212 protein-coding genes and 4 tRNA genes (1 of these 216 only partly in view) are annotated in these 228,209 nt (G+C 71.9%); 89 read left to right on the top strand and 127 right to left on the bottom strand.

Annotated features, from left to right (window positions below; all coding sequences use genetic code 11):
* Positions 1-169: 169 nt before the first annotated feature.
* On the bottom strand, positions 170-1,645 hold the full coding sequence (locus GIS00_RS20600) for an aldehyde dehydrogenase family protein (RefSeq protein WP_154770572.1): 1,476 nt from the start codon (positions 1,643-1,645) through the stop codon (positions 170-172).
* Positions 1,646-1,712: 67 nt separating this feature from the next.
* Complete coding sequence (gene mmsB, locus GIS00_RS20605) at positions 1,713-2,681, bottom strand: 3-hydroxyisobutyrate dehydrogenase (RefSeq protein ID WP_322098213.1); 969 nt, start codon at positions 2,679-2,681, stop codon at positions 1,713-1,715.
* Between the two features lie 107 nt (positions 2,682-2,788).
* Here mmsB and GIS00_RS20610 point away from each other — a divergent pair, with 107 nt between their 5' ends.
* The 3 genes from GIS00_RS20610 (at position 2,789) to GIS00_RS20620 (ending at position 6,425) form a co-directional block, all read left to right on the top strand.
* Positions 2,789-3,703, top strand: coding sequence for a LysR family transcriptional regulator (locus GIS00_RS20610; RefSeq protein ID WP_154770355.1), 915 nt, complete (start codon positions 2,789-2,791; stop codon positions 3,701-3,703).
* A gap of 64 nt (positions 3,704-3,767) precedes the next feature.
* Positions 3,768-4,871, top strand: a complete 1,104-nt coding sequence (locus GIS00_RS20615; RefSeq protein WP_154770356.1) for an MBL fold metallo-hydrolase — start codon at positions 3,768-3,770, stop codon at positions 4,869-4,871.
* Positions 4,872-4,904: 33 nt separating this feature from the next.
* Positions 4,905-6,425 (top strand): carboxyl transferase domain-containing protein, encoded by a 1,521-nt coding sequence (locus GIS00_RS20620; protein WP_154770357.1) that lies wholly within the window; start codon positions 4,905-4,907, stop codon positions 6,423-6,425.
* Between the two features lie 15 nt (positions 6,426-6,440).
* Here GIS00_RS20620 and GIS00_RS20625 read toward each other — a convergent pair whose 3' ends face one another.
* Positions 6,441-7,883, bottom strand: coding sequence for an amidohydrolase family protein (locus GIS00_RS20625; protein ID WP_154770358.1), 1,443 nt, complete (start codon positions 7,881-7,883; stop codon positions 6,441-6,443).
* Positions 7,884-8,082: 199 nt separating this feature from the next.
* Between GIS00_RS20625 and GIS00_RS20630 the strand changes: the two genes are divergently transcribed.
* Complete coding sequence (locus GIS00_RS20630) at positions 8,083-8,568, top strand: group II truncated hemoglobin (protein ID WP_154770359.1); 486 nt, start codon at positions 8,083-8,085, stop codon at positions 8,566-8,568.
* A 172-nt stretch (positions 8,569-8,740) separates the two neighbouring features.
* Complete coding sequence (locus GIS00_RS20635) at positions 8,741-9,106, top strand: DUF1304 domain-containing protein (RefSeq protein WP_322098215.1); 366 nt, start codon at positions 8,741-8,743, stop codon at positions 9,104-9,106.
* Between the two features lie 70 nt (positions 9,107-9,176).
* On the opposite strand, the gene hisS is transcribed toward GIS00_RS20635, so the two are convergent.
* Both hisS and GIS00_RS20645 read right to left on the bottom strand, forming a co-directional pair.
* Positions 9,177-10,436 (bottom strand): histidine--tRNA ligase, encoded by a 1,260-nt coding sequence (gene hisS, locus GIS00_RS20640; RefSeq protein WP_154770361.1) that lies wholly within the window; start codon positions 10,434-10,436, stop codon positions 9,177-9,179.
* A gap of 65 nt (positions 10,437-10,501) precedes the next feature.
* Entirely contained in the window at positions 10,502-11,164 is a 663-nt protein-coding gene (locus GIS00_RS20645; protein ID WP_322098216.1) for an MBL fold metallo-hydrolase, read from the bottom strand.
* Between the two features lie 152 nt (positions 11,165-11,316).
* Between GIS00_RS20645 and GIS00_RS20650 the strand changes: the two genes are divergently transcribed.
* The 4 genes from GIS00_RS20650 (at position 11,317) to GIS00_RS20665 (ending at position 15,290) form a co-directional block, all read left to right on the top strand.
* Positions 11,317-12,372, top strand: coding sequence for a peptidylprolyl isomerase (locus GIS00_RS20650; protein WP_154770363.1), 1,056 nt, complete (start codon positions 11,317-11,319; stop codon positions 12,370-12,372).
* 72 nt (positions 12,373-12,444) lie between these two features.
* Positions 12,445-13,581, top strand: a complete 1,137-nt coding sequence (locus GIS00_RS20655; RefSeq protein WP_154770364.1) for a DNA glycosylase AlkZ-like family protein — start codon at positions 12,445-12,447, stop codon at positions 13,579-13,581.
* Positions 13,574-14,317 carry a lipoate--protein ligase family protein gene (locus GIS00_RS20660; RefSeq protein WP_154770365.1) on the top strand — a complete coding sequence of 248 codons (744 nt, stop codon included), beginning with the start codon at positions 13,574-13,576 and terminating at the stop codon, positions 14,315-14,317. The genes GIS00_RS20655 and GIS00_RS20660 overlap by 8 nt, the downstream gene beginning before the upstream one ends.
* Positions 14,318-14,402: 85 nt before the next feature.
* A complete protein-coding gene (locus tag GIS00_RS20665) occupies positions 14,403-15,290 on the top strand; it encodes an extracellular catalytic domain type 1 short-chain-length polyhydroxyalkanoate depolymerase (RefSeq protein ID WP_154770366.1) in 888 nt (295 codons plus the stop codon).
* Positions 15,291-15,323: 33 nt separating this feature from the next.
* Here GIS00_RS20665 and GIS00_RS20670 read toward each other — a convergent pair whose 3' ends face one another.
* From GIS00_RS20670 to GIS00_RS28510, 13 genes are all read right to left on the bottom strand, one after another.
* On the bottom strand, positions 15,324-17,708 hold the full coding sequence (locus tag GIS00_RS20670; RefSeq protein WP_322098217.1) for a RelA/SpoT family protein: 2,385 nt from the start codon (positions 17,706-17,708) through the stop codon (positions 15,324-15,326).
* Positions 17,709-17,894: 186 nt separating this feature from the next.
* Positions 17,895-18,455 (bottom strand): adenine phosphoribosyltransferase, encoded by a 561-nt coding sequence (locus GIS00_RS20675; protein ID WP_322098218.1) that lies wholly within the window; start codon positions 18,453-18,455, stop codon positions 17,895-17,897.
* The gene (secF, locus tag GIS00_RS20680; RefSeq protein ID WP_154770367.1) at positions 18,445-19,722 is read right to left on the bottom strand and encodes a protein translocase subunit SecF; all 1,278 of its coding nucleotides are present in this window, start codon (positions 19,720-19,722) and stop codon (positions 18,445-18,447) included. The genes GIS00_RS20675 and secF overlap by 11 nt, the downstream gene beginning before the upstream one ends.
* Positions 19,722-21,749, bottom strand: a complete 2,028-nt coding sequence (secD, locus tag GIS00_RS20685; protein WP_322098219.1) for a protein translocase subunit SecD — start codon at positions 21,747-21,749, stop codon at positions 19,722-19,724. Before secD ends, secF begins: the two co-directional genes overlap by 1 nt.
* Before the next feature lie 135 nt (positions 21,750-21,884).
* Complete coding sequence (gene yajC, locus GIS00_RS20690) at positions 21,885-22,256, bottom strand: preprotein translocase subunit YajC (protein ID WP_230313915.1); 372 nt, start codon at positions 22,254-22,256, stop codon at positions 21,885-21,887.
* Between the two features lie 290 nt (positions 22,257-22,546).
* A complete protein-coding gene (ruvB, locus tag GIS00_RS20695) occupies positions 22,547-23,623 on the bottom strand; it encodes a Holliday junction branch migration DNA helicase RuvB (protein WP_407666900.1) in 1,077 nt (358 codons plus the stop codon).
* A gap of 2 nt (positions 23,624-23,625) precedes the next feature.
* Complete coding sequence (gene ruvA / locus GIS00_RS20700; RefSeq protein ID WP_154770368.1) at positions 23,626-24,255, bottom strand: Holliday junction branch migration protein RuvA; 630 nt, start codon at positions 24,253-24,255, stop codon at positions 23,626-23,628.
* A complete protein-coding gene (ruvC, locus tag GIS00_RS20705; RefSeq protein WP_322098221.1) occupies positions 24,252-24,809 on the bottom strand; it encodes a crossover junction endodeoxyribonuclease RuvC in 558 nt (185 codons plus the stop codon). The genes ruvA and ruvC overlap by 4 nt, the downstream gene beginning before the upstream one ends.
* A 246-nt stretch (positions 24,810-25,055) precedes the next feature.
* Positions 25,056-25,814 carry a YebC/PmpR family DNA-binding transcriptional regulator gene (locus GIS00_RS20710; protein ID WP_154770369.1) on the bottom strand — a complete coding sequence of 253 codons (759 nt, stop codon included), beginning with the start codon at positions 25,812-25,814 and terminating at the stop codon, positions 25,056-25,058.
* 138 nt (positions 25,815-25,952) lie between these two features.
* Positions 25,953-26,543, bottom strand: a complete 591-nt coding sequence (gene pdxT, locus GIS00_RS20715) for a pyridoxal 5'-phosphate synthase glutaminase subunit PdxT (RefSeq protein ID WP_322098222.1) — start codon at positions 26,541-26,543, stop codon at positions 25,953-25,955.
* Positions 26,540-26,992: a DUF2269 family protein gene (locus GIS00_RS20720; RefSeq protein ID WP_154770370.1), complete on the bottom strand. Its 453-nt coding sequence runs from the start codon at positions 26,990-26,992 to the stop codon at positions 26,540-26,542. The genes pdxT and GIS00_RS20720 overlap by 4 nt, the downstream gene beginning before the upstream one ends.
* Before the next feature lie 10 nt (positions 26,993-27,002).
* A complete protein-coding gene (yczE, locus tag GIS00_RS20725; RefSeq protein WP_154770371.1) occupies positions 27,003-27,659 on the bottom strand; it encodes a membrane protein YczE in 657 nt (218 codons plus the stop codon).
* 133 nt (positions 27,660-27,792) lie between these two features.
* The gene (locus tag GIS00_RS28510; protein WP_255455155.1) at positions 27,793-27,927 is read right to left on the bottom strand and encodes a hypothetical protein; all 135 of its coding nucleotides are present in this window, start codon (positions 27,925-27,927) and stop codon (positions 27,793-27,795) included.
* A 60-nt stretch (positions 27,928-27,987) separates the two neighbouring features.
* On the opposite strand from GIS00_RS28510, the gene yczR reads away from it, so the two are divergent.
* Positions 27,988-29,511 carry a MocR-like transcription factor YczR gene (gene yczR, locus GIS00_RS20730; protein WP_196073390.1) on the top strand — a complete coding sequence of 508 codons (1,524 nt, stop codon included), beginning with the start codon at positions 27,988-27,990 and terminating at the stop codon, positions 29,509-29,511.
* Between the two features lie 12 nt (positions 29,512-29,523).
* Here yczR and GIS00_RS20735 read toward each other — a convergent pair whose 3' ends face one another.
* Positions 29,524-29,877, bottom strand: coding sequence for an ArsR/SmtB family transcription factor (locus tag GIS00_RS20735; RefSeq protein WP_154770373.1), 354 nt, complete (start codon positions 29,875-29,877; stop codon positions 29,524-29,526).
* A 90-nt stretch (positions 29,878-29,967) separates the two neighbouring features.
* On the opposite strand from GIS00_RS20735, the gene arsM reads away from it, so the two are divergent.
* Together arsM and GIS00_RS20745 are read left to right on the top strand one after the other, a co-directional pair.
* Positions 29,968-30,762, top strand: coding sequence for an arsenite methyltransferase (gene arsM / locus GIS00_RS20740; protein ID WP_154770374.1), 795 nt, complete (start codon positions 29,968-29,970; stop codon positions 30,760-30,762).
* Positions 30,759-31,247: an arsenate reductase ArsC gene (locus tag GIS00_RS20745; RefSeq protein ID WP_322098224.1), complete on the top strand. Its 489-nt coding sequence runs from the start codon at positions 30,759-30,761 to the stop codon at positions 31,245-31,247. The genes arsM and GIS00_RS20745 overlap by 4 nt, the downstream gene beginning before the upstream one ends.
* Here GIS00_RS20745 and pdxS read toward each other — a convergent pair.
* Positions 31,195-32,109 (bottom strand): pyridoxal 5'-phosphate synthase lyase subunit PdxS, encoded by a 915-nt coding sequence (gene pdxS / locus GIS00_RS20750; RefSeq protein WP_154770375.1) that lies wholly within the window; start codon positions 32,107-32,109, stop codon positions 31,195-31,197. The genes GIS00_RS20745 and pdxS overlap by 53 nt on opposite strands.
* A 163-nt stretch (positions 32,110-32,272) precedes the next feature.
* Positions 32,273-33,145 (bottom strand): DUF3048 domain-containing protein, encoded by an 873-nt coding sequence (locus GIS00_RS20755; RefSeq protein ID WP_154770376.1) that lies wholly within the window; start codon positions 33,143-33,145, stop codon positions 32,273-32,275.
* On the opposite strand from GIS00_RS20755, the gene GIS00_RS20760 reads away from it, so the two are divergent.
* Positions 33,123-33,470 carry a hypothetical protein gene (locus GIS00_RS20760; RefSeq protein WP_154770377.1) on the top strand — a complete coding sequence of 116 codons (348 nt, stop codon included), beginning with the start codon at positions 33,123-33,125 and terminating at the stop codon, positions 33,468-33,470. The two genes, GIS00_RS20755 and GIS00_RS20760, sit on opposite strands and share 23 nt — an antisense overlap.
* Positions 33,471-33,552: 82 nt before the next feature.
* Here GIS00_RS20760 and GIS00_RS20765 read toward each other — a convergent pair whose 3' ends face one another.
* The 11 genes from GIS00_RS20765 to GIS00_RS20820 form a co-directional block, all read right to left on the bottom strand.
* Positions 33,553-34,536: an NUDIX hydrolase gene (locus tag GIS00_RS20765; protein WP_154770378.1), complete on the bottom strand. Its 984-nt coding sequence runs from the start codon at positions 34,534-34,536 to the stop codon at positions 33,553-33,555.
* Between the two features lie 73 nt (positions 34,537-34,609).
* Positions 34,610-35,740, bottom strand: a complete 1,131-nt coding sequence (locus GIS00_RS20770; RefSeq protein ID WP_322098225.1) for a glycosyltransferase family 4 protein — start codon at positions 35,738-35,740, stop codon at positions 34,610-34,612.
* Complete coding sequence (locus tag GIS00_RS20775) at positions 35,737-36,720, bottom strand: phosphatidylinositol mannoside acyltransferase (RefSeq protein ID WP_322098226.1); 984 nt, start codon at positions 36,718-36,720, stop codon at positions 35,737-35,739. Before GIS00_RS20775 ends, GIS00_RS20770 begins: the two co-directional genes overlap by 4 nt.
* On the bottom strand, positions 36,717-37,367 hold the full coding sequence (pgsA, locus tag GIS00_RS20780; RefSeq protein ID WP_154770379.1) for a phosphatidylinositol phosphate synthase: 651 nt from the start codon (positions 37,365-37,367) through the stop codon (positions 36,717-36,719). Before pgsA ends, GIS00_RS20775 begins: the two co-directional genes overlap by 4 nt.
* A gap of 105 nt (positions 37,368-37,472) precedes the next feature.
* Positions 37,473-38,681 carry a cysteine desulfurase-like protein gene (locus GIS00_RS20785; protein WP_154770380.1) on the bottom strand — a complete coding sequence of 403 codons (1,209 nt, stop codon included), beginning with the start codon at positions 38,679-38,681 and terminating at the stop codon, positions 37,473-37,475.
* Positions 38,682-38,752: 71 nt separating this feature from the next.
* On the bottom strand, positions 38,753-40,216 hold the full coding sequence (locus GIS00_RS20790) for a circularly permuted type 2 ATP-grasp protein (RefSeq protein ID WP_154770381.1): 1,464 nt from the start codon (positions 40,214-40,216) through the stop codon (positions 38,753-38,755).
* Positions 40,209-42,107: a S9 family peptidase gene (locus tag GIS00_RS29110; RefSeq protein ID WP_196073391.1), complete on the bottom strand. Its 1,899-nt coding sequence runs from the start codon at positions 42,105-42,107 to the stop codon at positions 40,209-40,211. Before GIS00_RS29110 ends, GIS00_RS20790 begins: the two co-directional genes overlap by 8 nt.
* On the bottom strand, positions 42,104-43,897 hold the full coding sequence (locus GIS00_RS20805) for an N-acetylglutaminylglutamine amidotransferase (protein ID WP_154770382.1): 1,794 nt from the start codon (positions 43,895-43,897) through the stop codon (positions 42,104-42,106). The genes GIS00_RS29110 and GIS00_RS20805 overlap by 4 nt, the downstream gene beginning before the upstream one ends.
* A 103-nt stretch (positions 43,898-44,000) precedes the next feature.
* Positions 44,001-44,588, bottom strand: a complete 588-nt coding sequence (locus GIS00_RS20810; RefSeq protein WP_322098227.1) for an HIT family protein — start codon at positions 44,586-44,588, stop codon at positions 44,001-44,003.
* The gene (gene thrS, locus GIS00_RS20815) at positions 44,585-46,660 is read right to left on the bottom strand and encodes a threonine--tRNA ligase (RefSeq protein ID WP_322098228.1); all 2,076 of its coding nucleotides are present in this window, start codon (positions 46,658-46,660) and stop codon (positions 44,585-44,587) included. The genes GIS00_RS20810 and thrS overlap by 4 nt, the downstream gene beginning before the upstream one ends.
* A gap of 138 nt (positions 46,661-46,798) precedes the next feature.
* Positions 46,799-47,014: a hypothetical protein gene (locus tag GIS00_RS20820; protein WP_154770383.1), complete on the bottom strand. Its 216-nt coding sequence runs from the start codon at positions 47,012-47,014 to the stop codon at positions 46,799-46,801.
* 78 nt (positions 47,015-47,092) lie between these two features.
* On the opposite strand from GIS00_RS20820, the gene GIS00_RS29115 reads away from it, so the two are divergent.
* The 5 genes from GIS00_RS29115 to GIS00_RS20845 all read left to right on the top strand — a co-directional run bounded on the left by GIS00_RS29115 (position 47,093) and on the right by GIS00_RS20845 (position 51,861).
* Positions 47,093-48,298 (top strand): cytochrome P450, encoded by a 1,206-nt coding sequence (locus GIS00_RS29115; RefSeq protein ID WP_322098229.1) that lies wholly within the window; start codon positions 47,093-47,095, stop codon positions 48,296-48,298.
* A gap of 57 nt (positions 48,299-48,355) precedes the next feature.
* On the top strand, positions 48,356-48,808 hold the full coding sequence (locus GIS00_RS20830) for a hypothetical protein (RefSeq protein WP_154770384.1): 453 nt from the start codon (positions 48,356-48,358) through the stop codon (positions 48,806-48,808).
* Positions 48,809-48,920: 112 nt separating this feature from the next.
* Positions 48,921-49,481 carry a MarR family winged helix-turn-helix transcriptional regulator gene (locus GIS00_RS20835; RefSeq protein WP_154770385.1) on the top strand — a complete coding sequence of 187 codons (561 nt, stop codon included), beginning with the start codon at positions 48,921-48,923 and terminating at the stop codon, positions 49,479-49,481.
* The gene (locus tag GIS00_RS20840) at positions 49,478-51,076 is read left to right on the top strand and encodes a DHA2 family efflux MFS transporter permease subunit (RefSeq protein WP_154770386.1); all 1,599 of its coding nucleotides are present in this window, start codon (positions 49,478-49,480) and stop codon (positions 51,074-51,076) included. The genes GIS00_RS20835 and GIS00_RS20840 overlap by 4 nt, the downstream gene beginning before the upstream one ends.
* Before the next feature lie 218 nt (positions 51,077-51,294).
* Positions 51,295-51,861, top strand: coding sequence for a COG4315 family predicted lipoprotein (locus GIS00_RS20845; protein WP_322098230.1), 567 nt, complete (start codon positions 51,295-51,297; stop codon positions 51,859-51,861).
* Between the two features lie 47 nt (positions 51,862-51,908).
* Here GIS00_RS20845 and GIS00_RS20850 read toward each other — a convergent pair whose 3' ends face one another.
* Positions 51,909-53,678 (bottom strand): CocE/NonD family hydrolase, encoded by a 1,770-nt coding sequence (locus tag GIS00_RS20850; RefSeq protein WP_154770387.1) that lies wholly within the window; start codon positions 53,676-53,678, stop codon positions 51,909-51,911.
* A 141-nt stretch (positions 53,679-53,819) separates the two neighbouring features.
* Here GIS00_RS20850 and GIS00_RS20855 point away from each other — a divergent pair, with 141 nt between their 5' ends.
* Complete coding sequence (locus GIS00_RS20855) at positions 53,820-56,564, top strand: LuxR C-terminal-related transcriptional regulator (RefSeq protein WP_196073392.1); 2,745 nt, start codon at positions 53,820-53,822, stop codon at positions 56,562-56,564.
* 1,038 nt (positions 56,565-57,602) lie between these two features.
* On the opposite strand, the gene GIS00_RS20860 is transcribed toward GIS00_RS20855, so the two are convergent.
* Positions 57,603-57,674: transfer RNA gene (locus GIS00_RS20860), tRNA-Val, on the bottom strand.
* Positions 57,675-57,942: 268 nt separating this feature from the next.
* On the opposite strand from GIS00_RS20860, the gene GIS00_RS20865 reads away from it, so the two are divergent.
* From GIS00_RS20865 to GIS00_RS20885, 5 genes are all read left to right on the top strand, one after another.
* Entirely contained in the window at positions 57,943-58,386 is a 444-nt protein-coding gene (locus GIS00_RS20865) for an SsgA family sporulation/cell division regulator (protein WP_154770389.1), read from the top strand.
* Positions 58,387-58,584: 198 nt separating this feature from the next.
* A tRNA-Gly gene (locus GIS00_RS20870) sits at positions 58,585-58,656 on the top strand.
* A 40-nt stretch (positions 58,657-58,696) separates the two neighbouring features.
* Positions 58,697-58,770 (top strand) — tRNA-Cys (locus GIS00_RS20875).
* Positions 58,771-58,789: 19 nt separating this feature from the next.
* Positions 58,790-58,864, top strand: a tRNA-Val gene (locus GIS00_RS20880).
* A gap of 83 nt (positions 58,865-58,947) precedes the next feature.
* Complete coding sequence (locus tag GIS00_RS20885; protein ID WP_154770390.1) at positions 58,948-59,310, top strand: DUF2568 domain-containing protein; 363 nt, start codon at positions 58,948-58,950, stop codon at positions 59,308-59,310.
* A 22-nt stretch (positions 59,311-59,332) separates the two neighbouring features.
* Here the strand turns inward: GIS00_RS20885 and GIS00_RS20890 are convergent, their stop codons facing one another.
* Positions 59,333-59,704: a hypothetical protein gene (locus tag GIS00_RS20890; protein WP_154770391.1), complete on the bottom strand. Its 372-nt coding sequence runs from the start codon at positions 59,702-59,704 to the stop codon at positions 59,333-59,335.
* Entirely contained in the window at positions 59,701-60,084 is a 384-nt protein-coding gene (locus GIS00_RS20895) for a hypothetical protein (protein WP_154770392.1), read from the bottom strand. The genes GIS00_RS20890 and GIS00_RS20895 overlap by 4 nt, the downstream gene beginning before the upstream one ends.
* A 165-nt stretch (positions 60,085-60,249) precedes the next feature.
* Here GIS00_RS20895 and GIS00_RS27965 point away from each other — a divergent pair, with 165 nt between their 5' ends.
* From GIS00_RS27965 to GIS00_RS20915, 4 genes are all read left to right on the top strand, one after another.
* Positions 60,250-60,432 carry a hypothetical protein gene (locus GIS00_RS27965; protein ID WP_230313917.1) on the top strand — a complete coding sequence of 61 codons (183 nt, stop codon included), beginning with the start codon at positions 60,250-60,252 and terminating at the stop codon, positions 60,430-60,432.
* A 104-nt stretch (positions 60,433-60,536) separates the two neighbouring features.
* Positions 60,537-61,667: a zinc-binding dehydrogenase gene (locus GIS00_RS20905; RefSeq protein ID WP_154770393.1), complete on the top strand. Its 1,131-nt coding sequence runs from the start codon at positions 60,537-60,539 to the stop codon at positions 61,665-61,667.
* A gap of 17 nt (positions 61,668-61,684) precedes the next feature.
* Complete coding sequence (locus GIS00_RS20910) at positions 61,685-62,110, top strand: acyl-CoA thioesterase (RefSeq protein WP_322098231.1); 426 nt, start codon at positions 61,685-61,687, stop codon at positions 62,108-62,110.
* Complete coding sequence (locus GIS00_RS20915; protein WP_154770394.1) at positions 62,107-62,670, top strand: AAA family ATPase; 564 nt, start codon at positions 62,107-62,109, stop codon at positions 62,668-62,670. Before GIS00_RS20910 ends, GIS00_RS20915 begins: the two co-directional genes overlap by 4 nt.
* Here the strand turns inward: GIS00_RS20915 and GIS00_RS20920 are convergent.
* On the bottom strand, positions 62,583-63,452 hold the full coding sequence (locus GIS00_RS20920) for a helix-turn-helix transcriptional regulator (protein ID WP_154770395.1): 870 nt from the start codon (positions 63,450-63,452) through the stop codon (positions 62,583-62,585). The genes GIS00_RS20915 and GIS00_RS20920 overlap by 88 nt on opposite strands.
* 49 nt (positions 63,453-63,501) lie before the next feature.
* Positions 63,502-63,969, bottom strand: coding sequence for a VOC family protein (locus GIS00_RS20925; protein WP_322098232.1), 468 nt, complete (start codon positions 63,967-63,969; stop codon positions 63,502-63,504).
* Between the two features lie 205 nt (positions 63,970-64,174).
* Between GIS00_RS20925 and GIS00_RS20930 the strand changes: the two genes are divergently transcribed.
* Positions 64,175-64,765: a hypothetical protein gene (locus GIS00_RS20930; protein ID WP_154770396.1), complete on the top strand. Its 591-nt coding sequence runs from the start codon at positions 64,175-64,177 to the stop codon at positions 64,763-64,765.
* Here the strand turns inward: GIS00_RS20930 and GIS00_RS20935 are convergent.
* The 6 genes from GIS00_RS20935 to GIS00_RS20960 form a co-directional block, all read right to left on the bottom strand.
* Complete coding sequence (locus GIS00_RS20935; protein WP_154770397.1) at positions 64,751-65,569, bottom strand: hypothetical protein; 819 nt, start codon at positions 65,567-65,569, stop codon at positions 64,751-64,753. The two genes, GIS00_RS20930 and GIS00_RS20935, sit on opposite strands and share 15 nt — an antisense overlap.
* Positions 65,570-65,781: 212 nt before the next feature.
* On the bottom strand, positions 65,782-66,183 hold the full coding sequence (locus GIS00_RS20940; RefSeq protein ID WP_322098233.1) for a DUF3817 domain-containing protein: 402 nt from the start codon (positions 66,181-66,183) through the stop codon (positions 65,782-65,784).
* Positions 66,173-66,658, bottom strand: a complete 486-nt coding sequence (locus GIS00_RS20945; protein ID WP_154770398.1) for a hypothetical protein — start codon at positions 66,656-66,658, stop codon at positions 66,173-66,175. Before GIS00_RS20945 ends, GIS00_RS20940 begins: the two co-directional genes overlap by 11 nt.
* A gap of 76 nt (positions 66,659-66,734) precedes the next feature.
* Positions 66,735-67,361 carry a 2-phospho-L-lactate guanylyltransferase gene (gene cofC, locus GIS00_RS20950; RefSeq protein ID WP_322098234.1) on the bottom strand — a complete coding sequence of 209 codons (627 nt, stop codon included), beginning with the start codon at positions 67,359-67,361 and terminating at the stop codon, positions 66,735-66,737.
* Positions 67,362-67,385: 24 nt separating this feature from the next.
* The gene (locus GIS00_RS20955) at positions 67,386-68,453 is read right to left on the bottom strand and encodes a polyphosphate kinase 2 family protein (RefSeq protein WP_154770400.1); all 1,068 of its coding nucleotides are present in this window, start codon (positions 68,451-68,453) and stop codon (positions 67,386-67,388) included.
* A 48-nt stretch (positions 68,454-68,501) separates the two neighbouring features.
* On the bottom strand, positions 68,502-68,693 hold the full coding sequence (locus GIS00_RS20960; RefSeq protein WP_154770401.1) for a hypothetical protein: 192 nt from the start codon (positions 68,691-68,693) through the stop codon (positions 68,502-68,504).
* A 562-nt stretch (positions 68,694-69,255) separates the two neighbouring features.
* Between GIS00_RS20960 and rocD the strand changes: the two genes are divergently transcribed.
* On the top strand, positions 69,256-70,500 hold the full coding sequence (gene rocD / locus GIS00_RS20965; RefSeq protein WP_322098235.1) for an ornithine--oxo-acid transaminase: 1,245 nt from the start codon (positions 69,256-69,258) through the stop codon (positions 70,498-70,500).
* On the opposite strand, the gene zapE is transcribed toward rocD, so the two are convergent.
* Complete coding sequence (zapE, locus tag GIS00_RS20970; RefSeq protein WP_322098236.1) at positions 70,501-71,508, bottom strand: cell division protein ZapE; 1,008 nt, start codon at positions 71,506-71,508, stop codon at positions 70,501-70,503.
* 93 nt (positions 71,509-71,601) lie between these two features.
* Between zapE and GIS00_RS20975 the strand changes: the two genes are divergently transcribed.
* The 7 genes from GIS00_RS20975 (at position 71,602) to GIS00_RS21005 (ending at position 80,033) form a co-directional block, all read left to right on the top strand.
* Positions 71,602-73,227, top strand: a complete 1,626-nt coding sequence (locus GIS00_RS20975; RefSeq protein ID WP_154770402.1) for an alpha/beta hydrolase — start codon at positions 71,602-71,604, stop codon at positions 73,225-73,227.
* A 77-nt stretch (positions 73,228-73,304) separates the two neighbouring features.
* Positions 73,305-73,718, top strand: a complete 414-nt coding sequence (msrB, locus tag GIS00_RS20980) for a peptide-methionine (R)-S-oxide reductase MsrB (protein ID WP_154770403.1) — start codon at positions 73,305-73,307, stop codon at positions 73,716-73,718.
* A 103-nt stretch (positions 73,719-73,821) separates the two neighbouring features.
* A complete protein-coding gene (locus GIS00_RS20985; protein WP_154770404.1) occupies positions 73,822-74,406 on the top strand; it encodes a DUF3000 domain-containing protein in 585 nt (194 codons plus the stop codon).
* A 209-nt stretch (positions 74,407-74,615) separates the two neighbouring features.
* The gene (locus tag GIS00_RS20990; protein WP_322098237.1) at positions 74,616-75,296 is read left to right on the top strand and encodes a helix-turn-helix transcriptional regulator; all 681 of its coding nucleotides are present in this window, start codon (positions 74,616-74,618) and stop codon (positions 75,294-75,296) included.
* A 122-nt stretch (positions 75,297-75,418) separates the two neighbouring features.
* Positions 75,419-76,573 carry an HRDC domain-containing protein gene (locus GIS00_RS20995; protein WP_322098238.1) on the top strand — a complete coding sequence of 385 codons (1,155 nt, stop codon included), beginning with the start codon at positions 75,419-75,421 and terminating at the stop codon, positions 76,571-76,573.
* 94 nt (positions 76,574-76,667) lie between these two features.
* Entirely contained in the window at positions 76,668-77,909 is a 1,242-nt protein-coding gene (locus GIS00_RS21000; protein WP_322098239.1) for a thiolase family protein, read from the top strand.
* A gap of 3 nt (positions 77,910-77,912) precedes the next feature.
* Positions 77,913-80,033 (top strand): 3-hydroxyacyl-CoA dehydrogenase NAD-binding domain-containing protein, encoded by a 2,121-nt coding sequence (locus GIS00_RS21005; RefSeq protein ID WP_154770405.1) that lies wholly within the window; start codon positions 77,913-77,915, stop codon positions 80,031-80,033.
* Between the two features lie 11 nt (positions 80,034-80,044).
* Here GIS00_RS21005 and GIS00_RS21010 read toward each other — a convergent pair whose 3' ends face one another.
* The gene (locus tag GIS00_RS21010; RefSeq protein WP_154770406.1) at positions 80,045-80,227 is read right to left on the bottom strand and encodes a hypothetical protein; all 183 of its coding nucleotides are present in this window, start codon (positions 80,225-80,227) and stop codon (positions 80,045-80,047) included.
* Positions 80,228-80,360: 133 nt separating this feature from the next.
* Positions 80,361-81,572, bottom strand: coding sequence for a hypothetical protein (locus GIS00_RS21015; RefSeq protein ID WP_154770407.1), 1,212 nt, complete (start codon positions 81,570-81,572; stop codon positions 80,361-80,363).
* 143 nt (positions 81,573-81,715) lie between these two features.
* On the opposite strand from GIS00_RS21015, the gene GIS00_RS21020 reads away from it, so the two are divergent.
* Complete coding sequence (locus GIS00_RS21020; RefSeq protein WP_154770408.1) at positions 81,716-82,306, top strand: TetR/AcrR family transcriptional regulator; 591 nt, start codon at positions 81,716-81,718, stop codon at positions 82,304-82,306.
* On the opposite strand, the gene GIS00_RS21025 is transcribed toward GIS00_RS21020, so the two are convergent.
* The 4 genes from GIS00_RS21025 to GIS00_RS21040 all read right to left on the bottom strand — a co-directional run bounded on the left by GIS00_RS21025 (position 82,261) and on the right by GIS00_RS21040 (position 86,709).
* Positions 82,261-83,451 (bottom strand): sensor histidine kinase, encoded by a 1,191-nt coding sequence (locus tag GIS00_RS21025; protein ID WP_154770409.1) that lies wholly within the window; start codon positions 83,449-83,451, stop codon positions 82,261-82,263. The genes GIS00_RS21020 and GIS00_RS21025 overlap by 46 nt on opposite strands.
* Positions 83,438-84,109 (bottom strand): response regulator transcription factor, encoded by a 672-nt coding sequence (locus GIS00_RS21030; RefSeq protein WP_154770410.1) that lies wholly within the window; start codon positions 84,107-84,109, stop codon positions 83,438-83,440. Before GIS00_RS21030 ends, GIS00_RS21025 begins: the two co-directional genes overlap by 14 nt.
* Before the next feature lie 2 nt (positions 84,110-84,111).
* Positions 84,112-86,061 (bottom strand): 1-deoxy-D-xylulose-5-phosphate synthase, encoded by a 1,950-nt coding sequence (gene dxs / locus GIS00_RS21035; RefSeq protein WP_407666901.1) that lies wholly within the window; start codon positions 86,059-86,061, stop codon positions 84,112-84,114.
* Positions 86,062-86,283: 222 nt separating this feature from the next.
* A complete protein-coding gene (locus tag GIS00_RS21040) occupies positions 86,284-86,709 on the bottom strand; it encodes a VOC family protein (protein WP_230313918.1) in 426 nt (141 codons plus the stop codon).
* Positions 86,710-86,749: 40 nt separating this feature from the next.
* On the opposite strand from GIS00_RS21040, the gene GIS00_RS21045 reads away from it, so the two are divergent.
* The 4 genes from GIS00_RS21045 to GIS00_RS21060 all read left to right on the top strand — a co-directional run bounded on the left by GIS00_RS21045 (position 86,750) and on the right by GIS00_RS21060 (position 89,053).
* The gene (locus GIS00_RS21045) at positions 86,750-87,526 is read left to right on the top strand and encodes a glycerophosphodiester phosphodiesterase (protein WP_255455156.1); all 777 of its coding nucleotides are present in this window, start codon (positions 86,750-86,752) and stop codon (positions 87,524-87,526) included.
* Between the two features lie 64 nt (positions 87,527-87,590).
* Positions 87,591-88,052 carry an SRPBCC domain-containing protein gene (locus tag GIS00_RS21050; RefSeq protein ID WP_154770412.1) on the top strand — a complete coding sequence of 154 codons (462 nt, stop codon included), beginning with the start codon at positions 87,591-87,593 and terminating at the stop codon, positions 88,050-88,052.
* A 14-nt stretch (positions 88,053-88,066) separates the two neighbouring features.
* Positions 88,067-88,471 (top strand): ArsR/SmtB family transcription factor, encoded by a 405-nt coding sequence (locus tag GIS00_RS21055; protein WP_154770597.1) that lies wholly within the window; start codon positions 88,067-88,069, stop codon positions 88,469-88,471.
* A 138-nt stretch (positions 88,472-88,609) separates the two neighbouring features.
* Positions 88,610-89,053: an SRPBCC family protein gene (locus GIS00_RS21060; RefSeq protein WP_154770413.1), complete on the top strand. Its 444-nt coding sequence runs from the start codon at positions 88,610-88,612 to the stop codon at positions 89,051-89,053.
* A 1-nt stretch (position 89,054) separates the two neighbouring features.
* Here the strand turns inward: GIS00_RS21060 and GIS00_RS21065 are convergent, their stop codons facing one another.
* Positions 89,055-89,870: a phytanoyl-CoA dioxygenase family protein gene (locus GIS00_RS21065; RefSeq protein WP_154770414.1), complete on the bottom strand. Its 816-nt coding sequence runs from the start codon at positions 89,868-89,870 to the stop codon at positions 89,055-89,057.
* A 271-nt stretch (positions 89,871-90,141) separates the two neighbouring features.
* Positions 90,142-92,829, bottom strand: coding sequence for a DUF222 domain-containing protein (locus tag GIS00_RS21070; RefSeq protein WP_196073393.1), 2,688 nt, complete (start codon positions 92,827-92,829; stop codon positions 90,142-90,144).
* A 453-nt stretch (positions 92,830-93,282) separates the two neighbouring features.
* Between GIS00_RS21070 and GIS00_RS21075 the strand changes: the two genes are divergently transcribed.
* On the top strand, positions 93,283-93,684 hold the full coding sequence (locus GIS00_RS21075; protein WP_154770416.1) for a PPOX class F420-dependent oxidoreductase: 402 nt from the start codon (positions 93,283-93,285) through the stop codon (positions 93,682-93,684).
* On the opposite strand, the gene GIS00_RS21080 is transcribed toward GIS00_RS21075, so the two are convergent.
* Positions 93,653-94,318: a TetR/AcrR family transcriptional regulator gene (locus GIS00_RS21080; protein ID WP_154770417.1), complete on the bottom strand. Its 666-nt coding sequence runs from the start codon at positions 94,316-94,318 to the stop codon at positions 93,653-93,655. The two genes, GIS00_RS21075 and GIS00_RS21080, sit on opposite strands and share 32 nt — an antisense overlap.
* Positions 94,319-94,422: 104 nt before the next feature.
* On the opposite strand from GIS00_RS21080, the gene GIS00_RS21085 reads away from it, so the two are divergent.
* Entirely contained in the window at positions 94,423-95,463 is a 1,041-nt protein-coding gene (locus GIS00_RS21085) for an NAD(P)-dependent alcohol dehydrogenase (protein ID WP_154770418.1), read from the top strand.
* A gap of 24 nt (positions 95,464-95,487) precedes the next feature.
* Here the strand turns inward: GIS00_RS21085 and GIS00_RS21090 are convergent, their stop codons facing one another.
* Genes GIS00_RS21090 through GIS00_RS21110 form a run of 5 tightly spaced genes read right to left on the bottom strand, consistent with a single transcriptional unit; the run spans position 95,488 to position 102,969 of the window.
* Positions 95,488-96,741, bottom strand: a complete 1,254-nt coding sequence (locus tag GIS00_RS21090; protein WP_322098241.1) for an MFS transporter — start codon at positions 96,739-96,741, stop codon at positions 95,488-95,490.
* The gene (amaB, locus tag GIS00_RS21095; RefSeq protein WP_154770420.1) at positions 96,738-98,282 is read right to left on the bottom strand and encodes an L-piperidine-6-carboxylate dehydrogenase; all 1,545 of its coding nucleotides are present in this window, start codon (positions 98,280-98,282) and stop codon (positions 96,738-96,740) included. The genes GIS00_RS21090 and amaB overlap by 4 nt, the downstream gene beginning before the upstream one ends.
* A gap of 51 nt (positions 98,283-98,333) precedes the next feature.
* Positions 98,334-99,512, bottom strand: coding sequence for an NAD(P)/FAD-dependent oxidoreductase (locus GIS00_RS21100; RefSeq protein WP_322098242.1), 1,179 nt, complete (start codon positions 99,510-99,512; stop codon positions 98,334-98,336).
* On the bottom strand, positions 99,509-100,792 hold the full coding sequence (locus GIS00_RS21105) for a class I SAM-dependent RNA methyltransferase (protein ID WP_154770421.1): 1,284 nt from the start codon (positions 100,790-100,792) through the stop codon (positions 99,509-99,511). Before GIS00_RS21105 ends, GIS00_RS21100 begins: the two co-directional genes overlap by 4 nt.
* Positions 100,792-102,969, bottom strand: coding sequence for an APC family permease (locus GIS00_RS21110; RefSeq protein WP_322098243.1), 2,178 nt, complete (start codon positions 102,967-102,969; stop codon positions 100,792-100,794). Before GIS00_RS21110 ends, GIS00_RS21105 begins: the two co-directional genes overlap by 1 nt.
* Before the next feature lie 122 nt (positions 102,970-103,091).
* On the opposite strand from GIS00_RS21110, the gene GIS00_RS21115 reads away from it, so the two are divergent.
* Positions 103,092-103,760, top strand: coding sequence for a potassium channel family protein (locus tag GIS00_RS21115; protein ID WP_322098244.1), 669 nt, complete (start codon positions 103,092-103,094; stop codon positions 103,758-103,760).
* Positions 103,760-104,413, top strand: a complete 654-nt coding sequence (locus GIS00_RS21120) for a potassium channel family protein (RefSeq protein WP_154770422.1) — start codon at positions 103,760-103,762, stop codon at positions 104,411-104,413. The genes GIS00_RS21115 and GIS00_RS21120 overlap by 1 nt, the downstream gene beginning before the upstream one ends.
* Before the next feature lie 21 nt (positions 104,414-104,434).
* On the opposite strand, the gene GIS00_RS21125 is transcribed toward GIS00_RS21120, so the two are convergent.
* The 4 genes from GIS00_RS21125 to GIS00_RS21140 all read right to left on the bottom strand — a co-directional run bounded on the left by GIS00_RS21125 (position 104,435) and on the right by GIS00_RS21140 (position 106,355).
* Complete coding sequence (locus GIS00_RS21125; protein WP_322098245.1) at positions 104,435-105,118, bottom strand: DUF3159 domain-containing protein; 684 nt, start codon at positions 105,116-105,118, stop codon at positions 104,435-104,437.
* A complete protein-coding gene (locus tag GIS00_RS21130) occupies positions 105,115-105,483 on the bottom strand; it encodes an OB-fold nucleic acid binding domain-containing protein (protein WP_154770423.1) in 369 nt (122 codons plus the stop codon). Before GIS00_RS21130 ends, GIS00_RS21125 begins: the two co-directional genes overlap by 4 nt.
* A 126-nt stretch (positions 105,484-105,609) precedes the next feature.
* Positions 105,610-106,020: a pyrophosphohydrolase domain-containing protein gene (locus GIS00_RS21135; protein ID WP_154770424.1), complete on the bottom strand. Its 411-nt coding sequence runs from the start codon at positions 106,018-106,020 to the stop codon at positions 105,610-105,612.
* 35 nt (positions 106,021-106,055) lie between these two features.
* Positions 106,056-106,355 (bottom strand): DUF4193 domain-containing protein, encoded by a 300-nt coding sequence (locus tag GIS00_RS21140; RefSeq protein WP_154770425.1) that lies wholly within the window; start codon positions 106,353-106,355, stop codon positions 106,056-106,058.
* Positions 106,356-106,806: 451 nt separating this feature from the next.
* On the opposite strand from GIS00_RS21140, the gene GIS00_RS29120 reads away from it, so the two are divergent.
* The 3 genes from GIS00_RS29120 to GIS00_RS21155 all read left to right on the top strand — a co-directional run bounded on the left by GIS00_RS29120 (position 106,807) and on the right by GIS00_RS21155 (position 110,262).
* Positions 106,807-107,787 carry a LytR C-terminal domain-containing protein gene (locus GIS00_RS29120; protein ID WP_154770426.1) on the top strand — a complete coding sequence of 327 codons (981 nt, stop codon included), beginning with the start codon at positions 106,807-106,809 and terminating at the stop codon, positions 107,785-107,787.
* A gap of 113 nt (positions 107,788-107,900) precedes the next feature.
* A complete protein-coding gene (gene ppgK / locus GIS00_RS21150; RefSeq protein WP_407666902.1) occupies positions 107,901-108,665 on the top strand; it encodes a polyphosphate--glucose phosphotransferase in 765 nt (254 codons plus the stop codon).
* A 214-nt stretch (positions 108,666-108,879) separates the two neighbouring features.
* Positions 108,880-110,262, top strand: coding sequence for an RNA polymerase sigma factor (locus GIS00_RS21155; RefSeq protein ID WP_322098247.1), 1,383 nt, complete (start codon positions 108,880-108,882; stop codon positions 110,260-110,262).
* A 69-nt stretch (positions 110,263-110,331) separates the two neighbouring features.
* On the opposite strand, the gene GIS00_RS21160 is transcribed toward GIS00_RS21155, so the two are convergent.
* Positions 110,332-110,598, bottom strand: coding sequence for a hypothetical protein (locus GIS00_RS21160; protein ID WP_154770428.1), 267 nt, complete (start codon positions 110,596-110,598; stop codon positions 110,332-110,334).
* Positions 110,599-111,035: 437 nt separating this feature from the next.
* Between GIS00_RS21160 and GIS00_RS21165 the strand changes: the two genes are divergently transcribed.
* Positions 111,036-111,215, top strand: coding sequence for a DUF1059 domain-containing protein (locus GIS00_RS21165; protein ID WP_154770429.1), 180 nt, complete (start codon positions 111,036-111,038; stop codon positions 111,213-111,215).
* A gap of 1 nt (position 111,216) precedes the next feature.
* Positions 111,217-112,380 carry an EAL domain-containing protein gene (locus GIS00_RS21170; protein WP_154770430.1) on the top strand — a complete coding sequence of 388 codons (1,164 nt, stop codon included), beginning with the start codon at positions 111,217-111,219 and terminating at the stop codon, positions 112,378-112,380.
* Between the two features lie 15 nt (positions 112,381-112,395).
* Here the strand turns inward: GIS00_RS21170 and GIS00_RS29125 are convergent, their stop codons facing one another.
* Complete coding sequence (locus tag GIS00_RS29125) at positions 112,396-114,441, bottom strand: S9 family peptidase (RefSeq protein WP_154770602.1); 2,046 nt, start codon at positions 114,439-114,441, stop codon at positions 112,396-112,398.
* A gap of 141 nt (positions 114,442-114,582) precedes the next feature.
* Between GIS00_RS29125 and GIS00_RS21180 the strand changes: the two genes are divergently transcribed.
* On the top strand, positions 114,583-115,803 hold the full coding sequence (locus tag GIS00_RS21180) for a TerD family protein (RefSeq protein WP_154770431.1): 1,221 nt from the start codon (positions 114,583-114,585) through the stop codon (positions 115,801-115,803).
* A gap of 13 nt (positions 115,804-115,816) precedes the next feature.
* Here GIS00_RS21180 and GIS00_RS29130 read toward each other — a convergent pair whose 3' ends face one another.
* Together GIS00_RS29130 and GIS00_RS21190 are read right to left on the bottom strand one after the other, a co-directional pair.
* Complete coding sequence (locus GIS00_RS29130; protein ID WP_154770432.1) at positions 115,817-116,788, bottom strand: M56 family metallopeptidase; 972 nt, start codon at positions 116,786-116,788, stop codon at positions 115,817-115,819.
* A gap of 12 nt (positions 116,789-116,800) precedes the next feature.
* Positions 116,801-117,148, bottom strand: a complete 348-nt coding sequence (locus GIS00_RS21190) for a BlaI/MecI/CopY family transcriptional regulator (protein ID WP_322098249.1) — start codon at positions 117,146-117,148, stop codon at positions 116,801-116,803.
* 75 nt (positions 117,149-117,223) lie between these two features.
* On the opposite strand from GIS00_RS21190, the gene GIS00_RS21195 reads away from it, so the two are divergent.
* Entirely contained in the window at positions 117,224-117,466 is a 243-nt protein-coding gene (locus GIS00_RS21195) for a LuxR C-terminal-related transcriptional regulator (RefSeq protein WP_154770433.1), read from the top strand.
* 74 nt (positions 117,467-117,540) lie between these two features.
* Here GIS00_RS21195 and cydC read toward each other — a convergent pair whose 3' ends face one another.
* From cydC to GIS00_RS21215, 4 genes are read right to left on the bottom strand one after another with little or no spacing between them, the layout of a single operon-like run.
* Positions 117,541-119,208 (bottom strand): thiol reductant ABC exporter subunit CydC, encoded by a 1,668-nt coding sequence (cydC, locus tag GIS00_RS21200; RefSeq protein WP_154770434.1) that lies wholly within the window; start codon positions 119,206-119,208, stop codon positions 117,541-117,543.
* Positions 119,205-120,902 (bottom strand): thiol reductant ABC exporter subunit CydD, encoded by a 1,698-nt coding sequence (gene cydD, locus GIS00_RS21205; RefSeq protein ID WP_154770435.1) that lies wholly within the window; start codon positions 120,900-120,902, stop codon positions 119,205-119,207. Before cydD ends, cydC begins: the two co-directional genes overlap by 4 nt.
* On the bottom strand, positions 120,902-121,939 hold the full coding sequence (cydB, locus tag GIS00_RS21210; RefSeq protein WP_154770436.1) for a cytochrome d ubiquinol oxidase subunit II: 1,038 nt from the start codon (positions 121,937-121,939) through the stop codon (positions 120,902-120,904). The genes cydD and cydB overlap by 1 nt, the downstream gene beginning before the upstream one ends.
* Before the next feature lie 16 nt (positions 121,940-121,955).
* Entirely contained in the window at positions 121,956-123,452 is a 1,497-nt protein-coding gene (locus GIS00_RS21215) for a cytochrome ubiquinol oxidase subunit I (protein ID WP_154770437.1), read from the bottom strand.
* A gap of 415 nt (positions 123,453-123,867) precedes the next feature.
* Between GIS00_RS21215 and GIS00_RS29415 the strand changes: the two genes are divergently transcribed.
* The 3 genes from GIS00_RS29415 to GIS00_RS21230 all read left to right on the top strand — a co-directional run bounded on the left by GIS00_RS29415 (position 123,868) and on the right by GIS00_RS21230 (position 125,944).
* A complete protein-coding gene (locus GIS00_RS29415; protein ID WP_407666896.1) occupies positions 123,868-124,062 on the top strand; it encodes a DUF7455 domain-containing protein in 195 nt (64 codons plus the stop codon).
* Positions 124,063-124,303: 241 nt separating this feature from the next.
* On the top strand, positions 124,304-124,822 hold the full coding sequence (locus GIS00_RS21225; protein WP_154770439.1) for a hypothetical protein: 519 nt from the start codon (positions 124,304-124,306) through the stop codon (positions 124,820-124,822).
* 21 nt (positions 124,823-124,843) lie between these two features.
* Positions 124,844-125,944, top strand: coding sequence for a M48 family metallopeptidase (locus GIS00_RS21230; protein WP_154770440.1), 1,101 nt, complete (start codon positions 124,844-124,846; stop codon positions 125,942-125,944).
* Positions 125,945-125,959: 15 nt separating this feature from the next.
* Here the strand turns inward: GIS00_RS21230 and GIS00_RS21235 are convergent, their stop codons facing one another.
* The 4 genes from GIS00_RS21235 to GIS00_RS21250 form a co-directional block, all read right to left on the bottom strand.
* Complete coding sequence (locus GIS00_RS21235; protein ID WP_322098250.1) at positions 125,960-126,718, bottom strand: FAD-binding oxidoreductase; 759 nt, start codon at positions 126,716-126,718, stop codon at positions 125,960-125,962.
* Complete coding sequence (locus GIS00_RS21240) at positions 126,711-127,313, bottom strand: sulfite oxidase-like oxidoreductase (RefSeq protein ID WP_154770441.1); 603 nt, start codon at positions 127,311-127,313, stop codon at positions 126,711-126,713. Before GIS00_RS21240 ends, GIS00_RS21235 begins: the two co-directional genes overlap by 8 nt.
* Positions 127,314-127,424: 111 nt before the next feature.
* Positions 127,425-128,252: an SDR family NAD(P)-dependent oxidoreductase gene (locus GIS00_RS21245; RefSeq protein WP_154770442.1), complete on the bottom strand. Its 828-nt coding sequence runs from the start codon at positions 128,250-128,252 to the stop codon at positions 127,425-127,427.
* A gap of 57 nt (positions 128,253-128,309) precedes the next feature.
* Entirely contained in the window at positions 128,310-130,073 is a 1,764-nt protein-coding gene (locus GIS00_RS21250) for a DEAD/DEAH box helicase (protein WP_407666903.1), read from the bottom strand.
* Positions 130,074-130,292: 219 nt separating this feature from the next.
* Between GIS00_RS21250 and GIS00_RS21255 the strand changes: the two genes are divergently transcribed.
* Positions 130,293-131,498 carry a YihY/virulence factor BrkB family protein gene (locus GIS00_RS21255; protein WP_322098252.1) on the top strand — a complete coding sequence of 402 codons (1,206 nt, stop codon included), beginning with the start codon at positions 130,293-130,295 and terminating at the stop codon, positions 131,496-131,498.
* Between the two features lie 39 nt (positions 131,499-131,537).
* Here GIS00_RS21255 and GIS00_RS21260 read toward each other — a convergent pair whose 3' ends face one another.
* Positions 131,538-131,774: a DUF3039 domain-containing protein gene (locus GIS00_RS21260; protein ID WP_154770443.1), complete on the bottom strand. Its 237-nt coding sequence runs from the start codon at positions 131,772-131,774 to the stop codon at positions 131,538-131,540.
* 101 nt (positions 131,775-131,875) lie between these two features.
* Between GIS00_RS21260 and GIS00_RS21265 the strand changes: the two genes are divergently transcribed.
* On the top strand, positions 131,876-132,781 hold the full coding sequence (locus GIS00_RS21265; RefSeq protein ID WP_322098253.1) for a carbohydrate kinase family protein: 906 nt from the start codon (positions 131,876-131,878) through the stop codon (positions 132,779-132,781).
* Here the strand turns inward: GIS00_RS21265 and GIS00_RS21270 are convergent.
* Genes GIS00_RS21270 through GIS00_RS21285 form a run of 4 tightly spaced genes read right to left on the bottom strand, consistent with a single transcriptional unit; the run spans position 132,769 to position 136,687 of the window.
* On the bottom strand, positions 132,769-133,479 hold the full coding sequence (locus tag GIS00_RS21270) for a class III extradiol ring-cleavage dioxygenase family protein (RefSeq protein ID WP_154770444.1): 711 nt from the start codon (positions 133,477-133,479) through the stop codon (positions 132,769-132,771). The two genes, GIS00_RS21265 and GIS00_RS21270, sit on opposite strands and share 13 nt — an antisense overlap.
* Positions 133,476-134,363: a dihydropteroate synthase gene (folP, locus tag GIS00_RS21275; RefSeq protein ID WP_230313920.1), complete on the bottom strand. Its 888-nt coding sequence runs from the start codon at positions 134,361-134,363 to the stop codon at positions 133,476-133,478. The genes GIS00_RS21270 and folP overlap by 4 nt, the downstream gene beginning before the upstream one ends.
* 33 nt (positions 134,364-134,396) lie before the next feature.
* Positions 134,397-135,920: a glycerol kinase GlpK gene (gene glpK, locus GIS00_RS21280; protein WP_322098254.1), complete on the bottom strand. Its 1,524-nt coding sequence runs from the start codon at positions 135,918-135,920 to the stop codon at positions 134,397-134,399.
* A complete protein-coding gene (locus tag GIS00_RS21285; protein ID WP_322098255.1) occupies positions 135,917-136,687 on the bottom strand; it encodes an IclR family transcriptional regulator in 771 nt (256 codons plus the stop codon). Before GIS00_RS21285 ends, glpK (GIS00_RS21280) begins: the two co-directional genes overlap by 4 nt.
* Before the next feature lie 384 nt (positions 136,688-137,071).
* Here GIS00_RS21285 and GIS00_RS21290 point away from each other — a divergent pair, with 384 nt between their 5' ends.
* A complete protein-coding gene (locus tag GIS00_RS21290; protein WP_154770610.1) occupies positions 137,072-137,761 on the top strand; it encodes an MIP/aquaporin family protein in 690 nt (229 codons plus the stop codon).
* A gap of 66 nt (positions 137,762-137,827) precedes the next feature.
* Positions 137,828-139,345: a glycerol kinase GlpK gene (glpK, locus tag GIS00_RS21295; RefSeq protein ID WP_154770445.1), complete on the top strand. Its 1,518-nt coding sequence runs from the start codon at positions 137,828-137,830 to the stop codon at positions 139,343-139,345.
* A gap of 71 nt (positions 139,346-139,416) precedes the next feature.
* Here the strand turns inward: glpK (GIS00_RS21295) and GIS00_RS21300 are convergent, their stop codons facing one another.
* Positions 139,417-140,544 (bottom strand): Ig-like domain-containing protein, encoded by a 1,128-nt coding sequence (locus GIS00_RS21300; RefSeq protein WP_196073395.1) that lies wholly within the window; start codon positions 140,542-140,544, stop codon positions 139,417-139,419.
* Positions 140,545-140,754: 210 nt separating this feature from the next.
* Between GIS00_RS21300 and GIS00_RS21305 the strand changes: the two genes are divergently transcribed.
* Positions 140,755-142,107 (top strand): DUF222 domain-containing protein, encoded by a 1,353-nt coding sequence (locus tag GIS00_RS21305; protein ID WP_154770447.1) that lies wholly within the window; start codon positions 140,755-140,757, stop codon positions 142,105-142,107.
* Here GIS00_RS21305 and GIS00_RS21310 read toward each other — a convergent pair.
* The 3 genes from GIS00_RS21310 to GIS00_RS21320 all read right to left on the bottom strand — a co-directional run bounded on the left by GIS00_RS21310 (position 142,094) and on the right by GIS00_RS21320 (position 144,331).
* The gene (locus GIS00_RS21310) at positions 142,094-143,194 is read right to left on the bottom strand and encodes an Ig-like domain-containing protein (RefSeq protein ID WP_154770448.1); all 1,101 of its coding nucleotides are present in this window, start codon (positions 143,192-143,194) and stop codon (positions 142,094-142,096) included. The two genes, GIS00_RS21305 and GIS00_RS21310, sit on opposite strands and share 14 nt — an antisense overlap.
* Positions 143,195-143,303: 109 nt before the next feature.
* Positions 143,304-143,639: a DUF3099 domain-containing protein gene (locus GIS00_RS21315; RefSeq protein WP_322098256.1), complete on the bottom strand. Its 336-nt coding sequence runs from the start codon at positions 143,637-143,639 to the stop codon at positions 143,304-143,306.
* 110 nt (positions 143,640-143,749) lie between these two features.
* Positions 143,750-144,331, bottom strand: a complete 582-nt coding sequence (locus GIS00_RS21320) for an HhH-GPD-type base excision DNA repair protein (protein WP_154770449.1) — start codon at positions 144,329-144,331, stop codon at positions 143,750-143,752.
* A gap of 59 nt (positions 144,332-144,390) precedes the next feature.
* Here GIS00_RS21320 and GIS00_RS21325 point away from each other — a divergent pair, with 59 nt between their 5' ends.
* Positions 144,391-145,887 (top strand): class I SAM-dependent methyltransferase, encoded by a 1,497-nt coding sequence (locus GIS00_RS21325; RefSeq protein ID WP_322098257.1) that lies wholly within the window; start codon positions 144,391-144,393, stop codon positions 145,885-145,887.
* A gap of 3 nt (positions 145,888-145,890) precedes the next feature.
* On the opposite strand, the gene GIS00_RS21330 is transcribed toward GIS00_RS21325, so the two are convergent.
* The gene (locus GIS00_RS21330; protein ID WP_196073396.1) at positions 145,891-146,184 is read right to left on the bottom strand and encodes a hypothetical protein; all 294 of its coding nucleotides are present in this window, start codon (positions 146,182-146,184) and stop codon (positions 145,891-145,893) included.
* Between the two features lie 36 nt (positions 146,185-146,220).
* Between GIS00_RS21330 and dtd the strand changes: the two genes are divergently transcribed.
* Positions 146,221-146,646, top strand: coding sequence for a D-aminoacyl-tRNA deacylase (dtd, locus tag GIS00_RS21335; RefSeq protein WP_407666904.1), 426 nt, complete (start codon positions 146,221-146,223; stop codon positions 146,644-146,646).
* Positions 146,647-147,078: 432 nt separating this feature from the next.
* Positions 147,079-148,104: a sigma-70 family RNA polymerase sigma factor gene (locus tag GIS00_RS21340; RefSeq protein WP_154770451.1), complete on the top strand. Its 1,026-nt coding sequence runs from the start codon at positions 147,079-147,081 to the stop codon at positions 148,102-148,104.
* Between the two features lie 72 nt (positions 148,105-148,176).
* On the opposite strand, the gene GIS00_RS21345 is transcribed toward GIS00_RS21340, so the two are convergent.
* The 5 genes from GIS00_RS21345 to GIS00_RS21365 form a co-directional block, all read right to left on the bottom strand.
* Positions 148,177-150,864 carry a GNAT family N-acetyltransferase gene (locus tag GIS00_RS21345; protein ID WP_322098258.1) on the bottom strand — a complete coding sequence of 896 codons (2,688 nt, stop codon included), beginning with the start codon at positions 150,862-150,864 and terminating at the stop codon, positions 148,177-148,179.
* Positions 150,857-152,041, bottom strand: a complete 1,185-nt coding sequence (locus tag GIS00_RS21350) for an acetoin utilization protein AcuC (RefSeq protein WP_154770452.1) — start codon at positions 152,039-152,041, stop codon at positions 150,857-150,859. Before GIS00_RS21350 ends, GIS00_RS21345 begins: the two co-directional genes overlap by 8 nt.
* A gap of 105 nt (positions 152,042-152,146) precedes the next feature.
* Positions 152,147-152,854 (bottom strand): CE1759 family FMN reductase, encoded by a 708-nt coding sequence (locus tag GIS00_RS21355; protein WP_154770453.1) that lies wholly within the window; start codon positions 152,852-152,854, stop codon positions 152,147-152,149.
* Positions 152,851-153,969 carry an LLM class flavin-dependent oxidoreductase gene (locus GIS00_RS21360; protein ID WP_154770454.1) on the bottom strand — a complete coding sequence of 373 codons (1,119 nt, stop codon included), beginning with the start codon at positions 153,967-153,969 and terminating at the stop codon, positions 152,851-152,853. Before GIS00_RS21360 ends, GIS00_RS21355 begins: the two co-directional genes overlap by 4 nt.
* 154 nt (positions 153,970-154,123) lie before the next feature.
* Complete coding sequence (locus GIS00_RS21365) at positions 154,124-154,945, bottom strand: sulfurtransferase (protein ID WP_154770455.1); 822 nt, start codon at positions 154,943-154,945, stop codon at positions 154,124-154,126.
* 116 nt (positions 154,946-155,061) lie between these two features.
* Between GIS00_RS21365 and GIS00_RS21370 the strand changes: the two genes are divergently transcribed.
* Positions 155,062-155,748, top strand: coding sequence for a metal-dependent transcriptional regulator (locus tag GIS00_RS21370; RefSeq protein ID WP_322098259.1), 687 nt, complete (start codon positions 155,062-155,064; stop codon positions 155,746-155,748).
* A 57-nt stretch (positions 155,749-155,805) separates the two neighbouring features.
* Here GIS00_RS21370 and GIS00_RS21375 read toward each other — a convergent pair whose 3' ends face one another.
* Together GIS00_RS21375 and GIS00_RS21380 are read right to left on the bottom strand one after the other, a co-directional pair.
* The gene (locus GIS00_RS21375; RefSeq protein ID WP_154770456.1) at positions 155,806-156,333 is read right to left on the bottom strand and encodes a gluconokinase; all 528 of its coding nucleotides are present in this window, start codon (positions 156,331-156,333) and stop codon (positions 155,806-155,808) included.
* On the bottom strand, positions 156,330-157,769 hold the full coding sequence (locus tag GIS00_RS21380; protein ID WP_322098260.1) for a GntP family permease: 1,440 nt from the start codon (positions 157,767-157,769) through the stop codon (positions 156,330-156,332). The genes GIS00_RS21375 and GIS00_RS21380 overlap by 4 nt, the downstream gene beginning before the upstream one ends.
* Before the next feature lie 213 nt (positions 157,770-157,982).
* Here GIS00_RS21380 and GIS00_RS21385 point away from each other — a divergent pair, with 213 nt between their 5' ends.
* From GIS00_RS21385 to GIS00_RS21420, 8 genes are all read left to right on the top strand, one after another.
* Positions 157,983-158,714 carry a FadR/GntR family transcriptional regulator gene (locus GIS00_RS21385; RefSeq protein WP_322098261.1) on the top strand — a complete coding sequence of 244 codons (732 nt, stop codon included), beginning with the start codon at positions 157,983-157,985 and terminating at the stop codon, positions 158,712-158,714.
* 80 nt (positions 158,715-158,794) lie between these two features.
* Entirely contained in the window at positions 158,795-159,373 is a 579-nt protein-coding gene (locus tag GIS00_RS21390; protein ID WP_154770458.1) for a GNAT family N-acetyltransferase, read from the top strand.
* A gap of 26 nt (positions 159,374-159,399) precedes the next feature.
* Complete coding sequence (locus GIS00_RS21395) at positions 159,400-160,287, top strand: NAD-dependent protein deacetylase (RefSeq protein ID WP_322098262.1); 888 nt, start codon at positions 159,400-159,402, stop codon at positions 160,285-160,287.
* 64 nt (positions 160,288-160,351) lie between these two features.
* Positions 160,352-161,311 carry an isopenicillin N synthase family dioxygenase gene (locus GIS00_RS21400; RefSeq protein ID WP_154770460.1) on the top strand — a complete coding sequence of 320 codons (960 nt, stop codon included), beginning with the start codon at positions 160,352-160,354 and terminating at the stop codon, positions 161,309-161,311.
* Positions 161,312-161,540: 229 nt separating this feature from the next.
* Entirely contained in the window at positions 161,541-162,506 is a 966-nt protein-coding gene (locus GIS00_RS21405; RefSeq protein WP_154770461.1) for an ABC transporter ATP-binding protein, read from the top strand.
* A complete protein-coding gene (locus GIS00_RS21410; protein WP_154770462.1) occupies positions 162,503-163,336 on the top strand; it encodes an ABC transporter permease in 834 nt (277 codons plus the stop codon). Before GIS00_RS21405 ends, GIS00_RS21410 begins: the two co-directional genes overlap by 4 nt.
* Positions 163,333-164,472 (top strand): sensor histidine kinase, encoded by a 1,140-nt coding sequence (locus tag GIS00_RS21415; RefSeq protein WP_154770463.1) that lies wholly within the window; start codon positions 163,333-163,335, stop codon positions 164,470-164,472. The genes GIS00_RS21410 and GIS00_RS21415 overlap by 4 nt, the downstream gene beginning before the upstream one ends.
* Positions 164,469-165,113 carry a response regulator transcription factor gene (locus tag GIS00_RS21420; RefSeq protein ID WP_154770464.1) on the top strand — a complete coding sequence of 215 codons (645 nt, stop codon included), beginning with the start codon at positions 164,469-164,471 and terminating at the stop codon, positions 165,111-165,113. The genes GIS00_RS21415 and GIS00_RS21420 overlap by 4 nt, the downstream gene beginning before the upstream one ends.
* On the opposite strand, the gene ileS is transcribed toward GIS00_RS21420, so the two are convergent.
* The 5 genes from ileS to ftsZ all read right to left on the bottom strand — a co-directional run bounded on the left by ileS (position 165,110) and on the right by ftsZ (position 172,241).
* Positions 165,110-168,292, bottom strand: a complete 3,183-nt coding sequence (gene ileS / locus GIS00_RS21425) for an isoleucine--tRNA ligase (RefSeq protein WP_322098264.1) — start codon at positions 168,290-168,292, stop codon at positions 165,110-165,112. The genes GIS00_RS21420 and ileS overlap by 4 nt on opposite strands.
* Positions 168,293-168,644: 352 nt before the next feature.
* Positions 168,645-169,550 carry a DivIVA domain-containing protein gene (locus tag GIS00_RS21430; RefSeq protein ID WP_154770465.1) on the bottom strand — a complete coding sequence of 302 codons (906 nt, stop codon included), beginning with the start codon at positions 169,548-169,550 and terminating at the stop codon, positions 168,645-168,647.
* A gap of 143 nt (positions 169,551-169,693) precedes the next feature.
* Positions 169,694-169,996 (bottom strand): YggT family protein, encoded by a 303-nt coding sequence (locus GIS00_RS21435; protein ID WP_322098265.1) that lies wholly within the window; start codon positions 169,994-169,996, stop codon positions 169,694-169,696.
* 37 nt (positions 169,997-170,033) lie between these two features.
* The gene (locus tag GIS00_RS21440; protein WP_154770466.1) at positions 170,034-170,678 is read right to left on the bottom strand and encodes a cell division protein SepF; all 645 of its coding nucleotides are present in this window, start codon (positions 170,676-170,678) and stop codon (positions 170,034-170,036) included.
* A 348-nt stretch (positions 170,679-171,026) separates the two neighbouring features.
* Positions 171,027-172,241 carry a cell division protein FtsZ gene (ftsZ, locus tag GIS00_RS21445; RefSeq protein ID WP_154770467.1) on the bottom strand — a complete coding sequence of 405 codons (1,215 nt, stop codon included), beginning with the start codon at positions 172,239-172,241 and terminating at the stop codon, positions 171,027-171,029.
* Positions 172,242-172,678: 437 nt separating this feature from the next.
* On the opposite strand from ftsZ, the gene GIS00_RS21450 reads away from it, so the two are divergent.
* A complete protein-coding gene (locus GIS00_RS21450) occupies positions 172,679-173,455 on the top strand; it encodes a sulfite exporter TauE/SafE family protein (RefSeq protein ID WP_322098266.1) in 777 nt (258 codons plus the stop codon).
* Between the two features lie 42 nt (positions 173,456-173,497).
* Here the strand turns inward: GIS00_RS21450 and GIS00_RS21455 are convergent, their stop codons facing one another.
* From GIS00_RS21455 to GIS00_RS21505, 11 genes are all read right to left on the bottom strand, one after another.
* Positions 173,498-174,253, bottom strand: coding sequence for a cell division protein FtsQ/DivIB (locus GIS00_RS21455; RefSeq protein ID WP_154770468.1), 756 nt, complete (start codon positions 174,251-174,253; stop codon positions 173,498-173,500).
* Entirely contained in the window at positions 174,250-175,869 is a 1,620-nt protein-coding gene (locus GIS00_RS21460; protein ID WP_154770469.1) for a UDP-N-acetylmuramate--L-alanine ligase, read from the bottom strand. Before GIS00_RS21460 ends, GIS00_RS21455 begins: the two co-directional genes overlap by 4 nt.
* A complete protein-coding gene (murG, locus tag GIS00_RS21465; protein ID WP_154770470.1) occupies positions 175,866-176,996 on the bottom strand; it encodes an undecaprenyldiphospho-muramoylpentapeptide beta-N-acetylglucosaminyltransferase in 1,131 nt (376 codons plus the stop codon). Before murG ends, GIS00_RS21460 begins: the two co-directional genes overlap by 4 nt.
* Positions 176,993-178,870: a putative lipid II flippase FtsW gene (gene ftsW / locus GIS00_RS21470; RefSeq protein ID WP_322098267.1), complete on the bottom strand. Its 1,878-nt coding sequence runs from the start codon at positions 178,868-178,870 to the stop codon at positions 176,993-176,995. The genes murG and ftsW overlap by 4 nt, the downstream gene beginning before the upstream one ends.
* A gap of 736 nt (positions 178,871-179,606) precedes the next feature.
* Positions 179,607-180,731 carry a phospho-N-acetylmuramoyl-pentapeptide-transferase gene (gene mraY, locus GIS00_RS21475; RefSeq protein WP_322098268.1) on the bottom strand — a complete coding sequence of 375 codons (1,125 nt, stop codon included), beginning with the start codon at positions 180,729-180,731 and terminating at the stop codon, positions 179,607-179,609.
* Complete coding sequence (locus tag GIS00_RS21480) at positions 180,728-182,290, bottom strand: UDP-N-acetylmuramoyl-tripeptide--D-alanyl-D-alanine ligase (RefSeq protein ID WP_407666897.1); 1,563 nt, start codon at positions 182,288-182,290, stop codon at positions 180,728-180,730. Before GIS00_RS21480 ends, mraY begins: the two co-directional genes overlap by 4 nt.
* Positions 182,287-183,942, bottom strand: a complete 1,656-nt coding sequence (locus GIS00_RS21485; RefSeq protein ID WP_154770473.1) for a UDP-N-acetylmuramoyl-L-alanyl-D-glutamate--2,6-diaminopimelate ligase — start codon at positions 183,940-183,942, stop codon at positions 182,287-182,289. Before GIS00_RS21485 ends, GIS00_RS21480 begins: the two co-directional genes overlap by 4 nt.
* The gene (locus GIS00_RS21490) at positions 183,920-186,277 is read right to left on the bottom strand and encodes a peptidoglycan D,D-transpeptidase FtsI family protein (protein WP_154770474.1); all 2,358 of its coding nucleotides are present in this window, start codon (positions 186,275-186,277) and stop codon (positions 183,920-183,922) included. Before GIS00_RS21490 ends, GIS00_RS21485 begins: the two co-directional genes overlap by 23 nt.
* Complete coding sequence (locus GIS00_RS21495; protein ID WP_154770475.1) at positions 186,274-186,888, bottom strand: hypothetical protein; 615 nt, start codon at positions 186,886-186,888, stop codon at positions 186,274-186,276. Before GIS00_RS21495 ends, GIS00_RS21490 begins: the two co-directional genes overlap by 4 nt.
* Positions 186,885-188,000, bottom strand: coding sequence for a 16S rRNA (cytosine(1402)-N(4))-methyltransferase RsmH (gene rsmH, locus GIS00_RS21500; protein WP_154770476.1), 1,116 nt, complete (start codon positions 187,998-188,000; stop codon positions 186,885-186,887). Before rsmH ends, GIS00_RS21495 begins: the two co-directional genes overlap by 4 nt.
* 345 nt (positions 188,001-188,345) lie before the next feature.
* Positions 188,346-188,780 carry a division/cell wall cluster transcriptional repressor MraZ gene (locus GIS00_RS21505; RefSeq protein ID WP_154770477.1) on the bottom strand — a complete coding sequence of 145 codons (435 nt, stop codon included), beginning with the start codon at positions 188,778-188,780 and terminating at the stop codon, positions 188,346-188,348.
* A gap of 830 nt (positions 188,781-189,610) precedes the next feature.
* On the opposite strand from GIS00_RS21505, the gene GIS00_RS21510 reads away from it, so the two are divergent.
* The 3 genes from GIS00_RS21510 to GIS00_RS21520 are packed head-to-tail and all read left to right on the top strand — an operon-like array spanning position 189,611 to position 194,362.
* Positions 189,611-190,594: an AAA family ATPase gene (locus tag GIS00_RS21510; RefSeq protein ID WP_407666905.1), complete on the top strand. Its 984-nt coding sequence runs from the start codon at positions 189,611-189,613 to the stop codon at positions 190,592-190,594.
* Positions 190,578-191,876: a DUF58 domain-containing protein gene (locus tag GIS00_RS29135; RefSeq protein WP_154770479.1), complete on the top strand. Its 1,299-nt coding sequence runs from the start codon at positions 190,578-190,580 to the stop codon at positions 191,874-191,876. Before GIS00_RS21510 ends, GIS00_RS29135 begins: the two co-directional genes overlap by 17 nt.
* Entirely contained in the window at positions 191,873-194,362 is a 2,490-nt protein-coding gene (locus GIS00_RS21520) for a transglutaminase family protein (RefSeq protein ID WP_154770480.1), read from the top strand. Before GIS00_RS29135 ends, GIS00_RS21520 begins: the two co-directional genes overlap by 4 nt.
* 685 nt (positions 194,363-195,047) lie before the next feature.
* Here the strand turns inward: GIS00_RS21520 and GIS00_RS21525 are convergent.
* The 3 genes from GIS00_RS21525 to GIS00_RS21535 form a co-directional block, all read right to left on the bottom strand.
* Complete coding sequence (locus tag GIS00_RS21525) at positions 195,048-195,431, bottom strand: DUF3040 domain-containing protein (protein ID WP_154770481.1); 384 nt, start codon at positions 195,429-195,431, stop codon at positions 195,048-195,050.
* Between the two features lie 352 nt (positions 195,432-195,783).
* Positions 195,784-197,022, bottom strand: a complete 1,239-nt coding sequence (gene dinB, locus GIS00_RS21530) for a DNA polymerase IV (RefSeq protein WP_154770482.1) — start codon at positions 197,020-197,022, stop codon at positions 195,784-195,786.
* A gap of 8 nt (positions 197,023-197,030) precedes the next feature.
* Positions 197,031-197,768 (bottom strand): class I SAM-dependent methyltransferase, encoded by a 738-nt coding sequence (locus GIS00_RS21535; protein WP_154770483.1) that lies wholly within the window; start codon positions 197,766-197,768, stop codon positions 197,031-197,033.
* Positions 197,769-197,940: 172 nt separating this feature from the next.
* On the opposite strand from GIS00_RS21535, the gene GIS00_RS21540 reads away from it, so the two are divergent.
* Positions 197,941-198,789 carry a ParA family protein gene (locus GIS00_RS21540; protein WP_322098271.1) on the top strand — a complete coding sequence of 283 codons (849 nt, stop codon included), beginning with the start codon at positions 197,941-197,943 and terminating at the stop codon, positions 198,787-198,789.
* Here GIS00_RS21540 and GIS00_RS27990 read toward each other — a convergent pair.
* Positions 198,781-199,572 (bottom strand): SAV_6107 family HEPN domain-containing protein, encoded by a 792-nt coding sequence (locus GIS00_RS27990; RefSeq protein WP_230313922.1) that lies wholly within the window; start codon positions 199,570-199,572, stop codon positions 198,781-198,783. The two genes, GIS00_RS21540 and GIS00_RS27990, sit on opposite strands and share 9 nt — an antisense overlap.
* Positions 199,573-199,895: 323 nt before the next feature.
* On the opposite strand from GIS00_RS27990, the gene GIS00_RS21550 reads away from it, so the two are divergent.
* Positions 199,896-200,453 carry a GNAT family N-acetyltransferase gene (locus GIS00_RS21550; protein ID WP_322098272.1) on the top strand — a complete coding sequence of 186 codons (558 nt, stop codon included), beginning with the start codon at positions 199,896-199,898 and terminating at the stop codon, positions 200,451-200,453.
* Between the two features lie 79 nt (positions 200,454-200,532).
* Here GIS00_RS21550 and GIS00_RS21555 read toward each other — a convergent pair whose 3' ends face one another.
* From GIS00_RS21555 to GIS00_RS21590, 8 genes are all read right to left on the bottom strand, one after another.
* Positions 200,533-202,230 carry a DUF885 domain-containing protein gene (locus GIS00_RS21555; RefSeq protein ID WP_154770485.1) on the bottom strand — a complete coding sequence of 566 codons (1,698 nt, stop codon included), beginning with the start codon at positions 202,228-202,230 and terminating at the stop codon, positions 200,533-200,535.
* Positions 202,231-202,357: 127 nt separating this feature from the next.
* Positions 202,358-202,582, bottom strand: coding sequence for a hypothetical protein (locus GIS00_RS21560; protein ID WP_154770486.1), 225 nt, complete (start codon positions 202,580-202,582; stop codon positions 202,358-202,360).
* A 30-nt stretch (positions 202,583-202,612) separates the two neighbouring features.
* Positions 202,613-203,329 (bottom strand): hypothetical protein, encoded by a 717-nt coding sequence (locus tag GIS00_RS21565; RefSeq protein WP_154770487.1) that lies wholly within the window; start codon positions 203,327-203,329, stop codon positions 202,613-202,615.
* A gap of 65 nt (positions 203,330-203,394) precedes the next feature.
* Positions 203,395-205,221, bottom strand: a complete 1,827-nt coding sequence (locus GIS00_RS21570) for a substrate-binding and vWA domain-containing protein (protein WP_322098273.1) — start codon at positions 205,219-205,221, stop codon at positions 203,395-203,397.
* A gap of 133 nt (positions 205,222-205,354) precedes the next feature.
* Positions 205,355-206,311 (bottom strand): hypothetical protein, encoded by a 957-nt coding sequence (locus GIS00_RS21575; RefSeq protein ID WP_154770489.1) that lies wholly within the window; start codon positions 206,309-206,311, stop codon positions 205,355-205,357.
* 91 nt (positions 206,312-206,402) lie between these two features.
* Positions 206,403-209,288: a vitamin B12-dependent ribonucleotide reductase gene (locus GIS00_RS21580; RefSeq protein WP_154770490.1), complete on the bottom strand. Its 2,886-nt coding sequence runs from the start codon at positions 209,286-209,288 to the stop codon at positions 206,403-206,405.
* 350 nt (positions 209,289-209,638) lie between these two features.
* The gene (nrdR, locus tag GIS00_RS21585; protein WP_154770491.1) at positions 209,639-210,121 is read right to left on the bottom strand and encodes a transcriptional regulator NrdR; all 483 of its coding nucleotides are present in this window, start codon (positions 210,119-210,121) and stop codon (positions 209,639-209,641) included.
* A 461-nt stretch (positions 210,122-210,582) separates the two neighbouring features.
* Positions 210,583-211,128, bottom strand: coding sequence for a LysM peptidoglycan-binding domain-containing protein (locus GIS00_RS21590; protein WP_196073397.1), 546 nt, complete (start codon positions 211,126-211,128; stop codon positions 210,583-210,585).
* 505 nt (positions 211,129-211,633) lie between these two features.
* Here GIS00_RS21590 and lexA point away from each other — a divergent pair.
* Positions 211,634-212,380, top strand: coding sequence for a transcriptional repressor LexA (gene lexA / locus GIS00_RS21595; RefSeq protein WP_154770622.1), 747 nt, complete (start codon positions 211,634-211,636; stop codon positions 212,378-212,380).
* 116 nt (positions 212,381-212,496) lie between these two features.
* Here the strand turns inward: lexA and tatA are convergent, their stop codons facing one another.
* From tatA to GIS00_RS21610, 3 genes are all read right to left on the bottom strand, one after another.
* Entirely contained in the window at positions 212,497-212,799 is a 303-nt protein-coding gene (gene tatA, locus GIS00_RS21600; protein ID WP_154770493.1) for a Sec-independent protein translocase subunit TatA, read from the bottom strand.
* A gap of 190 nt (positions 212,800-212,989) precedes the next feature.
* A complete protein-coding gene (gene hflX / locus GIS00_RS21605) occupies positions 212,990-214,492 on the bottom strand; it encodes a GTPase HflX (protein ID WP_154770494.1) in 1,503 nt (500 codons plus the stop codon).
* Between the two features lie 294 nt (positions 214,493-214,786).
* On the bottom strand, positions 214,787-215,356 hold the full coding sequence (locus GIS00_RS21610) for an ArsR/SmtB family transcription factor (RefSeq protein WP_154770495.1): 570 nt from the start codon (positions 215,354-215,356) through the stop codon (positions 214,787-214,789).
* Positions 215,357-215,426: 70 nt separating this feature from the next.
* Here GIS00_RS21610 and GIS00_RS21615 point away from each other — a divergent pair, with 70 nt between their 5' ends.
* Positions 215,427-216,380: an MFS transporter gene (locus tag GIS00_RS21615; RefSeq protein WP_196073398.1), complete on the top strand. Its 954-nt coding sequence runs from the start codon at positions 215,427-215,429 to the stop codon at positions 216,378-216,380.
* Between the two features lie 33 nt (positions 216,381-216,413).
* Positions 216,414-216,932: an MFS transporter gene (locus GIS00_RS21620; RefSeq protein ID WP_154770497.1), complete on the top strand. Its 519-nt coding sequence runs from the start codon at positions 216,414-216,416 to the stop codon at positions 216,930-216,932.
* A gap of 132 nt (positions 216,933-217,064) precedes the next feature.
* Here GIS00_RS21620 and dapF read toward each other — a convergent pair whose 3' ends face one another.
* Together dapF and miaA are read right to left on the bottom strand one after the other, a co-directional pair.
* Positions 217,065-217,976 carry a diaminopimelate epimerase gene (dapF, locus tag GIS00_RS21625; protein ID WP_322098275.1) on the bottom strand — a complete coding sequence of 304 codons (912 nt, stop codon included), beginning with the start codon at positions 217,974-217,976 and terminating at the stop codon, positions 217,065-217,067.
* A 31-nt stretch (positions 217,977-218,007) separates the two neighbouring features.
* Positions 218,008-218,949, bottom strand: a complete 942-nt coding sequence (gene miaA, locus GIS00_RS21630) for a tRNA (adenosine(37)-N6)-dimethylallyltransferase MiaA (RefSeq protein ID WP_322098276.1) — start codon at positions 218,947-218,949, stop codon at positions 218,008-218,010.
* Between the two features lie 508 nt (positions 218,950-219,457).
* Here miaA and GIS00_RS21635 point away from each other — a divergent pair.
* Both GIS00_RS21635 and GIS00_RS21640 read left to right on the top strand, forming a co-directional pair.
* Positions 219,458-220,972 (top strand): DUF349 domain-containing protein, encoded by a 1,515-nt coding sequence (locus GIS00_RS21635; RefSeq protein WP_407666906.1) that lies wholly within the window; start codon positions 219,458-219,460, stop codon positions 220,970-220,972.
* A 34-nt stretch (positions 220,973-221,006) separates the two neighbouring features.
* Positions 221,007-221,444 carry a VOC family protein gene (locus GIS00_RS21640; protein ID WP_154770499.1) on the top strand — a complete coding sequence of 146 codons (438 nt, stop codon included), beginning with the start codon at positions 221,007-221,009 and terminating at the stop codon, positions 221,442-221,444.
* A gap of 51 nt (positions 221,445-221,495) precedes the next feature.
* Here GIS00_RS21640 and miaB read toward each other — a convergent pair whose 3' ends face one another.
* Positions 221,496-223,019, bottom strand: coding sequence for a tRNA (N6-isopentenyl adenosine(37)-C2)-methylthiotransferase MiaB (gene miaB, locus GIS00_RS21645; RefSeq protein WP_322098278.1), 1,524 nt, complete (start codon positions 223,017-223,019; stop codon positions 221,496-221,498).
* 346 nt (positions 223,020-223,365) lie between these two features.
* Between miaB and GIS00_RS21650 the strand changes: the two genes are divergently transcribed.
* The 4 genes from GIS00_RS21650 (at position 223,366) to GIS00_RS21665 (ending at position 227,007) form a co-directional block, all read left to right on the top strand.
* Positions 223,366-224,094 carry an amino acid ABC transporter ATP-binding protein gene (locus GIS00_RS21650; protein WP_154770625.1) on the top strand — a complete coding sequence of 243 codons (729 nt, stop codon included), beginning with the start codon at positions 223,366-223,368 and terminating at the stop codon, positions 224,092-224,094.
* Between the two features lie 208 nt (positions 224,095-224,302).
* On the top strand, positions 224,303-225,262 hold the full coding sequence (locus GIS00_RS21655) for a glutamate ABC transporter substrate-binding protein (protein WP_230313923.1): 960 nt from the start codon (positions 224,303-224,305) through the stop codon (positions 225,260-225,262).
* Positions 225,263-225,424: 162 nt separating this feature from the next.
* Positions 225,425-226,126: an amino acid ABC transporter permease gene (locus GIS00_RS21660; protein WP_154770502.1), complete on the top strand. Its 702-nt coding sequence runs from the start codon at positions 225,425-225,427 to the stop codon at positions 226,124-226,126.
* Entirely contained in the window at positions 226,123-227,007 is an 885-nt protein-coding gene (locus GIS00_RS21665; RefSeq protein WP_154770503.1) for an amino acid ABC transporter permease, read from the top strand. The genes GIS00_RS21660 and GIS00_RS21665 overlap by 4 nt, the downstream gene beginning before the upstream one ends.
* A gap of 54 nt (positions 227,008-227,061) precedes the next feature.
* Here GIS00_RS21665 and GIS00_RS21670 read toward each other — a convergent pair whose 3' ends face one another.
* Positions 227,062-227,985, bottom strand: coding sequence for a LysR family transcriptional regulator (locus GIS00_RS21670; RefSeq protein WP_154770504.1), 924 nt, complete (start codon positions 227,983-227,985; stop codon positions 227,062-227,064).
* A gap of 100 nt (positions 227,986-228,085) precedes the next feature.
* Between GIS00_RS21670 and GIS00_RS21675 the strand changes: the two genes are divergently transcribed.
* Positions 228,086-228,209, top strand: the 5' portion of a protein-coding gene (locus tag GIS00_RS21675; protein WP_154770505.1) for an EamA family transporter. It continues 800 nt past the right edge of the window; only the first 124 of its 924 coding nucleotides appear in the window; the start codon lies at positions 228,086-228,088; its stop codon lies beyond the right edge, outside the window.

The raw sequence follows: 228,209 nt of genomic DNA on the forward strand, positions 1-228,209 counted from the left end.
CGTACGCGCAGGCGAAGTTGATCATCGCGACAGGCGGGGCGGGCGGGCGGCAGGGGGCGGGGGCGGGAAGAGCAACAGGCACGCGGGCCGGGTGGCCCGCGTGCCTGTTGCGATCATGGTCCCGCGCGACCGGGTCAGGGTCGGCGGGAAAGGGGTTCAGCCCAGTGGGTCAGCCCAGCTTGACGTTGATCTGCTTGGTCTGGGTGAAGCCCTCGATGGCGCCCTCGATGGAGAACTCGCGGCCGATGCCGCTCTCCTTGTAGCCGCCGTAGGCCTGGCCGATGACCTGGCCGCCGCCCTGGTTGACCTGCACCCAGCCGGACTCGATGCGCTGCGCGGTATCGAGCGCGGCGGTCAGGTTCTGCGACCAGACATAGGCGGCGAGACCGTAGTGCGAGTCGTTGGCCATCGCGATGACCTCCTCGCGATCGCTCCACGGGATGGCGACGAGCACCGGCCCGAAGATCTCCTCGCGGGCGATCCGCCAGTCGTTCTCGACCCCGGCGAAGATGGTCGGGCCCTGGTAAAAGCCGTCGAGGCCGGCCGGGATGTCGGCGGACTTGTCCAGCGCCAGCTTCACGCCGGCCTGGCTGCGGCCGTCGTTGATGTACTCCATCACCGAGTTGTACTGCTTCTCGTTGATGATGGCACCCATGTCGGAGGCCTCGTCCAGCGGATCGCCGACGACCAGCTGGTCGACGCGGCGGGACACCTTCTCGATCACCTCGTCGTAGACGTCGCGGTGCAGGAACAGCCGGGAGCCGGCGGTGCAGGACTGGCCCTGGCGGGTGAACCGCATGCCGAGCAGGATGCCCTCGACGGTGGCGTCGATCCGGTCCGGGGTGACGGCGTCCGGGAACACGATCGTCGGGGACTTGCCGCCCAGCTCCAGCGACATGTGCGCCAGCCGGGACCCGGTGGACTCGGCGACGTGCCGGCCGACCGAGGTCGAGCCGGTGAAGGAGACCTTGTCCACGTCCGGGTGCTGGATCAGTGCCTCGCCGACCACGGATCCCTTGCCCGTCACCACGTTCAGCACGCCGGCCGGTAGGAACTGGTTGGCGATCTCGACCATGCGCAGGATGGTCAGCGGCGCGTCCTCGGCCGGCTTGAGCACGACGGTGTTGCCGGCGGCGAGCGCCGCGGGCACCTTCATGCCGGCGATCATCAGCGGCGAGTTCCACGGCAGGATGCCGGCCACCACACCCAGCGGCTCGCGCCGGGTGTACTGCAGCTGGTCGTTGCCGGCGGGCAGCACGACACCCTTGAACTCACCGGCCACGCCACCGAAGTAGCGGAACAGGTTGACCAGGGTCTGCGACTCCGGGCGGGCCTGGGTGCGCAGCGCGTTGCCGGTGTCCATGGCGGTGAGCTGGGCCAGCTCCTCCGCGGCGTCGGCGAGCGCGTCGGCGATCTTCAGCAGCGCCACCTGGCGGTCCTTGAAGTGCAGGTCGCGCCAGCCCGGGAAGGCCTTGCGGGCCGAGGCGACGGCGCGGTCCACGTCCTCCTTGGTGCCCGAGGGCACCCGGCCGAGCGGCTTGCTGCGGCGGCCCGGGTTCTGCACCTCGGTCCAGGCACCGCCCAGGGCGGCCACCGGTTCGCCGTCGATCACCATCGGGTGGTCGGCGGTCAGTGCATCGAGCATCGCGGTCATGCTGTCCTCCAAGGTCTTTCGGTGTCTCAGGTGTTCGGGAGTCAGGCGTTCGAGCGCGTCAGGCCTCGGGGCGGGTGATCGTCCCGTCCACCAGTCTGACGAGCGAGGCGGTGTCCTTCCCGCCCCAGCCCAGTTCGATCATCTGGTCGAGGAAGGTACTCACCATCGTCGCGACCGGGAGATCGGTGTCGGTGGACTCGCCGGCCTCCAGCGCCAGGCCGAGGTCCTTGCGCATCAGGTTGACGGCGAAGCCACCCTCGAAATCCCGGTTCACGGCGGCGGTCTCGACCACGCCGGCGACCGGGTACCAGGTGCGCAGGGCCCAGCTCTCGCCGGAGGAGACCGAGGCGAGGTCGTAGAAGACCTTCGGGTCCAGACCGAGCCGCTCGGCCAGCACCGCACCCTCGGCGAGCCCGGCCATGTTGACCGCCAGCATCATGTTGTTCGCGCACTTGGCGGCCTGGCCGCTGCCCGGGCCACCGGTGTGGAAGATGCGGCCGGCCATCGCCTCGATGAGCGGGCGGACCTTCTCCAGGTTCTCCTCCGGGCCGCCGACCATGAAGGTCAGGGTGCCGGCCTGTGCGCCGGAGACACCGCCGGAGACCGGGGCGTCCAGGAACGGGAAGCCGCGGCCGGTGACGATCTCGTGCAGCTCGCGGGCGGTGGTGATGTCGATGGTGGAGCTGTCCACGACCAGCGCTCCCGCAGGCAGGTGGTCGAGGATGCCACCGGCGTCGGCCAGCGCCGACTTCACGTGCTTGCCCGCGGGCAGCATGGTGAAGACGACGTCGACGTCCTTCACGGCTTCCGCGGCGGAGGTCGCCACGCCGACGTTCTGCTCGGCCGCGTGGTCACGGGCCGCCTCGCTGAGGTCGAAGCCGGTCACCTGGTGTCCCGCCGCGACCAGGTTCGCCGCCATCGGGGTGCCCATGTTGCCCAGGCCGATCCAGGCCACCTTCATCTGGAACTCCTTCGTTCGCGTGTGGTGTCGTCGTGCGTCACCGGACATGGTCCGGGAGATGTCCATCCTTCTCCCCCAGCCTGCCACCCGGAAGCCGCAGACGCGCACCCAGGCTGTGCGAGAATGCACAGCCTGGGTGGCGGTCCGCCGCCGGGGCACGGAAGGCGGTCCGGATGGCGGCCAGACCCGACGACCTGCTGCTGCTGCTCGAGGTCGCCCGGTTCGGTTCCTTCGCCGCGGCGGGTGCTGCACTGGCCATGGACCACAGCACCATCTCCCGCCGGATCACCTCGCTGGAAAGGGATCTCGGCGGTCCGGTGGTGATCCGGGCGGCCGGCGGGGCCACGCTGACCGAGCTCGGGCGGAACCTGTTGGACAGCGCGGAACGCATCGAGCGCACGATGGCGGCGGTGTCCGAACTGGCCCGGGCGCCCGGTTTCGAGCCCACCGCACTGACCGGCATGGTGCGCATCGCCGCGCCGGACGCCTTCGGCGCCTGTTTCGTCGCGCCGGTGATCGCCCGGCTGCACCGGGCCCATCCCGCGGTCCGGCTCGAGCTGGTGACGGCGACCCGGCCGTTGGTGCAGGGCATCGGTTCGGACATCGAGATCGGCGTCGGGCAGCCGACCTCGCCGCGGCTGGAGACGCTGCTGCTGACCCGCTACTCGCTCGGCCTCTGGGCCGCGCCGGAGTACCTGGCCGCGAAAGGGACCCCGGAATCCGTGGCCGGGCTGGCCGACCACTCGCTCGTCTACTACGTCGACTCCCTGCTCCGGGTCGACGATCTCGCGCTGCTGCGCGAGCTGTTCCCGGCCGGCAGCGCCGAGGTCGGCTCGACCAACGTGCACGCACAGGTGCAGGCCGCCCTGGCCGGGGGCGGGATCGGGCTGCTGCCGAACTTCCTGGCCGGCCGGGAGGCCGGGCTGCGGCGGGTGCTGGCCGGCCAGGTGGACATCGTGCTGCAGTTCCGCGTGGCGCTGGCGCCGCGGGTGCTCCGCCGGCCGGCGTCCACCGCGGTGCTGCGGGCCCTGCAGGCGGAGGTGGCGGCACGCCAGGCGGAGCTGCTGCCCGGCCACCGGCCGGACTGAACCGCCGGCAGCGGGAAGGACAGGGCGGTGCGGGCGAGTTCCGGGGCGGTGCGACGATGGCCGGATGGCCGATGGGACGTCCACCGGCGGGAGGGTGGGTGCCGGAGTGTGCGGGATCGAGATCATCGGGGTCGACCAGCGGGATGCCTGGAAGGCCGGTGAGGTCCCCGGGGTGACGCAGGTGCGGCCGGGGATCTTCTCGCTGCCGGTGGTGTTCCCGGACAACCCGCTGCGCTACACGCTCTGCTACCTGTTCATGGACGCCGGCGGCCCGGTGCTGGTGGATCCAGGGTTCCACTCGCCGATCAGTCGCGCCTCGCTGGACGCGGTGCTGGCCCAGGTCGGCCTGCGCGCCGAGCAGGTCGCCGGGGTGGTCGTCACCCACGTCCACCCGGACCACCACGGGCTCTCGGCCGAGGTGACCGCGGTGTCGGGGTGCTGGGTGGGGATGCACCGGGACGAGGCCGCCTCGCTGGCCACCCTCGACGTCCCCGAGGAGGAGCGGCAGCGGCTGGACCGGACCTGGCTGGACCGGCTGGGCGTGCCGCCGGAGATCCGGCCGGAGATCGCCACCCGGATGGGCGAGGTCGCGGACCAACTGGCCCGGCCGACCGTGCTCTTCGACGACGGCGACCTGCTGCCGCTCACCGACCACCGGGTCCGCTGCGTGCACACCCCCGGGCACACGCCAGGCCACCTGTGCCTGTCGGTGGAGATGCCCGACGGCGGGAGGCTGTTCCTGTCCGGCGACCACGTGCTCCCCCGGATCAGCCCGCACATCGGCATGCAGCCGATCTCGGCCCCGCCGCCGCTGGTCCGGTACCTGGCATCGCTGCGCAAGGTGGCCGCGTTCGACGACGCCGAGGTGCTGCCCGGCCACGAGTGGCGGTTCCGCGGGCTGGCCCGCCGGGTCGACGAGCTGCTGGAGCACCACGAGCGGCGCTGCGCCGAGATCCTGGACACACTGGACCCGGATCCGGGCACCACCGCATGGGACCTGACGACCCGGCTGACCTGGTCACGAGGGTGGCCTGCGGTGCAGGGATACATGCGCCGGTCGGCATTGGCGGAGACGCTCGCGCACCTGCAACATCTGCAGGGGACGGGTCAGGTCCTGGAGCTGACCCCGGCCGGGACCGGCGCGAGCCGGTTCGTCCGGGCCGGCTGACGACACCGCACCACACGCGCGAGGAGCGACCAGATGAGCGTCCCCACCGTCCCCCCGGCTGCGGCCCGCAGGAACCGCCCGGGTGCCCGGGACCTGCTCGACATCGTGCTGGACGCCGATTCCTTCACCTCCTGGGACCAGCCGGTCGTCCGCCCGCCGGACCTGGACCCGGCCTACGTGGCCGACCTGGCCGCGGCCGCGCAGAAGTCCGGGGCCGACGAGGCGGTGCTGACCGGCGCCGGCAGCATCCGCGGCCGGCGGGTCGCCGTACTGGTCAGCGAGTTCCGCTTCCTGGCCGGATCCATCGGCATCGCCGCCGCGGACCGGATCGTCTCGGCGATCCGCCGGGCCACCGCCGAGGGCCTGCCGCTGCTCGCCGCGCCCGCCTCCGGCGGCACCCGGATGCAGGAGGGGACACCGGCTTTCGTGCAGATGGTGCGGATCACCGAGGCCATCGGCGCGCACCGGTCGGCCGGGTTGCCGTACCTGGTCTACCTGCGGCACCCGACGACCGGCGGGGTGTTCGCGTCCTGGGGCTCCCTCGGGCACGTGACGGTCGGCGAGCCGGGCGCGCTGGTCGGGTTCCTCGGGCCGAAGGTCTACGAGGCGCTCTACTCGGAACCCTTCCCCACCGGCGTGCAGACCTCGGAGAACCTGGCCGAGCACGGGCTCATCGACGCGGTGCTGCCGCCGGAACGGTTGCCGGACATCGCCTCCCGCGCGTTGAACGTGCTGGGTGGGCGGCGCCGCGGCTTCCCGCACGTGGACGCCCCGGGCGAGGAGCAGCAACCGGAGACCGACGCCTGGACCTCGATCGAGTACACCCGGCTGCCGCAGCGGCCCGGTGTCCGGGAGCTGCTGCGCTTCGCCGCCACCGACGTGGTCCCGCTCACCGGCACCGGGCAGGGCGAGTCGGACGCCGGGCTGCAGCTGGTGCTGGCCCGCTTCTCCGGAGTGCCCTGCGTGCTGCTCGGACAGGACCGGGCAACCCAGATCGGCAGCACCCCATTGGGTCCCGCGGCGCTGCGGGTGGCCCGGCGCGGCATGAAGCTCGCCGCCGAGCTGGAGCTGCCCCTGGTGTCGGTCATCGACACCCCGGGGGCCGCCCTGTCCAAGGATGCCGAGGAGGGCGGCCTGGCCGGCGAGATCGCCCGCTGCCTGGCCGATCTCGTCGCTCTGCAGGCACCGGCGGTGTGTGTGCTGCTCGGCCAGGGCTCGGGTGGCGGGGCGATGGCCCTGCTGCCGGCGGACCGGGTGATCGCCGCCCGGCACGCCTGGCTCTCCCCGCTGCCACCGGAGGGCGCATCGGCGATCGTCCATGCCGGTGACGTCTCGCACGCCGCGGAGATGGCTGCGGCACAAGGGGTCCGGGCGATCGACCTGCGCCGCCGCGGCATCGTCGACCGTATCGTGCCGGAGTACGAGCACGCCGCCCAGGAGTCGGCGGCCTTCAGCCGGCGGATGGGTGCGGTGCTGGCCCAGGAGATGAGCGTACTGATCTCCCGGCCGGCCGGGGAACGAATGGCCCGGCGCGGCAGCCGGTACGCCTTCTGACAGCCGGCCGGGGTCTCAGATCCCGGCCTGCGCCCGCAGCTCGGCGAGCGCCTGTGCGGACTCGTCCAGCAGCGCCGGCACGTCGATGCCGACCAGTCGGCCGTCCCGCTTGTGGATCACCCCGTCGACCATGACCAGGTCGACGTCGGCCGGGTGCGCGGCGCGGACCAGCAGCGTGGTGGCGTCCTTCACCGGTGCGGTGCCGATCCGGTCGGTCCGGACCAGGACGACATCCGCCGGGCGGCCGACCGCCAAGGTCCCGGCGACGTCGCCCAGACCGAGAGTGGCGGCTCCCCCGGCGGTGGCCCACTCCAGCACCGTCGCGTCGGTGACGACCGACTGGGTCCGCCGTGATCCGGCGGCCAGGTCGGCGGTCAGCTTCATCACCGAGAACATGTCGATCGAGCCGGCCAGCACGACGTTGTCCACCGACAGGCCCAGCGCCACACCCGCGTCCTGCAGCTCGGCGACCGGCGGGATGCCGTACCCCACTTCGAGTTCCGTCCACGGGCTGATCGACACCGGCGATCCGGACCGGGCGGCGAGGTCCATCTGCGCGGTGGTCGCCCCGGTGAGATGCACCAGCTGCACGTCCGCCCCGAGCCCGTCCGCCGCGGCCAGCGCGGCGATGCCGCCGAGGGCCGCCGCATCGGGATCCGAGGCCGCATGGGTGGTGATCGGCAGGCCGAGCTCGCGGGCCGCGGCCCACTCCGCCTGCCAGGTCGCGGTGTCCGACCGGTCCGGGCCACGGGCGCAGATCCCCAGTGACACCAGGCCTTCCGGCATCCGTCCGGCCAGCTGCGCCAAGTGGTCCAGGTCCATGGTCCGGTCGGCCGCGATGTCCTGCGGGTAGCCGTAGGCGAGGCGTCCGCGGATGCCGGAGGCGGTCATCGCCGACAGTTCCGCCTCGGCATGCTCGGCGCTGCGGGTGTTGTGCGCCCAGTTGTGCACCGTGGTGATGCCGGCCGCCAGCCCTTCGGCGATCGCCAGCCGGACGCCGAGCGCGTGGTGCTCCGGGGTGAACAGCGGGGACAGCGCGGCCATGCTCGGCGCGAATCCACCCTTGGCGGTGGCTGCCATCCCGCGGGCCACCGAGTTCCACATGTGCCAGTGCGTGTCGACCAATCCGGGCAGCGCGACACAGTCTGCTGCATCGATGATCTCGGTGCCCTCCGGCACATCGGGCACGCTCCCGATCGCAGTGATCGTGCCGTCCTCGACCAGGATGTCCGCGCCGGACAGCTCGCCCTGCGCCGTCATGGTGAGGACGGAGGACGCGCCGCGGATCAACACCCGGGCCGGCGTCGACGGTCCGGCGGTCGTCGCCGAGGTCGTCGCCGAGGTCATGGCGGGGGTTGTCGCTGCGGCATCCGGTTCGCCGGTGCAGGCACCGAGCAGCGGTGCCAACGGCGCGGCGGCGGCCAGCCGGAACAGGTCTCGTCGGGTCGGTCGGGCCATGGGAATTCCCCTCGGTCGTGTCGGACACCCGGGCCGCACGCAGGGCGGCACCGGCGATCACTGCCGAAGTACCCGCAGTTTGTCAGGACAAAGTGTGCGGGTGTTCACAGCCCGGGCCGCCGACCCGGACCGTCAGCTGTCGGCGAAACCTCTACATCCATGGCCCTGACCTGCACGGATGCGTCTACGATGATCGCCCATGGGGACGCTCTACGAGCATGCGGGCCGGGAACCGGGGCTGCACCGTCTGGAGGCACACTTCTACGCGAGCGTGCTCGCGGACCCGTTGCTGCAGCCGTTGTTCGGGGACGGCAAGCCGGAGCACGTCGATCACCTGACGGCGTTCACCGCGGAATCGTTCGGTGGACCCGACCGGTTCAGCCGGGAACTGGGCTTCCGGCACCTGATCGAGGTGCACCGCGGCCTGAACATCACCGAGGAGCAGCGGCGCCGGTTCGTCGAGCTCTACCTGCAGGCGCTGGACGCCACCGAGATGCCCGAGGACGAGGAGTTCCGGACGGCGGTCCGTGAGCACGTCGAGTTCGGCACCCAGGTGGCGATGCAGAACTCGCACGCCCACGACGAGTCCGAGCTGCATCCCCTCCGCGAGGTGCCGCGCTGGACCTGGGCGGGCGACGATCCCGGTTCCGCTCCCGGTTCGGCGGAGGACCGGACCGGGACCTAGGGCATATCTCCCGACCCTGGATCGTCGCGAGCGCCGTCCTGGTGGGCCGTCGGCAAGGCGGTCGAGGAGCTGGGAATCCTGTTGGCTTTCCGACGAGACCAACGATGCCGACGGTCTGACAGGGCGGTGCGCAGCAGATTCGGGGTCGGGAGACATGCCCTACGCTTTCCCGGTGCTCGTTCTCGGACAGATCCTGGTCGGCCTGGTCGCGCTGATCCACGTCTACATCGTGGTGCTGGAGATGTTCCTCTGGCAGGCCCCGCGCACCCGCGCCACCTTCGGCACCACCGCGGAGTTCGCGAAGGCGTCGGCCGCGCTGGCGGCGAACCAGGGCCTGTACAACGGATTCCTGGTCGCGGGACTGGTCTGGGGCCTGCTCGCCCGGGACCCGCTGCGCTGGCAGGTGGAGATCTTCTTCCTGGCCTGCGTCGCGATCGCCGGCATCTACGGCGCAGCCTCCGTCAGCCGCCGGATCCTGTTCGTGCAGACCGTTCCCGCGGTGCTCGCCGGGCTCTTCGTGCTGCTCGGCCGGAGCTGACCCCTCGCGGATTCTGAACATCCGGTGGCCCTGTGGGGCATCGGATGTTCAGAATCCGCGAGGGGTGCCTTCAGGCCAGGAGCTCCCGCACCGCGTCCACCGATTCCGCGAGCGGCACCGACCGCTGCTCGCCGGAGACGAGATCCCGCACCACCACGGCACCCTCGGCCAGATCGCGATCACCGAGGATCAGCGCCACCCGGGCGCCGGAGCTGTCCGCGGACTTCATCGCGGCCTTCAGACCCCGCCCGCCGTAGGACCTGTCGACCCGGACACCGGCCGCGCGCAGCTTCCCGGCGAGCACCGCCAGCTCCAGCGAGGCGGCCTCCCCCATCGGCACCCCGTAGACCTCGCAGCGCGCCGTGGTGCCGACCTCGAGACCCTCGGCGTCGGCAGCCAGCAGCGCCCGGTCCACCCCGAGCCCGTACCCGATGCCGGACAGCGCCTGCCCGCCGAGCTCGGCCATCAGACCGTCGTAGCGGCCGCCGCCGCCCATCCCGGACTGCGCCCCCAGGCCCGGGTGCACGTACTCGAAGGTGGTGCGGGTGTAGTAGTCCAGCCCGCGCACCATCCGCGGGTTCAGCACGTACGGCACGCCCAGCGCGTCCAGCACCGTGCGCACCTGCGCGAAGTGGGCGGCGCAGTCGGCACAGAGATGGTCGATCATCAGCGGTGCATCGGTCAGCAGTTCCTGCACCTGCGGCCGCTTGTCGTCCAGCACCCGCAACGGGTTGAGCCGCGCGCGTTCCCTGGTCGGCTCGTCCAGCGGCAGCCCGTCCAGGAAGGACTGCAGCAGTTCCCGGTAGGCCGGCCGGCAGGCCGCGTCACCCAGCGAGGTCAGCTCGATCCGGTAGCCGGTCAGCCCGATGGCGGAGAACCCCTCGTGGCCGACGGCGATCACCTCGGCGTCCAGCGCCGGGTCGTCGCTGCCGATGGCCTCGATGCCGACCTGGTGGAACTGCCGGTACCGGCCGGCCTGCGGCCGCTCTGCCCGGAAGAACTCGCCCGAGTAGACGAGCTTCACCGGCAGCGCGCCACGGTCCATGCCGTGCTCGATGACCGCTCGCATCACCCCGGCGGTGCCCTCCGGCCGCAGCGTGATCGACCGATCGCCCCGGTCGGTGAAGGTGTACATCTCCTTCGACACCACGTCCGTCGACTCACCGACGCCCCGGGTGAACAGCTCCGTCGACTCGAACATCGGCAGCTCGATCAGCCCGTAGCCGGCCCGGTCCGCCGCGCCCACCAGATGCCCGCGGACGGCGTCGAACCGCCGGGACACCGGCGGGTAGTAGTCGGGAACGCCCTTGGGTCCTTCGATGTGCGCCATGTCGTCTTTCCGTGCAGGTGCTGTGTGCTGTGAGTCGGGTGTTGCTCTGTGTCGGTGTGGCCGGGTCAGGCCAGGAAGGGGTTGCCGCGGCGCTCGGCGCCGATGGTGCTGGTCGGTCCGTGGCCGGGCAGCACGAGGGCGTCGTCCGGGCGGACCAGCAGATGCTGCGCGATCGACTCCAGCAGTTGCGCACCGTCGCCGCCGGGCAGGTCGCTGCGGCCGATCGACCCGGCGAACAGCGTGTCGCCGGTCAGCAGCAGCTCCGGACGCTCGCCCTCGGCGGCGATCCGGTAGACCACCGAGCCCTGCGTGTGGCCCGGGGTGTGGTCAATCTCCAAACGCAGGCCGGCCAGTTCGATCCCGTCCACGCCGTCGATCCCGGACACCTCCGGCGGCCGCAGACCGGTCAGCGGCATGTCGGCCAGCGCGGACTGCAGCATCGGGCTCAGCCCGGCCAGCGGGTCGTCCAACAGGTGCTCGTCGGCGTCGTGCAGGTACGCGGTGACCCCCGCCGCGCGGCAGACGGCGGCCGCGTCGGCGACGTGGTCCAGGTGTCCGTGGGTGAGGAGCACGGCGGCGAGGGTGAGCCGGTGCTCGTCCAGCGTCGCCTGCAGACGTGCGGCGGCGTCCTGCCCGGGATCGACGACCAGGCAGGGACCGCCCGGCGCAGCGGCGAGCACGTAGCAGTTGGCCTGGAAGGATCCGGCCGGGAATCCGGCGATGAGCACGAGGGCCACCTTAGTCGGCGGTCCCGGGCGTCCCGCCGGAGAGGATGCACAGGCCGTTCTCATGCCAACTCACCGAGGGCTCCGCGCCGGTCACCTAGACTCACCGGCCGGGGATCGGTACGGATACCCCGGGTCAGCGCAGGAGGAACAGGGTGCCCAGCAACCAGCAGCGTCGCGAGGCCGCGAAGCGCAAGCTCGAGCGGCAGCTCGTCCGGCGCGCGGAGCGGGCCCGCAAGCAGCGGCAGCGGCTCGCGGTGGTCGGAGTGGTGGCGGCGATCCTGATCGCCGGTGGTGTGGTCTGGCTGGTCACCCGCCCGGCGTCCAGCACCGCCTCCGAGGCCGGCAGCTCGACCGGCACCGACGAGACCACCTCGACCGGCCCCACCACCCCGTGCAGCTACCCCACCGAGGGTCAGATGGCGGCGGTGAAGGAGGCGTCGGCACCGACGAACCTCTACCCCGCCAACACCGGCACCATCGACGCGGTGATGACGCTCAACGGCACCCCGGTGACCATCACCCTGGACCGGGAGACGGCCCCGTGCGCGGTCAACTCCTTCGTCTCGCTGGCGTCCCAGGGCTTCTACAACGACACCGCGTGCTGGCGGCTGACCGCCAGCCCGGCGCTGAACATCCTGCAGTGCGGTGACCCGAGCGGACTGGGCAACGGCGGGCCGGGCTACTCCTACGCCACCGAGGCCACCGCGACCGACCCGACCGCGTCGGGTGCCTACGAGTACAAGCGCGGCACCGTTGCCGTGGCCAACTCCTCCAGCGCCTACTCGACCGGCGACACCAACGGCTCGCAGTTCTTCATCGCCTACAAGGACTCCACGCTGCCGACGCAGTACACCGTGCTCGGCACCATCTCCGAGGACGGCATGGCGGCCATCGACGCCGTCGCCGACCAGGGCGTGACCGACGACGCGCAGACCGGCAAGCCGGTGGGCGCCGCGGACATCAGCACCATCACGGTGCCGGAGGACGCGGTCCAGCAGAGCGGCGTCTACACCACGCCGTCCTCGGCCACCGAGTCGGTGCCGACCGACGTCCCCACCGACACCGTGCCGACCGATTCCGTGGATCCCTCTGCCTCGGAGTCCTCTGAGTCCTCTGAGTCCTCTGAGTCCACCGGGTCCACCGGGTCGACCGACACCACCGAGTCGGGGGCGGCGACCACGAGCGAGACCGAGGCGCCCACCTCCTGACCGGTGCCTCCCGCTGACGAAGGCGGGCCGCTGTCGTGCCACGGGGGTAGAACTGGTCCGGGGTGATGCTGGATGGGCGCGAAGGCGCAGCAGGTGACGGCCGCGCAGGTCCGGGCGTACCGGATCCTGGCCTCCGGGTTGGACCGCAGCGCCGCGTCCGTCGCCGGCCTCGGCGTGCTGGACCTGGGTGTGCAGGACACCGGCGGCTGGTCGGTGCTGGCCCTGGGCAACCGGTTGCCGGCCGACCACGGGCCGGTGGACGTCGGCACCCCCGGGTCGTCCTCGGACCTGGCGCTGGCCTGGTCGCTGCGCGGGACTCCGCACGTACACCGGCGGTCGGATCTGCCGGTGATGGCGGCCGCCATCTGGCCGCGGAACAGCGACGACGCGAAGGCCCGGCTGATGGGCCGCGGCGACGCCCTGGTGGGTGCCGGGATCGATCCGTTGCAGGCGCTGGCCGATGCGGCCGGTGCCTTCCGCTCGGCGGTGACCACGACGATGACCAAGGGCGAGGCCAGCACCGCCGTCCGTGAGGCCGGGCCGCCGGAGATCTCCGCGTTCTGCCGCGCCTGCGAGGTCGTGCACCCGATGGAGCAGCTGTTCCGGCTCGCGGCGCTGCCCGGCGGGGTCGGTGCGGTACCGGACACCCGGCCGATCGAGCTGGCCCGGTTGCGGCCGGCGGTGCGGTTGCCGAAGCAGCACGACGGCAGTGACGGACTGGTCGATCGGTACCTGGACCGGTACGGCTGCGGCAGCGCCGCGGAGATCGGCGCGTTCCTCGGCACCTCGGCCGCGGCGATCGCACCCGATCTGCCGGACACGGTGCGGGTCACCGTCGACGGGCACCCGGGACTCAGCACCGACGATCACCTGTCGCGGATCCAGGAGGTGGACGTCGACGCCGCTCGGGCCGTGGTCCGGCTGCTGCCGCCGGGCGACCCGCTGCTCTCGGCCCGCGACCGGTCGGTGCTCACCGACGACACCGAACAGCGCAAGGCGCTCTGGCCGCACATCGGCACCCCCGGCGCGGTGCTGGCGGGCGGTCGCATCGTCGGTGCATGGCGGCCGAAGCGGTCCGGGAAGAAGCTGACCGTCACCGTCGCACTGTGGGGCAGGCTGACGAAGGTGCAGCGGGCGGAGCTTGCGGACGAGGCGGTGCTCGCCGCGTCGCTGCGTGGGGCCGTGACGGGAGAACTGGCCGGTGCCTGACCGTCTCGTCGTGCTGGACCACCCGCAGGTGCTCGACCCGATGATCGACATCGCCGTCGGCCCGGCCATGCTGGCCGCCGCACGCTCGAGCGGGACTGCGCTGCTGCGGATCTCGCGGCCCGCGCCGACCGTGGCCCTGTCCGGGCGCGACTGCAACTCCCCCGGCAAGGACCTCGCGGTCGCCGCTGCCCTCGCGCACGGGTTCACCCCGGTCCGGCGTGGTCCCGGCGGACGCGCGGTCGCCTACCACACCGGTTGCCTGTGCCTGGATCTCGTCGAGCCGGCGCCCGAGTTCGGTGGTATCGCCGAACGTTTCGACCGGCTGACCGGGGTGTTGCTCGCCGCACTCACCGCCGTCGGGGTGGACGGCGGGATCGGCGAAACCCCGGGCGAGTACTGCGCCGGCGACCACAGCATCCACGACGGAATGGGGCACAAGCTGGCCGGCACCGCCCAGCGCCTGGTGCCCGGCGCGGCCCTGTTCAGTGCGGTGATCGTGGTCGACGACCCGCTGCCGGTGCGGGACGTACTGGTCGACGTCTACGCGGCGCTGGGACTGGACTGGGATCCGGCGACCGTCGGTGCGGCCCGGTCGGTCTCGGCAGCCGCCGATCCCGACGGGCTGACCCGCGCCCTGGTGCACGCTTTCGCGGGCGGTGCATCGATCGAGGTGCGGGAGCTCCCGGAGTCCGTGCTCGCCGATGCCGCCGCCCGCCGCGACCGCCACCGGGTGTAACCCCAAACGGCTGCGACATCCGGTCACATCGGAACCGCATGGTCCGTGCACAGTTCCTGGACATCCGGCGCCCAGGGTCGCTGACATGGGCCGGATCCCGCACCGACTTGCTGTCGCCGCGACGCTCGCCGTGGTGCTGACGGCCGCGGGATGCACCCGGGACCCCACCGCCGGACCCGCGACCCCGACGGCCGGCACCACGTCGGCACCCACCGGGGCGCAGGACCGGACGGTCGCGCTGACCGTCGACGGCGTCGAGCGGGAGTACCTGCTGCACGTGCCGCCGGGGACGACCGGACCGATCCCGCTGGTGGTGATGCTGCACGGCGGGGGTGGCAGTGCCCGGCAGGCCCGGAACGCCTACGGCTGGGACGATGTCGCCGACCGGGAGGGCTTCGCCGTCGCCTATCCGGACGGACTGCACCGGGCCTGGAACGTCGGCGGCGGGTGTTGCGGGCAACCCGGGACGAGCGGATCCGACGACGTCGGATTCGTCGGCGCGGTGGTGCAGGACGCCGCCGGCCGGCTGCCCGTCGATCCGGCGCGGGTGTACGCCACCGGGATGTCCAACGGCGCGATGATGACGCACCGGCTGGCCTGCGACACCGATCTGTTCGCCGCGGTCGCCCCGGTGGCCGGCACCCGGCTCGGCGACTGCGCCGACCCGGCCCCGATCTCGCTGCTGGAGATCCACGGCACCGCCGACGACCGGGTGCTCTACGACGGATCGCCGTCGGTGGTCGGTCCGGCACACATCGACGGACCGCCCGTGGTCGACCTGGTCGCCGACTGGCGGGCGATCGACGACTGCCCGGCGCCCCAGCAGAGCACGACCGGCAACCAGGAGATCAGCACCGCGGAGTGCCCGGGCGGGCGCACCGTCGAACTGGTGACCATCGACGGCGGTGGGCACGAGTGGCCGGAGGACGCCACGGAGGAGATCTGGGCGTTCTTCGCCGCCCACCCCGGCTGACCGGCCGCCACCCCGGCTGACCGGGCGCTCACATCAGGCGCTGGTCACCCGGTACACGTCGTAGACGCCCTCGACCCCGCGGATGGCGCGGAGCAGGTGACCCAGGTGGGCCGGATCGGCCATCTCGAAGGAGAAGCGCGAGATCGCCATCCGGTCCTTGGACATCGACAGGTTCGCCGACAGGATGTTGACCTTCTCGTCGGCCAGCGTCTTGGTGATGTCGGACAGCAGGCGGTGCCGGTCCAGCGCCTCGACCTGGACGGTGACCAGGAAAATGGACGCCGAGTTCGGGTCCCAGCTGACCGGGACCAGCCGCTCGGACTCCTCGCGGAGCGCGGCGGCGTTGGTGCAGTCGGTCCGGTGCACCGACACCGCGCCACCCTTGGTGATGAACCCGAGGATCTCGTCGCCGGGCACCGGGGTGCAGCAGCGGGCCAGCTTGACCTGGATGTCACCGACGCCGGTGACCAGCACGCCGACATCCTTGATGGTGCGCGGACGCCGGGTGATCGCGGACGAGGTGCGCTCGGCGACCTCCTCGCCGGCCTCCTCCTCGCCGCCGAGGTACGAGACGACCTTCGCCACCACGGTTTTCGCGGAGACGTGGTTCTCGCCGACAGCGGCGTACAGGGCCGCGATGTCGCGGTAGGCCAGGTCGTGCGCGGCCGCGGCCAGCGCCTCGTGGGAGATCAGCCGCTGCACCGGTAGCCCCTCGCGGCGGGCCGCCTTGGTGATCGCCTCCTTGCCGAGGTCGACCGCCTCCTCGCGGCGTTCCTTGGCGAAGTGCTGCCGGATCTTGGTCTTCGCCCGGGACGACCGGACGAAGCCCAGCCAGTCCCGGCTGGGGCCGGCGGTCGGCGCCTTGGAGGTGAAGATCTCGACGATCTGACCGTTGGTCAGCTCCTTCTCCAGCGCCACCAGCCGGCCGTCGACCTTGGCGCCGATGCACCGGTTGCCGACCTCGGTGTGCACCGAGTACGCGAAGTCCACCGGCGTGGAACCGGCTGGCAGCTGGTGGATGTCGCCCTTCGGCGTGAAGACGAAGATCTCGCTGGACGCCATCTCGAAGCGCAGGTTGTCCAGGAACTCACCGGCGTCGCCGGCCTCCCGCTGCCAGTCGAGCAGCTGGCGCATCCACGCCATCTCCTCGACGGCCGTGGCGGCGCCGCTGTGCGTGCCGCGGGTCTCCTTGTACCGCCAGTGCGCGGCGATGCCGTACTCGGCGGTGTGGTGCATCTCGTAGGTGCGGATCTGCACCTCCAGCGGCTTGCCCTGCGGGCCGATCACGGTGGTGTGCAGCGACTGGTAGACGCCGTACCGGGGCTGCGCGATGTAGTCCTTGAACCGGCCCGGCATGGGCGCCCAGAGCGCATGCACCACGCCCATCACGGCGTAGCACTCGCGCACGCTGCCGACCAGGATGCGGACCGCGACGAGGTCGTGGATCTCGTCGAATTCGCGTCCGCGGACCTGCATCTTCTGGTAGATCGAGTAGTAGTGCTTGCCACGGCCGATGACCTCGGCCGGGATCTTGGCCCCGCTCAGTTCGGTGTTCAGCCGGGCGGTGACATCGGCGAGGTAGGTGTCACGCGACGGCGCGCGGTCGGCGACCAGCCGGACGATCTCGTCGTAGCGCTTGGAGTGCAGGATCGCGAAGGCCAGATCCTCCAGCTCCCACTTGATGGTCGCCATGCCGAGCCGGTGGGCCAGCGGCGCCAGCACCTCGAGGGTCTCCCGCGCCTTGCGGGCCTGCTTCTCCGGCGGCAGGAACCGCATGGTGCGCATGTTGTGCAGCCGGTCGGACAGCTTGATGACCAGCACTCGCGGGTCCTGGGCCATCGCGATGATCATCTTGCGAATGGTCTCGGCCTCGGTGGCGTCGCCGAACTTGACCTTGTCCAGCTTGGTGACGCCGTCGACCAGGTGCGCGACCTCGTCGCCGAAGTCCCGGCGGACGTCGTCCTTGGTGTACGGGGTGTCCTCGACGGTGTCGTGCAGCAGCCCAGCGACCAGCGTGGTGGTGTCCATGCCGAGGTCCGCGAGGATGGTCGCGACCGCCAGCGGGTGCGTGATGTAGGGATCGCCGGACTTGCGGAACTGCCCGCGGTGCGCCGCCTCGGCCACCTCGTAGGCCTTTTGCAGGACCTTCAGGTCGGCCTTCGGGTGCAGCGCACGGTGCGCGGCGAAGAGCGGCTCCAGCACCACGTTCCGGGTGGGCGGCGGGGCGGAGGTCCGCTGGCCGCTCATCCGGCGGGTCAGCCGGGCACGCACCCGGCGGGTGGCCGACAGCGGGGCGGTGGTGGGCTCCGCGGCAACTTCCCCGGCAACTGCCGCCGCAGCTTTGTCGTCGGTGGCGGGCGCGCCGGAGGTCTCGGTCACCGCGGCGTTGCCGCCACGGCCCGTCGTGTCCGCTGCCACGCCGACCTCCTGTTCACCGGTTGTCCGGAACTCCCACCCACCAGCATGCAACACCGGCCGCCGGCCGGGCGTTCCCGGGCCGCCACCTGCGGGTCACCGGGCGTCCGGCCGAACGATACCCGCGCGAACGGGACGTTCCCGGTGATCGGTGATCATGGTCGGCCCGTCCGGGCGGGACGGGAGTGCTCAGTACTGCCGGACGGTGCTGAACGGCCTGCCCTCCAGGGCCTGCCGCCCGTCCAGGTCGACCAGCTCGATCACGACGGCGACGCCGGCGACGACCGCGCCGGCCCGTTCCAGCAACCGGCAGGCGGCCGCGGCGGTACCGCCGGTGGCGAGCAGGTCGTCGACCACCAACACCCGGCTGCCGGTCGGCACGTCGGCCGGGTGCAGCTCCAGCCGGGCGGTGCCGTACTCGAGGGTGTAGTCCTCGGCGAGGATGTCGCCGGGGAGCTTGCCGGGCTTGCGGATCGCCAGCACGCCGGTGCCGGCCAGCACCGCAGCAGCGGCGCCGAGCAGGAACCCGCGCGACTCCAGGCCGGCGATCAGGTCGATCGGTCCGTGCTGGGCGATCAGCGCCGAGGCGACCGTGCGCAGCGCGAGCGGATCGGCCAGCACCGGGGTGAGGTCGCGGAACAGGATCCCCGGGATCGGGAAGTCCTGCTGGACCCGGGTGAGGCGGTCGACCAGCTCCGCGGCGGTCGGTGCCGGACCGTCCGGTCCGGCACCGGTGGCGTCAGCGGCCACGCTTGCCGGTGGGGCGGGCGCCCTTGCCGGTCGGCCGCTTCGGGGCGGACGCCGCCGGGCGGGCCGGTGCGGTCCCGGACTCCGTGGTGGCGGCCGGCTTGCGGGCGGCGGGGCGGGTCGGCTTGACCCCGGGTTTGGGCGGGGTGATCACCCGGGGCGCCGCGGTGCCGGACGGTGCGACGGCCACCGGCGCGCCGCGGCGGGCGATCGGGTCGCCGTCGGCGTCCACGGTCAGCCCCTCCTGCTTGCGCTTGGCGAGCACGCGGGCGGTGTGCTGCTTGATCTGCGGGTCGCGGTTCTTCAGGTCCACGGCCAGCGGCACGGCGACGAACACCGAGGAGTACGCGCCGACCAGCATGCCGACCAGCAGCACCAGCGCGAGGTCCTTCAGGGTGCCGGAGCCGAGGATCGCCACGCCCGCGACGAGCAGGCCCGCCACCGGCAGCAGCGCGATCAGCGAGGTGTTGATCGACCGCATCAGGGTCTGGTTGACAGCGAGGTTCGCCGCCTCCTGGTAGGTGCGACGGGTCAGCGAGAGCAGGCCCTTCGAGTTCTCCTGCACCTTGTCGTAGACCACGACGGTGTCGTACAGCGAGAAGCCGAGGATGGTGAGCAGGCCGATGACCGTCGCCGGGGTCACCTCGAAGCCGACCGCGGCGTAGATGCCGGCGGTGACCACCAGGTCGTGCACGGTGGAGATGACGGCGCCGACCGCGACGCGGCGCTCGTACCGGATCCAGATGAAGATCGCGACGAGCACCAGGAAGACGACCACCGCGAGGATGGCCCGTTCGGAGATCTCCGAGCCCCAGGTGTTGGACACCGCGGAGTCGGAGACGCCGCCGACCGGCGAGAACGCCGATTCCAGTGCGGTCTTCACCGCGGCGACCTGCTGGGCGTCCAGCGACACCGAGGAGATCTGCACCTGGTTGGTGCCGATCTGCTGGATGGCCTCGCTCGGCACCCCGGCGGCGCCGGCGAAGACGTCGACGGTGCGCTCCTGCACCTGCGAGTAGGACTGGCCGTCCGGGATCTGGAAGGTGAACCGGGTGCCGCCGGCGAAGTCGATGCCGAAGTTGAACCCGCGGATCACGATGAACAGGACCGACAGCACGACCAGCACCAGCGAGGCGATGTAGTACCAGCGGCGCGGCCCGAGGATGTCGAACGCGCCGGTGCCGGTGGACAGCCGGCCGAGGAAGGTGCCGGACCGCTTCGGCGCCGGGACGGCCGCCTCGTCGCTGGTGAGTTCGTCGACGGTGGTCATCAGGCCTCCTTGGTGGCCAGGCGGGCCGCGCTGGCCCGCTGCTGTGCGCCGGCCTTGGCGACCGCGCCCAGCCCGGAGTACCGCGTGGACTGGAAGACCTTCGAGCCGGAGGCCCAGGCCACCAGCGGGTGGGTCACCAGGAACACCACGACGAGGTCGAGGACGGTCGACAGGCCGAGGGTGAAGGCGAAGCCCTTCACGTCACCGACCGCGACCACGTACAGCACCAGGGCGGACAGGAAGCTGACCGCGTCGGCGGACAGGATGGTGCGCTTGGCCCGCTCCCAGCCGCGCGGCACCGCCGAGCGGAACGACCGGCCCTCGCGGACCTCGTCCTTGAGTCGTTCGAAGTAGATGACGAACGAGTCGGCCGTGATGCCGATGGCGACGATCAGACCGGCGACGCCGGCCATGTCCAGACTCAGCCCGATCCATCTGCCGAGCAGCACCATGATCACGTAGACCAGGCCGAACGACAGGACCAGCGAGAGGATCGTGATCAGGCCGAGCAATCGGTAGTAGACGAGGCAGTAGATGATCACCAGCAGCAGGCCGATGCCACCGGCGATCAGGCCGGCGTTCAGGTACTCCAGGCCGAGCTGCGCGGAGACGCTCTGCGACTCGCCCTGCACGAAGTTCAGCGGCAGCGCACCGAACTTCAGCGCGTTGGCCAGGCCGGTCGCGGTCTGCTGCGTGTAGGTGCCGGAGACCCGGGTGACGGTCGTGGTGATCGCGCTCTGGATCTGCGGCGAGGAGAGCACCTGGCCGTCGAGGGTGAACGCGGTGAACGAGCCGTCGGTGCCGTTCGGGTCGGTGCTGACGTTGTGGTTCGCGGTGTAGTTCGCCCAGGTCTGGTAGCCGGACGAGGTGAACTGCAGGTTGATGCCCCAGCCGCCGGTGCCCTGGGTGTCGATGGTGGCCGCGGCCGTGTCGATCTCGGTGCCCGGGATCAGCGTCTTGTCGAGCAGGTAGACGCAGGCGTTCGACGAGGTGGCGCACGGGTCGGTGCCCGGCACGTACGGCGTCTCACCGCAGGCCAGCAGCGGCTTGTCCGGGTTGTCGATGCCCGCGGTCGGCGCGATATCGGCGCAGGCGATGCCACCGGAGCTCAGCGCGGTCTGCGCGGCGGTCTGCCACGCGGTCCAGGCGGTGGTGTCGTCGCCGGCCGGCTGGTTCGGGTTGTCCGGGTCGCTGCCGGCGATCGGCCAGGTGGCCGCCGCGGCGCTGGTGCCGGTGCCGCTCGCCGAGGCCGAGGGATCCGTGGACCCGGAGGCGCTCGCGGTGTCGCCGGTGGTCGGGGCGCTGCTCGCGGTGTCGGCGGTGGTCGGAGTGCTGCTCGCCGTGTCCGCGGTGGTCGGCGCGCTGCTCGTCGTCGCGGGATCGGTGGTGGCCTCGACGGCGCCACGCAGTCCCTGGCCGGACTCGGTGGTCGACGGTGCTGTCGTTGCGGTGGTCTCGGCGGCGCTCTCCCCGGCGGTCTCACCCACGGAGGAGGACGGTCCGATCACTGCGCCACCGGAGGTGGTGGTGGGCTGCTCGACCTCGGTGTCGCCGATCGCGGTGCGGCTGATCGGGCCGGACGAGGTGGTGGAGCCGGTGCCGGTCTCCGAGGCCGAGGTCGACGGCACCGCGGCGGCCAGCGCCGCGAGGTCGTACCCGGTGGAGAACTGCGGGCGGATGTTCAGCCGCGCGGACCGGGTCAGCTCACCGAGGTCGGCGGCGTTGCCCGGCACGGTGACGACCAGCTGGTTGCTGCCCTCCACCTGCACCTGCGCACCCGCGACACCGGAGCCGTTGACCCGGTTCTCCAGGATGGTCCGGGCCTGGGCCATGGACTCCCGGGTGGGCGTGGATCCGTCCGCGGTCTGCGCGGTCAGGGTGATGCGGGTGCCTCCCTGCAGATCGATGCCCAACTTGGGGGTGTTCGATCCGGGGGTGAGGAACATCAGGGCGTAGAGAGCGCCCGTGATCACCACGAAGGTCGCAATCAGCCGCCCGGGGCGGAACTGACCGGCAGGACTTGCCACGTACGGTGCCTATCTTTGCGCAGGGAGTTTCCGTGCGCATGCCGCCGGGCACCGCCGTGGGACATCGCGCCCGGCAGGACGCGCCGATCCCGCCGGCGGACACCCGGCGGCAGCGCACCGGTGCGATCGGCCAGCCTAGCCGACGTCCTTGGAGGGCTTGTCCAGCGAGAGCGAGGACCCGCCGTCGGACGCGGAGGTGTTCTCCTCGTCGACGGTGTCCTCCTCCAGCTCGCCGCCGGGGGCGGCCACGATGACCTCGCGGACGGCTGCGCGCACCCAGGAGGTGTGGACGCCCGGGGCGATCTCCAGCTCGATGGTGTCGTCGGCGACGGCGGTAACCGTGGCGTGCAGGCCGGAGGTCGTCATCACGCGGGCGCCGGGCTGCAGGGAGTTCTGCATCTGCTGCTGGGCGGCGACCTGACGCTTCTGCTTGCGCATGCCGAAGAACATCATCAGACCGAGCGCACCGAACATCAGGATCGGCAACATCAGGCCCTGCAGATTCATGTGACTCCTTCGATCGTCGGCGGTGTCGGCTGTCGACACCCGCCGTGTTGCCGGGACCCGGTCGTGGACGACCGGCCCGGGCGAGCAACGTGCGTCGGCCGTGGTCCGTTCCCGTGCGGTGCACGGCGCGCGGACCCGCCCGGAAACCGGTCCCGCCCACCGCATCCGGAACACCGCCCCTGGGCGGCGAGCGGACGGCAGCTGTGGCGCCGGTCACCGAACGCACCGGAGTCTACCGGAGTTCCGGCCGGTCAGCGCCCTCGCGCAGGTCAGGCCGGGTGTGGCGGCGCTCAGCCGTCGAACAGGCCGGGGTCGTGCTCGGTGACCACCCCGCGGGTGCCCGGCCCCGGCGTCAGGCCCAGGTGTTCCCAGGCCGCGGGCGTCGCCACCCGGCCACGGGGCGTCCGGGCGAGCATGCCGAGCCGCACCAGGAAGGGTTCGCAGACCTCCTCGACGGTGCTCGGCTCCTCCCCCACCGCGACCGCCAACGTGGTCAGTCCCACCGGTCCGCCACCGAAGGTGCGGCACAGCGACCCGAGCACCGCGCGGTCCAGCCGGTCCAGCCCGAGTTCGTCGACGTCGTACACCGCGAGAGCGGCCCGGGCGACGTGCACGTCGACCGCCCCGTCCGCCCGGACCTGGGCGAAGTCGCGGACCCGACGGAGCAGCCGGTTGGCGATCCGTGGTGTGCCGCGGGACCGCCGGGCGATCTCCTTCGCCCCGTCCGGCCGCAGGTCGACGCCGAGGATCCGGGCGCTGCGGGTGATCACCCGGGCCAGTTCCTCCGGTGCGTAGAACTCCATGTGCGCGGTGAAGCCGAAGCGGTCACGCAGCGGCGAGGTGAGCTGGCCCGACCGGGTGGTGGCGCCGACCAGGGTGAACGGGGCGATGTCCAGCGGGATCGACGTCGCGCCCGGACCTTTGCCGACCACCACGTCGACCCGGAAGTCCTCCATCGCCAGGTACAGCATCTCCTCGGCCGGGCGGGCGATGCGGTGGATCTCGTCGATGAACAGCACGTCGCCCTCGACCAGGTTGGACAGCATCGCGGCGAGGTCGCCGGCCCGCTCCAGCGCCGGCCCCGAGGTGAGCCGGATCGAGGCGTCCAGCTCGGCGGCGATGATCATCGCCAGCGAGGTCTTGCCGAGTCCCGGCGGTCCGGCGAGCAGCACGTGGTCGGGCGTGGTCCCGCGCAGCTTGGCGCCGGCCAGCACCAGTTCCAGCTGTTCGCGGACCCGCACCTGCCCGACGAACTCGTCGAGGTTGCGCGGCCGCAGCGACGCCTCGACCTCGGAGTCGGTGACCTGCCGGTCCGGGTCGAGCGGGTCCTCACCGCCGGCTTCGAACGGGTGGAAGGGCTCCGGCACCGTCACCGGCTCCGCCCCAGCAGCGAGAGGGCGCGACGCAGCAGCACGCCGACCTCGCCGCGCGCGACGATCGGGTCGTCCGGATCGGACGCGACGCTCGCGGTGGCGTCCTCGGCCTGCTTGGCGGTGAAGCCGAGACCGACCAGGGCGTCGACCAACTGGGCCCGCCAGGCGGAAGCGGCCACCGGCCCCCCGGTGGCGGTCCCGACCGGGCCGACGGCGGATGCGCCGACGGCACCCACTTTGTCGCGGAGCTCGAGCACCAGCCGCTCCGCACCCTTCTTCCCGATCCCCGGCGCACGGGTCAGGGCGTTGGTGTCGCCGGAGGCCAGCGCCCGGCGCAGGTCGTCCGGGTCGAGCACGGCGAGCAGCGCCAGCGCGATCTTCGGTCCCACCCCGGACACCGACTGCACCAGCTCGAACAGGTCCCGGGCGTCGTCGGAGGCGAAACCGAACAGGGTCAGCGAGTCCTCGCGCACCACCAGGCTGGTGGCCAGCCGGGCCTGGTCGCCGCGGTGCAGTCCGGCAAGGGTGTTCGGGGTGGCACGGACGGCGAGACCGACCCCGCCGACCTCGATCACCGCGTGGTCCAGGGTCAGGCCGAGCACGACCCCGCGGACGGAGGCGATCATCGGGCCACCCGGACGGCCGGTGCCGGCGGGGCGGTGCGGCGGCGCGGAGCGGTCGGGGTCAGGGCGGCGAGCTTGGCCTGCATCGGCGAGCGCCAGAGGTGACAGATGGCCAGCGCCAACGCATCCGCCGCATCTGCGGGCTTCGGCCGGGTGTCGAGGCGGAGCAATCGGGTGACCATGGTGGTGACCTGCGCCTTGTCGGCGGAACCGTTGCCGGACACCGCCGCCTTGACCTCGCTCGGGGTGTGCCAGGCGACCGGGATGTGCCGGCGGGCGGCGGCCAGCGCCACCACCCCGGCGGCCTGCGCGGTACCCATCACGGTGCGGACGTTCTGCTGGCTGAAGACCCGTTCGACGGCGACCACGTCCGGCTTGTACGTGTCCATCATCGCCTCCACCTCCTCCGCGACCTGGAGCAGCCGGACCGCGATGTCGTGGTCGGCCGGGGTGCGGACGACGTCCACGTGGACCAGCCGCGGCGGCTTGCCGGCACCGCCGTCGACCACCCCGACCCCGCAACGGGTCAGCCCCGGGTCGACTCCCAGCACACGCACGCAGCATCCTCCCGGTCGGGCAGTGTCCGGCGCGCCGAACACATGTTCACCCCGACGCTACCGGCCGCGCGTCCCGCACCCCGCCTGCCACGCCGGACCCTGCAACCGCCCGCAGCCGCCCCCGCGCGAGGATCAAGATCGCAGGCGCGTGTGATCGTGAAGCTTTTGGTACTGGTGGGACGGTTGTCGCCACTTTCCTACGCGCAGGCGATGATGATCCTCGCGCGGGGTGGGGCCGGGGGTGGGTCAGTCCTCGTCGAGCTCGGCGATGACCTCGTCCGGGATGTCGGCGCTGGTGTAGACGTTCTGCACGTCGTCCAGGTCCTCGATCGCGTCGACCAGCTTGAACAGCTTGCGGGCGCCGTCGGCCTCGAGCTGCACCGGCACGGAGGCGATGAAGCTCTGGTCGGCGGAGTCGTACTCGATGCCGGCGTCCTGCACGGCGGTCCGCACGGCCACGAGATCGGTGGCCTCGGACAGCACCTCGAAGACCTCGCCGCTGTCGGTGACCTCCTCGGCGCCGGCGTCGAGCACGGCGAGCAGCAGGTCGTCCTCGGACAGGCCGCCGGCCTTGGGCACCACGACGACGCCCTTGCGGCTGAACATGTAGGACACCGAGCCCGGGTCGGCCATCGAGCCGCCGTTGCGGGTGACCGCGACGCGGACGTCGGTCGCCGCCCGGTTCCGGTTGTCGGTGAGGCACTCGATCATCACCGCGACACCGTTCGGGCCGTACGCCTCGTAGGTGATCGACTGGTAGTCGGCGCCGCCGGCCTCGGCACCGGAACCACGCTTGACCGCGCGGTCGATGTTGTCATTGGGCACCGACGACTTCTTCGCCTTCTGGATGGCGTCCCAGAGGGTCGGGTTGCCGTCCGGGTCACCGCCACCGGTGCGCGCCGCCACCTCGATGTTCTTGATCAGCTTCGCGAAGAGCTTGCCGCGCTTGGCGTCCTTCGCAGCCTTCTGGTGCTTGGTGGTGGCCCACTTGGAATGCCCGCTCATGCTCCTGCTTCCGCTGTCCGCGTCCGGGCACGCCCGGGCGCTCTCCTCCACGGGCCGCACCCTCGGGCCGTCCCGGTCCAGCGAAGACTCTACCGGCCGGGATGACCCCCGCTCGTCCCGTCCGCGCAGGCCACCGGGTCAGCCGGCCCGCACCATCTCCAGGAACAGTCCGTGCACCCGGCGGTCGCCGGTGACCTCGGGATGGAAGGAGGTCGCCAGGGTCCGGCCCTGCCGCACCGCCACCGGATGCTCGCCCACCGCGGCCAACACCTCGACGTCCGCTCCGGTGCGCTCCACCCACGGCGCGCGGATGAACACCGCGCGCACCGGAGTCTGCTCCCCGGGCAGACCGGTGAACTCCAGGTCCGTCTCGAAGGAGTCCACCTGCCGGCCGAAGGCGTTGCGGCGCACGGTGATGTCCAGGACGCCGAACGACCGCTGGTCCGGTCGGCCGTCCAGCACCTCGGTGGCGAGCAGGATCATCCCGGCGCAGGACCCGTAGGCCGGGAGCCCCTCGTGCAGCCGCTGCTGCAGCGGCTCGCGGAGTTCGAAGACGTCGAGCAGCCGGGACATGGTGGTGGACTCGCCGCCCGGCAGCACGATCCCGTCCAGCCCGTCCAGGTCGGACGCCCGGCGGACCGGGCGCGCGGTGGCGTCCAGCTCGGCCAGTGCGATCAGGTGCTCGGCGACGTCACCCTGCAGGGCCAATACCCCGATCGTCGGGCTCACGGCTTCCACACCATCAGCACGGTGATGGCCACCAGCAGCAGCGACACGATCCCGGAGGTCATCGCGATCCGCTTGTAGTCGTTGTCCGTCAGGTTCTGCTGCCCGCCAGTGGCAGCGGACTGCAGGTGCTCGGCCGCGCTGCGCAGGGCCGGCACCACGGCGAGCAGGTTCAGGGCCAGTGCGACGACGTACAGGATGATCGAGATCAGCACCCACGGGGTGGTCAGGGTGGTGCCGTACTGCTCCGGCACGAACGGGACGACCGCGAAGCCGAGCAGCGCGACCACCAACGACGCCGCCGTGAAGACGAAGGTGGACCGGGCCAGTACGGCCACCTGCCCGCCCTGCTCCGCGCGGATGGCACGCATGGCCGTCATCGGCAGGATCGCCATCGGGCCGATGACGAACACCGCCGCCACGACGTGCAGGACGGTCAGGAACGTGAGCATGGCGAGAAATCTAGTGCGTCCCGGGGACGCCTTCCGCCACGTCGTCGGGCCGCGGCTCCGGCGCCCGCACGGACAGCCGGGGCAGCAGCACGTGCAGCAGCGGGCCGATGGCCAGGGCGTACAGGACGGTCCCGACGCCGACGAGACCGCCCAGCAGCCAGCCGATCCCGAGCACCGACAGCTCGATCACCGTGCGCACCAGCCGGATCGACCCGACACCGCGGGCGACCAGCCCGGTCATCAGCCCGTCGCGCGGTCCGGGACCGAGCCCGGCGCCGATGTACAGCGCCCCGCCGACCGCGTTACCCAGCACACCGAGCACGAGATACCCGATGCGCAGGCGCATGTCGTCGGTCGGCGGCACCAGGGACAGGGTCAGGTCGGTGGTCCAGCCGATCACCAGCGCGTTGACCAGGGTGCCGATCCCGGGCCGCTGGCGCAGCGGGATCCAGAGCAGCAGCACGACGGCCGACACCACGGTGATCACCGTGCCGTACGACAACCGGTTGCCCAGCAGCTCGGTCAGCCCCTGGTGGAACACGTCCCACGGGTCGAGCCCGAGCACCGACCGCACCATCAGGCCCATCGTGATGCCGTACATCACCACACCGACGAGCAACTGGGAGAACCGCCGCGCCCGCCGGTCGACCGGGACCGGCATCACCATCCGGGAGAGCCGCCCGGTCACCCGGCGCCGTACCTGTGTCATTGCACTGCCTCGTTCTTGTCGTGCTGCAGGAAGTCAACCGGTCCACTGGCCTGGAAGTGGACCGGTCGACGGTTCAGTGGGCTGCCGGTGGTCACCAGCGCGACAGGGGTGGACCGGAACGGCCGTCTCCCCACTTCGGGTCTCCGATCGAACGGGAGTCGCGGCCCAGAAGAGGTGCTGCAACGGCGATCAGGACGAACAGGGCGAGGATCAGCAGGAGTGTCATGGATCGATCCTGGGCTGCACTGGCCTGGACAACAATGGCCACTTCAGCCAAACTGGCATCATGTCGGTCCAGCAGACGCATTCCACCCCGTCCATCCGGTTGTCGGCGACCTCACTGGTCCGTCGGCTCGGCACCGAGCCGCTGGACGGGCCCGGCCCCGCCTATCGGGCGCTGGCCTACCGGATCCGCTCCGCGGTGCTGGACGGCCGGCTGGCCGTCGACTCCGGACTGCCGAGCGAACGTGAACTGGCGTCAGGACTCTCGCTGTCCCGGACCACCGTCGCCGCGGCCTACACGCTGCTGCGCGAGGACGGCTGGATCGACTCGCGGCGCGGCTCGGGCAGCACGCTGCGGCTCCCGGCGGCGGCCACCGGCTCGTCCCGCGACCTGGTGCGGCCGCAGCCGGTGACCGGGCCGGCCGGCATCTTCGGCTACCCGCACCTGGACCCGGAGGAGGGCATCGACCTGACGACGGCCTGCCTGCCCGGCGCCGAGGAGCCGGTGCTGCGGGCGCTGGAGGCGGCCACCGCGCAGCTGCCGCGTTACCTGGCCTCCGACGGGTACAGCCCTCTGGGCCTGCCGGTGCTACGGGCCGCGATCGCCGCCCGCTACACCGCCGCCGGGCTGCCCACCACGGCGGACCAGATCCTGGTGACCAACGGTGCGCAGCATGCCTTCTCGCTCTGTCTGCAGGAGCTGTCGGCGCCCGGCGACCGGGTGCTGATGGAATGCCCCACCTACCCGGTGGCGCTGGACGCGGTGCGCGCCGCGCGACGCTCCCCCGCCCCGTTCGGGCTGGAGCACCGGACCGACGGCGGCAGCCCGTGGGACATGGAGCTGCTGGCCACCACCCTCCGGCAGACCGCACCGCGGCTGGCCTACCTGATCCCCGACTTCCACAACCCGACCGGTGCGTTGATGTCCGAGGCCGACCGCCGGCAGCTGGTGGCCGCGGCCCGGGCGGCCGGCACGGTGCTGCTGATCGACGAGTCGTTCCGCGAGGTCGGTTTCGCCGCAACGGATCTGCCGCTGCCGGTGGCGGCGTTCGGGGACGACAGCCGGGTCATCTCACTGGGGTCGGTGTCCAAGGCGTTCTGGGGCGGGCTGCGGGTCGGCTGGGTGCGGGCGGCCCCGGCACTGATCGACCGGCTCGCCGCCGCCCGGTCCCGGGGCGACATGTCCGGGCCGGTGCTGGAGCAGTTGATCGTCGCCGAACTACTCGCCGCGCCGGACGAGGCGCTGGCCCGACAGCGGGAGCGGCTGGCCCACCGGTCGGCCGAGTTGCTCGCCGCCATCGCGGATCTCGCCCCGGACTGGCGTCCGACGACCCCGCACGGCGGGGCCACGCTGTGGGTCCAGCTGCCGCAGCCGTGCTCCGGCGAACTGGCCCTGCTGGCCCCGACGGTCGGCCTGCGACTGGCCCCGGGACCGCGTTTCGGCCCGGACGGCACGCTGGAGTCGTTCCTGCGCATCCCGTTCACCCAGTCGCCGGAGCGACTGCGGGAGGCCGTTCGCCGCATCGTCGACCTGCTGCCGCAGGCGGGCAACGCCCGCCGGGTCGGGGTCAGCGGCTTCCTGGCCTGAGATCGACCGGGATCACCGTGCCTGCACCGATCCCAGCGCCGCAGCGATCCCGTCGAGCGCACCCGGCACCACCGTGTAGTACGCCCACACCCCGCGCTTGTCACGGGTGAGCAGACCGGCGTCGACCAGGATCTTCAGGTGGTGGGAGACGGTCGGCTGGCTCAGCCCCAACGGCTCGGTGAGGTCGCAGACACAGGCCTCACCGCCGTCATGGTGCCCGATGATCGACAACAACCGCAGCCGGTTCGGGTCGGCGATCGCCCTCAGCGCCTGCGCGAGAGTTGTTGCGGCGTCGGCACCGAGCGGCGCGCCGGCGGGCGGCGCACAGCAGACGGTGGCCGGCACCGACGGATCCGCGGTTCTCATCACCCCATGATGCCACGAGACATTGACAACCGTCGATGTCTTGGTCCATGGTCGTTCCATCGACGTTCTTCGATGGAAGGTGGACGGACCATGAGCCGGAACGATCTGCAGGACCAGATCCGCGACCGTTACGCCGCAGCGGCTCTCGCCGTCTCGACCGATGCGACCGCGTCCTGCTGCGGCCCCACCGACGCCCTGGCCGCGATCGGCGGGAGCGGCGAGGCCGACATCTTCGGGGCCGCGATGTACTCGCCGGAGCAGGCGGCGGGGCTGCCGGAGGAGGCGGTGCTGGCCTCGCTCGGCTGCGGCAACCCGTTGGCCGTCGCCGAGATCCGAGAGGGTGAGAAGGTTCTCGACCTCGGGTCGGGCGGTGGTATCGACGTGCTGCTGTCCGCCCGGCGGGTCGGTGCCACCGGGTTCGCCTACGGCCTGGACATGACCGACGAGATGCTGGAGCTTGCCCGCGCGAACGCAACCAAGGCCGGCGCCGTCAACGTCGAGTTCCTGAAGGGCCACATCGAGGCGATCCCGCTCGCCGACGCATCGGTCGACGTGGTGATCTCCAACTGCGTGATCAACCTGTCCACCGACAAGACCGCGGTGCTGACCGAGATGTTCCGGGTCCTCGTCCCCGGCGGCCGTATCGGCATCTCCGACGTCGTGGCCGAGGACCACCTGTCCGGGACCGAGCGCGCCGGCCGCGGCTCCTACGTCGGATGCATCGCCGGCGCGCTGTCCCGCGCCGAGTACGTCGCCGGGCTCACCGCAGCCGGGTTCGCCGACATCGAGGTCGTCTTCACGCACGAGGTCGCACCGGAGATGCACGGCGCGATCGTCCGGGCGGTCAAGCCCGACACCCTGACCCGGCCGGGGATCCCTTCGTGATCGATCGTGCAGCGGTCGACACGCCGTCCGTGCTCTTCGTCTGCGTGCACAACGCCGGCCGGTCCCAGATGGCCGCCGGTTTCCTCACCCAGCTGTCCGCCGGGGCCGTCGAGGTCCGGTCGGCGGGGTCGCTGCCGGCCGACCGCATCAATCCGGTCGCCGTCGCCGCGATGGCCGAGGTCGGCATCGACATCGCGACGCAGGTCCCGAAGGTCCTGACCGCCGAGGCGGTGCAGCAGTCCGACGTGGTGATCACCATGGGCTGCGGTGACGTGTGCCCGGTGTTCTCCGGCACGCGTTACCTGGACTGGGATCTCGACGACCCGGCCGGACAGGACCTGCCGGCCGTCCGCCCGATCCGCGACGAGATCCGCCGCCGCGTCGAGGCTCTCCTCGACGAGCTGCTCCCCGCCCGATCCGGCGGGGAGCAGCTCACCAGCCGCGCTCGGCGAGCCGGTGCGGGACCGGGATGTCGGCGACGTTGATGCCGACCATGGCCTCGCCCAGGCCGCGGGAGACCTTGGCGATGACATCGGGATCGTCGTAGAAGGTGGTGGCCTTGACCACGGCGGCGGCGCGGGCGGCCGGGTCACCGGACTTGAAGATGCCGGACCCGACGAAGACACCCTGCGCGCCGAGCTGCATCATCATCGCGGCGTCGGCCGGGGTGGCGATGCCGCCGGCGGTGAACATGACGACCGGCAGCTTGCCGGTGGCGGCCACCTCGGCGACCAGCTCGTACGGCGCCTGCAGCTCCTTCGCCGCGGCGAACAGCTCGTCCGGCGTCAGCGAGGTCAGCCGACGGATCTCGCCACCGATGGTGCGCATGTGGGTCACCGCGTTCGACACGTCACCGGTGCCCGCCTCGCCCTTGGACCGGATCATCGCCGCGCCCTCGGTGATCCGCCGCAGCGCCTCACCCAGGTTGGTCGCGCCGCAGACGAAAGGCACGGTGAACTGCCACTTGTCGATGTGGTGGGTGTAGTCGGCGGGGGTCAGCACCTCGGACTCGTCGATGTAGTCGACGCCGAGCGACTGCAGCACCTGCGCCTCGACGAAGTGACCGATCCGGGCCTTGGCCATCACCGGGATGGACACGGCGGCGACGATGCCGTCGATCATGTCCGGATCGCTCATCCGGGAGACGCCGCCCTGGGCGCGGATGTCCGCCGGGACCCGCTCGAGCGCCATGACCGCGACGGCGCCGGCGTCCTCGGCGATCTTCGCCTGCTCGGCGGTGACCACGTCCATGATCACGCCGCCCTTGAGCATCTCGGCCATGCCGCGCTTCACCCGGGCGGTGCCGGTGGTCGGGCTGGATGCGGTGGGGGTGGGATCGGCGGACATCGCGGGCTGCTCCTGTCGGGACGGATCTACGTGGCAGGCGGCGGGCACGGGACGGTCCCGGTCAGCGGCATGCACGGTCGGGTATACCAGCCCGGACGTCCGCAGGGCACGTCCAGTCAGGCGCAGGTGGCCTTCCCCACGTCACCCGGCGGACCCGGCAGACTCAGGAAACCTCGGTGTACGCGGACTGGGGAGCCAGGATCACCCAGGTGCGTCCCGGCTTGAAGGGCAGCGGCTTGCCGGCCGCATCGAGGTAGGAGAACGTGCCGTCCACCGAGTCGCGGCTCCAGGTGCCCTCGAGCGCCTTGCCGTCCCGGTACAGGGTGACCGCGCCGCTGCCGACGGTGTGGCTGATGTACGACGGCGAGCCGACGGTGTCGTAGGTGCCGTCCGGCTCGTCGACCACGGACTGGACCAGCACGTTGTCGGCCAGCTGCGGATCACCCTGGTAGTCGGCCATCGCCTCGCCGTTGCGCATCCGGGCGTAGGCGGAGCCGTTCCAGCTGAAGGTGGTCAGGCCGGCCTGCATGGTCACCGCAATCTCGGTGGCCGCGGACCCCTTGGCCACCCGGGCGTCGGTGGCGGCGAAGGTGAAGCCGATCGACCTTGCCGGGGTGAGACCGGAGGTCGAGGCGACCACCTCGGCGAGGTTCGCGTGCAGGTTGTACGAGCCGGACGCGACGTCGGAGCGGAAGTAGCCGGTCTGCAGGTCCGAGGTGTTGACGACGCTGGTGGAGGCCAGGGCGTCCAGCGGGCCCTGGGCGCCGCCGGAGAAGACCAGCGCCGGGGTGCCGAAGGCCGGCAGCAGCTCGGCATCGGTGGTGCGGACGCTGCGGACCGGACCGACCTCCTGGTCCAGGTTCGTGTGGAACACCGCGATGAGCCGGGTCAGGCCGCCCTCGACCTGCTCGACGAAGACGACGTCGGCCTTGGAGACGCCGAACTGTGCGACGTCGAAATAGGTGTTGTCGATCTTGACCGCGACCACCGGGTTGCCGGACAGCTGCTGCCCGGTGAGCGGGTCCGGGTTGGTCACCGGTGCGGTGGTCTTCGGCGGGGCGCTGCTCGTCGGCTTCGCGCTGGTGCTCCTCGACGTGGGCGGGGCCGAGCTGGTGGGCTTGCTGCTGGTGCTGCTGGTGGGCGTGGCGGACGCCGTGGTGGACGGGGCCGGGGCCGCCTCCGGTGTCGACGAGCAGGCGCTCAGCACCAGGGACACCGTGACCGCCGCGACCGCGGCCACCGATCGCACACGTGCTCGCCGCACCGGCTCACTCCTGTCCTTCCGGCCCGGCCCCGACGGCCTCCGGATGCACCCCCGGCCCGCCGATCACGAACCGATCACGGGCAGACGCCCACCGTAGGCGACAGCACTGTGTGCTCCCGACCATCCGCCGCAGCTGCGGCGCGTCATCGCGATGCACGTCACGCGCCGGTATGACGTTCTCAGGCGATGAGGACCGGGTCCCCGACGGGAGCGCCGCCGACGGCGGCCTCCGCCTCGGGCAGCCGGTCGGCGAGGTCGACCGGGTAGACGGTGTCCGGCAGGGCGCGGAGCTCCTCGGCGGAGAACCAGCGGCTGCCGGTGATCCCGCGGATCTCGACCGGGGTGAACCCGCTGGTGTCCGGGTCGAAGACGGCGGGTGCCCGGGCCGCCAGGAAGAACTCGGTCTGGTCGTAGCCGACGCCGCCGAAGACGAACCGGGCGTGCCGGCGCCAGAGCGGGTCGGACAGGTCACCCGGGCCGAGCTGCAACCCGGTCTCCTCGGCGAGCTCGCGGATCGCGGCGTCCGCCAGGTCCTCGCCCGGCTCCAGCCCGCCGCCGGGGGTGAACCAGACCCGGCCGCCCTCGGGCGCGTCCGGCTCCTCGCTGGAGAACAGCAGCACCCGGCGGTCCGGGGTCAGCAGCACCACCCGGGCCGCGGTGCGGACCAACGGCAGGACCGTTGCCACGTCGGCGATCTCGAAGTAGTCGGGCAGTTCGGCGCGGCCGGCGAGCCGGAAGAACCGGGTGAACCACTTGGCGCGGAGAGCCCGGGTGTCGCGCACCGCGTCGTTGTAGAAGGTGCGGGCCAGCGCCACCCGCTCGCCCGCGTCGGCCAGCTCCGCGGCCAGGTCCGGTGAGGTCATCGGCGGTGCGGCGGCGAGCGCCCGGGACAGGTCGTTCTCGGCGTCCGGCCGCGTGTCCCGGTCACTGGCGTCGGCGACGACGGTCAGCCGCCGGATCTCCTCCGCCTGACCGGGCGGGAAGCCGCCGGCCGCGGCGGTGGCCCGGGCGGCGACGATCCGGCGGGCCAGGGTGCCGTCGAGGGCCACCCACGCCGCCTCGGTGCGCACGTGCAACCGGTCGAGCCGGTTCGCCGTCAGCCACAGCCGGAACGCGGCGATCGCCAGCACCAGCAGGACGACAACGACGACCCAGGTCGTCATCGGGGATCACCCGCGTCGGGGCGCGCCGGTGGCATCGGGCCAGTCTCGCACGCGGTGTGCACCGCCCCGGGGGTCAGTCGGCCTCCCCCACCGCCCGCGGATCGGCGGCCACCACGGTCTCGTAGACCTTGACCACCCGGGCGGCGACGGTCTGCCAGTCGAAGGGGGCGACGGTGATGCGCCCGAGCTCGGCCAGCCGGAAGCGGGCGGGCGGGTCGTCCAGCAGGGCGCCGAGGGCCGCGGCCAGCCCGTTCGGGTCACCGACCGGGAAGAGCGCCCCGGCCCGCCCGTCGTCGAGCACCCGGGAGAAGGCGTCGAGATCGCTGGCCAGCACCGGACATCCGGCACTCATCGCCTCGGTGAGGATGATCCCGAAGCTCTCGCCGCCGGTGTTGGGTGCGCAGTACACGTCGACCGAATGCAGCAGGGACGCCTTGTCCGCGTCCGACACCCGGCCGAGCAGCACCAACCGGTCCGCGAGTTCCCCGGCCTCGGCCAGCAGCTCGTCCTCGTCGCCGCCGCCGGCGATCACCAGGCGCAGGTCCGGCCGCTCCGGCGCCAGCCGGCGCAGCGCGTCCAGCAGCACGGTCATCCCCTTGCGCGGCTCGGAGTACCGGCCGATGAACCCGACCGTCCCGCCCGGCCGCGGGTACCCGGCCAGCGGCTGCGCCTCGGCGAAGAACGGCACGTCGACACCGTTCGGGATGATCACCGCGTCGCCGCCGAGATGCTCGACCTGCACCTGCCGGGCCAGGTCGGACACGGCGATCCGGCCGGTGATCTTCTCCAGGAACGGCTGCAGCACGCCCTGGAACGCCGCCAGCATCCGGGATCTCGGGTTGGCGGTGTGGAAGGTCGCGACGATCGGCCCGTCGGCGACCATCAGCGCCAGCATCGACAGCGACGGCGCGACCGGTTCGTGCACGTGCAGCACGTCGAACCCGCCGGCCCGGATCCAGCGCCGCACCCGGGCGTAGGACACCGGCCCGAACGAGAGCCGGGCGACGCTGCCGTTGTACGGGATGCCGACGCTGCGCCCGGCCGGCACCACGAAGTCCGGGTAGTCGTGGTCGACCTCGTCGCCCGGCGCCAGCACCGACACCTCGTGGCCGAACCCGATCAGCGTGCGCGCCAGGTCGGCGACGTGCGCCTGGACCCCGCCCGGGGTGTCGAACGAGTACGGGCAGACCAGGCCGACCTTCACCGCCGCTCCCGACCGCCGGACCGCTGCTGCAGCGCCGCCTGCCGCTCCGGCGGCAGGTCCTCGATCCACAGCGGCTGCAGCATGTGCCAGTCGTGCGGGGTGGCGCGGATGTTGGCGGCGAACCCGTCGGCGACCAGCTGGGTGCCGCCGCGCACCTGCTCGGCGAGCCGGGAGCCGGGCAGCTGCACCGGCGGGCTCACGGTCTGATGCCAGCCGTCGGGGGTGTAGGTCAGGTGCACCACCACCAGGTCGGCGCCGGTCAGCGCGGCGAGCATGGCCGGGCCGGCCGGCATCCGCGTCTGCTCGCCGAAGAAGGTCACCGGCACCCCGGAGGAGGTCAGGTCGCGGTCGCCCAGCAGGCAGACGATCCCGCCCGCGGTCAGCCGGTCCTTGAGCTGCTGGGACACCGACGCGTGGCCGCCGGTGAGCGGCAGGATCTCCATCCCGAGCGACTCCCGGTAGGCGACGAACCGGTCGTACAGCGATTCCGGCCGCAGCCGCTCGGCGACCGAGGTCAGCGACCCGAACTCGCGGGTGATCATCAGCCCGGCCACGTCCCAGTTGCCGGAGTGCGGCAGCGCCATCACCACGCCGCGGCCGGCGGCGACCGCGTCCCGGATGTGGTGCAGCCCGACGGTGTTCGCCTCGGCCGACGCGGCGACCGCGGCGTGGTCCATCGACTCCAGCCGGAAGGTCTCCAGCCAGTACCGGGCGTAGGAGCGCAGGCCACGGCGGACGGTGTCGGAGAGCTCCGCGGGGGTCACCGGCACCGTGCCGGGACCGGCCTCGGACCAGGTCAGCACGCGACGCAGGTTCCGCGCGTACTGCACGACGCCCTTGCCGCGGCGGCGCAGCGCGCGGTCGGCCAGCAGGTTCGCGACCGGGGTGGTGATCCCCGGCGGCACGGTCCGGATCCCGGCCCAGGCCGCCCGGTAGCCCAGGTCGGCGGCACGGTCGGCGAAGGTCCCGGCCGGGCTCACCGCTCGGTGTCCCGCGCGCCCACCGCGGCCGGGGCGCCGTCGCCCGCGGCCTTCGCGGCGGCCCGCACCTGGACCAGGCGCTGCACCACCGTGGCCAGGCAGGCCGCAGCCAGGATCCAGAGGCAGATCGGCATGGCCAGCGGCACACCGAGCCCGGCCAGCCCGGTCCCGACCAGGCCCACCACGTTGCGCTCGGCCCGTTCGGCGATCGCACCGCCGATGTGCAGCTCCACCGAGTCGGCGCGGGCCTTCACGTAGGACACCACCTGACCGCCGACCAGGATCAGCAGGCAGGCCAGGCCGAGCCAACGGTCGTCGCGCTGGGTGAAGCAGTAGAAGGCGACGGACCCGAAGATGGCACCGTCGGCGATCCGGTCGCAGGACGCGTCCAGCACCAGCCCGAACTTCGTGCCGTACCCGCGTGCCCGGGCCATCGCCCCGTCCAGCAGATCGAACATCACGAAGACGGTGACCACCAGGGTGCCGACGAACAGGTGCCCGGTGGCGAGCAGACCCACCGCGCCGGCCACCACGCCCACCGTGCCGACCACCGTCACCAGGTCCGGTCCGAGTCCGGCGCGCAGCAGACCGCGGCCGATCGGATCGGTCACCCTGGACACCGAGGCCCTGGCGAGGGCGTTCAGCATGGCGCTCCCTGGACGGGACGGCCGGTGGCACCGGCGGGTGGGTCGGACAGCAGCCGCCGGAGCGGGCGTGCTGCACACGATAGCGCGGCCGGTGCCGGGTCCCGGTCAGCTGCGGAGCGCCCCCTGCAACCCGTCCAGCAGCCGGTCCACGTCGGTGTCGTCGTTGTACGGCGCCAGCCCGATCCGCAGGCCGCCGTCGGCGCCGAGCCCGAGCCGGCGGGCCGGTTCGTAGGCATAGAACGAACCGGCCGGGGCCAGGACGTCCGCAGCCGCGAGGGCGCCGGACACCTCGCCGGCCGACCGCTGCGCGAAGGTGACCAGCAGGGTCGGGGTGCGCAGGGCGGCCCGGGAGTGGACGGTGACCTGGTCGCCGAGCGCCGCCAGGCCGTCCTCGATCCGGCCGCGCAGCCGCTCCTCGTGGTGCTCGAGCGCTGCGTAGGTGGCGGTGAGCCGGTCGGCACGAGATGCAGGTCCGGGGGTGAGGTCCGCCAGGTAGTCGATCGCGGCGGTGGCGCCGGCCAGCTGCTCGTAGGGCAGGGTGCCGAACTCGAACCGCTCCGGGATGGCGTCGGTGGAGGGGAGCAGCTTGTCCGGCCGCAGCTGCTCCAGCAGCGCCGGGTCGGCGGCCAGCATCCCGCAGTGCGGACCGAGGAACTTGTACGGGGAGCAGACGTAGAAGTCGGCGCCGAGGGCGGTGACGTCGATCCGCGCATGGGCGGTCAGGTGCACCCCGTCGACGAAGACCAGTGCGCCCGCGGCGTGTGCCAGGTCGGCGACCTGGCGCACCGGCGGCCGGGTGCCGATCAGGTTCGAGGCACCGGTGAGGGCCACCAGCCGGGTGCGCGCGGACAGCAGGCCCGCGACCTGGTCCGGGTCGATCTCGCCGGTGGCCGGGTCCAGGTCGATCCAGCGCAGGACCGCGCCGGTGCGCTCGGCGGTCTGCACCCACGGCCGCACGTTCGCGTCGTGGTCCAGCCGGCTGACCACGATCTCGTCCTCCGGACCCCACTCACGGGACAGGTGCCGGGAGAAGTCGTAGGTGAGCTGGGTGGCGCTGCGCCCGTGCACGATGCCCCGCGGGTCCGCGCCGAGCAGATCCGCGCCGGCCGCGCGGAAGGCGGTCACCGCGTCGTCGGAGTTGCGCTCGGACAGCACCGCGCGGCCCCGGTTGGACAGCGGGCCGGTCAGCGCGGCGGCCACCGCCTCCCCCACCCGGCGCGGCGACTGGGTGCCACCGGGGCCGTCGAAGTGGGCGATACCCGATGCCAGGGAAGGGAAGTCGGCGCGGATGGCGGCGACGTCCAGCGATGTCATGGTGGTCGTTCTCCTCAGGTCGGCACCGGGGACGTGACCCGGTGCCCGGACATCCTGTCGCACCGCCCCGGTCAGCCGGTGAACCAGGTGTCCTTCGAGCCGCCGCCCTGCGAGGAGTTGACCAGCAGGCCACCGTCGCCGAGCGCCACCCGGGACAGCCCGCCCGGCGCCATCCGGGTCTCCCGCCCGGACAACACGAACAACCTCAGGTCCACGTGCCGGGGCCGCAACGACCCGTCGATCACGGTGGGATGGGTGGAGAACCGGATCACCTCCTGGGCGATGAACCGCTCGGGGCGGGCCGCGACCTCGGACTCCACCTGCTCGATCTGCGCGGCGGTGAGTTCCGGCCCGATCCGGACCCCGTCGCCGCCGGACCCGTCGACCGGTTTGACCACCAACGAGCCGAGCCGGCCGCGGACCGCGTCGTACTGGCCGGGTTCGGCCAGCACCCAGGTGCCGACGTCGGCGAGGGCCGGCTCCTCGCCGAGGTAGAACCGGATCATCGGCCCGACGAAGGCGTAGATCGCCTTGTCGTCGGCAACGCCGTTGCCCGGGGCGTTGGCCAGGGCCAGCGTGCCGCTGCGGCAGGCCTGCCGGACCAGTTCGCGGGCCGCGCCCGGCCCGAGCAGATCGTCGTGGCCGAATCGCCGGTAGAGCACGTCGATCCGGCTGATCCCGCCCGGGCCGCGCACCGCCACGCCGTCGCCGTCCGGCAGCAGGTCGTCGAGAGCGACCACCGGCACGCCCATCCGTTCGGCCAGCGTGCGGTGCTCGTACCAGGCCGAATTGTCCGGGCCGTCGCTGAGCACCGCGACCTTCGGCGCCCGGTCGCCGGCCATCCCGGGCGGCGCGGCGTCCAGCAGCGCCCGGCGCAGCAGGTCGACCGCTCCGTCCGGCGGCTCCGGCCGGAGATCGCCGGCGTGCAGGTCCGGCAACGCCTGCGCGGCGCCGGCCCGGTTGGCCAGCACGTAGGCCAGGCCGGAGGGGACCTGCAGGTTGTCCTCCAGCACCACCCAGCGACCGTCCTCGCCGGTCAGCAGGTCGAACCCGGCCACTGTCGCCCGCGGCCGCCCGCCGGGCACGAGATCGGTTGCCTCCCGGCGGAACCCGGGCGCGCCGCGGACGAACCGCTCGGGGACCAAGCCGGCGGCGACGATCTCCGCCCGGGCCGGCGAGCCGTCGTCGTCGGTGCGGTACACGTCGTCGAGGAAGGCGTTGAGCGCCCGGGCGCGTTGGGTGACCCCGACCTCGAGCCGAGCCCGGTCCTCCGCGCCGATCAGCCGTGGCACCGGGTCCATCGGGAAGACCTGCTCGACCAGCCCGCCGGCCCCGCCGGTCGGGATCCGGAAGGTGACGCCCTGCTCGGCCCGGATCCGGTCCAGGCGCTCCACGGCCGCGGTGAGGCCGGCGGACCCGTCTCGCTGCAGCACCGCCAGCACCTCCCGGTAGTCCGGGCGGACCATGCCGTCCGGTGCCACCGCCTCGTCGAGCGGTCCGGCGACATACCCTGCGATCGGGGGATTCTCAGCCATGCGGCACCAGCCAGCGGACGAACCATCCGGTGACGGCGAGTGCCACCCGGATCCGGTGCTGCTCCCCCACCACGGTGTGGCCCTCGCCGGGCAGCAGCAGCAGCTCCGTCGGCACACCGGCCGCCCGCAGCGCCGCGTGCGCGCGCACCGACTCGCCGACCGGCACGTTGGTGTCGGCGGCGCCGTGCACGAGCAGGGTCGGTGCCCGTACCCGGTCCTGGTGGGTCAACGGCGAGATCGCCCGCAGCAGATCGGCATCCGCGCCGGGATCCCCGTACTCGGTGACGGACGCCGCGGCCATCCACGGCTCGGTCTCGGCGAAGAAGGACAGCAGGTCGGACATGCCCGCGTGGGTGACTGCCGCGGCGAACAGCTCCGGCCACCGGGACACCGCGGTGAGGGCGAGATACCCACCGTAGGACCAACCCTGGACGCCGATCCGGTCCGCGGACGCGAGTCCGGTCGACACCAGGTGCGCCACGGTGGCCGGCACGTCCTGGAACGAGTCGGGCCGGCGGGCGCCGTCGTCGGCGTCCAGGAACCGCCGGCCGTACCCGCTGGAGCCGCGCACGTTCGGCGCGAACACCCCGATACCGGCAGCCGCCAGCGCCTGCGCCAGGATCGAGAACGCCGGCCGCTCCTGGCTTTCCGGCCCGCCGTGGAACGCCACGACCGCAGGTGCCGGCCGGCCGTCCTGGCCCGTACCGGCCGGCGGGTACCACCAGCCCTGCAGCGGTGTGCCGTCCGGCGCCCGGTAGTGGTGCAGCTCCGGGGGCACACCGGTCCCGGCCGGCAGCGGCGCCGGGCACATGCCGAGCCGGACCGCCGCCTCCGGGTCGGGCCCGAGCGGCACCCGGTACAGCGCACGGGGCGCGAGCGGCCCGGTCAGCTCGGCGATCAGCTCGGTGCCGTCCGGGGTGAGCGACCAGCCCGGCATGACCGGCTGCGGAAGGGCCACCCGGCGGTCTGTCCCGACATCTGCTGCCATCAGCTCGATCTCGTGGCAACCGTCCTGGTTCCAGACCACCAGCAGGCTGCCGTCGGCCCGCACCGCGTAGGCGTCGACGTCCGCGTCCGGGCGCTCCGCGAGCACGCTGAGCAGCCCCGGGCGGCCGTCGGCGTCCAGTGGGACCCGTGCCAGCACGATCCGTTCGGAGACGGCGTGGGTGCGCAGGTACACCGCGCGGCCGTCGGTCGAGAAGCGGCCGTCCTCGCCGATGTCGCTGCCGTCGGCAACCGGGAAGTCGGCGGAGAGCAGCCGGACCGGCGCGGCGTCGCCGGCCAGATCCACCAGGTGCAGCACCCGGCGGCCCCGCGGCCCGATCCGTACCAGCAGTCGCCCGTCGCGCACCCCGGTGACCGTGCAGAAGCCGCGCCCGACCGTGCCCGGCACGACCGTGATCTCACCGGTGCGGGCGTCCACCACCTGGACAGCGGCGTGCGGCGACCGACCGTCGGCGAGAGAGTGGACGTAACAACAGGTCCCGGCGATCCAGCCGCCGGCGAAGACGGTTTCCCGCTCGCTGCCGCCGGCCAACCGCCGCCGGTCCGTCCCGTCCGGGCGGACGACGTGCAACTCGGCCCGGATCGAGCCGCCGGGCGAGACCAGGTAGGCCAGGTACGCACCGTCCGGGGACCAGGCGACGGACACGACCTCCTGCTCCGGACCGGAGATCTCACGTGCCGGGCGACTGCCGTCGACCGGGCCGATCTCCAGCCGCGGCAACCCGCTGCGGTCGGTGACGAAGGCGACCTGTGCGCCGTCCGGCGACACCGCCGGGCACCACGCGCCGGCGACGGCGGCGAAGGCGGTGGCAGCAGCCACCCGGTCCGGTGCGCCGGGGGTTGCGGCGGTGGCGGAGGGCCGCAGCAGCCGTGAAGGCGGGCTCACCGGATGCCGTGCCGCTGCAACCACATCTCGAGCAGGGCGACCTGCCAGAGCTGGTTGGAGCCGAGCGTGGTGCGGTGGGTGTTCGGCGCGGCCAGCAGCCGGTCCAGGTACTCCGGGCGGAACAGGCTGCGCTCCTTGGCATCCGCCGCGCGCAGCGTGTCGCGGACCAGGTCCAGGTACTGCCCCTGCAGGCTGATGATGGCGGGCACCGGGAAGTGGCCCTTGGTGCGGTCGATGACGGCGGACGGCACCACCGCGCGGGCCGCCTCCTTCAGCACACCCTTGCCGCTCTGCGCGAGCTTGAGCTCCGGCGGCACGGCGGCGGCCAGCTCGACGAACTCGTGGTCCAGGAACGGGGTGCGCGCCTCCAGACCCCAGGCCATGGTCATGTTGTCGACCCGCTTCACCGGGTCGTCCACCAGCATGATCAGCGAGTCCAGCCGCAGGGCCCGGTCCAGCGCACCGTCCGCACCGGGCGCCGAGAAGTGTTCCCGCACCAGGGTTCCGGCATGGTCGTCGGCCAGCATCCGGTCCGGGTGCAGGATCCCGGCCAGCTCGGCGTGCGGCCGGTCGACGAAGTGCGCGGAGTAGGTCGCCACGGCCCGGTCGACGTCGGCGTCCGGAACACCGGCCAGCGGCGGGTACCACTCGTACCCGGCCAGCACCTCGTCGGCGCCCTGACCGGACTGCACCACCTTGACGTGCTGCGAGACCTGTTGCGACAGCAGGTAGAACGCGACGCAGTCGTGGCTGACCATGGGCTCGCTCATGGCACCGAGCGCGCCGTCGATGCCGGCCAGCACGCTGGAGGACGGGATCATCAGCTGGTGATGGTCGGTGCCGAACCGCTGGGCGACGATGTCGGAGTACTCGAACTCGTCGCCAACCAGATCGCCGACCCGCTCGAAGCCGATGCTGAAGGTCTTCAGATCGCGCTGGCCCTCCTCGGCCAGCAGCCCGACGATCAGGCTCGAGTCGATGCCGCCGGAGAGCAGCACCCCGACCGGAACGTCCGCCACCATCCGCCGGCGGACCGCGGTGCGCAGGCTGTCCAGCACCAGGTCCTGCCAGTCGGTTGCGGACAGCCCGGTGAACCGCTCCTGACGGGCGTGCGACGGGGTCCAGTAGAGGGTGTCCGTCTCCGCCCCGTCCGGCTCCACGACCCGGACGGTGGCCGGCGGCAGTTTGCGGATCCCGTTCAGGATGGTCCGCGGCGCCGGGACGACCGCGTGGAAGGACATGTAGTACTGCAGCGCGACCGGGTCGATCGAGGTGTCGACGTCACCACCGGCGAGCAGCGCCGGCAGTGTCGAGGCGAACCGCAGGAACTGCGAGGTGCGGTGCAGGTACAGCGGTTTGATGCCGAGCCGGTCCCGGGCCAGCACCAGCCGTCCGGAGCCGCGCTCCAGCACGGCCAGCGCGAACATGCCCTTGAAGTGCTGGACGAAGTCGGTGCCCCAGCGGTGGTAGGCCTTGAGCACCACCTCGGTGTCGGAGTGCGAGAAGAAGCGGTAGCCGTACCCGGTCAGCTCCTCGCGCAGCTCGCGGTAGTTGTAGATGCAGCCGTTGAACACCGCGGTCAGGCCGAGCTCGGCGTCGATCATCGGCTGGGCGCCGGCGTCGGTCAGGTCGATGATCGACAGCCGTCGGTGCGCCAGCGCGACCGGCCCGTTGGTCCACAGGCCCTGGCCGTCCGGGCCGCGCGGGTGCTGGGTGCAGCTGATCGCGTCCACCGCGGTCACGTCGGCGGCGGACCCGTCGAACCGGATCTCGCCGCTCAGCCCGCACATGTCGGCCGCCCCGTCCCAGGTGTCGCTGCCACGTGGGTGAACTACCCGGCGGGTGGCACCTCGAACCCGCCCGGGTGACCGCGGTCACCCGGGACCGGCCCGCTCACCAGGCGGCGGCGAGCAGATCCCGGGTGTCGGTGAGCAACTGGGGCAGCACCTTGGTGCCGGCGATGACCGGCATGAAATTGGCATCCCCTCCCCACCGCGGTACCACGTGCTGATGCAGGTGGCCGGCGATCCCGGCGCCGGCCGACTGGCCCGCGTTGATGCCGATGTTGAACCCGTGCGGCGCGGACACCGCACGCAGCACCTCGAGCGCATGCCGGGTGAAGTCGCTGAACTCGGCCAGCTCGGCCGGGTCCAGCTCGGTGTAGTCGGCGATGTGCCGGTAGGGCACCACCATGAGGTGACCGGGGTTGTACGGGAACAGGTTGAGCACGGCGTAGACGAGGCTGCCCCGGCCGACGATCAGCCCGGACCGGTCGTCCTGCAACGGGATCCGGCAGAACGGGCAGGACGGCAGGCCGTCGTCGGCGGGGTCGTCCACACCGCTCGGTTCGGCCGACCGGTCCGGTGCGGTGACGTAGGCCATCCGGTGCGGGGTCCACAGCCGGGCCCACCGGTCCGGCACCCCGACGCCGTCCAGCACCGGGACCTCCGGTCCGGCGTCGGGTGCGTCCCGATCGGTCACGGGGCCGGGACGGCGGCCGGCGCGCCCGGCGCGAACGACTCCGCGGACGGCGAGTCGTTGACCCGCAGCCGGATCCACTCGACGATCGCCGACACCGCCTCGGCCACCGGCACGCCGTTGACCTGGCTGCCGTCGCGGAAGCGGAACGAGACTGCGCCGGCCTCCACGTCCTTGGCCCCGGCCAGCAGCTGGAACGGCACCTTCGCGGTGGTGTGGGTGCGGATCTTCTTCTGCATGCGGTCGTCGGAGTGGTCGACCTCGACCCGGACCCCGGCCTCGCGCAGCTGCGCGGCGACCGCGTCCAGGTGATCGGCGAACGCCTCCGCCACCGGGATGCCGACCACCTGCACCGGCGCCAGCCAGGCCGGGAACGCGCCCGCGTAGTGCTCGGTGAGCACCCCGAAGAACCGCTCGATGGACCCGAAGAGCGCTCGGTGGATCATCACCGGCCGCTGCTTGCTGCCGTCGGGTGCGGTGTACTCCAGGCCGAACCGCTCCGGCAGGTTGAAGTCCAGCTGGATGGTGGACATCTGCCAGGTACGGCCGATCGCATCGCGCGCCTGCACCGAGATCTTCGGGCCGTAGAAGGCGGCCCCTCCCGGGTCCGGGACCAGCTCGAGACCGCTGGCGGTGGCCACCTCGGCCAGGGTGGCGGTGGCCACCTCCCAGATCTCGTCGCTGCCGACGGACTTCTCCGGGTTGCGGGTGGACAGCTCCAGGTAGAAGTCGTCCAGCCCGTAGTCGGCCAGCAGGTCCAGCACGAACTTCAGCAGCGAGGTGAGCTCGTCGCGCATCTGGTCGGTGGTGCAGTAGATGTGCGCGTCGTCCTGGGTCATGCCGCGGACCCGGGTGAGACCGTGGATGACGCCGGACTTCTCGTACCGGTAGACGGATCCGAACTCGAACAGCCGGAGCGGCAGCTCGCGGTAGGACCGGCCGCGGGCGCCGAAGACCAGGTTGTGCATCGGGCAGTTCATCGGCTTGAGGTAGTAGTCCTGGCCGGGCTTGCGCAGCTCGCCGTCGGCGTCGTACTCGGCGTCCAGGTGCATCGCCGGGAACATGCCGTCGCGGTACCAGTCGAGGTGGCCGGAGATCTCGTACAGCTTGCTCTTGGTGATGTGCGGGGTGTTGACGAACGAGTAGCCGGCCTCGATGTGCTTGGCCCGCGAGTACTGCTCCAGCTCGTTGCGGATGATGCCGCCGCGCGGGTGGAACACGGCCAGGCCGGAGCCCAGCTCGTCCGGGAAGGAGAACAGGTCCAGCTCGGCACCGAGGCGCCGGTGGTCGCGGCGCTCGGCCTCGGCCTGCGCCTCCAGGTAGGCGTCCAGCGCCTCCTGGGACTCCCAGGCGGTGCCGTAGATCCGCTGCAGACCGGCGTTGCGCTGATCGCCACGCCAGTAGGCGGCGGAGGAGCGCAGCAGCTTGAACGCCGGGATCGCCCGGGTGGTCGGCAGGTGCGGGCCGCGGCACAGGTCGCTCCATACCCGCTCGCCGGTGTGCGCATGCAGGTTGTCGTAGATGGTCAGCTCACCGCCGCCCACCTCCATGACCTCCGGGTCCACGGCGGCGTCGGCGGCCGGGTCGTGATCGGCGATCAGCTCCAGCTTGTACGGCTCGCCGGCCAGCTCGGTGCGCGCCTCTGCAGGGTCGACGGCCCGGCGGGAGAACCGCTGGTTCGCCTTCACGATCTGCTTCATGCGCTTCTCGAAATCGGCGAGATCCTCGGGGGTGAAGGGGGTCTCGACGTCGAAGTCGTAGTAGAAGCCGTCCCGGACGAACGGGCCGATGCCCAGCTTGGCGCCGGGGAACTTCTGCTGCACCGCCTGCGCCAGCACGTGGGCGGCGGAGTGCCGGAGCACGTTGCGGCCGTCCTCGCTCGCGGCGGGTACGGCCTCCACCTCGACGTCGGCCTCCGGGGTCCAGGCCAGGTCGCGCAGCCGGCCGTCCGCCTCGCGGACGACGACCACGGCCTCCGGACCGGAGCGCGGGAGTCCCGCATCGCCGATCGCCTGCGAGGCCGTGGTGCCCGCCGGGACCCTCACACGCGCGGTGGCGGGGGGCGGAACGGGCACGGCGGACACAGGAGCTCCTTCGATCGGGAGAGCACCGGCAGCGGCTGCCGGGCGCCCGGGCGGGCGCACCCGGAATGCTAGTCGCGCACCCCGGGCCCCTTCTCCCCAGTTCTGTTCCCGCGAGCGCCAGCTCGCAGATCAATCAGTTTGGGGGCCGTAGCAGTAGTGGCAGTCGGCCTCGCACTCGTGCAGGAAGCGCACGTAGCGGGTGGTGCCGCGGGCCGGGTTGTCGCTGCGGCGGGCCGGGTTGCGCGGGGTCTGGCGGGTGCCGGTGCGCGGTGTGCCGTGGTGCGAGGTGGTGGCGCGGGCAGGGGTGCTGTCGTGTGCAGGGGTGCGGGTACCGATCTCGTTCATGTCAGTGGGACGTGCGAGGTGCCGACAGGATGCGTCCGATCCGGACGACAGGGCGGATTCCCAGACAGCCTCACACCGGTGTCACCCACCCTGCTGCCACGCGCCGGCCGGGCGCAGGATGTCGGGGTGCACGCACCGCCCACGCCCACCCTCGCCGAGCTGACCGCCGACCCGCACCCCGCACTGGCCGCTCTGCGCTCCCGGCAGCCGGTGTCGTGGGTGGAGGCGGTCGGCGGCTGGATGGTGCTGTCCTACGACCTGGCCGTGCAGGTCATGCGGGACGCCGACACCTTCACCGTCGACGACCCACGGTTCACCACGTCGCGGGTGGTCGGCCGCAGCATGCTCTCCACCGACGGCGAGGAGCACCGCCGGCACCGCTCGCCGTTCATCGCACCGTTCACCCCGCGCGCCACCCGGGAGACCTTCGCCGCGTTCGTCGAGAACGAGGCCGACCGGCTGGTGGCAGGCCTGGCAGCGCGCAACGCCGCCGAATTGCGCACCGCGGTGGCCGGCCCGATGGCGGTGGCGTGCATGCGGTTCGCCCTCGGCCTCGAGCAGCTTCCGGTCGACCTGCTGCTCGGCTGGTACCGCGACATCGTCGGCGCTGTGGACGGTCTCACCCCGGACGCCGCGGTGCCGCCGTCCGGCCTGTCCGCGTACGGCGAGCTGTCCACCGCGGTGCTGGACGCCGCCGCGCGCTCGGCCTCACCGTTCCTGGCGGGCATCGTCGGTGGTGCGGACGCGCTCTCCCCCGAGGAACTGGCCGGGAACGTCGCAGTGCTGCTGTTCGGCGGCATCGAGACCACCGAGGGGATGATCGCGAACCTGCTGTTCCACCTCTTCACCACGCCGGGCGCACTCACTGTGTCTTCTGATGCCGCCGCTCGGCGGGCCGCTCTGCAGGACGCGCTGGAGGAGTCGCTGCGGCTGGAGCCCGCGGCAGCGGAGGTGGACCGGTACGCGACCCGCGACGTCGAGATCGGTGGGGCGTCGGTCCGGCGGGGAGACCTGGTGATCGTCTCGCTGACCGCGGCGAACCGGGATCCGGCGGTGTTCGCCGATCCCGACGCGTTCCGGCCCGGCCGGGAGAACGGCCGCCGTCATCTGGCCTTCGCGCAGGGCCCGCACATCTGCCCCGGCCTGCACCTGGCGCGACTGGAGACCCTCACCCTGCTCGACCGGCTGCTGCGACTGCCGGGATTCCGGCCCGCAGCCGGCCTCACACCGCCGACCGGCCTGGTGTTCCGCAAGCCGCTCGCGGTGCCGGCCGTCTGGTCCTGACCCGGGTGAGACCACCGGGGCCGGGTACTGCTGACACAGGTGCACGGGAGGTGGCAGATGGGCGAGCTGGAAGCCAGGTTCGGGACGGCGCGGCACCCCGAGCGGGACAGCGCGCGGCCGCGCACAGCCGGTCTCGACGATCCGACCGTGTCGGCCCTGGGCGAGCTCTCGGCCGCCCTGGAAGTCGTGGAGGAGGCCCGCGGGCAGCTGTACGGGTTCCACCGCAAGTCGGGAGAGGCGGACCTGGCGTTGCAGGGCGCGGTCCGGTCGCTGCGGGCGGCCGGCCACCGGGAGCTCGCCGACGAGATCGACCGGGTGCTCGTCGGCCGGGACACGATCGCCGGCCGGTGGACCTTCCAACTGGTCGAGGACTACGACGCCGGTTACTGGTCCGTCTTCCGTGAGGTGGAACGCGTCGCCCGGGAGCAGCTGGCCGCGGGTGTCCCGCACGTCTTCGAGGCCGAGATGAAGCGGGAGGAGCAGCGGTCGGGGACCGCGCCGGCCGACTGATCGCGGGGCAACCGGACTCCCGGGGGACAACCGAACCGGTCCGACCGACGGTCAGGTGGGATCCGTCACTTCCGTCCGTGCAACAGTTGCACCGGCGTTAGTGTTTCTCCTCGTGCCCCCCACCGCCCCGCAGGCGGGCCTCGCCTGCGATCTCTTCGTGCTGCTCGAGTCGTTGGGCCGCCGCCTCGCCTGCGGCGGCAGTACCGCCGCACTGGACGTCCTGGTCGACCGGGACCTGTCCTTCTCCCAGGTCAGGTGCCTGCTCTCGCTCGCCATGGACGATCACGAACTGCCCATCCACAAGCTCGCCGAGCAGCTCCGACTCTCCGTGGCGGCCGCCGGCCGGAACGTGGACCACCTGGTGCGGGAAGGCCTGCTGGAGCGGGAGGAGGACGCGGCCGACCGTCGGACCAAGCTGGTATCCCTGTCCGCGGACGGCCGGAAACTGATGGCCGAATTCGCCTTCGCCCGGCAGGATTCCGTCGTCGCGTTGCTGGACCGGCTCGACGAGGCGGACCTGCGACGGCTGCACGCCGCGCTGGGACCGGTCCTGACCGGTCTGGACGGGCTCTCCCCGGAACCCGCCGATCTCGTCATCACCACAGACCCCACAGCCACCACCGACTCCACAGCCATCACAGCCACAGACACAGACCTGGAGGTCCCCGCATGACATCCGCCGCTCCCGGCGCGATCCCGGCCGACTCGGACAAGCTCGACAAGGGCGTCCTGAAGATCGCCGGCGTCACGGTGCTCGGCGCCATCATGGCGATCCTGGACACCACCGTCGTCAGCGTCGCGCTGACGACCTTCCAGACGGTCTTCGAGGCCAGCACGGCCACCGTCGCCTGGACGATGACCGGCTACACCCTGGCCCTGGCCACCGTCATCCCGCTCACCGGCTGGGCCGCCGACCGGTTCGGTACCAAACGCCTCTACATGGTCTCGATCGGGCTGTTCCTGATCGGCTCCGTGCTCTGCGGCCTGGCCTGGGACATCACCTCGCTGATCGTCTTCCGGGTGCTGCAGGGCCTGGGCGGCGGCATGCTCATGCCGCTGGGCATGACGATGCTGACCCGCGCCGCCGGCCCGACCCGGGTCGGCCGGGTGATGGCCGTGCTCGGTGTGCCGATGCTGCTCGGCCCGATCCTCGGACCCATCCTCGGCGGCTGGCTGATCGACATCGCCAGCTGGCACTGGATCTTCTTCATCAACGTGCCGATCGGCCTCGGGGCGCTCTACGCCGCATGGAAGATCCTGCCCAAGGACACGCCGACCCCGTCCGAGTCCTTCGACTTCGTCGGCATGGCCCTGCTCTCCCCCGGCCTGGCCGCCTTCCTGTACGGCGTCTCCTCCATCCCCGAGGTCGGCACCTTCGCCCACGCCCGGGTGCTGGCGCCGGCGCTGATCGGCCTGGCGCTGATGGTGGCGTTCGTCTTCCACGCCCTGCGCAAGGACCACCCGCTGATCGACCTGCACCTGTTCCGCAACCGGAACCTGACGGTGTCGGTGCTGACCATGTCGCTGTTCGCGATCGCGTTCTTCGGCGCCATGCTGCTGTTCCCGCTGTACTTCCAGCAGGTGCGGCTCGAGTCCTCGCTCAGCGCCGGTCTGCTGCTGGCACCGCAGGGTCTGGGCGCCATGCTGACCATGCCGATCGCGGGCCGGCTCACCGACAAGTACGGCCCGGGACGCTTCGTGCTGACCGGCATCGTGCTGATCGGCGGCGGTCTGGCCGTTTTCACCCAGCTCACCGCCACCACCCCGTACGGCGTGATCCTGCCGGTGCTGTTCGTGATGGGCATGGGGATGGGCATGACGATGATGCCGGTGATGTCGGCGGCGATGAGCTCGCTCACCCACCACGAGGTGGCCCGCGGCTCGACGCTGATGAACATCGTCCAGCAGAGCGCCGGGTCCATCGGCACCGCCCTGATGTCGGTGATCCTGACCAACCAGTTCCTGTCCAAGCCGTCCGGCGACATCGCCCAGGTGCTGCGGGACAACCCCGCCGCCGCGGCCGACCCGCAGCTGCTCGGCCAGTTGCTCACCCCGGAGCAGCTGCAGCTGGTCGGGCAGTGGAGCGCCCAGCCGGGCGGTCTGCAGGCGGTGCTGGCCGGTGACATGGCGTCCGGGTTCGGCGTCACCTTCATCGTGGCGACCGTGCTCGTGGCGGCCTGCCTGATCCCGGCGTTCTTCCTGCCGCGCAAGCGATCCGAGGCCCTCCCCGAGGGCGAGCAAGCACAGATGCCGGTCGCGATGCACTGAGTCAGGTCTCGTTCCGCCAGTTCTGCCGGGAGCCCGGTGTCCCTTCGGGGCACCGGGCTCCCGGCGTTCCCGGCCGAACTTTTTTCATTCTCGTCGCGAAACAACCGAACCGTTCCTGTGCGCCGGTCGTCCCTACCCATGCCGGTCCCACACGGACGTGCCACCGGCCCCGGGCGGTCACCCACCGCCCGAGATCCCCTGCGCCGAAAGGAAACCCGGTGACCTCATTGTCACGCGGGGCGATGGCCTGCGCCCTCGCCACCTCCCTGCTCCTGCTCACGGCCTGTGGTTCCGACACCCCGGCCACCTCGAGCAGCACCGCACCCGCAACCACCGCACCTGCGACGACCGCAGCCGCGACGAGCGCGTCGGCCGCCGGCGGCAACGGCCCGGCGTCGTCCGCCTCCGGAGCGGCTGCCCTGGGTGTCGGCGACACGTCCCTGGGCTCCGTCGTGGTCGACGGCACGGGGATGACCGCCTACATCTTCACCAAGGACACCGCGGGCAGCGGCAGCAGCTCCTGCGCGGGCGACTGCGCCACCGCCTGGCCGGCGATCCACGCCGACTCCGCGACGCCCGAGGTCGACGGCGTGACCGGCACCGTCGGCACCATCACCGGCACCGACGGCGAGCTGCAGGTCACGCTGGACGGCCTCCCGCTCTACACCTTCGCCAAGGACGCCGCCCCGGGCGACGTCAACGGCCAGGGCGTGAACGGGGTCTGGTTCGTGGTCGGCGCCGACGGGGCGCCGGTCGGCATGTCGAGCGCCGCACCGACGAGCTGACGCCCGGTGATGCCGGCGGTCGCACGACCGCCGGCATCACCGGTCCCTCATGCCTCCGATGCACCGGCCGGCAGCACCGGCAGCAGCAGCCGGGACGAGCTGAGGACCCGGGTGTGCGACCGGCCACCGACCGGGGCATGGGTGAAACCCATGACGGTGGGCCCGTTCTCACCGCGGTCGTCGTGGGCGATGGTGAGCCGCAGACGATGTCCGGGCCGGATCCGGTGAGCGATCGGCACGAGCGGGATCCGGTAGGTGACGACCTCTCCGGCCGGCACCGCGAGGACGGTCCGGCAAGGCAGCACCGGTGCGCCGTCGACGCTGAGCGCCTCGTCGACCGCCCGCAGCTCGGCGCGCAGCCAGCCCGCTGTCACCCGGGTGACCGACCCGTCCGGCGCCACGTCGGAGAGCATCGCGATCCATGCCAGGTCACCGCCGCCCGTCACGGCATCGACCCGCAGCTCGACGTCACCCACGATGTCGATCGGCACGTCGGTCGCCTCGATCTCCCAGTCGAGCTGGTCCGGCAACCCGTTCGGCTGCAGGTTCTTCGGCCGGGCGGCATCGAGATCGGCGGGCAGGTACTGCGACTCGGACACCCCGGCCACACCCTCGTCGTCGCCCAGCACCCCGTCGCCGCGCAGTGCCAGCGGCCGCAGCGACGACTCGGCCGGCGGCCAGGACTCCGCGGTCCGCCACCGGTCGGCACCGGGCAGGAAGTAGCGCACCGCCGGTCCGTCCATGATCCCGGTGTCGGCACCACGCAGCCAGTGGTCGTACCAGGCCAGTGCCTCGATGTGCATGCTCTCCCACGGCCAGGACAGGCCGCCCGGGGCCAGCAGCGACATCCGGACGTCGGGGTTGTGCCGCAACAGCTTCCACATCCGGTAGGTGCCCGGCAGGTGCAACGGCACGTTCTCCAGGTCGCAGCCCAGGTACACCGGGATGTCGAGACCGGCCAGCGCGGCGGTGGTGTCGCGGGCATCCCAGAACTCGTCACGGACCGGGTGGTCCACCGCGGCGGCGTCCCAGAGCTGCCCGTACGGCTGCTGCGGCGCCTGCGACCGGATCACCTTCTGGAGCACCGTGACGATGGACTCGCCGTCGATGTGGGCCATGCGGCGGTGCACCGGCGCGGCGTTGAGCGCGTGCCGGGCCAGGTCGATGCGCCGGCTGTGCCAGAACGAACCGGGCCGCTGTGCGAGCACCCCCACTGCCGGCATCCAGCCGGAGACGAAGTTCGCGCTGAGCAGCCCGTTGTGCCAGACCGCCTCGTACATGTCGTGGGAGGCGGCAAGCGGGAAAATCGCCTTCAGGTGCGGCGGCCGCCGGGCGGCGCCCGCGAGCTGGGCCATGGCGAAGTAGCTGATGCCCAGCATGCCGACATTCCCGTCGCACCAGGGCTGGGCAGCCAGCCACTCGACGACGTCGTACACGTCACGGCCCTCCTGCTCGTCGAGCATCGACCAGGTGCCCTCCGAGCCGGAGGTGCCACGCGCGTTGACGATCACCTGCGCGTAGCCACGCGGGACGAAGAAATCCGTGGCGCCGGCCTCGATGAAGCCGAGGGGCGCCCCCAGGTCCTGGATCTGGCGCGGGTACGCGCTGAAGGACACCAGCGCCGGGACCGGCGCGTCGGCGTCCGGCCGGTACACGTCGCCGAGCAGCGTCACCCCGTCGCGCAGTTCGATGGGCACGTCGTCGGTGCGCACCGTACGGAATGCCGGCTCCGACAGGTTGCGGTACTCCCGGCCGCTGGTCTGCGGTCCGTTGAGTCGACGCTGGCCGCGCTCGATGCCGGCGACGGTGGGGGTCATGACGTGCTCCTCGGTCTTCGGATGCCGGGTGGGTCCCGGTGCTGTGTCCAGCCTGCGGCCCGGGGCCGCCGCGGTACCTGTGCAGAACGAACAGCACCCGTCCAGGTCCGACACCTGCCGCTCTGGGAGGATCGGACCCGGATGTCCGCACCCGTTGGTCCCACCCCTCCCACCGACCGCGTCGATGCCGCCACCCTCGACGCGGCACTGTCCGCTGCCCTGGGGCGGGCCTCGGGCGGCGAGCCGGAACTGGTGGTGGTGGAGGGCGCGCCCGGCACCGGCAAGTCCGCCGCGCTGGACCGGCTGATGGCCGCCGCCAGGGACACGTCGCTGCTGTACGGCTGCGGCCGTTCCGACGGCGATCCCCCGGCCTACGACCTGCTCGAGCAGTACGGGACCGAGCCCGTCCCCGAACGGTGCGCACCACCGATGGCGGCGCAGATGCTCCGCCGGGCGGTGGACGCCGCGGGGCAGATCGGTCCGGGACCCGTGCTGCTGGTCGTCGACGATCTGCAGTGGGCGGACCCGGAGTCGGTGGACGCCCTGGTCCACCTGCTGCGCCGGGCACGGGGGGACCGGCTGCTGGTGGTCGCCACCACCCGGCCGCTCGGGCCGGGCACGCACCCGGCCCTGCAGCGCCGGCTCGACACCGGCTTGGGTCGACGGCTCACGCTGACCGGCCTCGACCTGGCGTCGGCGGGCCGACTCGCCGACCGGTTGCGGCCCGAACTCGGTGCCGCGGTGGCGGAGTCGCTGTGGCGGCACACCGGCGGCAACCCGCTGTTCCTGCGCTCCCTGTTGGAACGCACCGACCTCGATCTCGCAGCGGCGGCCGAGCTCCCCGCCCCCGACGAGTACGGGCGGCAGATCACCGATCGGTGGTCCCGGCTGGCGGAGAGCGCCAGGGAGACGCTGCTGGCGATGTGCGTGCTGACGGAGTCGTGGCTGCCGGAGACCGGGACCGCGGCGATCGGGGTATCTCCGGCTCCCGGCGACCTGGCACTGCTCGAGCGGGCCGGACTGCTGCTGCGCCGGCCCGGCGAGGTGGGCATCCCGCACGCGCTGACCCGGGCCGCAGTGTTGCAGGCCGCCGACCCGGATGCCGTGCGGACGCTGCACCGGCGCGCGGCCGCGATCAGTGACGGCGCCGCGGCCCTCGACCACCGCATCGCGGCCACCGAGGGCACCGACGACCTGCTGGCGGACGACCTCGCCGCTGCCGCGCAGGATCTGCACGACCGCGGCGCCCACCGCTCGGCGGCGCGCCGGTACCTGCAGTCCGCGCGCCTCTGCACGGACCCGGCACCGGCGCTGCTCCGGCGCTACGAGTCGATGGTCGACACCCTGCTGCAGCCGACGGGGCGGCTCTCGCCCGGTGACGCCGAACTGCTCGCCGCCCACGCCGGATCGATCCCGGCGGCGGTGGTGACCGGACTCGCCGAGCTCGCCGCCGGCCAGTGGACGGTCGGCTACCGGAAACTCCGGCAGGCCACCGGCATACCGGGATCCGGCCGGGAACCCCGGCCGGATCCCGAGGGCTGGCACTACCGTTATGCGGTCCTGCTCGCCTGGGCCGGGATGGCCTCCGACGCCGCGACCTCCGACGTCGAGCGGCATCTCTCCGACGCCGTGGTGCTGCGCGGCCGCCCGGACCCGGCCTTCACCGGCGAGGAGGCGCGGGTCCGCGGTTATCTGACGGAACGGCGGCTGGGTGTCACCGGGGCCCGTGAGCTGTTCGCCGGTCTTCCCGACGATCCGGTGCGGGTGCCGACCGCCGCGTCGCTCGGGCTGCTCGCGCGCGGCGTCACCGGTCTGCGCCTCTGCCTGCTGGACGAGGCGATCGCCGATCTCGGCGAGCTGCGCCGGCGGGTCGAGGACGGCGCGGTCAGCGACATCAGCAACGGCGCGTTCTTCGCGGCACTGGCCTGTTCGCTGTGGCTGCGCGGCGAGTGGGACCGGGCCGCCGTGATCGCCCGGCAGGGCACCGAGTCGTTCCCGCGTTACGAGGCGCCCCATCTGGCGGCAGCGCAGTCGATGATCGCGTCCGTGCGGGGCGACCTGGCCGCTGCCGACACGCATCTCGGCCGGGCCCGTGCGTTCCTCGCCGATCACCCGTGGCCCGAGCCGGAGCGGCTGTTGCTCAATGCCGAGGTGGTCCGCGTGCTGGTCGATCCCGATCCGGCGGCGCGGCACCGGTTCCGGCCGGACCACCGGGTGCTCCGCCGGATGCTCGGCAACCGGGCGCCGGCGCTGTGGGAGGTGATGTTCGCCGCGCAGGCGCTGCTCTGGCTCGACGACCCGGTCGGCGCGACGACGTTGATCGACACGATCGGTCGCGACGGCAGCGCTCCCGCCTGGGCGGGTGCCGTCCGCGACCGGCTGGCGGGACTGGTCCGGGAAGCCGCCGGCGACCTGGCCGGCGCGCTGGGGCTGCTCGAGCGGGCCGGCACCGGGATCGGCGACGAGGTCCCGTGGCTGCGCGCACTGACCTTCACCGATCTCGCCCGCCTCCGCCACCGCTCCGGGGCGGCGGCCGGTGAGGCCGCCGCCGAGGCACGCCGCTGGTTCCGGCTGCTCGGCGCACCGGTGCCCGCGGACGTCGACCGGTGGGTCACTGCTCCTGCCGGTCCAGCCGGTCCTGTCGATCCCGCGCCGGTCAGGGACAGCACCCCCGGGTGGCAGCTGTCGGAGCGGGAGCGGGAGGTGCTGGCGCTGGTGATCCAGGGCCTGTCCCACCAGCAGACCGCGCGCGAACTGTTCGTCACCCGCAGCACGGTGAATTTCCACCTCGGCAACATCTACGCGAAGGTCGGCGTCTCCTCCCGGCACGACCTCACGGCGATGGTCCGCAGCGATCCGGCGGCCTTCGGCATCCTCCTCCGGTGAGCCTTGCCCGCTGAGCACCCGTCCGGCGAGCACCGGCCCGTGAGGCGCGGATCGGCCCGGTCCGCCGATCACGGCGAGTGACCGTCGAAAGATGGCTTCGCGGTGCCATTGCACGCCTGACGGAGGACGGAATCGGACAAGATCGCCCGGTGTCCGCACCGCGCCGTGACCGGCACGGCCGGCGCATTCATCAACCCGGGTGACACGACCACCCTCACGCGTACGGGTGAGAAGCACTTTTCTGCCCATTTCTGCCACATCTGTCGACCACCAACGGATGCAGCAGTGAACTGCCCACGAGGACACGACAACGACGTTTCAGACGAACCGGACACAACCTGGATCGTCCGGTGAATTCCTCGCCACGAGGCCGGCGGCGCCACTCCTTCCGGTCCAGCGGGACCCAGATGTGGACCTTCGGTGCGCCACAGGTGCACCCACATCCACGGAGCGACGAACCTTCGTCCACGACCGTGGCGGGCGCCGTACGCCGACTCCGGCAGGCGGGACAACCGCAACGCCGTCATCAGCGGTTCCGCGCCGACGGGTAGCCGAGTCCCGGCTAGCACAGCAGTGAACGGACGTCAAAATGGCGTTCATCGGCGTGTCGCGCTCCGGAGCCGTGTCGGACCGCCGGATCGGGCGACCAGCTCCCCGACAGATGACCGCCGGAATCCGATGACATTCCTCCCGGCCCGACGCCGGCGCGGGCGTACGGCTCCCCGGGAACGGCGCCGACGATCGCCCGACTTGCCTTCCGACTGCACCCGGGGCTCCTGACCAGCCTCTACGGATGTCGCGATCCGCGCCGCGGATCTTCGTGACGGTCGGCCACCCCTGAGCACCGCCGGCCGGACCGGACAGCGGGGCACGGACCGGGCCATCGCGGCAGGTATCGCACCGTGGCCGGGGACCTGGGGGATCGACATCACCGGCGCCACGGGCGGCCGGCGCGGACCCGTCGAAGGCCCCGTAATTCCGTGGACGACAAAGGCCCCTGAACAGCAAACATGCTGTTCAGGGGCCTTGTGATTGCGGTGGGCGATACTGGGATCGAACCAGTGACCTCTTCGGTGTGAACGAAGCGCTCTCCCGCTGAGCTAATCGCCCGGGATGTGCCATACAGCCCTCGCCGTATCGCGTGAAGAACGATACCCGATCGACAACGGTGCTCGAACCCATCTCCCGCCACCCTCCGCTACGAACCAATCACGTACGGCAGTAACGAAGCGCCCACTAGTCCGAACGGGTGAAGTTACCGATCTTGCGTGATGAGAGCGGAACGTCCCCGTCCCCATTCACGAGAGCAACCCGGGAGAACAAAATTCCGGCCACCAGAGGCCGGAACGGGACGCTCACCAGAAACAGGGAGCACGACATGGCCGGTCAGCCGATCACCCAGCGCCACCTCTCCGTGGCGGCCAGCACGGTGATGACGATGGTCACCGACTGGGCGGACATCCCGGTCGACGCCGACCTGCAGTACCACTCGCGCGATCCGTTCGCGGTCCGCATGGTCTTCTCCATGCCCGGCACCCCGGCCGTCGAGTGGGTCTTCGCCCGCGACCTGATCATCGCCGGCCTCGTCGGCCCGAGCGGTCACGGCGACGTCCAGGTCTTCCCGGGCGAGCAGGGCATCGTGCTCGAACTGAACTCCCCCGGTGGCCAGGCCCAGCTGGTGGCCGAGCGCCCGGCGCTGGTCCGCTTCGTCCAGGACATGCTTTCCGCCGTCCCGCTGGGCGGCGAGGACACCTACTACGACATCGACGGCGAGATCGCCGGCCTGGTCGACTTCGAGGTCCCCGGCTCCGCCCAGGTCTGATCCGGATGCGGACGGACCCGGGCGGGACTCCCTGCCCGACCGGACCTGTCCGATCCAGGCCTTCGCGGGCCGGCGCGCCACCCTCTCAGGCGCTCCCACTAGGCGGTTTGGTGTCGCTCCCGCGGTTCGGCTAGAGTTTTCCCTCGCACCCCCCGGAGGCCGGAGCCCAGCTCCGAAGGCCCGAGGAAGTGCAAAAATGCGGACGTGGCGCAGTGGTAGCGCATCACCTTGCCAAGGTGAGGGTCGCGGGTTCGAATCCCGTCGTCCGCTCGGCTCAGGCTTTCGCCGGTAACATGTCGGCACCTGCCCTGGTGGGATGGCCGAGAGGCGAGGCAACGGCCTGCAAAGCCGTGTACACGGGTTCGAATCCCGTTCCCACCTCCACCTGGTCCACCAGGATCCCGGGCGATTAGCTCAGCGGGAGAGCGCTTCCCTGACACGGAAGAGGTCACTGGTTCAATCCCAGTATCGCCCACCACATCTCGAAGGCCCCGGTCACCGACCGGGGCCTTCGGCGTTCCTCGGGTCTGTTCTCGTCCGCCGTCGGGCAGAGTCGTGGACGTGACCGATCGCGGACCTCTGGACGGCGCCTCTCCGGCGCTCGCCGTCGCGCTGACCGTCCGGTTCCTGGCGGAGCTCGCCGTGCTCGTCGGCGTCGCGGTGCTGGTGTCGTCGGTCACCTCCGGCTGGTGGCGCTGGCCGGCGGCCGCCCTGGCCGTGGTGGCCGTCGCCGTGCTGTGGGGACGCTTCCTCTCCCCCAAGGCGGCCGTGGCGATCCCGCCGGCCGCGGCACTCGGGATCGAGGCCGCACTGTTCCTCGGCACCGGCCTCGGACTCGTCCTCACCGGGCGTCCGATCCCGGCGGTCATCGGGGCGGTCGTGTGGGCGCTCGACCGGCTCGCGCTGGCGATTCTGCGGCGCTGACTCCGCTGCGCCGAATCGATCGCTAACGAACGGGCTGGGTGCGCTTCCACCCCATGACCGCGAGCGGGACCAATGATCCCGCGACGCCTCCGAGAACGGCGCTGAAGACCTCTCGCCCCCCGCCTCCGAACAGCAGAGTGGCGCCGACTATCAGCAGGAGGGCACTTGCCAGAGCCACAGCGAACAGCCAGCTGATCCGGAACCGCCGCAGAGGGGAGGAGATCACGGCAGTTCCGCTACCGACGGACACCCCGGAGACAGTCACCGACCCCAGACGCGGCTGCGGGTCATCCGGGTCGTAGCCCGCCTGCTCCAGCGTCGTGCGCATCTCCTCGAGGATGCGTTCCCGCTCCTCCGGCGACAGCCTGCGGGCTTCCTCTTCGAGCGACGTCACGACACACCTCCCGTACCGGGATCGACCAAGGCCGACGCGACCTGCTGGCTCCTGAGCGTACTGCGCAGATGAGAACTGTAGGCAAGCGCAGCTGCTTCCAATTCGGAAGACATGAGCTCTGTCTGCGCCTGCAGGAGCAACTGGCCGACGATGGTCGTCCTCAAGTGCAGGGGCAGGTCGTCCTGCTTCGCCTCGACGACCCAGGTGAACCGCGACCACCAACGTTCGAGTGCGTTGTGCCGTACCTCGGCCAATCCCTCGGACTTGCGAGCTCTGTTCCCGATCATGGTGGCGGTGACCACCCCGACGCCGGCGATCACCGCACCCAATCCCCCAGCACCTGCCGAGGTCAGGAAGTCGTCGAGCGGCGGCAAGGGCATTCACGGAACGTACGCGGTCGCACCGACAGTCATCGACCGTCGTGCCGACCGACCATCGTGATCGATGGGTCACCGTTGCCCACGCCGATCCTGGACGGGAGGATGTGGAACTTGTCATCGAGATCTGGCCCGCATCAGGCGGACCGTCCTGCCCCAGGAGGTTGCGTGACCGATCACGATCGAAACCCGTGCGACGCCCCGTCGACGGGCGGTCCCGCCGACGAACCCTGGAAGGGGTACCCCGACCCATCCCTGGAGGCAGACATCAAAGAGGCCGACGCCGCCTACGCCAAGGGCGATGTGGTGCGTGGACTCCCGGCCGTCAGGGCCTTGCGCAGGATCTGCTGACGGCGGACCGGGGCCGAATCCCCGGCCGATCGACCGGCACGGGACAATCGACGGCCTGGCGTCCCCGCACCGGCGGGCGCTGCGACGACAGCGAAGGATGTCTGATGCGAATCCGGGCCGCGGTGCTGCGGGAGGTCGGGGCCGAGCGCCCCTATGCGGGATCGGCGCCGATGGTGCTGGAGGAACTGGAGTTGCAGGACCCTGGGCCGGGCGAGGTGCTGGTGCGGATCACCGCGGCCGGGGTCTGCCACTCCGACCTGTCGGTGATCGACGGCAACCGGATCCGGCCGCTGCCGATGGCGCTCGGCCACGAGGCGGCCGGGACCGTGGTGGACACCGGGCCCGGCGTCGCCGATGTCGTGCCGGGCGACCAGGTGGTGCTGGTGTACGTGCCGAGCTGCGGGCACTGCCGGTACTGCTCGTCCGGCCGGCCGGCGCTCTGCCCGGACGCGGCTGCGGCGAACGGCCGGGGCGACCTGGTCCGCGGCGGCAGCCGGCTGCGCACGCCCGACGGCGAGGAGGTCCGTCACCACCTGGGCGTCTCCGGGTTCGCGGACCACGCCGTGGTCGACCGCACCTCGCTGGTGGTGATCGACAAGGACATCGAGCCGGGGACCGCGGCCCTCTTCGGCTGCGCGATGCTGACCGGGTTCGGCGCCGTGATGCACACCGCCCACGTGCGCCCCGGCGAATCGGTGGCGGTCTTCGGCCTGGGCGGGGTCGGCCAGGCCGCGGTGATGTCGGCCGCGGTGGCCGGGGCGCACCCGCTGATCGCCGTCGACCCGGTACCGGCCAAGCAGCAGCTGGCGCTCGAGCTCGGCGCCACCCACGCCTGCTCCCCCGACGAACTCGCGGAGGTGCTGGCCGCGCACAGCCCGGGCGGGGTGGACGTGGCGCTGGAGGTGGTGGGATCCGCGGCGGTGCTGCGCGGCGCCTACGATGCCACGGCCCGGGGCGGGCGCACGGTCTCCGTCGGGCTGCCGCATCCCGATGCCGAGGTCAGCCTGCCGGCGATGAACCTGGTCGCCGAGAACCGGTCGGTGCTCGGTTCGTACATGGGGTCGTCGCAGCCGCAGCAGGACATCCCGGCGATGATCGCGCTCTGGCGGGCCGGCCGGCTGCCGGTGCACAAGCTGGCCACCGCCGAGCTGCCGCTCGACGAGATCAACACGGCCATGGACAATCTCGCCGACGGGAAGGCCGTCCGGCAGGTGCTGCTCCCGGCCGCGCCGTGACCCGTCCGGAGCCACCGGTGCTCGCGCAGTTCCCCGTCCGGCAGCTGCACCGCACCCGGTGGGCGGACAACGACAGCTACGGCCACCTGAACAACACGGTGCACAACCAGCTGTTCGACACCGCGGTCAACACCTGGCTGCTGGAGACCTGCGGCGCCGAGCTGCGCGCCGCGGACTCCATCGGGATCGTCGCCGAGACCTCGGTGCACTTCCTCGCCGAGGCGGCCTACCCGGCCGACGTCACCGTCGCGGTCGGCGTCGAGCACCGCGGCCGGAGCAGTGTGGTGTACCGGGTGGCGATCTTCACCGGAGCCGGTACGCCGGACGAGATCGCCTGCTCCGTCGGCAGGTTCGTGCACGTCTACGTCGACCGGGACACGCGCCGACCGGTGCCGATGCCGGCCGCGGTGGCCGCGGCCGCCGACGGCATCCGCTTGGCATGACCGGCCCGCGGGTGCTGGTCACCGGGATGTCGGCCACCGGCAAGTCGACGGTGATCGGGCTGCTCGCCGCCCGCGGGTTCGCCGCCGTGGACACCGATCTCGCCGAATGGTGCGTCGACGCGGTGTCGGCATCCGGTGCCGCGGAACAGCTCTGGGACGAACCACGCATCGGCGAGCTGCTCGATTCCGCAAGCAAGGCGCCGCTGTTCGTCTCCGGTTGTCACTCCAACCAGGGTCGCTTCCGGCACCGGTTCGACCACGTCGTGCTGCTGTCGACTCCGACACCGATCCTGCTGCAGCGCCTCTCGACCCGGACCACGAACGACTTCGGCAAGTCCGCCGCAGAACGGGAGCGGATCCTCGGGCACATCGGCGACGTGGAGCCACTGCTGCGTGCCTCCGCGGACCTGGAGATCGACACCTCCCGGCACGGCCCGGACGACGTGGTGGAGATCCTGCTGGGGCTGGCCGGTCAGCCGGCGGCGACCGGCGGGCGGAGCGCCAACTCGCCCAGTTCCAGCAACCGCCGCTCGGACGGGGACGCCGGCGGCGCGGTGTAGAGGATCACCGTCTGCCCGGGATCACCTGGCAGTGCCAGGGTCTCGTAGCGCAGCGACATCGGACCGACAGCCTCGTGGAAGAACTCCTTGATCCCGTGGGTGTGCTCGAACAGCCGGTAGTCGGCCCACATCGCCGCGAACTCCCAGGATGCCGTGGCCAGCTCCGCCACCAGCCCGGCGAGGTGGTCGTCCGGATCCCCGGCCGCGCCGGCCGAGATCGCCGCGGCCCGCAGCACCGCGACCATCTGCGGGGCGATCTCGGCCCAGTTGCGGTAGACCACCCGGGCCCGCGGGGACAGGAACATCCACCTTGCCATGTTCCGCTCGGCGACCGGCATGGCCTGGAAGTCGTCGAGCAGCAGCGCCCCGGCGCGGTTGATGCCGAGCACCTCCAGGTGCGGCCCGTGGATCACCGCCGGCACCGGGTCCAGTGCGTTGATCATCGAGATCAGTTCCGGCCGAGCGCGTCTGGTGATGCTCCGGACCGTCCGGGTGTGGATACCGGAGGGGTTGAGCAGCGACCGGAGGTGCAGTCGCTCGAGACGCCCGAGCCGGAGCGCGGTCTCGACGGCGTCCAGCACCTGTTCCGACACCGTGCCGACCCGGCCCTGCTCGAGCTTGGTGTAGTAGTCGACGCTGACCCCGGCGAGGACCGCCACCTCCTCCCGGCGCAGCCCCGGCACCCGGCGGCGGCGGGACGGGTCGGCCAGGCCGACGTCCTCCGGCTCGATCGCGGCGCGCCGGGACATCAGGAACTCACCGACCGGGGATCCGCTGGTCATCGGCCCATCATGCCGCGCCTCGGGAGCGACACGCCAGGCCACGGCGGGATCAGGGATGGACGTGCCCGGTCCGCTCGGACAGTTCGAACATGTTGCCCCAGGGGTCCCGGAAGAAGGCGAGCCGGGCGCTGATGTCGTCGATCTCGAACGGCGCGTTGACCACGTCGACCCCGCGTGCCCGCAGCACCGCCAGGGTGTCGTCGACGCTGTCCACCGACAGGCACACGTGGTTGAACCCGGACGCGGCCAGGCTGGCGTCGACATCCCCGTAGACCTGCTGCGGGGCGGCACCCGGACCGGCCAGGATCTCCAGGTGGAAGTCGTCCTGCGCGGGTGGCGAGACGTAGGCCAGGGTCAACTCCCCGTAGGGCCAGGTCTGCAGCACGCGCCAGTCCATGACGTCGACCCAGAACGACCGTGCCGCAACGAAATTCGGGTAGCGGATCGCGGTGTGGTGCCCGCGCATGGAGGCGAAGGGGGAGGTCGGGTCGACCGGGGGCGATGCGGGAAGCGGCACGGCTGCAGTCCTCTCGAGCTGTGGTGGTGGCTGCTTCCACTTCACCTGACGACCTTCGCCTTCGACAGGTCCTGTCCGGTCCCCGTTGTCCTGGTACCCCGGGTACCTGGATACCGCCGGGGGTGTGACGGCGGGGTTTCCGGGTACGAGGGATCGTGAGCGACCCGCACTGACCAGCAGGAACAGACGAGGAGCTGAGGACAGGATGTCACTGACCGAACACCGGGAGTCGCAGCACCAGGACGCCGGGAAGGATCCGACCCCGAAGCTCGCACCGTTCTCCATGTGGCACGACCGGTGGCTCGACCCGAGGTGGCAGGGCGGCGGCTTCCTGGTCTTCGGAGCAGCGGTCCTGATCACGGCGGCCGTGTGGTCGGACCTGCGGGACCAGCCGATGGTCTGGGTCGCCGGCGTGCTGTCGTCGGTGGTCGGCGGCGTGCTGATCGGGCTGCGCCGGCGCATCCTGCTGCACCGGGCCCGGCGCTACGAGGACAGCCGCGAGCCGGGGTGGCAGAACCGGGAGGGGATCGAGCAGGAGACCCCGGTGACCGGGCTGCGGACCCTGCCGGTCGTGCAGGGGCTGAAGTCACGGAACAGTCGGAAGCGGGCCGGCTGGATCCTGCTGGTGTGCGCGGCCCTGGTGACGCTCACCGCGCGGATCCTCGGCTCGCTCGACGTGCTGGTGATCCCTTTCTGGATCTTCCTGGTCGTCTCGTTCGCTCTGCTGGGCGGCTCGATCTACTGCCTCACGACCGCGAAGGAGCACCGGAACCAGGCGGCATCAGCAGGTCAGTGAGATCTGGAAGTAGGCGTCGGCCGGGGCATCGGGCGCCCACATCGATCCCTGGGCGGGCAGTGCGGTGCCGACGTGCACCCGGTTGCCCTCCGCGTACGCCGACGCGGTGAACCGCGAGAACGACGATGCCGCAACGGCACAGCCGGTCAGATCACGGTCGAAGGTGATAGTCCAGGCACCGGTGCCGTTGTGCTGCAACGCAGTCATCCGGGACGACGCCACGACCCGGCCGTTCGACAGCGCCACCAGGTAGGGCGCCGGCGCGAAGTACCCGGTCACGTCGACGACGAGGTGCGTGGGCCGGCCGGCCGAGAGCACCGACAGCCCGGCCGGTGTCACCGGCACCACGACCCCGATGCTCTGGTTCAGTGCGGCACCGAAGTTCATCGTGGTGGCCGCGGGCGGCGCGCTCCCCCGCCCCCACGCCTTCAGGAATCCCGTGCCCTCCGCCGAGACCGCGGTGAAGGTCGCCGTGATCGACGTCGCGGTCGCCGGGATGCCGCAACCGCCGGACCGGCCGCCCTGTGCCGGAAACCCGTCGACCCCGGACACCCGGAAGTTCCGGACGGTGCCGGCGACCAGCGACGTGCCGGACCGGGTGTCGGCCATCCGGCACGTCGGCACCTGCTGGTACGTCGCGGCGCTGCCGGTCAGCCCCGCTGCGGTGACGTCCGGCGGGTTCGGTTCGAGCGCTGCTGCCGGTGTCACGCCCCGGCCCGACCAGGGTGACGCGAGCAGGAGCACGACCACGGCGAGCGCGAGCAGGACCGGAGGGACGGATCGGAGCACGACGGAACGGGACACCCGGGACCTCGTTTCTGACGGAGCGGGATCACACCATCAGGACACGAAGGACGAGCGCCGGCCGAAATACCTTTTCACCCGGTCCCCGGAGGTGGGGACTCCGAGCCACGGTCCGTTGCCGAGGTGGGACAGCAGATCCGTTGCCGTCAGCCCCGTGGAACGTGGCCCACCGCAACGGATCCGGGCCACCGGCCCCGCAATACCGGGAGCCGTCAGATCTTGCGGCGGGCCAGCACGCTGCGGTGCACCCAGCGCTCGGCGACGAAGGAGACGCCGGGGATCACGCCGGCCAGGATCACCTTGAGGATGCCGAGCAGCGACCAGCGGTCCTTGTAGGCGAGGTCGAAGGCCAGCAGCACGTAGACCACGTACAGCACACCGTGGATCGGGCCCCACACGGCGACCGTCCAGTCGAACCGGCCGGTGGCGCCGCCGAAGCCGTACTTCAGGATCATCAGCAGCACCAGCAGGATGAGCCCCCAGCCGACCACGAAGGCGGACACCCGGTACCGGGACAGCGCCGCCCTGATCTTCGGCGGCACGACCGGCGCGGGGGCCGCGCTGTCAGCGGGAGCCGTGCTGTCGGGAGTCGTCGGGCGGGGTTCAGCGGGCACGTCGGTCTCTCTCGGCCAGTTCTGCCAGCGCACGGTTGTACGCCGCGAGTTCGGGGTCGTCCTCGTCGTTGTCCACGGTCGCCACCGCCACCGTCTCCATGTCGGCCGGCCGGAACCGGCCGACACCGGGCTCCCGCTCGTCGGCGGGCTCGGCCACCTCAGGCACGTCACCGGCCGGAACGGCAGGGTCCGCGGCGGCCGGCTCCGGGCCGGGCTCCAGCGCCTCGTGTTCGCGCGGCGCGTCCCGCTCGTCCTCGTCCTTGACGACCTCGAGCCGGAGGAACCGGAACCACATGTAGAGGAAGGCGCCCGCGAAACACGGCCAGAGCAGGGCGTACCCCAGGTTCTGAGCGGTGCCGGTCGATTCGTGGCTGCGGTCCCACTGCCACCACCCCAGGCGCAGGCACACCAGCGCCGCCAGCACGACGAGCAGGTGGCCGGCGATCCATCCGGGGCGCAGGAACCGGCGATACACACCACGACGGTAACACCGCAGGCCGGACACCCCGGGCCGCCGACGTCCCGACCAGGCGTGACGGACGTGACTCCGCTCAGGCCGAGCGGGCCCAGCCGGCCAGCAGCGCGGCGGTCGCCGGTCCGAGGGTGCCCGTGGACGCACGCAGCTCGTCGAGGTCGCCGGGCAGGTCGACATCCCGCCTCAGCGAGGACCGGGCCCCGACCGGCAACGGGATGGCGCCGGCCTCCTGGTGCCGCCGGAAACTCGCCCCGCCGTAGTGCGGGTCCACCCGGTCGGCCCGGTCCGCCATCAGCAGGGTGGTGCCGATGGTGTCCCGATCGGGCACCACGGCGAACCCGCGACCGGTCCCGAGGTCCAGCGCCGCGGCCAGGTCGGCGGGATCCAGCCCGGGCAGATCGGCCGGCAGCACCGCGGCGGGCAGTGCCGGGTCCAGCTGATCGAGCCCGTCCCTGATCGCCGGGTTGAGCCCGACCGCCTCGGTGCGCCGCACCGTCACCCCCGCCAGGCCGGCGACCGGGTCCAGGTCGCGTACGTCCTCCGCCACCACCAGCACCGCGCAGACCCGGGCGATCGCCGACACCGTGTCCTGTGCGAACGCGGCCGCCAGCGCAGCACGCCGGTCGTCCGGCAGCTGCAACCGGCTCTTACCACGCCCGGTGTGCTTGACCGGGACGACGACCGTCAACGAGGGGAACCGCACGCCCCCATTGTCAGGCAGGGGGGATCAGAGCTGCTCCAGCCGGGCCCGTTCCGCCTCGACGTCGAAGTCCGCCGGCGGGAACTGCGGATCGATCCGCTCCAGGGTCTCGACCAGCAGCTGCGCGACAGCCCAGTTGCGGTACCACTTCTCGTCGGACGGGATGACGTGCCACGGCGCCACCAGGGTGTTGCACCGGCGCAGCACGTCGGCGTAGGCCGCCTGGTAGGCGTCCCAGTAGGCACGTTCGTCGACGTCGCCCGGGTTGTACTTCCAGTACTTCTCCGGGTCGTCCAGCCGGGCCAGCAGCCGCTCCTTCTGCGTCTCCGGCGAGATGTGCAGGAAGCACTTCAGCACCGTCACGCCCTGCCGGTACAGCCGCCGCTCGAAGGCATTGATCTGGGCGAACCGCTTGCCCCACACCGCGGGCGGCACGAGCTCGTGCACGCGCACCACCAGCACGTCCTCGTACTGCGAGCGGTTGAACACACCGATGACACCCGGCTCCGGGACCTGCTTCTCGATCCGCCAGAGGAAATCGTGCGCCAGTTCCTCCGCGGTCGGCTTCTTGAACGACGCCAGGTGCAGGCCGAGCGGGTTGACCGCGTCCAGCACGTGCCTGGTGACGCCGTCCTTCCCGGAGGTGTCCATGCCCTGCAGGATCACCAGCACCCGGCGCCGGTCGCCCGCCTGCCCCTGTGCGTAGAGCCGCTCCTGCAGCTGCGCCAGCCTCTCGCTGATGTCCTCCATCGCCTTCTCGGCCTGCTTCTCCGACTCCGGCCCGATGTCGGCGCCGACGGTGCTCCACGACGAGAACGGCGGCACCAGCCGCGGCACCCGGAAGGCCTCGGTCGCGCTCGACGGTCCTGCTCCGGTCCGCCGCTCCTGCAGATGGCCCGGGGCCGGCTTCGGTGCCGGCAGCCGACCGGGCCCGGTCGCGGGGAACGGCGGAGCCACTGCCACAGCCTTGTTGGCAGAGTCCTTCTTGGCAGAGTCCTTCTTGGCGGACTTCCTACCGGACTTCTTCGCCGACTCCTTGCGAGACTTCTTCGCCGCTTTCCCGGAGGGCCGTTCGCCGGCCTTGCTGGAACCCATCGCCCACCCTGGCACGCCACCCACCCCGAGGTCACGCGCACCGCCGGTTCAGAGCCGGTCGAGCGGCCCGCCGATGCCCGCGCTGGGCAGGTACACCTTGCGGTCCCGGACCTTGGTGCAGTCGGCGCAGGCCGAGTAGCCCTGCTTCTCCAGACCACCGGACTCGGGATTCGGATCCGGGAGGTCGAGCATCCGGTGCAGCCCCAGCCGGCAGCGCCACCGACCCGCACGCTCCCGCATCGCGCTCCTTCCAGGATCGCCGGACAGGCACCTCAGCCACATACACCAGGGAAACCGGACCCGGACACACCGGTCAGCGGAGCCTGAAAGCCCCACGGTACGCCGTCGGCCCAGCCCCGGGCAGGTCCGATCGGGCCGGATCACCGTCGTGACCTGGTCGGATGCGCCGAACGGATGCTCCGATCGGACCGATGGAACACCAATGCCGACCACGTTGGGACCGTGACGGGTGTCACTACCGACACGCCGATCCTGATCTTGGGTGACTCTCACCCGTCGGAGGGCCGAATCCTCCCTCAGGGGCGTAATGCCCCCTCCGGCGCAGGCCGTCGATGACGGAGCGTCAACTTTCCCGGTGCCGGACCGTCGGCGACCGACCTCCGCCGGCCGGCCCCCGGAACCACTCGAGCCCGCCACCCGATCGCGCAACGGATCGCCGCCACGATCGTGGATCGCACAACCAACCGTCCCAGGAACGCACGTCCGCCGTCCTGACAGCGGTCGGCCGCGTCCCTACCCTCGAGCCCACCACCCGTTAGGCACGACACCCACAGGAGCAGATGTGACCGCGCAGCCCGCGACCGACCAGGTGGACACCCGGGACCCCGGCTACTTCCTGGGCCTGGACGACACCTGGTGCGCGCACAACTACCACCCACTGCCGGTGGTCGTGGCCTCGGCGGAGGGCGCGTGGGTCACCGACGTCGCCGGCCACCGCTACCTGGACATGCTGGCCGGCTACTCGGCCCTCAACTTCGGCCACCGGCACCCGGACCTGATTGCCGCGACGATCGAGCAGCTGGGCCGGGTCACCCTGACCTCGCGCGCCTTCCACCACGACCAGCTCGGGCTGTTCTGCCAAGAGCTGGCCGAGCTCACCGGTACCGACATGGTGCTGCCGATGAACTCCGGCGCCGAGGCCGTCGAGTCCGCGATCAAGGTGGCGCGGAAGTGGGCGTACCGGGTCAAGGGCGTGCCGGAGAACCGGGCGCAGATCATCACCGCCGGCGGCAACTTCCACGGCCGCACCATCTCCATCGTCTCGTTCTCCGACGACCCGGTGGCCACCGCCGACTACGGCCCCTTCACCCCCGGGTTCGTGGCCGTGAAGTACGGCGATGCGGAGGCCCTGCAGTCCGCCATCAGCGCGGACACCGCCGCCGTGCTGCTGGAACCGATCCAGGGCGAGGCCGGTGTGCTGGTACCGCCGCCCGGCTACCTGGCCGAGGTCCGCCGGCTCTGCGACGAGCACGACGTGCTGCTGATCGCCGACGAGATCCAGTCCGGGCTGGGCCGGACCGGGGAGCTGCTGGCGCTGGACCACGATGGCGTGCGGGCCGACCTCTACACGCTCGGCAAGGCCCTCGGCGGCGGGATCCTGCCGGTGTCGGCGGTGGTCGGTCGGCGGGATGTGCTCGGTGTGCTGACCCCGGGCAGCCACGGGTCGACCTTCGGCGGCAACCCGCTGTCCTGCGCGGTGGGCCGGGCGGTCGTCGCCCTGCTGCGCACCGGCGAGATGCAGCAGCGGGCCCGGGAGCTGGGCGCGCACCTGCACGCCCGGCTCGGCGAACTGGTCGGCCACGGGGTGGCCGAGGTACGCGGCCGCGGGCTGTGGGCCGGGGTGGAGCTGTCCCCGGAGATCGGGCTCGGCCGGCCGGTCAGCGAGGAGCTGGCGCGGCGTGGGGTGCTGGTCAAGGAGACCCACGACACCACCCTGCGGTTCGCCCCGCCCCTGGTCATCACCCGTGACGAGGTGGACACGGCGGTCGACACCCTCGCCGCCGTGCTGCAGGAGATCCGCGGCTGATCAGGTCGCAGCCGCCCCGTCCCGGGCCAGCGCCAGCACCCGGGAGGTCGCCCGCAGGTACTTCTTGCGGTAGCCGCCGCGCAGCATCTCCGGGGTGAACAGCTCGTCCAGCGGGGCCCCGGACGAGCGCACCGGGACGGTCCGGTCGTAGAGCCGGTCGATCAGCACCACCCAGCGCAGCGCCGAGGCCTGGTCCGGGATCGCCGTGACGTCCCCGATGTGCACCGCCTCGGTCTCCAGGACCAGCCGGCCGTAGGTGGACTGGTGCAGCTGCGACAGCCGGGCGGTGAGCTGGGCGAACCCGTCCAGGGTCGCCCCCGGGGTGGACTCGGCGAGCGCCAGCAGCTCGGCCTCCGGCAGCGGCGCGGGTGCCTGCGCCAGCCCGGCGTGCCGGAAGTCCGGCCCGTCCACCCGTAGCGTGGTGAACCGCTCGGACAGGCCGCGGATCTCGCGCTTGAAGTCGTCGGCGGCGAACCGGCCCTCGCCGAGCTTGTCCGGCAGCGTGTTGGAGGTCGCACAGAGCGCCACCCCGGCATCGGAGAGCGCCCCCAGCAGCCGGGTCATCAACATCGTGTCGCCGGGATCGTCGAGCTCGAACTCGTCGACGGCGAGCAGCCGGTGCCCGGAGAGCCGCCGCACCGTCTCGGCGAAGCCCAGGGCCCCGACCAGGTTCGTGTACTCGACGAACGTGCCGTACGCCTTCGGGCCCGGCACCGCGTGCCACAGCGAGGCCAGCAGGTGGGTCTTGCCGACACCGAACCCGCCGTCCAGGTACACGGCACCCGCGGGGACGGCCGTCTTGCGGAACAGGCCGGTCTTCTTCGGGGTGGTGATCCGACCGGCGAAGGCCTCCAGTTCGGTGAGCGCCGCCTGCTGGCTCGGCTCGGTCGGCGCGGGCCGGTAGGTGGAGAACCGGGCCGCCTGGAAGCGGGGCGGTGGGACCAGACCGTCGATCAGCTCGTCGGGGCTGACCACGGGCTGGACATCGACCAGATGCGCGACGGACACGGTCGGGAAGCCTACGGCCCACACGCACCCCCGGGTGGTGCATGCGGCGGGGATCGCACCCGGGGCACACCCGGTCCGTGATCAGATGGCCGGGTGACGTGGCGGGCAGGACGACAGGGACACGGCCGCCGGCGGCTTTCGACGACCGGCACGCTCGCCCTGCTGGTCCTGCTGGCCGGCTGCACCATCGGCCCCTCCCCCGCCCCTGACCTGGTCGTCTCCGGTGCCGGACCGGCCACCACCCCGGCGACCGCGACGAGCGACACCCGCCCGGTCGGGCCGGGTGGGCCGGGCCGCACCGCGGAGCCGCTGGACTTCGCCGACTGCCCGTTCGACTACGACAGCACCGGACCCACCGACCCCACCGGACCCACAGGCTCGGAGCGCACCTTCGTGATCGACTGCGCGAACCTGGTGGTACCGAAGATCTACGACGCCCCGAACGACCCCGGCACCTTCTCCATCAGCGTGGCCCGGGCCCGCGCGGAGAACACACCGCAGGACGCCCCGATGCTGGTGGTGATGCTCGACGACCCGGGCGAGCACCCGGCGTCGGCGATCGCCGCGGTGGCCGGCTCGCTGCCGGCCGCGCTGCTGGAGCGGTTCCGGATCGTGACCATGGACTACCGCGGGACCGGGGACTCCGCACCGGTCGCGTGTGTCAGCGGCGCCACGGCCGACGACATCCTGTCGCTCGGTGCGGACCCGGCGAGCGACGCCGCCCTGCAGCTGCTCACCTCGGTGTCCCGGTCGCTGACCTTCGACTGCGGTGACCTGGCCGAGGACGACCTCACCCGGTTCGCCACCGTGCCGACCGCCGACGACCTGGACACCCTGCGGGCCGCCCTCGGCGCCGAGACCCTGGACCTGCTCGGCCGCGGCCACGGCGCCACCCTCGGCGCCGTCTACGCCGAGCGGTACCCCGGCCGGGTCGGCGCCCTGGTGCTGGACACGCCGGCCGATCCGCGGCTCACCCCGCAGGACCGGGCGACGGCCTCGGCGGAGGCGGCGGAGCAGACCTTCGACTCCTTCGCCGCGGCCTGCGCCGACTTCGACGGCGGTTGTCCGCTCGGTCCCGACCCGCGGGCGACGGTGAGCCGGACGGTCGCCGCGCTGGGAGATTCCGGCACCCTCTCGAACGACCGCCAGCTGATCTCCGGCGGCAGCATCCTGCTCGCCACCATGCTCGGCCTGGGCTCGCCGGACACCTGGCCCGCCCTGGCCCGGGCGCTGGCCGACGCCGACACCGGTGACGTCGACGCGATCGCCAACCTCCTGCTCGCGGAGGCCACCCTGCCCGACGCCGGGGACCGGTTGTCCGCCGGGATCCTTTACGCGTGCAACGACTCCGCGCAACGGTTGAGCGGCACCGAACTGCAGCAGGCCGCCGCCACGGCCGGCGAGCAGGCCCCCCTCTTCGGCCCGTTCGCGGCCTCCACCGTGGGGCTCTGCGCCGGCTGGCCGGCACCGTCCACCGCACTCAGCGGGGTCACCGCGGTGGGTGCCGCGCCGGTCCTGGTCCTGGGGTCCGTCGACGACCCGGTCACCGCGTTCACCGGGGTCCGGTCGCTGGCCGGCCAGATGAACTCCGCGGTGCTGCTCAGCTGGCAGTCCGCCACCCACGGCAGCTACCCGGCGAGCGCCTGCATCACCGGCTTCGTCGACGACTACCTGATCGACGGCACCGTCCCCGGCAACGACCAGCTCTGCCCACCCTGAGGCCAACGCCGAGCCCACCCTGAGGCCTACGCCGAGCCCGCCCTGAGCCGCCCCGGGCCGCGCGTACCGTGGTCGGTATGTCGACCCCTGCGAAGATCGTCCGCACCGAGGAAGAGTGGCGTGCCCGCCTCGACCCGCTCGAGTACCACGTGCTGCGCGAGGCCGGCACCGAACGCCCCGGCACCGGCGAGTACACCGACACCGAGACGGTCGGCGTCTACCACTGCCGGGCCTGCGGCGCCGAGCTCTTCCGGTCCGAGCAGAAGTTCGCCTCGCACTGCGGCTGGCCGTCGTTCTACGCGCCGTCCGACTCGGACAACGTCACCCTGATCGAGGACCGCAGCCTGGGCATGCACCGGATCGAGGCGCGGTGCGCGACCTGCGACTCGCACCTCGGGCACGTCTTCACCGGCGAGGGCTACCCCACCCCGACCGACCAGCGCTGGTGCATCAACTCCGTCTCGCTGACCCTCGAGCCCGCCGGTCAGTAGGTCTCGGTAGGGCGCCGGTCAGTAGGGAACAGCAGGGCGCAGTAGCTCCCCCGACGGCGTGGGATCCCCGTCGCCGTCGGTGCCCGGTCGTACTGTCCGGATCATGACCACCTCCGCCATCCCGACCGCCCCCGCCGAGTTCCGCGAGGCACTCGACGCGCTCGCGGGAGCGGAGGTCCGGCCGGAGATCGAACTCGGCTCGCTGCCCGCCCCCACCCGGCTGGCACCGTGGACGCACGCCCTGTCCGCCGCGGTCGTCGAGGGCGGCGACCGTCCGGAGTCGGGTAGTGGTCGATTCGTCCTTTTGCACGACCCCGATGGAGTGTCGGTGTGGAACGGCACTCTTCGTATCGTCATCTTCGTGACCGCCGAGATCGACGCGGATCTGGCCACCGACGCCCTGCTGCCGGAGGTCGCCTGGAGCTGGCTGACGGACTGCCTGGATGCCCGGGATGCCGGATTCACCGCTCTCGGCGGCACCGTCACCGCCACCTCATCGACCCGGTTCGGCGACATCGCCGGTCCGCGGAGGACCGATGACCTGGAAATACGCGCCTCGTGGACGGCGACGGACTCCGATGCACTCGCCCACCTGATGACTTTCACCGATCTGCTCGCGGTCGCCGCAGGGCTGCCACCCGAGGGCGTCGCAGCCATCGGATCGGGTCTTCCCCCGAATGTACGATGACCCTGATTACTGATCGTCAACAATGACCACATCGTGTGCTTGACCACTGAGAGCGGTCCGCAGGACACTGAATGCGACAAGGCGCCCGAACCTCCGTTCGGGAGCCACCACCACCGGGACCGGCGGAAGAGCCGATCCGGAACGGACCCTCGGGGACGGGCCGGGCACTTCTCCATCAACCGTGACACACGCTTCGGGAGGCGTTGACGGTGAATGTTTCAACACTCGGATCCATCGGGACCGACCAGCAGCTGACGCGCAACGGCGACGAGCTGCCCATGATCACCGGGATGCTGCCGGCGCAGCGCACCCCCACGATGGACAGCTACACGCAGCCCGCGCTGCGTGGGGCCACCATCCTGCTGGTGGATCCGGACCGAGCCACTCGGGAGCCCCTGCAGACCAGCCTGATGGACGTCGGCGTCGGTGCCGTGCTCCAGGCCGGTTCGCTGTCCGCCGTCAACGAGCTCATCGCCCGCGGGGAGACCGGTGACCTGGCCCTGGTGAGCCTGGCCAACGGCGCGGACTCCGCCCGCATCATCAGCACCCTGCAGCGTTCCGGCTGGACCCGGGTGCTCGCGCTGGCCCCCACCGCCGACATCGGACCGGTCATCGACGCCGTCGGCGCCGGCGTCAACGGTGTGCTGATCGGCCGCCGGGCCAACCCGGCCGCGGCCAACATCCCGCACACCATCCACGACCTGTCCTCGCGGGAGATCGAGGTCATCCGGCTGGTGGCCGATGGCCGCTCCAACAAGTGGATCGGCGACCAGCTCTCGCTGTCAGCCCTCACCGTCAAGAGCCACCTCGCGCGCATCGGGCGCAAGCTGGGCACCGGCGACCGCGCGCACATGGTCGCGCTCGCCATGCGCGCCGGGGTCATCTCCTGAGTCGTCCTACCGCACCTCAGCTCGAACACCCGGACGCCGCTTCCACCGAGTCAGCACCAGTCGACACGGAGGAAGCGGCGTCCGGGCGTGACGTCGTTCCCCTGCTCGTCCCGCAGGACGGCGTGCCCGACCCGATCACCGACCCGCTGGTGCTGCTGGACTGGGCGCGCCGGCTGGCCGAGCCCGGCGGTCCGGTCGCCCTGGACGCCGAGCGGGCCTCCGGTTTCCGCTACGGCTCCCGGGCCTATCTGGTGCAGCTGCGCCGCCCCGACCTGGGCACCGCACTGTTCGACCCGATCGCGCTGGGCGACCTGGCCGTGCTCGACGACCCGCTCGCCGGGTCCGAGTGGGTGCTGCACGCCGCGAACCAGGACCTGCCGTGCCTCGCCGAGATCGGGATCCGGCCGCGCACCCTGTTCGACACCGAGCTGGCCGGCCGGATCGCCGGGCTCCCCCGGGTCGGCCTCGGGCCACTGGTGGAGCAGATGCTCGGTCTCGGCCTGGCCAAGGGGCACGGCGCGGCCGACTGGTCCACCCGACCGCTGCCGCACGACTGGCTCGCCTACGCGGCGCTCGACGTCGAGGTGCTGATCGAGCTCCGCGACGCGATGGCCGACCTGCTGCGCTCCCAGGGCAAGCTGGAATGGGCCGAGCAGGAGTTCGCGGCGATCGTCGCGGCGCCGGCGCACCCGCCGCGAGTCGATCCCTGGCGGCGCACCTCCGGCATCCACAAGATCCGGGACCGGCGGCGGCTGGCCGCCATCCGTGAGCTCTGGCTGGTCCGCGACGACGCCGCCAGGCGGCGCGATCTCGCCCCGCACCGGGTGCTGCCCGACTCGGCGATCGCCGCCGCGGCGCAGGCCCTGCCGTCCGACCGCAACGCACTGCTCGAGCTGCCTGTGTTCTCCGGCCGCATGCAGCGCCGCCAGGCGCACCTGTGGTGGGACGCGCTCGAGCGGGCCAAGCGGCTCCCGGACAAGGACCTGCCGCCGGTCACCCTGCCCTCGGACGGGCCGCCGCCGGCCAACCGCTGGTCGGTCAAGGACCCGGCCGCCGCCGCCCGGCTCGCCGCGGCGCGCGCCGGCCTGGCCGCGCTGTCCGAGCAGCACGGCGTCCCGGTGGAGAACCTGCTCAGCCCGGAGCTGGTGCGGCGCACCCTGTGGCGCCCGCCGGCCGGTACCGACATCGAGGCGGCGCTGATCGACGGCGGTGCGCGGCCGTGGCAGGTCGAGCTCACCGCCCCGGTGCTGCGCGGTGCCCTCGACGCGACGGCCTGACCTCCCGGCACCTCTCGACGCGCTAAGTTACCGGCGAGTAGCATCTTCGGTAGCATCGGCTGGGACACCGTCGCAGAGGCAAGGGAGCACTGGCGTGAGCACACGATCCGCGTCCGCAAGAACACTCACTTCGAGAACGCTGCGGGACGTCGTCTTCGTCGAGGGGGTGCGCACCCCGTTCGGCAAGGCCGGCGACAAGGGGCAGTACGCGCAGACCCGGTCCGACGACCTGATGGTGAAGGTGATCCGGGAACTGCTGCGGCGGCACCCGGAACTGCCGCCGGAGCGGATCGACGAGGTCGGGGTCGCGGCCGCCACGCAGACCGGTGACCAGGGCCTGACGATCGGCCGAACGTCGGCCATCCTGGCCGGATTGCCGCGCAGCGTACCGGGTTTCGCCATCGACCGGATGTGCGCCGGTGCGATGACCGCCGTCACCACCGTTGCCTCCGGCATCGTGGCCGGCGGGTACGACGTGGCGATCGCCGGCGGCGTCGAGCACATGGGCCACCACCCGATGGGCGAGGGCGCGGACCCGAACCCGCGGTTCGTCGCTGACCGGTTGGTCGACCCGTCGGCGCTGAACATGGGCTCGACGGCGGAGAACCTGCACGACGAGTACCCGGCGCTGACCAAGCAGCGCGCCGACTCCTACGCCGCGTCCAGCCAGGACAAGTACGCGAAGGCCTGGGCCAACGGGAAGATCCAGCCGGACTTCGTCTCCGTCGCCACCCGGTCCGCCGACGGCTGGGGCCTGGCCACCGCCGACGAGATGCCGCGCCCGGGAACGACTGTCGAGGCACTGGCCGGGCTGCGCACGCCGTTCCGGCCGCACGGCCGGGTCACCGCAGGCAACTCCTCGGGACTCACCGACGGCGCCACCGGCTGCCTGCTGGTCGCCGCGGACGTGGCCGAGGAGCTGGGGCTGCCGGCGCGGATGCGCATGGTGTCCTTCGCCTTCGCCGGTGTGGCCCCGGAGACGATGGGCACCGGCCCCATCCCGGCCACCGAGAAGGCCCTGGCCAAGGCAGGTCTCACCATCGGCGACATCGGGCTGATCGAGATCAACGAGGCGTTCGCCGTGCAGGTGCTCGCCTTCCTCGACCACTTCGGTCTGGCCGACGACGATCCGCGGGTGAACGAGTACGGCGGCGCGATCGCGATGGGCCACCCGCTGGCCTCCTCCGGGGTGCGGCTGATGAGCCAGCTGGCGCGGCAGTTCGCCGACCACCCGGAGGTCCGCTACGGGCTCACCACCATGTGCGTCGGGTTGGGCATGGGCGGCACCGTCGTCTGGGAGAACCCGCACTTCAGCGCCAACACCGAGGGAGTCTGAAACATGAACGCCCCCACTGCACTTCCTGCTGCCGGTCCGGAAGCCAAGGCCGAGGTCGTCACCACCGCGCACCTGCGCCTGGTCGACGTTCCCGGACTGCCGAAGCCGGTCGCCCTGATCACCATCGACAACGGCCGTGACCACACCCGGCCGTCCACCTTCGGACCGGAGGGTCTGCGCAGCCTGAACGCCGCCCTGGATGCCGCCTTCGAGGCGGCACCGTCGGCGATCGCGGTGACCGGCAAGCCGTTCGTCTTCGCCGCCGGCGCCGACCTGAGCCAGATCGGCCTCATCCAGGACCGCGAGACCGCCCGGGACATCGGCGTTCTCGGGCACTCCACGTTCAAGCGGCTGCACGACTCGGAGATCCCGACCTTCGCCTTCGTCAACGGCGCGGCCCTGGGCGGCGGTGTCGAGCTGGCGCTCGGCTGCCACTACCGGACGCTGGCGTCGAACACCGCGATGGTGGCGTTGCCCGAGGTGTTCCTCGGCATCCTGCCGGGCTGGGGCGGCACGCAGCTGCTGCCGCGGCTGGTCGGGCCGGAGAACGCGGTCACGATCATCGTGGAGAACTCGCTCAACCAGAACCGGATGCTCCGACCCAAGGACGCGGCCCGGCTCGGTGTGGTGGACGTGGTGCTGGACGCCGCCGACTACCTCGAGCAGTCGCTGGCCTGGGCGGCCGCGGTGGTCAACGGTGCGATCGCGGTGCCGCGCACCGACCATCGCGCGCCCGGCACGGAGGCGGAGTGGGAGGCGGCGCTGCAGCGCGGTGCGATCATCGCCGAGATGCGCACCCACGGCGCCTCTCCCGCGCCGGCGAAGGCGCTGGAGCTGATCGCGCTGTCCCGCACCGCGGACCTGGAGACGGGGCTGGCCGCCGAGGCGGAGGCACTCGCCGACCTGATCACCTCGCAGGAGTTCCGGGCCGGATTGTACTCGTTCGACCTGACCCAGAAGCGCGCCCGCCGGCCCGCGGGGGCGCCGGACAGGAAGCTGGCCCGGCCGGTCACCAAGGTCGGGGTGATCGGCGCCGGCCTGATGGCCGGTCAGATCGCGCTGCTGTTCGCCGAGCGGCTGAAGGTGCCGGTGGTGCTCACCGACGTCGACCAGGCCCGGCTGGACAAGGGTGTCGCGGGGGTGCACCGGAAGATCGCCGAGCGCGCGGCGAAGGGCCGGCTCACCCCGGCACAGGCCAACCGGCTCACCGCACTGGTCACCGGATCCCTCGACTACCAGGCGTTCTCGGACACCGACTTCGTGATCGAGGCGGTGTTCGAGGAGCTCTCGGTCAAGCACCAGGTGCTGGCCGAGCTGGAAAAGGTGGTGTCGCCGGAGGCGGTGCTGGCGTCCAACACCTCCTCGCTGTCGCTGACCGCGATGTCGCAGCACCTGGAGCACCCGGAGCGGGTCATCGGTTTCCACTTCTTCAACCCGATCTCGGTCATGCCGCTGCTCGAGATCGTCCGCACCGCAGCCACTTCCGACAGCACGGCGGCCACCGCCGTCGCGCTGGCGGCAACGCTGAAGAAGGGCCCGGTGCTGACCGCCGACGCCCCGGCGTTCGTGGTCAACCGGCTGCTGACCCGGTTCATGGCCGAGATCATCGCGGCCATCGACGAGGGCACCGACCCGGCGGTCGCCGACGGCGCCCTGGCTCCGCTGGGCCTGCCGATGACACCGATCATGCTGCTACAGCTGGTCGGCCCGGCGGTGGCGCTGCACGTGACGGAGACGTTGCACGAGGCGTTCCCGGACCGGTTCCAGGTCTCGCCGAACCTGCAGCGGATCGTCGCCGACGGGCACCGCACGCTGGTCTCGTTCACCGACGAGGGCGTGCAGGTGCTGGACCCGGCGGTCGCGGTGAACTGGGAGCAGGGCACCACACCGTCCACCGCCGAGCAGGTGCGGGACCGGGCGCTGGACGCGCTGGCCCAGGAAGCCAGGCTGATGCTGGACGAGCAGGTCGTCGCGGACGCCGCGGACATCGACCTCGCCCTGCTGACCGGCGCCGGCTGGCCGTTCTGGCTCGGCGGGATCACGCCCTACCTGGATCGCACCGGTGTCTCGGAGCGGGCCACCGGCCGCCGGTTCGCGCCGCCCGGGGTGGCCACCCTGCCGTAGGGCGCGGGCGGTCAGTCCTCGAAGAGATCGTCCCAGAAGCGCTGCCAGAAGGTGCGGTTGTCATGCGGCTGACCCCAGTCGTGGGCCGAGCGCTGCCGCTTCTCGACGCCGCCGACGACCGGCGCCAGGTCGTCGGTGTGCAGTTCCTCCGTACGATCGGCGCCCAGCGGCGCGGTGGTGCTGCTGTCGGTCATGGCCGGACCCCCTCCTGTCGTGGCCGGTTCGTCGGCCCCAGGTGCGAGGGTATCCACCCGGATGCGCCGGGTCAGTCGCTGTGACGAGTGAGGAATTGACACGTCCGGGCGGAGTTCCCGGAGGTGGTGGCGGTCATCGTCGGTCGCGGCGGGCGGTGACCAGCAGGACGACCACCAGGGCGAGACCGGCGGCGGTGAGCAGCAGCGCGGCTGCGGCCACCGCCGCCGGCAGCCCGGTGACGAGGCCGAGGGCGCCCGCGCCGAGCACCACCACGGCGGAAACGCCGTAGGAGACACCGGCGTACAGCGAGGTGGTGGTGCTCTGCCGGGTCGGGGTGACCCCGCGGGTGAACAGCACCATGGCGCCGCGGTAGGCGACGGCGGGCGCGGCCGCCGCCAGCACCGCACCGAGGTGGGCCAGCGGCAGCGAGGACAGCAGCGCCGCGGCGGCCAGCAGCGCGGCACCGACGGCGCCGCAGGTGGTGCCGGCGGTCAGCTCGTACCCGCGCAGCCACCGCAGTCGTGGAGCGAGAACCGACAGCGCCCAGGCCGCGGCCAGGAAGGTGAGCACCGAGGCGGTCGCGCCGAGGATCCCGGTCCCCGGGTCCCTTTCGCGCAGCAGCGCCGGCAGCAGGCCGAGCACCAGTCCGGGCAGCGACCAGGCGATCGCCCCCGCGACCAGGGCGAGCACCCGATGGTGCCGGGGCGCCGGCAGCGCCAACGTGGTCACCGCCCCCGCTGCCTGGACGGGCCGGACGGCAGCTGGAGGTGCGAGCACCGCGAGGACCGCCAGCACCGCCGCGGTGACCCCGGCGTGCCAGAGGTAGACGTGATGGGCGGCGCCGAGGGCCGCGAGCAGCACCGCCAGCCCGGTGCCGAGCACACCGCCGATGACGTTGCCGGAGGCCACGCTCCCCCGGCCCCGGTCCCCGATCATCCCGACGACCAGGCTCGCGGCCGCGCCGGTGGACAGCGCGACGCTGATCCCGGACAACGCGCGCCCGACGCCCGCGGTCACGGTGCTGTCGGCCAGCTCCATGACGATGTCGCCGGTGACCGCGACCGCGAGGCCCGCCAGCAGCAGTGGGCGGGAGTGCACCGCGATCCGCGGCCGGGCACCGATCAGCAGCAGCGGGACCAGCACCAGCAGGTAGGTCGAGAACAGCAGCGAGAGACCGAAACTGCCGGTGCCGAACGACTCCCGGTAGACCGGCAGCAGCGCGGTCGGCAGGTTCGGTCCGGCGATCACCAGACAGAAGGCCAGGCACACCCACCGCGCATGCGCCGTCGCGCTCACCGCCCGGAACCGCCCGGGTATTGCCGCATTCAAGGGTGCGATCGCCACTGCCACTCCCTCCACCGCCCAATCAATCCAAGAACTTCTTCTCATCTTCGGGTCGATCGGACCTACAGGCAAGACTCAATCGAGAAGTTCTGCCCACATCACCCGGACCTCGACGCCCGGCGCCGGGATGGCACAGTGAGCGGATGAGCGGTCCGACCCTGCGCAGCGACGCCCTGCGTACCCGGGAACGGCTGTTGGAGGCGGCCGGCGACCTGCTGGAGATGCGCGGGCCGGCGTTCACCCTGCCGGAGCTCGCCCGGCACGCCGGGGTCGGCACGGCCACCGTCTACCGGCACTTCACCGACGTCGCGGATCTGTTCTCCGCCTTCGAGTCCCGAGCCATCGCCGCCCTGGTGGCGGCCATCGACGAGGCCGGGACGGCCGGTGGCGCCCGGCAGTCGTTCGACCGGATCTGCGCGATCTGGATCCGCCGGTCCGTGCGGGAGTCGGCGGCCGCCCGGTTCCTGCGGTCGCACCGTGGCCTGCTGGAGCGCTACCGCAGCGGGGACCCGGGCATCGTGGCGCTGATCGGCCGACTGGTGGCGACACTGGAGGCGCTGATCGCCGCAGGCCTGCTGCCGGAACAGGACCCGGTGGCGGCCGCGCTGGTCTGGATGACGCTCTTCGACGAGCGGACCACGGTGGACCTGAGCCGGATCCATGCCTGGACCACCCGGCGGATCACCGACTACCTGTCCGCCGCCGTGCTCGGCGCCCTCCGCGCAACGGCCTGATCGACCGGCAGCTCCACCCGGACCTTCAGGCCGCCCTCCGGCCGGGCCTGCGCCCGCGCGTTCCCGTTGTGCGCTGCGGCGACCGCCCGGACGATGGACAGGCCCAGACCGCTGCCCCGGTGCCCGGTGCGGGCCCGCTCGCCCTGCCGGAACGGCTCGAACAGCTGCGCCACCATGGCCGGGTCGATGAGTGTGCCGCCGGAGCTGACCTCGACGAATGCGATGGTGCCGGCGGTCCCGGTCTGCAGGTGCAGGTCGCCGCCGGGCACGTTGTGCCGGACGCCGTTCTCCACCAGGTTGCCGATGATGCGTTCCAGCAGTGCCTGGTCGCCGCGCACCGGGGCCGGCTCCAGGTCGGTGCCGACCTCGATCCCGCGGGCGATCCGTTCCGCGTCCACGGCACGGACGGCCGGGCGCACCAGGTCGGACAGGTCGACCGGGCGACGTTCCGAGACACCGCTGCCCTGGGTGCGGGCGAGCACCAGCAGCGAGGTGAGCAGCCGGTCGGCCCGGTCGGTGGCCTCCCGGACCACCTCGGCCATCCGGCGCAGCTCGGCCTCGTCGGTGGTCGGGTCGGCCAGGGTGACGTCGACCTCGGTGCGGATCACCGACAGCGGGGTGCGCAGCTCGTGCGAGGCGTTGGCGACGAACCGCCGCTCCGCCTCGAAGGCGGCCTGCAATCGGGCCAGCATCTCGTCGAAGGTGTCGGCCAGCTCGGCGACCTCGTCCCGTGGGCCGTCGAGCGCGATGCGCCGGTCGAGCGAGGACTCGGACAGCCCGCGCGCGGCGGTGGTGAGCGTCGACAGCGGGCGCAGGGCCCGGCCGATCAACACCCAGGACACCAGGCCGCCGGCGATCAGCAGCAGCGGGAAGGCGATCGCGCCGACCACCAGCACGATCTCGCGGCCCTGGGTGACCACCCGGTCGCTGTAGGCGGCGGCCTCCAGGGTCTCCCCCTGCACGACCACGAGGGTGCCGTCGGCGAACCGGGGCAGGGCGCTGACCACCCGGCCGACCAGCAGGTAGGTCAGGGCGAGCATCAGCACGGCCACCGGCGCCAGCAGCGCGGTGGCGAGCAGGGTCAGCCGCAGGCGCAGCCCGCCCCGGCTGCCGCGGCGAGGTGCCGGCCGATCAGCCGGCGGCATCCACCGGTACCCGGTACCCGGCGCCGACGACGGTGTCGATCAGGCCGGGCTCGCCGAGCTTGCGCCGCAGGGTCATCACGGTGACCCGGACGGTGGTGGTGAACGGGTCGGCGTTCTCGTCCCAAACCCGCTCCAGCAGCTCCTCGCTGGAGACCACCTGGCCACCGGAGGACATCAGCACTTCCAGCACGCCGAACTCCTTGCGGGTCAGCTCGACGGAGCGCCCGGACCGGGTCACCGTGCGGCGGGCCGAGTCCAGCTCCACGTCACCGGCCTTCAGCACCGGCGGCGCGGCCGGGGTGGCACGGCGGCCGAGCGCCCGCACCCGGGCGACCAGCTCGGGGAAGGCGAAGGGCTTGGCCAGGTAGTCGTCGGCGCCCAGGGACAGGCCCTCGACGCGCTCGTCGATCCCGGAGGACGCGGTGAGCATCAGCACCCGGACGATGTCGCCGGCCGAGATCAACTCGCCCAGCAACTCGTCGCCGTGCATACCCGGCAGGTCGCGGTCCAGCACGACAACGTCGTACCGGGTGAAGGTGGCCTTCTCGTGGCCCTCGTTGCCGTCGTAGGCGACGTCGACGGCCATGCCCTCGGACCGCAGTCCGCGTGCGATGGCGTCCGCCAGCCGCTGCTCGTCCTCGACCACCAGCACCCGCATGTTCAGCCCTCTCCTGCCGCCCGCCGCTCCGGCACGTCCTGTCCGGAACCGCCCGTGTGCTCCCGCGACTGCGGGAACGTCCTGGCGACAGTTTCGGTGATTCGTCTGGCAACCGCCTGTGCAGTCAGTCCCAGATCGGTGAGCAGGTCGCCGCGGGACGCCGCCTCCAGGAACTCCTGCGGCAGCGCCAGCACGGTCACCGGTACGCCGGGGACGCGGTCCGTCAGCAGGTCGGTGACCGCGGCGCCGACGCCGCCCTGGCGGCCGCCGTCCTCCAGCGTGACCACGAGGCGGTGCTGCGCGGCGAGCAGCGGCAGCGCAGTCGGCACCGGCAACGCCCACCGCGGATCGACGACGGTGACGCCGATGCCCTGGTCGGCGAGGCGGGCCGCGGCGTCCATCGCGGCGCCGGCGAACGCGCCCACCGCGACCAGCAGCACGTCGTGCTCCTGGCCGGCAGCGGGCTCGGCCAGCACGTCGACCGACCCGACCCCACCGGCTGCCGGGACCAGTCGATCCTCGTCGGCGACGATGCGGCGGACGGCCGGGATCGGTTCCGGCACAGCACCTTTCGGGTAGCGCAGCAGCGTCGGGCCGTCCTCGACGGCGATGGCCTCGGCGAACAGCTCGGCCAGCAGCTGCCCGTCCCGCGGCGCCGCGGCGGACAGGCCCGGCACCAGCGCCGCCAGCGAGAGGTCCCACATGCCGTGGTGGCTGGGGCCGTCCTCACCGGTCACCCCGGCCCGGTCCAGCACCACGGTGACGCCGAGACGGTGCAGTGCGGCGTCCATCAGCAGCTGGTCGAAGGCCCGGTTGAGGAAGGTCGCGTAGAGCGCGACGACCGGGTGCACCCCGCCCATCGCCAGGCCGGCGGCCGAGGTCAGCGCGTGCTGCTCGGCGATGCCGACGTCGTGGAAGCGGTCGGGGAACTCGGCGGCGAAGGCGTCCAGCCCGGTCGGCCCGCTCATCGCGGCGGTGATCGCGACCAGGTCGTCGCGGTCCCGGCCGGCCCGGACCAGCTCGTGCGAGAACACCCCGGTCCAGGTGGCCGTGGGCACCGCCACCGGCCGGCCGGTCAGCGGGTCGAAGGCGGGCGGCGAGTGCATCTGCTCGAGGTCGTCGTTCTCGGCCGGCGGGTAGCCCTGGCCCTTGCGGGTGAGCACGTGCACCAGCACCGGACCGCGGAAGCCCTTGGCCCGGCGCAGCGCCTGCTCGAGCTCGGCGATGTCGTGGCCGTCGATCGGGCCGAGGTACTTCAGGCCGAGGTCGGCGAACATGACGGGCGGCAGCAGCCAGTCCTTCACCGCGGTCTTCATGGCGTGCAGGGCGGAGTACATCGGCCCGCCCACCACCGGCGCCTTCGGCAGGGTGTGCTTGACCTGGTCCAGCAGCCGCTCGTAGCCCGGCTTGAGGCGCAGCGCGGCCATCCGCTGGGCCATCCCGCCGGTGGTCGGCGCGTAGCTGCGGCCGTTGTCGTTGAGCACGATGACCACCGGGCGGTCCTTGGCCGCGGCAATGTTGTTCAGCGCCTCCCAGGCCATGCCGCCGGTCATCGCGCCGTCGCCGATGACGCCGACCACGGTCCGGTTCCGCTCGCCGCGCACGGCGAAGGCCTTGGCCAGCCCGTCGGCGTAGGACAGCGAGGTGCTGGCGTGCGAGTTCTCCACCCAGTCGTGCACGGACTCCTCGCGGCTGGGGTAGCCGGAGAGCCCGCCGCGGGTGCGCAGCGCGCCGAAGCCGTCGGAGCGGCCGGTGACGATCTTGTGCACGTAGGCCTGGTGACCGGTGTCGAAGACGATCGGGTCGGCCGGCGAGTCGAAGACGCGGTGCAGGGCCAGGGTCAGCTCGACGACGCCGAGGTTGGGGCCGAGATGGCCGCCGCGGACCGAGACCTGCTGCACCAGGAAGTCACGGATCTCCGCCGCCAGTGCGGTGAGCTGCTCCGGATCCATCGCCCGCACGTCGGCCGGTGAGGTGATGCGGCGGATCAGGTTCTTCTCGCTGCGCCCTGACGGCACGACACCTCCTGTTGCTCGTCCCGCGACCGTCGGCGGACGGGCGCGCTCGTGGACCGACGGTACCGCCCGGCGCCCCTGTGCGTGACCGCCGGACCGCGCAGACGATCCTTCCGTGGACGATCGGCACCCGGTCGGGGTTGCCTGTCGGCAGACCTTTCAGCAGACGCAGAACTCGTTGCCCTCCGGGTCGGCCATGACGATGTGGTGCCCGTCGACCTCGGCCAGCACACCTGCGCCCAGACCGATGAGCTCCGCACTGCGCGCCACGATCGCCGGCCACTTCTGCTCCGCCGGCAGGTCGGCGCTCACCCGGACGTCGATGTGCAGCCGGTTCTTCGCCGTCTTCGGCTCCGGGACCTGCAGCAACGACAGCCGCGGCCCGATCCCGTCCGGGTCGTGCAGCCAGGCACCGTCGTCGTCGTCCTCGTCCGGGTCGATGCCGAACGAGGCGACCCACTCCTCGCGGGTGGCGAACGGCGGCGGTGGCGGCTCCTCCTCGTAGCCCAGCGCGGCCTTCCAGAACTCCGCCATCACCGGGACGTCGGTGCAGTCCATCGTCAGCGCCATCCGCATGCCCGCCATGTCCTTCATCCTTCACCCGGGTGCCCTAGTCTGCGCGGCCATGGAGTCCCTGCTGCAACGAGGCGGCCTGCCGCTGGTGATCGCGCACCGCGGCGCCAGCGCCGCCGCCCCGGAGAACACCCTGGCGGCCTTCGAACTGGCCCGGACCTCCGGCGCCCACTGGCTGGAGACGGACGTGCAGCCCACGGCCGACGACGTGCCGGTGCTGCTGCACGACGACGACGTCGACCGCACCACCGACGGCAGTGGAGCCGTACGGGAGTTGCCCGCGCACGACGTGGCCGTGCTCGACGCGGGGTCCTGGTTCTCCGGAGACTTCGCCGGTGAGCGCGTCCCGGAGCTGCAGCAGTTGCTCGCCGCCCCGGCGATGACGGACGACGGTCGCCGACTGCTGCTGGAACTCAAGGGTGCACACACCGCGCGGCAGGTGGGAGCGGTGATCGAGGTGCTGCGGGCGTCCGGTCTCGACGACCGGGTGCTGCTGCAGTCGTTCGAGGTGGATGTGCTGCGGATCGTCCGGGAGCTGCTGCCCGGGCGCGACATCGGGCTGCTGGTCGAGGATCTGCACGACGATCCGGTGGCGGTGTGCCGCGAGCTCGGCGCGGTCACCTACAACCCCGACCACCACCGACTGCTGGATCGCCTGGTCTCGAGCCCGGATCTGGTCGAGACCCTGCACGCCGCCGGGATCGCAGTGATGGTCTACACCGCCGACGACCCGGCGCACTGGACCGCGCTGGTCGCGGCCGGTGTCGACGGCATCATCACCAACCGGCCTGCGGAGCTGGTGCAGTTCCTGCAACAAAAGGTTGCATGACTGCGCTGCTCCGGCTATCTTCAAATGCAACGAACGGTTGCACACCCTGGGAGCTGAGGCCGGCATGGAGATGGGTTCGATCCACCGCGAGATGTACGTCGAGGCCTCGCCGGAGGTGGTCTTCGAGGTGCTGAGCAGCCCGGAGCACCTGCGCGAGTGGTGGTCGGACGATGCCGTGTTCGACCCGGAGCCGGGCTCGGCCGGGACGTTCCTGTGGCAGCAGCCGGACGGCAGCACGAACGACGTGCAGATGGCCGTCGTCGAGTCCGATCCGCCCCGGCGGTATGCGTTCCGCTGGGGTCATGACGCCGGCGAGACCGCGACGCACGGCAACTCCCTGCTGGTCACCTTCGACCTGGTCCCGACCGGCAGCGGCACCACGATCCGGTTGGTCGAGACCGGCTTCCGGGAGCGTGGTTGGGAGGTCGCGGTGCTCGAGCAGCAGTACCGCGAGCACGAGGGCGGCTGGACCAGCCAGATGGCGCGGTTCGAGTCCCACCTGTTGCGGGTGGTGTCGATGCGATGAGCGGTGGCAGCGCGATGACCGCACCGGTGCCGGACGACGCGGTGCCGGACGACGCGGTGCCGGACGACGATCTCTGGTCCGCCATCGGCGATCCCACCCGGCGGCGGATGCTGGACCTGCTGTTGAGCTCCGGCGGCGGCACCGCGACGACGCTGAGCGCCTCGCTGCCGGTGACCCGGCAGGCGGTCGCCAAGCACCTGAGCACCCTGCGCCGCGCCGGCCTGGTGCAGGTCACGCCGATCGGCCGCGAGATGCGTTACACCGTCGACGATGCCCAGCTCGCGCGGGCCGCCGCACAGCTGGCGGACGTCGGCGCCGCCTGGGACGGGCGGCTGCGCCGGATCAAGCGGCTGGCCGAGACCATCCAGCAGGCGAAGGACAAGCAGCAGAAGCCTTCTCCCGACCGACCCCATCCGTAATACGGCGCTCATCTGCCACACCGGACTGTCCTGCCACACCACGCTGTTCTGCCACGACCGCCGCCTCTCTCACAGCGGTTCTCGTGCCACGGTCGCCCCGACCGCGGCGCTCTTCACCCACGCCCGAGGAGTTGCACCATGCCCGACATCCTGCACCGCATCTACGCCCCGACTCCGCCCGACGAGGTGTTCCGCGTGCTCTCGACGGTCGAGGGCCTCGCCGCCTGGTGGACCGAGGAGACCACCGGTGCGCCCGGCGAGGTCGGCGGGACGATCGAGTTCCGTTTCCCGAAAGGCGGTTTCGACATGACCGTCGACGCACTCGAGCCCGGCCGGGCGGTCCGGTGGACGGTGGTGGACGGCCCCGAGGAGTGGGTCGGCACCGGGATCACCTTCGACCTCCGGCCGGAGGACGACGGCACGACGGTCATGTTCGTGCACCGCGGCTGGCGGGAGCCGGTCGACTTCATGTACCACTGCAGCACGAAGTGGGGCATGTTCCTGATGAGCTTGAAGTCGTTGCTGGAGACCGGGTCCGGCCAACCGGCCCCGCACGACGTGAAGATCGACAACTGGAACTGACTCAGGTCCGGGGCCAGACCACCGGGAAGAGCGGGTGGTCCATGGGGGCGCCGGGCGGGAGCACGCCGAGCAGGTCGTCGAAGGGCGGCGAGGTGCGCCAGTCCCGCGGGGCGTGCCGGGCGTCGTCGGCGAGGTAGCGCAGGGACAGCACCCGGCGGCGGCCGGCGAACGGGAAGCCGGGGGCGCCGTGCACCGTGAGGAAGTCGAAGAAGATCGCGTCGCCCGGCTGCATGTCGTACTGCCGCAGGGCGAAAGCCCGGCGGTCGGCCTCGATGTCGGGCAGTTCGTCGAGGGTGCCCTCGGGGAACCACTTGGCCTTGCCGTCCAGGAAGGTCCGCGGCATCAGCCAGGGGCCGTCGTGGGTACCGGCGGCGAGCTCGAGGCAGCCGGCCCTGGGCACCGGGTCCACCGGGATCCAGGCACTGACACCGTGACCGTCGACGTTGTAGTACGGCTGGTCCTGGTGCCACGGGGTGCGCTGCCGGGTTCCGCCCTCCTTGACCAGCACGTGGTCGTGGTAGAAGCGGACCTCCGGGGTGCGGAGCAGTTGGGCGGCGAGAGCCGGGACCCGCGAGGAGAGAGCGAGCTGCTCGATCTCCGGGGCGTCCTGCCAGCGCCGGAAGTCCTCCACGAAGTGTCCCGGGTCGTTCACGCCGCTGGCCACGATCGCCAGCATCCCGGGGTCGGCCAGGACGCGCTCGATACCGGCTGCCGCCGTGGCGATCTCCCCCGGGTCCAGGACGCCGCGGACGTGCAGCACCCCGTCCCGCCGATACGCCTCGACCTGCTCGGCGGACAGTTCCAGGGCCGTCGTCATGCTCGGATCCTAGGGCCGGGGCGGCGGAGGGGCCACGGCCGGAGATCGCAGGCGGAGGTCGCCCGCGAGTCGGGTCGCCCGGGGGCCGTTGTTGACGCGGCGGGTCGATCACCGGGCCGGTCGCAGCAGGTCGGTCAATGGAGTCGGCCGCAGCAGGTCCGGTAGCCGCTGCACTACTCCGACACGAGATGTGGATGGAATGGATTCGTCCTCGCCCATTCTCTTCTCACCCCCATCCCCGCGCCGGGCGGTGCCGAGTCCACATGTGTGCTCAGAACGGCGGGGGGTCGTCGTCGAGGTCCTCGGTCTGCCAGGCGGGTTCCCACTCGCCGGGGTCGGTGACGGCGGGTGGGGGTCTTCGGGTGGTCCGGCCGAGCGCGCTGACCAGCGTCGCCGACCGGTCGTCGTGTTCGGTGATGGTCCAGGCGGTCAACGTCTTCAGGCGGTGATGGAACCGGCAGAGCGGTCGGAGGTTGCGCAGGGTCGTCTTGCCGCCGGCGGCGGGATTGTCGTGGTCGAATGGTTCGCCGTGGTCGATGTCGCAGCGTTCGGCTTTGCGGTTGCAGCCCACCCAGGAACAGGTCTGGGTGAGGAGCATGACTTTGCGGCGCAGGCTCCCGGGTGGGACGTAGACGCGGTCGGACACGCCGACGGGCGCTCCCGTCTCGGGGTCGATCACGAGCAGGGTGATGGAGTTGGCTGCCTTGAGGAGTTGGCGGGCGAGGTCGGGTGAGATGCACCCGAATCCGGACATGTCCCCGGGGTGGTCGGCCAGTCCGGCGAGGGCTTCGAGGGAGATGGTGATGACGCCGTTCCAGGGCAGCGCCGGGTTGACGGCGCGGTCCTGCCACACCGGAGCTCTCCACTTCGGTGCGGACGGGCGAGGTGTGTCGGGGTCGTCGAACCGGAAGGGATCGAACGGAGGCGGGTCGCCGTCCTCTGCGTTGCCGATGCTCTCGCCGCCTTGCGGGTTGCTCGTCGGATCGGCGTCGCAATCGCCGACGCCGCGCTCAGGGTTGCCCGGCGCATCGGTGTCGGGTGGCTCGGATTCTGAACATCCGATGCCCTCCTGGGCCACGGGATGTTCAGAATCGGAACGGTTCTCGGGCTCCGAACCTGCCTCGACATCGTCGCCTCCTAGCTGTGAGTCGGTGGCTCCGACGGCGTGGCCGTCAGCATCGGCATGAACATCTGCATCTGCATCGGCATCGGCATCGGCCGTATCGTCGTCTCCGTCGGCATTAAAGTCGGCGGCCTGCTCGGCCGCACGGTTGGTGTCGCGGCCGCTACCCACCGGGCCGCCGTCGCCGGCCTCGTCGGCATCGCCGTCGACGTTCGCGCCCACCGGGTTCTCGACGGTGTCAGCGGCTTCAGAGTCGGCAGTCGCACCGGTACCGACGCTGTGGGTGTCCATGCCGGCGAGATCGGTGTCGACACTGCTGGCTCCGGACAGGTCGTCGTCCGGCTCGGTGCTCGCGGTCTCGTCGGCGTTGTCGCCCGCGTCGGCGACGTTGGAAGCCTCGCGGTCCGCCTCCTCGACGCCGGGCTCATCCTCTTCGTCGTCCCCGGGCGCCATGGCATCACCAGCGACGTCACCCGAATCTTCGGCCGCGGTCTCGTCGGCGATGTCATCAGCAACACCTTCATCGACGACACTTTCATCGACGACGTCCTCGAACTCATCGTCGTCGTCGGGCATATCGCCGCCGGCCGCGACGTACGCGGCGGCGGCGAGGATCTCGCGCAGGTCGATGGAGCCGTGGGCGTGGAGCTGTTCGAAGATCGCGGCGAACGCATCGGCCCGGCACTGCTCCAACGTCCGTCCGCCGGCGCTGCCCATGGTGCGGGCGATCTGGTCCACCAGCTGCTGCACCAACTGCGCGTTCTCCGCGGTGAGGTCGGCATAGAAGCGGGCCATCGCCCCCTCGAGGTCGTACCGGCCGGTGCGCCGGTCATTGAAGGCCCGCTTCTCCGCCGCGGCGGCGTCTTCGGGCTCAAGGTCGGTGATGATCCGCTTGAGCAGGGGTTCCAGCTTCGCCGGCGCCCGCCCGGGTGCGACCTTCAACGCGCGGCGCTCGTACTCGCACAGCAGGGTCTGGTCGCGCAGCTTGCAGGCGTACTTGTGGATCATCGACGCGCGGGTCTGGTCCAACACGCCTTCGCGGAGCAGTGCCAAGGTGTCGGGGAGTTCCTCGACCAGGTCGATGGCCCGCTGCACATAGATCGACCCCGACTTGGGCGAGAGCACCAGCGCCGCCGCAAGTTCCCCACCCGCCATGTCCCGCCGGGCCTTCGCCTTCTCCAGCGTGTCCATCAGGTCGAAGAACTCGGCCGTCGAATCCGGGTTCGACGCCCGCAGATCGTAGATCCGCTCCGACGCAGAGTCCTCACCCGCAGCGGAGTTCTCACTCGCGACATTGTTCTCACTCGTGGAGGCGCCTTCCCCTGTCGCGGTGTTCTCATCGTCGGAGGCGTCACCACCGGCGGAGGTGGACGCATCCGCAGCGGTGCTCCCACCCGGCACACCATGTCCATCCGCAGCGGCGTTCTCATCGTCGGAGGCGTCGCCACCGGCGAAGGCACCTTCCCCTGTCGCGGTGTCCTGGCCCGCGTCGGTGCTCTCACCCCCGGACGCATCGCCGCCTGCGGAGGTGCCCTCACCAGCAGAGGCATTCTCACTCGCGGCCGAGTTCTCGTCCGCAGCGGCATCTCGTCCTGCGGTCCTGCGCTTAACCGGGTGCTTGAGCAGGCCCTCGGCGGAGGGGATCACGCCGGGCTCCGCGAGACGGGCCATCCAGCCCTGCAGCACAGCCTGCAGGTAGGAGATCGCCTGGTACCCCGCGGCGATCCCGTCGATCACCTTCCGGCCGGACAGCTCGGCAGGATCAAGGGTGGACAGCGCGTGCAGGGCGTCCTCGGCGCGGCGTGCTGCCGGCGCCGTCTCCGACGCTGCTGTCATGGTTCCCACCCCGTTCGCTTCCGTCATCTGACTTGCGAGACCTGCTGCGCCCACCTCCCCCCGGAGGTCGCTCATCTCAGAGTAGCAGTTTGACAAGCGGTTTGGAACACTTGTTCGCGACTACTTCGCTCTGCAACCATGTATCAACCGACCGTGGTCACGGCTGGACAGCATTCGCCGAGACGAGGGAGATGGTCCGCTCCGCCGATCCGCACTCGTCCGAGATGCCCTGTCATCGGCCACTCTCGAGGTCACCTGTGAGCATGCCCGACCACACCGACAGCCGATCGTTCTGCGTCAGGAACACCGACAGCGACACGCGTGGTCCGCAGGTGACGACCGGAGCACCCGGGCGGTACGGCCCTGAGCCGCGCGCAACAGAGCTGAACCGCACCACAGGCCCTCGTGCCCCAGTACCGGCGCCCTTCCCCGAGGCAGGAGGACACTGGCACCATGGAGATCAGCGAAGCCCTCGACTTCATCCGCTCGAACGACCGCACGGTGCTGTCCACGAAACGGAAGGACGGCCGTCCGCAGCTGTCGCCGGTGAACTCCGGGGTGATCGGCGGGCAGGTGGTGATCTCGAGCCGGGAGCCACTGGCCAAGGTGCGCAACATCATCCGGGACCCGGAGGTGTCGCTGCTGGTCTTCACGAACAACTTCTTCGGACCATGGGTGCAGATCGACGGCACGGCGGAGGTGGTGCACCTGCCGGAGGCGATGGAGCTGCTGGTGGAGACCTACCGGGCCATCGGGGGCGAGCACCCGGACTGGGACGACTACCGCGCCGCGATGATCCGCGACCGGCGCGTGGTCCTGCGGATCACTCCGGAGCGCGCGTCCGGCCAGGTCTGAGCGCACCAGCGCCGGCCCCACCACCCGACACAGAACCCGGACCAGAGCCCGCGACACCCAGCCACCACCGCGGAGCCGCGGCCAGCATCACCGCCACGGCATCGTCGACCGGCAGCACCATTCCGCCCGCCAACCATGCCTCCACCGCCGCCACGGTGCCACCGGCGGCGTACGACACGGTCATCGCGAACACCGCCGGGTCCTCGAGATCGATGTCCTCCGGCGCGATCCCGGGATGCCGCTTCAGGTGCCGGGCCAGGATGTCGGCGCTGACATCCAGCAGCACCTGCCGCAGCCGGCCGCTCAACCGACCGCCCGGCGCCTGCCGGTAGACCGCTGCGTGATCGCGGACGTGCCCGATCAGCACCCGGGCCGGCGCCGCGAAGACGCTCTCCCCCGACCCGCTGCCCGCCGGGAGCTCACGGAACACCCCGAGCGCCCCGGCCAGCTCCTCGTGCAGCGACCGCGCCAGCAGGTCCACCGGGTCGTCCGCGTGCCGGTAGAAGGTGTCGCGACTCACCCCGGCCGCGGCGGTGATCTCGGTGACGGAGATCGACTCGATGTCCCGCTCCGCCGCCAGCCGGTAGACCGCGTCGGCGAGCGCGGCCCGGGATCGGCGCGCCCGTGGGTCCATGTGGTGCAGCCTACAGTCTGCGACACCTGTCAGACAGGCGTAGTCTCGCAGTACTCGGCCGGTGCGGCCGCGGACACGTCGAAGACGACACGGAGGAACTGAACATGCGCGCGGTGAAACTGGTCTCGCCCGGCAAGATGGAACTGCAGGAGGTCGAGCGGCCGGTTCCCGGGCCGGACGAGGTACTCGTCCGCATCGCCGGCGCCGGCCTCTGCCACTCCGACCTGCACGTGCTGCACATGGGCGAGGAGTGGCCGTTCTTCGGTGGCACCGTCGGTCACGAGGGCAGCGGCCGGGTGGAGTCCTGGGGTGCCGACGTCGACGGGTTCGCCGAGGGCGACGCGGTGCTGGTCAGCGTGGTGTGGGCGTGCGGCCACTGCAGGGCCTGCGTCGAGGGCCGGGACAACGCCTGCGAGGTCAACGGCAGCCGCCACATGTTCCCCACCACACCGGGTCTCGGCCCGGACGGCGCGATGGCCGACTACATGGTCACCAAGGCTCGTTACCTGGACAGGATCGGTGATCTGGACCCGGTCGCCGCCGCCCCGCTGGCCGACGCCGGCGTGACCCCGATGCACGCGATCAACTCCGCGCGCAGCCGGCTCACTCCCGGTTCCACCGCCGTGGTCATCGCGGTCGGCGGCCTCGGGCACATGGGCCTGCAGATCCTCAAGGCCACCACCGGCGCCCGGATCATCGCGGTGGACAACGACGAGAGCAAGCTGGCCATCGCCCGCGAGCACGGCGCCGACCTGGTGCTGAAGAGCGACGCCGACACCGCGCAGCGCATCCTGGACGAGACCAACGGCTACGGTGCCGATGTGGTGTTCGACTTCGTCGGTGTGCAGCCGACCGTCGACCTCGCGACCAAGGTCGTCTCCCCCGAGGGCGCGCTCCGCTTCGTCGGGCTGGGTGGCGGCACGTTCACCTTCGGCGCCGACTCCAACACCGCAGTGCTGCCCTGGGGCGTCAACGTGCAGCGGTCCTACGGGGGCACCCGCGCCGACCAGCTCGAGGTCATCGCGCTGGCCCAGCAGGGCAAGATCGCCGTCGAGACGGTCACCTACCCGCTGGCCGACTTCCAGCGCGCCTTCGACGATCTCGAGGCCGGGAAGGTGCCCGGACGGGCCATCCTGGTCCCCTGAGCACCTGACCACCGGCACCGCCGGTCACGCCGCGCCCGTCACCCGGGCCGGCGGGACCGGCGGTCGGCGGTTCCGCAGCAGCCGGAGCCCGAGCAGCGCGAGAACAGCAGCGGCGCAACAGAAACCGACCACCAGCAGGGTGGTCGCACCCCAGCCGGCCCGCTCGAACACCAGCCCGGCGATCCAGCCGCACAGCGCGGTGCCGGTGAGCCAGGACAGCTGGTAGAGCGCGGTCGCCTGGGCCCGGCCGAGCTGGGCCCGCCGGCCGGACAGCCCGCTGGCCACCGGGTGTGCGGAGAAGCAGCCGACGGTGAACACCACCAGACCGAGCAGGATCAGTGGCAGCGACTCGAACAGCATCAGCAGCATCCCGGCCAACATGGTCAGGATCCCGGCGAGGATGACCCGCAGCGGCCCGTGGCGGGTGGCCAGCAGCGCCGACACCCGGGACGCGGCAGTCCCCGCCAGGTAGGCGATGAAGATGAAACCGACCACGGTGGTGGGGATGTCGAACGGTGGCCGGACCAGCCGGAAGCCCAGGTAGTTGTAGACCGCGGCGAACGATCCCATCAGCAGCAGACCCTGCGCGTAGAGGCCCATCATCATCGGGTCACGCAGGTGGAACAGCACCCGGACCGGCAGCGGGTGCGGTTGCGGCAGGTTCGGGGTGAAGCCACGCGGCGGCGGGATCACCAGCACGAAGACCACTCCGGCGATGGCGCAGAGCCCGGCCACCACCAGCAGACCGGCACGCCAGGACCAGGTCTCGGCGATCGGCCCGGCCACCAGTCGGCCGACCACACCGCCGAAGGTGTTGCCGGCCACGTACGTCCCAGCGGCCAGCGAGACCCACCGGCCGCCGAGTTCCTCGGTCAGGTAGGCCACCGCCACCCCGGGCACCGCACCGAGCGCCAGCCCGGTCAGCCCGCGCACGGCCACCACCCCGGCGAAGGACGGCATCAGCGGCGCGACCAGGGACAGCGCCAGCGCGGCGAACAGCGAGATCTGCATCGCCCGGATCCGGCCGATCCGGTCGGCCGCCCAGGCCCAGGGCAGCACCGAGACGGCCAGCCCGATGGTCGCCGCCGACACCGAGAGTGCCGCCGTGGACGGCTCGATACCCAGGTCCCGGCTCACAGCAGGGAGGACCGCCTGGGCGTCGAAGATCTGCGCGAACGTGGCGAACCCGGCGGCGAACAGGCCCCAGCTGATCCGCCGGTACTCCGGTTCGCCGCGCTCGTAGCCGCGCCAGGCCTGCCCGGCCCCGACCGCGCTCACTCGGCGTCGGACAGGAACGTGACCCCCTGCGCCAGCGGCAGTGCCGACGAGTAGTTGACGGTGTTGGTGGAGCGGCGCATGTAGGCCTTCCAGGAGTCGGAGCCGGACTCGCGCCCGCCACCGGTCTCCTTCTCGCCGCCGAAGGCGCCGCCGATCTCGGCGCCGGAGGTGCCGATGTTGACGTTGGCGATCCCGGTGTCGGCGCCGTCGTCGGCGATGAAGCGCTCCGCCTCCTGCTGGTCCCGGGTGAAGACGGCCGCCGAGAGTCCCTGCGACACCGCGTTGTTCAGCGCGATGGCCTCGTCGAAGTCGTCGTAGGTCAGCACGTAGAGGATGGGCGCGAAGGTCTCTTCCAGCACGATCCCGGCCTGCTCGGGCATGTCGACGATGGTCGGCATCGCGAACACCCCGGAGAGTCCGTCCACGGCGACCAGGTTCCCACCGGCCAGCACCTCGCCGCCCTGCCCGACCGCCGCCTCGACCGCGGCCCGAAAAGCGTCGCCGGCCTTTGCGGAGATGAGCGGCCCGACCAGGGTGCCGCTGTCGAAGGGATCACCGATCGGCAGCCGGCTGTAGGCGGCGGTCAGCTTCGCCAGCACCTGCTCCTTCACCGAGCGGTGCACGATCAACCGGCGCAGCGAGGTGCAGCGCTGGCCCGCGGTGCCGGCGGCGGCGAACACCACGCCGGTGGTGACCAGCTTCAGGTCGGCGCTCGGGGTGATGACGGCGGCGTTGTTGCCGCCCAGCTCCAGCAGGGTCCGGCCGAACCGGGCCGCCACCCGCGGGCCGACCTCGCGGCCCATCCGTACCGAGCCGGTGGCGCTGACCAGGGCCACCGACGAGTCGTCCACCAGCGCCTCGCCGACGGCGCGGTCACCCAGCACGACCTGCGAGATGTCCGGCGAGTGGCCGGATTCGACCAGCGCCCGTTCCAGCAGCGCCGCGGAGCCGAGCGCGGACAGCGGGGCCAGCTCGGAGGGCTTCCACACCACCGAGTCGCCGCAGACCAGCGCGACGGCGGTGTTCCAGGCCCAGACCGCCACCGGGAAGTTGAAGGCGGAGATGACCCCGACCACGCCGATCGGGTGCCAGGACTCGGACAGCCGGTGCCCGGGCCGCTCACTGGCGATGGTGCGGCCCCACAGCTGGCGGGACAGACCGACCGCGTACTCGCAGATGTCGATCATCTCCTGGACCTCGCCGCGGGCCTCGGAGACGATCTTCCCGGTCTCCACGGTGACGATGTCGGCCAGCGTGTCCTTGTGCTCGCGGAGCAGCTCACCAAGCCGGCGCACCACCGCGCCGCGCTGCGGTGCCGGCACCATCCGCCAGTCCCGCTGCGCGGCCGCCGCCCGCTGCACCGCCGCCGCGACACCGGCGGCATCGGTGGCGGCCAGCTCGAACAGCGTGCCGCCGGACAGCGGGCTGCGGGTCGGCACCCCGGTGCCGACCGGGACCGCCGCGCCGAGGGTCGCCAGCCGGGCCAGCACCTTCTCGGACAGCTCGAGGGACAGGACGTCGGCGGCGGTGGTGGTGGTCATCGGTGTGTACTCCTTGCGATCTGTGCTTCACGGACCAAGCAGGGCGGGATCTCAGATCACCGCGAGTTCGTGCGCGAGACCCGCACCGCCACCGGAGAACCGGTCCGCGGAGAACCGGCTCACGTCGGTGAAGGGTGCGCGCCCGGCGTACAGGTCGGCGACGACCTCGCCGACCGCCGGGCTCTGCAGCACGCCGTGTCCGGAGAAGCCGGCCGCGTACAGGGTACGGAACGCCCCGCCGGTCGCCTCGCCGATCACCGCGTTCCGGTCCGGGGTCATCTCGTACAGCCCGGCCCATCCGGACTCCACCGGCATCGCGGCCAGCTCCGGGGCCCGCTCGGCGGCGAACGCCCGGAACCCGGCCAGCCAGCCCTCGTCCCAGTCGGTGCCGAAGCCCTCCGGTTCGGCCTGGTCGGCGAACCCGAAGAGCAGTCGGTCCGGCCCGACGTTGTGGAAGTAGCCGGTGGTGGCGGCGTCCAGGGTGAACGGAATCAGCGGCGGGGTGCCGGCCGCCCCCGGGGCGGTGAACGCCAATTGGCGGCGCAGCGGCCGCACCGGCAGGTCGATGCCGGCCAGCGCGCCGACCTCACCGGACCAGGCGCCCGCGGCGATCACCACCGCCCCGGCCCGCATCTCGCCGGCCGGGGTGTGCAGCAGGGCCTCGCCGTCGGCGGCCGCGGTGATCCCGCTGACCGGGGTGTACTCGTGCATCGTGGCGCCGTGCCGGCGGGCGAGATCGGCGAAACCGCGGATCATCCCGGCCGGCCGCAGATGTCCGGCCATCGGCGAGAACTGGCCGGCCAGCACGGATCCCGCGGGGACGTAGGGGTTCAGCCGGTGCACCTCGGCCGGGTCGACGACCGCCGAGTCCACCCCCATCGAGCGCTGCAGCGCGGCGGCCGCGGCGTACCCCTCGACCTGCTGCTCGTCGGTCAGCAGGAACAGGTACCCGCACTGCACGAGATCGATGTCCACGCCGTACCGCCGGCGGAACGGCAGCAGGTGCTCGGTGAGCGACCGCAGGCCCAGCGCGATGTTGGTCTCGTCCGAGAACTGCGCGCGGAACCCGCCGATGGGTTTCGCGGATGAACCGCAGCCCAGGGTCTGCTTCTCGAGAAGTGCGACAGAAGCGCCGTTCTCGGCGAGACGGGCGGCGATGGAGGTACCCATCACCCCGCCGCCGATCACCGCGACGTCGACCCGCGTGGGCAGGGCGGTCACGCTGATCACGCCGCCGACCCGGCCGAGACGAAGACCGCGACGCACTCCACGTGGTGGGTCTGCGGGAAGCAGTCGAAGGCCCGCAGCGAGGCCAGCGCGTACCCGGACTGCAGCAACACCGCGGTGTCCCGGCCCAGGGCGGCCGGGTCGCAGGCGACGTAGACGATCGTCCTGGCACCACGGCCGGCCAGCGCGCGGCAGAGGTCCTGGCCGGCACCGGTTCTCGGCGGATCGAGGACGATCGCGTCGACCGTGCCGTCGATGCCTGCGACGGCTGCGGCGACATCGCCCTGGACGACCTGGACACCGGGCAGCGTCCCCACGTTCTCCTGCGCAAGCGCGCTGGCCGTCCGATCGCCCTCCACCGAGACGACCGTGCCGGTGTCGCCGACACACCGGTGCAGCACCTCGGTGAACAGGCCGACCCCGCCGTAGAGGTCCCAGGCCCGCTCCCCGGCCCCCAGCCGCCCGCCCAGCGCCTCCCGCACCGCGCCGGCCAGGGTCTCGGCGGCCGCCGGATGCACCTGCCAGAAGCCGTCCGCGGCGACCGAGAAGTCCCGACCCACCGCATGTTCGGTGATCCGCTCGACGTCAGGTCCGTGCTCCCAGACGGCGTGGGTACGGCCGCCGGCGTCCCGGGTGAGGGTGACCTCCGGCAACACCGGGCGCGAGCCACGACCGCGGCCGCGGTGGGGGGCCCGGGCGGCAGCGGCGCGGAGCAGGGACATCGGCGGCTCGGTCACGGTGGCGAGGTCGCCGAGGCCGTCGGCGGCGATCAGGCATGGCGCGGTGCGTCCGACCGGGACCACCCGGTGCGACCGCTGTGCACGCGGGCCGATCCGGCCCTCCGGGTCCAGCGCCCAGCGGACCCGGGTCCGCCAGCCGAACCCGTTGCCCGGCAACGCCTCCACGGTCACGGACCGGTTGATCCCGGCCAGCCGGTGCAGCTGCTCGGCGACCACGTCCGCCTTCCACCGCAGCTGGCCGTCCGGGGAGACGTGCTGCAGATCGCAGCCACCGCAGGCGGCGGGACCGTAGTGGCTGCAAGGGGCCTCGCGCCGGTCCGCCGACGGCTGCAGCACCTCGACCACCTCACCCCGGCAGAACGACCCGCGGCGCACCTCGGTCAGCCGCACCCGGACCCGCTCCCCCGGCAGGGCGAGCCGGACGAAGACCACCCGGCGGTGGTAGCGCGCGACGCAAATGCCACCGTGCGCGACCGGACCGATCTCCAGGTCCACCAGCTGGCCGACCTCGAGCGTGTCGGCGACGTCCTCTTCGACCGACATCACTCGCCGTCGCCACCGAGATCGGCGCCGCGGGTGCGTCGCGGCCGGGGCTCGGCAGCGGCCGGGGGCGCCGGCTGGTCGCGGCTGAGCCGGGTGCGGTTGCGGGTGTCGGCCCGGGCGCCGCTGTTGCGGCCGCCGCTGGTCACCGACCGGCCGTCCGGCTGCATCCGGGCCAGGTCCTCGGGCTGCGGGGCGCCCGGCATCCGGGCCCGTAGCGGGAACTCCCGCTCGGCCCGGGCGCGGATCCGCCGGTCCAGTGCATCGGACGAGGACAGCTGCCACGGCACGGATGTCACCATCACACCCGGGGTGAACAGCAGCCGGCCCTTGAGCCGCAGCGCCGACTGGTTGTGCAGGATCTGCTCCCACCAGTGACCGACCACGTACTCCGGGATGAACACCGCCACCACGTCCCGCGGCGAATCCTTCCGGGTACGCCGCACGTAGTCCAGGATCGGCTTGGTGATCTCCCGGAACGGCGAGTCGATCACCTTCAGCGCCACCGGGATCTGCCGGTCCTCCCATTCCTGGGCCAGCGCCGAGGTGTCCTTCGGGTCGACGTTGACAGTGACCGCCTCGATGGTGTCCGGCCGGGTGGCCCGGGCGAAGGCCAGCGCCCGCATCGTCGGCATGTGCAGCTTCGACACCAGCACGATGGCGTGCACCCGGCTGGGCAGCACCATGTCGTCCTCGTCGGCGGCGATCTCCATCGACACCCGGGTGTAGTGCCGCTTCACCGCCTTCATGGTCACGAAGATGACCGCCATCGCAACGATCGCGATCCAGGCACCCGCCAGGAATTTCGTGATCAGCACGATCACCAGCACCACTGCAGTCATGGTGAAGCCGATGCCGTTGATGGTCTGGCTGCGCCGCATCCGGGTCCGCGCCTTCGGGTCCTTCTCCGTGGACAGCAGCCGGTTCCAGTGCTTGATCATCCCGGCCTGGGAGAGGGTGAAGGAGACGAAGACGCCGACGATGTAGAGCTGGATCAGCTGGTTCACGTTGGCCTGGAACGCGATCACCAGGACCAGCGCCACCACGGCGAGGAAGACGATCCCGTTGGAGAAGGCGAGCCGGTCGCCGCGGGTGTGCAGCTGGCGGGGCAGGTACGAGTCCTGCGCCAGGATCGAGCCGAGCACCGGGAACCCGTTGAAGGCGGTGTTGCAGGCCAGCACCAGGATCAGGCCGGTGGTGAAGGAGACGATGTAGAACGCCACCGGGAAGCCGGAGAACACGGTCTGCGCGATCTGCGCGATCAGCGTCTTCTGGTAGTAGTCGGTGGGCGCGCCGAGCAGCTGCCGCTGCGGGTCCTCGGCGATCTGCGCACCGGTGATCAGCGCCAGCGCCACCAGTCCCAGCATCATGGTGACCGCGATGCCGCCCATCAGGGCCAGCGTGGTCGCCGCATTCTTCGACTTCGGCTTCTTGAAGGCCGGCACCCCGTTCGAGATGGCCTCCACCCCGGTCAACGCCGCGGACCCGGAGGAGAAACCGCGGGCCAGCAGGAACAGCAGCGCCAGGCCGCCGGCGGCGTGCTCCTCCTGCAGGGTGAACGCCGCGCTCTCCGCCTGCATCTCGGCACCGGTGGCCCAGCGGATCAGCCCGGTCACGATCATCACCAGGATGGAGATCATGAAGGCGTAGACCGGGATGGCGAAAGCCGTGCCGGACTCCCGGATCCCGCGCAGGTTCAGCGCGGTGATCACCACGATGATGACGATCGACCAGACCACCGGGTGGGCACCGACCGCGTCGATGGCGGAGCCGATGTTGGCCACCCCGGCCGCGGTGGACACCGCCACGGTGAGGATGTAGTCGACCAGCAGTGCGCTGGCCACCACCAGGCCGAAGGTAGGGCCGAGGTTCTTGGTGGCGACCTCGTAGTCGCCGCCGCCGCTCGGATAGGCGTGCACGTTCTGCCGGTAGGAGGCGACCACCACCAGCATCACCAGCGACACCAGGATCGCGATCCACGGCGAGTAGGCGTACGCGGCCAGGCCCGCCACCGAGAGCGTCGCGAAGATCTCCTGCGGCGCGTAGGCCACGCTGGACAGCGCGTCCGAGGCGAAGACCGGCAGCGCGATCCGCTTCGGCAGCAGCGTGTGTGCGAGCTTGTCGCTGCGGAACGGCCGCCCGACGAGCAGCCGCTTCGCGGCGGAGGTCAGCTTGGACACGTGCGCAGCGTACGTCCCGCGGATGGCGCCGGAGGTGGTGTCCCCGGCGGGTCCGGGCGGGTAGGTTCACATCGATCGACAGGGCCGGTTGCTCGAGACCGTGAACGGAAGGGTGCCCGGGCGTGCACATCGTGATCATGGGGTGCGGTCGGGTCGGTTCCGGCCTGGCCCGGGCACTGGCCAAGGCCGGGCACTCGGTGGCCATCATCGACCGGGAGCCCGCCGCGTTCCGCCGGCTCGGCCCCGACTTCCACGGGCAGCAGGTGCAGGGCGTCGGCTTCGACCGCGACACGCTGATCGCCGCCCGGATCTCCGAGGCGCACGCCTTCGCGGCGGTGTCCAGCGGCGACAACTCCAACATCATCGCCGCCCGCGTCGCCCGCGAGCAGTTCGGTGTGGAGACGGTCGTCGCCCGGATCTACGACCCGAAGCGGGCCCAGGTGTACGAGCGGCTCGGCATCCCGACGGTGGCCACCGTGCCGTGGACCACCGACCGGCTGCTGCGCGCGGTGGTGCCGGACGGGCTGATCAGCGAGTGGCGGGACCCGTCGGGCACGATCACCGTGGTCAACATCCCCTACCACCGTGGCTGGATCGGCCGCGGCCTGTCCGAGCTGGAGAGCCATCTCGGTGTGCGGGCCGCGTTCGTCGTGCGGTTCGGCACCGGACTGCTGCCCACCCGCGACACCGTCGTCCAAGAGGGCGATCTCATCTACGCCGCCGTGTTGTCCGCGGAGACCCAACGAGTCGCCGACCTCGCCGAGGTCGCTCCCGACGAGGCAGGTGCCTGATGCGGATCGCCATCGCCGGAGCCGGCTCGGTGGGCCGCTCCATCGCCGGTGAGCTGGTGGAGAACGGCCATCACGTGATGCTGATCGACCGGGATCCCGGCGCGATCAAGCCGGAGCGCATCGAGCAGGCCGAGTGGGTGCTGGCCGACGCCTGCGAGGTGACCTCGCTGGAGGACGCCGGGCTGCAGACCTGTGACGTGGTCATCGCCTGCACGGGCGACGACAAGGTCAACCTGGTCGTCTCGCTGCTGGCCAAGACCGAGTTCGCGGTGGGCCGGGTCGTCGGCCGGGTCAACGACCCGCGCAACGAGTGGCTGTTCAACGAGTCGTGGGGCGTCGACGTCGCCGTGTCCACGCCGCGCATCCTGGCCGCGCTGGTCGAGGAGGCCGTGACCGTCGGCGATCTGGTCCGGCTGTTCACCCTGCGCCAGGGTCAGGCGAACCTGGTCGAGGTGACCCTGCCGCCGACCACGTCGATCGCCGGCCGGCCGGTGCGCGACCTGAACCTGCCGCGGGACGCGGCGCTGGTGACCATCCTGCGCGGTGGCCGGGTCATCGTGCCGCAGCCGGACGAGCCGCTGGAGCCGGGCGACGAGCTGCTGTTCGTGGCCGCCACCGAAGTCGAGGACGCGGTCCGCGAAGCACTGATGTAGCGCGGGGCACCGCAGGAGGGCTCAGGCCTGCTTGCGGGAGAGCCAGCCGGGCAGCTTCATGCCGGTGGCCCGGCCGACGATGAGCACGGTGGCCAGGATGGCGAGCAGGAACAGCGGGTAGCCCATGGCGATCCGGGCCGCGGCCAGCCAGCCGACCTGGTCGTCGGCGTAGAGCCACTGCTGCACGACGAACCGCAGGGCGAACACGGCGGTCCAGACCAGGGTGGCGTAGTCGTACAGCCGGACCAGCCGCTTGTCCTCGCGCCAGACCTTGCCGCGGCCGTTCAGCGATTCCCAGATCACCCCGACCAGCGGCCAGCGGACGATCACCGACAGCAGCAGCACGCCGCCGTAGACCACGTACGACCAGATGCCGAGCAGGAAGAAGCCCTTGGCGTCACCGGTGCGGTGCGCGATGAAAGCGGCGACACCGACGGCCACCAGACCGCCGATCGCCTGGGTGACCGGCTTCTTCCGGACCAGCCGGAGGATCGCGATGACGACACCGGCGGCCAGCGCGGCGCCGATCGCCCAGCCGAGCGAGGTGATGGCGTTGACGATGATGAAGACGACCACCGGCAGGCCGGAGTCGACCATGCCCATCGGGCCGCCCATCTGCTCCCACAGTGTTGGAGAAGGCGGGGTGGGCGTCGGCCGGCGGTCGGGCTCGGCGCCGGCCTGCGGCTCGGGGGGCGGGACCGTCACGCGTGCGCCGGGAGCAGTTCGTAGTCGGGGTTGTAGATGACCTTGTGGCCGTCGCGCAGGGCCAGCCGGCCCTTCGCCTTCACGGTGCGGCCGGTCTCGACGCCCGGGATGGACCGGCGCCCGAGCCAGATCAGCTGCACCTCGTCGGTGCCGTCGTAGAGCTCGGCGACCAGGGTGGCCAGCGCGTCGGTGGGCCGGAGGTCCACGGTGCGGAGCCGGCCGAGTACGGCGACCTGCTGGCCCTGCCAGCAGCCGGCGGCGTGCTGGCACCCGGAGGCGTCGACCTCCGAGGACAGCTGGTCGGCGTCGACGGTCTCGTCGTCCGTGACCAGCTTCTTGAACCAGCGCCCGATGGACGTGCTCATGGCTGTCTTCTTCCGTGCCCGGCGGGGACGCCCGCGCCGCCGTGGCGTGGGCCGGGATCCAGCGTAATCACGTCCGGGCGTTCCGGAGAACGGTTCGGTCGCGTGGGTCCGGGCGGACGTGTCACATCACACCGGCCGCGACTGCTTGGCGAGCACCGCCGGGATGTCCGGCGGCCGGTAGTCCGGGCCCTTGAGCACCTTGCCGTCGGCCCGCCGGACCGGCCGGCCGTCGGCGCCGAGCTTGGTCATGTTGGAGGCGTGCACCTCGTCGATCACCGCGTCCAGGTCGATCCCGTAGGTGTGCGCGGTGCCGTACACGACGTAGACGATGTCGGCCAGTGCGTCCGCCACCCCGACGAGGTCACCGGCCTCCGCGGCCTCCCGCAGCTCGCCGACCTCCTCCTCGACCAGGGCGAGGCGGAGCCGCCGTTCCTCGTCCGACACCCCTGTCACCGGGAGGTCGCGGACCGGCAGACCGAAGGCACGGTGGAACTCGGCCACCTGGGCGGCCGCACCGTGCCCTCCGGTCCTCGTCATGCGATCAGCCGCGCTTCTGATCAGGCCGCTGCTGATCAGGCACAGTCCACGCAGACCAGGCGGTCACCGCTCTGCGACTCCAGCCGGCTGCGGTGCTGCACCAGGAAGCACACCGAGCAGGTGAACTCGTCGGCCTGCTTCGGGATGACCTTGACGGTCAGTTCCTCGCCGGACAGGTCGGCGCCCGGCAGTTCGAAGGACTCGGCGGTGTCGCCCTCGTCCACATCCACGACGGAGGATTGCGCCTCGTTCCGTCGTGCCTTCAGTTCCTCGAGTGAATCCTCGGCCGTCTCGTCGCTTTCCGTGCGTCGTGGGGCGTCGTAATCGGTCGCCATGTCCCGTCCTGTTCCTCTGTGTCCAACCGCGTCTTCGTTGCCGTCGCCGTGTCGTTCCCGCCCGTGGCTGCTACCGGACCTGCCGGGTGATGCGACTGCGGCGCCGGAACAACGCCGGGGCGGGCGATTTTGTGCCCGGATCCGCGGCCCGATCCGAGCGCTTCGATGTCTGTTGCGTCATACCCTCGGCGATACCTGTGAAGCCGGTCCGGGCCCCGGTCCCGATGGGTGATCGGGACCCGATGTGCGGTACGGCCGCCGCAGGGTAGCCGATGCGCGGCCGGCGCGCTCCGGGGGTCCCCGGACGACACGCGGCAGGGTGAACGCGGGCCGGGCCGGGCACATTCCCGTGCCATCCCTGTGCCATCCCCGTGCCTGACACCGACCTGACCACCGTTCCCTCTACCCTGGGTGATCCCAGCGCACGCCACAGCCAGGAGGACTCCCCACGGTGAGCACCGACACCGCCCCCGAGCGGTACCACCGGCGACGCCGTTGGCCGATCCTCACCGTCGTCGTGGTGCTGCTGGCCGGTACCGGCTTCATCTGGTTCCAGGTGCTCAAGCCCGGGCCCGCCGCCGCCACCGGCTGCAACCAGCCCGGGCCGGCACCGAGCACGACCAGTCAGACCTCCCGCTCGGCGACCTCCAGCCGGGCCGCCTCCTCCAGCCGGTCGACGGGCACCGCGGCGAGCACGCCACGCACCTCCGCCCCCGGCTCGAGCCGCTCCGGCAGTGCCTCCGGCAGCGCGTCCGGGACCGCCACCACCGCGTCGGTCTCCACGACGCTCGGCAGCTTCCTGGCCGCGTCCGCACTGCGCGACACCCGGCCGGCCAACCCCGAGCAGATCGCCCTCCAGGTGTTCAACGCCAGCACCACCCGCGGCCTGGCCCGCACCGTGACCACCGAACTGCAGGCCGCCGGGTTCAGCTCGATCAAGGCCGGCGCCAACGACGTGCTCTATCCCGCGGGCGATCTCGTCTGCAGTTCGGAGATCCGGTTCGGCCCCGCCGGGCTGGCGCAGGCCCGCACGGTGCTGATCGTGGCGCCGTGCGCACAGCTGGTCCAGGACGACCGGTTCGACGCCTCCGTCGACCTGGCCCTCGGCGCCCGGTACGTCTCCACCCCGGTCACCGACGAGATGAAGGCGCAGCTGCAGGCGCTGATCGACGCCGCCGCCCCGCCGCCGGTGATCGAGGGCCAGACCGCCGCCGCGCGGCCGCTGGCCTCCATCCCGCCGCTGCCGGAGGTCGACTGCTCCGCGCCGCCGACCCGGGCGGGCACCAGCAGCACGAGCAGCACCGTGTCGTCCACCCCGGACGTATCGGGGTCGGAGAGCTCGTCGGGTCAGGAGAGCGCTGAGGGCTCCGAGGGCTCTGTGAGCACCGAGCCGCCGGCGCTGAGCGACACCTCGGTGCTGGGCACCGGCTGACGGTTCTGCACCGACGGTTCTGCCCGCCGCGGGCACCCTGCGAAGCCCCTCGCTACGATCGCCGCACAGCGCACCCGGCCCCCGGCCGCGGCGCGGGCACATCGTCGAGGGAGATCGCCGTGACCAGTCAGCTCGCCGGGACCGCATTCGGGATCGACATCGGCGGCACCGGGATCAAGGGCGGGATCGTCGATCTGGCCACCGGTGACCTGGTCGGCGAGCGCTTCCGGATCGACACCCCGCAGCCGGCCACCCCGGACGCCGTCACCGACACCGCGGCGGAGGTGGCGAACCACTTCGGGTGGACCGGCCCGATCGGCGTGGACTTCCCTGGTGTGGTGCAGAACGGTGTCGTGCACACCGCCGCCAACGTCGACAAGTCGTGGATCGGTACCAGCCTGGTGGACACCCTCTCCGCCAAGGTGCCCGGCCAGGTCACCGCGCTCAACGACGCCGATGCCGCCGGTCTGGCCGAGGTGCGCTACGGCGCCGGCGTCGGCCAGAACGGCCTGGTCATCATGGTCACCTTCGGTACCGGCATCGGGATCGCGCTGATCTCCGGCGGCAAGCTGGTGCCCAACGCCGAGCTCGGCCACATCGAGCTCAACGGGCACGACGCCGAGACCAAGGCGGCGGCCTCGGCCCGCGAGCGGGACGGGCTGACCTGGGAGCACTGGACCAAGCGGGCGTCGAAGTACCTGGTCGCGCTGGAGAACCTGCTCTGGCCGGACCTGTTCATCCTGGGCGGCGGGATCTCGAAGAAGCCGGAAAAGTGGGTGCCGGGCCTGAAGACCCGCACCCCGCTGGTGGTCGCCAAGCTGATCAACAACGCCGGCATCGTCGGCTCCGCGCTGGCCGCGCACGAAGCGGCCTCCTGAAGTCCTTCCCGGCGTCACCCGGTGCGCCCGTCCGGTCACGATCGCGCGGCGGAAATGTGTTCCGGCCTGCCCGGAAAGCCTCGTCCGGTCGTGGTCCGGGCCGATCCGCCGTTACACTGGAACGGTCCTCGAGCGGGTCGCCCCCGATGACCAGGGCCCCCAGGCCCCGCAGCCGCCGCAGCACCGCGGGGGCGGACCTCTTCCGACGCCAGGCGTGAAAGGGCATCTGTTGGCACGCGCAGCAGCTTCAACCAGTCGGACCCGGGCCGCGGTCACCGCCGCCGCCCCCGACTCCACCCCCACCGACGCGGCCACCGGCCAGCGGGTCGCGAAGGGTGCCCGGGCCAAGAAGGCCCTGACCCCGGTCGACGGGGAGTCGCCCGACCTGGAGGCCGGCGAGCCCGGCGACCTCGAGGGCGAACCGGACGAGTCGCTGGAGGTCGAGGTGGCCGACGAGGCCGCCGACACCGCCGACACGTCCCCGGCCGCTGACGCCGCCGAGACGGACGACGACGACGGCGACGAGACCGAGGAGTCCCCGAAGGCCGCCACCACCACCGCGGGCGGCACGGCCGCCAAGGGCACCGGCAAGGACGGCCAGTCCGAGGAGTTCTCCTGGGACGACGAGGAGGAGTCCGAGGCCCTCAAGCAGGCCCGCAAGGACGCCGAGCTCACGGCCTCCGCGGACTCGGTCCGCGCCTACCTGAAGCAGATCGGCAAGGTCGCCCTGCTGAACGCCGAGGAGGAGGTCGACCTCGCCAAGCGGATCGAGGCCGGGCTGTACTCGGTCGAGCGGCTGCGGCAGATCTCCGAGTCCGCCGAGAAGCTGCCGACGCAGATGCGCCGCGACCTCAACTGGGTCCGCCGGGACGGCGAGCGCGCCAAGAACCACCTGCTGGAGGCCAACCTCCGGCTCGTCGTCTCGCTGGCCAAGCGCTACACCGGCCGCGGCATGGCGTTCCTGGACCTGATCCAGGAGGGCAACCTCGGCCTCATCCGTGCCGTCGAGAAGTTCGACTACACCAAGGGCTACAAGTTCTCCACCTACGCGACGTGGTGGATCCGGCAGGCGATCACCCGCGCCATGGCCGACCAGGCCCGCACCATCCGCATCCCGGTGCACATGGTCGAGGTCATCAACAAGCTCGGCCGCATCCAGCGCGAGCTGCTCCAGGACCTGGGCCGCGAGCCCACGCCGGAGGAGCTGGCCAAGGAGATGGACATCACCCCGGACAAGGTGCTGGAGATCCAGCAGTACGCCCGGGAGCCCATCTCGCTGGACCAGACCATCGGCGACGAGGGCGATTCGCAGCTCGGCGACTTCATCGAGGACTCCGAGGCCGTGGTGGCCGTGGACGCCGTGTCCTTCACCCTGCTGCAGGACCAGCTGCAGGCCGTGCTGCAGACGCTGTCCGAGCGGGAGGCCGGCGTGGTCCGGCTGCGCTTCGGCCTGACCGACGGCCAGCCGCGCACGCTGGACGAGATCGGCCAGGTCTACGGGGTCACCCGCGAGCGGATCCGGCAGATCGAGTCCAAGACGATGTCGAAGCTGCGCCACCCGTCGCGTTCGCAGGTGCTGCGCGACTACCTCGAGTAGGTCCCTGTTCCGACCACCGGGCCCGTTCCGCCACGTGCGGGGCGGGCCCGGAGTCGTCTGCGGGCGCCCTCAGAGCCAGCTGCCGTCCCGGGGCGGGGCGAGCGGCCGGCGTGGGACCTCCTTCTGCACCCGGACCGCCACGATCGCGCTGCCGCGCACCACGATGCCGCTCCCGGTCATCGTCTCGTGCATGCCGTCGGGTTCGTCGCGGGCGATCCGGATCCAGGTGTTGGCGATCGCACTGGCCTCCGCCCGGGTGGCGATCTCCTGCCCGACGAACGCCCGGCCGCCGCTGCAGAGTTCGATCCATACCTCGTGGGTCACGCTCGTCGCCATGCCGATGATGCTGCCATCCCACCGCCGGGTCGAGTGCCGCGCCGCCGGCCGCCGAGGATCGCGCAGCGTGTCGGCGAGGGCGCAACGGCCTCACCCGAATCCGCGCCGGGGCGTGCGGTCCGCGAACCGGCCCGGTGGGCGGTCTGTCCTGTTCGCGAAGAGTGTTGCGGTGGTTGAGGTTTCAAGGTCGATCGCGCATCACCGGGTTGTGCGCATCAGTGAGTGACGCAGAAGCATCGTCATCGCCCGATCAGACTCCGGCCGCCTCCCCCGATTGCTCCAACAGCATGCCAAGAGTAATTGGGAGACTACTGGACGTAGTTTCGATCCACCCGTATGCTCGGCGTGGCTTACGGCGACGAGCGCGTCGCTGTGCGTCATCGCCCGTCCGGGTGAGCAGAGGTCGGCACACCGACCAGAGCGCGAGAGGAACCACCATGAAGTCGTTCGCCTGCGGGGACGTCGTGCCCGGGTGCGAGGCACGCTGGGTCTGTTCGTCCGAGGACGAGGTGCTCAGCCAGGTCGCCCAGCACGCCGGTGCGGCCCACGGCCTCACCGAGATCCCCGACCACCTGGTCGCCGCGGTCCGCACCGCGATCGTGACAGTCGCCGTCTGACATGTCCTCCCCGGACTGGTCGACACTGCTCGACGAAGCCTGCCGCGGCCGCGGCCTGCGCTCGGTGTACCAGCCGATCGTGGATGTGGCGCGCGGCCGGGTGACCGGCTACGAGTCGCTCACCCGCTTCGACGCGGCGCCGGCCGATCCGGCGGCGTGGTTCGCGGCGGCGCGCAGGCTCGGCCGTGAGGCGGAGCTGGAGGCCGCGACGCTGCGGTCCGCGCTCGCCGGGCGGCGCGACCTGCCGGGGAACTGCTTCCTCTCGCTCAACGTGGCCCCGACGGCGCTGTCGCGGACGGAGGTCCAGGAGGTCTGGGCCGAGCAGGGCGACCTGCGAGGGGTGGTCGTCGAGCTCACCGAGCAGACCCAGATCGATTCCTACGCCAGGCTCGAACCGGAACTGGCGAGCCTGCGGGCGCGCGGCGCACTGATCGCCATCGACGACGCCGGGGCCGGGTACGCCGGCCTGAACCACCTGGTCATGTTGCGGCCGGAGATCATCAAGCTGGACCGCGGCCTGGTCGCCGACCTCGACCTCGACGAGACCAAACGTGCACTGGTCGAGATGATCGGCACCTTCGCCAGCCGGATGGACGCCTGGCTGCTGGCCGAGGGCATCGAGCGCGCGGGCGAACTGGATGCGCTGATCCAACTCGGGGTGCCGCTGGCCCAGGGGTACTACCTCGCGCGGCCCGCCGGTCCGTGGGCGGACCTGGAGCCCTCGGCCGTCGGGCAGTTGGTCTCCCGGGGACGGCGCGACCACGGCCCCACAATCGGCCCGCTGCTCCAGCACGCGCCCGCGGTCTACTCCGTCGCCGCGGCGCGGGCCGAGTTCGACCGGCACGGGGTGGAGGTGGTCGTGCTGCTGGACGACATGCACCGCCCGGCCGGCATGCTCACGCCGGACACCGCCGTGGTCGGCATGGTCAGCCCGGCGATGCGGATGGGCGTCGACACGCCGATCGCGACGGCCGCGCTACGCATGCTGGGCCGCGACCGTTCGCAGCGCTTCCAGCCGGCGCCCTGCACCGACGAGTCCGGACGGTACCTCGGCGTCGTGCACATGGAACGCCTGGTGCATGCCCTCGCCCTTGCGGGCACCCCGATCGAGGAGCCCGCGGCCCGCATCGAGAACCGTTCGGAGGAAACACCTTTCGCCGTCTGATGCCGGCGGAGGTCCCTACTCCCCGACATCCCCGGCGGACGACGGGCCGCCGAGCAACGCGGGCAGCGGCGCGGCATCCGCACCCAGCACGTGCTCGGCCAGGAAGTCGAGCACGACCCGGTACCAGAGGGTGGCGTGCTGCGGGGTGAGCACCCAGTGGTTCTCCGACGGGAAGTACAGGAACCGGTGCGGGCTGCGCCCGTCCTCCCCCGCCGGCAACCCCGACCGGGACAGCAGCTCGTACCAGAGGCGCAGCCCCTGCCCGATCGGCACCCGGTAGTCCTTGTCGCCGTGCACCACCAGCATCGGCGTGCGGATCTCCGACACCGACAGGTGCGGTGAGTTCGCCGTGGCCATCTCCGGGCTCATCTCACGGACCCAGTACCCGGCCACGTCGGTGGTGGTGCCGAAGTCGTCCAGCGCCCACAGGCTGGCGTGGGTGACGATCGCGTCGAACCGGTCCGTGTGTCCGGCCACCCAGTTCGCCATGTACCCGCCGAAGGACCCGCCCATCGCCGCCGTCCGGGTCTCGTCGATGTCCTCGCGGGCCTCCACAGCGTCGGTGATCGCCAGCAGGTCGGTGTACGGCGCGGCACCCCAGGCGCCCCACCCGCGCTGCACGAAGGCCTGCCCGTATCCGGTGGACAGCGCCGGGTCCGGCAGCAGCACCGCGTACCCCTGGGCGACCATCAGCCACGGGTTCCAGCGCCAGGACCAGGCGTTCCAGGAGCCCAGCGGACCGCCGTGGATCCACAGCAGCAGCGGCACCGGTGATCCCGGCCCGGCGTCGTGCGGCAGCGCCAGCCAGCCGCGCACCGGAGTTCCGTCGGACGCGGTGGCCCGGATGTCCTCGAGCCGGCCGGGCAGCTCCGGCCGCGGGGCCGGGGCCGGCAGTTCCTGCACCCGGCCGGCGTCGCTGCCGGTCAGCGGGATCCGCACCGGGTGGGCCGGGGCGGCGTAGCTCGCCCGCATCGCGTACAGCACGTCACCGTCCGGCGCCGGCCGCAGTTCGGAGAAGGCAGCGTCCTCCGCCGGGTCGGTGAGCCGCTCCGGCGCCGCGCCGTCCAGCGGCATCCGGAACACCGGGGCCCGCCCGTCGTCGTCGGCCACCACCAGCAGGCCGGAGGAGTCGGGCAGCCAGGCGGCCTCGGACGGCCAGCGGTCCCAGTCGCCCCCGAGCAGCACCGGCTCGCCGCCGGTCGCATCGACCACCCGCAGCTCCAGCACCGGCGCCTCGCGCGGCGTGGTCAGCGTCTCCCGGACGTACACCACGCGAGTGCCGTCCGGCGAGATGCGCGGTGACCACGCCTCGGCCCCGGGATCGTCGACCAGCACCTGCTCGGTGCCGGCGGGGACCTCGATGCGGACCAGCTGCGCCCGGCGCTCGGCCTTCGCCCCGTACACCTGCCGCGAGGTGACCAGGAAGCTGCCGTCGGCGGCCAGATCGGCGTCCGTCTCCTGCAGGCCGGCGCCGGGTGCCGGGGTCAGGTCGGTCCACTCCGGCCGCTCCGTCGCGCGACCCGCGACCTCGTCCCCGGCGGCCGGGACCTCGGTGACCAGCAGGTGCGGCTGGTCGGGCCCGAGGTCGTGGTCCCAGTACCGGACCGGGTAGCCGTCGTGCAGGATCGCCGACACCCCGGCGTCCTTGCGGGCCTTGCGCAGGTCGTCGTCGGTGGTCAGGTCGGCACCGGGCAGCAGCGACGCGGTGACCAGCAGGGTGTCCGCGGACCGGGCCGGCCGCAGCGCACCGAACCCGCCGCGCCGCCGGGCGATCGCCCGCGGCTCGCCACCGGCGGCCGGCAGCAGCCACAGCGGAACGGCGTCCCCGTCGGCGTTCTCGTCCTCCGGATCGACCCGTTTCGCGGTGAACAGCAGGTCGCCGGAGGCGGTGAAGGCGGCCCCGGTCTCCCCGGTGCTGCCGCGGGTGAGCCGGTGGGCCGGCGCCGCCCCGGCCGGGTCGACCTCCCACAGCGCGGACGAGTACCGCGTCCCCTTCAGGTCCGGGGTGGCCACCGCCACCACCAGCCTGCTGCCGTCCGGCGAGAGGGTGAGCCCGGACATCCGGGGCAGGGCGACGTAGTCGGCGAGGTCGGCGAACGGGGTCCCGGGGTGCTCGGTCACCCGCACGGTTTACCACGGACGCCCGACGGGCGGGTGTTGTTCCCGGGCGGGAGTCCACAGCCGTTCGGGCAGACTGGCCCGATGCGCGCACTGGGTCGAGGGGCCACCACCGTGATCACCGCCGGCGACCACACCGTCCGGGTGGACGGCGCCGCACCGGGCTCGGTCGACCTGCTGGTGCTGCAGCTGGGGGCGGCCGAGAAGGTGCGCAGCGACGACGATCTCGTGTTCTTCAACCAGCCCGCCTCGCCGGAGGGAGCGGTGCGGCTGACCGCCGGCGACGCCGTGTCGGTGCAGCTCGGGGCGGTGCCTGCGGACGTGGGCCGGCTGGCGGTCGCGGTGGCCTCCGCCGATGCCGGTGCCCCGGACCTGGCCGCGGTCCCGGGTCTCGCCGCCCGCATCGACGGACCGGACGGGGAACTGCTGGCCACCGCGGAGGGACTCACCTCCGAGCGGGCCGCGGTGCTCGTCGAGCTCTACCGGCACGGCGGCGGGTGGAAGCTGCGCAACGTCTCGGCCGGCTGGACCGAGGGCCTGGCGGCGCTGGTCGGCCACCACGGCGTGGGTGTCGAGGACCCTGCCGGCCCGGTCGCCGACCCCGCGCCGGTGCCGGTGCCCGCCGGTCCTGTTGCGGGGGCGTTCTCGCTGGTGAAGGGCGGGAAGGTGTCGATCGCGAAGTCGCCGCTGATCACCGCGGCGATCAGCTGGCCACCGGCCACCGACTACGACGTCTACGCGCTGGTCCGCTACCGGGACGGGCACTGCGAGACCGTGTCGCAGTTCGGCACGATGACCGAGGACGGCGAGCCGGACGGTCTCCCGTTCTCGACGGTCACCGCCGACGGCGCGGTCCGGCACACCGGGGACGTCGGGCGCTCCCCCGGTGCGGCCGCGACGCCGGCGAAGAAGAAGTGGGGCCGCAAGGCCGCCGAGCCGCCGCCGCCGGAGCAACCGGTCACCCCGGCCCGGGAGACCATCGAGATCCGGCTGCACCCGGAGGTGGTCGCGGTGCTGCCGGTGGCGTACTCGGCGCAGTCCAACGGGTCCGGGTCGTTCTTCGAGTACCGGGTCTCGATGTCCATCGACAACGGCGCCGGATCGACGGTCGAGGTGAGCGCCGCCCACGGGAACAAGGATCCGTACGTCTACACCTGCGTGCCCGGGATCATCGTCAACTCCCCCGACGGGGTGCTGGTCGAGGCCCTGGAGCTGTACTCGGCGCAGGGCTCCGAGCACCGTCCGCTGCTGGCGGCGGACCTATCCGTGCAGATGGACGCCGGGCCGGTCAACGCCTTCAAGTGACGTCCGGTCGGGCCTACCGCCAGCCGATGACCAGCGCCACCGTGGGTACGGCGAGCAGCAGGGCGGCGAGCAGGTAGACCAGGGCGGCCGATGGGGTGCGGGTCCCGGCCGGCTGCCGGAGCCGCTCCACCCGACCGGCCACCGCGCGTCCGGCGACGGCGGGGGTGATCGCGCCGCCGGCCCCCTGCTGCGGTACCCCGGCCAGCGCCACCTTGGCCAGCGCCCGGGTGAGCGCCGGCGCGGAGGTCTGCCGGACGGCCCAGTCGTCGGCCAGCATCTCGGTCAGCTCGGCCACCGACGCCGCCGCCTGCCGGACGCCGGGCAGCCAGCCGAGCACCGTCGACCAGGCCTGGAACGGCAGCACCAGCAGATCGTGCCGGGACCGCACGTGCGCGCGCTCGTGGGCGACGACCGCGGCCAGCTCGTCCGGGTCCAGCAGGTCGACGAGGCCGGCGGTGAGCACCACCCGCGAGTGCCAGCCCGGCAGCGTGTAGGCGACCGGCCCGGCGTGGTCCAGGATCCGGACCCCGGCCAGCACGTCGCCGCCCCGGGCGGTGCCCCCCTCCCCGGCGCCGGGTTGCTCACCCGTCAGCAGGTCCAGCAACATCCGGTGCGCCCGCCGCCGGCGCTGGGCCAGCACCAGGCTGCGCAGCAGGGTGCCGAACAGGACCACCGCGACCGCGGTGGCCAGGGTGCCGGCCATGATCCCGCGGCCCGTCATCCCGGCCAGCGGGCGGCCGTCGAGGGCGTCGAGACCGAACTGCCAGACCCCGGTGACGATGTTGTGGCCCAACCGCTCCACGGCGATCACGAAGCCGGCGCCGACCAGCGAGAGCCCGGCGGCCAGGCAGACGGACTGGAACAGGACCAGGGCGGCCCGGGGTGCGGACCTGGTCCACCGGGCCCGGGCGAGCAGCCAGGAGACCGGGCCCGCCAGGATCACCGACGCGACCGCGAGCAGCAGGGCCAGCACGGGGGCGGCCACGGCGCGACGCGCCTACCGCTCGCCCAGTGCGCGGCGCAGCGCTTCGATGTCCTCGGGTGTGACGGAACCGACGAACCGGGCGAGCGCGTCGTCCCGGTCGCCGGCGGTGTCGAGCACCTGCCGCATCAGATCGGCGGTGTGCTCCTCACGGCCGGACACCGCCTCGTAGGTGTGCGCCCGCCCGTCCCGCGCGCGGCGCACCACTCCCTTGCTCTCCAACCGTGACAACACGGTGAGAACCGTTGTGACAGCGAGGTCCCGGCCCACCAGGGCCTCGGTGACCGCGCGTGCGGTCATCGGCCCGGCGGTGTCCCACAGGACGTCCACAACAGCACGTTCCAGCTCTCCACGGCCGACCACGCGTGCTCACCTCCACTGTTCGATCTCATTCTACTTCACGTAGAACTTCTACAAGTTGTCGAATATGATCGGAACATGTCCACCACCACCGCAGTGCCCGCGGGCCTGACCCCGCGGGAGGACCAGATCCTCGAGCTCGTCGGCGACGGCCTGACGAACCGGGAGATCGGCGCACGTCTCGGCATCGCCGAGAAGACCGTGAAGAACACCATGACCATGGTGTTGGCCAAGCTCGGCATGCACCGGCGGTCGCAGGCCGCGGTGTGGGTGACCGTCCGCCGGGTCACCCAGGGCCGGCCGGTGCCGTTGGCGGGCTGACCGCCGTCCGATCCCTTGCGGCCGCGCACCTTCCGGGTGCGCGGCCGCTGCTGTTCCGGGCCCGGCGCTCCGGGTCAGCCCGTGGGGACCGGGTGCACCATGCGGCCGTGGTCCAGGTGCAGCACCCGGTCGACGAGTTCCCCGTCCTCCGGCCGGTGCGAGACCAGCAGCACCGCGCGCCGCGGACCGCCGTCCAGGAGCACGCCGGTGACCGCATCCGCGGTGGCCCGGTCCAGGTGCGCGGTCGGCTCGTCGGCCAGCAGGAGCGGCCGGTCCGCCAGCAGCGCGCGGGCGACCGACAACCGTTGCCGCTCACCGCCGCTCACCGCGGCCCCGTGCTCACCGACCATTGTCGCCGCACCGGCCGGCAGGCCGTCGATCCACCCGGCCAGTCCGGCGCCGTCCAGCGCACGCCGGACCTCGTCGTCGCCCGCGGTGGGACGGGCGAGCCGGACGTTCTCCAGCACCGAGGTGTCGAACAGGTGGGCCTGTTGCTCGCACCAGCCGAAGAGGGTCCGCCACTGCTCCGGGTCGATGTCCGCGGCATCGTGGCCGTCGACGGTCATCCGGCCGGCGGTGATCTGCAGGAAGCCGAGCAGCACGGCGATCAGCGTGGACTTGCCGGACCCGGACTCCCCGGTGACCAACACCCGCTCCCCCGGCCGCAGCACGAGATCGATGCCGGAGACCGCGTCCCGGTCCGCGCCGGGCCAGCGGGCCGCCACCCCGGCCAGCTCGATCACCGGACCGTCCGGCCGGCTCTCCGGCAGGTCCCCGGTGGGCAACTCCGCGGCGGCCGCCTCACCGGCCTCCAGCACCTCCCGCACCCGATCACCGGCGGCCGCGGTGCGCCGGGCCGCGGCGGCCGCGGTCCCCACCGCCTGCACGGTCTCGACCAGGGCGAGCGGGGTCAGCACCAGCACGGCGAGCAGGACGGGGGCCAGGTCGCCCGTGGTCACCGCGGCGGTGCCGGCGATCACGGACACGAGCACCGCGCCGCCCATCGCCAGCACGGCGATCCCGGCGGACAGGCCCGCCGACCGTGCCGAGGCCCGTTGCGCACCAACGGCGTCGCGCTCGATCCGGTCGAGATCGGCGATCCGGTCGTCGTACTCACCACGCAGCACCAGGTCGGTCGTCTCCTCGAGCAGCAGTCCGACCCGCTCGGCCCGCTGCGACCGGGCCCGGACGACGGCCCGCTCGGCCCGGGCGGTGCGCCGGTCGTCGAGCAGCGGCACCAGCACCGCCGCCACCAGCAGGGCCACCGCCAGGCCGATCCCGGCGGTCGGCAGCAGGCTGCCGAGCAACAGCACCGCCGCCGCCCCGACCACCGCCGCACCGGCCACCGGCAGCCAGACCCGCAGGAACCGGTCCCCGATGTCGTCCACGTCGGACACCAGGCGGGACAACAGGTCTCCGCGCCGCCACAGCGGCAGACCGGTCGGCGCCAGGTCGGCGAGCCCGGCCACCAGCCGCTGCCGGAGCCGGGCGAGCAGCCGGAAGGCGACGTCGTGGGACACCAGTCGCTCCAGGTACCGCAGGACGCCACGGCCGATGCCGAACGCCCGCACCCCGACCACCGCCACCATCAGGTACAGCACCGGCGGGTGCTGGGCGGCCCGGGAGATCAGCCAGGCGGACACCGCCATCAGCGCGACCGCGCAGGCGGAGGCGAGCGCGCCGAGGACGACCGCGAGCACCCAGCGGGCCCGATGGCCCTGCAGCAGCGGCCGACCGGTCACCACGGGGTCACCGCCAGGGCCTCGCGGCGAGCGGTGGGACCGCCGGGGTCCGGCGCGGTCAGGTGCACCAGGTGGTCGGCCCGGCGGACCGGGGCGGACCGGTGGCTGACCAGCACCACGGTGCGGCTCGCCAGCGCGTCGAGAAGACCGTCCAGCACGGCGTCCTCGGTGCCCGGGTCCAGCGCCGCGGTGGGCTCGTCGAGCAGCACCACGCCGCCGGCCGGCGCGTGCAGCAGCGTCCGGGCGAGGCAGAGTCGTTGCCGCTGGCCCTGACTCAGCCCGGCGCCACCGTCTCCGAGCACGGTGTCCACACCGTCGGGCAGGTCGTCGACGAACCCCGTGGCCCGGACCGCGACCAGTGCCCGCCGCACCTCGGACACGGGAATGCCGACCCCACCGAGGTTGTCACTGATGCTGCCGGCGGACAGCACAGGACGCTGCCCGCAGAAGGAGAACCGGGTGCGCCGCAGCTCCGGCGCCAGGTCGGCGACCGGGACGTCGGCCCGCCCGCCGGTGACCAGCACCGTGCCGCCGTCGGCGGGCAGCACCCCGGAGAGCACCTGCAGCAGCGTCGTCTTGCCGACCCCGCTGTCGCCGGTGACCACGGTGAGCCGACCGGCCGGCAGGTCCAGGTCCCACGGGCCGACCCGGCCACGCCCGGTACCGACGGTCACACCACGCAACCGGAAACCCGGTGCACCCTCGCCGATGTCGGTCCTGGTACCGGTCCGCGGGACCGGCGTGTCCAGCACCGCGAGCACCTCGCCGACCGCGGCGGCGCCGTCGGCCGCGGCGTGGAACTGGGTGCCGAGCCGGCGCAGCGGCAGGTAGACCTCCGGCGCCAGGATCAGCACCACCAGTCCGGTGGCCAGGTCGATGCCCCCGGAGACCATCCGCAGGCCGACCGTCACTGCGATCAGCGCCACCGACAGGGTGGACAGCAACTCCAGCACCAGGGACGACAGGAAGGCGATCCGCAGCGTGCCCATGGTGGAGCGGCGGTGTCGTTCGGTCACCGCCCGCACGGCGTCCGCCTGGGCCCGGGCCCGGCCGAACACCTTCAGCGTCGGCAGCCCGGCCAGCACGTCGGTGAAGTGGCCGCCGAGGCGGGCGAGCGTGCGCCACTTCCGCCGGGTCGCGCGGTCGGTGTACCAGCCGACCATCGCCATGAACACCGGCACCAGCGGGACGGTCAGCGCCGCGATCAGACCGCTGATCGGGTCGGCGACGAACAGCACCACGACGGTGCCGACCGGCACCATCGCGGCGAGCACCAGCTGCGGCACGTACCGCGCGAAGTAGTCGTGCAGGGCATCGATCCCGGTGGTGACCAGGGTGGCCAGCGACCCGCCGTGCCGGCCGGAGCGCCAGCGCGGGCCGAGCCGGCCGGCGTGCACCAGCACCTCCCCGCGCAGCGACGTGGTCACCGCCAGCGCGCTGCGCCGGGCCAGCTCCTCCTCGGCCCAGGCCAGCCCCGCGCGCAGCACGATGACCAGCCCGAGGACGACGACGGAGGCGGTCACATCGGCGAGCACCGCGCCGGACACCACCACGGCGGCAAGGATCCGGGCCAGCAGCACCGCCTGCACCACCACCGCCGCCGCGGTCGCGACGCCGAGCACCACGGCCAGCACCAGCAGCCGGCGCATGCCGGCCGCCCGGCGGACCAGCCGCGGGTCGAGAGGTCCGGCCATCAGCGGGATCCCGGTGGACCGGCCGGCACCGCGGGCGGGGTGTGCGCCGGGATCATCTTCACCGAGATGCGCTTGCGGAACACCCAGTAGCTCCAGGCCTGGTACCCCACGACGAACGGGACCAGGAACAACGACACCCAGCTCATCACCTCCAGCGTGTACGGCCCGGACGCCGCGGTGGTCAGCGTGAGCGAGAACGCCGGGTCCAGGGAGGAGGGCATCACGGCCGGGTGCAGCGCGGCGAACCAGCCGGACACCAGACCCAGGACCGACACCGCCGTGCTGACGAACGCCCAGCCGTCCCGGCTGCGGCGGGTCGCGAGCCCGGCCGCCACCAGGCCGAGCACCGCGACCACGCCGAGGACCAGGGCGAGCACCGAGGTGCGTTGGAACTGCTGCCATGTCACCGTCAGCAGCACGACGACCAGGGCCGCCGGCGCGAGTTGCTGCACGGCCCGGCGGGCCCGGTCCCGGACCTCGCCGGCGGACTTGAGCGCCAGGAAGACCGCGCCGTGGGTGAGGAACAGCAGCAGCGTGCACAGCCCGGTCAGCAGCGCGAACGGCTGGAGCAGGTCACCGAGGCCGCCGACGTACTCACCGGAGGCGTCGATCGGCACACCGGCCACCAGATTGCCGAACACCACGCCGAACAGCGCCGCCAGCAGCCAGGAGGTGCCGGTGATCGCGACATCCCAGCGGGCGCGCCAGGTGTCGGTGCTGCCCTTGCCGCGGTACTCGAAGGCGACGCCGCGCACGATCAGGCAGACCAGCAGCAGGAGCATCGGCAGGTAGAAGCCGGAGAACATCGTCGCGTACCAATCGGGGAAGGCCGCGAAGGTGGCGCCGGCCGCGGTGAGCAGCCACACCTCGTTGCCGTCCCAGACCGGACCGATGGTGTTGATCAGCACCCGGCGGCCGCGCTCGTCCCGGCCGACCACCGGCAGCAGCGCGCCGACGCCGAAGTCGAAGCCCTCCAGCACGAAGAACCCGATCCACAGCACGGCGATGACCACGAACCACAACTCGTTGAGCCACATGGGATCTCAGGACCTCCTAGTAGGCGAACGCCAGCGGGCGCTCGTCCTCGTCGTCGTCGGCGCGGTCCGGTGTGGTGTCGCGGTCATCAGGGTCGGAGCCGTCGTCACCGTTGTCGGTGTCGTTCCAGCGGTCCCGCAGCGGCCGGCGCTGCACCGAGGCCAGCGCCTCCTCCTCGGTCGGCGGACCGGCCTTGGCGTACTTGAGCAGCAACCGGATCTCGACGACCGCGAGCAGTCCGTAGAGCAGGGTGAAGACGATCAGCGAGGTGAGCACCTCCCCCGCGGACACCGACGGCGACACCGAGTCCTCGGTCTTGAAGAGGCCGACCACCGTCCAGGGCTGGCGGCCCATCTCGGTGAAGATCCAGCCGGCGGAGTTGGCGACGAACGGCCCGGCGACGGCGAGCATGGCCAGCCGCCAGACCCAGCGCTGCCGCGGCAGTCTGCCCTTGCGGGTCAGCCAGAGCCCGACCACCGACACCGCGAGCAGCAGGAACCCGGCGCCCATCATCAGCCGGAAGGTCCAGTACGTCACCCAGACCACCGGGCGGTAGTCCCCGGCGCCGTAGAGCGCCTCGTACTCGGCCTGCACGTCGTTGATGCCCTCGACCTCGCCGTCGAAGCTGCCGGTGGCCATGAAGGACAGCACGCCGGGCACCCGGATCGACCACACCTCGTGCCGGCCGTCGAGGGTGCCGATGGTGATCAGCGAGAAGGACGCCGGGGCGGAGGTGTTGTACTGCGCTTCGGCGGCCGCCATCTTCATCGGCTGCACCTCGGTCATCGTCTTGGCGAGCAGGTCGCCGGAGACCACCATGCCGATGGAGCCGATCAGCAGGCCGATCAGACCCAGCCGCAGCGAGGGCCGGAACACCCCGGCCTCCCGGCCGCGGGCCAGGTGGTAGGCGGAGAAGCCGACCAGCAGCACCGCGCCGGTGACCACGCAGCCGACGATCACGTGCGCGAAGGTGCGCAGCTGCAGCGGCTGGAACAGCACCGCCCAGATGTCGGTGAGCCGGGCCCGGCCGGTCTCCGGATCGAGCTCGTAACCGACCGGGTGCTGCATGAAGGTGTTGGCGGCCAGGATGAAGTAGGCCGAGGCGGCGGTGCCGACGGAGACCAGCCACATGCAGGCCACGTGCAGCCGCGGGGACAGCTTGTCCCAGCCGAAGATCCACAGACCGAGGAACGTGGATTCGATGAAGAAGGCCAGCAGCGCCTCCATCGCCAGTGGCGCCCCGAAGACGTCACCGACGAACCGGGAGTAGTCCGACCAGTTCATCCCGAACTGGAACTCCTGGACGATCCCGGTCACCACGCCGATGGCGAAGTTGATCAGGAAGAGCTTGCCCCAGAACTTCGCCGCCCGCAGGTACACGGTCGACCGGGTCCGTACCCAGGCCGTCTCCAGGATCGCGATGAACAGCGCCATCCCGATCGTCATCGGGACGAACAGGAAGTGGTAGACGGTGGTGATCCCGAACTGCCACCGGGCCAGGTCCAGCGCTTCCATCTCGCATCCGCCTTCGCACCGCTGGCCGGCGTGACTCGCCGGCCGACGTACCGATCGTCGGCCCGGCGGCAAGGTCCGCAGAAGGGCACAAGGTCCCGGCCGGACACGTGACGACGGGCACGTGAACGGCCGCACAAGAACTTGTGATCTCTTCGTCACGTTCGCCGACGGCGAATTACGTCGATCCGACGCAGGGCAATGGCACGATGGAGAGGTCCCCCACGGAGGGTGCTCGCCGGACACGACGAGTGACCGGCCGACCGGGCGGGCACCGAGGCCGTGACGAAGTCGGAGGATGCAGGATCACATCGAATTTTCCGCTCGATGTGGAACATCCATCCCCCCTGCGGCGTCGGATTGTGTGTAGGAGTTGCCGCCCCGGGTCGCCGAGGCGGCCGATGGATGGGAGGACGATGTGACCGGAGCCTTGGCCAGTCCCACTGAACTGACCGCCGCCGATCGCTGTGACCGTTGTGGAGCCGCGGCAGTGGTGCGGGCGATCCTCCCGAAGGGCGGTGAGCTGCTCTTCTGCGGCCACCACGCCCGCGAACACTCGGAACGTCTCGAGGAGCTCGCCGCCGTGCTGCACGACTCGCGCGCGACGAACTGATCCGAGACCGTCGCCGCGCCTGGTGCCGACGACGGACAGAAGCACCCGCACAGGGGCGGACCGCATCGCGGTCCGCCCCTGTGCCGTTCACGGGCCGTCCGGGATCGTGAACGCCGGCGGTGCGCCACGCCGGTCGGGCACGCCCGAAACCGGCCCGGAACGCGGGCCGGTGCGCGATGATGGCGGTAGCGGTGCGCGCCGATCGGTGGCGCACGAGCGGGACCGGCGAGGAGCAAGGCACGTGACCAGCGGACCGGCGACGGGACTGCGCCCGGTCGTCGTCCCCGTTCCGCGGCCCGATGTACTCGGTTCCCTCTTCGTGGTGCTCGGCGGCGTCATGGGCCTGCTGCAACTGGCGCTCTCCTGGACCTACGTGGTCGCCGGGGTCGGCCTGCCCGGCAGCGCCACGGCCCCGAACGGCTGGGGCATCTACATCACCATGCGGGCCGGCAGCACGGTCTCCGCCTCCTGGGCCATCGGCGGCTACGCGGTGATCGGCGTCGGGATCGCCGGTGCGGCGCTGGTGCTGCTGGGCCTCGCGATGCTGGCACCGCTGGACCACCGCCCGTTCGGGCTGGCCGGCCTGGTGCTGTCGCTCGCCGCGATGGGCGCCGCCGGCTGGTGGTTGGCCCGCTCGGCCCAGCTGATGGGGCAGAACCTGTCGGCCCTGTTCGCCAACGCCGGCCCCGGTTGGTACCTCTTCCTCATCGGCGGGGCGATCGCGCTGGTGGGTTCGGTGAAAGCCCTGGCCTCCGGCTGAGCCGTGAGGCAGGGTGGGGACATGGCAGCGAAGCAGGTCAAGAAGACCAGGCGAACCTTCCCGGGCATCTCCTCACGGGCCTGGGAGCACCCTGCGGACCGCGCCGCGCTGGTCACCCTGCGCAGCCTGAGCGGCGTGGACACGGTGCTGCGCAAGCTCGCCGGCCTGCTCCGCGAGCGCCAGTACCGGCTGCTCTACCTGGCCTCCGCGATCCGGGTGGACCGCCGTCAGTTCTCCGAGATCGACGACCTCTACCTGGGCGCGCTGCACGTGCTCGACTCCCCGCGCCGGCCGGAGCTGTACCTGCGCCAGGACCCGGTGCCGCAGGCGATGACGCTGGGCATCGACGAGCCGTTCATCGTGCTGAGCACCGGCATGGTGGACCTGATGGACGCCGACGAGCTGCGGTTCGTGCTGGGCCACGAGATCGGGCACGCGCTGTCCGGGCACGGTGTCTACCGCACCGTGCTCACCGTGCTGATGCAGCTGGCCGACTCCTTCGGGGCGCTGCCGGCCGGCCGGCTCGGCCTGCAGTCGATGATCGCCGCGCTCAACGAGTGGTCCCGCAAGTCCGAGCTGTCCGCCGACCGGGCCGGTCTGCTGGCCTCGCAGGACGAGGTGGTGGCGCTGCGGGTGATGATGAAGCTGGCCGGCGGCCCGGAGCTGGCGAAGATGGACACCGACGCCTTCCTGGAGCAGGCCGCGGAGTACGAGTCCACCGGCGACCTGCGGGACGGCGTGCTCAAGCTGATCAACCTGCTGCCGCAGACCCATCCGTTCTCGGTGCCGCGGGCCGCTGCGCTGCGCGCCTGGGTCGCCTCCGGCGAGTACGGCACGATCCTCGGCGGCGACTACCCGAAGCGTGAGGACGACGGCTCGGCCAGGATCGGCGAGCAGTTCACCGCGGCCGCGAAGTCCTACAAGGAGCGGTTCGAGGCATCCACCGACCCGCTGTTCACCACCCTGCGCTCCGTCGGCCAGGACCTCGGCGGCGCGGCGGGTGCCGCCGGCCGCGGGTTCGCCGACATGGTCTCCGGGCTGTTCGGGCGCGGCGAGCAGGCGGGCTCCGGATCGGGTGGGTCCGCCGACGGTGGTGAGACGCCGGATCCCGGCAAGAACTGAGCAGCGCGGACCGGATCAGGAAGTCGGGCCGAAGCGCTCGACCCTGATCTGCTGCACGTCCATGCCCAGGTCGGCCAGCAGCACCGAGGCGGTCTCGGCGAAACCGGCGGAGCCGCAGACGAACCCGCGCTCGGCGCCGGTCAGCAGCCCGGCCAGGTCCGCGGCGGCCAGCCGTCCGGCGGGCCGGCCGTCGTGGTCCTCCCGGGACAGCACGAGATGCGCACCGGCGGCCCGGAACTCGTCCGCGTAGGGCAGGTCGGCCAGCGTGCGGGCGCCGGTGACCAGGGTCAGGGCGTCGGTCCGGCCGACGTCCCGGGCATGGCGGAGCATCGAGACCAGCGGCACCACACCCGATCCCGCGCCGATGGCGACCGCCTGCCGCTCCCCCGTCCAGACGAACCAGCCACCGATGGGGCCGCGCACCTCGAGTTCGTCGCCCGGCTCCACCACCTCGTCGAGGAACCCGGACACCTCGCCGTCCGGCAGCACCTCGACGAACAGCTCCAGCAGCGGGTCGGACGGGGCGGAGGCGATCGAGTACGACCGGGTCGCGGTGTAGCCGTCGGGGGCGGTCAGCCGCAGTACGTAGTGCTGCCCGGGCAGGTGGTCCACCCGGTCCGGCACGTCCAGCCGGAGCCGGACGCCGTGCGCCGTCGGGTGGTCGATCCCGGCCACCGTGGCCGTCCGCCAGCCGCCCACCGGGGCGAGCACGGCCGGTACCGCGGGTCCGTCGGTGCTGTGGGGATCGTCGGTGCCGGCGGGAAGGTCAGTCACCGGAGTAGCGCTCCTCGGTCCACGGATCGCCGTGGTCGTGATACCCGTTGCGCTCCCAGAAACCTCGCTCGTCGTGATCCAGCAGGGTGAGCCGGGTGATCCACTTCGCGCTCTTCCAGAAGTACAGGTGCGGGACCAGCAGCCGGATCGGACCGCCGTGCTCGGTGGGCAGCGGCTTGTCCTCGTGGGTCCAGACCAGCCACGCCTTGCCGCCGCGGATGTCGTCCAGCGGCAGGTTGGTGGTGTAGCCGGTGGTGGACGTGGCGAGCACGTGGGTCGCGGTGGGCAGCACCCCGCTCGCGGCGAACAACTCGTCCACCGACACACCGCCGAACCAGGTGTCGAGCTTGGACCAGGTGGTCACGCAGTGGATGTCGCCCCGGTAGGTGGACGGGGTCAGCGAGCGGATCTCGTTCCAGGTCCAGGTGATCGGGTTGGCGACCAGGCCGTCGACGGTCATCGTCCAGCGGTCCAGGTTGATCCGCGGGGTGACCTCGGCGGTCAGCACCGGGAAGTCCCGGCCGACGTCGTACTGCCCGGGCGGGAGCCGTGGGTCGGTGCGCCGCCGCCCGGTGAACCCGCGGGTGATCGCCATCTGCCGTCTCCTCGCTGCCGCAGTGGTGTGCTGCCGTTGATCTTGCCCAACCACGGTCGCGCGAACCAGACCCGTCGGATCCGCGCAGCCGCGGCCCGGGTCAGGCTCGGCTCAGGCCTTCGCGTCGGCGGTGCGGCTGACCTCGTCCCAGTCCTTCCAGTGCTGCACCCGGCGCTCGTAGGCCGGCAGCACCAGGTCCACGGCGGCGCTCGAGAGCAGCAGCCGGGTCGGCGGTTCCGCGGCGTCGACGGCGGCGAACAGTGCCTCCACGGTGTCCTCGGCGGTCGGTCGGGCGGCGCCCGCACGGACGGCGTTCCGGGCGTCGCGGACCTCCTGGTACTCGGGCAGCGCGGTGGAGTGCTTCGACGAGTCGCCGGCCCAGTCGGTGGCGAACCCGGCGGGCTCGATCAGCGTGGTCCGGATGCCGAACGGCGCCACCTCGGCGGCGAGCGCCTCGGTGAAGCCCTCCAACGCCCACTTGGAGGCGTGGTAGGCGCCGAGCCCGGCGAAGGCGAGCACCCCGCCGATGCTGGAGACCTGCACGATGTGCCCTCCACCCTGTGCGCGCAGCAGCGGAACCGCCGCCTGGGTGATCCACAACGCGCCGAACACGTTGGTCTCCAACTGGTCCCGGACGTCCTGCTCGGACAGCTCCTCGATCATGCCGAAGTGGCCGTAGCCGGCGTTGTTGACCACCACGTCCAGCCGGCCGAAGTGCGCGTGCGCCTGCTGCACGGCGGCGATGTCGGCGTCGCGGTCGGTCACGTCCAGGGCGATCGGCAGGATCGCGTCGCCGAACTCGTCGACCAGGTCGGCCAGGGAGGTGGTGTCCCGCGCGGTGGCGGCGACGCGGTCGCCGCGCTCCAGGGCGGCCCTCGTCCAGGCCCGGCCGAAACCGCGGGAGGTGCCGGTGATGAACCAGATCTTGTTCTCTGCCATGCCGCCGACGCTACGCCCCGAGCGGAGGGTGCCTCCGGAAAACGATGCCGGATTCGCTCAGAGCAGACCGAGCAGGTGGTCCCGCCGCCGCTCGAGCAGCTCGGCGGAGGCCGCCGCGGACGGTGGGCCGGGCACCTCGCGGCGGATCCGGCCGTGCACCTTGGCATGCGGCTCGCCCGTGCGGGCCGCGACCCGGGAGACCAGCTGGTTGACCTCGCGCCGCAGCTCGGAGGTCAACCGCCACTGACCGAGCTGCGGGGTGTCCTCCTCGGCGGGCGCCTCGTCCTGGATCCGGCGGCTGGAGGCGGCGGTGACCTTGCGGCGCAGTTCGGAGTCCCGCCGGGACAGCAGCGCGGCCGTCTGCTCCGGGGTGAGCAGGCCGGGCAGACCGAGGTAGGCCTCCTCGTCGCCGGAGAACTCCGGCAGGTCCGCGGATGTCGGCTCGTGGGTGACCGCCCGGCCGCTGTGCAGCACGTGCGCGAAGGAGGCCTCGGACTCCAGTCCCTCGAACTGCCCGAGCTCGTCGGCCTCGTCCTTCTCCCCCGGCAGCAGGTCCAGCGGATCCTGCAGCTCCGGGTCGTCGGCCGGTGCCTTCGGCGGCGGCGAGATCACGAAGTTGCGGTCGGTCTCCATCTCGGCGGCCAGGGTGAGCAGCGGGCGCACCGCCGGCAGGAACACGGTGGCGGCTTCGTGCGCGCCACGGGCGCGGACCACACGCCCGACGGCCTGGGCGAAGAACAGCGGTGTGCGGTAGCTGGTCATCCAGGCCAGGCAGGCCGCGCGCGGCACGTCGACGCCCTCGGAGATCATCCGGACGCAGACCGCGATCCGCTCCCGGGACTCCCGGAACTCCTCGATCTTCTTCGAGGCCTTCGGGTCGTCGGACAGGATCAGCACCGGCTTCTCGCCGGTCAGGTTGCGCACCACGTCGGCGTAGGCGCGGGCGTCGTCCTGGTCGGAGGCGAGCACCAGGCCGGCGGCGTCCGGCATGCCGGTGTGTCGGAGGTGGGTGATCCGCTCGTCCATCGCGGCGATGACGTGCGGCACCCAGCCGCCACGGGGATCCAGCGCGGTCTTCCAGGCGGCCGCCTCCACCGACTTCGTGCCGGCGTCGGTGAGCGAGGCGGCGATCACCTCGCCGGCCGAGTTCCGCCAGCGGGAGACTCCGGTGTACGCGGCGAACACCACCGGGCGCACCACCCGGTCGGAAAGGGCCTCCCGGTAGCCGTAGGTGTAGTCGGCGAGCGAGCGCAGCAGATCGCCGTCCTGCTCGTAACCGACGAACGGGATCCGCTCGTCGGCCCGGGTGCGGAACGGGGTGCCGGTGAGGCTGAGCCGCCGGTGCACGTCGGCGAACGCCTCGGACACCGCCTCGCCCCAGCTCAGACCGTCGCCGGCGTGGTGGATCTCGTCCAGCACGACCAGCGTCTTGCGCCGGCCGCAGCGGGCGGCGTGGATGGCCGGGCGCTGGGCGACCTGGGCGTAGGTGGTCACGTAGCCGTGCGCGCCGTCGCGCACCGGCCCCTGGGCGTTGGTCATCGTCGGGTCGAGCACCAGTCCGAACGCGGCGGCCGCGTCGGCCCACTGGGTGCGCAGGTGGTCGGTCGGGCAGACCACGACGACCCGGTCCACCACCCGGCCGGCCAGCAGCCGCAGGGCGACGGTGAGCGCGAAAGTGGTCTTGCCGGCGCCCGGGGTCGCGGTGACCAGGAAGTCCCGCCGGCCGGCGTCCTCGTAGGCGGCGACGGCGGCCCGCTGCCACGGCCGGAGCCGGGCCGGGTCGGGCGGCGAGGGCCGCAGGGCAGCCCCGGCGGAGGCGATCGTCACGACCGTTCCCCCCTCGCGCCTAGCCCGTCACATGACCACCCCCGGCCGCTGCGGTGCACGCGGATCCGGGGGGCGGCGTCCACGGTACAACCGGGGACCGACGGATCCGGACCTCCCGCAGGTCGCGTCGGCGCGCTGCGGAAAGTGTCACAAGTTGGCAATGGCCGGTGGTGTCCGCCCCCGAACGGCGGCCCGGCTTGGCACCCTGGTGGGGTGAGTGGTGCCACCGACCAGCCGCGCCCGGCGATCGCCGCACCCCCGACGGCGCCGGGGCCCGGCCTGCCGACCGTGGTGTCCAACGGTGTCGCGTCCAACGGCGCGGTGTCCAACGGCGCAGTGACCGGACAGGCGAACGGCGTGGTGACTCCGCCGGCCGATCCGGGTTCCGGTTCCGGCGACTCCTCGGCCACGGTGATCATCGACCGGCCGTCCGTCGAACCCGGACCGCTCTCCCGCACCTACCCCTGGCACCGGGCCGGCACCGGCCCGATCCCGGTGCTCGGCCAGCCGCTGCAGCACCGGTGGCGCAAGGTCTGGGGCCGGACGTTCTCCAAGGCCTGGGGCGACTCGCTCTTCGGCATGAGCTCGCAGGCGGCGTTCTGGTGCGCGCTGTCCACCGCGCCGCTGCTGCTGGCGCTGCTCGGTCTCGTCGGCTTCGTGGCGCCGTTGTTCGGCGACCAGACCATCGGCGCCATCCGGGAGCAGGTCGACGTCTTCCTCCGTTCGATCTTCAACGAGGAGGTCGCCGACAACCTGATCGGCAACACGGTCGACGTCATCCTGAACAACGGGCAGACGGACGTGGTGTCGATCGGCCTGATCATCAGCCTGTGGGCCGGTAGTTCGGCGATGTCGGCGTTCGTCGAGTCGATCACCATCGCCTACTGCCAGCACGAGGTGCGGCACCCGGTGGTGGAGCGGTTCTTCGCCCTCGGCCTCTACCTGATCGCCCTGGTCGCCGGGATCTTCGTGCTGCCGCTGCTCGCGGTCGGCCCGGACTACCTGCCGCGGCTGTTCCCGCCGTCCTGGCAGGCGAACGTCGAGACCGTCGTCATCATCGCCTACTACCCGGCACTGGCCATCGGCCTGTTGCTGCTGCTGACCACCCTCTACAAGGTGGCCCCGAAGCACCGGCACTCCTGGAAGCGCGGGATCCCGGGCGCGCTGCTGGCCGCGGTCGTCTTCTTCGTCGCCTCGATCGGCCTGCGCCTCTACCTGGCCTACGTGTACGAGCACGGCCTGACCTACGGGGCGCTGGCCACGCCGATCACGTTCCTGCTCTTCTACTACTTCATCTCGATGGCGATCATCATCGGCGCGCAGTTCAACAACGCGCTGCTGGAGTACTACCCCCCGCGCCGGTCCCGCCGGGAGATGCGCAAGTGGCAGCGCTTCGACCCGAAGCGCGCCGCGGCCTGAGGTCCACCGGGCCCGGCAGGCCCGGGATGACGAGGGAGCTCAGCCCTTCTTCATCTGGTCGTAGATCTTCTTGCAGTCCGGGCAGACCGGGGATCCGGGCTTCGGCGACTTGGTCACCGGGAAGGTCTCGCCGCAGAGGGCGACCACGAAGTTCCCGGTCACCGCGCTCTCGGCGATCTTGTTCTTCCGGACGTAGTGGAACATCTTCGGGGTGTCGTCGTCCGTCGTGTTGCTGACGTCGACGTCCGGCCGCTCCAGCACATCGCTCTGTCCCATGACGCTCCTCGCTCGTGTTGCCCGGGCCCTGCCATGATGCCAGTTCCTGTGCGCACCACCGCTCCCCCGACCGCGCACCGATCAGCGAAGGACCCCGCCCCGTGAACGACCCGGCACCGGCCGCACCGACCCGCCCGCACGTCACGGTGGTCGGTGACGTCGGCCTGGACGTGGTGACGAAACTGGCCGGGGCCATCGTGTTCGGTCACGACACCCGGGCGCAGGTCTCGGTGGCACCCGGCGGCGCGGGCGGCAACACCGCCGCCTGGCTGGCCCGGCACGACCTGGACGTGTCGCTGATCGCCCGGGTCGGCGCGGACGAAGCCGGCCGGACCGCGCGTGCGGAGCTGACTGCCGCCGGCATCGACTGCCTGTTCGCCGAGGACCCGGTACTCGCGACCTGCTGCGTGGTGGTGCTGGTGGCCGAGGACGGCGACCGCACGATGCTCGCCGACAGGGGTGCCAACAAGGCGTTCTCGGAGGCGGACGTGGTGCTGCCGGACATCGACCTGTCCACCCGCCGGGCACACCTGCACCTGTCCGGGTACGTGCTGCTGGACGAGGGGTCCCGGGCGGCCGGGCTGGCCTCGCTGGCCGCGGCCAGGGCCGCGGGCTGGACCACCTCGCTCGACCCGCAGGCCGCCACCCACATCGGCACCGTCGGCGCCGCGACCTTCCTGGAGTGGGCGCACGGGGTGGACCTGTTGCTGCCCAACGACGCGGAACTGGCCGCGCTCGGCGGGGTCGAGATGGTGCTGCAGCACCTGAAGGCGCTCGTGGTCACGCACGGCCGGCACGGCGCGTCCTGGTACTCCGCGGACCAGCGGGCCACCGTGCCCGCGCCGCAGGTGCACGAGACCGACTCCACCGGCGCGGGTGACGCCTTCAACGCCGGGCTGCTGGCCAGCTGGCTGGCCGGCGCCGACCCGGTCGACGCGCTGCGGGCCGGTGTGCTCGCCGGGACCGCCGCGGCCGCGGCGATCGGGGCCCGGCCTCAGGACGGCTGACCGGGCCCGTCGCCGGGTGACCAGGTGGTCACCCAGTAGGCGACGCCCAGCGGTGCGGTGAAACACGTGCCGTCCGCGGTCGGTGCCGGTCCGCCGGCGAACGCACCGGCGAGCACCTGCCAGGCGGCCCGGCCGGCGGCGAGGAACCGGTCCGCGTCGGCGGGGTCGAGCGCGGCCAGCGCGGTGGTGTCGGCGGTCCGCAGTGCGCCGTCCACGATGTCGTCCCAGCCCTCGGCATCGGCATCGAAGTCCCCCGGTGAGGCCTTGGTCCGGCGGGCGGACCCGTCACCGAGAACCAGGAGGGCACAACGTCCTTCGACACTTGCGATCCGGGATCCGGCTCCCTGGCAGTCCTGTGGTGTCGCGTCGAACGGGATGCCCCGCAGAGAGACAGTTCCGGGCACCTCGGCGGCGTCCAGCAGCGAGATCCCGACGGCCAGCGAGAGGGGCAGGGAGCCACCCGTGCGCCCGGGCCACGGGGCGATGCCGGCGAACGGGATCCCGTCATTCGTGGTGGTCGTCGCGGCAGCGGGGACCCCGCCGACGACGATCCAGGTGTCGATCCCCCGCCTGTCGAGGTCCCGGATCGCCTGCACCGCACGGTCCCTCACGTCCCGGAGCTCGTCACCGCCGGTGCCGCCGCCGACGCCGGGCAGCAGCAACGGCGGGTGCGGGGCCACCACCGCGCCGACGATCATGCCAACCCCCGGACGGCGCGGACCGGCGGCCGGTCGCCGCGGATGGTGGCGACCATGTCGAGGGTCATCCGGGTCTCCGGGACGTTGTGCGCGCGGAAGATCGTCGCGCCGAGCCAGGCACTGACGGCGGACGCGGCCAGCGTCCCGGGCAGCCGGTCGGGCAGTTCGGCGCCGAGGCTCTCGCCGACGAAGTCCTTGTTGGACAACGACACCAGCACCGGCCAACCCGTCGCGGCCATCTCGCCCAGCCGGCGGGTGACCTCCAGCGAGTGCCACGTGTTCTTGCCGAAGTCGTGGCAGGGATCGATGACCACCCGCCGCGGATCCACCCCCAGCGCCACCGCGCGTTCGGCGAGACCCGTGGTGGCGGCGAGCACCTCGCCCATCAGGTCGTCGTACTGCGGGCGGTGCGGGTCGGTCCGGGGGGCGAGACCGCCGGTGTGGCAGCACACGATGCCGGCGCCGAACTCCGCGGCGACGGCGGCCAGCTCCGGGTCGTGCCCGCCCCAGGCGTCGTTGAGCACGTCGGCGCCGGCCTCGCAGACCGCGCGACCGACCTCGTGCCGCCAGGTGTCCACGCTGATCGGCAGGTCGGGGAACTCGGACCGGACCCGGGCGACGAAGCCTGCGGTGCGGTCGATCTCCTCCTCCACCGAGACGAACCGGCCGTAGCCGGCCTTCACCCCGCCGATGTCCACCAGGTCGGCGCCCTGCCCGACGACGGTGCGCACCCGGTCCAGCGCCGCCTGTTCGGCATAGGTGGCGCCGCGGTCGTAGAAGGAATCGGGGGTGCGGTTGACGATCGCCATCACCAGGAGTTCACCGGGTCGCACCGACCGGTCCCGGAGCAGCAGTTCGCCGAACACCGGCTGCGTCCCCGTCATGGCCCCGAGTGTAGGCACGGGGGGTGAACGGGCTCAGTCGCGGCGGTCGGCGGCGGTGCGCCGGCCCCACTCCCGGGCCAGCGCGACGGCGTGCTGCCAGTGCCGGTACTCGAGCTCCCGCCGGTCCTCCGCCACCTGCGGGTGCCACTCGGCGGCCCGCTGCCACTGGCCCTTGAGGACGTTGCGGTCGGCCCAGTACCCGACGGTGAGGCCGGCCGCGTAGGCAGCACCGCGGGCGACGGTCTCGGCCATGATCGGCCGCACCACCGGGATCCCGAGGGCGTCGGCCACCGCCTGCATGAGCAGGTTGTCGCCGGTCATCCCGCCGTCCACCAGCAGCGAGCGGGCCGGCACCCCGGCATCTGCGTTCATCGCCTCGACGAGATCGCGGGTCTGCCAGGCGGTCGCCTCCAGTACCGCCCGGGCGATGTGCCCCTTGGAGACGTAGGAGGTGAGGCCGACGATGGTGCCCTGGGCGCCCGGGTCCCAGTACGGGGCGAACAGCCCGGAGAAGGCGGGCACCACGTAGCAGCCGCCGTTGTCGGAGACCGTGGCCGCGAGGGTTTCGATCTCGGCCGGGGTGCGGATCAGGCCGAGGTTGTCCCGGCACCACTGCACCAGACCGCCGGCCACCGCCGTCGAGCCCTCGAGCGCGTAGACCGCGGGCTGACCCTCCGCGCGGTGCGCGACGGTGGTGATCAGCTCGTGCCGGGACCGGATCGGCGTCTCCCCGGTGTTGAGCAGCAGGAAGCTGCCGGTGCCGAAGGTGCACTTCGCGTCGCCGGCCTCGAAGGCGGTCTGCCCGAACAGCGACGCCTGCTGGTCGCCGATCACCGCGGCGACCGGGAGCCCGCGGACGGGAGCGACGGTGGTGCCGACGGTGCCCATGGTGGACCGGATCTCCGGCAGCACCGCGCGCGGCACGCGCATGACGTCGAGCAGGTCGTCGTCCCAGTCCAGGGTGTCCAGGTCCATCAGCATGGTGCGGCTGGCATTGGTCACATCGGTGACGTGCCGGCCGCCCTCCACGCCGCCGGTGAGGTTCCAGACGATCCAGGAGTCCATCGTGCCGAACATCAGCTCGCCGCGGACCGCCCGCTCGTACAGGTGCGGGTGGCGTTCGAAGATCCACCGGAGCTTCGGTCCGGAGAAGTAGCTGAACAGCGGCAGCCCGGTGCGGCGCCGGATCTCCTCCGCCGACATCTCCCGGGCGATCTCCTCCAGCAGCCCGACGGTGCGGGTGTCCTGCCAGACGACCGCCCGGTGCACCGGCTGCCCGGTGCGGCGGTCCCAGAGCACCACCGTCTCCCGCTGGTTGGTGACACCCAGCGCGATCACCTGCGACGGGTCGACGTCGGCATCGGCCAGCGCCTGCGGCACCACCTTGCGCACCACCGACCAGATCTCGGCGGCGTCGTGCTCCACCCAGCCCGGGTGCGGGAAATGCTGCCGGTGCTCGCGCTGCGCGATGGACACCATCCGGCCGTGCCGGTCGAACAGGATGCAACGGGTGGAGGTGGTGCCCTGGTCCAGGGCGGCGACGTACCGCTCGCTCACTCCGTCCTCCCGTGGCCGAACTCCCGGGAGATGGACCGGGCCGCCCGCTGCACCTCGGTGACCAGCGCGCCGCGCGGCCGGGACCGTTCGTCGCAGATCCGGTCCACTGCGCCGGTGATCCCGACCGAGGCGACCACGTAGCCGCCGCGTTCCCGGACCGGCGACGCGATACCGGCGGTGCCGGGCCGGTACTCGTCCACCTCGGCGGCCCACCCCTGATCGCGCACCCCGGCCAGCATGCGGAGCACACCCGTCCGGTCGATCACCGTCGTCCGGGTGAAGGCATCCGGGGTGACACCCACCTGACTGCGCGCGGCACCCGGGTCGAAGGCCAGCAGCACCTTGCCGAGAGCGGTGGCGTGCAGGGGGATCTCGGTACCGGTCGCCAGCACCTGGGATCCGCCGCCGGCCCGGAACACGTGATGGGCGATCACCGCGTGCCGGTCGCGGAAGGCGGCCAGCCACGCGGATTCCCCGGTGCGGGCGGCCAGCGCATCGGTCCAGTTCAGTGCGCGGGCACGGATCTCGTTGAGATCGAGCTTCGGCGCGCCGAGCCGGAACAGGTCCGGCGCCACCCGGTACCGGTTGCTGCCGGGCTCCTGGTCGACGAAACCGACCTCGGCCAGGGTGCGCAGCAGGCCGTGGGCAGTGCCCTTGGCCAGGCCCAGCGCATCGGCGATCTGGACCAGGCCGAGCGGCTCGTCCTCGGCGGCCAGCAACTGCAGCATCGCGGCGGCGCGCTCCACCGACTGCACGGTTCCCGGCACGCCGGTGACGTTACCGTCCGTCGGGCCGCGGCACCCGTCGGAAGATCGTCACGGTGATCACCGGCGGCGCCGTCCGCGTTCGGCATTGTCGAACGCTTCCGGTTGTCGCCCGGATCACATCCTCCCTACGGTGATGCCACCGCGGCGTCCGGCGCCGCGATCCGGCCCACCGGCCGGGCACGGCGTCATCGCGGACGGACGAGCGGGCTTCCGACACCTCCCCGCGGGCGACGGCCCGGCCGTCGCGACCGGTCCCCGGATCTCCGGCCACCGGCCGGACGGGCCCCAGGCACCGGGTCGACGACGACGTCGCCCGGAGAAGGAGGACGTCATTTGACTCCCACCAACGGCCAGATCTTCCTCTACGAGACGCTCGGCACGGCGATGCTGCTGCTGCTCGGATGCGGAGTCGTGGCCACCGCGATCCTGAAGTCCAGCAAGGGTGAGGGCGGCGGCTGGCTGCTCATCAACTTCGGCTGGGGCCTCGGCGTGTTCGCCGGCGTCTACGTCGCCTTCCCGACGGGTGCGCACCTCAACCCGGCGGTGACCGTCTCGCAGTGGATCATGGGCAACATCGACGGCAGCCAGGCGGTCGTCTACTTCCTGGCCGAGTTCCTCGGCGCCTTCATCGGCGCGGTGCTGTGCTGGTTGGCGTTCAAGGACCACTTCGACGCGGACGAGGACCCGGGCAAGAAGCTCGGGGTGTTCTCCACCGGGCCGGCGATCCGCAGCTACGGCTGGAACGTCGTCACAGAGGTCATCGCGACCTTCGTGCTGATCTTCGTCATCCTGATCTCCGGCGGCACCCCGTCCGGCCTCGGGCCGCTGTTCGTCGCCCTGCTCGTCGTCGGCATCGGCGCCTCGCTGGGTGGCCCCACGGGGTACGCCATCAACCCGGCCCGTGACCTCGGGCCGCGCATCGCGCACGCGATCCTGCCGATCAAGGGCAAGGGCTCCTCGGACTGGGGCTACGCCTGGGTCCCGGTCGTCGCCCCGATCATCGGCGCCATCCTCGCCACCCTGCTCTACAAGGCCATCGACGCGGACTCGCTGATCGCCCAGATGTCCTCCTGAGGCTCATCTCTCTCCCTGCGCTCCCCCTCATGCTGTCCCCTCCTGCACGGAAGAACGGAAATCCACATGGCTGACCAGTACGTGATCGCAGTCGACCAGGGCACCACCTCCACCCGCGCGATGATCTTCAACCACGAGGGCCGGGTGGTGGCCGTCGACCAGATGGAGCACCAGCAGATCTTCCCGAAGGCCGGCTGGGTCGAGCACGACGCCACCGAGATCTGGAACAACACCCGCGAGGTGGTGGCCGGGGCGCTGGCCAAGGCGGATCTCACCAAGGACGCCATCGCCGCGGTCGGCATCACCAACCAGCGGGAGACCGCCCTGGTCTGGGACCGCACCACCGGCAAGCCCGTCTACAACGCCATCGTCTGGCAGGACACCCGGACCGACGCGATCTGTCAGCAGCTCGGCGCGCTGGGCGGCGGGCAGGAGCGGTACAAGGACAAGGTCGGCCTGCCGCTGGCGACCTATTTCTCCGGACCCAAGGTCCGCTGGGTGCTCGACAACGTCGAGGGTGCCCGGGAGAAGGCCGAAGCCGGCGATCTGGTGTTCGGCAACATGGACACCTGGGTGCTGTGGAACATGACCGGCGGGGTGGACGGCGGACTGCACGTCACCGACCCGACCAACGCCTCCCGGACCCTGCTGATGGACCTGCGCACGCTGAGCTGGGACGCCGACATCGCCGCCGACATGGGCATCCCGATGTCGATGCTGCCGGAGATCCGCTCCTCCTCCGAGGTATACGGAACGGTGCGGGCACAGGGCGTGCTGGCAGGGGTGCCGATCGCCGGCATCCTCGGCGACCAGCAGGCGGCCACCTTCGGCCAGGCCTGCCTCTCCCCCGGCGAGGCCAAGAACACCTACGGCACCGGCAACTTCATGCTGATCAACACCGGCACGGAGCTGGTGCCCAGCAAGAACGGCCTGCTCACCACCGTCTGCTACAAGATCGGTGAGCAGGACACGATCTACGCGCTGGAGGGTTCCATCGCGGTGACCGGGTCGCTGGTGCAGTGGGTGCGGGACAACCTGGGCCTGATCGCTGCGGCGCCGGACATCGAGGACCTCGCGAAGTCGGTGGAGGACAACGGTGGTGCGTACTTCGTGCCGGCGTTCTCCGGCCTCTTCGCACCGCACTGGCGGTCGGACGCGCGGGGCGCGATCGTGGGACTCACCCGGTACGTCAACAAGGGTCACATCGCCCGGGCGGTGCTGGAGGCAACGGCCTTCCAGAGCCGGGAGGTGCTGGATGCGATGAACGCCGACTCCGGCGTGGATCTCACCGCGCTGAAGGTCGACGGCGGCATGGTCGTCAACGAGACCCTGATGCAGTTCCAGGCCGACATCCTCGGTGTGCCCGTCATCCGCCCGGTGGTCGCCGAGACCACCGCGCTCGGCGCCGCCTACGCCGCCGGCCTGGCCGTCGGCTATTGGGACTCCGAGGAGGACATCCGCACCAACTGGGCCGAGGACAAGCGCTGGGAGCCGCAGATGGACGCCGCGCAGCGCGAGAAGCTCTACGCCAAGTGGCGCAAGGCCGTCACCAAGACCCTGGACTGGGTGGAGGAGGACGACTGAGTCTCTCCTGTTGCTGGACCGCCGCGCCCCGGAAGCTGCTTCCGGGGCGCGGTGGTGTTTCTCCGGGGTTCTCAGCGGACGGTGATGGTGCGGACCGTGCCGCTCGGCTCCCGGAACCCGTCCCCGCTGTAGCCGCCCTGCACCGTGTGCTTGCCCTTCGTCGCGAAAGTCAGCGTGGTCGTTGCCTTCCCGCCGCTGAGCCTGATGACCTTCGGGTTCTTCCAGTCCACCAGCACCACCACGTACCCAGTAGCTGCGCCGCCGGCAGTGGGGTTCGGCTTCACGGTGATGGTGACGGTGGTCTTCTGCTTCGCCAGCGGGGAGGACGGGGTGATGGTCAGAGCTGTGGTGGTGGGGGCCTTCTCGACGGTGATGGTCGTGGAGGCGGAACTGGGGAGCGCCCGTTCGCTGCCAGGGAACCTGACTTCGATGTCGTATTCGCCGGGGGCCAGGAAAGGGAGGCGAACGGTGCCGCCGGAGTACCCCTCTGCCAGCCAGTCGTACGGTTCGTTCTTATAGAGCTTCCCATCGATAAGGACCTGCGCAACGCCGCTGACGTAGAACCCGTATTCGTCTTCGAGGGTGCCGAACGTGATCTCTACGGGCGAGCCGTAAGTCGACGACTGCTCCACCGGCTCGATCCAAGTGCTGGTCTTGTAGGTCGCCACCTCGTAGGTCCGCACCATGCGACCGGATCCGTCGATATCAGTGGCGTAGGCCTGATTGCCCTGATCACTTTCCATAATCACTCGGTCGTCGCGTCCATCACCATCGGTGTCGTCCACAGCCAAGTAGATCGGGAACCCGGTGCCGTTGTCCTCCTCCAGGACGAAGTCATCGACCGTCCTCCGCATCGTCTGCAGGATGAAGCCCGGGTAGTAGCTGATGAACATCTGCCAAGACCCGTCGTCACGCACCTGACCGAGCACCATCAAGATTTCGAAGTTCAGAGATCCCGTTTGAACCGTCTCGACGAAAGTCCTTCCGGCGAATGCTCCATCGGAGTCCGCAGGCGTGATGGTCAGAGTGCTGAAAATGGAGTCGACCTGCTCGAACTCCCACCTGTCGACGGTGCCGTCGCCGGTCAGGTCCCCGCGCGGCTTGTCCGGCACGTCGGCCACGGCGACGCCGGCACCCATTCCGCCGAGTCCGCCCACGGCCAGTGCCATCAGCACTCCGGTGATCACCGACTTGCGCATGCTTCGCATTGGACCCACCCACCCCTCGTCCGACGCACCGGACCCGCCTGCCGGTGACGCTCTGAGCATGAGGGCTCACAGGGAGTTCACGCAAGAGGTGGGTCGATATCCGGCCGACCGTCCGTGCGGAGTTGTCCACACTCCCGGTTCGATCCACATCCCCGAACTCCGATCCCGACGACCGGCCTTGACATCCCTACCGTCCGACCCATGACAACCTCCGGCGCGGTGTACGTTGCAGCCGACACCTTCGATCCCGACAGCGATCTCGTCGTGCTCGCCGACATGCTCCGACAGACGGCGCGGTCGGCCTCCGACAACTGGGAGCGGATCAACCACATCCGGTGGCTCACGCAGATCGCCGCGGTCTGCGCAGCGGAGCAGGCCCGGCTGACGGACCAGTTCGCCCGCGCCAAGGAGGCCGCGGTACAGCCGTCCAGCCAGCGCGCGAAGAAAGAACTCCGATCGACGACCATCACCGAGATCGGGCTGGCCAGACGGGAATCGCCGAGCCAGGCCCGGCACCACCTCGGACTCGCCGACGCGCTCAGCTCCGCGATGCCCCACCTCCGGGCCTGCCTGGACCGAGGCGAGATCAGCGAACACCGGGCAGTTCTCATCACCCGCGCGGCGTCGAAACTGTCACCCGCCGACCGCTCACGCCTCGACGAGAAGATCGCACCCGACCTCCCCCACCTCGGCGACGCGGAGACCTCCGAGAAGGCGAACGCAATCGCCTATGAACTGGATCCGGAATTGTACGCCGCTCGCCGCCGCAAGGCGGTCTCGGACCGGCGGGTCTCCCTCACCCCGGCCAAGGACGGCATGTGCTGGTTCTCCGCCCTCCTTCCGGCCGCCCAGGGTTTGGCGCTGCACGCACACCTGCAGCACTTCGCGGACCTGGACACCACCGACGGCGACACCCGCACCCGCGACCAGAAGCTGGCCGACGAACTGGTGCGTCTGGGCACCGGAGGGAACGTCTTCGGGTGCGACGAGGACGGAGTGCCCGTCAACCTCGGTGTCCGCATGGAGATCCGGATCCTGATGGGCGAGCGCGCCCTGCTGGACGACGACTCCACCGCCGCCTACATCGAGGGCTACGGTCCCGTCCCGGCCGATCTCGCCCGCAAGATGGTCGGCGCGAGCTCCCAGACCTGGATACGGCGGCTGTACACCGACCCGGTGACCGGTCGGCTGGACGGGATGGACCAACGCCGCCGGGACTTCCCCGACAGCATCAAGATGTTCCTCCAGCTGCGCGACCGGCGGTGCCGCACGCCGTGGTGCGATGCGCCGATCCGGCACTTCGACCACATCGTCGGCTACGCGATCGGCGGCGAGACCTCCGTCGAGAACGGGGAGGGCACCTGCGCGTTCTGCGACATCAACAAGGCGGGGAAGGGCTGGAGCTACAGCCGGAACGTCTCGGACGGCGTCATCACGGTGACCACCCCGACGGGGCACACCTACCGCTCCGTGGAGCCGTCGCTGCCCGCGCCGAAGCCGTGGCCGACCGCCGGCGTGCAGTGCACGTGCGGCGCAGGAGTCACCGCACAGTGACGACCCGGGTGGTGGCACTCGCTGTCCGGAACGCATCGCCGGCATACGCGACCTGGACCTGGTGCCGCCCCCTGGCGAGCACCAGCGTGGTGGATGCCTTCCCGGCCGCGAGGCGGAGCACCTTCGGCTGTCGCCAGTCGATGAGCACCACGACGAGACCGGTGGCCGGCCCGCCCTGTGCCGGGGTCGGGCGCACGGACACCGACACCTTCGTGGGACTTCCGGCGAGCGGCGAGGACGGGGTGATCGTCAGCGCGGTGGTGGTGGTCGCCTGGCCCACCCGGATCGTTGTCGTCCCCCTGCTGGGCAGGACCTGTGTGTCACCGAGATACCGGGCCTCGACGGTGTGCGATCCCGGCGCGAGCAACGGCAGGTCGACGTGGACCGCGGACACCCCGGGGAACTCCTCCGGTGCCTGCACGTCCGTCACGAAGGTCCCGTCGACGAACACCTCCGTGGTGCCCGTGGGGGTGAAACCGATGATCACCTCGGTGGTCTCGACCAGGATGCCGGCCGGTTGGCCGTAGTTGATCGAGGCGTCGTCCGGCGTCAGGACCGTCGTCGACGGGAAGCTCGCCACCTCCACGCTGGAGACGAACCGGCCACTCCCGTCCACCGTGCTGGCGAAGGCCTGCGACGCGAGATCGCTCGTCTCGGTCACGGTGTCGTCGCGCCCGTCCCCGTCGGCATCGGTGACGGTCAGGTCGACCGGCGCCTGGGTGCTGCGGGGTGCGGTCTCGACCACGAAGTCGTCGGCGGTGCGGCGCAGGGTGGACAGCTCGCCGACCAGGTAGCCGTCGAAGAAGAGTTGCCAGGAGCCGTCGTCCCGGACCTGACCCAGACCCTTGAGGAAGTAGTCGTAGTCGCAGTCGCCGAACCCGGTGGCCTCGTGCTCGAAGGTCCGGCCGGCGAAGGCGCCCGCGGTGTCGGCCGGCGTGATGACGATCAGGCAGTTCTCGAAGTCCGTGGTGACGTACTCGATCGCGTCGGCGGTGCCGTCACCGGTGAGGTCCCCGGCGGGAAGTACCGGAGGCGCACCGGCCGGCAGGGCGACGAGCATTCCGGCGAGCAGACTCAGCACTGTCATCACGGCGGGCCACCTCCGACCGGCGAGGCGGACGTCGTCGTCCGCTGCCGGTCATGGTCCGCCGTCGCCCACCCGGCAGGGAACCGCCGGACGGTGGGTGTCGACCCGACTACTCGCTGTCGACGATCTCGCGCGATCCGGCGGGCAACGCACGCTCGTGGTTGATCGTGCCGGGCAGTACCTTGCGCGCCTTCTTGGCCGGCCGGTCGTTGGCGATCAGCACCGCCATCCACGGCAATGGGATCGACAGGCCGATCAGAACGATGGCCAGCCATGGGATCTGGTAGCAGAGCACACCGGCCACCAGCAGCGGGATGCGCATCGACATCATGAGGATGTAGCGCTTGCGGCGGGCCTTGAACTGCTCGTCGTAGGGCAGTTCGGCGGCGGTGATCACCGCCGGCGCAGGCTTGCGGCCCTGGGTCTGACGTGCCGACTCGGTCACTGCACCATCCTCCTCGCGCTGCGGCCGCTCACCGGATCGCCCGGCGACCCCGCAGGGCGGCACCGCTCGTCACGCTACTCCGCCGTCCGGGACCGACGAAGAAGTCACGATCAGGCGCCGGCCTTCGCCGCGGCCTTCGCTGCCTTTTTCGCGGCCCGCACCAGCACCAGCGAGTCGGGATCGATGACGTCCGCGACCGACTTGTGGACCCCGGCCTCGCCGTAGGGTGCCGAGGCCTCGCGCCAGCCGGGCGGGGTGATGCCGTACTGCTTGCCGAGCAGCGCCACGAAGATCGTCGACTTGGCCGCTCCGAAGCCCGGCAGCGCGGCGACCCGCTTCTTCAGTTCCTTGCCGTCGGCGGCGTCGGCCCAGAGGTTCGCCGCGTCCCCGTCGTACTGCTCGACCAGCACCTGGCACACGGACTGCACCCGGCCCGCCATCGACCCCGGGAACCGGTGCACTGCCGGCGGGCGCGAGCAGATCTCCTTGAACACCTCCGGGTCGGCGGCGGCGATGGCCGCGACGTCGAGGGAGCCGCCCATCCGTTCGGCGATGACGGCCGGGCCGGCGAAGGCCTTCTCCATCGTCACCTGTTGGTCGAGCACCATGCCGATCAGCAGCGCGTTCGGGTCGGTGGACAGCAGGTGGTCGGCAGCCGCGATGCCGGTGAGGAACAGATGACGGTCGTCCATGCCGCCCAGCGTCGCAGACCGCCCCCGTCCGATCCAGCAGGTGCACCTAGCCTGGGCCGGTGACACCTCCACTGACCGATCCCGCCGTCGTCGACGACCTCGGCACCGACCTGCGCGCCGCCGGGTTCGACGCCACCGGCGTCCCCGAGCTGCTCGGATCCTCCGCACACCGAGCGCTCGGCCGGGGCGAGTTCGTCCCCGCCCTGCTGGCCACCGAGGACGGCGCACCGCTGTCCACCCTGATCCGGCTGTTCCTGCTGGGCACCACCGAGTCGTCCGCGGCGGTCCGGGCGGCGCTGCCGGCCACGGGTATCGAGCGGGCGGTCGCGAACGGCGCGCTGGAACTCGTCGGCGAGGACGTCCGGGCCGGCCTGGACATCCGACCGCACGCCGACGACGAGTCCGAGTTCCTGGTGGTGTCCGACCTGGACTCCGACACCCGGCCCGGCCCGGTCCACGCCGAGCACGTGCTCGGCATCGGTGCCGCGTCGATCACCCTGGCGAATGCCGTCATCCGCGAGCAGGTCGGCACGGCACTGGACATCGGCGTCGGGTGCGGCATCCAGTCGGTGCACCTGGCATCCCACGCCGGGTACATCACGGCGACCGACGTCAGCACCCGGGCGCTGGCCCTGGCCGGCGCGACAGCCCGGCTCAACGGCCAGACCTGGGACCTCCGCCAGGGATCGCTCTTCTCCCCCGTCGCCGGCGAGCGCTTCGACCTCATCGTCTCCAACCCGCCGTTCGTCATCGGGACCGGGCGGAAGCAGTACACCTACCGGGACTCCGGGGTGGCCGGCGACGGCATCTGCGAGCAGTTGATCCGCGGCCTGCCCGACCACCTGAACGAGGGCGGCACGGCGCAGCTGCTGGCGAACTGGATCGTCCGTGAGGACACCGACTGGCGGGACCGGGTCGGCAGCTGGGTCGCGGCCACCGGGCTGGACGGCTGGGTGGTGCAGCGGGAGCTCGCCGACCCGGCCGAGTACGTCGCGCTCTGGCTCAAGGACGCCGGGGAGACCGGTGGGCAGGCGGAGGCCACCGCCCGCGCCTGGCTCGAGTGGTTCCGCGCGGAGAAGGTCGCCGGCATCGGGATGGGCGTGCTCACCCTGCGCCGCACCGATTCCGACGACCCCGACGTGGTGCTCGACGAGATCACCGGCGCCGGGGAGGAGGTGACCGGTCCGGAGGCCGCCGCGTTCCTGGCCCGCCGCGACTGGCTGCGGGACGTCTCCGACGCCGAGCTGCTGGCCACCCCGCTGTCACTCGCGTCCACCGTGATCCTGGAGGACCGGTCGATCGCCACCGACAACGGCTGGTCGACGGTGCTGCGCATGCTCCGCCGCCCGGGCGGGCCCGGCGCGACGCTGCAGGTGGACGACTGGGGGCGCACCCTGCTCGCCGGTTGCCAGGGCAAAGTGCCGACGGCCGTGCTGGTCGAACTACTCGCCGGGGTGCACGGGGTCGAACCGGATGCCCTCGCCGCGGCGGTGCTGCCGGCGCTGCGCGTGGGGGTCACCCGGGGCCTGCTCCACCCGGTGGAGACCGACGACTGAGAGTCAGCCCGTGATGCGCCGGGTGAGCTCCTTGCCCAGCAGCCGCGCAGCGATCGGCACCACGCGGCGGAACCCGCCGACCGATCCCACCGACAGCGCGGAGAACACGGCGAACAGCGACCCGGCGGAGAACGCGGAGCCGATCGACAGCACCGAACCCGCCGACCCGATCGACAGGATCGACCCGGCGCTGCCGATGGACAGGATCGACCCGGCCGATCCGATGGAGAGGATGGAGCCCGAGGAGCCGGTGGACCACAGCGACCCGTCCACGGGGTACCGCTCTGCGGATGTCATGCGGACATCGTGCCGCCTTCTGCTTCGATGGCGCCTGTGAAGGCCGTCATCACCCGGGTCACCGGTGCCAGCGTTCGGGTCGACCGCGAGGTGGTCGGTGCGATCGACCGGCCCGGTCTGCTCGTGCTGCTGGGGGTCACCCACGAGGACACCACCGCCACCGCCGACACCATGGCTCGCAAGATCCACGAGCTGCGGATCCTGCGCGACGACCGGTCGGTGGCCGACAGCGACGCCCCGGTGCTGGTTGTGAGCCAATTCACACTTTACGGATCGACGAAGAAGGGGCGCCGCCCGAGCTGGACCGCCGCTGCCCCCGGACCGGTCGCCGAACCGCTGGTCGATGCCGTCGTCGCCGCCCTGCGCGACCGCGGAGTCGAGGTGGCCACCGGCAGGTTCGGCGCGATGATGGAGGTCGCCAGCGTCAACGACGGACCGTTCACGGTGATCGTCGAGATCTGACCCGCCACACCAGCGGACCAACCGCAGGTGGCCTGGTGTCCGGTTTGCCGGGCTTCCGGCTACCCGGTGTGAGCCCGCGGTGAACCCGGTCGGGAATACCGCCGAAGTGGACAGGCGTTCACATGGTGTTCCCATCGACGGCACAGCGGCCTCGCCGCACGCCGGGTGTCTGATGCTCGATCAAGAGGCCGACCGATCCCGGGACGCCGACCGACCCGGAGCACGCAGCGCGGGTCGGCGGAGAACTCCCACCGGGACCACCGATCTCGGGCAGCACCCCGCACCACCGAGCAGCACCACCACGCTTCAGGAACCAATCCGCGAGTGTGGCCGGGACCGAACCGGGGAACGAATCCCGGGCGAGGGGCGTTTGAACAAGCGTAGGCGCCCTCGACTCCGGCGCCACCCAGCTTCACAGGAGGGAGCACCACGATGACCGCTTCCCGCACGAGGAATACCGACACAGTAGCAGCGGACAACGACCTCGCCGAGGTCGTCACCCTGTCCCGCCAGCCGCGGCCGGAGCCCGAGGATCTCGACGCCCAGGGGCCTTCCGCCGATCTCGTCCGTGTGTACCTCAACGGTATCGGCAAGACCGCACTGCTGACCGCCGAACAGGAGGTCGAGCTGGCCAAGCGCATCGAGGCCGGCGTCTTCGCGGCACACAAGCTCGAAACCGCCTCGCGGCTCAGCCCGCAGAAGAAGGCGGACCTGCGCGCCGTCGTCCGCGGCGGGCAGCGCGCCCGGAACCACCTGCTGGTGGCCAATCTCCGGCTGGTCGTCTCGCTGGCCAAGCGGTACACCGGCCGCGGCATGCCGCTGCTCGACCTGATCCAGGAGGGCAACCTGGGGCTCATCCGTGCAGTCGAGAAGTTCGACTACACCAAGGGTTTCAAGTTCTCCACCTACGCCACCTGGTGGATCCGGCAGGCCATCTCGCGGGGTATGGCGGACCAGGGCCGCACCATCCGGCTCCCCGTCCACCTCGTCGAGCAGGTCAACAAGCTGTCCCGGATGCGGCGTGAACTGCACCAGCAGCTGGGCCGTGACGCGACCATGGCCGAACTGGCCGCCGAGTCCGGTATCCCCGAGGAGAAGATCGCCGATCTCCTCGACCACGCCCGGGATCCGGTCAGCCTGGACATGCCGGTCGGCACCGACGAGGAGGCGCCGCTCGGCGACTTCATCGAGGACTCGGAGTCGACGTCGGCCGAAACGCTGGTCGTCGCCGGCTTCATGCACGACGACATCAACCGGGTGCTGCGCACTCTCGACGACCGGGAGCGCTCGGTGGTCCGGATGCGCTACGGCCTGGACGACGGCCGCCCGCGCACCCTCGACGAGATCGGCCGCACCTTCGGCATCTCGCGCGAGCGGGTCCGGCAGATCGAGCGTGACTCGATGGCCAAGCTGCGCACCGGCGACCGCTCGGAGATGCTCCGCGCCTACGCCAGCTGATCGTCAGCACCGCACCCGAAAGCCCGCCGCCGGACGAACCGGCGGCGGGTTTTCGGCATCAACGGGGCGTTCTCAGCGCAGCCGGCGGCGGAGGTCCGGCCGCACCCCGGCCGGACCGATCCGGCCCTCGGCCCCGGTGACCACGATCCCGGCGGGCCCGGCCAGCACCGGCAGCAGCCGGAGCTCGACCAGCTCGGGGACGTCGTCGGCCAGCGCGGACAGCCGTAGCGCCAGATCGGCCAGCGGCGCCCGGTCCACCACCGCGGTGCCCCGGTAACCGTCCAGCAGCGGCGCCGCGCGCGGGCCGGCGATCAGGTCGACGGCGTCGGAGTCGGACAACGGCACCGCCCGGAACGCACGGTCGTCGAGCAGATCGGTGGCCACACCACCGATCCCGAAGGACACCAGCGCACCGAAGCTCGGGTCGCCGGTGATGGTCAGCACCGTCGGTACGGTGGCCCGGTCCACCGGCGCCTGCTGCTGCACGTAGACCCGGCTGGCGCCGGCCCCGGCGAGATCGGCGTAGGCGTCGACCACGTCGTCGGCGTCGTCCAGCCCGACCCGCACGCCGCGCTGGTCCAGCCGGTGCCGCAGTCCCCGGTCCAAGGCCTTGAGCACCACCGGGTAGCCGATCTCCTCCGCCGCCCGCGCCGCGTCCTCCACGTCCGCGGCCACCTGGAACGGCGCGATCCCGATCCCGTAGCAGTCCAGCAGTGCCACCAGCTCGTCATCGGTCAGCTCGCGTTCCGCCCGGACCGCCCAGGCGTCCAACAGAGCCCGCGCCGCCGCCCGGGAGGCGATCCGCTCCGCGGTGTCGTCGGCCGGCATCTCTCCTGCCGGCCGGGAGCGCCAGGCGGCGTACCGCACCGCGTGCGCCAGCGCCGCCACTGCCCGCTCCGGGGTGCGGAACGACGGCACCGACCCGCGGGCCGCTCCCCCTGCCGGGTCCGGCACCACCAGCGAGGCAGCCAGCCCGTCGACGGCCAGGAACGTGGTCATCACCGGTACCCGGGACCCGGCCGCGGCGTCCCGCAGGGCCTGGGCGTGCTCCTGCCCGGCCACCGCCACCGGCGGCACGTAGACCACCACGACCGCGTCGACATCGGTGCGCGCCACGGCGATCCGGACCGCGTCGGCGAGCTCGGCGGGCGAGACGTTCACCCCGAAGTCGACCGGCACCTCGTCGACCACGGTCAGCCCGGCGTCCAGGCAGGCGTCCAGCGCGAGCACCCCGAGAGCGGTCGAGTTCCCGAGCACCGCCACCCGGACGCCCTGCGGCAACGGCTGGTTCGCCAGCAGCTGCGCGACATCGAAGGCCTCGGTGAGGGTGTCGGTCCGGATCACCCCGGACTGGGCGAACAGCGTGGCCACCGCGTCGTCGCCCATGCTCACCGAGGACAGCGCCAGCCCCGGGCTGACCGTGGCGTGCCGGCCCGACTTCACCGCGATCACCGGCTTGGTCCGGGCGAGCTTGCGGGCCAGCCGGGCGAACTTGCGCGGGTTGCCGAAGGACTCGAGGTACAGCAGGACGACCTCGGTGCGGTCGTCGGAGGCCCAGAACTGCAGGAGGTCGTTGCCGGAGACGTCGGCCCGGTTCCCGGCCGAGACGAAGCTGGACAGGCCGAGCGTGCGGCCGGCCGCGTCGGCGAGGATCGCGATGCCGAGAGCCCCGGACTGGCAGAAGAAGCCGACCCGGCCCGGCCCGGGCACGACCGGGGCCAGGGTGGCGTTCAGCCGGACGTCCGGGTCGGTGTTGACCAGCCCCAGGCAGTTCGGGCCGAGCACCCGCATGCCGTTGGCCCGGGCCAGTGACACCATCCGGCGCTGGACGTCTGTCCCGGCGCCGCCGACGTCGGCGAACCCGGAGGTCACCACGACCAGCCCGTGCACGCCCTTCTGTCGGCAGTCCTCCAGCACGTCCGCGACGTTCGCCGCCGGCACGGTCACCACCGCGAGGTCGACCGGGTCGGGGATGTCGCCGACCCGCGGGTAGGCGCGCACCCCCTGCACCGAGATGCTGTCCGGGTTGACCGGGTACACCGGGCCGGTGAATCCCGTGCGCAGCAGGTTCACCAGCACCGCGTGGCCGAGCTTGGTCGGCTCGTTGGACGCCCCGATGACGGCGACCGACCGGGGCGCCAGCAGGCGAGCGATCGACCGCGCCTCGGCCCGGTGCTCGCGGCTCTCCACCACCGCGCGGGACTTCTCGGTCGGCGCCAGATCCAGCACGAGATCGACGACGCCCGAGGAGAACTGGCGGCTGGCGCCGTAGCCGGCGTCGACGAACACCCGCAGCATCTGCTGGTTCTCGGCGAGCACCTCGGCGGTGAACCGCCGGATGCCGCGCTCGGCGGCCGCCGCGGCCAGGTGCTCGAGCAGGATCGACCCGAGACCACGGCGCTGCTGGGCGTCCTCGACGACGAACGCGACCTCGGCGGCCTCGGGGTCGGCGTGGTCCCGGTGGCAGGTGCCGACCGCGATCACCTCCCCGCCGAGCTCGGCGAGCAGGCCGATCGAGTCGACCTGGTCGACCCCGGTGAACACCCGCAGCTGCGAGCTCGACAACTGGTCGACCGCGGTGAAGTACCGGAAGTAGCGCGACCTGTCGCTCATCCGGTCGTGCATGGCGACGATGGCCGGGCCGTCGCCGGAGTTCACCGGGCGCAGGTGCACCGCCCCGCCGTCGGACAGCAGGACGTCGGCCTCCCAGTGCTCCGGGTACGGCTGCCCGGGCGGCACGGATGCAACGGTCTCAGTCACGCGGGTCCCACGGATCCAGCCCGTGCATCGGAAACAGCCGGCGCCGGACCTCCTCGATCACCCGGTCGACCGGCATCTCGCCGATCCCGTCCCAGCGCGGGACCTCGATCCCGTCCGGCTTCCCGTCCGACATCGTCTCCGGCAGCGGCACTCCCGGCCGCGCAGCCGTCGCCTGGTCCCGCCAGCCCGGCGGGGTCACGGTGTGCGGGTCGACGTCGCGGTCCAGCACGGTGGCGAGCAGGTGGGTCCAGGACCGGGGTACCACCCGGACGAGTGCGTAGCCGCCACCGCCCAGCGCCAGCCACCGCCCGCCGGTGGTCCTCTCGGCCAGGTCGCGCAGCGCCCGGTACGCGGTCAGGTGCCCGTCGACGGTGAGATTCAGGTCGGCCAAAGGATCTTCGGCATGCGAGTCGGCGCCCTGCTGGGTGACCAGCACCTCCGGCCGGAACGCGCTGACCAGCCCCGGTACCACCGCCTGGAAGGCCCGCAGCCACGGCATGTCCCCCGTACCCGGCGGCACCGGGACGTTGACCGCGGTCCCGGTCGCCTCCCCCGACCCGCACTCGGCCGGCCAGCCGGTGCCCGGCCAAAGCGCCGCCGGCGACTCGTGCAGCGACACGGTCAGCACCCGCGGGTCGTGGTAGAACGCCGCCTGCACGCCGTCGCCGTGGTGCACGTCGATGTCGACGTAGGCGACCCGCTGCACCCCGGAGTCGAGCAGCGCCCGGATCGCCAGCGCCGCGTCGTTGTAGATGCAGAAGCCGGCGGCGTCGTCCGCCATCGCGTGGTGCAGGCCGCCGGCGATGTTGACCGCTCGGTCCACCTCGCCGGCGGCGATGGCCCTGGCGGCGGCGATGGATCCGCCGGCGATCAGCGCGGTGGCGTCGTGCATGCCGGGCCAGACCGGGTTGTCGCTGCCGCCCAACCCGTGCCGTGGATGCGCCGGCGGCGGCACCTGGGAGGAGGCCTTGACCGCCGCGAGGTAGGCCGGGGTGTGCACGGTGAGCAGTTCGTCATCGGTCGCCGGTGGCGGCGAGTAGAGCGACACCCCGTCCAGCACACCCAGTTCGGCGGCCAGCGACCAGGTCAGCTCCCAGCGCAGCGGGTGGAACGGGTGCGACCCGCCGAGGTCGTACCTCAGCATGGCCGGGTCCCAGACCACCATCGGCTTCGGCATCGCCCCAGCCTAACCGGCGGCGATCACCCCGGCCGGAGCACCCGGAGCTCCCGGGAGTCCGGCCCGGGCCCCCGGTCAGCGCCCGAGGACCGACAACGGCACCGTTCAGCCGGAGTGCGCGGCCAGCAGCCGCTCGAACCCGCCGAGCGCGAAGCCCTGCCGACCCGCGGAGTCACCGGCGTTACCGGTCTCCGGCGCCGGCGAGATCGCCGGCCCAGCAGCGGACGGCCCAGCAACGGACGGCACCGCAGCGGACGGCACTGCGCCGGCCACCAGCGACGCCAGCTGCTCGCCGGCCCGGAGGATCCGGGCGTCCAGAGCGGCGTCGGCGTCGGCCCGGCCGAAGTCCTCGGTCGCGGCGTAGACGGCGGTCGGCACCGGCACGGTGCGCAGGTAGGACAGCAGGGGCCGGATGGCGTGCTCGGTGACCAGCGAATGCCGGGCCGAGCCGCCGGTGGCGCCGATCAGCACCGGCTTCCCCTCCAGCGACTCCGGGTCGAGCACGTCGAAGAAGGTCTTGAACAACCCGCTGAACGAGGCGCTGAACACCGGGCTGATCACGATCACCCCGTCGGCGCCGAGCACCGTGTCGATCGCCACCTGCAGCCGGGCCCCGGCGAAGCCGGTGACCAGGTTGTCGGCGAGATCCCTGGCGTGCTCCCGCAGTTCGACGACCTCGACGGAGGCCGCCACCCCCTGGGCCGCCAGGGCGGCGACCGCGGAGTCGGCGAGCCGGTCGGCGAGCAACCGGCTGGCCGACGGCGTCCCCAGACCCGCGGTGACCACCGCGAGGCGGACGGACGAGGCGGTCATCGCGCACCCGCAGCGGTGAGGTCAGCAGCGGAGTCGGCAGCGGCGCGCGAGGCGGCGAGCAGGCTCTGGTGGGTCGGCGCGTCCGGCACCGAGGCGGGCCGGCCGATCGCGAACTCCTTGCGCAGCACCGGGACGACCTCCTCGCCCAGGATGTCGAGCTGCTCCAGCACCGTCTTGAGCGGCAGGCCGGCATGGTCCATCAGGAACAGCTGGCGCTGGTAGTGGCCGAAGGTCTCGCGGAAGCTCAGGGTCTTCTCGATGACCTGCTGCGGGCTGCCCACGGTCAGCGGGGTCATCTCGGTGAAGTCCTCGAGGCTCGGGCCGTGCCCGTAGACCGGGGCGTTGTCGAAGTACGGCCGGAACTCGCGCACCGCGTCCTGCGAGTTCTTCCGCATGAACACCTGGCCGCCCAGCCCGACGATCGCCTGCTCGGCAGTGCCGTGCCCGTAGTGCTCGAACCTGTTGCGGTACAGCTCGATCAGCCGCTGGAAGTGCGAGCTCGGCCAGAAGATGTTGTTCGCGAAGAAGCCGTCACCGTAGTAGGCGGCCTGCTCGGCGATCTCCGGGCTGCGGATCGACCCGTGCCAGACGAACGGCGGGACGTCGTCCAGCGGGCGGGGTGTCGAGGTGAAGGAGCGCAGCGGCGTGCGGAAGGTGCCCTTCCAGTCGACGACGTCCTCGCGCCACAGCCGGCGCAGCAGGTGGTAGTTCTCCACCGCCAGCTCGATGCCCTTGGTGATGTCCTGCCCGAACCACGGGTAGACCGGGCCGGTGTTGCCGCGGCCCATCATCAGGTCCACCCGGCCGTCGGCCAGGTGCTGCAGCATCGCGAAGTCCTCGGCGATCTTCACCGGGTCGTTGGTGGTGATCAGCGTGGTCGAGGTGGACAGGATCAGCTTCTCGGTACGGGCGGCGATCCAGCCGAGCATGGTGGTCGGCGACGACGGCACGAACGGCGGGTTGTGGTGCTCGCCGGTGGCGAACACGTCCAGCCCGACCTCCTCGGCCTTCAGCGCGATGGTGGTCATGGCCTTGATCCGCTCCGCCTCGGTGGGCGTGCGGCCGGTCGTCGGGTCCTCGGTGACGTCGCCGACGGTGAAGATTCCGAACTGCATGGCTGGTGCCTTCCTCGGGTGCGGTGGGGTTCCGCGGTGGCTGCAGAATTTCTATGCACCCGCATGAACTTCTGCAGCCTACCGGGTATTCCCACCGCTCCCGCCTGCGACGACCGTCACCCCGGCACCCCACCCGATCGCCGGGAACCGGGGCTCAGCCGGTCTCGACCGGACGCTGGAGCGCGCACCACTGCGAGTACGACCCGGGATACAGCGCCAGCTCGACCCCGGCCACCCGTCCGGCCAGGATCAGGTGGCAGGCCGTCACCCCTGATCCGCAGGACGCGACCGCCGGCGTCGCCGGCCGGATCCCGGCGGCGTCGAAGACCTGACGGAGTTCCGCCGCCGGCCGCAGCCGGAAGTCGTCCGTGTACAGCTCGGCGAACGGCAGGTTGACCGCACCGGGGATGTGCCCGGCCACCGGGTCCAGCGGCTCGAACTCGCCGCGGTACCGGGCGGCGGCCCGGGCATCGAGCAGGATCCCGGCGGCCGTGGGCTCGTCCAGTTCCGACACGTCGACGACCGGCATCGCCCCGGCGGCGACCGTTACCGTGCCCGGCTCCGGCACCACCTCCCCGGTCTCCAGAGGCCCGGTCCAGGCGGCCAGACCACCGTCCAGCACCCGGACGTCCCGGAGCCCGGACCAGCGGGCCACCCACCACGCCCGGACCGCGGCGGACCCGTCGTGGCCGTCGTGGACCACCACCGTGTCGCCGTCGTCGATCCCGCACCGGCGCCACACCTCCTGCAGCGCCGCCGGGTCCGGCAGCGGGTGCCGGCCACCGGTCCCGGCCGGCCCGGCCAGATCGCGGTCCAGGTCGACGAACACCGCCCCGGGCAGGTGCCCGGCGAGGTAGGCGTCGTGGTCGGCGCCGGCGCCGACCTTCCAGCGCACGTCGAGCAGCACGACCGCGGCTGCATCCGGCCCGTCGAGCAGTGCGGCGAGGTCGGCGGGGTCGAGGAGATCGGAGGTCATCGCACCATCCTGACGTGCCCGATGCGGCCGCTCACCGGTGGTGCCGTGTTCACCGGACGCGAACTGCCCGGACCTGTGTGCTCCGGGTAGCATCGAAGACCGCAGAAGGGGCTGATGTGAACGACCTGATCGATACCACCGAGATGTACCTGCGCACGATCTTCGAGCTGGAGGAAGAGGGCATCTTCCCGCTCCGTGCGCGCATCGCGGAGCGGCTCAACCAGAGCGGCCCGACCGTCAGCCAGACGGTCGCCCGCATGCAGCGCGACGGGCTGCTGGTGGTCTCCGACGACCGCCACCTCGAGCTGACCGACCTCGGTCGCGACCGGGCGGTCTCGGTGATGCGCAAGCACCGGCTGGCCGAGCGGCTGCTGCTGGACGTGATCGGGCTGGACTGGCGCGACGTGCACGTCGAGGCCTGCCGCTGGGAGCACGTGATGAGCGACCAGGTGGAGCAGAAGCTGGTGGCCCTGCTCGGCCATCCGCAGGTCTCCCCGTACGGCAACCCGATCCCCGGCCTGGACCACCTCGGTGTGGAGAACTCGCACGTGGAGGAGACGCATGCCGACCTGATCGGCGCCGACGTCGCCGCCGAGCGCGGCGGCAACTACGAGGTCCGGCGGATCATCGAGATCGTGCAGAACCAGCCCGGGGTGATGGACCGGCTGCAGCGCGGCGGGATCAAGCCGGGCGCGGTGCTGGAGTTCGCGGTCCGCGGCCCGCAGCTGGTCGCCGTCGACGGCGGCATCACCACCGAGCTGCCGCCCGAGGTCGCGCACGGGATCCACGTCCGCCCGGCCTGACCGGCGCGGCACGCACCGGGTCCGGCCCCCGCACGTGGGAGCCGGACCCCGGTAGTTTCAGGACACCGCAGCCACCAGGCCCAGGCGGTCGATGATCTCGTCGGCCTCCTGGGCCGGTTTGCGTCCGCCGACCTCCACGGTCAGGCTGCGCTCCCCCGGGCCGGGCGGTTCCAGGGTGGAGATCTGCGAGTCGAGCAGCGCCGCGGGCATGAAGTGGTCCGTGCGCGCCGTCATCCGCCGACCGATCTGCTCGCGGGACCCGCTCAGGTGCACGAACACCACGTTCTCGCCGCGCAGCCGGTCCCGGTAGATCCGCTTGAGCGCCGAGCAGGTGATCACCCCGGGCCGGCCGGCCAGCGTGTGCTCCTGGATCCACGAGGCGACGGTGTCCAGCCAGGGCCAGCGGTCCTCGTCGGTGAGCGGGTGCCCGGCGGCCATCTTCTCCACGTTGGAGTCCGGGTGCAGGTCGTCGCCCTCCTCCAGGTCCCAGCCCAGTCGCCCGGCGAGAAGTCCTGCGACGGTGGACTTCCCGCTGCCGGACACACCCATCACCACCAGCACGGGCGGCTGCTCGGGCACGCTCATGACACGAAGATCGACAGGATCATCACGCCGCCGAGACCGGCCAGGGAGATCAGGCACTCCATGATCGTCCACGATTTCAGCGTCTGTCCGACGGTGGTGCCCATGTACTCCTTCACCAGCCAGAAGCCGGCGTCGTTGACGTGGCTGAGGAACACCGACCCGGCCCCGATCGCCAGCACCATCAGCGCCACCATCGGCGAGGACAGGTTCTCCGCCACCGGCGCCAGGATGCCGGACGCGGTCACCGTGGCCACCGTCGCCGAGCCGGTGGCGATGCGGATCAGCACCGCCACGATCCACGCCAGCAGCAGCACCGACAGGCTGGAGCCCTCGATCGCGTCGGCCACCACCTGACCGATCCCGGTGTCGATCAGCACCTGCTTGAGGCCGCCGCCGGCGCCGACGATCAGCAGGATCCCGGCGATCGGCGGCAGCGACTTCTCCAGCGTCCCGGCGACCGCCGACCGGTCCATCCCGCCGCCCGGGGCGAGCAGGAAGATGCCGGCGATCACCGCGATGGTCAGCGCCACCGGCGGGTTGCCCAGGAAGTCGAGCAGGCCCTTCCAGCCGGCGTCCGACCCCTCGGCGAACACGTCCGCGAGAGCCTTGGCGAGCATGAGCAGCACCGGCAGCAGGATCGAGGTGACGGTGACCCAGAACGACGGCCGGCGGCGCACCGGAGCATCCGCGTGGTCAGCCCTGTCGAGAGCGGTGCCCGACCCACCGGAAGCGGTTGCCCCGCCATCGGTCTCGAACAGTGCGGGCACCGGGACCGGGGCCCACTTCGCCGCGAACCGGCTGAACAGCGGCCCGGCGATCGCAACCGTCGGTATGGCGACCAGCACGCCGAAGGCCAGGGTCAGGCCGAGATTCGCGCCGAGGGTGGTGACCGCGGTCAGCGGACCGGGGTGCGGCGGCACCAGGCCGTGCATGGCGGACAGGCCGGCCAGTGTCGGGATGGCGATCCGCATCAGCGGCAGCCCGGACCGGCGCGCCACCAGGATGATCACCGGGATCAGCAGCACCAGGCCGACCTCGAAGAACATCGGCAGACCGATCAGGGCACCGACCAGACCCATCGTCCACGGCAACGCCTTCGGGCTGGACCGGGCGACCAGCGTGTCGACGATCCGGTCGGCGCCGCCGGAGTCGGCGAGCAACTTGCCGTACATGGCGCCGAGGCCGATGAGCACACCGACACCACCCATGGTGGTGCCGAACCCGGCACCGAAACTCTTGATGGCGGCGGCCGCGTCGAGCCCGGCGCCGATGCCGATGCCGACCGCGCCGATCAGCAGCGCCAGGAACGGGTGCACCTTCAACCAGGTGATCAGCACGATCACCACCGCGATGCCGATCACGGCGGCCAGGATCAGTTGGGACGTCGAGCCGCTGGGAACGATCGTGTCGTCCGCGGCGAGGAGCAGGGCGTTCACACATCTCTCCGATGAGATCGGGCCGGGTCGGGCGTGCCAGGGAACCGTGGAGGCCCTGACCGGCGGGGGCCGTGCAACAGGTGGGGCAAGTCTGCGTCAATCATATGATTTGTGCAAGACCTTTCGTCGAATCATCTGCGAATAGTCCCAACCGACCGAGTGTCGGCCGGTGATTGACCACCCTCCGGCGGCCTGCCTGGCGATACTGGGGCGGTGACGGACACCCCGGAGCCCGCCGGCCCCCGCAACCTGCACGACTCCGTCGTGCAGCGCTGGGGCGCGGAGATCGTCGACGGCACCCTGCCCACCGGCAGCCGGGTGGTCGCCGACGAGGCCGCCGAGCGGTTCGGGGTGTCCCGGTCGGTGATCCGCGAGGCGGTCCGGGTGCTCGAGTCGATGGGCCTGCTGGCCACCCGGCGCCGCGTCGGCATCACCGTGCAGCCCCCCGAGGGCTGGAACCCGTTCGACCCCAACATCATCCGCTGGCGACTGGCCGGCCCGGACCGCGACGCGCACCTGCGTTCGCTGGGCGAGTTGCGCGGCGCCGTCGAACCGCTGGCCGCCCGACTCGCCGCCGAGCGCGCAGACCCGGAGGACTGCGGCCGACTGACCGCGGCGGTGATCGGCATGTCGGCCACCGCCCGCGCGGCCGACGGTGCGGCCTATCTCGGCCACGATGCCGATTTCCACCGCGCCCTGCTCCGCGCCTCCGGCAACCCGATGCTGGCCGGCCTGTCGCAGGTGGTGGTCGAGGTGCTGGCCGGGCGCACCCGGCACGCCCTGATGCCGCGGACCGCGGTGCCGGAGGCGGTGCAGTGGCACGCCGCCGTCGCCGCCGCCGTGCAGGCGGGCGACCCGGACGCCGCCGAGGAGATGATGCGCCGGATCATCGGCGAGGCGGGCGACGCCCTGGCCCGGCAGCAGGCCGCGGACCGCCGCGGCTGACACCCGCACGAGCCCGAACGACCCCGACTCACACCGGAGATCCGCCCGCATCCCCTCCGCGGACGTGACAGCATCCGGGCATGGCCCTGCACCGCTCCGCCCTGCGCGACCAGCCCGTCCTGCACACCGCCCGCCTGGAACTGCGCCAGCTCGGGCCGGAGTACATCGAGGACTCGATGAACTCGCTGGGTGACCCGGAGGGCAACCGGATGACCGGCACCCAGACCACGTTCACCCGCGAGCAGGTGCTGGAGTTCCTGACCGGACTGCCCGGTCGCGACGACCGGGCGGACTTCGCGATCATCGGGCAGGAGGACGGCCGGTTCTACGGCGAGGTGGTGCTGAACGGGCTCGACGAGGACAACGCGTCGATGAACTACCGGATCGCCATGGTGCCCGGTGACGGCAGCACCGGCGGGCGCGGGCGAGGGCTCGGCACGGAGGCCGGGAAGGCAGTGGTGGACTGGGGTTTCGACGCCGTCGGCCTGCACCGCATCGGTCTGGACGTCTTCGACTTCAACCCGCGCGGCCTCCGCTCGTACGAGAAGATCGGCTTCACCGTGGAGGGCCGGCAGCGGCACACCCTGCTCTGGGACGGCACCTGGTCCGACTCGATCCTGATGGGCATGCTGCACGACGATCCACGGCCGGACCGCTGATGCGGGTGCGGCGTACCCTCGACGCGGTGACGGCCCAGCACCCCGGCGCGGTCCTCGCCCCGCCGGTCCCACCCGAGGTGGCCGCAGCGACCCTCGCGGATCTGTTGCGGGGCGGCCGGTTCGCCGTGCTCACCGGGGCCGGCCTGTCCACCGACTCCGGCATCCCCGACTACCGCTCCCCCGGCGCCCCGGTCCGGTCGCCGATGACCGCCACCGAGTTCCGCTCCGGACCCGTTGCCCGGCAACGCTACTGGGCCCGAAGCTACCTCGGCTTCGGCCGGATGGCCCGGGCCCTGCCGAACGCCGGCCATCGGGCGCTGGCCGCCCTGGAGCACGCCGGCCGGACGACCACCACCATCACCCAGAACGTCGACGGCCTGCACGGCGAGGCCGGCAGCCGCCGGGTCGTCGACCTGCACGGCCGGATCGACGAGGTGCGCTGCCTGGACTGCGGCCAGGTCACCGCCCGGGACGAGCTGCAGCAGCGGATGGCCGCGCTGAACCCGGACTTCGCTGCGCACCAGGACCTCTCGGTCAACCCGGACGGCGACGTCGACTTCGAGGACACCGACGGCTTCCGGGTCCCGGTCTGCCGGCGGTGCACCGGGGTGCTCAAACCGCGGGTGGTATTCTTCGGCGACAGTGTCCCGAAAGACACGGTGGAGCAGTGCTTCTCGGCCGTCGAAACCTCGGATGCGCTGCTGGTGGCCGGATCCTCGCTGACCGTGATGTCCGGGCTGCGTTTCGTCCGGCGGGCCGCGGCGCTGGGCCGGCCAGTGGCCATCCTCAACCGCGGCACCACCCGCGGCGACGAGCTGGCCACCGTCCGGCTGGACGCCGGTTGCTCGGAGACCCTGGCCGGGCTGGCCCGGTCGCTGGATCACCGGCCCGACCGCGCGGCGGACAGCCGCTGATCCGGCGACCCGCCCGCCTTGCGATGATGGGCGGGCAGCGGACCCGTCGAGAGCAGGAGTGCGGATGACACATGTCCCCGTGGTGGACCTGGACCGGGATCCCGACGCCGTCGGCGCCGAGCTGGACGACATCTGCGCCGAGGTCGGGTTCTTCCAGGTGATCGGGCACGGCGTGCCGACGGCGGTGACCGACGCGGCCTGGGACGCCGCGGTCGCGTTCTTCGAGCTGCCGCTGCCCGACAAGCTCGCGGTCCGCCCGCGCAGCCCCGACTACCCGTACGGCTACATCCCGATGGCCGCCGAGTCGCTGTCGCAGTCGGTCGGCGGGCAGTCACCGCCGGACCTCAAGGAGGTCTACAACGCCGGCCCGGTCGACGCCCCGACCAGCGCCGTGTGCGAGGACGAGGCCTGGGTGTGGTCGCCGAACCTCTGGCCCACCGGGCTGCCCGAGCTCAAGGACAGCTGGACGGTGCACCACCGGTCGATGCTGGAGCTGTCCGGCCGGATCATGTCGCTGTTCGCCCGCGGACTCGGCCTCGACCCGCAATACTTCGCCCACAGCGTCGACCGGTCGGCCAGCGCCGTGCGCGCCCTGTGTTACCCGGCCCGCACCCAGGCACCGGGCGAGAACCAGTTCCGGGCCGGGGCGCACACCGACTACGGCACGCTCACCCTGCTGCGCCAGGACACCGTCGGCGGGCTGCAGGTACAGACGCAGTCCGGGGACTGGGCCGACGTCACCCCGATCGACGGGGCGTTCGTGGTGAACATCGGCGACCTGATGGCGCGCTGGACCAACGACCGCTGGCGGTCCACCCTGCACCGGGTGGTGGACCCGCCCGCGCTGCCCGACGGCAGCTTCGGCCGCCGGCACAGCATGCCGTTCTTCCACAACGCCAACTGGGACGCCGTGGTCGAGTGCCTGCCGACCTGCCTGGCGCCAGGTGCGACGCCGAAGTACGAGCCGGTCAAGGCCGGCCCGCACCTGATGACCAAGTTCCGCCGCACCGCCGTCGCCGGCTGAGCCGGTCACCACCACGTCACCACCCATGACATCTGTCATGGGTGGGACGTGCAGACCGGCCGGAGACGGATGACGCCGTGCACTGGGGGCCGTCCCTGCTGATCGGCAGAGTCGGTGCCATGACCACTCGGGAACCACGACACGACCGACCGGACCGGCACACCGCCGTCCCCGGAGCCCACAGCGGCACCGCATCCCACAGCAGCACGGCCGCACCGGGGGCCGGCCGATGAGCGCCGTCATCACCGCCCACGGGGTGCGCCGCACCTACGGCAGCGGCGACAAGGCGTTCGAGGCGGTCCGCGGCGTCGACCTCGACGTCACCGAGGGTGAGATCTTCGCCCTGCTCGGCACCAACGGTGCCGGCAAGACCTCGACCCTGGACCTGTTGGAGGGCATGGCCTCTCCGACCCGCGGCGAGATCACCGTCTTCGGGAAGGATCCGGTCCGCGACCGCCGGCTGGTCCGCCCGGAGACCGGCATCATGCTGCAGTCCGGCGGACTGCCCGCCGAGCTCACCGTCCGCGAGACGCTCGAGATGTGGCGCAGCACCAGCACCCACCCGACCACCGTCGACGACGTGCTGGCCATGGTCGGTCTGGAGCACCGGGCCGACGTCCGGGTCCGCGCCCTGTCCGGCGGCGAGCAGCGCCGGGTCGACCTGGCCTGCGCGCTGCTGGGCCGGCCGCGGCTGCTCTTCCTGGACGAGCCGACCACCGGCCTCGACCCGGAGAGCCGCCGGTCGGTGTGGCGGCTGCTGTCCGGGCTGCGCAGCGCCGGCGTCACCATGGTGCTGACCACCCACTACCTGGACGAGGCCGAGGCGCTGGCCGACCGGATCGCGATCATGCACGAGGGTGGGATCGTCCGACGCGGCACGCTGCGCGAGATCGTCGGCGACCACCCGGCCACCATCGCCTTCGACCACCCCGGTATGCCCTTCCCGCAGCCGGACGGGGCGCAGGTGGACATCACCGGCATCCGCGTCACCGTGCACACCCGCAACCTGCAGGGCGACCTGCACACCCTGCTGGACTGGGCCCGCGACCAACGGGTCCCGCTGGTCGGCCTGGCCGCGAACGCCGCCAGCCTGGAGTCCGTCTTCCTCGACGTCGCCAAGGACAAGCCCGCACCACGGGACACCGGCCGTCCGCAGCAGTCCCCGACCGACCCGCAGATCGGAGCCCTGGCATGACCGCCCTCGACACCTCCCCGCGTACGACCCACCGCCCCCGGCCGCTGACCGGCCTGGCGAAGGCCGAGTTCCTGCAGTTCCTGCGGAACAAGACGCTGATCTACACCGGCATGGTCACCCCGGTGGCACTGCCGCTGATCATGTTCTTCGTGATCCGCCGGGGCACCGACCCGGACGCCCCCGCCACCGCCGCCCGGCTGGCGATCGACATGTTCCTCTGCATGGCGGTGCTCTTCGTGCAGTACTACTCGGTGCTGTCGATGGTGACGACCCGCCGGTCGGAGGGGGTGCTGCGGCGGCTGCGCACCGGTGAGGCGCCGGACTGGAAGATCCAGGCCGCACCCGCCGTCCCCGGCATCGCGCTGGCGGTGATCGGCGCAGTGGTGGTCGGCGTCGTGGTGTTCGTCGCCGGCGCGCCGACGCCGGTCAACCCGGTGGCCATCCTGCTCGCGCTGGCCTGGGGCCTGGTGCTGTTCGCCCTGCTCGCGCTCGCCACCAGTGGTTTCACCCGTAACGCCGAGGCCGCACAGATCACCTCGCTGCCGATCATCGCGCTGACCGTCGCCGGACTCGGGTCCATCCGGTCGGTCGTCCCGGACCGGGTCGCCGCGGTCCTCGACCTCACCCCGTACGCGGCCATCTCGGACCTGGTCGCCATCGGCACCACCGGTCGCCCGGAGGTGCCCGCGGCCGGTGAAGCCGGGCTCGCGCCGGTGGACTTCGCGGGCTCGTTCGCCGAGTTCGGCCGGCCGGTCGTCACACTGGTGGCGTGGACGATCGTCGCGGCGGTGCTGACCCGCCGGTACTTCCGCTGGGACGACCGTGGATGAGTCGGCCGGAGCAGGTGCGGTCCTGGTGGCGCGGGATGCCCGACGCCGACCGGTTCCGCGCCTACACCCGGATCACGCTGCAGATCAGTGCGGTCGCGGCAGTGGTCGGGCTGGCGCTGGCGATCCCCCGGCCGGTGCCGATCGCCACCGTCGTGGTGGTCGGCCTGGTGGTGACGGTGCTGCTGGAGGTGCAGCCGGGGATGAGCCGGCACGGCCGGTTCCGCCCGCTGATCCCGGTCGGCATCGTCCTGCTGGCCCTCGGCTGGGCCGGATCCGCGATCGTGGTGCGGACCGGCGACGGCCAGGCCGCCCGGGACGCCGTGCTGCTCTGCCTGGTCTGCGGGTGGGCGGCGGCACTGACGGTGCTGCCGTTCGTCCGGTACCGGTGGTGGTGGATGCTCGCGATCGCGGTGGCCACCGCGGTGGTCTGTGGCACCGACTGGGCCTCCCGGGCACAGGTTTTCGCGATCGTGCTGGGCACCGGCGGCATCATGGTGCTGACCATGGTGCTGACGGTGCGGTGCGTACGGCTGGTGGACGACCTGGACCGGGCCCGTGGTCTGGAGGCCCGGCTGCGGGTCGCCGACGAGCGGTTACGGTTCGCCCGTGACCTGCACGACGTGGTCGGCCGCGCGTTCTCGGCGGTGGCGGTGAAGAGCGAGCTGTCGGCGACGCTCGCCCGGTCCGGCGCCGTGGAGAAGGCAGCGACCGAGATGGACGAGGTGAAGGCGTTGGCGGTGGACTCCATGGATCAGCTGCGCTCGCTGGTCCGTGGTTACCGCGGCATAGACCTGGCGCAGGAGGTCGCCGGCGCCCGGTCACTGCTGTCGGCCATCGGCTGCGAGCTGGTCGTCGAGGGCGACCCGGCCCGGCTGCCGGAGCGGCTGCACGAGATGGCGGCCTGGGTGACCCGGGAAGGGACCACCAACATCGTCCGGCACTCCGCCGCCACCCGGGCGGTGCTGGCCTTCGGCACCAGCGCCATCACGTTGCGGAACAACGGGGTGCACGGCCGGCCGAACCCGCTGTCGGGCCTGCGCGGCCTGGCCGAACGGGCGCACACCGTCGGCGCCGAGCTCTCGACCGACTGCACCGACGACGAGTTCCTGCTCGAGATCCGTTGGGAGACGGCATGACTCCAGATGTTGGGGACGGCGTGATCCCGGTGCTGCTGGCCGACGACGAGACGATGATCCGGTCGGCGATGGCCACCATGCTGGACCTGGAGGACGACCTGCAGGTGGTCGCCCACGTCGGCAGCGGCGACGAGCTGCTGTCGATCTGGAAGGTCCGGGCGAACTCCGGCGAGCCGCCCGCGGTGGCCGTGCTCGACCTGCAGATGCCCGGCCGGGACGGGATCTCGACCGCCACCGAGCTGCTCAGGATCACCCCCGGCGCGGCCACCATGATCGTCACCAGCCACGGCCGGCCGGGCTACCTGAAGCGGGCGCTGTCCGTCGGCGTCCGCGGCTTCCTGCCGAAGACCGCGTCCGCCGCGACGCTGGGCGCGGCGATCCGGGTGGTGCACGGCGGCGGCCGCTACGTCGATCCGGAGCTGGCCGCCGAGGCGATCAGCGCCGGGGACTCGGTGCTGACCCCACGGGAGGCCGACGTGCTCGAGTTCGCCGCGGACGGTGCCGCCATCGAGCAGATCGCCCGCCGGGCGCATCTGTCCCCCGGCACCGTCCGCAACTACCTCTCCTCCGCGATGACCAAACTCGGCGCCGCGAACCGCTACGAGGCCGTCGTCACCGCCCGCGACCACGGCTGGATCTAACTTCTGCTCACAGACACCCAGACCTGCTCGCCCTCGCCCACCACACCGGTCGGGTCGCTTTGGGGATCGGTGAGGCGGTCCAGGGACAGCGCCAGCACCTCGCCCCTGACCCGCTCGGCATCGGCGGACACCGCGGCCCACAGCCGGTCGGACACCCCGAGGGACAGGGTGATCCGGTCGGAGACCTGCAGCCCGGCGGACTTGCGGGCCTGCTGCACCAGGCGCAGCAGGTCCGCGACGTCGCCGGCGTCGCGGAGCGCGTCGGTCACCGTCAGGTCCAGGGTGACGAAACCGCCGGAGCGCAGCACCCCGACCGCCCCGCCGCTCGCCTCGGCGATGACCAGGTCGACGGTGTACTCGCCCTCCTGCAGCGCGATGCCACCGGCCCTCACCCCGCCGTCCGCGTCGATGCTCCAGTCGCCGGACTTCGTCGCCTTGATCACCTGCTGCACCAGCTTGCCCAGCCGCGGCCCGGCCGCCCGCGCGTTCACGGTCAGCCGACGCTCCACCGGGGAGGCCCCGCCTTCCGCCAACTCGGTGAAATCGACCTGCTGGACGTTGATCTCGTCCGCCAGCAGGGCGCCGAGGAACTCCAGCCGGGCACCGGAGGGGGTCGCCACGGTGAGCGTGGACAGCGGCTGCCGCACCCGGATCCGGGACTCCTTGCGGAGCGAGAGCGCCACCGACGCGACCTCGCGGATCTCGTCCATCGCCGCCACCAGCCCGGCGTCCGCCGGCAGGTCCGCGGCCGACGGGTAGTCGGTGAGGTGCACCGACCGGCCGCCGGTCAGCCCGCGCCAGATCTGCTCGGTGGTCAGCGGCAGCAGCGGCGCGAGCGCCCGGCTGACCGTCTCCAGCACCGTGTGCAGGGTGTCGATGGCGTCCTGGTCGCCGTCCCAGAACCGCTGCCGGGACCGCCGCACGTACCAGTTGGTCAGCAGCTCCAGGTAGGATCGCGCGGACGCGCAGGCACCCGCGATGTCGAAGGTGTCCAGCTGCCCGGTCACCTCGGCCACCAGGTCTCCGGTCTTGGCCAGGATGTACCGGTCCAGCACGTCGGTCGAGTCGGTGCGGACCGTCCCGGTCACCCCGGCCGCGTTGGAGTACAGCGACAGGAAGTACCAGGCGTTCCACAGCGGCAGTACCGCCTGGCGCACGCCCTCCCGGATGCCCTGCTCGGTGACGACCAGGTTGCCGCCGCGCAGGATCGGCGAGGACATCAGGAACCAGCGCATCGCATCGGAACCGTCCCGGGCGAACACCTCGTTGACGTCCGGGTAGTTCCGCAGCGACTTGGACATCTTCTGCCCGTCGTCGCCCAGCACGATGCCGTGGCTCAGGCAGGTGCGGAACGCCGGCCGGTCGAAGAGCGCGGTGGCCAGCACGTGCATCGTGTAGAACCAGCCGCGGGTCTGGCCGATGTACTCGACGATGAAATCACCCGGGAAGTGGTGCTCGAACCAGTCCGCGTTCCGCACCGGGTAGCCGACCTGGGCGAACGGCATCGACCCGGAGTCGAACCAGACGTCCAATACGTCCTCGATCCGGCGCATGGTGGAGCGCCCGGTCGGGTCGTCCGGGTTGGGCCGGGTCAGCTCGTCGATGAACGGCCGGTGCAGATCCGTGACGGACACACCGAAGTCGCGCTCCAGCTCGGCGATCGAGCCGTAGACGTCGATCCGCGGGTACGCCGGGTCGTCGGACTTCCACACCGGGATCGGGCTGCCCCAGAACCGGTTCCGGCTGATCGACCAGTCCCGGGCGTTGGACAGCCACTTGCCGAACTGCCCGTCCTTGACGTGCTCGGGCACCCAGGTGATCTGCTGGTTCAGCTCGACCATCCGGTCCTTGAACTTCGTCACCTCGACGAACCAGGACGAGACCGCCTTGTAGATCAGCGGGTTCCGGCAGCGCCAGCAGTGCGGGTAGGAGTGGTCGTAGGTCTCGCGGCGCAGCAGCACGGTGCCGGCGGTCACCGCGGCGACCGCCTCTCCGGTCCGGGTGGCCTGCTTGAGGTGCTCGATGATCTCGGCATTGGCGTCGAACACCAGCAGCCCGGCGTAGTCGTCCACCGGCGCGGTGAACCGGCCGCCGGCGTCCACCGGCACCACCGGCGGGATGCCGGCCGCGTCGGTGACCGCCTTGTCCTCCTCACCGAAAGCCGGTGCCATGTGCACGATCCCGGTGCCGTCCTCGGTCGTCACGTAGTCGGCGGGCAGCACCCGGTGCGCGCCCTGGTGCCCGACGTAGTACGAGAACGGCGGCTGGTAGCGGAGTCCCAGCAGCTCGCTGCCCTTCATCCGGCGCACGACCCGCTCGGCGGCGTCCGCGCCCAGCTCGCGGGCGTAGGCGGCCAGCCGGGCCTCGGCAAGCAGGTACTGCTCGCCCTCGTGCTCGACCACCACGTAGTCGATGTCCGGCCCGACCGAGATCGCCAGGTTGGACGGCAGTGTCCACGGCGTGGTGGTCCAGATCAGTGCCAGCTCACCGGTTTCCAGCCGCAGGCCGACGGTGACCGCCGGGTCCTGCCGGTTCCGGTAGACCTCGTCGTCCATCCGCAGCTCGTGGTTGGACAGCGGGGTCTCGTCGTTCCAGCAGTACGGCAGGACGCGCAGACCCTCGTAGATCAGCCCCTTGTCGTAGAGCGTCTTGAACGCCCACAGCACCGACTCCATGTACCAGGGCTCGAGCGTCTTGTAGTCGTTGTCGAAGTCCACCCAACGGGCCTGCCGGGTGACGTACTCCTGCCACTCGTCGGTGTACCGCAGCACCGACTCCCGGCAGGCGTCGTTGAACGCGCCGATGCCGAGCTCGAGGATGTCGTCCTTGGTCTTCAGCCCGAGCTGGCTCATCGCCTCGAGCTCGGCCGGCAGACCGTGGGTGTCCCAGCCGAACCGGCGCTCGACGTGCTTGCCGCGCATGGTCTGGTAGCGCGGGACGATGTCCTTGACGTAGCCGGTCAACAGGTGGCCGTAGTGCGGCAGGCCGTTGGCGAAGGGCGGGCCGTCGTAGAAGACGAACTCGTTGCTGCCGTTCTCCCCGGCGGGGCGCTGCTCGACGGACGCCCGGAACGTGTCGTCGGCGCGCCAGTGCTCCAGCACCTGGAGCTCCAGGGCGGGGAAATCGGGATGGGCGGACACCTCGTCGGCGCCGGCCAGCGGGTATCGGCGGTCGCTCACAGCTGCTCCTCGGTCGTTCTCGTCCGTTGCACCAACAGTGCAGGGACGAGCCGGCCGGCCCGCGGTACCACCCCGCTTGCATCCGGTCCGCTCGCGACGGCCCGGGTGCCGCTCGTGTCAGGCTGTGTCGGGCCTGGCCCGTCCGGTTCTAGTGAGCGCGTGGCGCCGTTCTTCCGGATGGCTCGCCGGTGATGGCCGGGTCGTCGCCGTGCTGCTGGGGAACTGATGCTGTCCAGTCTACGACCGGTCCGCGACCGGTTTCGACACCATGGTCATCGGGCCGCGCAACGACCACCGCCCGCGACCGGTGATCCGGTCGCGGGCGGGTGGTCGTGTACGGAGGTCGGGTCGGTCAGACCTGCTGCTCGGCGGGGGCGGCCTGGTTGGTGCCCTCGTCCAGCTGGGACAACTGGTCGGTGATCCAGCCCTTGAGCCGGCTGCGGTACTCCCGCTCGTAGGTGTGCAGGTCGTCGATCTTGCGCTCCAGGGTGGTGCGCTGCTCGGTGAGCTGCCCCATCACCTGCGCGTACTTGGTCTGCGCCTCCCGGTCCATGGCCTCGGCGCGGATGCGGCTGTCCCGCTCCAGCGCCTCGGACTTCGCGGTGGCGTCGTTGACCATGCCCTCGGAGGTGTTCTTGGCGTCGTTGAGGGTCTTGTCGGATTCGGCGCGGGCCTCGGTGACCAGCCGCTCGGACTCGTTGCGGGCGTTGGTCAGCATGGTGTCGGACTCGGTGCGGGCCTCGGTCAGCATCCGGTCGGACTCGTTGCGGGCGTTGGTCAGCAGCGACTCGGACTCGGCCTTCGCGCTGTTGCGGGTGGCCTCGGCCTCGGCGGCGGCGTCGGAGGTGAGCCGGTCCGCGGTGTCCTGGGCCAGGCCGAGCAGGCGGGCGGCCTGCAGGTGCACGTCCTGCACGGCACCCTGCGGCGCGGGCGCCGGGGCCGGCGCGGGTGCCGGCTCGGGCTCCGGGGCCTTCTGCATGACGACCGGCTCCGGCTCGGGCTCCGGGGCGGGCGCGGGAGCCTCGACCGGGGCGGCGGCCACGGCGGGAGCACCGGCGGCACCGGCCTCGGCGGCGGCGAGGCTGCCCTGCAGGGCCGCGACGCGCTGCGTCAGCTCGTTGTTCTCCTCGATCAGGCGGGCCAGCTCCGCCTCGACGAGGTCCAGGAAGGCGTCGACCTCGTCCTCGTCGTACCCCCGCTTGCCGATCGAGGGCTTCTTGAATGCGACGTTGTGCACGTCGGCGGGTGTGAGCCGCATGGCCTGCTCCTTGCGTTGCGATGTCACCGGTGACGCACTTCGAGTCGGGTCAACTGCTGGTCGTCAAGTTCTACTGCGTCTGATCAACTGCGTTCGATCAACTGCGTGTCCGATCAACTGCGGGGGCGTCATGAACTGCTGTTTCAGAGCATCGACCTGATCATCAACGACTCCACGACGGCCATCGCGATGTACAGGACGACGAACAGAACGATAACGCTGAGGTCGAACCCTACCCCGCCGAGCCGGACTGTCGGAATCAGCCGGCGGAAGAGCTTCACCGGGGGATCGGTCGTGACGTACAGCACCTCCATCGCCGCGGCCGGTCGACCGGTGGGTCGCCACTGGCGCGCGAACACCCGGACGAACTCGATGACCAGGCGGCCCAGGAGCAACCACCGGAAGATCCACAACAGCAGGAAGAGCACCTGCCAGAAGATGTTCACGCCTCAATTAGTACCGGAAAGGGCTGCCGCGACCCGCTCAGCGACCGGCGAACGAGTTCTGGTAGCCGGCGGTCGCGGCGGCGACGTCGGCGTCCGGGGGCAGCAGCATGAAGACCTTCGGGGCCACCTTCTCGATGGATCCGCGCAGGGAGAACGCCAGACCGGCGGAGAAGTCGACCAGCCGGCGGGCGTCGGAGTCCGACATCTGGGTCATGTCCAGGATCACGGACTGGCCCTCGCGGTACTTCTCCCCGATCACCCGCGCCTCGCCGAACCCGGTCAGCTTGACCGTGGACGGGCGGCCGGCGGAGGAGGTGTCCTCGCGGCGGATGGCGCTGATCGGCTCGGTCACGGCCTTGACCGCGAGCGCCCCCTGGGTCGGCGCGTCGTCGTGGTAGCGACGACCACCGCCACCGGCCACCCCGGCGGTCGGCCGGGCCGGGTAGCGGTCGTAGTCGTCGTCGTACTTCTCGTCGTACTTGCCGGAGCCGTAGCCGCGGTCGGCCGCACGCTCGGAGCCCCGGTCGTCGCGGTCGTCACGGTCGTAGCTCGGTCCGTCGAAGGAGGACGAGGAGCGGTAGTCGCGCTCGTACTCGTCCGCGTAGTCGTCGCCGTCGGCGTACTGGCGGTGGTCCTCCGGGACGAGCCCCAGGAAGGCTCCAACCTTGCGCCCGATGCCCATCGATCCGTCCTTCCGCTGAACTGTCCGACCCTGCCCCGTGAGGTCAGGGCCTGCGACGAGGCTATCGGCGCCGGGTGGCCCGTTCGGGTTGCGACACACCCGATGTGACGTCGCGTCGGAATTCTGTGTGCGGTCCCACCGGTCCCTGTGTGCACAGGGGTCCCATCCTGACGCCGGCTGCGGGCCATCGGACGGGCCCGACCGACCGGACGACGAAGGGCGACCACCCTCGGGTGGTCGCCCTTCCTCACGTCTGTCACCTCACGAAGCACGGAACCGCGTCGTGCGCAACGCTTCTCGCGCAGCGCGTCGCCGGCCGCCCTGTCGGGCCGGCGCGGTGGATGCCGGTCAGCGCTTCATGAACGGGGGGACGTCGACGTCGTCGTCGTCCTCCTCGAACTGCGGCACCGACCGCGGGGCCTGCGAGAGGTTCGCCGGCGGCGCGGCCGGCGGCATCGGCGGCACGTAGGCCGGCTGGGCCGGCTGGGCCGGCGGCGCGGAGGCCTGCGGCGGGACACCGGCGTTGTCCGGGTAGGCGGGGCGCAGTTCCCCGGCGCTCGCCTCGGCGATCACCCGGGACGGCCGACGGTCGGCCGTACCGCCACCCGGGACGGTCGGGGTGGAGTCGAACCCGGCGGCGATCACGGTGACCCGCACCTCGTCGCCCAGGCTGTCGTCGATCACCGTGCCGAAGATGATGTTGGCGTCCTCGTGCGCCGCCTCCTGCACCAGCGAGGCGGCCTCGTTGATCTCGAACAGCCCGAGGTCGCTGCCGCCGGCGATCGACAGCAGCACGCCGTGCGCACCGTCCATCGAGGCCTCGAGCAGCGGCGAGTTGATCGCCTTGCCGGCGGCCTGCACGGCCCGCCCCTCGCCGCGGGCCGAACCGATGCCCATCAGCGCGGTGCCGGCACCGGCCATCACCGACTTCACGTCGGCGAAGTCGACGTTGATCAGGCCCGGGGTGGTGATCAGGTCGGTGATGCCCTGGACACCGTTGAGCAGCACCTCGTCCGCCGACCGGAAGGCGTCCATCAGCGAGACGCCGAGGTCGCCCAGCTGCAGCAGCCGGTCGTTCGGAATGACGATCAGGGTGTCGCACTCGTTGCGCAGCTCCTGGATGCCCGACTCCGCCTGGCCGCCGCGGCGCTTGCCCTCGAAGGCGAACGGGCGGGTGACCACGCCGATGGTCAGGGCGCCGAGCTTGCGGGCGATCGACGCGACGACCGGGGCGCCACCGGTGCCGGTACCGCCGCCCTCGCCCGCGGTCACGAAGACCATGTCGGCCCCCTTGAGGACCTCCTCGATCTCCTCGCGGTGGTCCTCGGCGGCCTTCCGGCCCACCTCCGGGTTGGCGCCCGCGCCGAGACCGCGGGTCAGCTCGCGGCCGACGTCGAGCTTGACGTCCGCGTCGGACATGAGCAGGGCCTGCGCATCGGTGTTGATCGCGATGAACTCGACCCCGCGCAGGCCGACCTCGATCATCCGGTTGACGGCGTTCACGCCGCCGCCGCCGATGCCGACGACCTTGATCACGGCGAGGTAGTTGTGCGGTGGCGTCATCGCCTGGCCTTTCTTCTCCGGGTCGGGTACGCCTGGTCGTGCCGGACGCCGGACCGGCAGGGCCGGCGCCGTGAAGGTGTGGGATCCCCGGTACTCATCGTGCCAGAAACCCTGAACCTCAACCATACGGTTACAGTTATGTCAAGTGGTGCTGTGGACGAAAGTAGGCGGGTGACCGCCGGGTGTCGGCGCGGCGCGCCGGGGATCCTGCGGGGAAACCAATTCGTCTGGACCCGGGGTCGAGAGTTGTGGTGGCGCAGTGTCCTCGGACGACCGCACCGAGTGCCGATGTGGGCGTCCCGGACGCCCGCGCGGGTGCCGGTCGAGTGCGACCGCGCCCGTGCACGCCGGCCGCCGAGGCGGTGCCGGGGCGGCCCGCCGGCCGGACTAGCGTTGCACCACGTGCCTGCCCTGCCTCCCCCACCGGACCGCCGCCCGTGACCATCGGGGAGATCCTGTTGCTGCTCGCGGCCGGTGTCGGCGCCGGGATCGTCGGCTCCACAGCAGGTCTCGCGTCGCTGGTGTCCTATCCCGCGCTGCTGCTGGTCGGTCTGCCGCCGGTGGTGGCGAACGTGACCAACACCGTCGGGCTGATCGGTTCGTCCATCGGTTCGGTGGCCGGCAGCCGCCCGGAGCTGACGGGGCAGGGGCGCACCCTGCTGCGCTGGGCGCCGATCGGGGTGGTCGGCGGCATCCTCGGGGCGATCCTGCTGCTGGTCGGTTCCCCCGCCACCTTCGGCGCGATCGTGCCCTTCCTGGTGGCGATGGCCAGTGTGCTGCTGCTGCTCTCGCCGAACCTGCGGCGCTTCACCCTGGCCCGTCGCGAGCGGGCGGTCGGCGCCGGCGCCGTGCTGCGGCCGGACGGCGGGCCGCTGGTGCCGTTCCTGCTCTTCCTGGGTTGCGTCTACGGCGGCTACTTCGGCGCGGCCGCGGGCGTGATGATCCTGGCGCTGCTGCTGGCCGGCACGGACCGCACCCTGCCGGTGGCGAACGCGATCAAGAACTTCGTCCTCGGCTGCGCGAACGCCGTTGCCGCGGTGACTTTCTCGCTGACCGCCGACGTCGACTGGTCGGCCGTCCCACCGCTGCTGGTCGGCTGTGTGGTGGGTGGCCGGATCGGGCCGGCCGTGGTCCGGCGGATCCCGGCAACGGGCATGCGGTGGTTCATCGGGATCGCCGGATTGGCCCTGGCCGTCAAGCTGTGGATCGGCTGACCGCCGCCCGGTCGCGGCAGGGCACCGGGCACGGCCCGCAGGTCAGCGGACGGTGACCAGGTCCGGGTCGGACACGTCGAACGTCTTCCCCGGGCGCTCCAGCAGCGCGGGCAGGATCTGCATCTTGCGGGCGCTGCGGTCGGTGCCGCCCCAGAAGACGACCCGCTTGTCCTTGAGGGTGACCGACAGGTCGTAGGCGGAGCGCGCGGTCACCGACGCCACGGTCTCCCGGAAATCGGCGGTCATCGCCCCGATCACGGTCAGCGCCGCCTCGGTGGCCGGGTCGCCCGGTGCCGGCGTGGCCAGGTTGACCGTCACCATGCCCGCCGGGACGGTCGCCACCCGCTCGTAGGCGACACCGGACGAGTCCAGCAGCCACGTCCTGCCGTTCGCGCTGGTCACCGCGACGGGGGTGCGCGACCGCACGGTCACCACCAGTCCGTCCGGCCAGGCCCGGGTCACCGTCGCGGCCGCCACCTGCGGCACGTCCTCCACCCGGTCCTGCACCTGGGACAGGTCGATCCGGGCCAGCGGGGTGCCGTCCGGCAGGTCCACTGCGGCCCGGATCTGTCCGGTCAGATCCGCGTCCGCGCCGGCCACCGTGACCGTCCGCAGACCGAGCAGCGGGGAGAAGAAGAACACGTAGCCGGCGCCGGCGCAGACCAGCACCAGGATGGAGGCGACCAGCACGTAGGGCCAGCGCCGGCGGCGGGGTGCCGCCTCGGCGTCCGTGGTCGCAGCCGTCCGCGCCGTCGCCCGGGCCGACGTGCGGGTGGAGGGACTCCGGGTCGTGGTCACCGCTCCCCCAGCCGGTCGAGGATCAGCGGGCCCAGCATCGTCACGTCACCGGCGCCCATGGTGATCAGCAGGTCGCCCTCCCGGACGAGGCCGGCCACCCGCTGCGGGGCGGTGGCCAACGACGGCTCGAAGTGCACCTCGGCCGTCCCGGCCGGGATACCTGAGGTGATCAGCTCGCCGGTGATGCCCGGCTGCGGGTCCTCGCGGGCGCCGTAGACGTCGAGCACCACCGCGACGTCCGCGGTGGCCAGTGCCTGCGCGAACTCGGCGGCGAAGGTGCGGGTGCGGGAGTACAGGTGCGGCTGGAACACCACGACCAGCCGGCCCGGGTGGTCGTCACGGGAGTCCAGCACCGCCCGGGCGGCGGCGAGCTGGGCGCGCACCTCGGTCGGGTGGTGCGCGTAGTCGTCGTAGACGGTGACCCCGCCGGCCCGACCCTTGTACTCGAACCGCCGGCGGACGCCGGTGTACCCGGCCAGCCCGGACGCCATCGCCTCCGGATCCACCCCGAGCGCGACACCGGCGGCCAGCGCGGCCGCGGCGTTGGAGAGCATGTGGGTGCCGGGGACGGCCAGGGTCAGCCGCACCTCGACCGGTCCGGACGATCCGGTGCGGTCGGTGCGGTCTGCGCCGGGGGTGACCGACAGGCCCCCGGGGCTGATCGACAGGGTCGCCACCGTGCCGTGGCCGGCCGCCGAGTGCCGCTCGATCAGCACCTCGGTGTCGGCTCTTCCGGCTGAGGGCGTGCGGGTAGCCGCGGGGTGGGCAGAGGTGGCGTCGGCGGCGGCGCGGTCCACGGCGGCATCGGGGTCCGCGGTGCGTGCGTCGACCGAACCGCCGGGGGCGAAGCCGTAGCGGATCACCCGGGGGGCGCCGACCCGGCCGTCGAGGGTGCTGAGCAGGGTCCGCACCCCGGGATCGTCCTGGCAGGCGACCAGGAACCCGCCGGGCGCGATCCGGTCCACGAACTGCTCGAACACCCGGGCGTAGGCCTCCGGTGTCCCGTGGTGGTCCAGGTGGTCGGGCTCCAGGTTGGTGATGATCGCGCCGTGCGGGGTGAAGGCGAGAAAGGACCCGTCGGACTCGTCGGCCTCGGCGACGAAAACGTCCCCGGTGCCCTGGTGCGCGCCCGATCCGGACTCGTTCAGCTCCCCGCCGATCGCGAACGACGGATCGAGCCCGGCCCGCTGCAGGGCGACGGTGAGCATCGAGGTGGTCGAGGTCTTGCCATGGGTGCCGGCCACGCAGACGCTGCGCGATCCGTCCATCAACGCCGCCAGTGCCTGCGCCCGCAGCACCACCGGGATCCCGCGTCGACGCGCCTCGGCCACCTCGGCGTTGTCGGCGCGGATGGCGGTGGAGACGACCACCGCGGTCGGGCCGCCGTCGAGCAGGTCGAGGTTGTCCGCCCGGTGGCCGAGCACGGTGCGCACACCGCGCTGGGTCAGGCCGGTCAGTACGTGCGAGCCCTTGGCGTCCGACCCCGACACCGGCAGCCCGCGATCGGCGAGGATCCGTGCGATGGCAGACATCCCGGCGCCGCCGACGCCGACCAGGTGGGTGCGTTCCAGGGAATGCCCGTCGGCGGTGCGCGGCACGGCGGTGGCGGGCATCATCCGCGGCGCCGGCGGGCCGCTGCCAGCGCGATCCGGGCGAGAACCTCGTCGGCGTGGGCGGTCTCGCTGCCGGCGGCAGCCTCGGACATGGCCGTCAGCGCCTGCGGGTCCTTGACCAGCGGGACGATGGTGTCGAGCACCGCCTCGCCGGTCAGCGCCTCCTCGTCGATCAGCCGGGCGGCGCCGCTCTGCACCTGCGGCAGCGCATTGAGCCGCTGCTCGCCGTTGCCGAAGGCGAGCGGCACGTAGACGACCGGGACCCGGACCGCACCGATCTCGGCCACGGTCATCGCACCGGACCGGGCGACCATCAGATCGCCGGCGGCGTAGGCGAGGTCCATCCGGTCGACGTAGGGCACGGCGACATACGGCGGGCGGCCGGGCGGTGCGGGCGGCAGGTCCACCGGCTTGCCCTTGCCGTGCACGTGCAGCACGCCGACGCCGGCAGCGGCCAGCCGGTCGGCCACGGAGGCGAAGATCTGGTTGAACTTGACCGCACCCAGCGACCCGCCGACGACCACCAGGGTCGGTGCGTCCGGGTCCAGACCGAAGTACTCGCGGGCCTGCGCCCGCAGCGCAGGGCGGTCCAATTCCCGCAGCGACCGGCGGACCGGGTTGCCGACCACCCGGGCGCCGGCCAGGCCGGTGTCCGGGACGGCGGCGGCGACCACGGTCGCGAACCGGGCGCCGATCTTGTTCGCGATACCGGCCCGGGCGTTGGCCTCGTGCACCACCACCGGCACCCGGCGGCGGGCCGCCAGGTAAGCAGGCAACGCCACGTAGCCGCCGAAACCGACCACCACGTCGATGTTCTCGGACTTGATGACGGCGCGGGCGGCCTTCACCGTGCGCCGCAACCGGCCCGGGATGCGGAGCACGTCCAGGTTCGCCTGCCGGGTGAACTTCACCTCGGGGATCAGCTCGAGCCGGTAGCCGCGGTCCGGGACCAGGGTGGTCTCCAGGCCCCGCTCGGTGCCCAGGCAGATGACCGTCGCGGTCGGCTCGGCCGCCATGATCGCGTCCGCGACCGCCAGGGCGGGCTGCACGTGACCGGCGCTGCCGCCGCCGGCGATGAGGATCCGCGGCCCACCGGCTGCGGCCGTCTCCGGACCGTCGGTGGCCGTCATCGGCGCACCGTCCGGCCGGAGCGGCGGATCGTCCGCTCGCCCTGGTGATCGACCGGTATCGGCCGTGGCCGTCCGTCGCCCTGCACCTGCACCATCCTGTCCTTCCCGGCCCGGCCGGCGCCCGGGGTCTCCCGGCGCCGTCCGGCATCGTCCCGCATCCGCGCGTTCCCGGCTGCCCGGGGGTCGCCGCGGCGCGGGTCCGATCCTGCCGGACCGGCGGTCCTCCGGGCACCCCGGTCCTGCCGGGCACCCCGGTCCTGCCGGGCACCCCGGTCCCGCTGCGTGCCCGGGTCCCGGCGGTCCGTGGCCCGCTCCGCCGACCGCCCGGAGGTGCGACCCGCGACCGCCCGCTGGGACTTGGTGCCGCTCCGGGTGCCCGAGCGGCGGGCGTTGCCCGGGTGGGCGCGCCGGTCCGACCGGTCGCCATCACCCCTGCGGGCCGGGCGGGAGCGCTCGGCCCGCTCCCGACGCCGAGCGGCGCGGGCCTCTTCCCGGGCCGCACGCCGCCGGGCGCGCTTGGTGTTCTCCGTGCCCGCACCCGGCGTCGGTCGGCTGTGGATCCCGAGGAACCGGGCCACCCGGCCGGGCCCCTGCGCGTACAGCGCGGCGGCGGCCTGCGGCTCGGTACGGGCGAAGTTGGCAAGGATGCCGAAGACGAACATGGTGACGATCAGCGAGGTGCCACCGGCCGAGATCATCGGCAGGGTGATCCCGGTGACCGGCAACAGGCCGACCACGTACCCGATGTTGATCGACGCCTGGCCGACCAGCCAGACCGTGCAGGACGAGGCGACGATCTTGATGAACGGGTCGACGTTGCGGCGGGCGATCCGGAATCCGGTGTAGGCGAGCATCGCGTAGAGCACCAGGACCAGCCCGGTCCCGACCAGGCCGAGCTCCTCGCCGATGATCGCGAAGATGAAGTCCGAGTCGGCGTTGGGCAGCGATCCCCACTTGGCCACCGAGTTGCCGAGGCCTACGCCGAAGATGCCGCCGTGGCCCATGCCGAACAGGCCCTGGTTGAGCTGGTAGGTGGCTGCGGCGTTCGCCGGGTTGCTCGGGTCGAGGAAGGCGAAGACGCGGGCGGCGCGGTAGTCGGCGGAGGTGGCGAGGTAGGCGACACCGGCGACCGCACCGGTGCCGAGCAGTCCGAAGATCCACCACGGCGCGCCGGCGAACCAGAGCACGGCGAAGAAGACGATGGTCAGGCTGACCGTGGTGCCGAGGTCGGGCTGCAGCATGATCAGCAGCACCATCAGCACGAACACCGGCAGCACCGGGATCAGCAGGGCCCGCAGCGACCGCAGGGTGTGCCGGCGGGAGGCCAGCACGTGCGCCGACCAGACCAGCAGCGCGACCTTGGCCAGCTCGCTGGGCTGCACCGTGATGTTGCCGATGCCGAGCCAGGACCGGGCGCCACCACGGACCTGGCCGATCACCAGGGTGACCGCGAGCAGGCCGATCGAGACCAGGACGCCGGGGAACGCCAGGCTGCGCATCGCCTTCGGCGCCAGGCGCGCGGCGAAGACGAACCCGAACAGCCCGACGAAGGCGTACAGCGCCTGGTTCTCGAAGGTGCCGAAGACGCCGTTCCCGCGCTTGAGGGCGGTGATCGACGACGCCGACAGCACCATCAGCAGACCGAAGGCGAGCAGCAGCCCGAAGACGCCGAGGATCAGGTGCCAGGACGTCATCGGCCGGCCCAGCCAGTCCTTCAACCGGGCGACCGGACCGGCCAGGAAGCCGGGCACGAGCGAGCTGCCCTTCGACTTCTGCTTCTTCTGCCCGTTCGACGACTTCTGCTGCGCTGACTTCTGAGTCGACTTCTGCTGGGCCGACCCGTCGGTGACGGCCGTGATCGCTCCGGTCCTCACCCGCGGCACCCGAGTGCAGGACGGGTGGCGACTGCGGTCACGGTTGCCACGTTGTCGGTGCTCGTCCGCATACTGCCGACAAGCCGGACACCGGTCCCCCGACCGCAGGGTGCGGTCGGCAGGACGGACGTCATGGCTCGATGATCGGTGCCCCCTGCCTCCATCCGGGGGACATCGGAGGCGTGTCGAGCAACTCCCTCAACTTCGTGCCCAGTGACCACATCGAGCGCACTTTGCACACTCGTCCCACCAGTCACATCGGTCCCAGAGTTCACTGACGTCACTCAAGTCACATCAGTCTCGAACGAATCGGACCTTCCCGACGATCCGGAACATCGGTCCGGCCGCCGACCCCAGGGGATCGCCGACACTCCACCGTCCACGAAACCGGGACCGATTCCATCGCCCGCCGATGCTTTCGGTCCCCGATCCGCGCCGGCCCACCCGGCGACCGACAACGGCACCCACCTCGGGGCGAAGTGCAGCGACCACCTGCCCACCGCACACCCGGCCGCCGAAACCCGCTCATCGCCGGCAGCCCGCCGTCCACGAATCCGGGACCTTCTCCGTCGCCCACCGATGCTTTCGGTCCCCGATCCGCACCAGAACCCGGGCACCAGACCACGCCGGCGACGACACTCCCCCTCCCGGCGCAGTGCAGCAACCACCTGCCGACCGCTGCCCGGGCACACCAAGGCTCCGAAACCCTGCCAGGTCACCGCCCGACCACGACCGACTACCCGCCGGTGTTCGCCAGCCAGTCGGCGTAGAAGAGCGCGGCGCCGAGGGCGGCGGACATGGCGGCGAGGAGCCAGAAGCGGACCATCACGGTGGTCTCGGTCCAGCCGCCGACCTCGAAGTGGTGGTGGAAGGGGGCCATCTTGAAGATGCGGACCTTCCGGGCCTTGTAGACCAGCATCTGCAACACCACTGACAGCATCTCGACCACCGCCAGACCGGCGATGACGATCATCAGCATCTCGGTGCGGGTCAGGATGGAGAGCCCGGCGACGAGACCGCCGAGGGCCAGCGAACCGGAGTCGCCCATGAAGATCCGGGCCGGGTGCGCGTTCCACCAGAGGAACCCGATGCAGCCGCCGAGTGCCGCGGCGGTGACCACCGCGATGTCCAGCGGGTCGCGCACCTCGTAGCAGCCCTGCGCGGCGATCCCGGTGAGATCGACGTTCGCGCAGGCGTTCCGGAACTGGTAGAAGCCGATGAAGACATAGACGCCGAGCACCATCACCGACGACCCGGCGGCCAGCCCGTCCAGCCCGTCGGTGAAGTTGACGGCGTTGGACCAGGCGGCGATGACCAGCACCGCGAAGATCACGAAACCGACGGCGCCGAGCGAGATCCACGGGATGTCCCGGGTGTAGGACAGGTGCGTCGAGGCCGGGGTGAGGCCGGCGTAGGGGGTGCCGTCGTTCCGCACGCCGCCGACCGACCGGAACATCAGCGCCAGCACGCCGAAGGACACGGCGATGAAGGTCTGCCCGATCAGCTTCGCCCGCTTGTTCAGCCCGAGGCTGCGCTGCTTCCGGATCTTGATGAAGTCGTCGAGCATGCCGACCACGCCGAGACCGGTGGTCAGGTAGAGCAGCAGCCAGCCGGACGCGGTCGGACCGTTGCCGCCGCCGATCATCTGCACCACGGTGGAGACGACGTAGCCGACCCACATCGCGATGATGATCGCGGTGCCGCCCATGGTCGGCGTGCCGCGCTTCTTCAGGTGGGTCTGCGGCCCGTCGTCCCGGATCTCCTGCCCGAACCCCTGCCGGGAGAACACCTTGATCAGGTACGGCGTCAGCAGGATGGAGACGACCAGACCCACGATCGCTGCGATCAGGATCGACTTCACCGGTGGTCCGGACCCTTCGTCGGGGACGCCGCCGGGGCGTCCGCTTCCTCGACCCGCACCGCAGGCCATGCCGGATCAGCCGGATCCGCCACCCCGGCCGACTCGGGGGAATCAGCCAGCAATGCCAGCGCCACCCGCTCCAGACCGGCCGCGCGGGAGGCCTTTACCAGCACCACGTCACCCGGCTGCAGGTCGCTCCGCACCGCGTCGACGGCTGCGGCCACGTCCGGCACCCAGAGGCTCTCGCCGTCCCAGGAGCCTTCCAGATGGGCGCCCATATGCAGCGGCCGGGCCCCGGGGCCGACCGCGATCACCTGGTGCACACCCAGCCGGACCGCCAGCCGGCCGACGGCGTCGTGCGCGTCCCGGGCCGCGTCACCGAGCTCACCCATCTCGCCGAGCACCGCCCAGGTCCTGCGGCCACGCCCGATGGTGGCCAGCGAGCGCAGCGCGGCCTTCATCGACTCCGGGTTGGCGTTGTAGGCGTCGTTGACGATCGTCACCCCGTCCGGCCGGGTGGTGACCTCCATCCGCCACTTCGAGGCAGGCCCGGCGGTGCCGAGGGCCGCCGCGATCGCCGGCGTCGACATGCCGACGGCCCGGCCGACCGCGGCAGCGGTGAGTGCGTTGCCGATCTGGTGCTCGCCGGCCACGGCGAGCTGCACCGGGGCGGTGCCCTCGGGGGTGACCAGGGTGAAGGACGCCCGGGCCAGCTCGTCCTCGCCGATGTCCTCGGCCCGCAGGTCGGCGCCCGGGCCGGTGCCGACAGTGACCACCGCGGCGGACGTCCGGTCGCGCATGGCGAGCACCCGGCCGTCGTCGGCGTTGAGCACGGCGATGCCGCCGTCGGCGGCCGTCGGCAACGACTCGACCAGTTCGCCCTTGGCCTGCGCGATGCCCTCCACCGAGCCGAACTCGCCCAGGTGCGCGCTGCCGACGTTGAGCACCGCGCCGATCAGCGGTCGTGCCGTGGTGGCCAGCGCAGCGATGTGGCCGATGCCGCGGGCGGAGAGCTCGAGCACCAGGAACCGGGTGCCCGGCCCGGCCCGCAGCACGGTGTACGGGTGGCCGAGCTCGTTGTTGAACGACTCGCGGGGGGCGACCACGGCACCGCCGGACCCCGCCGGATCGGCTCCGTAGTCGACCGCGGTGCCGGCGTGGGCGGCGAGCACCGCGGCGACGAGGTCCTTGGTGGAGGTCTTGCCGGAGGACCCGGTGATGCCGACGACCACCAGGCCGGCCTCGACCAGTGCGCCGACCGAGGCCCGCGCGAGCCGGGCCAGCGCCGGCAGGACGTCGTCGGCCGAGGGCAGCACCAGCACCGGGATCCCGGCGTCGTCGATCGCCCGCGATCCGAGCACCGCCACCGCCCCGGCGGTCGCGGCCGCTGCAGCGAAGTCGTGCCCGTCCACCCGCTCGCCGGGCAGTGCCACGAAGAGGGCGCCCGGCCGGACCCGGCGGGTGTCGAACTCGACCGAGTCGACCACGGCATCGGCGCCGGCCGACGGAGCGGGGACACCCAGCACGCCGGCCACTTCGGCCACCGTCATCGGGATCACGCGACATCACCGGCGCGCCCGGACCGCCCCGACCGCTCTGCCAGCTCCGTGAGCGCGGCGAGAGCCTCCAGGCGGTCCGAGAACGGATGCACCACACCGGCCACGTCCTGGCCCTCCTCGTGTCCCTTGCCCGCGATCACCACCACGTCGCCGGTCCCGGCCGCGCCGACGGCCACCCGGATCGCCTCGTGCCGGTCGCCGACCTCGCGGATCTCCACCCCACCGGGACGCCGACGGGGGGTGGCAGGATGCGTCGCGCCGGCGAGCACCGCGCGGCGGATCGCGGCCGGCGACTCCGAGCGCGGGTTGTCGTCGGTGATCACCACCAGGTCGGCCCAGACGGCGGCCTGTTCGCCCATCGCCGGTCGCTTGCCCGGATCCCGGTCGCCGCCGGCGCCCAGCACCACGATCAGCCGGCCGTTCATGCCGCGGCTCGCCGCCTCCAGCACCGCGGCCACCGCGGCCGGCTTGTGCGCGTAGTCGACCAGCACCAGGAAGTCCTGGCCGGCGTCCACCCGTTCCATCCGGCCGGGCACCACGACCGAGGACAGCGCGGACGCCGCCACCGGCAGCGGGACCTCGGTCCCGGCGGAGACGCAGGCCAGCGCCAGCACGGCGTTGGCGACGTTGAAGGCACCGGGCAGGGCGAGGTCGAAGGACACGGTCCGCTCCCCCGGTGCCCGCACCCGGACCTGCTGGTGCCCGGCGGCAGCCGCCTCGACGGCCAGCACCGCCCAGTCCGCCTCCGGCCGGTCGGTGCCCGACACGGTGATCACACCCGGGTGCTCGGCGGCCAGCCGGCGGCCGTGCTCGTCGTCGATCTGCACGACGCCGGTGTCCGCGCGGCCGTCGAACAGCAGCGCCTTGGCCCGGAAGTAGGACTCCATGTCCGGGTGGAAGTCGAGGTGGTCCTGCGACAGGTTGGTGAAACCGCCGACGGCGAAACGGGTTCCGGCCACCCGGCCGAGGGACAGCGCGTGCGAGGAGACCTCCATCGCCACCGCCCGCGCGCCGCGCTCCACCATCACGGCGAACAGCGCCTGCAGGTCCGGCGCCTCCGGAGTGGTGAGGCTGCTCGGCGTCGCGGTGCCGTCGATCCGGATCTGCACGGTGCCGACCAGGCCGGGGTGCAGCCCGCCGGCGGCCAGCGCCGCCTCGAGCAGGTAGCAGGTGGTGGTCTTGCCCGATGTCCCGGTGATCCCGATGACCGCGGTCTTCTCGCTGGGCCGGCCGTAGACGGTCGCGGCCACTTCGCCGAGCACGGCGCGCGGGTCCTGCGTGACGAGCACCGGCAGGTCCGCGCCGGCCGATCCGGGACCGCCCGCGGCCACCGCAGCGGCACCGGCCGGGTCGGTGAGCACGGCCACCGCGCCCCGCGCGGCGGCGTCGGCGGTGAAGGCGGCACCGTGCGCCCGGGCCCCGGGCAGCGCGGCGAACAGGTCCCCCGGCAGCACCTGCTGTGCCCGCAGCGTGACCCCGGTGACCAGCGGATCCGCACCGGACGCGCCTCCGGGCACGGCCGCCCCGGCGGATTCCGCCAGCCGGGTCAGCGGCGTGCCGACGACCGAGGTCGGACGGAGCGGAGCTGACGGAGGGGCGGCGCACACGAGGTCTGAGGGTACTGCCCGGTCACTGCCAGCCGTCGCCGACATAGAGGTCCTTCTCGGGGGTGACGGTTGCCGTCGGCGGCACGTCGGCGGCCCGCAGCGCGTACGCCATGATGTCGTGGAAGAGCGGCGCGGCAACCTCGCCGGCCTCCCCCTCCTCGTTCGGCGCGTCCAGCATCACGGCCACGGCGTAGACCGGGTCGTTCGCCGGGGCGACGCCCGCGAAGGTCAGCGTGTGCACGGTGTCCGAGTAGGTCCCGGTCGCCGGGTCGATCTGCTGCGCCGTACCGGTCTTGCCGGCCACCGGGTACCCCGTGACGGCCGCGTCCGGCGCGGTGCCGTGCCGGCCGATGTCACCGTCGTTCCGGCCCGACTGGGTGGTCGCCTGCAGCATCTCCAGCAGTGCGGTGGCGGAGGTCTCCTTCATCACCCGGGTCTTCGTCGGCGCCTTCGCGGCAGTCCAGACACCGTCGGTGGTGGTGCCGGCGACGATCGAGGGCTGGATCATCACGCCCTTGTTGCCGATGGCCTGGTACATGTCCACCAGTTGCACCATCGTCATCGAGACCCCCTGCCCGATGGGCAGGTTCGCGAAGCTGGTGGCCGACCACTGGTCCCGCTCCGGCAGCTGCCCGGCGGACTCGGCGAGGCCGATGCCGGTCTTCTGACCCAGTCCGAACTTCTTCAGATAGGACTCGAAGGCGTCCTCGCCGACCTTCTGCGCGATCATCAGCGTCCCGACGTTGGACGACTTGGCCAGCACCCCGGTGGCGGTCATGTCCACCGGGTCGTGCGACCAGGCATCCCGGATGCTGCGGCCGCCCATCTCGATGGAGTCGTCCACCTGCTTGATGACGGTGTCCGGGGTGATCAGGCCGGCATCGAGCGCCGCCGCGAAGGTGACCACCTTGTTGACCGACCCCGGCTCGAACGGCTCGAGCAGGGCGGGGTTCCCGGTCTCCAGCGCCGTCTTCCCGGGCTCGTAGCAGTACATCGAGTAGATCTGGCCGTCCTTGACGCCCTTGACGATCGCGCAGCCGCGCTTCGCCCCGGTGGCGTTCACCTTGTCCGCGACCATCTGCTCGACCGAGTACTGCAGGTCGGAGTCCAGGGTCAGCGTGATGCCGGTGCCGTTGACCACCGGCACGTCCTTGGTGACGGTGTCCGGGACGGGCCGGCCGCCGGTGTACTGCTGGGTGATCGAACCGTTGGTGCCGGCCAGCAGCGCGTTGTACTTCGACTCGACGCCGGACAGTCCCTCGTTCATGTTGCCGGTCACGCCGACGACCGCCTCGGCGAGGGTGCCGTCCGGGTTCTGCCGGATGTCCTTCGACTCGGCCGAGATGGCATCGATCTCGTGCATCACCGTCTCCTTGGCGGTGCCCTTGTTGAGCACCACCTCCTCGTAACCGAGGACGGCCTTCACCTGCTCCAGGATGTTGTCGGCCTGGGCCGGCAGCACCTGCTTGACCAGGTAGACGTAGGGGGTGTCGGTGCGGGACATCTGCGCGAGCAGGGTGGCCCGGTCGGTCCCCCGCGCCCTGTCCTCGCCCAGCACACCGATGATGATGTCGGCGACCAGCTCCCGCTTCTGAGCTGCGGTGCGGGCCGGAACGTCGTCGCCGTCGTAGTTCTCGACGGTCCTCACATTCGTCGGGTCGTCGAGGAAGGCACCCGGGCGGGCGGCCAGCTGCCGGCCCTCGATGGTGAAGGCGAGCTGCGAGCCGTTCCGGTCGGTGATCGCCCCGCGGGTGGCCGGGATGGGTGCCGTTTTCGTCATGTTCACCCTGGACTGCGCCGTGAGCTCGTCTGCCTGGACACCCTGGATGATCACCAGCTTGACCGCAGCGGCGAGCAGCAGCACCAGCAGGATCACCAGCGCGCCGCGGTGCCGGAGCGTGACGTTGTAACGGACGGCGCGGTCGCGCCGGGTGCGGTGCCCGCGGTGCGACCGGACCGGGCGGCGGGCCGCCCGGACGGTGCGGTCGGTCGTGGACTCGGTGCCGGGGGTGCGGCCGCGGGCGGGCGCCGGACGGTCGGGGGCGCGGCGCTCGCGGGCCGGCCTGGACGGCGCGACGGGCCGTCGGTCGGTCCGCCCGTTCCGGGTCGTTCCGCGAGCTGCGGCGCTGTCGCTCGCCCGGGCGGAACGGTCGCGGGTCTCCCCCCGCCCGGTTCCACGGGTGCGGGAACGGCTGCTGTCACCGGTGGTACGGCCACCTCGACCATCGGCAGCCGGAAGTCCGTTGCCACGGACGCTGGTGGTGCGCCCACCCGCCGCCCGGGCATCGCCCGACGTCCGGGCGCTGCGGGCCGGTGGGGGTACCCGGCGGGTGCGTCCCGGTTCGCCGGACCTGCCGGACGGTTCGCGCACGGTGGTCATCGGCCCGCCGCCGTGGTCGCTGCGGTCGCTGCTCCGGTCGTTGCCGGGGCCGTGCCGGCAGGTGCTGTCGTCAGGGCGGTACCGGTCGCCGGAGTGCCCGTGCCGTTCGCAGCACCGGTGGTCACCGCCGGTGTGGTGGCGGCCGCTGGTGTGGTGGTGGTCGGGGTCGGCACCGCCGAGGGCGAACCGATCACTGTGCCCTTGCCGTTCTTGTCGATCACCAGGAAAGGTGCGTCCCCGGCCGGAACCAGCCCGAGTTCCCTGGCAGCGCGGGCGATCTCGTCGGTCGAGTTGAGCCTGGCGACGTTCTGCTGCTGCTCCTGGACGTCCATCAACAGGGTCTCCTGGACGCTGCGACTGCGCTGGGTCTCCAGATCGGCGGCGTCGGTGAGGGTGTTGAGCAGCAGCACCCCGGCGATCCCGCCGGCCAGCAGCAGCATGATCGCCAGCACGAACGGCACCCGGCTCAGGGCCGCGCGCACCGGCCGGCCGGTGTCGGTCAGCCGGTCCCCGCGGGCCAGTGCAGCGCGGCGCTCCCGCCGGGCGTACGCCTTGTCCGCGGAACCGGAGCGGGTGCGCTCCTGCTGATCCGGATCCTGCTGGATGGTCACGCTGCCTCCCGGATGCGTTCGGCGACGCGCAACCTGGCCGAGGCGGCGCGGGAGTTCTGGGCGATCTCGGCATCGTCGGGCTTCACCGATCCGCGGACGATCCAGCGCAGCTGCGGCTGGTACTCCTCCGGGACCACCGGCAGTCCGGGCGGTGCGGTGGACTCGGTGAGCGGCTGCAGGATGCGCTTGGCGATCCGGTCCTCCAGCGACTGGAACGACATGACGACGATCCGGCCGCCGACGGCGAGCAGTCGCAGCGCCTCCGGCAGCGCCCGCTCCAGCACGCCGAGCTCGTCGTTCACCTCGACGCGCAGCGCCTGGAAGCTGCGCTTCGCCGGGTGGCCACCGGTGCGCCGGGCGGCGGCGGGGATCGCCTCGCGGATCAGCGCGACCAGACGTGCGCTGGTGGTGAACGGCTCGCAATCCCGTTCCCGGACGATCGAGGACACGATCCGGGTGGCGAACTTCTCCTCGCCGAACTCGCGCAGCACCCGGACCAGCGCCCCGGGCGGGTAGGTGTTGACCACGTCGGCGGCGGTCGGGCCGGTGGTCGGGTCCATTCGCATGTCCAGCGGGGCGTCGACGGCGTAGGCGAACCCGCGGTCGGTCTCGTCCAGCTGCAGCGAGGAGACGCCGAGGTCGAACAGGATGCCCTGCACGCCGGCCGGGGCGCGGCGGTCCAGGATCTCGCCGATCCGGTCGTTCGGGGCGTGGACGAGGTCTGCCCGGTCGGCCACACCGGCCGCCTCGAGCCGGGACCGCGCCACGGCCAGCGCCTGCGGATCCCGATCGATGCCGATCACCCGCAGCGCTGGGAACCGGGCCAGCAGCGCGAGCGTGTGGCCGCCCATGCCGAGGGTGCCGTCGACCATCACCGCGCCGTCGCGGGACAGCGACGGGGTGAGCAGATCGACGATCCGGTCGAGCAGGACCGGGACGTGCAGGTCGTCGGCATCACGGGTGGGCAGCTGCGGGAAGGTGCCCCCGGCAGACCCGGCAGGTCGGGCAACGTCCGAGGTCGGATCAGGGGTCGGGTCGGACGACGGGTCGGACACCAGGCGGGACGCCGGATCGGGAGCCGGGGCCGGCGGCCGCTGGTCTCCCGGTGCCATCCCGTCCCCTCTCCTGCTCGTGCGTCCGGTCCTGGTGGTCCGGGTGTTTCCGGCCCGGGTCCGCGGCTGCGGACCCGGGCCGATCGGAAGGGGCCTGCCCGAGGCGATCAGGGATCGGAGCCGGCCCCTGCAACCTGGTCCCCACCCGCCCTGCCTGGCGCGGGGGAAGTCGCGTCAGGTCGGCGCCCCTGCCCGGCGCGGGGGAAGTCGTGCCGGGACGGGACAGCGGGTGCAGGCCACGTGGCAGGGAACGGATCTCCCGTCCCGGTGCTCGCCGGTACTGCTGGTCGTACTGCTGCTTGCTCGGTACTGCCGGTACTGCCGGTACTGCTCGGTGGTGCCGGATCAGCCCAGGTCCAGGCCCGACGGATCGGCGTAGTCGGCCTCTTGTGCCGCCTCGTACGCCGCCCAGCGGTCCGCGTCCCACAGCTCCATCCGCCGACCGACCCCGACCACCACCACGTCCTTGACCAGACCCGCGTACTCCCGCATCCGGGCGGGGACGCTGATCCGGCCCTGCCCGTCGGGGATCTGCTGGTCGGCATTCGCCAGCAGGTAGCGCTGGTAGCCACGGGCACGCTGATCGGTGATCGGCGCGTCGATGGCGGACGCCGCGTGCTCGGCGAAGCCCTCCGGGGTGAAGACGTAGAGACAGTGGTCCTGACCGCGGGCGACCATCACCCCGTCGGTGAAGGTGCCGCGGTAACGGGCGGGCAGGGTGACCCTGCCCTTGTCGTCCATCCGGGGTGTGTAGGTGCCGAAGAACCCGGTGAGGGCCATCCGTCCACCTCCGACAGTCCCTGATGCACGGTGGCGGCTCCCGCGATCCCTGCACCTGATCGAGCCCTGCACTTGATCGAGCCCTGTACTTGATCAAGCCCTGTGGCCGTTCAGGCCGGGACCGTGAGGTCCGCTGTCCGTCCCGACCACGGTACCCCACTTCCCCCCACTTTCTCCCCCAGAATTGGGATCATCCCCCACTCGTGTCGATCGCTGCAGGTGAGCCGCCCGTTGCTCACCCAGCGTGCGGACGCCGCAGTCCGCTGCGACACGTTCGGCGCAGCCCCGGCGGACCGGGGACTCGACCAGCCCACGGCCCGCGGAGGTTCGCTCCGTGAGCCACAGGACCGGGCATCACCGCAGATCAACGGGGCTACATCGGTGGATGACCGACACGGTCGCCGATGAAGGGACCGGTCCCGGTGCTGCCCGCCGACAGTGGCGGTGGAGCGATGGTGGGTGGATGTGGGGCATCGAGAGGGACCGCGGGCGCGGCGGTGGCAGGTGGTGGGGATCCGGGGTCGTCCGGAGAGCCGAGAAGAATGCGGGGTGGGGATCGCCGTGTCTGAACCACACAAGAGGCGGCCCGGCACCTCCGCCGAACCATCCGTGGCTCCCGGTCGTGGGGGAAGGTGGGGATGCCGGGCACCGCGCCCGTGCAACCCCGCGTACCTCCCGGCCGTCCTTCTGACGCCGCCCCCGCCACCGGCGGGCCTGGCAGACTGGACGATGCCGTCCGGACCACCGGGCGGGTGCGCGAACCACCGATCGGCGAAGAGGAACCTGTGGCCCAGCATCTCCAGACCGAGACCCCGATCCCGCCGGCACCGATCTCCCTGCCGGGCACCGGCGGGGCCGCCGCCGCGGAGTCGGTCGCCGCGGTGGGTGGACGCATCGCGGCCGCCGTGTCCCAGGTCGTCATCGGCAAGCCGGACGTGGTCCGCCTCGCTGTCGTCGCGCTGCTCACCGAGGGCCACCTGCTGATCGAGGACGTCCCCGGCACCGGCAAGACCAGCCTGGCCAAGTCCCTGGCGCGCGCCGTCGACGCCACCGTCTCCCGGGTGCAGTTCACCCCGGACCTGATGCCCAGTGATGTGACCGGCGTCAGCATCTACGACCGGCAGAAGAGCACCTTCGAGTTCCGGCCGGGTCCGGTGTTCGCCAACATCGTGGTCGCCGACGAGATCAACCGGGCCTCGCCCAAGACCCAGTCCGCACTGCTGGAGGCGATGGAGGAACGGCAGGTCACCGTCGACGGCACCACCTACCCCCTGCAGCGCCCGTTCCTGGTGCTGGCCACGCAGAACCCGGTGGAGATGGAGGGCACCTACCCGTTGCCCGAGGCGCAGCGCGACCGGTTCCTGGCCCGCACCACCATCGGCTACCCGGACCCGGCGTCCGAGCTGGCCATGCTGGCCGGCCGGGACCGCATCGACCCGCTGGACCAGCTGCGCCCGGTCACCGACGCCGCGACCGTCTCCCGGATGATCGATCTGGTGGCCCAGGTGCACATCGCGCCCGAGGTCCGGCAGTACATCGTCGACCTGGTCCGGGCCACCCGCGCGATGCCGGAGGTGCGGCTGGGTGCGTCACCACGCGCCGTGCTGCACCTGGCCCGGGCGGCCAAGGCCGCCGCCGCGCTGGACGGCCGTGGTTTCGTGCTGCCGGACGACGTCCAGCGGCTGGCCGGCCCGGTGCTCGGACACCGCCTGCTGCTCACCGTCGAGGCGCACCACGCCGCGCGGCGGTCCCCCGAGGAGATCGTCGGCATGTTGCTGGGACGGGTGCGGGTGCCGCGTGGCAGCCGCGCCTGACAAGGCCCGGCGCAAGGGGCCGGGCGGACGTGGCCTGACCACCCGGGGGCGCTGCCTGCTCGCCGGCGGGGTCGCCGCCGGGATCTGCGCCATCGTGCTGGACGAGCGGGACCTGCTGCGGGTGGGGCTGCTGGCCATCGCCCTGCCGGTCCTCGCCGTCCTCTTCACCGCTCTGCGCCGCAGCCAGCTCTCGGTCGAGCACCGGGTCCGGCCGGAGCGCCTGCAACCGGGTTCGCAGGGCTGGGTCACCCTGGTCGTGCGGAACACCGGGCAGACCCGGAGCCAGTCGATCGACATCGCCGAGGAAGCCGTCGACGGCCTGACACCCGGTGTGCGCTGGCTGATCTCGCCGATCCGCCGGGGCGGGGAGGCGGAGGTCCGCTACCCGTACCAGGCGTCGCGGCGCGGTCGTTTCGTGCTCGGTCCGCCGCTGATCCGCTTCTACGACCCGTTCGACCTGTGGGAGGAGCACCGCACCCTCGATGTCCGCACCGAGGTGCTGGTGCTGCCGTCGCTGGTACCGCTCACCGGCATGCCGCGCGGCTCCGGTGTGCGGTCGGCCGCGTCCGGCCGGGCCGCGCTCGGCACGGTCGGCGGTGACCCGGACGTCGGCGTCCGGCCCTACCGCAGCGGCGACGACATCCGCACGATCCACTGGCGGGCCTCGGCCCGGCACGACGACCTGGTGGTCCGCCTCGACGAGCCGGTCTCGCACGGTGGCGCCACCGTGCTGCTCGACCACCGGGGCCGCGAACTGCCCGGCGGCGATCGGTCCGCACCGCTGGAGACCGGGGTGACCATCGCCGCATCGGTGGCGCTGCACCTGCTGGCCGCCGACAACGAGGTCCGGCTCACCGATCAGCGGGCCCGGGTGCTGGCCGAGGGCCACGACATCTCCGACGACGTCCTGGCCGGTCTGGCCGTGATCGAGCCCGACGACGACGCCACCTTCGCGGCGCCCTCGGTCGGCCGCACCGGGCTGCTGATCGCCGTCGTCGGCGACCTGGCCCGGTCCGATGCGGTCGCGCTCGCCTCGGCCAAGAACCGCTCCGTCAACGCGATCGCCTTCGTGCTGCGGACCGCCGACTGGTCGCTGCCGGAGGGTGTCAGGCCGCCTCCGGGAGTCCCCGACCCGGACTGCACCGGTGTGCTGGAGGCCGCCGGGTGGCGGGTGGTCGTGGTCGGCCGCGGCGACGACCTCGGCACCGCATGGCGTCGGGCCTGCTCGGCGGCCGACGCCGGGATCCGTCCGGGACCGCAGACAGTGGGTGCGCAGCGATGACGACGACTCTCCCCGGGCCCGCCGGTCCCCCGCCCGCACCGGCACCGCCGGTGCGGCACGCTCCCCCGGCGCCGACGGGTCCGGAGCCGCCCGCGGTCCCGGAGCGGCCGCTGGCGATCGTGCCGTGCCTGGTAGGTGCGGCCGCCATCATCGCCGGTTCCTCCGCCCTCGGTTCCATCATCTCCGGCACCAGCTGGCTGCTGCCGCTGGTCGAGGTGGTCCTGGTGGTCACGCTGATCGGCATCGGCGGCCGGATGATCCGGTTCCCCGCCGCGGTCACCGTGCTGGTCCAGCTCATCGCGCTGTCGGTGGCGCTCACCGCGCTGTTCACCAGCAGCGGCTACGGCGGGGTGATCCCAAACTTCGCCGCCGCCCGGGAGGCCGGCACCCTGCTCGCCGGCGCCTGGGAGCAGATCCTCGGCACCGTCCCACCGGCCGACTCCACCCCCGAGCTCGGCTTCCTCATCGCCGCCGCCGTCGGGTTGTCCGCACTGATCGTCGACTTCCTGATCGCCGAGGCACAGGCCCCGGCACTGGTCGCGCTGCCGCTGCTCTGCCTGTACTCGGTGCCGGCCTCGATGGCCGACGAGATGCTGCCCTGGTACGCCTTCGCCGCCCCGGCCGCGCTCTACGCGCTGCTGCTGGCGGTCGCCGGGCAACGCGGCCGGCACACCGGTATGCGGGCCGGGTTCGGGCTGGCGATCAACGGCACCCTCACCGCGGCGCTGGCCGTGGTGGCCGCAGTCGGGATCGCCGGGACGGTGACCGTCATCGGCACCGAGGGCAAGCTCCCCCAGAACACGGCCACCACCGGTGAGATCGGCCTGTCCCCGTTCACCAGCCTGTCCGGCGACCTGATCCGGGCCGAGGCCCGCGACCTGCTCACGGTGAGCGGCCTGAACGAGCCCGAATACCTGCGCACCACCGCGCTCACCGAGTGGACCAACAACCAGGGGTGGTCGGTCGGCACGCTGCGCAACGACGGTCTGGATAGCGTCCCCGGCCCGCAGTCGGTCCCGACCGCGGCGCGGGTGCAGTCGCTGGACTTCCGCGATCGCTTCCTGCCGGCCTACAAGAGCACCACCGGGGTCAGCGGCCTGGCCCCCGGCTGGGGTTACGACGCCGCGCTCGGCACGTTCTTCCGCGACGACCCGCTGAACCCGGTCAGCTACACCCTCGAGGTCGACGAGTCCAAGCCGACCGCCGATGACCTGGCCGCCGACACCGTCACCGGCGGCGGGGTGCTCACCGCGATCGGTGACCTGCCGCAGACCGTCCGCGACGAGGCGGAGCGGGTGACGGCCGCCCAGGACACCCCGTTCGGCAAGGCCCAGGCGCTGCAGGAGTGGTTCACCAACCCGGCCAACGGCTTCGTCTACAGCCTGTCCGTGCCGCAGGGCAACAGCGGCAACCTGCTGGTGGACTTCCTCGACAACAAGCAGGGCTACTGCGAGCAGTACGCCTCCGCCATGGCGGTCATGCTGCGCTCGCTGGACATCCCGGCCCGGGTGGCGATCGGCTTCACCCAGGGCGAATTGCAGGACGACGGCAGCTACGTCATCAACAGCCACGACGCGCACGCCTGGGTCGAGGTGCTCTTCGACAACTACGGCTGGATCCAGTTCGATCCCACCCCGCTGGTCAACGGCCAGGGCGGGCTCGACGATTACCTGCCGGGCGACGGCACCACCGGCCCCAGCGAGAGCAGCGCCGCCCCGAGCGAGTCCGCCGGCGCCGACCCCTCGGAGTCGGGTGCCCTGGGCAACCCGCTCGAGCTGGACGACGATCAGAACCCGTCGTCCACCGCCACGCAGACCGACATCACCGTCGCCGGTGGCGGCGCCAAGGCGACCCGCTGGTGGTGGCCGCTGCTCGGCTGGATCCTGCTGGTGGTCGTGGTGCTGGCCGCGATCCTGCTGACCCCGTCGCTGATCCGGCGCGGCCGCCGCCGCCGGCGCCTGGCACTGGCCACCGCCGGCGGTCCGGGTGCGGCCGGGGCGGCCTGGGCCGAGATCGAGGACAGCGCAATCGATCACGGGCTCCCGGTCAACGCCTCCGAGTCCGCGCGGGTGACCGCGAACCGGCTCGCCAAACGCGCCCACCTCGACCCGGGCGACCGGGAACGGCTGCGCGGTGTCGTGCTCGCCGCCGAATGGGACTGGTACGGCGCCGGCGACGATCCGGCACCGGCTGCTACGGATCCTGGTCTATCCGACAGCGAGGCGACGGTGGTCCTCAACGGGGCCGGCCGCAGCGGTGCTGCAGGTCATGGCGCCGGCGCGAACGGTGCCGGCGCAAACGGGGCGGTGGCGAACGGGGCGGACGACGGTGCAGGCGGGGTGGCGACCCTGACCGCGGCCCGGCCCCGGCAGTCCGGCGCCGACCACGCCCGCGCCGCCACCGCCGTGGTCACCGGGCTCGACGAGCACGTCCGGCTCGGCCCGATCGACAAGTGGTGGCCGCGGTCCCTCCGGATGGGTCGCTGACCCAATAGGTCTGATCGTCCAGGTGTTGCGCCGGATCCGGTGCGATCAGCCACCTCCGACGTGGCTGAGGGCACCAGATCGGGCGCGTGGCTGATCACACCGGACCGGACGTCCTGGCGGTCGTCCGCGATCATGAGCTGAACGGCGGACCATGTCCGTGTCCGCATGCTGACCGACGTCGCTCTCAGCAAGAAGTCTGTCGGCGGACGCGTGCCGCAACATCCGAGACGCTGCACCGTCGATCGGTGCCGTTGGGTCGCGGATCGCGCGGGTGGACGGCGCGGATCGGGTGCGTCGGCCGATTTCGAGCGCCAACAGGCCAGGGTCCGCGCCATGGAGGAGTCGGGATGGGGCCGGGCCGACTCAGGTGGCACATAGGGATCGGGGACCGCAACCATCGGTGGCCGGGGGGGAACGGTCCCGGATGTCCCGGCCGGCGTCGTGGGACAGGCAGCTGATCCGGTCCGACGGCGGTCGGCCTGTCCCCGGCGTCACTGGCCGCGGCTACCGCGGTAGTGGTGTCGCGGTGTCCCAGCTCCGTGGTCTCACGCTTGTGGGCCGTGTGCGGTCTGGTCCTCCGCAGCCGCGACGCGGGCCGGCTTCCTGCACCACCGGCTTCCAGGAACGCCGAAACCGGGCCGTCGCGGCAATGCGACGGCCCGGTGGCGTGGTGCGAGAAGTGGTGTCAGCCCTGCTCGTCGAACCGGCGTCGGAAGCGTTCTTCCATGCGGTCGGACAGGGTGTTGCTGCCGGCGGCCTTGGTGTTCTCCGGCGAGCGGGTCGCCGCACGACCACCGCCGGGCTGCCCGAAGACGAAGAGGCCGACGGATCCGACCATCACCAGGAACCCGACGACGCTGACGATCACGCCGAGCGCGAGCAGGGACTGGGAGGCGATCACGCCGACGACCAGCATCACCAACCCGAGGAGGAAGGCTAGTCCGGCCAGTATCGGTCGACGGCGTCGGAGCCGTGTCACGTTGACGCTGGTCGCGAACTTCGGGTCGTCCTGATAGAGGGCGCGTTCGATTTCATCGAGCATTCTCTGCTCGTGCTCGGAGAGCGGCATGGGAACTCCTCCGGCACCGGACCATTGCGGGAGCGGTCAGTGGGTGGGACGTCGATCGACGCCCTCCCATCAGGATACGAGTCGGAAGCTGCGGATTCCACCTGACCGGCAATTCTTCCGATTCTCACATCACGGCGACGTGCCGTTCCGGGGTCCGGGTGCTGTCCGGACGGCATGCCACGCGCAATTCAGACGTTCCCGGACCCATCTCGGGCCAACCACGTCCACCTACGGATGTTGCAAATTGCAGGACCGGTCGCCCCGATCTGCTGAGAGTGCAGTCGTGGATCCGGGCCGACTCCGCCGATCGGTGCCGTCGGCTCGGTCCTCGCTCCACGTGACTGTCCCCGGTTCACTCCTCGTGCTGCGGCAGCAGCGAGGCACGACGCACGGCCGCGGAGCCGAACCGCGCGCTCACCCGGTCCAGCACCCCTTCGGCCTCTCGCCAGCCGGGTTTCTCTGTCTCCTCGCCGAGGGTCAGCTGTTCGGTCGCCTCCCCCGCCGGGACCAGCCCCTCCAACCGGACCCCCACCAGCCGGATCTTCCGACCGATCAGATTGATCCGGTCGAGCAGGGCGAGCGCGGTCGCGTGCACGGTGCCGGACAGGTCGGTCGGTGCGGGCAGGGTGATCGACCGGCTGAGCGTGGTGAAGTCGGCGTACCGGACCTTGATCGCCACCGTGCGGCCGCGCATGCCCGCGGCCCGCGCCCGCCGGGCGGTCTTCTCGGCGAGCTCGAGCAGGGTGAGGTCGATCCGGCGACGGTCGCCGAGGTCGGTCTCGAAGGTGGTCTCGGCACCGATCGAGGCCTCGACGTGTTCGGTGGACACGGAGCGGTCGTCGAGTCCGTTGGCCAGGTCGTGCAGCTTCGCACCGATCGCCGGGCCGATGGCCCGCATGAGTGCGGCCCGGTCGGTGCGGGCGATCTCGCCGACGGTGGTGAACCCGAGGGATTCGAGCGAGGTGGCGGTCCGTGGGCCGACGCCCCACAACGCCCGCACCGGCAGCGGGTCGAGCAGCGGTCGCACGTCCGCCGGCGGCACGACGAGCAGCCCGTCCGGCTTGGCCAGCCCGGAGGCGAGCTTGGCCATGAACTTGCTCGCCGCCAGACCGACCGTCGCGGTCAGTCCGAGATCGTTCCGGATGCGTTCGCGGAGCCGGCGGGCGATGTGCACCGGCCGTCCCGCCGACCGGCGCGCCCCCGACACGTCCAGGAACGCCTCGTCCACGGAGAGCGGCTCGACCAGCGGGGTGACGTCACCGAAGATCGCCATCACCTGCTCGGACACCTCGCGGTAGCGGCGGTGGTCCGGCGGCACGATCTCCAGTCCGGGGCACAGCATCCGGGCGCGACCGGTCGGCATCCCGGACCGGATCCCGGACCGCCGGGCCTCGTAGGTCGCCGACAGCACCACCCCACGCGCCCCGACCCCGGCGACCATCATCGGGCGCCCGGCCAGCTCCGGGTGACGCAGTAGCTCGACCGAGGCGAAGAACGCGTCCATGTCGACGTGCAGCACCCCGCACGCCGAGTCGTCGACCGACTCCGGATCACGGGTGACGTACCGGCGGTGCTCCGCCCGGTGGGCCATCGAGGACGTCAGTCCGCGGGCCGGCGCCCGACGGCGTGCAGCTCAGGTGCGAGCTCCTTGAACACCGGGTGTGCGGCGAGCACGCGCTCGAGATCCGCAGTGGCGGAGTCGTCGGCCGGCCACTGCCGGGGTGCGGTGGTGCCGCCGGCGGCGAGCAGCCCGGCGACCGCACCGGATCCGGTCACCGACTCGACCACCAGCCCGGCCCCGGTGAGCAGGGCGCGCAACGACTCCTCGTCGAACCGGCGGCGCAGCGGATCCCCGGCCCCCCACCGTCCGTCGCTGTCCTGCAGGATCGCGGCGGCCTCGGCCGGACGGCCGGCCCGGGCCTGGGCGACCACCGCGGCACCCCGACCGGCGGTCAGCACGGAGAGCACCCCGCCTGGAACCAGCGCCTGGGCGACCGCACCGACGACCGCGGCGGGATCGTCGATCTCCTCGAGCAACTGATGGCAGAGCACCAGGTCCGCCGATCCGGGGGCGACGGTGCCGGCGACACCCTCGGCGTCGGCCTGCACGGCGACGACGGACTCCGCGACGCCCGCGTCGGCGGCCCGGCGCCGGAGGATCGCCAGGGCATCGATCGACGCATCGAGCACGGTGACCGTGCACCCGGCCAGGGCAAGCGGTACGGCGCGGGTGCCGCTGCCGCCGCCGACGTCGAGCACCCGGGCCCCGGACAGCCCGCCGAGCAGGTCACCGAGCGCGGCGGTGACCGGATCCACGGGGGCACCGATGCGGGTCATCCGGCCGTCTCCTTCTGCGCGTCACGATTTCGTCCCCGGGACCGCACCGAGCGGCCCGGCCACCCGCGTCCCCGGGCCCCGCCAGCGTATCGGTGCGTGCCGACGCGCCGCCGGGATCCCGGTGCGCCCGGCGCGGTGCCGGCCGTACACCTTCGACCGGTACGGTGACGCGGTGCTGGTCGCCTCTGTGCTCAGTCTGAAGGGCGGGGTCGGCAAGACCACCGTGACCCTCGGCCTCGTCTCCGCCGCGATCCATCGCGGGATGTCCACCGTGCTGGTCGACCTCGATCCGCAGACGAACTCGACGCTCACCGTCGACGTCCCGCCGGGCGGGACCGCCGCCGGCGGACCCGGTGTCGCCGGGGTGCTCGACGATCCGCGGCGCGGCGTGGTTGCCGACGCTCTGCGTCCCTCGCCCTGGTCCGACCTGCTGCGGGTACTGCCCGGCAGCGAGGACACCGAGCGGCACAACCATCCCGACCCCGGCGCCAAGAAACTCGCCCGGTTGCAGACCGCGCTCGAGAAGCTCGATCCGGCGCCGGAACTCGTCCTGATCGACTGCCCACCGTCGCTGGGCCAGCTGACCCGCAGCTCGCTCTGGGCCGCCGACCGGGCCGTGCTGGTCACCGAGCCGTCGCTGTACGCGGTGACCGGCGTGCAGCGGGCACTCGAGGCGGTACAGCAGGAACGGACCTCCCGCGGCCACCTGCAGCCGCTCGGCGTGGTGGTCAACCGGGTGCGACCACGGGTGTCGGAGCACGAGTTCCGGCTCGCGGAGCTGCGGGACCTGTTCGGACCGCTCATCCTCTCCCCGACGCTGCCCGACCGGACCGCCATCCAGCAGGCCGAGGGCGCCGGCACCCCGATCCACAAGTGGCCGTCGGCCGGGGCGAAGGAGGTCGCCGGCATGTTCGACCAACTACTCGACCGGCTGCTGCGTTCCGGCCGCACCGGCGCAGCCCGGTCCGGGTCGGGCCGGGGCGGATCGGGCCGGGGCGGATCGGGACGCGGGTCACGCTGACCTGCTGGCTGCCCGCCCCACCTTCTGCTCGATCAGCTCGACGAACTCCGCCGCCTGTCGCAGCATGTCATCGGCCTCGCGCGCCGAGATGAGCCGGGAGATCCCGGCCTCGGCCGCCTGCCGCTTCGCCGAACCGGCCGCGAAGAAGGCGGCCCACTCACCCAGCTCGGGAGCCAGTCGGGCCAACAGGTCCCAGGCGCTGGCCCGCCGACCGCGGCCGGGCTGCGCCCGGGTGGACAGCACCGCCGCGGCCGCCCGGAGAGCAGCGAGGTGTGCCGCGGCGTAGCGCTCCGCGACGTCCTGCGCGGCGACGGCGCGGCCGAGCCCGCGTCCCGCGTCGGCCAGCAGATCCCGGGTGGCCTGGGGCACCGGTCCGGACATGACTCCTCCACCTTCCGCAAGTGATGCACCGATCGGCCCGGCACCCGCCGGCACCGCACGAAGTCCATCGGCGCCCGTCCGGCCGGACCGCCCGCGCCGGGGTGTGGTCACGCCGCCGGCCCGTGGCGCCGGGCGCGCCCGCGACGGGCCCCGGCGCGGGCGACCGGCGGTCCGGCCGCCCGGCGGACCCGGCGGTGCCGTGGGCACGGTCGGGGTCGGTCCCGCGGCACCGGCCGGGTCCGGGGTGCTGTCCGCCTCGACCCGGAAGAGCGCGGTGGCCGCAGCGGACGGGCCGACCGGGTCGGCGGACTGCGCGCGGCCGGGCATCGATCGGTCACCCCGCCCACGGACACCGACCGGCACGGCCACCAGGGACCGGTCGAACAGCGCGATGGTGCTCATGCCGTCCTCCTCCCGGTCGCCCCGGTGCCCACCCGTACCGAAGGATCGATCGCCCGCCCGACTGCCTGCTGTGTCATCGCCCTCTCCCCACTGCGCCGTCCGGCCGCTCCTGGACCGGTCGTTTTCGAACACCTGACCACTTCGAACCTCTGTTCGATCACAGTAGCGTGGACCACCGACAATCGCACCCACCAGTGCGGATCGGGTCGATCGGGCCGGGCCCGGACCGGGCACCCGCGACGCACGTCGCACGGGAACGGCATTCCGTGGTGGGATGGGTGGATGCGGTTACGCCAGCCTTCAGCCCGTCCCGGGACGGCCGGGTGACGGCCGTGCCGGTCCCCGTGGTGGACCTCTGCCCGGAGGACTTCCGGCGCCGGCTGCCCGAACTCGTGGCCCTGTACGCAGCGGCGATGCGGTACCCGGAAGGCATCGTCGAGGGTCGGGTCCCGCTGTGGGACGACCACAGCCGGCGGGCCGGGTTCGCCTGCCGGATCGCACTGGATCCCGACGGGCGGATCAGCGGACTCGCCTACGGCTACACCGGCCGGCCCGGCCAGTGGTGGTACTCGGAGGTCAGCCGCGGACTGGGACCCCATGCCGCGGCCTGGATGTCGGACTTCTTCGAGCTCACCGAACTGCACGTCCGGCCCGACCGGCAGGGCGCCGGCCTGGGCCAGGCACTGCTCACCGACCTGTTGAGCGACCGGCGCGAGCGCACCGTGCTGCTGTCGACACCGGAGGGCACCAACCGCGCCTGGCGGCTCTACCGCCGGATGGACTTCGTCGACGTGCTGCGCGACTACCGGTTCACCGGGGACCCGCGTCCGTTCGGCGTGCTCGGCCGGCCACTACCGCTTCCGCCGGCCCAACCCGCCTGAGCCGGGGCGAGTCCCGGAAGTGCCGGTCCCGGGACGGAGGCACTTCATCGGCCCGCCGGTCCCCGCCGTCCCGGACCGGTCAGATCCGGGCGAGCAGCTTCTCCAACGGCGCGAGGCCCATCCCGCCGAGCGCGAGGGCCTCGGTGTGGAAGTGCTTGAGGTCGAACGCGGCACCGTGCCGCCGCTCCGCATCGGCCCGCCCGGCGCGCCACACCCGCTCGCCGACCTTGTACGCGGGTGCCTGGCCCGGCCAGCCCAGGTAGCGGTCGATCTCGTCGCGGGCGTAGCCCGGCTCGGTCAGCGTGCGGGTCAGCAGGAACTCCAGGCCCAGTTCCGGGGTCCACCGCTCCCCCTCGTGGAAGCCGGTGCCGGCCGGGATCTCCAGCTCCAGGTGCATGCCGATGTCGATGACCACCCGCGCGGACCGGAACAGCTGAGAGTCCAGCAGCCCCAACAGGTCTCCGTCGTCGTCCAGGTAGCCGAGCTCGCGCACGAGCCGCTCCGCGTACAGCGCCCAGCCCTCGGCGTGCCCGGAGGTCATGGCGAACAACCGCTGGAAGTCGTTGAGCCGGTCCCGGCGGACCACCGCGGTCGCGATCTGCAGGTGATGCCCGGGCACGCCCTCGTGGTAGACGGTGGTGGTCTCCCGCCAGGTGCCGAAGGTGTCCTTGCCCGGCTCGACCGACCACCACATGGTGCCCGGACGGGTCAGGTCGTCACTCGGCCCGGTGTAGTAGGCCCCGGACACGCCACCGGACGGTGCGATGCGGCAGGCGAGTTCCCGGATGGGCGCGTCGATCTCGAAGTGTGAGCGGCCCAGTTCGGCGACAGCCCGGTCGGACATGTCCTGCATCCAGGCCTGCAGGTTGTCGACGCCGTGCAGCAGGTAGCGCTCGTCCCGGTCCAGCTGCGCGGCGGCGCCGGCCGGTCCGGCGCCGGGCGCGATACGCTCGGCGACCTCGTGCATCTCGCGTTCGACGGACAGGAACTCCTCCCACCCCCAGGCGTAGGTCTCGGCGAGATCGACGGCGGCACCGAGGAAGTCGCGGGACTGGACGGCGTACCGGACCTCCCCCACCGCATCCCGGGCAGGCGCGAGCGGCGCCAGCTCACGGGTCAGGAACTCGCCGAGCTCGCCGTAGGCCGCATCGGCCCGCGCGGCGGCGTCGGACAGAGCCCGGGTGAGCGCCGGGTTCCCGGCGTCGATCCCGGTGGCCAGGTCCGCGAAATAACCGGTGGCACCGTCCTTGTCGATCCCGGCGTAGGCGGCACACTGCTCCGCGCACTTGACCACCTGGCGCAGCGCCGACACCTTGCCGGACGCCGCAGCGGCGAGCAACGAGCTGCGGTAGCCGTCCAACGCGGCGGGCACGGCGGCGATCCTGGCCGCCAGCTGCTCCTGCTGCTCCGGGGTGTCCTTGCCGACCAGGTCGAACACCATCCGGACGTCCTGCAGCGGGGAGGCGATGACGTTCAGCGCGGCGGTGGCCCAACCGGACCCGTACTCCTCGATCCGCGCGTCCAGCCGCTCCAGCACCACCTCGCGGGCGACGTCGTCGGAGACCCCGGTGGACTCCGCGGCGACCAGACCGGCCCGGGCCCGGACCGCCACGTCGTTCCGCTCGGCCAGGCCGTCCGGCGAGAGGTCGTCGAGCTCGGTCTCGCCGCCCGGGATGCCCAGGTAGGCGGCGGTCATCGGGCTCAGCGCCGCGAGGTCGGTGACCACCGCGTTCGACAGTGCGGTGATGGGGCTGAGACCGACCGGTGCGCTCGTCATCCGGGGAACGCTACCGCCCGGCCGGCGGCCGTCCGCACCGCATGGCGCCGCAGCGGCGGGCGGACCACGTCGACGGGCGGACCGGCGCCGGTCCCGGCGGCGCCGATACGTGCAGGTCTGCGACCGGTCAGCGCCCGGTCTCGTCCCGGCGCACCTTCCGCCGGGCCAGTGCGTCGACGATCCGGTGGACCAGTCTCATGATCGCGCCCATGGGTGCTCCGTCCTCGAGGTGCGCACCGGCGGTGCGCTGCCACCAGCGTGCCAGGTCCGGCCCGCCTTGTGCCGGACGACGCCGGCGGAGCCACCTGGGCCCGCCGTCGACCGGGTGACCGCGGGCAACGGTCGACGTCATCGGGCGGACCGAGAACCATCCGGATCCGGGTCAGCGACGCTCGACCACGGCGTTGCGCGACGCGGTGGCCAGCTCGGCGAGCACCTCGCGGACGGTGTCCAGGGAGTTGTTGACCTCGGCGACCGGGTCGGGACCGGCACCGTGGTAGGTGCTGTCTGCGCTGGTCGCCGAGAGCTCCAACAACTTCGCGAACACCTCCCCCACCCCGTCGACCGCGGTGGTGATGGAACCGAGCAGCTCCTGCCGGCGCCGGGTCATCCGCCCGACCGGGCCGTCCAGCCGCTTCGCCGAGCCCATCCCACCGGCGATCCGGCCGGCCCGGCCCAGCGCCTCGTCGAGCGCGTCGACCGAGGAAGCGGCAGTGCGGGTGGTGTGCAGGGCGGCGTCGGTGGCCTCCAGCGCGTCCTGCGCCGGGCCGCCGACGACCGGCGCCGGGTCGTCGCGGACCAGACCTGCCAGTTCGTGCCGGTACTGCTCGAGCCGTTCGATCTGCCGGAACTGTGGGGTGCCGCGGCGCAGCGGACGATCCGGGCGCTCGGCGGCGGCCGGACCGCGATCGCCGTCGTACGGCGCCGCCGCCATGGCGCCGACCGCGGCCGCCACCCCGAGCATGCCGACACCGACCCCGGCGATCCCGAACACCGGCAGGCCCACCGCCCAGGCCGAGCCCGCGCCGACCGCGGTCACCAGCAGGCTCCACGGATCGCGCAGCACCCGACCCGCTCGGCGCCACCGGGACTCGGCCATGGTTGCTCGGTCTCCTGGTTCGGACGGCATCGACGGGGACGGCACCGGACCCGGCACCGCAGGTGTCAGAAGTTGGAGAGCACCGCGCTGAAGACCGACGAGATGCTCTCCGGGTTGCGTGCATCGTAGGCAGCCGCCCGGCTCGCCTCCGAGATCTGCTTCAGGGTGTCCAGATCGGCACCCTCGCCATAGGCGATGGAGAACACCCGGACGCCGTTCTCCAGGGAGGCATCGGACAGCTCGGAGACCAGCGAGCCGAGGTCGGTGTCCTCCGGGTACTCGTTCTTCCCGTCGGTCATCACCACCACCGCGTTGATCACCTCGTCGTCCGCGGTGGAGTCCATGTACTGGGTGGCGGCCCGGACCACGGCGTACAACGGCGTGCCCTTCAGCGGGCCGAGCGCCTCGATCTTGTCGACCAGCTGCGCCTTGTCCTGGGCGAGCGGCGCGATCGGCACCAGTTCGTCGTAGATGCCGCTCTCGGTGGGCAGGTTGGTGGAGAAGGACCAGAGGCCGATCTCGTCGGTGCCGGCCAGCTGCTCCAGCCCGTCCACCGCCGCCTGCTGGGCCAGTTCGAGCCGGGTGAAGCCGCTGCTGCCGGCCGGGGTGCTCATCGAGCCGGACACGTCCATCACCAGCAGCACCCGGGCCTGCTTGCGCAGCTCCGACCAGAGGTCACGGACCTGGACCAGCACGGCCGGTCCGGGGGCGTCCAGCGCGATGGTGACGCCGTCGGCCCGGACCGCGTCGCTGGCGTTGATCGGGTCGCCGGCCTTGCGGTCGTAGGTACGGAACCCGGCGTCGGTGAACACCTTCTGCTGGGCCGGCTCGCGCAGGTACGACAGGAAGTCGGCAGCGCCGGCCTTCTTCCCCGCGTCCGCCCACGGTGCGTCCAGGATGACGTAGGGGCTGTCGCTGTAGAGCGTGCCCTCCTTCGGGTAGATCGCCACCAGCGGCACCTTCGGCGGTTCGTGCTGTCCGAGGGTGGCCGGGTCGCCGCTGGGGTTGCCGGCGTTGTAGTCCAGCACCGACTTCTCCTCCACCGCGACGGCGGACAGGTAGCTCATCGCGGCGCCCGCGTCGTCGGCGCGCTGCAGGTTCGTCAGGTAGGTCAGGGTGGTGTCGCCGTAGTGCACCACCGACCGTTCGACGGTGCGGGCGTACTCGCGGGTCTTCTCGTCGGCCAGGTCGGCGGCGGTGAGATCGGAGGAGGTGCCGGTCGCGGCGACGAAGGTGCCGATGGTGGCGGCCAGTCCGGACGTGGACACGGTCGGGTTGGTCTTCCCGAGGGTGAACTTCCCCCACTCGCTGTGGCCCTTCCCGGCCCAGCCCTCCGGGTCCTCCACCAGGCCGAGCACGTCGGACCAGCCGAGCTGCGCGTCCGGCCAGTCGAGCGCCTCGGCCATCGGCCGCGGCATGGCCAGCACCAGCGGGGTCGAGGTCACCGACTCGACGGTCGTCGGGACCATGTCGGGCTTGTCGTTGGCCGTCAGGTCGCTGCGCAGCAGGCTGACCCAGGTGGACGCGGCCGGGGTCCAGACGTCGGGCGCCGGGCCGTCGGCGTCAGGGTCCCAGCCCGCGGCGAGGCGTTGCTGGGCGAGCCCGGACGCCACCGAGCGGACGGCCACGTCGTAGCAGGCTCCGTTCACAGTCCGGCCGGACTCGCTGTAGCTGCGGGCGATACCGGCCATCAGCGCGGCCTTCTCGCTCGATGCCGCCACCTGGACCGTGGTGCAGCCGGGTCGGCTCACCGGCCCGGTGGTGGCGGTACCCGGATCGGCGGGGTCGGCACTGTCCGAGGAGCCGCCGGCGACCAGCCGGATGACCACGATCAGCACGACGCCGACCACCGCCGCGGCGATGATCGGGACCGGGTTCCGCTTGCGCGCCACGTCCGCTGTGCTCCTCATCTGTCAGGCGCGGGTTACGCCGCCTTGCGCCGATTGCGACAGTATCCACCGGTTGGCGAGGAAGATTGCTGCTCGAGACTAGCAGATTGCGGACCAAGCTCTTAGGCGGGCCATCTCAATTGGGGTTTCGAAAGTCCATTCGACCTTCAATCATGACCGGCGAAAAGATCCGATCAAGTATTTCGCGACCGTCCACCTTCGCTGGATCTTCCCCTGGCAAGAAGACCATGTCTGCGGTGTTGACGATTGACCGCGCACCCAGGATGGAGAAGGATCCCCCATTAACGCGCGCCGGCTGACTAAGCATCGTATTCATGGGCTGAGAGCCTTTGAAGTCTCGATACATCATCGACACCTCGTATGTGGCCCAATCTCGCGCGGAGGGCTCATCCAGCCAAAGAGCCAGTCCCATACTCGGCACCGCCGTTCGCGGGAGCGACGAGATAATCGCATCATCACTAACGGTCTTCCCCAACTCCGAATTCGCTACGCGCTTTAGAACTTCAAGCATGCTATCGCGCATCCGAATAGGATCAGTGGAATCGATCCTCAAAGAGCGCTGCAAATGGAGTCGCTGTTGCCGAGTAAGCGCCACACCTACTGACTCAACAAGGAAATCCGCCCGATCAAGTTCCTGGCGATGAATCTCAAAATTCCACGCGTACCGCGGCCTGGTTGCTTGGTATCGACCTTGCGGAGTCGCGCTGTTCGTGATCAGTACTCGCTGAGGTTCCCCAGACGCTTGGAACCCAACCGCCGTGAATGCGCACGGGAGTAACCAGCCCAATTCCTCGCAGACCTCTTCCAGTCCAACGCGGAGTTCTTCCCAAAACTGTTCCGGCTCTACGCCACTGAGCCGTTGAACCACCCAATCTTCGATTCTGATTCGATCCGAACCCACCCTGACCGGCCCAGAGTACCCAGCAACATGCGTACCATTGAGTACGAAAGTTTTGGTCTCGTCATCATTGAAGTCGATGATCTCGCCATTGACGGGATTGAACGAAGTTCGGCGTCGATCGGAAAGGACCGATGCGAAACTTGGGGTCAACACCGAAACGATGAGTGTCATGGCCATTGCCTGTCGATCGAAACAGCAAGAGCGTGGGCCCTCAACCGGGCCGCCGTCCGTGAGGACGACGGCCCGGTGGGGACGTTCGGGATCAGCTGCAGCCGGAGGTGGAGCCGCAGCCCTCGCAGACGTAGCAGGCACCGGAGGGGCGCATCTTGGTGCCACAGGTGAAGCAGAGCGGGGCGTCGGCCGACTTGCCGATGACGAGCTCGAGCAACTCGGTGGAGCTGCCGGCCTTGCCGGCCGGAGCGACCGTCACCGCAACAGTCTCGACCGCGGCGGGCTCGGCGCCGGCGGCGTTGGCCTTGACCTCGGCGGCCGGGGTGACCTGCGGGGTGGCGTCCACCGAGGTGCGCAGGGTCTCGGCCACGTCGCTGCCGTAGTTCGCCGACACCTGCGCCGTCCGCTCCTCGGCGGAGAAGATGCCCAGCTCGGCGCGCTTGTCCACCGGCAGGTAGTCGAGCGCGACGCGGCGGAACAGGTAGTCCATCACCGAGGTGGCGATCCGCACGTCCGGGTCGTCCGTCATGCCGGCCGGCTCGAAGCGCAGGTTGGTGAACTTGGCGACGTAGGACTCGAGCGGGATGCCGTACTGCAGACCCACGGACACCGCGATCGAGAAGGCGTCCATCACGCCGGCCAGGGTGGAGCCCTGCTTGCCCAGCTTGATGAAGACCTCACCGAGGCCACCGTCCGGGTAGGAGCCGGTGGTCAGGTAGCCCTCGGCGCCGCCCACGGTGAACGAGACCGTCTGCGACGGGCGCTTCTTCGGCAGCCGCCGGCGGACCGGACCGGCCTCGACCGGCAGAGTCACAGCAGCGGCTGCGGTGTCGGCCTTCGCCTCGGACTTGTCGTTCTTCGCCGCGGACAGCGGCTGGCCGACCTTGCAGTTGTCGCGGTAGATGGCCAGCGCCTTCAGGCCCATCTTCCAGCCCTGGGTGTAGATCTCGGCGACGTCGGCGACCGTGGCGGCCTCCGGCATGTTGACCGTCTTGGAGATCGCGCCGGAGATGAACGGCTGGACGGCCGCCATCATCCGCACGTGGCCCATCGGCGCGATGGACCGCTCGCCCATGGCGCAGTCGAAGACCTCGTAGTGCTCGCGCTTCAGGCCGGGGGCGTCGACGACGTGACCGTGCGAGCCGATGAACTCGACGATCGCCTCGATCTGCTCCTGCTGGTAGCCCAGCGCGGCCAGCGCCCGCGGCACGGTCTGGTTGACGATCTGCATGGAGCCGCCGCCGACCAGCTTCTTGAACTTCACCAGGGCGAGATCGGGCTCCACGCCGGTGGTGTCGCAGTCCATCATCAGGCCGATGGTGCCGGTCGGCGCCAGCACGGACGCCTGCGCATTGCGGTAGCCGTTCTTCTCGCCGGTGGCGATCGTGTCGGCCCAGACCGAGGTGGCCAGCTTCAGGATGGCGGCGTCGTCGGTGCCGATGGTGCGCACCGAGTCGTTGGCCGCGGCGTGCTTGCGGATGACCCGCTTGTGGGCATCGGCGTTCCGGGCGTAGCCGTCGTACTGGCCGACCACGCCGGCCAGCTCGGCCGAGCGGCGGTAGGCGGTGGCCTGCATCAGCGAGGTGATCGCCGCGGCCAGCGAGCGGCCGCCGTCCGAGTCGTAGGCGTGCCCGGTGGCCATCAGCAGCGCGCCGAGGTTCGCGTAGCCGATGCCCAGCTGGCGGAAGGCGCGGGTCGTCTCGGCGATCGGCTCCGTCGGGAAGTCGGCGAAGGTGATCGAGATGTCCATCGCGGTGATGACGAACTCGACGGCCTTGCTGAACGAGGTCGCGTCGAACCGGCCGTCGGCCGAGAGGAACTTCAGCAGGTTCAGCGACGCCAGGTTGCAGGACGAGTTGTCCAGGTGCATGTATTCGCTGCACGGGTTCGAGGCGTTGATGCGGCCCGACTCCGGGCAGGTGTGCCAGTCGTTGATGATGTCGTCGTACTGGATGCCCGGGTCGGCGCACTCCCAGGCGGCGGCGGTGATCTTGTCGAAAAGGGTGCGGGCGTCGAGGGTCTCGATCACCTCACCGGTCTGCCGGCCGCGCAGGCCGAACTCCTTGCCCTGCTCGACGGCCCGCATGAACTCGTCCGAGACACGGACCGAGTTGTTCGCGTTCTGGTACTGCACGGAGACGATGTCGTCGCCGCCGAGGTCCATGTCGAAGCCGGCGTCGCGCAGCGCGCGGATCTTGTGCTCCTCCTTGGCCTTGGTCTCGACGAACTCGACGATGTCCGGGTGGTCGACGTCCAGCACGACCATCTTCGCGGCGCGGCGGGTGGCGCCGCCCGACTTGATGGTGCCGGCGGAGGCGTCGGCGCCGCGCATGAAGGACACCGGGCCGGAGGCGGTGCCGCCGGAGGACAGCAGCTCCTTGCTGGAGCGGATACGGGACAGGTTCAGCCCCGCGCCGGAGCCGCCCTTGAAGATCAGGCCCTCCTCGCGGTACCAGTTCAGGATCGAGTCCATGGTGTCGTCGACGGCGAGGATGAAGCACGCCGAGACCTGCTGCGGGGACTGGGTTCCCACGTTGAACCAGACCGGCGAGTTGAAGGCGAACACCTGATGCAGCAGCATCCAGGTCAGCTCGTGGCTGAAGATCTCGGTGTCCTCGTCGGTGGCGAAGTAGCCGTTCTCCACACCGGCGGCGGTGTAGGTGTTCACCACCCGGTCGATGATCTGCCGCAGGCTCGACTCACGCTGCGGGGTACCGACGGCACCGCGGAAGTACTTGCTGGTGACGATGTTCGTCGCGTTGATCGACCAGGACTCGGGGAACTCCACGCCGCGCTGCTCGAAGTTGATCGAGCCGTCGCGCCAATTGGTCATGACGACATCCCGGCGCTCCCAGGTGACCTCGTCGTACGGGTGCACGCCGGCGGTCGTGTAGAGCCGCTCCAGCCGCAGTCCCGCGGCGGCGGTGCGGCTGCGACGCGACTTGCTCGAACCTGAGGTGCCGAGTGTCTCGGTCATGGGCGGGGTTCCCTTCCCTGGCTGCCGGAGCCGTGGCGACTCCGGATGTTCCGGTGCTGACTGGTGGTGCTCGTGCTGATCGGGGCTGTCGATCAGGTGCTTCTGTTGACGTGCTGACGTTCACGTGGTGCTGACTGCTGCCGGTGCCCGGAGTTCCTGGGCCCCTCGGACTGCCGGTTCCCACCCTGCGGAGCGAGGTGGATGGCTGTCTCTGCCCACCCGTGACGGCCGGCCGATGCGTGGAGGCCCTGCCTCCGGGCCGGCGAACCGACCCACGGGCGCCGATGCCCTGTCGTCCTGCGGATCTCCCCGCCCGACGACACCTGCACGCCCTGGTGGGCGTCGGTCGCTCAGCCGGCGGGTAGACCCGGTGGTGAGCCGGACGCCGGATGGTCGGCGCGGAGCTTCTCGATCTCGGCGGCGAAGTCGTCCGCCGACTCGAACGACATGTAGACGGACGCGAACCGCAGGTAGGCGACCTCGTCCAGGCTGCGCAGCGGACCGAGGATCGCCAGACCGATCTCCTGACTGGGGACCTCGGCGGCGCCGGTGGCCCGGATCGCCTCCTCGACCTGCTGGGCGAGCAGGGCGAGGGCGTCCTCGTCGACCGGGCGGCCCTGGCAGGCGCGGCGCACGCCGACCATCACCTTGGCCCGGCTGAACGGCTCGGTGACACCGCTCCGCTTGACCACGGCGAGGATGGCCTCCTCCACGGTGGTGAACCGGCGCGAGCACTCGGGGCACGAGCGACGGCGACGGATCGTCTGCCCGTCGTCCACCTCACGGGAGTCGATGACCCTCGAGTCGGCATGACGGCAGAACGGGCACCTCATCGATCGGTCACCTCCCCCTCGCTCGGAACTGCACTCAGATCAACACCGGTCCCGGCCTCGCCGGACCGCGACCACCGGACACGATCACCTGGCATTCCCGTCACTGGCGACGAGACCGTCCATCGGTGTCCACATCCGTACCCACTCCATCCACAACGCCGTACACACCTCGCGACTTCCGGCTGCGGTCCACATCCGAATGTGGACCGCGAGTGGAAGGGCCGCTGATCCTGTGGACAACCACTGGATCGAGGTGCACAACCTGTTGATGGCTTACATCCGTGTAACTACTAGATGTTGGGGTTGACGGTAGATCGCCACCGACGCGGATGCAACCTTCGGCGCGCCGTACGGCGCGTCGCGGCAACAAGCACTCCCCCGTGCGAACACGCCGCGATCGCACCCTCGCTTCGTCACCGTCGGCGGGTCGTGCCGACGACACACAGGGCCGTCCGCGTGACTCAGCCGGCCGCCGGAACCTGCAGCCGGTCACCCACCGCGACGTCGTCGCCGGTCAGCTCGTTCAGCGCCTTGATCTCCCGCACCACGAGCGCCGGGTCGGAGCCGGGCTCCACCTGCACGGCGATGGAGACCAGGGTGTCGCCGGGCTGCACGGTCACCTCGCGCGGAGCAGCCGGCTCCGACATCCCGGCGAACAGGCGGAACGCGATCGCCCCGAGAGCGACGGCGACGGTCAGGGTGGTCGCCAGGCGCATCCGCCGACTCGGCCCCACCGGCGCCACCACGCGCAGCGACGGGGCTGCACAGGCCACCGAGGAGGAGCCGGCCGCAGTCGGGACGGACCGGCGCGCGCCCGACGGCACCAGTGCGGACGGCGGGCGGCGCAGCGCCGCGCGGCGGTCGCGCCGCCGCGCGGCGCGGCGGCCGGCCTCGGTCAGCTCGTGCCCCGACGGACGACCGACGACCGCACCGTGGGCGTCGGCCCACCCCTGCGCCCGGTCGGCCGTCCGACCGGTCGCCGGTCGGGTGGTCGTCGTCGAAGTCATCGTCGAAGTCACCGTCATGTCCGCCTCGCTCACCTCTCGGCCCCACGGCACCCGACCCCGGGACCGCCACGACCTGCCCTGTCCGACGTCGGCCCGCTCCTGCGGAAGCGACCGAGAGGTCGAACGGGCGTTCTATCGAACGCCTGACCGATTTTGTACACGGTCCCACCGACAGTCGGTAGATCCATCGGCGTGTTGGTCGAACGCATGTTTGAATTGTGATCTTCCGACGCCTACCGTGGGGCAGGTCGAAGGACATGTTCAGAACAAGTCAGAACAGCAGCACCCGGGAGACGGCAACACCTGGGACGGACCCGGGCGGGCCGTACAGGCACCGCCCTCGGCCCGCCGGGCCCAGGCAACAAGCAGCAGGCAGCATCCGGAGCGGGACAGAGGGACATGCGCGACCGCAGCAGGTGCGGCCGCGGAGACGAGAGGGGACCGGCAGGTGGCGACGACATCACCGTCCGAGGGCGACGAGGCCCGGACGGACACGACGGCAGGCATGCCGGAGAACGGCGGGGAGAAGGTCGGCATCGAGGTGCTGGGCGGCGCGGTGGACCCGGCCGAGACCGCCGGCGAGGGTCAGCGACCGGCGACGGTCCGCGAGTTCCCCGACCTGCCGCCGCGCGGCAGCGTGCTCACCGTCCGGCAGCGGAAGATCCTGCAGGTCATCCGACAGTCGATCGAGCGCCGCGGCTATCCGCCGTCGGTCCGGGAGATCGGCGAGCTGGTCGGGCTGAAGTCGCCGTCGTCCGTGGCCCACCAGCTCGCGGTGCTGCAGCGCAAGGGTCTGCTCCGCAAGGACCCGAACCGGCCGCGCGCGGTCGACATCCGGCCGGCCGAGGACGATCCGTCGGACACCACGGCGCACCCGGAGCCGGCGTATGTGCCGGTGGTGGGTCGGATCGCGGCCGGTGGACCCATCCTGGCCGAGCAATCGGTGGAGGACGTCTTCCCGCTGCCGAAGGACCTGGTGGGCGAAGGCACGCTGTTCCTGCTCAAGGTGGTCGGCGACTCGATGATCGAGGCCGCCATCACCGACGGCGACTGGGTCGTCGTGCGGCAGCAGCCGGTGGCCGACAACGGCGAGATCGTGGCAGCGATGATCGACGGCGAGGCCACGGTGAAGACGTTCCGGCGCCGGGACGGCCACATCTGGCTCCTCCCCCACAACCCGGCGTACGAGCCGATCAACGGGGACGAGGCCGTCATCCTCGGTCGGGTCGTCGCGGTGCTGCGCAAGGTCTGAGCATCTGCCGGGGCACAGAGGTGCCCACACAGAATCACCCCCACACACACAGAAGGGCCCCACCGACCGGCAGGTCGGTGGGGCCCTTCTGATGGAGCGGTCTCAGGTGAGAGGGATCAGCCGGCGCGCTGCTGATCGACCGGAACGCCGTTGACCGACGTGGTCGGCTGCACCGGCTGGGCGGCCGGGGTGGCGATCTGCGCCGGCGCGGCGACCGGCGGGGCCGGCGCAGCAGTGGGGGGCGGGGTGGCAGCGCCGTTCCGGGCGGCGTCGTCGTCGTGCATCGCGCTCACCTCGGACTTGAGGATGCGCAGCGAACGACCGACACCGCGGGCGGCGTCGGGCAGCTTCTTGGCACCGAACAGGAGCACGAAGGCCGCAACGATCAGCAGCCAGTGCCACCAGGACAAACCACCCATGACGACCTCCTCCATCCACAACCCACCGGACGAACAACCCGTGTGGGCAACGACCGCGCATCCAGCACGACCGCCGTTTCCAGACTACCTGCGGTGATCCGTGACCACCACAGGTCACCACCGGGTACCGGCTGTGATTCAGCCTGAATTCACGATGTGATTCGGTCCGGGACGGTGACCGGACTGGTGGTCAGGCCGGCGAGAGCGTGGTCCGGTAGTTCAGCAACTGCCCGGCGAGATCCCGGTGCACCTTCGCGGACAGCAGAGTGCCGTCGGCGACGTGGGTCTCGGCCAGCACGGTGCCCTCGGCGTGGATCCGCGACACCAGGGACCCCTCGGTGAACGGGATCAGCGCCGTCACCTCGACCGCCGGCTCCGGCAGCGCCTGGGCGAGGATCTCGCGCAGGTGCCCGATGCCCTCGCCGGTCCGCGCCGAGACGAACACCGCGCCCGGCAACTGGTGCCGCAGCTCCATCAACGTCGCCGGGTCGGCGTCGTCGACCTTGTTGACGACCAGGATCTCCGGCACCTTGGCGGCGTCGATCTCGGCCAGCACCTCGCGGACGGCCGAGATCTGCTCGAGCGGCCGGGCGTCCGACCCGTCGATGACGTGCAGCAGCACGTCCGCATCGGCGACCTCCTCGAGCGTGGAGCGGAACGACTCGACCAGCTGGTGCGGGAGGTGCCGGACGAAGCCGACGGTGTCGGTGAGGGTGTACTCGCGGCCGTCCGACGTCCGGGTCCGGCGGGTCGTCGGGTCCAGCGTGGCGAACAACGCGTCCTCGACCAGCACGCCGGCGTCGGTGATCCGGTTGAGCAGGGACGACTTCCCGGCGTTGGTGTAGCCGGCGATGGCGACCGCCGGGATCTCGTTCTGCTGCCGCCGCGCACGCTTGGTGTCCCGCACCCGGCGCATGCCGGCCAGCTCGTGCTTCAGCTGGGAGATGCGCTTGTGGATCCGCCGACGGTCGATCTCCAGCTTCGTCTCACCGGGACCGCGGGACCCGATCCCGGCGCCGCCGGCCACCCGGCCGCCCCGCTGCCGGGACAACGCGACACCCCAGCCGCGGAGCCGCGGCACCAGGTAGTTCAGCTGGGCCAGCTCGACCTGCGACTTGCCCTCCTTCGAACGGGCGTGCTGGGCGAAGATGTCCAGGATCAGCGCGGTCCGGTCGACCACCTTGACCTTGAGCCGTTCCTCCAGGTTGCGCAGCTGGCCGGGCGAGAGCTCGCCGTCGCAGATCACCGTGTCGGCGCCGGTGGCGCGGACGATCTCGGACAGCTCCTCGACCTTGCCGGACCCGATGTAGGTGGCCGCGTCCGGCTGGCGGCGCCGCTGGACGACGGCCTCCAGCACGACGGAGCCGGCGGTCTCGGCGAGCCGGGCCAGTTCGGTCATCGAGGCGTCGGCGTCGGCCGCCCCCTGGGCGCCGGTACCGGCCCAGACACCGACCAGCACCACCCGCTCCAGCTGGAGCTTGCGGTACTCGACCTCGGTGACATCGGTCAGTTCGGTGGAGAGCCCGGCCACGCGGCGGAGCGAGACGCGGTCGGCGAGGTCCTGGTCGCCGCGACTGCCGGCGTACGGCCCGCCGTCGGTGCGGTACTGCCCGGTGCTCTGCTCGTCCTGCCAGGAGCCCTGCTCGTCCAGGTCCGGCGCGGCAGCGATCGGGTCGTGTTCGTGAATACTCATATGGCTACCAGGGTGCCTCAGCGCCACCCGTCCGGCCACCTCTTTAAGCCGAAGGCGCATGTGGGCACTGTCGCCGAAGGCGCATGTGGGCACTGTGCCGCAGGCGCAGAGGAGCACCGCGCCGATGGCGCAGATCGAGCACTGCGCCGAAGGCGCATGTGGGCACTGTCGCCGAAGGCGCAGATCGGGCACTGTCGCCGGAGGCGCAGATCGGGCGCTGTCGCCGGAGGCGCAGAGGAGCACTGTCGCCGAAGGCACGGATCGGGTACCGCCGCCGCGGGCGCGGACCGCGCGTCAGCTGGGTTCGGGGTAGACCGCTACGAAGACGGAGCAGGGATCGCCGTCCCCGTCCGGCTCCTTGCGGGCGTACTCGTCGAGCAGGGTCCAGAGCCGGTGGCGGAACTCGGCCAGGTCGTCGGGATCGAGTTTCAGTCCGAGGCGGGTGGTGTCGACGGTGTGGGCCGGGACCTCGGACACCTCCTCGAAGAAGGTGCGCAGGATGGTGTTCCCACCGGCGGCCGACTCCCCCGTCCCGGCCAGGTCGAGCTGCCAGGACTTGCCGGTGGCGCGGTAGGGCACCTCGCGGGATCCGCGGGGACCGCTGCGGGGGTCGCCGGCCTGCAGGAACCCGGCGTTGACCAGGGTCCGGACGTGGTGCAGGACGGTGGCCGGGTCACGGTGCAGCCGGTCGGCGATGGCCTTGTTGGTGAGCGGCTCGTACCGGCACATCCGCAGGATCCGCAGCCGCATCACGCTGGCCAGCGCGCGGCGCTCGGCATCGGTCGGCGGGCGGCGGGCGGCCGGATCGCCGCTCGTGGCATCGGCGCCCCGGTCCGTCCCGGGCTCCCGGGCGGGTGAGGACATGCCTTCAGCGTAGCCCGGTGGGCGCGTTGACCGATTGACATCTCCCAATGAGTCGGTGCACGCTGTGCCGGTGACCCACACCCCACCGCCGCACCCGGAGGTCGCACCGTCGGGCGGGCAGGGCGGGCAGGGCCGGAGCCTGTGGCACCACGCGGACTTCCGCCGGCTGTGGGCCGGCGACACGGCCAGCCAGCTCGGGGTGGCACTGGGTGCGTTGGCGATCCCCTACCTCGCCGTCACCGTGCTGCACGCGAACGAGTTCCAGATGGGGCTGCTGGCCACACTCGGCGGACTGGGGTTCCTGATCATCGGGTTGCCGGCGGGCGCGATCGTCGACCGGTACGCCAAGCGCAGCATCATGCTGCTGGTCGATCTGCTGCGCGCCCTGCTGCTGCTGTCGCTGCCGGTCGCCGGCTGGCTGGGGCTGCTCGGCATCGTCCAGGTGATGGTCGTCGCGACCGCGATCGGCATGTCGACGGTGTTCTTCGACGTGTCCTACCAGTCCTACCTCCCGCTGCTGGTGCACCGCGACCATGTGGTGGAGGGCAACGCGAAACTGCAGGCGAGCCAGTCGGTGTCGATGGCTGCTGGGCCGGCGATCGGGGGCCTGGTGCTGACCTGGCTCGGCGCACTGCCGGTGATCGGGGTGAATGCCGTCGGCTACCTGCTGTCGGCGGTCGGGCTGTCCCGGATCCGGCACCGGGAGACCCCGGCGCCGCGCGCGCACCGACGACCGATGCGGGTGGAGATCGCCGAAGGACTGCGCTTCATCGTCCGACATCCGTTGCTGCGGCGACTGATCGCCTGCACCGGGCTGGGCAATCTCGCGGGCGCCGCGATCGGCGCGCTGATCGTGCTGTACCAGGTCCGGGACCTTCACCTGTCGGCCCTGACGATCGGCATCGTCGATTCGGCCGCGGCCGTCGGCGGTCTGTTCGGCGCGCTGATCACCACACGGCTCGCCCGCCGGATCGGCGAGGGCGCGGCGATCACGGTGACCGCGGCGGCGATGTTGGTGTGCTAGTTCACCTCCCCGCTCGCGTCCGTGCTCCCGGCCGTGCCCACGTTCGTCGTCGGCGGCTTCCTGGTGAGTGCCGCGGTGGTCGCCTACAACGTCGCGACAGTCAGCTTCCGGCAACGGTTGTGCCCACCGGAGCTGCTGGGTCGGATGAACGCCTCGGCGAGATTCCTGGTCTGGGGCACCATCCCGGTGGGCGCGTTCCTCGGTGGTGCGCTGGCCGGTGCGATCGGGACCACGGCGACGCTCTGGGTGGCCGCGGCCTTCGGCCTGCTCGCGTTCGTCCCGGTGTGCACCCCGAAATTGTGGCGCCTGCGTCAGTTGTCGGAGCCGGAGCAGTTCACACCTGATGCATCGACGACGTCGGCGCCGGGCCCGGCGGCACCGGCATCGTCGGCCCCGATCGGGACCACCGGCGGCAACGACGCCCCGGCGCCGACAGCGGGCACCACCGCACCCGGCCCGATGCTGACCACCGAGCCGGCCACCGCCCGCGTCACCGGAACCGGCTCTTCCGCAACTGCCGACGGCACCGGCGAGCAGCCGCCCGGCCGGTGATCAACGCGGCCGGTCACCGGACATGACCGGCGTCAGTAGAGCACCGGCGTCAGAACAGGATCGGCGTCGGAACCGTGGTCCGGTCCCTCCGACGCGAGTGCGGAACCGGGCTCGTGAGCACCCCGCACGAGGTCAGAACTGCAGGACGCCGGTCGCCACCAGCACGGCCGGGCCGGTGAGCACGGACTCCGGGAAGACCCGGCCGTCGCCGGTCGCCAGGTCGACCCGGACCTGACCGCCGGGGACGTGGACGTCGACGGTGCCGCTGGTCCGTCCCAGTGCGGCCAGCCGGGCCGCGGCGACCGCGACCGTGCCGGTCCCGCACGAACGTGTCTCCCCCACCCCCCGCTCGTGCACGCGCATCCGGACGCCCTCGACGCCGTCGGGACCGGCCGCGGCGGGCACGACGATCTCGACGTTCACCCCGGCCGGGAACACCGCCGGGTCGAACACCGGGCCACGGGTGAGGTCCAGTTCGCCCAGATCGCCGGCAGTGCCGTCGACGAAGCAGGCCAGGTGCGGATTGCCGACATCAACCGCCCGCCCGCTCCAGTGCCGGCCGGCCAGGTCGGTCCAGCTCTCCGGACCGAGGGTGACCGGTCCCATGCCGATGCTGACCTCGCCGAAGGTCCCCGGTTCCGGCACGACGGCGGAGCGGACGCCGCCCCGGGTGCCGAACTCGAAGGCGCCGGGCGCCTCCCAGCCGCGGTGCACCAGGTACCGGGCGAAGACCCGGGCGCCGTTGCCGCACATCTCGGCGAGGGAGCCGTCGGCGTTGCGGTAGTCCATGAACCACCGGGCCCCGTCCGCGACGGCGTCACCGGAGGCGGGCACGACCCGGATCACGCCGTCCGCCCCGATCCCGGCGCGGCGGTCACAGATCGACCGGACGAGTTCCTCGTCCAGGGTCAGCCGGTCCTCCGGATCGGGGATCAGCACGAAGTCGTTCTCGGTGCCGTGGCCCTTGGTGAACGCGATCCCGGCCACCCCGGCGTCGGCCGGCCCGCCGTCCGCGGACGCAGCCCACTGCTCGGTCACGGTCACCCCGCCAGGATATCGAGCACAGGACCGCCGATCACGCGGCGCCGGACCGGAGCAGGCCGAGCACGTCGCCGGCGGTCGCGCTGCCCGGGGTGTACCGGTGCCAGCGGGAATCCCGGCCGAACCAGGACCGCTGTCGCCGGACGAAGCGCCGGGTGCCGGCGGCGGTCGCGTCGATCGCCGCCTCCATCGTCATGGCGCCGTCGATGACGTCCAGCATCTGCCGGTAGCCCAGGGCCCGGGACGCGGTGAGCCCGGTCCGCAGCCCGACGGCGTCCAGCCGGACCACCTCGTCGAGCAGCCCGAGGTCGACCATCTGCCGGACCCGCCGGCCGATCCGCTCGTCCAGCTCCGCGGTCGGCCGGTCCAGCAGCACCATCAGCGCGCCGTACCGCGGCGCGCCCGGCCGGGGCAGCACCGCGGTGAACGGCCGGCCGGTCACCTGCACCACCTCCAGCGCCCGCACCAACCGCCGGCCGTTACCCGGGTCGATCGCCGCCGCGGCCGCCGGGTCGAGGGCGGCAAGCCGGTGGTGCAACTCGGCCGGACCGACCGCGGCCAACTCGGCCTCCAGCGCGGCGCGGACGGCGGGGTCGGTCCCCGGGAACTCGATCTCGTCGATCACGGCGCCGATGTAGAGGCCGGACCCGCCGACCAGTACCGGTGTGCGGCCGCGGCCGAGGATCTCCTCGATCGCGGTGCGGGCCTGCTGCTGGTACGTGGCGACACTGGCCGGTTCGGTGACGTCCAGGACGTCGAGCAGGTGGTGCGGGAGACCGCGCCGCTCGGCGACCGGCAGTTTGGCGGTGCCGATGTCCATCCCCCGGTAGAGCTGCATGGAATCGGCGTTGACGACCTCGCCGTCGAGCGCCTCGGCCAGGTCCAGGGCCAGGTCGGACTTGCCGGTGGCGGTGGGCCCGCCGATCACCACCGGCCGCAGCAGCGCAGGGCGGTGGTCGGCCGCGGGGTCGGTCACGGGTGCAGGCTAACCTCCCTGGCGGGTCCGGCACCGCGGACGCCGGATCCTCGTCGATCCGGCGAACCCGCTGGTGAACCGGCACCCACTGCGGGCACACTGGGACCGATCGCCGGGACATGTGGCCCGTCGCACACTGGGGCACCGTGGGTGCCGGGAGCAGATGCTCCCTCGAGCAGCAGAGAGGCCCGCACCGATGACAGAGGACATGTCCGCCCGCACCGCCGACGACACGCCCGACGACACCGCTCCCGCCGAGGTCGCAGCGGCACCGGAGGTCGCCCCGACCCAGGTCACGGAGCCGGCTGGGCCCACCGGGACAGCCGGCGAGCCGGGCAACGGCGAGGCACCCGAGGCCGGATCCGCGGTGCAGGATCCCGAGGCCGGTGCGGAGTCACCCGCAGATGTCACCGCTGACGCCCTTGCTGCAGAGGCCCCGGCCACGGAGGCGCCTGCCGCCGAAGCACCGGTCACAGACGTTCCCGCCACGGAGGCACCGGCTGCGGAGGTGCCCGCGACGGAGGCCCCGGCTGCCGACCCGGCACCGGCCTCCGACGCAGCACCGGCCGGCGCACCCGGGGCCGAATCCCCCGCCTCCGAAGCCCCCGCCGTCGACACGGCTGCTCCTGAGGTCCCCACCACCGACTCTGCTGCAGCACCGGCGGCCACCCCCGGCGCGCCGGGCGGCCGGTCCCGGGGCAGCCGCGGTCGCCCGGGCCGTCCGGGTGCCCCCGGCGCCCGTCCGGGCCGCCCCGGTGGTCCCGGCGCCGGCCCGGCCCACCCGCCGGTCACCGTGGAACCGGTGGTCGAGCCGACCGATCCGCACAAGTGGGGCCGGATCGACGAGGAGGGCGGCGTCTTCGTCTACTCGACCTCCGGCGAGCGCTCCATCGGCAGCTGGCAGGCCGGTGACGTCGAGGCCGGGCTGGCGCACTTCGGCCGCCGGTTCGACGACCTGGTCACCGAGATCGCGCTGCTGGAGACCCGGCTCGCGTCCGGTTCCGGCGACCCGAAGGCCGCCCGCACCCATGCGGTCGAGCTCCGCGAATCGCTGGACTCGCTGGCCGCCATCGGCGACTTCGACTCCGCCGCGGCCCGGCTGGAGATCGTCATCGGTGCCGCCGACGCGGCGATCGCCGGCGCCGGCCAGGCCCGCGCCGCCGCCCGGGCCCGCGCGGTGGCGGCCAAGGAAGCCCTCTGCGACGAGGCCGAGCAGCTGGCCGAGTCGACCGCCTGGAAGGCCACCGGCGACCGGCTCAAGCAGATCGTCGAGGAGTGGCGGACCATCCACGGCATCGACCGCAAGACCGACGACGCGCTGTGGAAGCGGTTCGCCAAGGCGCGGGACACCTTCACCCGGCGCCGGGGCTCGCACTTCGCCGACCTGGACAAGCAGCGCGGAGCGGCCAAGGAGGCCAAGGAGAAGCTGATCGCGCGGGCCGAGGAGCTGAGCTCCTCGACCGACTGGGGTCGCACTGCCGGCGAGTACCGCACGCTGATGGAGGAGTGGAAGGCCTCGGGCCGCGCCCCCCGGGACGTCGAGGACGAACTCTGGACCCGTTTCCGCGCCGCCCAGGAGGGGTTCTTCTCGCACCGCAACCAGACGTTCTCCGAACGCGACGCCGAGTTCGAGACCAACGCCGCCGCGAAGGAGAAGCTGCTCGCCGAGGCCGAGACCATCGACCCGGACAAGGGACTGGACGCAGCCCGGTCCGCGCTGCGGTCGATCCAGGAGCGCTGGGAGGCCGCCGGGAAGGTGCCGCGCGAGCGGATCCGGGAGTTCGACCAGCGGCTGCGCGCGATCGAGGAGCGGGTCAGGCGCGCCGAGGACTCGCACTGGCGGCGCACCGACCCGGAGACCGCGGCCCGGATCGAGCAGTTCCGGTCGCGGGCCGAGTCCTTCCGGACCCAGGCCGCCAAGGCCAGGGCCGCCGGGGACGAGCGCCGCGCGAAGCAGGCCGACGCGCAGGCGGTGCAGTGGGAGGAATGGCTGTCCGCCGCCCAGGGCGCCGTCGAGAGCTGAGGACCCACTGACGCACCAGGGCCGGGTCCACCAATTGCGGCTGGTGGTCGAGGCCGAGGACTACGAGCAGGCCGTGCACTTCTTCCGGGACGTGCTCGGCCTGCCGGAGTCGATGGCGTTCGAAGGTGACGGTGACGCCCGGGTGGCGATCCTCGACGCCGGCCGCGCGACCCTGGAGATCGCGAACCCGGCACAGAAGCAGATGATCGACCGGGTCGAGGCGGGCGGGACGCCGAGCCCGCGGATCCGGGTCGCCTTCGAGGTGGACGACGCGGCGGCGGTCACCGACGACCTGGTCGGGGCCGGCGCGACGCTGATCGCATCACCCACCCGCACCCCGTGGCAGTCGCTGAACTCGCGGCTGGACGCGCCCGCCGGCCTGCAGCTGACCCTGTTCCAGGAGTTGCAGTCCGCCGACGAGCGCTCCGGCCAGGACGGTTTCGGCACGGCTGCGGATCGCGCCGACGGCTGACCGGGCACCCCGCGACCGAGCAGGCGGTCGCGGAACGCGACGGATCCGGGTTCAGCCGGCCGAGCAGCCCCCGGTCGTCGCCATCGGCTGCACCGCCGGCCGACCGATGCGCGGCATGCCCAGCCCCACCCCCGGGGTGGCCGGGGTGATGCCCTGCGCCCAGCGGTCGCCGGCGCGGGTGGTGCGGTGCGAGAGGACCGGACCGTCCGCGATCAGGTGGTGCGGAGCGGCAGCGGTGATCGTCGTGGTCACCACGTCGCCGGGCCGGATCGCACCCTCGGCAACACCCTCCGGGGCGAAGTGCACCAGCCGGCCGTCCCTGGCCCGCCCGCTCATCCGGCGGGTCGCGGTGTCCTTGCGACCCTCCCCGGCCGCCACCAGCAGTTCCACCGTGCGGCCGATCTGCGCGCCGTTGCCGGCCAGCGCGGACTCCTCGACCACCGCCACCAGCCGGCGGTACCGGTCGGCAACCACCGCCGGCGGCACCTGGTCCGGCATCGTCGCGGCCGGGGTACCCGGCCGGGGCGAGTACTGGAAGGTGAAGGCCGCCGAGAACCGGGACCGCCGGACGACGTCGAGGGTCTGCTCGAAGTCGTCCTCGGTCTCGCCCGGGAAGCCGACGATGATGTCCGTGGTGATGGCCGCGTCCGGGATCGACGCCCGGACCTCGTCCAGGATCGCCAGGTAGCGGGCGCTGCGGTAGGAGCGCCGCATGGCCTTGAGCACCTTGTCCGAGCCGGACTGCAGCGGCATGTGCAGCTGCGGGCACACCTGCGGCGTCTCCGCCATCGCGGCGATGACGTCGGTGGTGAAGTCCCGCGGGTGCGGCGAGGTGAAGCGGATCCGCTCGATGCCGTCCACCCGCCCGCAGGCGCGCAGCAGGTCGGCGAAGGCGCCACGGTCGCCGAACTCGACACCGTAGGAGTTGACGTTCTGGCCGAGCAGCGTCACCTCCAGCACGCCCTCCGCGGCGAGCATGCCCACCTCGGCCAGGATGTCGCCGGGGCGCCGGTCGTTCTCCTTGCCGCGCAACGAAGGCACGATGCAGAAGGTGCAAGTGTTGTTGCAGCCGACCGAGATCGACACCCAGGCGGACGACGCCGAGTCGCGCTTCGCGGGCAGCGAGGACGGGAAGACCTCCAGGGCGTCCAGGATCTCCACCTGGGCCTCGTCGTTGTGCCGCGCGCGCTCCAGCAGCACCGGCAGGCTGCCGACGTTGTGCGTGCCGAAGACGACGTCGACGTACGGTGCCCGGCGCAGGATCTCGCCGCGGTCCTTCTGCGCCAGGCAACCGCCGACGGCGATCTGCATGCCCGGCCGGCGCGCCTTGACCGGCGCCAGGTGGGACAGGTTGCCGTAGAGCTTGTTGTCCGCGTTCTCCCGGACCGCGCAGGTGTTCAGCACGACCAGATCGGGCTCGGCGTCCTCGGCCGCGGCGGTGTAGCCCGCCTGTTCCAGCAACCCGGACAGCCGCTCGGAGTCGTGGACGTTCATCTGGCACCCGTAGGTGCGGACGCGGTACGTCGGGGCGAGCCCGTCGCGGCCGGTCGGGGCGGTGGGGAGCACTGCGGTCACGGTCTGCAGGATACGTCCGGCCGGGGACTCCCCCGAACTCCCGACCGCGGCCGGCGCGCGTACGCCCGGATGCGTGGCACGTCCTCACGGCATCACCCGGCCGGCGGAGGATCGTTCGTACACCGTCGTAACAAAGGACCGTTTCGTCTGGTTCAGGTCGCCTTTACGTAAAGGTTTGATGACCGAGGGTTCGAGGATTGGTGCGCCGGGGACCACTGTGCCAGGGTCAGCGGACGGCAGGCGGCCGCCTGCGCGGGCAACGCACGGACATGGAGGACGAGTGGACGGGACTCCGACGGCGTCACCGGCAGCCGGCGCCGCAGCGGGCAGCGGGTCCGGGCTGAGCATGGTCTCGATGGTCGACGTGCAGAAGCACTTCGGCGATCTGCACGTGCTCAAGGACATCAACCTGGAGGTCCCGGCCGGCCAGGTCGTGGTGGTGCTGGGCCCGTCCGGTTCCGGCAAGTCCACCCTCTGCCGGTCCATCAACCGGCTGGAACCGATCGATTCGGGCCGCATCTCCATCGACGGCGTGCCGCTGCCGTCGGAGGGCAAGGCCCTGGCCCAGCTGCGCGCCGACGTCGGCATGGTCTTCCAGTCGTTCAACCTGTTCGCGCACAAGACGATCCTGCAGAACGTCATGCTGGGGCCGGTGAAGGTCCGCGGCATGCCGGCGAAAAAGGCCGAGGAGCTTGCACTCTCGCTGCTCGAGCGGGTCGGCATCGCCTCGCAGAAGGACAAGCTGCCGGCCCAGCTCTCCGGCGGTCAGCAGCAGCGGGTGGCCATCGCCCGGGCCCTGGCCATGCGGCCCAAGGTGATGCTCTTCGACGAGCCCACCTCGGCACTGGACCCGGAGATGGTGAACGAGGTGCTCGACGTGATGACCTCGCTGGCCAAGGAGGGCATGACCATGCTGGTCGTCACCCACGAGATGGGCTTCGCCCGGCGCGCCGCCGATCGGGTCATCTTCATGGCCGACGGGGAGATCGTGGAGGACGAGGTCCCCGACACCTTCTTCACCACGCCGTCCTCGGCCCGCGCCAAGGACTTCCTCTCCAAGATCCTCACCCACTGAACCCGGCCGACACCCGTGCCGGAACGCGCCGAACCGGGTCCCACCTGGCGATTCCTGCAGTGCAGCAGAACATTTTCCCGCCTTTACCCCACGGTTCCAGCAGTACCGCAGCACCACGAGAAGATCACCGACCACCCATCACCAACCGGATCGGCCCACCTCCGCGGGCCGGAAAGATCGAAGGGACAGCAGAATGAGATTGCGCCGCATGGCGACCACCCTGGCCGCCGGAGTGGCTGCCGCACTCGCGCTCAGCGCGTGCGGATCCGACTCGACGCCGGCAGCGACCACCACCGCGCCGGCCACCACCGCGCCCGCCTCCAGCTCCGCCGCGGCATCCAGCGAGGCACCGACCTCGGCCGGTTCGGAGACCTCGTCCGGCGGTTCGGAGACCGGCTCGGCCACCGGTTCCGCATCGGCCGGTGACTCCAAGGTGCTCACCGACGCCGCCGCCGGAACCCTGACCATCGGCATCAAGTTCGACCAGCCGGGCCTGGGCCTGCTGCAGCCGGACGGCAGCTACGCCGGCTTCGACGTCGAGGTCGCCAAGGGTGTCGCCAAGGAGCTCGGCGTCGAGGAGTCGGGCATCACCTTCGTCGAGGCCAAGTCGGCCGAGCGCGAGGGCCTGATCGAGCGCGGCGAGGTCGACTTCATCGTCGCCACGTACTCGATCACCGACACCCGCAAGGAGAAGGTCAACTTCGCCGGGCCGTACTTCATCGCCCACCAGGACCTGCTGGTCAAGGCCGACAACACCGACATCACCGGGCCGGAGGCGATGGGCGGCAAGATCCTCTGCTCGGTCACCGGTTCCACCTCGGCCCAGAAGGTCAAGGACACCTACGCCGCGGACGTGGCGCTGCAGGAGTTCGGCACCTACTCCGAGTGCGTGGAGAACCTGCGCACCGGTGTGGTCGAGGCCGTGACCACCGACGACGTCATCCTCGCGGGCTTTGCCGCCCAGTCGCCGGGTGAGTTCAAGGTCGTCGGCAACGGCTTCTCGGACGAGAACTACGGCATCGGCCTGGCCAAGGGCGACACCGCCGGCACCGAGGCGATCAACGCCGCCATCGAGGCCATGATCGCCGACGGCTCGTGGGCCAAGGCACTCGAGGACACCGTCGGCCCGTCCGGCTACACCATCCCGGAGCCGCCGACCGTCGGCTGATCCGACCGGCCCGACCGCGGCACCGCGCACGTCCGGCCGGGGACCCCGAGGGGTGTCCCCGGCCGGACGGTCGCCACCGGTCCGCGGGTCCGGCGAGCAGCACCCGAGAGCAGACATCCGACGGCCCCGTGACGCGGGACCCGTGAGCCGCAGGAAGGGCCGATGGACTTCAGTTTCCTGTCCGACCCCCGGTACGACGTGCTGGGCGCCTTCTGGATGACCATCCAGCTGACCTTCTGGTCGGCGATCGGCTCGTTCGTGCTCGGCGTCCTGCTCGCCGGGATGCGGGTCTGTCCGGTCCCCATCATGCGCGGGTTCGCGACGGCCTACGTCAACATCGTCCGGAACATCCCGCTGACGGTCATCATCATCATGATGTCGCAGGTGCTGTACTCGCAGCTCGGCCTGATGCTCGCGGTCCGGGAGCCCGGAGTGAACCCGCAGGGCTTCCTGAACAGCCAGAACTTCCGGCTCGCGGTGCTCGGCTTCATCCTCTACACCTCGACCTTCGTCTGCGAGGCGGTCCGGTCGGGCATCAACACCGTGCCGCCGGGCCAGGCCGAGGCCGCCCGCGCCATCGGACTGAAGTTCACCCAGGTCCTGCGGATCATCGTGCTGCCGCAGGCCGTCCGGGCGGTGATCGCACCGCTGGCCAGCGTGCTGATCGCGCTCACCAAGAACACCACCGTGGCCTCCGCCATCGGCGTCGCCGAGGCCTCGCTGCTGATGAACACCCTGTTCGAGAACGAGGCCGACAAGTTCCTGGCGATCTTCATCGTGTTCGCCCTCGGTTTCGTGATCCTCACCCTCCCGGTCGGCCTGATCCTGGGCTGGGTGGCCAAGAAGGCGGCGGTGCGGCGATGAGCGACAAGGCGACGGTCCTCTACGACCACCCCGGCCCCAGGGCGAAGCGGCTGAACCTGGTCATCTCGGTGATCTTCGCGGCCGTCCTGATCGCCGGGATCTGGTGGGTCATCGACATCCTCGCGGGCAAGGGGCAGCTGACCGCCGCGAAGTGGAGCCCGTTCCTCGAGGGCCAGAACTGGACCACCTACCTGCTGCCCGGCCTGCTGAACACGCTGAAGGCGGCCGCCATCTCGGTGGTGATCGCGCTGCCCATCGGCGCGCTGCTCGGCATCGCCCGGCTCTCCGACCACGCCTGGATCCGGGTGCCGGCCGGGATCGTCGTGGAGTTCTTCCGGGCCATCCCGGTGCTGATCCTGATGAGCTTCTCGTTCCTGCTGTGGTTCGAGGTGTTCGGTTTCTCCTCACCGCTGGCCGGTGTGGTCATCGGCCTGGTCCTCTACAACGGGTCGGTGCTCGCCGAGATCTTCCGGGCCGGGATCCTCTCACTGCCCCGCGGCCAGACCGAGGCATCCCTGGCGATCGGCCTGGGCAAGACGCAGATGATGACCAACGTGCTGCTGCCGCAGGCGCTCACCGCTATGCTGCCGGCGGTGGTCAGCCAGCTGGTGGTCGTCGTCAAGGACACCGCGCTCGGCGGCATCCTCGTCGGCTACGTCGAGCTCCGCCGGATGGCCGGTACCTCGGCCAGCAACTACCAGAACCTGCTGCCCACGTACGTCGTCATCGCCGTCATCTACATCCTGCTCAACCTAGCCCTCGGCTTCCTCGCGAGCTACCTGGAGAAGAGGCTGCGCACCCGGCGCGGCGGCGGACGCCGCGGCGGCGCCGCCGAACCGATGGCCGTCACCACCGCGAAGCTCAACACCGGCGGCGTCTGAGCCGGGCGGGCCGGCCGGGGCGGCCATGGATCGCTGCGCCGGCATCCCGCCGGATCAGCCCTGCAGCCAGGGATCGCTGCGCCGGGCGGCCCCGGCCACCAGCCGGTCCAGCACCAGGGCCAGCGGCGCCCAGCCCTCGCTCCCCCGCCGGGTGACCGCCCGGGCCCGCAGCCGGACGTCGGGCCGGCGCAGCGGCAGCACTGCGACGCCGGGCACCGTCGGCGCTGACTGCGGCAGCAGTCCCACCCCGAGGCCGGCGACGATCATCTCCTGGACCAGCTCGAGACTGTCCACCTGGTGGGTGATCCGCGGGACGAAACCTGCCTGTGCGCCGAGGATCCGGAGCACCACTTCGTCCGCGGTGTTGCGGGAGTTCACGATCCAGTCCAGGTTCCGGTACACCGCACAGACGGCGGCGGCGTCCCGGTCCGCGGGGAGCAGCTGCTCACCCTCTCCCGGCGCACCGAGACCCCAACGGCTGGACCACAACTCGACGGCCGAGCGACCGGCATCGGTGGCGACCGGGGCGAGCGCGTAGTCGTAGACCAGCGCTAGGTCGACCTCGTCGGCCGCCAGCCGGGCCAGCGCCTCGGGCGGTTCGAACTCGTGCAGCTGCAGTTGCACCCCGGGATGCGTCGCCGCCAGGTCCCGGACCACCGGCATCAGGTCCCGCCGCACCGCCGTGGCGAAACCGGCGACCCGGACCACGCCGGCCGGGACCGCGTCCGGATCCAGGTCGAGCCGGGCCGCCTCGACCGCTGCCAACACCCCGACCGCATGGTCGGCCAACCGCCGCCCGGCCGGGGTGAGCCGGACCCGCCGACCGTCCGGCTCCAGCAGCGGGGTACCCACCTCCCTGGCGAGCGCGGCGAGCTGCTGCGAGACCGTGGACGTCGTCATCCCGCCGGCATCCGCGACCTCGCGCATCGAGCCCAGTCGGGACAACGCCAGCAACAGCTCCAGCCGCCTGGTCTCCATGGTGCGTTCCCCCGCTTCCTCGATTCGTTCAGATATCGCGAACATTCTGTCAGGGATCGCCACGTGGACATGAACGGTGTCGGCGCGGTTCCATCACTGCATGGCCGTCCCGTCGCTGCTGTCCCCGTCCCGGGTGGGCGTCTCGTTCGCCGTCGTCTCGATGTGCTGCGTGCAGCTCGGTCTCGCCGTGTCGGTGGGTCTGCTGGACCGGCTCGGCCCGGACG

It is taken from the genome of Nakamurella alba, from assembly GCF_009707545.1.
Classification (GTDB): Bacteria; Actinomycetota; Actinomycetes; order Mycobacteriales; family Nakamurellaceae; genus Nakamurella; species Nakamurella alba.

What these genes read in the sequence shown, in the direction of transcription:
- GIS00_RS21355 (WP_154770453.1), bottom strand. Translation starts at nt 152,854, where the DNA reads ATGACCGCCTCGTCCGTCCGCCTCGCGGTGGTCACCGCGGGTCTGGGG.
- GIS00_RS21290 (WP_154770610.1), top strand. Translation starts at nt 137,072, where the DNA reads ATGCTGCTGCTGCTCGGATGCGGAGTCGTGGCCACCGCGATCCTGAAG.
- GIS00_RS21270 (WP_154770444.1), bottom strand. Translation starts at nt 133,479, where the DNA reads ATGATCGTCGGCGCGGTGGTGGCCCCGCACCCGCCGTTGCTGCTGCCC.
- GIS00_RS21105 (WP_154770421.1), bottom strand. Translation starts at nt 100,792, where the DNA reads ATGTCGGTCGAAGAGGACGTCGCCGACACGCTCGAGGTCGGCCAGCTG.
- GIS00_RS21505 (WP_154770477.1), bottom strand. Translation starts at nt 188,780, where the DNA reads ATGGCCCTCACCGGGTTCTTCGGCACCTACACACCCCGGATGGACGAC.
- GIS00_RS21650 (WP_154770625.1), top strand. Translation starts at nt 223,366, where the DNA reads ATGGTCTCGATGGTCGACGTGCAGAAGCACTTCGGCGATCTGCACGTG.
- GIS00_RS21215 (WP_154770437.1), bottom strand. Translation starts at nt 123,452, where the DNA reads ATGGAAGCGCTGGACCTGGCCCGGTGGCAGTTCGGGATCACCACCGTC.
- GIS00_RS21030 (WP_154770410.1), bottom strand. Translation starts at nt 84,109, where the DNA reads ATGCGGGTGCTGGTGGTCGAGGACGAGCAGCGGCTGGCGGACGCCATC.
- GIS00_RS21485 (WP_154770473.1), bottom strand. Translation starts at nt 183,942, where the DNA reads ATGTCGGCGACGGCTGGCAGTGACCGGGCAGTACCCTCAGACCTCGTG.
- GIS00_RS21660 (WP_154770502.1), top strand. Translation starts at nt 225,425, where the DNA reads ATGGACTTCAGTTTCCTGTCCGACCCCCGGTACGACGTGCTGGGCGCC.
- GIS00_RS21170 (WP_154770430.1), top strand. Translation starts at nt 111,217, where the DNA reads ATGTCCTCCCCGGACTGGTCGACACTGCTCGACGAAGCCTGCCGCGGC.
- GIS00_RS21135 (WP_154770424.1), bottom strand. Translation starts at nt 106,020, where the DNA reads ATGACGAGGACCGGAGGGCACGGTGCGGCCGCCCAGGTGGCCGAGTTC.
- GIS00_RS21075 (WP_154770416.1), top strand. Translation starts at nt 93,283, where the DNA reads ATGGAGATCAGCGAAGCCCTCGACTTCATCCGCTCGAACGACCGCACG.
- GIS00_RS21085 (WP_154770418.1), top strand. Translation starts at nt 94,423, where the DNA reads ATGCGCGCGGTGAAACTGGTCTCGCCCGGCAAGATGGAACTGCAGGAG.
- GIS00_RS21305 (WP_154770447.1), top strand. Translation starts at nt 140,755, where the DNA reads ATGACAACCTCCGGCGCGGTGTACGTTGCAGCCGACACCTTCGATCCC.
- GIS00_RS21365 (WP_154770455.1), bottom strand. Translation starts at nt 154,945, where the DNA reads ATGACCTCCGATCTCCTCGACCCCGCCGACCTCGCCGCACTGCTCGAC.
- GIS00_RS21065 (WP_154770414.1), bottom strand. Translation starts at nt 89,870, where the DNA reads ATGACGACGGCCCTGGAACTGTCCGCCGAGCAGGTCGAGGCGTATCGG.
- mmsB (WP_322098213.1), bottom strand. Translation starts at nt 2,681, where the DNA reads ATGGACATCTCCCGGACCATGTCCGGTGACGCACGACGACACCACACG.
- lexA (WP_154770622.1), top strand. Translation starts at nt 211,634, where the DNA reads ATGCCGGAGAACGGCGGGGAGAAGGTCGGCATCGAGGTGCTGGGCGGC.
- GIS00_RS20735 (WP_154770373.1), bottom strand. Translation starts at nt 29,877, where the DNA reads ATGAGAACCGCGGATCCGTCGGTGCCGGCCACCGTCTGCTGTGCGCCG.
- GIS00_RS20905 (WP_154770393.1), top strand. Translation starts at nt 60,537, where the DNA reads ATGCGAATCCGGGCCGCGGTGCTGCGGGAGGTCGGGGCCGAGCGCCCC.
- GIS00_RS21005 (WP_154770405.1), top strand. Translation starts at nt 77,913, where the DNA reads ATGAACGCCCCCACTGCACTTCCTGCTGCCGGTCCGGAAGCCAAGGCC.
- GIS00_RS20765 (WP_154770378.1), bottom strand. Translation starts at nt 34,536, where the DNA reads ATGACGACCTGGGTCGTCGTTGTCGTCCTGCTGGTGCTGGCGATCGCC.
- GIS00_RS20895 (WP_154770392.1), bottom strand. Translation starts at nt 60,084, where the DNA reads ATGCCCTTGCCGCCGCTCGACGACTTCCTGACCTCGGCAGGTGCTGGG.
- GIS00_RS20665 (WP_154770366.1), top strand. Translation starts at nt 14,403, where the DNA reads ATGGGCCGGATCCCGCACCGACTTGCTGTCGCCGCGACGCTCGCCGTG.
- GIS00_RS28510 (WP_255455155.1), bottom strand. Translation starts at nt 27,927, where the DNA reads ATGACACTCCTGCTGATCCTCGCCCTGTTCGTCCTGATCGCCGTTGCA.
- GIS00_RS21045 (WP_255455156.1), top strand. Translation starts at nt 86,750, where the DNA reads ATGGAGTCCCTGCTGCAACGAGGCGGCCTGCCGCTGGTGATCGCGCAC.
- secF (WP_154770367.1), bottom strand. Translation starts at nt 19,722, where the DNA reads ATGACCACCGTCGACGAACTCACCAGCGACGAGGCGGCCGTCCCGGCG.
- GIS00_RS21340 (WP_154770451.1), top strand. Translation starts at nt 147,079, where the DNA reads ATGACCGCTTCCCGCACGAGGAATACCGACACAGTAGCAGCGGACAAC.
- GIS00_RS20630 (WP_154770359.1), top strand. Translation starts at nt 8,083, where the DNA reads ATGGGGACGCTCTACGAGCATGCGGGCCGGGAACCGGGGCTGCACCGT.
- GIS00_RS21420 (WP_154770464.1), top strand. Translation starts at nt 164,469, where the DNA reads ATGACTCCAGATGTTGGGGACGGCGTGATCCCGGTGCTGCTGGCCGAC.
- pdxS (WP_154770375.1), bottom strand. Translation starts at nt 32,109, where the DNA reads ATGTCCGCCGATCCCACCCCCACCGCATCCAGCCCGACCACCGGCACC.
- hflX (WP_154770494.1), bottom strand. Translation starts at nt 214,492, where the DNA reads ATGAGTATTCACGAACACGACCCGATCGCTGCCGCGCCGGACCTGGAC.
- folP (WP_230313920.1), bottom strand. Translation starts at nt 134,363, where the DNA reads ATGACGGGGACGCAGCCGGTGTTCGGCGAACTGCTGCTCCGGGACCGG.
- GIS00_RS20710 (WP_154770369.1), bottom strand. Translation starts at nt 25,814, where the DNA reads ATGAGCGGGCATTCCAAGTGGGCCACCACCAAGCACCAGAAGGCTGCG.
- GIS00_RS21565 (WP_154770487.1), bottom strand. Translation starts at nt 203,329, where the DNA reads ATGGCCGAGTCCCGGTGGCGCCGAGCGGGTCGGGTGCTGCGCGATCCG.
- GIS00_RS21195 (WP_154770433.1), top strand. Translation starts at nt 117,224, where the DNA reads ATGTCCACCACCACCGCAGTGCCCGCGGGCCTGACCCCGCGGGAGGAC.
- GIS00_RS21360 (WP_154770454.1), bottom strand. Translation starts at nt 153,969, where the DNA reads ATGCAGTTCGGAATCTTCACCGTCGGCGACGTCACCGAGGACCCGACG.
- GIS00_RS20620 (WP_154770357.1), top strand. Translation starts at nt 4,905, where the DNA reads ATGAGCGTCCCCACCGTCCCCCCGGCTGCGGCCCGCAGGAACCGCCCG.
- GIS00_RS21330 (WP_196073396.1), bottom strand. Translation starts at nt 146,184, where the DNA reads ATGACATCCGCAGAGCGGTACCCCGTGGACGGGTCGCTGTGGTCCACC.
- hisS (WP_154770361.1), bottom strand. Translation starts at nt 10,436, where the DNA reads ATGGCGCACATCGAAGGACCCAAGGGCGTTCCCGACTACTACCCGCCG.
- GIS00_RS20615 (WP_154770356.1), top strand. Translation starts at nt 3,768, where the DNA reads ATGGCCGATGGGACGTCCACCGGCGGGAGGGTGGGTGCCGGAGTGTGC.
- GIS00_RS20805 (WP_154770382.1), bottom strand. Translation starts at nt 43,897, where the DNA reads ATGTGCGGGCTGAGCGGCGAGATCCGGTTCGACGGGTCCGCCGCCGAC.
- arsM (WP_154770374.1), top strand. Translation starts at nt 29,968, where the DNA reads ATGAGCCGGAACGATCTGCAGGACCAGATCCGCGACCGTTACGCCGCA.
- GIS00_RS20915 (WP_154770394.1), top strand. Translation starts at nt 62,107, where the DNA reads ATGACCGGCCCGCGGGTGCTGGTCACCGGGATGTCGGCCACCGGCAAG.
- GIS00_RS20830 (WP_154770384.1), top strand. Translation starts at nt 48,356, where the DNA reads ATGGGCGAGCTGGAAGCCAGGTTCGGGACGGCGCGGCACCCCGAGCGG.
- GIS00_RS21055 (WP_154770597.1), top strand. Translation starts at nt 88,067, where the DNA reads ATGACCGCACCGGTGCCGGACGACGCGGTGCCGGACGACGCGGTGCCG.
- ruvA (WP_154770368.1), bottom strand. Translation starts at nt 24,255, where the DNA reads ATGATCGCCTCCGTCCGCGGGGTCGTGCTCGGCCTGACCCTGGACCAC.
- GIS00_RS20610 (WP_154770355.1), top strand. Translation starts at nt 2,789, where the DNA reads ATGGCGGCCAGACCCGACGACCTGCTGCTGCTGCTCGAGGTCGCCCGG.
- GIS00_RS21665 (WP_154770503.1), top strand. Translation starts at nt 226,123, where the DNA reads ATGAGCGACAAGGCGACGGTCCTCTACGACCACCCCGGCCCCAGGGCG.
- GIS00_RS20960 (WP_154770401.1), bottom strand. Translation starts at nt 68,693, where the DNA reads ATGCGGGAGCGTGCGGGTCGGTGGCGCTGCCGGCTGGGGCTGCACCGG.
- GIS00_RS21070 (WP_196073393.1), bottom strand. Translation starts at nt 92,829, where the DNA reads ATGACAGCAGCGTCGGAGACGGCGCCGGCAGCACGCCGCGCCGAGGAC.
- GIS00_RS21525 (WP_154770481.1), bottom strand. Translation starts at nt 195,431, where the DNA reads ATGCCGCTCTCCGAGCACGAGCAGAGAATGCTCGATGAAATCGAACGC.
- GIS00_RS20985 (WP_154770404.1), top strand. Translation starts at nt 73,822, where the DNA reads ATGACCACCTCCGCCATCCCGACCGCCCCCGCCGAGTTCCGCGAGGCA.
- rsmH (WP_154770476.1), bottom strand. Translation starts at nt 188,000, where the DNA reads ATGGCACCGGGAGACCAGCGGCCGCCGGCCCCGGCTCCCGATCCGGCG.
- GIS00_RS20865 (WP_154770389.1), top strand. Translation starts at nt 57,943, where the DNA reads ATGGCCGGTCAGCCGATCACCCAGCGCCACCTCTCCGTGGCGGCCAGC.
- GIS00_RS21230 (WP_154770440.1), top strand. Translation starts at nt 124,844, where the DNA reads ATGGCAGCGAAGCAGGTCAAGAAGACCAGGCGAACCTTCCCGGGCATC.
- GIS00_RS20785 (WP_154770380.1), bottom strand. Translation starts at nt 38,681, where the DNA reads ATGACATCGCTGGACGTCGCCGCCATCCGCGCCGACTTCCCTTCCCTG.
- GIS00_RS21430 (WP_154770465.1), bottom strand. Translation starts at nt 169,550, where the DNA reads ATGCGGCTCACACCCGCCGACGTGCACAACGTCGCATTCAAGAAGCCC.
- GIS00_RS21460 (WP_154770469.1), bottom strand. Translation starts at nt 175,869, where the DNA reads ATGATGCCCGCCACCGCCGTGCCGCGCACCGCCGACGGGCATTCCCTG.
- GIS00_RS21520 (WP_154770480.1), top strand. Translation starts at nt 191,873, where the DNA reads ATGACGACGACTCTCCCCGGGCCCGCCGGTCCCCCGCCCGCACCGGCA.
- GIS00_RS29125 (WP_154770602.1), bottom strand. Translation starts at nt 114,441, where the DNA reads ATGTCCGGGCTCACCCTCTCGCCGGACGGCAGCAGGCTGGTGGTGGCG.
- GIS00_RS21590 (WP_196073397.1), bottom strand. Translation starts at nt 211,128, where the DNA reads ATGACTTCGACGACGACCACCCGACCGGCGACCGGTCGGACGGCCGAC.
- GIS00_RS20920 (WP_154770395.1), bottom strand. Translation starts at nt 63,452, where the DNA reads ATGACCAGCGGATCCCCGGTCGGTGAGTTCCTGATGTCCCGGCGCGCC.
- GIS00_RS20790 (WP_154770381.1), bottom strand. Translation starts at nt 40,216, where the DNA reads ATGGCTGAGAATCCCCCGATCGCAGGGTATGTCGCCGGACCGCTCGAC.
- GIS00_RS20840 (WP_154770386.1), top strand. Translation starts at nt 49,478, where the DNA reads ATGACATCCGCCGCTCCCGGCGCGATCCCGGCCGACTCGGACAAGCTC.
- GIS00_RS20655 (WP_154770364.1), top strand. Translation starts at nt 12,445, where the DNA reads ATGGGCGCGAAGGCGCAGCAGGTGACGGCCGCGCAGGTCCGGGCGTAC.
- GIS00_RS21040 (WP_230313918.1), bottom strand. Translation starts at nt 86,709, where the DNA reads ATGGCGGGCATGCGGATGGCGCTGACGATGGACTGCACCGACGTCCCG.
- GIS00_RS20600 (WP_154770572.1), bottom strand. Translation starts at nt 1,645, where the DNA reads ATGCTCGATGCACTGACCGCCGACCACCCGATGGTGATCGACGGCGAA.
- pgsA (WP_154770379.1), bottom strand. Translation starts at nt 37,367, where the DNA reads ATGCTGAACGCCCTCGCCAGGGCCTCGGTGTCCAGGGTGACCGATCCG.
- GIS00_RS21560 (WP_154770486.1), bottom strand. Translation starts at nt 202,582, where the DNA reads ATGACGTCGACCGTTGCCCGCGGTCACCCGGTCGACGGCGGGCCCAGG.
- GIS00_RS21020 (WP_154770408.1), top strand. Translation starts at nt 81,716, where the DNA reads ATGAGCGGTCCGACCCTGCGCAGCGACGCCCTGCGTACCCGGGAACGG.
- GIS00_RS21245 (WP_154770442.1), bottom strand. Translation starts at nt 128,252, where the DNA reads ATGGCAGAGAACAAGATCTGGTTCATCACCGGCACCTCCCGCGGTTTC.
- GIS00_RS21120 (WP_154770422.1), top strand. Translation starts at nt 103,760, where the DNA reads ATGCGGATCGCCATCGCCGGAGCCGGCTCGGTGGGCCGCTCCATCGCC.
- yczE (WP_154770371.1), bottom strand. Translation starts at nt 27,659, where the DNA reads ATGGTGATGCCGGTCCCGGTCGACCGGCGGGCGCGGCGGTTCTCCCAG.
- GIS00_RS21165 (WP_154770429.1), top strand. Translation starts at nt 111,036, where the DNA reads ATGAAGTCGTTCGCCTGCGGGGACGTCGTGCCCGGGTGCGAGGCACGC.
- cydB (WP_154770436.1), bottom strand. Translation starts at nt 121,939, where the DNA reads ATGTGGCTCAACGAGTTGTGGTTCGTGGTCATCGCCGTGCTGTGGATC.
- GIS00_RS21670 (WP_154770504.1), bottom strand. Translation starts at nt 227,985, where the DNA reads ATGGAGACCAGGCGGCTGGAGCTGTTGCTGGCGTTGTCCCGACTGGGC.
- GIS00_RS21400 (WP_154770460.1), top strand. Translation starts at nt 160,352, where the DNA reads ATGACACATGTCCCCGTGGTGGACCTGGACCGGGATCCCGACGCCGTC.
- cydD (WP_154770435.1), bottom strand. Translation starts at nt 120,902, where the DNA reads ATGGCCGGACCTCTCGACCCGCGGCTGGTCCGCCGGGCGGCCGGCATG.
- GIS00_RS21405 (WP_154770461.1), top strand. Translation starts at nt 161,541, where the DNA reads ATGAGCGCCGTCATCACCGCCCACGGGGTGCGCCGCACCTACGGCAGC.
- GIS00_RS21555 (WP_154770485.1), bottom strand. Translation starts at nt 202,230, where the DNA reads ATGACGAGCGCACCGGTCGGTCTCAGCCCCATCACCGCACTGTCGAAC.
- GIS00_RS21610 (WP_154770495.1), bottom strand. Translation starts at nt 215,356, where the DNA reads ATGTCCTCACCCGCCCGGGAGCCCGGGACGGACCGGGGCGCCGATGCC.
- GIS00_RS20850 (WP_154770387.1), bottom strand. Translation starts at nt 53,678, where the DNA reads ATGACCCCCACCGTCGCCGGCATCGAGCGCGGCCAGCGTCGACTCAAC.
- GIS00_RS21535 (WP_154770483.1), bottom strand. Translation starts at nt 197,768, where the DNA reads ATGACCCGCATCGGTGCCCCCGTGGATCCGGTCACCGCCGCGCTCGGT.
- GIS00_RS21575 (WP_154770489.1), bottom strand. Translation starts at nt 206,311, where the DNA reads ATGACACTCATCGTTTCGGTGTTGACCCCAAGTTTCGCATCGGTCCTT.
- GIS00_RS21080 (WP_154770417.1), bottom strand. Translation starts at nt 94,318, where the DNA reads ATGGACCCACGGGCGCGCCGATCCCGGGCCGCGCTCGCCGACGCGGTC.
- GIS00_RS21060 (WP_154770413.1), top strand. Translation starts at nt 88,610, where the DNA reads ATGCCCGACATCCTGCACCGCATCTACGCCCCGACTCCGCCCGACGAG.
- GIS00_RS20855 (WP_196073392.1), top strand. Translation starts at nt 53,820, where the DNA reads ATGTCCGCACCCGTTGGTCCCACCCCTCCCACCGACCGCGTCGATGCC.
- GIS00_RS21375 (WP_154770456.1), bottom strand. Translation starts at nt 156,333, where the DNA reads ATGAGCGTGCCCGAGCAGCCGCCCGTGCTGGTGGTGATGGGTGTGTCC.
- dxs (WP_407666901.1), bottom strand. Translation starts at nt 86,061, where the DNA reads ATGGATCCGGAGCAGCTCACCGCACTGGCGGCGGAGATCCGTGACTTC.
- yczR (WP_196073390.1), top strand. Translation starts at nt 27,988, where the DNA reads ATGTCGGTCCAGCAGACGCATTCCACCCCGTCCATCCGGTTGTCGGCG.
- GIS00_RS21140 (WP_154770425.1), bottom strand. Translation starts at nt 106,355, where the DNA reads ATGGCGACCGATTACGACGCCCCACGACGCACGGAAAGCGACGAGACG.
- GIS00_RS21025 (WP_154770409.1), bottom strand. Translation starts at nt 83,451, where the DNA reads ATGCCGCCGGCTGATCGGCCGGCACCTCGCCGCGGCAGCCGGGGCGGG.
- GIS00_RS20820 (WP_154770383.1), bottom strand. Translation starts at nt 47,014, where the DNA reads ATGAACGAGATCGGTACCCGCACCCCTGCACACGACAGCACCCCTGCC.
- GIS00_RS21240 (WP_154770441.1), bottom strand. Translation starts at nt 127,313, where the DNA reads ATGGCGATCACCCGCGGGTTCACCGGGCGGCGGCGCACCGACCCACGG.
- murG (WP_154770470.1), bottom strand. Translation starts at nt 176,996, where the DNA reads ATGACGGCCACCGACGGTCCGGAGACGGCCGCAGCCGGTGGGCCGCGG.
- GIS00_RS21300 (WP_196073395.1), bottom strand. Translation starts at nt 140,544, where the DNA reads ATGCGCAAGTCGGTGATCACCGGAGTGCTGATGGCACTGGCCGTGGGC.
- yajC (WP_230313915.1), bottom strand. Translation starts at nt 22,256, where the DNA reads ATGAATCTGCAGGGCCTGATGTTGCCGATCCTGATGTTCGGTGCGCTC.
- GIS00_RS20625 (WP_154770358.1), bottom strand. Translation starts at nt 7,883, where the DNA reads ATGGCCCGACCGACCCGACGAGACCTGTTCCGGCTGGCCGCCGCCGCG.
- GIS00_RS20955 (WP_154770400.1), bottom strand. Translation starts at nt 68,453, where the DNA reads ATGGGTTCCAGCAAGGCCGGCGAACGGCCCTCCGGGAAAGCGGCGAAG.
- GIS00_RS21320 (WP_154770449.1), bottom strand. Translation starts at nt 144,331, where the DNA reads ATGGACGACCGTCATCTGTTCCTCACCGGCATCGCGGCTGCCGACCAC.
- GIS00_RS21130 (WP_154770423.1), bottom strand. Translation starts at nt 105,483, where the DNA reads ATGAGCACGTCCATCGGGCGCTGGTTCAAGAAGCTGGTCACGGACGAC.
- GIS00_RS21350 (WP_154770452.1), bottom strand. Translation starts at nt 152,041, where the DNA reads ATGCCGAAGCCGATGGTGGTCTGGGACCCGGCCATGCTGAGGTACGAC.
- GIS00_RS21050 (WP_154770412.1), top strand. Translation starts at nt 87,591, where the DNA reads ATGGAGATGGGTTCGATCCACCGCGAGATGTACGTCGAGGCCTCGCCG.
- GIS00_RS20720 (WP_154770370.1), bottom strand. Translation starts at nt 26,992, where the DNA reads ATGCTCACGTTCCTGACCGTCCTGCACGTCGTGGCGGCGGTGTTCGTC.
- GIS00_RS21260 (WP_154770443.1), bottom strand. Translation starts at nt 131,774, where the DNA reads ATGGGACAGAGCGATGTGCTGGAGCGGCCGGACGTCGACGTCAGCAAC.
- glpK (WP_154770445.1), top strand. Translation starts at nt 137,828, where the DNA reads ATGGCTGACCAGTACGTGATCGCAGTCGACCAGGGCACCACCTCCACC.
- GIS00_RS27990 (WP_230313922.1), bottom strand. Translation starts at nt 199,572, where the DNA reads ATGAGCACCATCGCGCTGTTCGACCGGTCCCTGGTGGCCGTGCCGGTC.
- tatA (WP_154770493.1), bottom strand. Translation starts at nt 212,799, where the DNA reads ATGGGTGGTTTGTCCTGGTGGCACTGGCTGCTGATCGTTGCGGCCTTC.
- msrB (WP_154770403.1), top strand. Translation starts at nt 73,305, where the DNA reads ATGTCGACCCCTGCGAAGATCGTCCGCACCGAGGAAGAGTGGCGTGCC.
- GIS00_RS21010 (WP_154770406.1), bottom strand. Translation starts at nt 80,227, where the DNA reads ATGACCGACAGCAGCACCACCGCGCCGCTGGGCGCCGATCGTACGGAG.
- dinB (WP_154770482.1), bottom strand. Translation starts at nt 197,022, where the DNA reads ATGGCCCACCGGGCGGAGCACCGCCGGTACGTCACCCGTGATCCGGAG.
- GIS00_RS21180 (WP_154770431.1), top strand. Translation starts at nt 114,583, where the DNA reads ATGCGCGCACTGGGTCGAGGGGCCACCACCGTGATCACCGCCGGCGAC.
- nrdR (WP_154770491.1), bottom strand. Translation starts at nt 210,121, where the DNA reads ATGAGGTGCCCGTTCTGCCGTCATGCCGACTCGAGGGTCATCGACTCC.
- amaB (WP_154770420.1), bottom strand. Translation starts at nt 98,282, where the DNA reads ATGACCACCACCACCGCCGCCGACGTCCTGTCCCTCGAGCTGTCCGAG.
- GIS00_RS21490 (WP_154770474.1), bottom strand. Translation starts at nt 186,277, where the DNA reads ATGACCACCGTGCGCGAACCGTCCGGCAGGTCCGGCGAACCGGGACGC.
- GIS00_RS21390 (WP_154770458.1), top strand. Translation starts at nt 158,795, where the DNA reads ATGGCCCTGCACCGCTCCGCCCTGCGCGACCAGCCCGTCCTGCACACC.
- GIS00_RS21655 (WP_230313923.1), top strand. Translation starts at nt 224,303, where the DNA reads ATGGCGACCACCCTGGCCGCCGGAGTGGCTGCCGCACTCGCGCTCAGC.
- GIS00_RS21440 (WP_154770466.1), bottom strand. Translation starts at nt 170,678, where the DNA reads ATGGGCATCGGGCGCAAGGTTGGAGCCTTCCTGGGGCTCGTCCCGGAG.
- GIS00_RS21415 (WP_154770463.1), top strand. Translation starts at nt 163,333, where the DNA reads ATGAGTCGGCCGGAGCAGGTGCGGTCCTGGTGGCGCGGGATGCCCGAC.
- GIS00_RS21310 (WP_154770448.1), bottom strand. Translation starts at nt 143,194, where the DNA reads ATGACAGTGCTGAGTCTGCTCGCCGGAATGCTCGTCGCCCTGCCGGCC.
- ftsZ (WP_154770467.1), bottom strand. Translation starts at nt 172,241, where the DNA reads ATGACGCCACCGCACAACTACCTCGCCGTGATCAAGGTCGTCGGCATC.
- GIS00_RS21410 (WP_154770462.1), top strand. Translation starts at nt 162,503, where the DNA reads ATGACCGCCCTCGACACCTCCCCGCGTACGACCCACCGCCCCCGGCCG.
- GIS00_RS21160 (WP_154770428.1), bottom strand. Translation starts at nt 110,598, where the DNA reads ATGGCGACGAGCGTGACCCACGAGGTATGGATCGAACTCTGCAGCGGC.
- GIS00_RS21580 (WP_154770490.1), bottom strand. Translation starts at nt 209,288, where the DNA reads ATGACCGAGACACTCGGCACCTCAGGTTCGAGCAAGTCGCGTCGCAGC.
- GIS00_RS20930 (WP_154770396.1), top strand. Translation starts at nt 64,175, where the DNA reads ATGTCACTGACCGAACACCGGGAGTCGCAGCACCAGGACGCCGGGAAG.